This is a genomic window from Streptosporangium sp. NPDC023825, from assembly GCF_040639575.1.
Classification (GTDB): Bacteria; Actinomycetota; Actinomycetes; order Streptosporangiales; family Streptosporangiaceae; genus Streptosporangium.
In genome coordinates this window covers 1-225058 of record NZ_JBFAAE010000002.1, presented here as the reverse complement: position 1 = coordinate 225058, position 225058 = coordinate 1, and the positions used below count along the sequence as shown (strand labels likewise).

Here is a 225058-nt window from a genome sequence, read left to right as displayed (position 1 = left end):
GCTGCTCGCCAGGATCCGCGCGGTGTCGCGTCGCGCCTCGGTCACCGAGGAGGAACCGGCCCGGTTCGTGATCGGCGAGCACGAGGTGGACCTGGCGGGCAAGACCGTCTCCGGCGGCGTGCGGCTGACTCCCACCGAGTGGCGCCTGCTGGAGATCCTGGTCCGCAACCCCGGCAAGCTGATCACCCAGCGCCGCCTGCTGAACGACGTCTGGGGCGCCGCCTACGGCAAGGAGACCAACTACCTCCGCCAGTACATGGCCCAGATGCGCAAGAAACTGGAGCGCGACCCCGCCCACCCGGTCCACCTGCTCACCGAACCGGGTATGGGCTACCGCTTCCAGCCCTGACCGCCTCCAGCCCCGGCCGGCCGCCCTCCGGTACGGTCTCAACCAGCGGACACCCCCGTGTCAACCAGGGAATTACCGGGAATCGGTCAAGCACGAGCCTGTAGACCCTTCTGGAGGCATGGGTGAGCACGCGGGGGGTGGTCACCGTGATGCTCGGCGCCGCGGTGCTCTTCTCACTGTCGACACACGACGACACGCGCGCGAGGGCCGCGCCGGCCCGGGTCGCGCCGCTGGACAACCCGGACGGTATGGGCCCCGGGCTGGCGCCCGTCAGGTCGGCCGGAGACCGGAGCACCGCCGTCAGGCTGATCGGGAGGCTCCGGGTCGGGCCGATGGGTTCCAAGGCCAGCTACAGCCGGGCCAGGTTCGGCGAGAACTGGGCCGACACCGCCAGAGGAGTGCCGTACGCGCGCAACGGCTGCCGTACCCGCGACGACCTGCTGGCCCGCGACGGCGAGAACGTGCGCTACCGCCGCGGATCCGACTGCGTGGTCGTCTCCATGAAGTTGCGCGATCCCTACACCGGCCGGATCGTCCGCTGGACCAAGAAGCGCTCCGACGAGATCCAGGTCGACCACGTGGTCCCGCTGTCCTACGAGTGGCGGATGGGGGCCTCCCGCTGGCCGCTGTCCAAGCGGAAGCGCATCGCCAACGACCCGCTCAACCTCCTCCCGGTGTACGGCGACGCCAACGAGGCCAAGGGCGGCTCGGGACCGGCGTCCTGGCTCCCTCCCGTACGCGGGGTCCGCTGCGCCTACGTCGTCCGCTTCGCCCAGGTGGCCCTGAAGTACAACCTGCCGGTCACCCGCGCGGACAAGACCGTCATGCTCGCCCAGTGCCGGTGACACCGGCGCGGCCGCCCGCAGACGAGGGCCGTACGGAGGCCGGGCGGGGGAGGACCCGTTCTGAAGCGGGTGCCCTGAGAAGCGGGTGCGGTGAGAAGCGGGTGCGGTGAGAAGCGGGTGCGGTGAGAAGCGGGTGCGCTCAGAAGCGGCGGAGCAGGGCCTGCTTGGCGGTGGTGAACTCCTCGTCGGTGAGAATGCCGTCCTTGTGCAGGTCACCGAGTTCGCGCAGGCGGCGCAGGAGCGAGTCCGGGTCGTCGCCGGCGGGTGCCGCGGGTGAGGCGGCCTCGATCGCCGGGGGCTCCGCGGCGGCCGACAGCCGGGCGCCCGAGGGGTGCGGCAGCCTGGCGACGATCGCGGCGACGAGCAGCGCCGTCGTGCGGGTCTCCTTGTCGAAGCCCCACAGGACCAGGCAGTGCGGATCGTGCTTGGGAGCGAGCTTGTGCGGTGCCGCGCCCTTCACGTGGAAGCGGAGGTAGCCGTTCTCCAGGCCCGAGGTCGGGAACCACTCCACGCCGTTCAGGTCCTTCAGCGCGATCCGCTGGGGACCGGCCGACTTCTTGCCCTCCTCCGTCGACCAGCTCCATTCGAGGCGGATCGACTCGCCGTCGAACGTCGCCGTGCCGTCGCCCGCCGGAACCACCACGGGCAGGGCGGGGCCCGGCATGAGATAGCGCTCCGAGGGACCGTCCGGCACCTGCTCGATCACCAGCGCGTTGCGCACCTCGTCGACGAAGTACTCGGCGGCGCCGGTGCGGTCGGCGTCCACGACCAGCTGGTACGGGTCGGCGGCGTCGGCGATCCGCCCGCCCGCCGCCTGGTTGAACGGGTCGGCGCCCTCGCGCAGCCGTAGCCGCAGCCTGCCGCCCTTCTTGCCGGGCTCGTAGGCGATGCCGGCCACCGCCTCCAGCGGCACCCGCACCTCGCCCAGCAACTGCCGCAGTTTCTTCACGCTCCGGTCGCGACCGGGGACGATCCGCAGCATCTCACCGTCGAACGTCCAGGTTCCGTCACGCACCATGACCTCCGCCATACGGCGATCGTATGGCGAGGCGGTCACATGACGCGCATGATCGAGCGTTCGGCCGTCCGGGACGGCGCGGCGCGCACGGCCCGGCTTCCGATCGGGCGTCGTGGTCTTCTATTCTTCGAAGTCGACCAGGCCACCTTCGGAGCCGCTCCACAACCGTCTTCCCAGCCGGTCGCCGACCGCCTCCGGAGCCGATCACCAGCAGGCGAAGGAACTCCCGTGACCTCTCCGGCCCTGACCATCGACGAGCTGACCGCCCGGCGAGACGGTGCCCAGCGTGACTACGACGCGCTCGTCCGGCGCGGTCTGTCCCTCGACCTGACACGGGGCAAGCCGTCGGCGCGGCAGCTCGACCTCTCCGAGGCGTTGCTGGACCTGCCCGCCGGCCACACCGCCGCGGACGGCACCGACTGCCGCAACTACGGCGGGCTCCAGGGCCTGGCCGAGCTCAGGGAGATCTTCAGCGGCCCGCTGCAGGTGCCCGCCGCCCAGCTCGTCGCCGCGGACAACTCCAGCCTCTCGCTGATGCACGACTCGATCGTCCACGCCCTGCTCGGGACGCTGCCCGGAGCCGAGCGCCGCTGGGCCGACGAGCCGCGGATCGCGTTCCTGTGCCCGGTTCCCGGGTACGACCGCCACTTCGCCCTGTGCGAGCGGTTCGGCATCGAGCTGATCCCGGTGCCGATGGACGCCGAGGGGCCGGACATGGACGTCGTGGAGCGCCTCGTGCTCGACGACCCCCAGGTCAAGGGCATCTGGTGCGTGCCCAAGTACAGCAACCCCGGCGGTGTCTCCTACGGTGACGAGACGGTGCGGCGCCTGGCCGCCATGCCGGCCGCCGCCCCTGACTTCCGGATCTTCTGGGACAACGCCTACGCCGTGCACCACCTGACCGACACGCCCGCGGAGATCGCCGACGTCCTGGCGCTGTGCGCGGAGAACGGCAACCCCGACCGCGTCTTCGTGTTCGGCTCCACCTCGAAGATCACCTTCGCCGGTTCCGGCGTCTCCTTCTTCGGGTCGTCCCCGGCCAACGTGGCCTGGCTGCTCGGGAACACCGCCAAGCGCACCATCGGCCCCGACAAGCTCAACCACCTCCGCCACGTGGAGTTCCTGCGCGACGAGAACGGCCTGGCCGAGCACATGCGCCGCCACCGGGAGCTGCTCCGCCCGAAGTTCGACGCGGTCGAGACGATCCTCACGAAGGAGCTGGGCGGCAGCGGCCTGGCGACCTGGTCCAGCCCCGCGGGCGGCTACTTCGTCAGCCTCGACGTGCTGGAGGGCTGCGCGCGCGAGGTGGTGCGGCGGGCGGGCGAGGCGGGCATCGCCCTCACCCCCGCGGGCGCCACCCACCCGTACGCGACGGATCCCCGTGACAGCACCATCCGCATCGCCCCCACCTACCCCGAGCTCGACGAGCTGGAACTGGCCATCTCCGGTCTCGCCACCTGCGTGCGCCTCGTCGCCACCGAGAAGCTCCTGGAGGGTGCCCGCTAGGCACCCGCCGGGAACGCGCCGATCTGCCGGCGAAAGCCCCAAGCGTCCCTCCGGCCGGTTCCCCGCGCCGGGGGGACGTTCCCCGGGACCCCTCCCACCGGTTTCCCCGAGTCCACCGGTTTCCCCGGGCGAAGGGTGACCGCACCCGACTGTGTCGTCGCGGTCAAGCGCGGAGGCTCGCGGACGTTCGTCGCCGTCGACGGCGGGATGAGCGACAACCCCCGTCCCGCCCTGTACGGAGCGCGCTACACCGTACGGCTCGCCGGGCGCGTCTCCCGCGAGGGGCCGCGCTCGTTCACGGTCGCCGGCCACCACCGCGAGACGGGCGACACGATCGCGGAGGACGTCCCGCTCCCCTCCGACCTGCGCCCGGGCGACCTCATCGCGCTGGCGGCCACCGGGGCCTACCACCACTCGATGGCCTCGACCTACAACCTCATGGGCCGGCCCCCGGTCGTCGCCGTACGCGACGGCCGGGCGAGGCTGCTCGTCCGCAGGGAGATGGAGCAGGACCTGATGCGCCGCGACGTGGGCCTGTAGGAGGCCGGCCCACGCAGACCTGCGGCGGGTGAGGAATGGCGCAAATGAACGTAGGGAAAGGGTGAAGAAAACACATCGACATTGGCCTGCGGGCATTTCCCGGGATTCCATGGAGGGGCAGAGACCGGCCCCTCGGCAAATGTCTGCTCCGCAACGAATGTCTGTTTCATGAAGGAGTGGTGGCGATGTTCGGGACCGAACCGGCGGGATTCTCGCTCGCCGGAGGATTCGTCACCGTCGTCGCCGCCACCGTGGCCGCCTCGCTGCTCCTCGCGCCGGCGGAGGCCGCCGGCCGCGTGCTGATCATGGTGATCGCCGTGTGCGCCCACGCCGCCTGCGGGGTCCGCGCCGGGGTCGCGCTGGCGACGGCCGTCATGGCGTGGTTCTTCGGTACCGGCTTCCTGGTCAACGGTGCCGGGGAGCTCAGCTTCGGCAGGCCGGACCTGCTCCGCCTCGGCCTGTTCGTCGCCGTCGCGCTGGGTGTGAACGCGTGCGCCGCCGCGTACCGGGCGGTCGCCGCCAGGCGCAGGCTCCGCGTCCCGCTGGCCGGAGAAGACCCCTCACGGCTGGTCCTCGTCCGGAACTGACGCGCCCCGCGACCCGGGGGCCGCGCGATCGGCGGGCGTCCTCCGCGCGGTTCCCCTGCCGTGCCCGGCCGGTGCCGGGCACGGCGTTCTCCGCTGTCCGGTGAGGCTCCGCGAGGGCTCAGGCCGGCGGTGTCTCGTCCGGCGGTGTCTCGTTGGTGAACTTGTCGCAGTTGGCGGGGTACGCGGGAGGCCCGAGAGGCGTTCCCGGAGCGAAGAAGCCTCCCGTCACCGGAACCGGGCGGCCCAGCAGGCATTTCGTCCAGGAGACCTGACCGGCCGAGTTCTGAACCGTGAGGTGCAGGTACGGAAGGGCGCCGTCCTGAAGGACCGTCGCCGCGACGTCCACCACATCGGTGGGATGGCCGGGGACCGTCGAAAGGTCGTGCCAGCGTGGAGTCGTCCGCGGGTCGCGGATCCGCGCCGTCCCGTCGCTCCGAACCGACGCGGTGATCGGTTCGAGAAGCAGGTACGCCACGGACACGGCGGATGTCGGCGCCGCGGGCCCCGCGGGCCCCGCGGGCCCCGCCGGGCCGGGGGCGCCGGGCGTGCCCGCGGCTCCCGTGGCGCCGGTCGGTCCCACCGGTCCGGCGGCGCCCGGTTCGCCCGCGGGGCCGACGGGCCCCGCCGCGCCCTCTGGACCCGCGGGCCCGGGGGCGCCGGTGGCTCCCGCGGGTCCCGCCGGTCCTTCCGGCCCGATCGGCCCGATCGGCCCGATCGGACCGGCGGGTCCAGCAGGTCCTTCCGCTCCCGCCGGTCCTTCCGGCCCGATCGGGCCTGCCGGTCCCGCGGGTCCGACGGCTCCCGCCGGTCCTTCCGGACCGATCGGTCCCGTGAGTCCGTCGGCTCCGGCAGGGCCGATGGGGCCTGCCGGGCCCATGGGCCCTGCCGGGCCGATTGCGCCCGTCGCGCCCATGGGCCCCAGCGCGCCCGCGGGACCCGGCGCACCCGGTGCGCCGGGGGCGCCGGTGTCACCCTTCGCTCCCGTGGCTCCCGCCGGTCCGGCCGGTCCGGCCGGTCCCATGGCGCCCATCGGGCCCGCCGGTCCTTCGGGTCCCATCGGTCTCATCGGCGCGAACGAGCCGTCCGGAAGGCTCGCCTCAACCGGGTTCGCGGGGTTCGCCTCGCCGGCAGGGTTCGCCGGGCCGGCAGGGTTCGCCGGGTTCGCGGCCTCCGACGGCAGTCCGAGGTTCGACGGTTTCCTTCCGCTGTCGCGGCCTTCCCTGGTCTTTCCGCCGGCACGGCTGTGCTTGCCGGGACGGTCACGGTCACGGTCACACGCGCAGTGCCTCCCCTGGCACTTGCAGTCTTCCCGCTTGAGGGGTCTCATCAGGAACATGCGCGCGTCGTCCATCGGGCTGGTCGCCCTCCGAACCGGAACGGTCTCGCCACCGGCGTCCCGCGCGTCGAGGGGAATGATGCCTGTGGTGTCGGTTATGGCATTGGCCGGCGTCTGGCAGGAAAGCGCCAGGACGGCACCGATTGCTGTTGTTGTTACGGACCAGTTTCGAGCACGTTTGCCGGAATCAATGATTTGAGCCCGTCTTCTACCGCTAGAAGTCATCGCATTCCATGTCTTTTATGATTCCAGGGAATCGGATTTCTTGAACCGCGGCGGTGGCGGCAAGCAGGAGTTACCCGATGATCGACACGGCAAAGCGCAACCCTCGTTAACAAGGTTTAAACGGATTCGTCAACGGCGAGGATGCGTCCAGGTTGTTGAGCTTGAAAGCCGTGTTCTCCAGAGATTTCCTGTCCTGTGGGCAATGACCGGAATTTAGGGTTCTCAGGTGCCGCGAGAATTATGGTGTGATCCACCGGCTGTGGCACGCGACAGGGTCTGTGCGGTTTTCGCCAGCGATTTTCCGATCCGGATCCGGCGTCCGCCGCTGCTTTCCACGCCGTGGGGGGCGGCCGGGCTCAAGGCCGCCCGAGTGGTCTTCCCGTGAACCGCTTTCCGTGACCGAGGGAAAGAACCACGCGAGCCCCTTCGCCTCGACCGCTCCGGCACCGTGAGCCCCCGGCCCGCCCACGCTGCCCGGGAAGCTCTCGTAGGTGAGGCCGGCCCAGGCACGACGCGGGAAGCACGGCCCTTACGCAGGTCCGACACACGAACTGGAGACCGTCACGGTGGGCTGGAGCGCTCCGCCGTTGGCGAATGTGACGCTCCACCGGTTGCCGATCACAGACTCGGAGGCGATCACGTCGACCCCCAGGGCGCTGCCACTCCACTCTCCGGCGACGACGAGCGTGCCCGCCGGGCATACGCCGCCGAGAACGGTCACCGTTGTGTCAGCGGGAACGAGAGTCGGCGTCCCCGCGGCGACCTGCCTGGTGGTCGGGAGGCTCGGCCCCGCGGGTCCTGCCGGTCCTGTCGCCCCGTCTGCTCCCGCGGGTCCCGCCGGCCCGGCGGGTCCAGCAGGCCCAGCAGGCCCAACCGGTCCGGCGGGACCCGGTGCCCCGTCTGCTCCCGCGGGTCCGGTCGCTCCGGCGACTCCGGTCAGGCCGATGGGTCCTATCTCGCCGTCTGCTCCTGCGGGTCCTGCGGGTCCTGCGGGTCCTGCCGGTCCGGCTGGTCCTACTGCGCCGTCTGCTCCCGCGGGTCCCGCGGGTCCTATCTCGCCGTCTGCTCCTGCGGGTCCTGCCGGTCCGGCTGGTCCTACTGCGCCGTCTGCTCCTGCGGGTCCGGCTGGTCCTACTGCGCCGTCTGCTCCTGCGGGTCCTGCCGGTCCGGCTGGTCCGATGGGTCCTGCCAGGCCATCCGCGCCCGCAGGGCCGGCGGGCCCTGCCGGTCCCGCCGGTCCGGCGACTCCCGCCGCGCCGTCGGCACCCGCAGGTCCCGCAGGTCCCGCAGGTCCTGTCGCGCCGTCCGCGCCAGTGGATCCCGCAGGCCCGGCCGGGCCTGCCGGACCGGTGGGGCCACGTAGCCCGATGCCCGGCAGCCCGTCCTCGCCGTCACGGCCGTCACGGCCGTCACGGCAACAGCAGCGCCTTCTCCCGCACTTGCACTTCTTTCGCGCGACGGTTCCCGTCGCGTGGATACGCGAACGGTCACACCTTCCGGTCGCCTCGCGAACCGGAGCGGCCACGTCACCGGCGGTCCTCGTTTCGAGGAAGGGGATTCCCGTGACGCCGGTGACGGCGTCAGCCGGAGCCTGACAGGAAAGCGCCAGAACAGCGCCGATCGTTGCCGCGACGGGCCAGTTTCGAGCACGTTTGCCGGAATTGATAATCGAAGTCCGTCTTCTGCCGCTAGAAGTCATCGCGTTCCATGTCTTTTGTGATTCAAGGGAGTCGGATTGCTTAAACCGCGATAGTGGCGGCAAGCAGGAGTTACCCGATGATCGACATGGCAAAGCGCAACCCTCGTTAACGAGGTTTAAACGGATTCGTCAATTGGAGGAATATGTCCAGATTATTTGATTTTCCCGCCATGTGTGCTCGGAGAGTGGTCGCCCTCTGGACTCGCGCCCCTGGGGTGACGGCCACCTATTATCCGTCTGGATTTTTCAGATGATTATCCAGACAGCTGTCAACATGCGGATTATTTAGTTTTTGCTGCCCTTTTTTCGGTGCATCACCCGATGCCTTCCGGCACCTCGTGTCGTCGGACCCGAACCGGCCGGCCACCGAGCGTTCCGGCCGTACTCCCGGCTAGCTGGACTCCCTGACCACGAGCTGGGTCGGAAGGATCACCGGGGCGGCGAGCTCGCCTCTCAGCAGCCCGAGCAGCAGGCGGGCCGAGGCGGCGGCCTGCTCACCCATGGGGCTGCGTACCGTGGTGAGCGGGGGATCGGTGTAAAGGGCCGCCTCGATGTCGTCGTACCCCACCACCGCCACGTCGTCGGGCACCCGCCGGCCCGCCCGGCGCAGCGCCCGCATGGCGCCGATCGCCATCAGGTCGTTGGCGGCGAACACCGCGTCCAGCGCGGGGTCGTCCTCGAGCAGCTGCGCCATGGCCTCGGCTCCGGAGATCCGGGTGAAGTCGCCGAGGGCCACGATCGAGCGCCGTCCGGTCTCGCTCAGGACCTCGCGGTAGGCGCCGATCCTGTCCTGGGCGGCGGACATGTCCAGTGGACCGGAGATCGTGGCGATCCGGCGCCGTCCCCGTTCCAGCAGGTGCCGCACCGCCTGGGCGGCCCCGCCGGTGTTGTCGTTGTCGACCCACGGCACGTCCAGCCGGAAGGTGGGCCTGCCGTGGGAGACGAGGGGGACGCCCGTGGCGGCGAGCGCCGCCGGCAGGGGGTCGGCGCCGTGCATCGACACGAGCATGACCCCGTCCACGTGGCGGGCGGCCACGAACTGCCGGGCCCGTACGCGGGCGTCGTCGGAGCCGGCGAGCATGAGCATGACCTGCTTGCCCGCCGCCTCGAACTCGCGGCTGGCCGCGCGCACGACGGTGGAGAACATCGGATCGTCGGAGACGAGTCCGGCCGACGGGTCGGAGACGATCACCGCGACGGAGTCGGTGCGCCGGGTCACCAGGCTGCGCGCCGCGGGGTTGGGGATGTAGCCCAGGTCGTTCACCGCCCGCATGACGAGGTCGCGGATGTCGGAGGCGACCGTCGGCTCGCCGTTCACCACCCTGGAGACCGTTGACTTGGACACGCCGGCCCGGGTGGCGACAGCCTCCAGGGTGGGTCGTCTCATGTGGTTCTCCCGCAGTTCGTACCGCCCGCTGACCGGTGGTGCCTGAACGTGCGGTCCCACCCTTCCCCAAGCTTAGTCGATGATCATGAAGAGAGCGCTCCCTCACAAAGGGTGACCGGAAGGGGGATTTCTGTCAATGCCCCGAATCGAGCCGGATTTTCCCTCGCGGTGGCCGCCGGGGGAAATCCAGGAAAGCGCTCCCTGAGAAGAATCTTCTTAGTCCCAGTTCACAGGCCGTTGTAACGATGCAAACGATTACCCGGGAGCGCTCCCCGAGATGCACGGTTGATTGCCAGATCGTGTGTGGCCCGTTTCGTCCTGGTTAAACGGACACTTGACAGCCCGTGTCGGACGAGAGCAATCTCTGCTTGAGAGAGCGCTCCCCGACTCGATACCGGTACGCACCCCCCACCCCCGAGGAGACGCGATGCCCTCGTCCCGAAGTCCCGGTCGCCGCATGGCGCTACTGATAGCCGCGGCCGTCACCCTCGTCACGTCCTGTCTCGCGGTCATGCCCGCGGAAGCCGCCGACACCCTGCTCTCCCAGGGCAAGACGGCGACCGCCTCGTCCTCGGAGAACGTGGCCTTCCCCGCGTCCGCGGCCGTCGACGGCAACGCGGGCACCCGCTGGTCCAGCGGGTTCAGCGACCCGCAGTGGATCCAGGTGGACCTCGGCGCCAGCGCGACCATCACGCAGGTGTCGCTGAACTGGGAGGCCGCCTACGGCCGGGCCTTCCAGATCCAGACCTCGCCCAACGGCACCACCTGGACACCGATCCACTCCACGACCACCGCCACCGGCGGCAACCAGACGCTGGCCGTCAGCGGCACCGGCCGCTACGTGCGCGTGTACGGCACCCAGCGCGCCACCCAGTACGGCTACTCGCTGTGGGAGTTCCAGGTCTACGGGACCATCGGCGGCGTCGACCCCGATCCTGATCCCGACCCGGGCGCGCTCAAGCTGCTGTCCTACGGCAGGCCCGGCGCGGCCTCCACCTCCCAGAGCGACGGGAACTGCTGGGAGTGCACCCCGGCCAGGGCGTTCGACCGCGATCCCGCCTCCCGCTGGGCGACCAGCTCCACCACCGGCTGGGTCGACCCGGGCTGGATCTCCGTCGACCTCGGCGCGACCGCGCAGATCAAGCAGGTCGTCCTCCAGTGGGACCCGGCCTACGCCAGGGCCTTCCAGATCCAGGTCTCGGACAACAACACCACCTGGACGCCGATCTACTCCACGACCACCGGCACCGGTTTCAAGCAGACGCTGACCGTCAACGGCACCGGCCGCTACGTGCGCATGTACGGCACCCAGCGCGCCACCCCGTACGGCTACTCGCTGTGGGAGTTCCAGGTCTGGGGCACCGGTGGCGCCCCGATCACGCCGCCGCCGCTCCCGCCGGACCCGGCCGACCCGCCGACGACGCTCGTCTGGAGTGACGAGTTCAACGGCGGCGCGGGCACCAGGCCCGACGCGGCCAAGTGGACCCAGGACCCGGGCACCGGCCCGAACAACGAGCTTGAGTACTACAAGCCCGAGAACACCGCCATGGACGGCAACGGCAACCTCGTCATCACGGCGCGGCAGGAGACCACCGCCGGATCGTCCTGCCCCGGCGGTCCCTGCCAGTACACCTCCGGCCGCATCAACACCGGCGGCAAGTTCACCTTCACGTACGGCAAGGTCGAGGCCCGCGTCAAGGTCCCGAAGGGCAACGGCCTGTGGCCGGCGTTCTGGATGATGGGCGCCGACTTCCTCACCGGCAGGCCCTGGCCGTACAACGGGGAGATCGACATCCTCGAGGTGCTCGGCAAGGACGTCAAGACCTCCTACTCGACCATCCACGCCCCCGCCTACAACGGCGGCGGCGGCATCGGCGCCCCGTACACGCTGCCCAGCGGCGCGGACCTCTCCGACGACTTCCACGTCTGGGCCGCCACCTGGAACAGCAAGGGCATCGTCTACACCCTGGACGGCCGGACGGTCCTCACCCTGAGCAAGGAGCAGGTCGAGGCGACGCGCGGGCCCTGGGTCTTCGACCACCCGTTCTACATCATCCTCAACCTCGCGGTGGGCGGCGACTGGCCCGGTCCGCCGGACGCCGGCACCGGCTTCCCCAAGCAGATGCTCGTCGACTACGTGCGCGTCTACAAGTAATCCCCACTCCTCCGGCACGGCTCGCCCGAGCCGTGCCGGAGCCCTCCCCGGAACCGGAGCACCAACGGCCGAAAGTCCCCCCCGAAAAGGAGCCCATCCATGCACCCGGCACTCTCCCCAGCCCGCCTACGAAGCCGGTTACGCCCGCTGACCCTGGTGACCGCCATAGTGGCGCTTCTGGGCACGTCCCTCGTCATCCACACCACCCAGGCAAGCGCGACGTCGAAGGCCCAGTCGGGGGGTTCGTCCGCCGCGGTCGTGCGGGTGGCGGAGTTCCTCGCCGACTGCCCGTTCAGCCACCGGCTGCCCGACGACCCGATCATCTTCCCCGGCATGCCGGGTGCGTCGCACATGCACAGCTTCTTCGGCAGCACCACCACCAACGCCCACACGACCCTCGCGTCCCTGCAGAGTTCCCCCACCAACTGCAACCCGCGCACCGACCTGTCGTCGTACTGGGTGCCGACCCTCTACAACGGCAACACCCCGGTGGAGCCGACCATCACCACGTTCTACTACCTGGGTGAGGGCGTGCGCGACGACATCGTCGCCCGGACCCAGCCGCTCCCGCTGGGCCTGCGGATCGTCGCGGGCAACGCCAAGGCGACCACCCCCAACGACCCGACCAGCAACGCCCGCTGGTCGTGCCTGCACGCCGGTCACGTCCCGCCGTCCAAGGACTTCGTGACCTGCCCGGCGGGCACCATGATGGAGTCCTACCTGGACTTCCCGCAGTGCTGGAACGGCAGGGACCTGGACTCGGCCGACCACAAGAGTCACATGGCCTACCCGGTCGGCCAGGCCTGCCCGGCCTCGCACCCGGTACCGGTGCCGAAGCTGCGCCAGGTGCTGCGCTACCCGGTGAACGGGAACCCGGCCAACTTCCGGTTGGCGTCGGGCCCCGGATACACGATGCACGGCGACTTCTTCAACGCCTGGCCGGTGGCCGAGATGGAGCGTCGCGTGCGTGACTGCATCCGCCCGGTCATCAAGTGCGGTACGGACGGCACCCCGTCCTGACGCCGGAGTGCCGGATTCACGTCCCGTCCTGACAGCGGTGTGCCGTCACGACGTTCCGTCCTGGCAGCGGTGTGCGGGCCTGGCATCTCGTTCTGACAGCGGTGTGCCGGCCTGGCGTCCCGTCCTGACAGCGGTGTGCGGACTCGGCGCCTCGTTCGACGGCACCGGTGCGGGAACCGGCCTTCGTGCCGATCTCCTGTGCCGATCCCCCGTGCCGTCCCCGGCGGCGGGACCCGGAGCATCGGGTCCCGCCGCCGGCGGGCGTCGCGGGGAAGTTCGAGAACTCGAAAAGGGAGAGCTCGAAACATGGGAGACCCGCAGGGGAGGATCGAGCGCCCCTACTGGCCCTCGCCCGCCTGCGCCTGCCCGTCCTGCTCGGCGAGCGTGCCGCACTTGTAGCCGGCCTCCCGCTCGGGCTGGAGCTGGATGCTGCCGAGATTCGTGGTCTCGATCGGGCGCCGGAAGGTGTCCAGCTTGTCGCAGTCGTAGAAGACGTACGTGCCCTCACTCTCGCCGAGCAACATCATCCAGCGGCCCTCGTAGAGGGGCTTGTCGTTCTCGGCGTTCTTGATGACGGTCCACTGGTCCTGGAACCCGACGTAGGGCAGGAGGTCGTTGGCCTGTCCCGTCTCCTGGACCTCGATCGCTCCCGTGACCATCTGCAGGATCAGCAGGAACCCCAGGCCGATGCCCGTGAGAGCGCCGGTGAGCACCTTCATGCCGGCGCGGCCGACGGGCTTGCGGCGCAGCAGCCGGAACGGCACCAGGAACGTCAGCACGCCCAGCCCCACCGCCACGACGACCATGGGAGCGATGTCGAGGTCGCCGACGAGGCTCAACAGGCCCCAGTAGGTCGCGCCGCACCACAGCGCGGCGATCAGGGCGGCGATCCAGGGACGTTGCCGTACGGCCGCCGTGAACCTCCCGACCGCGCCGCGGGTCACCTTGTCGATCAGCCAGCCGAACCCGACGACGAGGCCGAGGAGCGGCACGACGATCAGCAGGAGCAGGATCAGCGTCCCCATCAACCGGCCGAGCAGGACGGACTGGTCGATGCCCGCCTGCTGCGGGCTGATGTTGAACACCCCGTACATCTGCTCCACGCCGAGGTAGAGGACGGCGTAGAGCGCGACACCGATCGGGACGATGATCGAGCCGATGCGCTCGATCATCGCCAGGACGCCGGTGTCCTCCTCCGCGACGGGAGGTTCGGCCCCCACAGAAGGTTCGGTCCTTACGGAGGGTTCGGCGGGGGGCGCCGGGGGAACATACCTCTGTTGCTCTGAAATATCCTGACTTGTCACGAAGGACGATGTTAAGACATACCGGTTGACGCGACGTTGACTGCATATAAACGCGCCACTTCGCCCCTCCAGCCAGGGCGGAGGCCGAGGACCGGGCTCCCGCTCCCGGGGCCGTCGCCGGAGGACCCTCCCGCCGCCCGAGCCTCCCCCGAGCGCCATGTCCGGTGGGTCGGAGTGTTCCCATTAACACCCGTGATGTCCTCCTGATCTGTGAAAAGTAACTATAAGTTTTTGCTGCGCGACCCAAAGTGATGGGGCTAGCCTGCCTACCGGCACAGGCCGAAGGCGGCGAGAACTGCGAGAACGGCGGGGACGGCGAGGACATGGTGACGGAAGGCGCGGTGGCCATGGTCACCGGTGCGGCACAGGGCATCGGCGAGGCGGTGGCGCGAGCCCTGACCGCGACGGGCACGCGCGTCGCCGCGCTCGACGTGAACGCGGAGCGGGTCGAGCGCGTCGCCGCGGAGCTCGGCACCGCGGTCGCCTATCCCTGCCAGGTCACCGACAGCGTCGCCGTCGACGCCGCGGTCGCACGGGTCGAGGCCGATCTCGGCCCGATCGGGCTGCTCGTCAACGTCGCCGGAGTGCTCTGCTCAGGACCGGCCGTCGCCATCAGCGACGACGACTGGGCCCGCACGTTCGCCGTCAACGCCGGCGGGGTCTTCCACCTGTCCCGCGCGGTCGCCCGCCGGATGATCCCCCGCAGATCCGGGGCGATCGTCACCGTGGGTTCCAACGCCGCGGGCGTGCCCCGGACGAACATGTCGGCCTACGCCGCCTCCAAGGCCGCCGCCGCGCAGTTCACCAAGTGCCTCGGCCTGGAGCTGGCGCCGTACGGCATCCGCTGCAACGTGGTGTCGCCCGGCTCCACCGACACTCCCATGCAGCGTGCCCTGTGGACCGGCGACCACGACGCCCGGACGGCCATCGACGGATCGCCGGCCGCCTTCCGGGTGGGCATCCCCCTCGGCAGGCTGGCCGATCCCGCCGACATCGCGGACGCCGTCCTCTTCCTGGCCTCCGACCGTGCCAGGCACATCACCATGCAGGACCTGTACGTCGACGGGGGCGCCACGCTCCGGTCGTAGCGCCACCCCTCCCGTTCCTGGATCCCTCTCGACAGGAGACCTCTTCACCATGCCGTCGAACGACGCCCTCACCATGTCTCGAATGCCCGACCTCCTGGGAGATTACGAGCCCGGCACCTTCTTCTTCACCTCGCCGACCCGTACCCTGCTCGCCCGGGGGGTGCTCCAGGAGGTTCCCGATTCCGGGACGACGAGCCTGCAAGGGCGCGTCGCCTCCGCCCTGCGCGACGCGATGGACTCCGATCACCCCAACCCCGTCGTGGTGGGCGCGGTCCCCTTCCGCGACGACCGTCCCGCGCGCCTGCTGGTGCCCGCCGCCGTCTGCTGGACGAGCCCGCCGGCCGGTCCCTCCGCCACCCCCGAGCGGATCAGCGGGACGTTCACCGGTTTCGGCCCGGTCTCCGATCCCGGCGACTACGTGCGCGGCGTGGAGAAGGCGCTGGCCAAGCTGACCGCCGGGGAGCTCAAGAAGATCGTGCTCGCCCGCACCATGGACGTCACCCTGGGCGCCCCCGTCGACGTCGGCCGCGTCCTGCGCAACCTCATGCGGCGCGACCCGCAGGCCTACGGCTACGCGGTCGACCTGCCGTCGAGCAGCGACACCGCCCGTACCCTCCTGGGAGCCAGTCCCGAACTGCTCGTCTCCCGCTCGGGCCGCCGGGTCACGACGAACCCGCTCGCGGGGTCCGCGCCCCGCCACCCGGACCCCGTCGTCGACCGCGAACGGGCCCGCGCCCTCCTCTCCTCGGACAAGGACCTCCGCGAGCACGCCCTGGTGGTCGAGAGCATCGTGGAGGCGCTGCGCCCGTACTGCCGCGAGCTGTCGGTTCCCGCCGGGCCCTCGCCGCTGTCCACCGCCTCCATGTGGCACCTGTCGACCCGGATCACCGGCGTGCTGAACGACCCGGCGGTCACGTCGCTGGAGCTGGCCACGGTGCTGCACCCCACCCCCGCCGTCTGCGGTACGCCCGCGGGCGCCGCACGCGAGGCCATCGAGGAGATCGAGTCGTTCGACCGCGGCCTGTACGCGGGCCTGGTCGGGTGGGGCGACGCGACGGGTGACGGCGAGTGGGTCGTGACCATCCGCTGCGCCGAGGTCGCCGACCACACCCTGAGGCTGTTCGCGGGTGCGGGGATCGTCGCGGGGTCGGTGCCGGAGACCGAGCTCGCCGAGACCACCGCCAAGTTCCAGACCATGCTCCGCGCCGTCGGCCTGGACCAGGACCGCTGATCCGCCGGCGCGGGAGACGACGCGCCACCGCGGGAGAGATCCGTCACCGCAGGAAAGGAGACAGTGCCCGTGGCCCTTCCCCAGATCGCCTCCTACCCGCTGCCGGGGGAGGACGATCTTCCCGAGAACCGGGTGAGCTGGCGCCCCGATCCGTGCCGCGCCATCCTGCTGGTCCACGACATGCAGAACTACTTCCTCGCCCCCTTCGCCGCCGACGCCTCGCCGCTGGACGGGCTCATCGCCAACATCGGCCTCCTGCGTGAGGCGTGCGCCGCACGAGGGGTTCCCGTCGTCTACTCGATGCAGCCCGGAGGTCAGAGCGAACACGAGCGCGGCCTGCTCCAGGACTTCTGGGGCCCGGGGATCCCCGGCCTCCGGGAGAGCGAGATCGTCGCGAGCCTTCTTCCCGCGCGGCCCGACATCCTGCTCACCAAGTGGCGCTACAGCGCCTTCTGCAGGACCGACCTGCGTGCCCGGATGGAGGCCATGGGACGCGACCAGATCATCGTCTGCGGTGTCTACGCGCACATCGGCTGTCTCATGACCGTCTGCGACGCCTTCATGCAGGACCTCCAGCCGTTCCTCGTCGCCGACGCCGTCGCCGACTTCTCCCTGGAGCACCACACCATGGCCCTCACGTACGCCGCACAGCGCTGCGCGGTCACGGTCGTCACCCAGGGTCTGCTGCGCGGTTGGGAGCTCGCGTCGCCGCCCGCCGAGGTGGTCGGCGGCGGGTAGCGGGGATCCGGATCGCGAGGCTGCCTCAAATACTGTCGGGGGGTATCCTTCGACAGGGGAGGCCGAGCGGAGGGGGAGAGATGCACGGATACACCGCCAACAAGCAGGACCATCTACGGCGGCTGCGCCGGATCGAGGGGCAGGCGCGAGGGTTGCAGCGGATGGTCGAGGAGGACAAGTACTGCATCGACATCCTCACCCAGGTGTCGGCGGCCAACCGGGCCCTGCAGTCCTTCGCGCTGTCCCTGCTGGAGGAGCATCTGGCGCACTGCGTGGCCGAGGCCACCGCCAAGGGCGGCGCCGAGGCCGAGGAGAAGGTCAGGGAGGCGTCCGACGCCATCGCCCGCCTCGTCCGTTCCTGAGCGCGTCACGGCGGGCGTCGCCGTCGGGCGTCACCGTCCCCGAGCCCGTCGCGGGCGGTCACGCGTCGATCTTCGCCGCCAGGCCGCGCTGGAAGTGGGCGCAGCCGGTGAAGTCCTCGTGGTCGCAGGCCAGGGCGCATTCGATCATGTGGAGCGAGGACCGCGCCTGGGCGACGCGTCGCGCCCCGTGCCGCCCGCGCCTGTCGGGCCCTCCTGCTGGACGCCGGATTCGACGACGTCACCGTGGAGGTCCACGCCGGCGTCCTCACCGGCCCGCCGGTGCTGCCCATGCTCGTGGGGACCGCCGGTGCCGCCCGTGCCATCACCGAGGACGACGCCGGTACGTGGATCGCGGAACAGGCCGGACGCGCGCGTACCGGACGGCTTTTCGTGGCCGTGCCACTGTTCGTCGCGGCCGCGCGCCGCTGAAAAGCGCTGGACGGCCGGTTACGAGGCTGGGGAAGCGGGTGATACCGGTAGAGAGCTATTCCGGGGGATCCGCCTCGTGCGCGTCCCGATGGTCGGGATCGACGGCGAGCACGACATGGAGCAGGTCCTCGATGGCGTGGGCGAGGCGCTGATCGGACAGCTCGTACCGGGTCTGGCGCCCCTCGGGCACCGCGACCACCAGGCCGCAGCCGCGCAGGCACGACAGGTGGTTGGACACGTTCTGACGCGTCAGTCCGAGCTCTTCGGCCAGGCGTGCCGGGTAGGTGGGTCCCTGGAGGAGGGCGATGAGCATCCGGCAACGGTTGGGATCGGCCAGCGCCCTTCCGAGACGGGCCATCGCGTCAAGGCGTGTCGTGGCGGTGAGCATGGTTATCACAATACACCACTTGCTGTATATACAGTGATTGCTGTATAAACACTGGGGGCTGTACCGACAGGGATGGAGCGCCATGGGGCACGGGCACGGGCATGGGCACACGACGCCGACGGCGGCCGCGGCGCACCGCGGGCGCCTGGTCGTCGTGCTGCTGCTGACCATCGGCGTGCTCGTCGTCGAGGTCATCGGCGCGGCGCTGTCGGGCAGCCTGGCGCTGCTCGCCGACGCCGGGCACATGGCCACCGACGCCGCGGGCATCGCGCTGGCGCTGTTCGCCGTCTGGATGGCCGGCAAGCCCGCCAGCGCCCGGCGCACCTTCGGCTACCAGCGGGCGGAGATCCTCGCCGCCGCGATCAACGCCGTCGTCCTCCTCGCGCTGAGCCTCTACATCCTGTACGAGGCCGTCCGGCGCTTCGCCGACCCCGAGCCGGTCGGCGGAACGGTGATGCTCGTGACGGCCGCGGTCGGACTGGCCGCCAACGCGGTCGGGCTGTGGCTGCTGCGCCCAGGCCAGACGGAGAGCCTCAACCTGAGGGGCGCCTACCTGGAGGTCCTCGGCGACCTGCTGGCCTCGGTCGCGGTGATCGTCGCCGCGGTCGTCATCGCGCTCACCGGCTGGACGACGGCGGACCCGATCGTCTCCGTCGTCATCGCCCTGCTGATCGTGCCGCGCAGCTGGAGCCTGCTGCGCGAGGCCGTGGACATTTTGCTCGAAGCCGTTCCCCGGGGGGTCGACCTGGAGGAGGTCCGCAGGCACCTGCTGGAGACGCCGGGTGTCATCGACGTCCACGACCTGCACGCCTGGACCATCACCTCGGGGCTCCCCGTCATGTCCGCCCACGTCGTGATGGCGGACGGCGTCCTGGTGGACGGCTCCTTCGGCCCGGTGCTGGACCGGCTGCACGAGTGCCTGGCCGGTCACTTCGACGTCGAGCACTCCACCCTGCAGCTGGAGCCCGCCGGTCACGCGGACCACGAGGGCGCCCGGCACCGCTGAGCGGGCGTCCGGGCGCGGGTGTCATGGCCGCTCAGGACGTCTGGAAACCGGCCTTGGCCAGCACCTCCGCCCCCTGCCGCGACAGCACGAGGTCGACGAACCGCCTGGCCGCCTCCGGGGCGGGCGCGCCGGCCAGGACCGCGATCGGGTAGTCGTTGACCGCTTTCCCGGCCTCGGGGAAGTCGATGCCCCGCACCTTGCCGCCGGAGGCGATGACGTCCGTTTTGTAGACCAGGGCGGCGTCGACCTCGCCGAGCTCGACCTTGGTCAGGGTGGCCTTGACGTCCTGTTCCAGCGTGACAGGGGTGACCTTGAGCCCGGCCGCGTCCAGTGCCCTGACCGCGGCGGCGCCGCAGGGCACCTGCTCGGCGCACAGGGCGACCTTGACCTTCGGGCCGGCCAGGTCCGCCAGGTCGTCGACCTTGGCCGGGTTGTCGGCAGGGACGGCGATCTGGAGGGTGTTGCGGGCGAAGACGGCCGGGCCGGTGGCCATGGAGGCGTCGGTGACGGTCTTCATGGTGGCGGGACTGGCGGCGGCGAAGACGTCGGCGGGGGCGCCCTGGACGGCCTGCTGGGCCAGGGTGGCACTGGAGCCGAAGCTGAACCGTACCGTCGTGCCCGGGTGCGCGGCCTCGAAGGCCTTGCCCAACTCGGTGAACGTGCCGGTCAGCGACGCGGCGGCGAGCACCGTCAGCGTCGTGGCATCGCCCTTGGCGGAGGTGGGGGCGGACGCGGGAGCCGGATCGCCGGCGCCGCAGCCGGACAGGACGGCGGCCAGGACGAGGGGAACCGTGACGGCCCACCGGGAAAGACGCCTGGACAACGAGGGCTCCTTACTGACTCACCGAGCTGATCCGGAACGTCGCCGGGAACAGTCACCATATCTCGCGCATTCGCCTGAAACAAAGAAAATCTCTAGCAAACACACCATTCATTGCCATTTTTGCATGGCATCTGCGATATTCGAAAACCTTCCGCGCGGGCCGGTGTACCGGCCCGGCCCGGGAGCGCGGGCGGTCCCGGACATCAGGTGGTGTGTGGACGGGGTGCGCGAGAGGAGGCATGCTGCACCTCGCATCCACCGAATACCGGAATGAATGGATCAGGTATGGATCTGCTGCCCTTCGCCACGGCGCACGCGACCACGGTCGCGGGCTGGCCCGCCTCGCCGCGAGAGGTCGCGATGTGGTGCGGACGGCACGAGTTCCCCCTGCCGGCGCGGGTCGTCGCCGACTGGCAGCAAGGAGAGGACGTACGCTCCCACATGCTCTTCGCGGAGGGGAACCCCCTCGGCTACGGGGAGCTGTGGGTCGACACCGAGGAGGAAGAGATCGAACTCGCCCGGATCATCGTGGCCCCCGGTGCCCGGGGCAGGGGGATCGGGCGGGAGCTGGTGCGAGGACTGGCCGCGCTGGCTCGGGACGCGGGCTACGCGAACGTCTTCATGCGCGTGCACCCGGACAACGACCGGGCCCTGCGCTGCTACCGGGGAGCCGGTTTCCTGCCGGTCGACGCCCACCTGGCGGCGGAGTGGAACGTCTCCCAGCCGGTCGGCTATGTCTGGCTGCAGCACACGGGCCCCGGCGAGCCCGGCCGTTCGCCCCAGACGGGCTGATCTTCACCGAGCCTTCGTCGTGAACCGGGCGGATCGATCGGCGGTCCGACGCGGACGGGTGAGGGCGGGTGAGGACGGGTTCCTGTCGCGAGCCGATCGTCCGCGCCGGGTCGCCTTTCCGGCCGCGTCACCTTCTCGGTGGAAGTCGAGTCACCTTTTCGACGAAACAGGCGTGACCGCCAGGAGAATCCCGCGGATGCGGTTCGAGGAAATCCGGATTGTCATGGCCGGTGGCGCGCCCGGCGACCCGGTGCCGCTCGAGTCGCCTTAAATGATCTTCATGACCCCACGGCGCACGGTCGTCGAATCCGGGAAAGCGAAAGGCCGTTCCTGATTTCTCAGAAACGGCCTTTGACCTCGGGACTTTAATCAACGTCGGGGTGACAGGATTTGAACCTGCGGCCTCTTCGTCCCGAACGAAGCGCGCTACCAAGCTGCGCCACACCCCGGTCACACGCCCGGTCTTGCTCGTGCTTGGAAAAGTCTAGCGGACTTCGTGGGTGCTTGCGTCGCCGCGACGACGGGGCATCAGGGTCAGGAGGCTGGCCTCGGGGTAGCAGGAGAAGCGGACCGGAGCGTAGGGGCTGGTACCGAGGCCGGCGGAGACGTGGAGGTAGGCGGAGTCGTGGCGGCTCATGCCCTTGACACGGGCCCGGTCGATGCCGCAGTTGGTGACCAGGGCGCCGTAGAAGGGGACGCAGAGCTGTCCGCCGTGGGTGTGCCCGGCGAGCAGCAGCTGGTAACCGTCGGCGGCGAAGCGGGTCAGGTTGCGGGGCTCCGGCGAGTGCATCACGCCCAGGCGCAGGTCGGCCGCCGCCGGGGCGGGACCGGCGATCAGGTCGTAGCGGTCGAGGTTGATGTGGGAGTCGTGGATGCCGCCCACGGCAACGTCGAGATCGCCGACCTTGAGGCGGGCGGTGGTGTTGTTCATGTCCAGCCAGCCCTCGGCGGCCATGGCGGCGCCCAGCTCCTCCCACGGGAGGGTGGGGATCTTCTGGCCGTAGTCGGCCTTGGAGGTGCGCCAGAGGTAGCGGGCGGGGTTCTTCGGCCGCGGCTCGTACATGTCGTTGGAACCGTAGACGAACAGGCCCGGGCGTGACAGCAGGGGCTCCAGGGCGTGCATGAGGGGCGTGATCGCGTCGGGGTGCGAGATGGAGTCGCCGGTGTTGACCACCAGGTCGGGGTTGAGGGCCCCCAGCGAGCGCACCCAGTCGATCAGCCTCCGCCTGCCGGGGGTGAGGTGCAGGTCGGACAGGTGGAGGATGCGCACGGGCCGCTGCCCCGGCTCCAGCACGGGCACGTCGAAGCGGCGCAGCCGGAACGCGTTGCGCTCGACGACCGAGGCGTACGCGAGACCGGCCAGGCCGACGCCGAACAGGGACAGGGGCACCGCGGCTGCTTTCCTCACCTTCTCATCATGCCCGAGATCGGGCCCTCGAACGGAAACTCGGGATACAGCGGGGCTGGTGAGGCGGCAAGATGGACGCCATGAGCGCATTGAAGGACAAGCTGAAGGCCGATCTCACGGCCTCCATGAAGAGCAGGGACGAGATCCGCACCCGCACGATTCGCATGGCCCTCGCGGCCGTGAACGTCGAGGAGGTCTCGGGTAAGACGGCACGCGAGCTCAGCGACGACGAGGTCGTCAAGGTGCTGGCCAAGGAGGCCAAGAAGCGCCGCGAGGCTGCCGAGGCGTTCAGCGGTGCCGGCCGGGTGGAGCAGGCCCAGGCGGAGGTCGACGAGCAGGCCGTGCTGGAGGCGTACCTGCCCGCGCAGCTGTCCGACGAGGACCTCGCCGGGCTCGTGGACGAGGCCGTCGCCGAGAGCGGTGCCACCGGGCCGCAGGCCATGGGCCAGGTCATGAAGCTCGTGAACCCGAAGGTCGCCGGACGCGCCGAGGGCGGTCGCGTCGCGCAGGCCGTACGAGCTCGCCTGGCGTCCTCCTGATCCGATCGGTCTGATCGCTCCGGCGTTCCGGGGCGCCGGTGGTCCCGGGCTCCGGTGTCGCCACGGGACCGCCGGGGCGAGCTACGGGACCGCCGGGGCGATCGGGGCGCCGCCGTTCGGGCCGAACGGGGTGCCGCCGTTGACCTCCCGGTTGTCGCCGCCGTCCGGCCCGAACGGGCCGTCGCCGTTGTCACCCCGGTCGTCGCCCCGGCCGTCACCGGGACCGTCGCCGTCCCCGCGCTTCGGCGGGGGCTTGGGCGCGCACCGGCCGGCGGAGCAGCCGCCGAAGCGCTCCATGTTCACCGGGGTGAAGGGGGTCGCCTCGACGCCCTTGAGCGCGCCGAGCATGGAGTTCTTCCAGATCCGCCCGGAGATCTCGGCGCCGTACACGTAGCTGTAGTAGCGCCCGCCGATGGTCACGCCGATCAGGTCGTACTTGAAGGCGCCGCGCGGGTCGCCGAGGCTCACCGCGGAGGCGAGTTCGGGGGTGAACCCGGCGAACCAGGCGGCGGTGTAGTCGTCGGTGGTGCCGGTCTTGCCCGCCGCCGGACGGCCGATGCCGCCGACCCCGCTCATCGTGCCCTTGGTGAAGACCCCGGACATGATGTGGCTGGCCGCGTCGGCGACCTCCTCGTCCAGGACCTGCTTGCACTTCGGCTTGTAGGAGGTCTTCTTGCCGTCGCGGTCGGTGCTCTCGGTGATCACCATCGGGCTGCAGTAGGTGCCGCGGGCGGCGATCGTCGCGTAGGCGGCGGAGACCGTCACCGGGTCCATCTCGTTGATGCCGAGAGTGAAGGTCTCGAACTCCTTCAGAGGCTTGCCGTCGGCGCGCTTGATGCCCAGGCTCTTGGCCATCTTGACCGTCTCGCAGAGGCCGACCTCCTGCTCCAGGCGCATGAAGAAGGTGTTCACCGACCCCAGGGTGCCGGTGGTCAGGGTCTTGAAGCCGCCGCCGCCCTCGCTGGAGTTCTTGACCTCGTGGCCCGGCTCGCCGACCGCCTTGCCCTTGCAGTTACGGAACGCGCTGTGGCTGGGTGCCCGGTAGCCGGAGCCGGTGCCGAAGCCGTCGCCCAGCTTCATGCCCTGGTCCAGGGCGGTCAGCAGGGTGAAGGGCTTGAACGTGGAGCCCGCCTGGAAGCCCGCTCCGCCGCCGTGGGCCTTGTCGCCGACGAGGTTGTAACTGATCTCGTTCTTCTTCTTGTTCCCGCCGAACTTGCGGCTGGCCGCCATCGCCTTCACGGCGCCGGTGCCGGGAACGACCATCGCCTGCGCGGCGACCGGCTTGTCGCTGGCCTTGACGTATTCCTTGATCGCCCTCTCCGAGGCCTTCTGGGCCTTCGGGGTGAGCGTCGTCTTGATGACCAGACCGCCTCGCTGCAGCAGCCTCTCGCGCTGCTTGCGGGTCTTGCCGAAGTCCTCGTTGGTCGCGATCTCCTGCCGCACGTAGAGGCAGAAGTACGGGTAGGCGCTCTCCTCGCAGCCGCCGGGGGCCTCGATGTTCTTGAAGCCGAGCTTCTTCTTCTTGGCCTCCTCGGCCTCCTGCTGCGTGATCTTGCCGAGCTCGGCCATCCGGTTCAGCACGATGTTGCGCCGCTCCAGCAGCCGGTCGCGGGAGGCCTTGCCCGCGTTCGGGTCGGTCACGCTCGGGTTCTGCACGGCCCCGGCGAGGGTGGCCGCCTCCCACAGGGTCAGCTTCGAGGCCGGCTTGTCGAAGAAGCGCCGGGAGGCGGCCTGGATGCCGTAGGCGCCCGCGCCGAAGTAGGAGATGTTCAGATAGCGCTCGAGGACCTCAGACTTGGTGTACTTCTCCTCGATGGCCAGCGCGTAGCGCAGCTCGTTCAGCTTCCTGGAGAGCGTGGGCGCGATCGCGGCGGCCTGCTCCTCCTTGGTCTCCGCGGCGTTGACGAGCACGAGCTTGACGTACTGCTGCGTGATGGAGGAGCCGCCCTGGACGACCCCGCCGCCCGAGACGTTTCTCACCGCGGCCCGGAAGGTGCCCTCGATGTCGATCGCCCCGTGCTCGTAGAACCGGTCGTCCTCGATCGCCACGATCGCCGTCTTCATGACGTCGGCGACCTCGTCCAGTCTCACCGACTCGCGGTTCTCGAAGTAGAACTGGGCGAACTGCTTGCCGTTGGCGTCGAGCAGGGTGGTCTTCTCGGCGAGGGGGGGCTCCTTGAGCTCTTCGGGGAGAAGACGCAGCTCGTTCGTCGCCGCGTTCACCGTCATCCCCGCGCCACCCACCGCCGGAAGCGCCACGGCGGCGACGAGCACACCCGTGATGGCGGCCGCGCCGAGCAACTTCAGCACATTACCGGCAGCGCCGATCACAGACCCCTGGTCTTTGCCTTGAGCTTGCACAGGACCAAGGGTACGTCGGACGGATGGCGCAAACGGTAACGGAACGCCATCTTAGCTTGGCTTTGTCCCGTTATCTCAGGCAGGTGACTAGTCATTCCCGGCCAGATGGCCGTGGATGACCATGTGAGAATTTGGTCCCGCCGGGGTCTGTCGGCCCGAACGTCTGGTTGCGTACGTTCTCTTTCTGCAGCAATTGAATACCGAGGCCCGACGCCCGCGCCCGTCGGCCCAAGTCACGACTGACCACCTAAAGGGGAGTGGGGTCGAATGTGGATCACGGATTGGACCTCCCGTGCGGCCTGTAAGGGTGCGGATCCTGACGCTTTGTTCGTTCAGGGTGCTGCCCAGAACCGAGCGAAGCTGATCTGCCGAGGATGCCCGGTCCGGACCGAGTGCCTCGCCGATGCGCTGGACAATCGCATCGAGTTCGGGGTGTGGGGCGGGATGACCGAGCGCGAACGCCGCGCGCTGTTGCGCCGGCGACCGGATGTCGACTCCTGGCGGGACCTGCTGGAGTTGGCCAAAGAGGAATACGAGCGGACTAACGAGCTGATCGCCGGCTGAGTTCGCGCCCATCCCGTACGGCTGGCGCCGAGCGCCAGCCGTACACGCATGTCACGGGCCGGAGAGCGCGCGGTCACGCGTGTTCTCCGGGTCCGCCCGACGGCGGCCTCCGCGGGTAGCCCGACGGCGGCGCCCGAAGCGCCGCCCGGGTCCGGTCCGGGGTCACACCGCCGTACGGCCGGCGGGGTCCGGTCCGGAGGCACACCGCCGTACGGCCGGCGGGGTCCGGTCCGGAGGCACACCGCCGTACGGCTAGCGGGCGGCCAGGAGGTCGCCCACCTCGCGCAGCCCTTCCAGGTCGTGCACGTCCTGCGCCATGGCGGGGACCCGCGCCACGGGCACGGTGGGATGCGCGGAGATGAAGTGCTCCTCCTCGCGTCGCTCGCGAGCGGCCAGTTGCATCCGCCCGGCGTGCAACCGCAGCACGGCGGAGGTGAGCTCGTGCTCGCCGCGCGACTCCAGGTCCTCGGCGGCGGCGGTGCTCCGCACCCCGGACAGCATGGAGGCGGGCGAGCGGTGCACCCGGTTGACGACGAGACCCGCCAGGGGCATGCGCTCCTCGGCCAGCCTCTCCACGAAGTAGGACGCCTCGCGCATCGCGTCGCGCTCGGGCGAGGCCACGACGACGAACGCCGTGCCCGGGGCCTGCAGGAGCCGGTAGGTCTGGTCCGCCCGCGCCCTGAAACCGCCGAAGACGGCGTCCAGCGCGGACACGAACGTCTGCAGGTCCTTGAGCACCTGCGCGCCCAGCAGCTTGGTCAGCGCCCCGGCGACGATGCCGAAACCCGCGTTGAACAGCTTGAACGCGCTGCGTCCCCCGGCCTTGGCGGGAAGCATGAGCACCCGGATCAGCTTGCCGTCGAGGAAGCGGCCGAGCCGTTCGGGAGCGTCGAGGAAGTCGAGCGCGGAGCGGGACGGCGGGGTGTCGACGATGATCAGATCCCACTCGTCCGACCGCCTGAGCTGGCCCAGCTTCTCCATCGCCATGTACTCCTGCGTGCCGGAGAAGCTGGACGACAGGGACTGGTAGAAGGGGTTCGTCAGGATCTGGCGGGCCCGCTCGGGGTCGGCGTGCGCCTCGATGATCTCGTCGAAGGTCCGCTTCATGTCGAGCATCATGGCGTGCAGCCGGCCCTCCCCCTCGACGCCCATGACGGGCCTGGGGGTGTTGTCGAGTTCGGTGAGTCCCATCGACTGCGCCAGCCGCCGCGCGGGGTCGACCGTGAGCACCACGGCGGAACGGCCGCGCTCGGCCGCGCGCAACCCCAGTGCCGCGGCGGTGGTGGTCTTCCCGACGCCGCCGGAGCCGCAGCAGACGACGATCCGGGTGTTCGGATCGTCGATGATCGCGTCGAGGTCGAGGAACGGAGGGGTCTTCACGCTGCTCCCTGGGTGCGGATCGATTCCGCCAGCTCGTACAGCCCCGACAGGTCGACCCCGTCGGCCAGCAACGGCAGGTCGTATCGGGGACGGGCGGCCTTGTCCAGCGACAGCCTCTCATCCCGTTCCAGCTCGGTGCGGCGGGCGTGCTCGGCGATCTCCTCGGTCAGGGCCTCGGCCATCGCGACCGCCGCGGGGCCGCCGTCGGTGAGCCCGGAGGCCTTGAGACCGAGCACCAGCTCGGCCGGGTCGAGCCTGTCCTCGGCGGCGGCGTCCAGGACGGCGGCGGGGAGCAGCGTCTCGCGGATCATGTTGACGAAGATCCCGCCGGGCGGGAGCCCGGCGGCGCGGAGCTCGCGCAGGCCGTCCAGGGTCTCCTGGACCGGCATCTCCTCCAGGAGCGTGACGAAGTGCACGGCGGTCTCGGGCGAGGAGACGACGCCGTTCACCAGGTCGGCGTGGTTCTTGATCGGGCCGACCCTGGCCAGCCCCGCGACCTCGTTGGTGACGTTGAGGAAGCGCGCGATCCTGCCGGTCGGCGGCGCGTCCAGCACGACCGCGTCGTAGGTCCTCCTGCCGTCCTTGCCCTTGCGCCGGACGGCCTCGCTCGTCTTGCCGGTCACCAGGACGTCGCGGAAGCCGGGGGCGATGGTGGTGGCGAAGTCGATGACGCCGATCTTGGTGAGCGCCCGGCCGGCCCTGCGCATGCCGTAGAACATCTCGAGGTACTCGAGCATGGCCTCCTCGGCGTCGATGGCCAGCGCGTAGACGTCCCCGCCGCCGGGCGCGACGGCGATCTTGCGCTCCTCGTACGGCAGGGGCGGCAGGTCGAAGACCCGGGAGATCCCCTGGCGGCCCTCGACCTCGACCAGCAGGACCTTTCTGCCACCCGCCGCGAGGGCGAGCGCGAGTGCGGCGGCCACCGTCGTCTTGCCGGTGCCTCCCTTGCCGGTGACGACGTGAAGGCGTACGCCGTCCCAATCGGTGTCGCGAGCTCTCACCCTTCGAAGGCTACCCAACGGCTACTTGACAACTCCTCGGCACCTTCCCCCGGAGAGCCCGCACCGGCACGCCCCTCCGGTGGGCGAGGGTGGCCGCGTCCGGTGGCGGGCGCCCGTCCGGAGGTCGGCAGAGATGCCTGCTTTTGGGGGTATTCGCCACCTATTGCCCTGTTCAGCGCGGTCAGGCGGCCCGTAGGCGCCCGGGCCGGGCCCGCCGGGGGCCCGGCGCACGGTCCGGGAGGCCGTACGTGTTCGTGTCGCTAATCGATCGGGCTCGCAAAGTAAATATGCAGATTCTCACAGCGGGCCGTCCCGGTGTCCGGGGGTTCGAGGTGGGCCGCCTGCGGGGGGCGGTCTCGCTAATGTGTCCCGCATGACGAAATGGGAGTACTCGACGGTGCCGCTGCTGGTCCACGCGACGAAGCAGATTCTTGACAACTGGGGCCAGGACGGCTGGGAGCTCGTCCAGGTCGTGCCGGGTCCCAACCCCGAGCAGCTGGTCGCCTACCTGAAGCGGCCGAGGCAGTGACGGCCGAGGAGAGGCTGGCGGAGCTGGGCCTGACCCTGCCGGAGGTGGTGCCGCCGCTGGCGGCGTACGTCCCGGCGGTACGTTCCGGCGACCACGTCCACACGTCGGGGCAGCTCCCGATCGTGGACGGCAAGCTGTTGGCCACCGGCAAGGTCGGCGCCGAGGTGGACGTCGAGGACGCCTACGAGCTCGCGAGGGCGTGCGCGCTCAACGCCCTCGCCGCCGTCGCGTCGGAGGCCGGAGGATTGTCGAACATCGTCCGCATCGTCAAGGTGGTCGGTTTCGTGGCCAGCGCTCCGGGCTTCACCGGCCAGCCACAGGTCGTCAACGGCGCCAGCGACCTGCTCGCCGCGGTGCTCGGTGACGCGGGCAGGCACGCCCGCAGCGCGGTCGGTGTCGCCGTCCTCCCGCTGGACGCGCCGGTCGAGGTCGAGGTGATCGCCGAGGTCCGCTGAGGTCGTCCGGGTGCCCCGGTGGATCGGTGAGACACCGACGGCCCCGGGGCCACCGGAGACGGGAGGGCCCCTGGCGGCCGTTGAGGCCCGCCGACGGCGCCCGAGGCCCCCGGGCAGCCGGCCGGGCTCGCCGGGGCCGCACGAGCGCCGTGGGGGCTCGCCAGGGGCCGTACGGGTGCGCCGTGCCACGGGGCGCCGATGTGGACCCGTGATTGTCCGCGGCGGTGCCGTGCCACATGATTGACCTGAAACCGAGTGATGTTGTGGTGGAGGGTTCTCAATGGGCGGTATCCCGCTTCCCGGTGAGCTGGGCGAGCGCGCACGCGACATCCTGGCCGGGCGGGTCGCCCCCGTCCCGGCCCGGGACGCCGCCACCGTGGTCGTCCTCCGCGAGGAGGCCGGCGGGCTGGAGGCGTACCTGCTGCGGCGCAGGGCGAGCATGGCCTTCGCCGCGGGGGCCTACGTCTTTCCGGGCGGGTCGGTCGACCCGCGCGACACCGACCAGGTGATCGACTGGGCGGGTCCTCCGCCCGCCGCCTGGGGCGAGATCTTCCGCGCGGACGAGCGGACCGCCCGGGGCCTGGTGTGCGCCGCCGTACGGGAGACGTTCGAGGAGTCGGGGGTGTTGCTGGCCGGTCCGTCCGCGGAGGCCGTGGTGTCCGACACCACCGGCGACGACTGGGAGGCCGACCGGCTCGCCCTGATCGGCAAGACCCTGTCCTTCGCCGACTTCCTCGGCCGGCGCGGCCTGGTCCTCCGCTCCGACCTGCTCCGTCCCTGGGCGCACTGGATCACCCCCGAGGTCGAGACCAGGCGCTTCGACACCCGGTTCTTCGTCGCGGCGCTCCCGGCCGGCCAGCTCACCCGCGACGTCGGCGGCGAGGCCGACCAGGTCGTCTGGCTCCGGCCCGCCGACGCGCTCGACCAGGGCGGGACGGGCCGGATCCTCCTGATGCCCCCGACGTACCGCACGCTCACCGAGCTGAGCGCCTACGAGAAGGTGCCCGAGGTGCTCGCGGCCGACCGTGAGATCGTGACCTTCATGCCGAAGATCGCGGAGGTGGACGGGGAGATGCGGATCGTGCTCGACGACGACTACCGGTTCGGCGCGCGGTGAGCGGGCTGCGGATCCCCCTGGAGGGGCCGGACGGGGCCGGTACGGACCACGCGCTCAACCTCCTCGCCCCGAACCCCTCCGAGATGACCCTGGACGGCACCAACACGTGGGTGATCGGTGTCCGGGAGTCCGGCGGGCCCGGGGAGTTCGGGAGGCTCGGGGAACTCGGAGGGTTCGGGGAGGAGGTGCTGGTCGTCGACCCCGGGCCGGACGACGACGAGCACCTCGCGCGGGTCGCCGGGCACCTGGAGGGCCGCCGCGTCGTCGCGATCCTGCTCACCCACGGCCACCACGACCACAGCGGCGGCGCCGCGAAGTTCGCCGGGCTGGTCGGGGCGCCCGTCAGGGCCCTGGATCCCGCGCACCGGCTGGGCGAGGAGGGGCTCGGCGACGGCGACGTGCTCACGGCCGGGGAGCTGGAACTGCACGTCGTGGGCACGCCCGGCCACTCGTTCGACTCGCTCTGCTTCTGGCTGCCGCGGGACCGGGCGATCCTCACCGGCGACACGGTGCTCGGCCGCGGTACCACCGTGATCGCCCCGGACGGAGACCTGGCCGACTACCTGCGATCCCTCGACCTGCTCCGGGCGAGGGCCGAGCGGGTCGGGGCCGAGGCGCTGCTGCCCGGTCACGGCCCGGTGCTGCCCGACCCGATCGGCGCCCTCGACGGCTACATCGCGCACCGGCGGCAAAGGCTCGACCAGATCCGGGAGGCCCGGCGGCGGGGGGCGGCGACGCCCGGGGAGATCGTCGAGATCGTCTACGCGGACGTGGACAGGTCCCTCTGGCCCGCCGCCGAGATGTCGGTCCGCGCGCAGCTCGCCTACCTCGACGGTTAGACCCGTCTCCGGGGCGGCCCGCTCCCCGGAGCGGCCGCCTTCGGAACGGTCCTTTTCCGGCGCCCGTCCTGCCGGTTCCTCCAGGACCTTCCCCGGGCTCCCCGAGGTCTCCGGGTCCCTCGGGAAGGCGGCTCAGCGCGAGCGGTTGTGCAGACGCTCCAGGTCCATGATGACCACGGCCTTGGCCTCGATGCGCAGCCAGCCTCGCTGGGCGAAGTCGGCCAGCGCCTTGTTCACGGTCTCCCGCGAGGCGCCGACCAGCTGGGCCAGCTCCTCCTGGGTGAGGTCGTGGTGGACCCGCACGCCGTCGTCGATCCGCTGGCCGAAGCGCTCGGCCAGGTCGAGCAGGGCCTTGGCCACCCGGCCGGGCACGTCGGTGAAGACCAGGTCGGCCAGCACGTCGTTCGTACGGCGCAGGCGCTGGGCCAGGGCCCGCAGCAGGTGGAGGGCGACCTCGGGCCGGCCGGTCAGCCAGGGCCGCAGGTCGTCGTGTCCGAGCCCGGCCAGGAGGACGTCGGTCAGCGCGGTGGCCGACGCCGTACGGGGACGGGGGTCGAACAGGGACAGTTCGCCGAACATCTCGCTCGGACCGAGCACGCTGAGCAGGTTCTCCCGGCCGTCCGGTGAGGTCCGGGAGAGCTTGATCTTGCCTTCGAGCACCACGTAGAGGCGGTCTCCGGTCTCGTTCTCACTGAAGAGGGTCTGTCCCTTGGACAGTTCCACCTCGGAGATGCTCGTGCGCAGCGCGGCGGCGCTCTCACGGTCGAGCGCGGCGAACAGAGGGGCCTTGCCCAGCACGTCGTCGGAGTTCACAGTGCCTCCTGTTTCACGGCTCACGCAGTCATTGTGACCCATCCCGTCGTGCCGCTCTCCGGGGGGCCTTGAGCGTAGGCTGTCGGAGTGCTCCCCAACGTCAGCCCTGGTGGTGAATCCCAGCTTGCCCTGGTTCGTCGAGCTCGTCGAATGGACCGGATTCTGGTGGAAACCTATCCTGACGCCCACTGCGAGCTCGACTTTCGCAATCCTCTCGAACTGCTGGTCGCGACGATCCTGTCCGCCCAATGCACGGACAAAAGGGTTAATACGGTTACTCCTACCCTTTTTGTCAAATATCCCACAGCAGAAGACTATGCCGGTGCCGACCGGGCCGAGATGGAGGGGATCATCCGGCCCACCGGTTTCTTCCGCGCCAAGACCAACAACATCATCGGCATGGCCCAGGCCCTGTGCGAGCGCCACGGCGGCGAGGTGCCCGGGAGGCTGAAGGACCTGGTCGCCCTGCCCGGAGTCGGCCGCAAAACGGCCAACGTCGTGCTCGGAAACGCCCTCGGGGTGCCCGGCATCACCGTCGACACCCACTTCCAGCGGCTCACCCACCGCTTCCGCTGGACCTCGGAGACCGATCCGGTGAAGATCGAGCAGGTCGTCGCCGAGCTCATCCCGAAGCGCGACTGGACGATGATGTCCCACCGCCTGATCTGGCACGGCCGCCGCGTCTGCCACGCCCGCACACCGGCCTGCGGCGTCTGCCCGCTCGCCGCGCTCTGCCCCTCGTACGGCATCGGCCCCGTCGATCCGGTCCGGGCCGCCAAGCTGGTGCGCCCCGGCCCCTTCTCGTGATTCCCCCCTCACAGTCGCCGGGTGACCGTCCGGCCGGTGTCTCCGCGTCTCGCGGATCCGCGGACACCGGGAAGCGCGGGACGGGACACCGCGTTGCAGAGAACCGGAGGTGTGCCCGTGGAAGAGGTCCCTGGGTGGTTGGAAACGCTGGCGGAGCGGGTCAGGGGAATGCCGGTGACCCCGATGTTCCGCCCTCCGGCGTCCGGGGGGCGGGCGGCCGCGGTGCTCCTGCTCTTCGGCGAGGGACCGCTCGGCCCTGACGTGCTGCTCATCCAGCGGAGCTCGCGCGGGCGCACGCACCCGGGACAGCCCGCCTTCCCCGGCGGCGGAGTGGATCCCGAGGACGACGGCCCGATCGCCGCCGCGCTGCGCGAGGCGAGCGAGGAGACCGGTCTCGACCCGGCGGGCGTCCGGGTGCTCGGGACCATGCCCGAGCTGTACCTGAGCCACAGCGACAACCGGGTGACCCCGGTGCTGGGCTGGTGGCACACGCCCTGCGTGGTGCACGCGGCCTCGCCCGAGGAGGTGGAGTCGGTGGAGCGGGTCCCGGTCCGCGAGCTCGTCGACCCGGCCAACCGGATCAGGCTGCGCCACCCGAGCGGTCACATCGGGCCGGCGTTCCGGGTGCGCGGGCTGCTGGTGTGGGGGTTCACCGCGGGAGTGCTGGACGGGGTGCTCGGCGGTTCGGGTTTCGAGCTTCCCTGGGACCGGTCACGAGTCGAGGACATCCCGCCCGACGTCCTCAACCTCGCGGCCCGTTGAGCCGTCGGGCGGGATGTCCTCGACCTCGCGTCCTGCTGGGCCGTCGGGCGGGGTGTCCTCGACCTCGCGTCCCGTCGACAGGGCGAGGCCGAGGCGGGCCCAGTCGGCCACGTCCTCGTCGGGGTCGAGGGTGAGCCGCCGCAGCGCGGCCAGGCCCGTCGGGTCGGGCGGGCTGCCCATGATGTTCGGCAGCGCGTAGGCGGCCCCGTACCTGATCCGGGGATCGTCGTGCTCGGCGAGGGCGATCACCGACGGCAGCGCGCGGCGGTCCCTGAGGTGGCCGAAGGCGATCAGCACCGAGTAGAGCACCAGGCAGTCGTCCTCCTGGACGGACAGGGCGCGGAGCACCGGCAGCGTCCGGTCGACGAAGCCGAGCCGCCCCAGGATGTCGACCCCGAGCATCCGCTCGGCGGTGGTCCTGCCCGAGCACAGCCTCCGTGCCGCGGTGAAGGTCTCCAGATCGCCGCGTTCCTGCAGCTGGGTGATCGCGTGCCAGCGGGCCGCGCCCTCCTGGTCCCGTTCTCGCAGTGCGGCCTCGATGAGAGACTCCACGGCCGCCGCCCCTCCGATCATCGCCATCCGGCCACGATAACCGCAGAGACCTCGCAGAAGGTGTGCACGCGCGGGGCGACGGCTGGATACCGTAAGGGAGTGAGCGGTGATCTCCTCGATCTCATCCTGATCGCCCTGATGGTGGCCTTCGCGGTGTCGGGATACCGCCAGGGGTTCATCATCGGTGCCCTGAGCTTTGTCGGTTTTGTCGGTGGCGGGCTGCTGGGCATGTTCATCGCCCCGCCCATCGCCGGAGCCGTGGTCGACGGCGAGACCGAACGCGCCCTGCTGGCGATCGTCATCGTCTTCCTCTCCGCCACGGTCGGGCAGTTCGCGTCGTCCACGATCGGCGCGGTGGTCCGCAGCCATGTCACCTGGGAGCCCGCCAAGGTCGTCGACGCGGTCGGCGGCACCTTCGCGAGCGCCTTCTCCGTGCTGATCATCGCGTGGCTGATCGGCTCGCTGCTGGCGTCGTCGCAGTTCACCCTGATCAGCGAGCAGGTCAACAGGTCCCTGCTGCTGACCACGGTCGACCAGACGCTGCCCAGCGCGGCCAAGGAGCTGCAGGTCCCCTTCAAGAACTTCATCGACACCTCCGGCTTCCCCAAGGTGTTCGACGCCATCGGAGGTGGCCAGCTCGTCGACGTCTCGCCGCCCGACCAAAGCGTGGCGACGAAGGGCAACAGGCAGCTCGACCGGGCGCGCCGGGGCATCGTCAAGGTCCAGGGCGTGGCCACGAGCTGCCGCAAGCACATCGAGGGCACCGGCTTCGTCTACGCCCAGAACAAGATCATGACGAACGCGCACGTGGTCGCCGGGGTCAACCAGGGTCTGCAGGTCACCGACTACCTCGACAAGACCCACCCTGCCAAGGTCGTGCTCTACAACCCCGACCGCGACATCGCCATCCTCCACGTCCCCGGGCTCAACATGCCCGTACTGCGCTTCGACGGCAGCGCGAAGAAGGGCGACGACGCGATCGTCGCCGGCTTCCCGCACGGCCTCGGCTACACCATGAACGTGGCCCGCATCCGGGTGCAGCAGAAGGCCAAGGGGTTCAACATCTACGAGCGCAAGAGCGTCGTCCGCGACGTGTACGCCATCCGCGGCCTGGTCCGCCAGGGCAACTCCGGCGGCCCGCTCCTCACCCCCGAGGGCAAGGTCTACGGTGTCGTCTTCGCCGCGGCCCTCAACCAGCAGGAGACCGGCTACGTGCTCACCGCCGCCGAGGTCGCGCCGGACGCCGAGGACGGCTCCAGGCTCTTCAACCGGGTCGACACCCAGGAGTGCGACCAGAACTGACGCGCCGTCCGGCTCCGCGACGCCCTGTCCGGCTTCGTGATGCCACATTTGGTTCATCCGGTTCTGTGGTGCACTGTCCGGCTTCGTGACGTCCGGTACGGTCGCCTGACGCTCCCGGTCCCGAACCACGGAAGCATCGTCAGAGTGACGTCAGAGCGCCGCCCGCGCATGTCACCGGGGCGTCGCCGGCACGTCCGGCCGGCGGGGGGCGAGGATCAGAGGAGTTCCTCGATCCTGGCGATGGCCGCCTCGGCCTCCAGGGTGTCGAGCTCGTGGGCGGTCCTGGCGATCCGCTCGTACGGCATGCCGTAGCGGCTGATCCGGTCGGCGCCCCGCGCGAACAGCGTCGCGGCCCCGCGGTGGTTTCCCCGTTGCAGGTGGGTGAGTCCGACGCAGATCTGCGCCAGTCCCTGCCACAGCTCGCGTTCCTCCTCGGGAGAGGTCTTCCAGCGGCCCTCCAGCACCTCGTGGGCGTGGAACGGCCGCCTCTCGCCGAGCAGGCGGCGCGCCTCGGAGAGGGCCTCCTCGGCGCTCGGCGCGTAGTCGTCCGGGATGCGTTCCACGCCCTCGGCGCCGTGCGGCAGCGGGCGTCCGAACGCGTCGCGGGGACGCTGGTTGCGCGGCCTCCCGTCGGGGTCCCGGTCCCGCCCGTTCATCGGTCGGGCTCCGGGTCGGACAGCCAGGCGACGAGCTCGGCGTCGAACTCGCCGGGGCGCTCCTCGTGCGGGAAGTGCCCGGCGCCCTCCATCAGCCGCCACCGGTAGGGGGCGGCGACGTAGCGGCCGGAGCCCTGGGCGGTGCGCGGCAGGATGTGCCTGTCGAGCGCGCCGTGCAACTGCAGGGTCGGCGCGTGGATCTGGGTACGCATGGTCCTCGCGTAGCGCCATCCGTCCGGCCGGAGCTGGGAGCGGCCGAACCAGCGGTGGTACTCCAGCGCGCAGTGCGACACGTTGCGAATACGGAACGCGTCGCGGTAGGTCCTCGCCACGTCCTCCTCGGGCCAGCCGGGGCCCGACCACCGGTCGAGCAGCCGCCCCACCCTGGCACCGGAGTTGGCGGTCAGACGACGCTCGGGAAGCAGCGGCAGCTGGAAGCCCAGCGCGTAGCGGGCCGCCCTGAACTGGCCGAAGGGCTCGGTGAACAGCGTGGTACGGAGACGGCGGGGGTGCGGAGCCGAGACCGGGACCAGCCGCAGGACCGCCTTGGGATCCGTCACGGCCATGGTCCAGGCGAGCAGCCCGCCCCAGTCGTGGCCGACGACGATCGCACCGGTCTCGCCCAGCGCCCGGATCAGCCCGGTCGCGTCGTCGGCCAGGGTGTGCAGGTCGTAGCCGCGCGGAGGCTTGTCACTGGCTCCGTAGCCCCGCAGGTCGACGGCGACGGTGCGGTAGCCCGCCGCCGGGAGCGAGACGAGCTGGTTGCGCCAGCTCCACCAGAACTGCGGGAATCCGTGGAGCAGCAGCACGAGGGGGCCCGTACCGGCTTCCACGACGTGGAAGCGGGTGCCGCCGGCGTGGACGGAGCGGTGGGTCCACGGCCCCTCGATCTTGACCAGGGACTCGTCGGGCCTGCTCACTGGCCGGGTCTCGCCGGGTCGCGACGGCCGTCCGGCTGGACGGCGGGGACCGGAGCCGTACCGGGGGCGGGCTCGGGCTCGCCGCTCCTGATGGTCTTGAGCGAGCGCAGTGTCCGCTTCATCCCGGTCAGGCCCTTGAGCCGCCGCATGCCGACGAAGACCAGCAGCCCGGCCGTGATCAGGTAGAGCAAGGTGACGATCAGGAAGGCGGCCCAGGGCCACAGGCCCACGCCGATCAGGGCGTAGGCGATCGTGAACGAGGCGAGGATCAGGCACAGGTGGGCCATGAACGCCGCGGCGCCGAAGAGCCCCGCCGCCGTGCCGACCCGCTTGGCGTCGAACCTGAACTCGGCCTTGGCCAGTTCGATCTCGGCGCGGACCAGGGTGGATATGTGGTCGCTGGCGGCGGCGACCAGCGCGCCCAGTGACTCCTCCTGTGGTTCCGCGGGCGGGATATGTGTCATGGACGATCTCCTATCGAGGGCCTTTGTCGAACATCATGCTGCGCGTTGAGGCGGTCGCGCACGCACACCCGCAGCGGAATCGTCGCCGGAACCGGCGTCGCGAGCACGCCGGTGGTCATCGCGTACCTGTCATCAAATATCTGCGTCGTCAAGACTTCAGACTTTAGTCCCGGAGAGGAAGGGAGGCGGGGGACTGCACCGGTTTGGTGAGGTCTCGGCTGTCCGGTGGTGAGAACCTGCACCACAGACCCCCGCCGGGCGGGTGGGATGCGTGGGATGTGACGTCTGTACGGGACCGTTGGCTCCTTGGTCGGGACCGTCGGGCTGTTGGCGGGAACGGCGAGCGCCGGGACGACTCACGGCCCGTGCGGGCGGGAGTTCCCCGTTTTCTGCGACCTTCGGTCCCGAAGAAGATGTCAACGAGCCGGGAGCTACCCCGGCGACGGCCCGGTGAACGTCGCAGGCCCGTGAGACCGGATCGGTGGGGCCGTGACCTGTTGGGCCATGACCCCGTGAGGGACCGGTGAGGCCGTGACCTGTGTGAGGGACCGGTGGGGCCATGACCCGTGAGAGACCGTGAGCCGTTGGGCCATGACCCGTGGAAGGGCCTCCCGAGCGGAGAGTCCCCGCCATCGGAGACGCCACCGGAGGTGTCCTCGAGGTCTTCATCGGGGACACCGACGGAGATGCCGCCGCAAAGCCGCCGGCGGTCCCGCCTTCGGAGGAACCGCCGAAGGCCCCTCCGTGAGTTCACACGAACCCACGGAGTTCGCGGGCCGGCGGGGAGCTCACGGAGGGATTCGCGCGGAGGACTTTTCGCGGGGAATCGGAGTGATCAAGCGGTTCGGTCTCTCCGGGCGGGCCGTGTCTCCGGCGTCTCCGGCGTCTCCGGGGTGTCCCGGCTCGCTCAGTCTTCGCTCTTGGCGCTGGGCAGCTTCTCCGAGATGAGGTTCATCACCGTGCTGTCGGCCAGGGTGGTGACGTCGCCGACGCTGCGGTTCTCCGCCACGTCACGCAGGAGACGCCGCATGATCTTGCCGGAGCGGGTCTTGGGCAGCTCGGGGACCACCAGGATCTGGCGCGGCTTCGCGATCGGGCCCAGCGCCTTGGACACGTGGGCGCGCAGTTCGGCCGCGATGTCCGCGCCCTCCTCGGCGTTGCCGCGCAGGATCACGAACGACACGATGGCCTGCCCGGTCACCGGGTCGGTCGCGCCGACCACGGCCGCCTCGGCGACCTTCGGGTGGGAGACCAGCGCCGACTCGACCTCGGTGGTGGAGATGTTGTGCCCGGAGACGAGCATGACGTCGTCCACCCGGCCGAGCAGCCAGATGTCACCGTCCTGGTCCTTCTTGGCACCGTCGCCCGCGAAGTACATGCCCTCGAAGCGGGACCAGTAGGTGTCGATGTAGCGCTGGTCGTCGCCCCAGATCGTACGGAGCATCGAGGGCCACGGGTCGCGGATCGCGAGGTAGCCGCCACCGCCGTTGCCCACGCTCCGGCCCTGGTCGTCGACCACGTCGGCGGTGATGCCCGGAAGCGGGCGCATGGCCGCGCCGGGCTTGCCCTCGGTGACGCCGGGCAGCGGGCTGATCATGACGGCGCCGGTCTCGGTCTGCCACCAGGTGTCGACGACCGGGGTACGGTTGCCGCCGATGTGCTCGCGGTACCAGACGTACGCCTCGGGATTGATCGGCTCGCCGACGCTGCCCAGGATCCGCAGCGAGGACATGTCGTACTTGGCGGGGATGTCGTCACCCCACTTCATGAACGTACGGATGGCCGTCGGGGCCGTGTAGAGCAGCGTGACCCCGTACTTCTGCACGATCTCCCAGAACCGGCCGCGGTGCGGGGTGTCCGGGGTGCCCTCGTAGATGACGCTGGTCGCGCCGTTGGCCAGCGGGCCGTACACGATGTAGGAGTGGCCGGTCACCCAGCCGATGTCGGCGGTGCACCAGTAGACGTCGGTGTCGGGCTTGAGGTCGAACACCGCGTTGTGGGTGTACGCGGCCTGGGTGAGGTAGCCGCCGGTGGTGTGCAGGATGCCCTTGGGCCTGCCGGTCGTCCCGCTGGTGTAGAGGATGTAGAGGGGGTCCTCGGCGTCGTTCGGCAGCGCCTCGTGGACGTCGGACTGCCGGTCCACGACGTCGTGCCACCAGACGTCCTTGTCGGTCTGCTCGACGTCCTGGCCGGTCCGCCTCACGACGAGGACGTGCTCGATGCCGGGGCACTCCGCGACCGCCTCGTCCACGGTGGGCTTGAGCGCGCTGGGCGCGCCGCGGCGGTAGCCGCCGTCGGCGGTGACCACGAGCTTGGCGTCGGCGTCCTTGATCCGGCCGCTGAGCGCGGCGGAGGAGAACCCGCCGAACACCACCGAGTGGATCGCTCCGATGCGGGCGCAGGCCAGCATCGTGATCGGCAACTCGGGGATCATCGGCATGTAGATCGCGACCCGGTCGCCCTTGCCGACGCCCAGTTCCTGGAGCGCGTTGGCCGCCTTGGAAACCTCGCGCAGCAGGTCGGAGTAGGTGAGCGTACGGGTGTCGCCCTCCGGCTCGCCCTCCCAGTGGTAGGCGACCTTGTCACCACGGCCCGCTTCCACGTGGCGGTCGACGCAGTTGTAGGCGATGTTGAGCTCGCCGCCGACGAACCACTTGGCGAAGGGCGGGTTCCACTCGAGGGTGGTGTCCCAGCGCTTCGACCAGGCCAGGCGGTCGGCCTGCCGTTCCCAGAAGGCGAGGCGGTCCCGTTCGGCCTCGGCGTAGGCGTCGGCGGTCACGTTCGCGGCCGCGGCCAGGTCGGCAGGAGGTGCGAACCGCCGGGTCTCTTTCAGCAGGTTCGACAGCGTCTCCTGGGTCTCACGCGACTCGGAACCAGGGGTCTCCGGGGCCACTACGCACTCCTCACGTACTGCTATCGACTGGTCGTGTCCCACTTCACCAGGCCACCCGTGTCCGCCACAAGAGGTCTAGACAGGTCTGTACCAATCGGTGATGGGGGGTCATATGTATTCAAAACACCTTGATTTTGGGGATAATCACCCTCGAAACGTTGCGTTTTCGACACCGTAGGAATGTAGACGGCGTTATTCAACGCGCAGCGGCGGCGCGGTGCGCCGGGCGGTGTCATGTGCTCGGTGAACGGTCCGACCGCTGTTCCCCGGGGTGATCTTCCGGGAGGGCCTCCGAGGACCGGATTCCCACGGCCGGTCCTTCGGCCCGCTTCCCGGTTTCCGGCTCCCCGAAGGAGGGCTTCGCCGGGCGTCTCCGGTCTGGTCGGGGCTTCGCTGAGCGGTCCTGCTTGGGCGTCTCCGGTCTGGTCGGGGCTTCGCTGAGCGGTCCCGATAGGGTCAGGCAGCGTGAACGACCCATTGGCTGTCATCGCGGGAATGCCCGGAGTGTCCGAGGCGGTCACCGACGCGCGCAAGGCCGTCGACCGGCTCTACGGGCATCGCGTGCTGCGGCGCAAGAGCCCGGAGGTATCGGCCAGATCCGCGCTGCGCGGTGCCCGCGCGTCAGCCGCCCTGGAGGGTGTGGACGTGCCCCTCGACGTCATCCCCGAGGTCACCGATCCCGTGGTGCAGGGCGCGCTGCGCGTCTCGGCCGAACTGGGGCGGCTCGGCGCCACCTGGCGTACGGCGCCCCGCCAGGTGCTGGCCAGACTGCACACGCTCGCCGCCTCGGGGCTCACCGGAGAAGGCGGCGCGGCCGACCTCGGCCGTCCGAGGGCCACCGCCGCGGCCCCCGACCCGCTCGGACTGGGCGCCGCCCCCGGGCCACAGGAGGCGGTGGCACGGGTGGACGGGCTGGTCCAGTTGGTGACGGCCGCCTCGAAGGCCCCCGCGCTGGTGCTCGCCGCCGTCGTACACGCGGAACTTGCCGTGCTGCGCCCGTTCGGGACGGCGGACGGGGTGGTCGCGCGCGCGGCGGAGCGGCTGACGCTGGTGGAGTTCGGCCTGGACCCGAAGTCGCTGGTGGCCGTCGAGGTGGGCCACCTCGAACTCGGCCCGGCCTACGGGGAGGGGTTGCGATCGTATCTGAGCGGCACCCCCGAGGGTGTCGCCGCGTGGGTGCGGCACTGCGCGTCGGCGGTCGCGCTGGGCGTGCGCGAGGCCACGGCGATCTGCGAGGCCATGCAGCGGGGCTGACCTTTTGCGAGGTCATGCAGCGGGGCTGACCTTTTGCGAGGTCATGCAGCGGGGCTGACCTCGGGCGGGTCGCCGCCTGCCCGTCTCCCCGGGCGACGGCTGGTTCTGCTCGTGCCCCGGGGTGTGGCTGCCGTCGCTCGTGTCTCTGAGCGACGGCCGGCGGCGGCTTCGATCACCGAGCGTCACCGATTACGGACATCCCGAGTGGCCGTCCTCATAAACCGACGGCGCCCCTGGTGAGGGGCGCCGTCGCCGACACGTTCCTACCGGGTTACCAAGCGTGCACCTGATAATCGCTGGAGCGGGACAAGCCCGCGCCAGCGCGCCTCCCGCGGCTGGCGGCGCGTGGGTACTCGGCGGCCGTGCCCGGACAAGTGGTCCGTGAAACCTTTGTACGTCCGATCCGCGCTGATGGGAACCCCTAGGAGCAAGACCTTTACAGATCGGGGGACATTAATGGACGAACCATCTGTTATGCCGTTTATCATCCGGAAGGCTTGGCCGGTGCGACGCCCGGAGGGTGGCCGGACACCCTGACGGTGATCACTGAGTGTTACCGCCGCTCGCCCGCACGCAGAGCGCATCTTGACAGGGCCGTATCCGGAGACTGGACCGTTACATTAAAAAAGTAGGGGAAATCGGGGATTACTCCTCGACGAAACTTGAGTTGATCGGGCAGCATGAGGTGGTATCTCCCCAAACCGGAGTAACTGCGCATGGGTTGCATCGCACTCCCCTCGCCAGGCTCTGGCAGCTGTTGAAAGCTTTCTTCTGAAACGGGACCGGCTCTACCCCCCCAGAGCCGGACCGGTTGGCGACCCCCGCTCTCCCCCCCGGCGGGGGTCGCCCCTTTTCCCGGCCGCCCTCCGCCCGGTTTCCCGGGCCGCCCTCTGTCCGGGCGGCACGCCTTCCCTGTCTCGTTCCCGGTACGGCGGTTTCCTCGGTACGGCGGTCTCCTCGGTACGCCTCTTCGCCTTCCGGGTACGGCCTCTCCCCTCTTACCGGCGGATCTCCATGTACGGATCCATATATGGATGTTCCTGCCTGCACAGGCTCCCGCGCGGGCGCTCCGGTGCGTACAGGATCGCGCGTGAACGTACCGGTCGGAGGGTTTCCACACTCGCGCGTGAACGTACCGGTCGCGGGTTTTCCACAGGGCGCACCGTTGGCGGCCGGTTGTCCACAGTGCGGCGTTCGGTATCCCGAGGAGGGGCGGTCGTCACGGAGGGTGGGACTCCCGCACCTCAGGGAGGCATCCGTGGACCGCCCGCTGGTCATCACCGAAGACCACGATCTGCTCGACGACCTGCTCCGTGTCGCCGCCGCGGCCGGAGCCGAGCTCGATGTCGCCCACGTGCCCGCGCACGCCCGGCCCTACTGGAACCGCGCCCCGCTGGTCGTCGTCGGTGGCGACGTGGCCGACGCCCTGGCCGCGACCGGACCGCCACCTCGCCCTCGCGTCTTCCTGGCCACCCATACCTCCGAGGATCCCGACACGTGGCGCAGGTGCGTCGCGGTCGGAGCCCAGGGCGTGCTGGAGTTGCCCGCCGCGGAGCGGCGGCTGGCCGACGAGTTCGCCGACGCCGTCGAGCCGCCCGCGAGACCCGGATCCGTGGTGTGTGTCGCGGGCGGGCGGGGAGGAGCGGGAGCCAGCGTCCTGGCCGGTTCGCTGGCACTGGCCGCGTCCCGGCAGCGCGTCCGCACCCTCCTCGTCGACGCCGACCCGCTCGGCGGCGGTCTTGACCTCCTGCTCGGGCAGGAGGAGTCCGACGGAGCGCGCTGGTCCGACCTGGTCGCCCGTGAGGGCAGGGTCAGCTACACCGCGCTCCAGGCGGCCCTGCCGACCTACGGCGGGCTGACGTTGCTCTCCTTCGACCGGGGCAAGGTCGACCCGATCCCGGCCGAGGCGATGCGCTCGGTTCTCGAGGCGGGCCGCAGGGGCTTTGACCTGGTGGTCGTCGATCTGCCGCGCCACCTCGACCAGGCCGCGGTGGAGGCGCTCGGGCGAGCCGCCACGACCCTCCTGGTCGTCACCGCCGACGTGCGCGGCGTGCTCGCCGCGGCCCAGGTGCTCGCCGGGCTGTGCGGGCACACGGGCGAGGTGCGGGCCGTCGTGCGCAGCGGGGTCCTGAACGGTGACGTGGTGGCGACCTCGCTCGGCATCCCGTACGGCGGCAGTCTCCCCGACCAGCCGCGTCTCGCCGCCGCGCTCGATCGGGGCGACGTTCCCCCGCTCGGTCGCCGCACCTCTCTCGGCCGGTTCTGCGCCGAGTTCCTGCACGAGCTGTTCGGACCGGACGCGTGAAGCGGGCCGAGAGCGCTGTGACGGTCTCGCCGGAATTGGTGGAGGCGGTCCGCGTACGGCTGGCCAGGACAGGCGTCGAGCCCAGCGCCGCGCACGTCACGGTCGCCCTGCGGGCCGAGCGGGCGATGCTGGGCGACGCGGAGATACTGGCGGTGGCCCGGGTCCTGTGCGCCGATCTCATCGGGGCGGGTCCACTGGAGCCGTTGCTGGCCGAGGCCGAGGTCACCGACGTGCTGGTGAACGGCCCGCGCGAGGTGTGGGTCGACGACGGCAGCGGGCTGCGCCTGACCTCGATCGTCTTCCCGGGCGAAGACGCTCTCCGGCGGCTCGCGCAGCGTCTCGCCTCCGCGGCGGGCAGGCGCCTCGACGACGCGTGCCCGTACGTCGACGCCCGCCTCGCCGGAGGCGTCCGGCTCCACGCCGTCCTTCCGCCCGTGGCACCCAACGGCACCTGTCTTTCCCTGCGGCTACCGCCTAAACGCACCTTCACCCTTCCTGACCTGGTCGAAGCGGGTGCGATCAGGGCCGACAGCGTCGCCGTTCTGACCGCGGTGATCGAGTCGAGGCTTGCCTTCCTGGTCACGGGCGGCACGGGTACGGGCAAGACGACCATGCTCTCCGCCCTGCTCTCTCTGGCCCACCCCGGGGAGAGGCTGCTGCTGGTCGAGGACTCCGCGGAGCTGAGACCGCTTCATCCCCACGTCGTCCGCCTGGAGTCGCGCCCGGCCAACCTTGAGGGCGCCGGTGGTGTCGGCCTGCGCGACCTTGTCCGCCAGGCCTTGCGGATGCGCCCCGACCGGCTTGTCGTCGGAGAGGTCAGGGGGGCCGAAGTCGTCGATCTCCTCAGCGCTTTGAACACCGGGCACGAGGGAGGTTGCGGCACCCTGCACGCCAACACCGCGACCGATGTGCCGCCCCGCCTGGAAGCGCTGGGATGCGCGGCGGGTCTCAGCAGGGAGGCGGTCCACAGCCAGATCGCCGCCGCCCTGGACGTCGTCGTCCACCTGGTCCGCGACCATGCCGACGGCCGTCGCCGGGTCGCCGAGATCTGCATGATGGTCCGCCGCCCCTCGGGGTTGGTCGAGGCCGAATCGGCTCTCACCTTCACCCCGGACGGCCAGGTGATCCCCGGTCCCGGCCTGCCCGCCCTCGCGGCCCGAGCACCCGGCGTCGCGGATCCGGGGCCGGCGATGTCCGCGCCCGATCGCCAACGGGAGTCCCGACAGGATGTCCTCGGCCGGCCGAGCTCCGGCGAGCCGGTGTCGTGGCCTGTGTCACGGCCGCTGCCACAGCCGGTGTCCCGGTCGGCATCACAGCCGGTGTCGTGGCCGGTGTCACGGTCGGCGTCATGACGGCGACCGCCTTGGTCCTCGCCGCCCTGGCGGCGTGGTTGTGGGCGGGAGTGGATCCCGGTACCGCCCGCCTGCGCCGGATGAGACGTCGAAGCATGGTCGCCGTCGCCTCGGGTTCTCTCCGCGAGAGACTCACCGCCCGGTCGCGGCCTTCCAAGCGCGCGGATGCCTGGCGAGCCGCGTCGATCGAGCTGTGCCAGGGCCTCGCCGCGGAGCTCGCGGCGGGGCGGACGGCGGGTGAGGCGCTGGCGCGGGCCGTGGGGGCGGCGGGGTTTCCCGATCCCGCCGCCCTGCGCCCGCTGGTCGCGGCCGCGAGAGACGGAGGCGACGTTCCCGCCGCTCTGCTGGCGGTGGCGCCCGAACACGGGGGTGAGGCGTTCCGAGGGCTGGCCGCCTGTTGGAAGGTGAGCGTGACCGCCGGGGCGGGTCTGTCCGTTCTCGTCGACCGTGTCGCCGATTCCCTGCGAGAGGCCCAGGTTCATCGTCACGACGTCGCCGCGCAGCTCGCCGGTCCCCGGGCCACGGCCCGGTTGCTCGCGGGCCTCCCCGTTCTCGGTCTGCTGATGGCGGCCGGTCTCGGTATGCGCCCGCTGCACTTCCTTTTCGGCAGTCCGGCGGGTGCCGGTTGCCTGGTCGTCGGCCTCGCGCTCGACGCCTGCGGGCTGTGGTGGACCCATCGTCTGGTCACTCGTGCCCAGCAGGGCCGATGACCGCGCGGCCAGGTCGGAGAGGCGGCCGGATCAGAGGGGATGAGAAACAATGATCATTTTGCTCGCCGTGGTGTGCGCCGGAATCGCCGCTCGGCTGTGGAGCAGCCGGAGAGAGCCCGCCGACCGGCTCCGCCGTGTGCGGCGCTCACCCCATCCGGTCAGGTTCCCGGAGACGTCGCAGGAGGTCGAAGCGTCCGCGTTCTCCCTGTCCGCGGGGGTGGCTCGTGACCCCTCTGCGCGCGCGATCCATGACGCGCCGGCGCGCATGTTCCGCGATACCTCCGCGAGCACGGCTCGCGGCACAGCCGGGAGGAGCGGCGCAGTCGGGAGGAGGGGCCGCGACGCGTTCGGAGGGACGGCTTGTGAGCCGGAGGGGAGGCGGCTGCCGGGACGGGGTGAGATCGTGGTCGCCGCCGCTTCCGGGCTGGCGGCGTTCCTGGCCGTGGGGGGCCTGGCAGGGGCGGTCGCGGGCGTCGCCGGTTTCGGGATCGCGCTGGTCGTCCTGCGAAGGCGGGAGCCCCCCGAACTGCGCGAGGAACGCCGGAGGGTGACGGCGGATCTGCCATTGGCGGCCGATCTCATGGTCGCCTGCCTGCGTGCCGGCCAGCCGATCACCGGGGCCATCGACGTTACGGTGGAGGCGATCGGCGGGCCGCTGGGCGAGAGACTGGCCTGGGTGAGTGGCCGGCTGAGACTGGGAGCGGCGCCGGAGAGCGCCTGGCAGGTCCTGGGCTCAGAGCGCTCGCTCGCCCCTCTGGCACGGGCCATGAGCCGGGCCGCGCTGAGCGGCGCACCGGTGGCCGATGTCCTCATCAGGTTGTCCGACGACTCCCGCCGCGTCGCTCGTGCCGCGTCGTCGGCAGCCGCCCAGCGGGTGGGAATCCAGGTCGTTGCCCCCCTGGGATTGTGCTTTCTCCCCGCCTTCGTCTTTTTGGGAATCATCCCCGTCGTGGCGGGTCTCGCCGGTGAGGTGCTGCTTCCCTAAGTTATCCACAGGGTTTTCCCGACAGGGCAGGGTTATCCACAGGGAAACGATGATTCCTGTGGATAGAGCTCTGGAAATTTCCCCATCTGGCCCCTGAAACGGCTCTCCTCGTTCGAAGAGGGCCGTTTCATGCTTTCCGGCGACATTCTCTGCTACTGGGCTGTGGACAACCCGAGGTTCTTCCACAGAATGCAGTTCGAGTCAACGGGGCCGCGGGCGTATGGAGAACCCTGGCGTCACCGATGCCGGACGGTGGGTCCGGTGGAGATCTCCAGGAGGAGAGATGGCTCGAACCAGTGCCGTTCACGCGTGGCGCGACTGGTCGCGGTGGCCGCGTGTCCGGTGGGCACTGCTGACCGCCGGCGCGCACCGCGACCGAGGCATGTCCACGGCCGAATACGCGGTCGGAACGATCGCCGCCTGCGCTTTCGCGGCCCTCCTCTTCAAGGTGGTGACGAGTTCCGACGTCCAGCAGATGATCACGGCTTTGATCAACCGAGCACTCACCGTGGCCGGATGATCCTCCCGGCGTCGGTGGCCTCCTCTCGCCGGTCGAGAGGTTCGGTGACCGCGGAGACGGCCGCCGCGCTACCTGCCCTCATGGTCGTGCTGGGAGCGGGGCTGTGGGCCGTGGCGGCGGTCGAGGCGCGACTGGAGTGTGTGGATGCCGCGCGGGCCGGGGCTCGGGCCGCCTCGCGCGGCGAAACGCTCGAGCGGGTCCGAGGCGGCGTCCTGTCGATGGTTCCGGCGGGCGCCGTGGTCACGGTGACCCGGAGCGCGGAAACGGTGCGGGTGGAGGTGTCCGTGGACGTCAGGCCTCGTTGGGGCGCCTCGCTCCCGAGCGTGACCGTTCACGCGACCGCCGTGTCCGTCACCGAGCCGGGGCTGGAGCGGTAGGTGCGTGGCTCGTGACCGGAGCGGGAGGGCGTGGCTCGTGGCCGGATTCGCAGGGGGCACACCACAGCCACCCCCGGCCGGCCGGGACCGTGGCGGCGGCGAGCGTCATGCGTCGGCCAGAACCGTGGGCCAACCAGGAGGCCGGGAAACCGGGCCGAAAGAGAAGGAACGAAAGAGGCCGAAAGAGAAGGGAGAGGGGACGTGTCCGCGGCAAGACGAGAGGCCGGTACGGGGATGAGCGGAGAGAACGCGCAACGAGGGTCGGCGACGATCTGGACGGTCGGGCTCATGGCGCTGGTCTTCGCGGTCGCGGCGGCGGTCGTGTTCGCGGGTGCGGCCAGGGTCGCGCGCCACCGGGCGCAGAGCGCCGCCGACCTGAGCGCGCTCGCCGCCGCCCGGCTGGCCTTCGCGGATCCCGGCCGAAGCTGCGGGAGGGCCTCCTCGCTGGCCGCGGACAACGGTGCCAGGGTCACTCGCTGTTCTCTCAGTGACGGCGGCGTCGCGGACATCGAGGTGACCATGGAGGTGTCACTGCCCCTGAAGGGACCGGTGGCGATCACCGCCAGGGCGCGTGCGGGCCCCGTGCACATCGCCGATCCCGGCCCTTGACGGCCGTCTGATGAAACCCGGCTGTCACGTTCGCGGCTCGTCCTGGGAGAGCAGGACGGCGAGAAGCCGGAGGGCGCCGGCCTTGTCGAGGGGTTCGTTGCCGTTGCCGCACTTGGGGGACTGGATGCACGACGGGCAGCCGCGTTCGCACTCGCAGGAGGCGATGGCCTCGCGGGTGGCCGTGAGCCAGTCGTGCGCGCGGGCGTAACCACGTTCGGCGAAACCGGCGCCGCCCTCGTGGCCGTCGTAGACGAAGACGGTCAGCAGCCCGGTGTCGGGATGGAGCTCTGTGGAGACACCCCCGATGTCCCAGCGGTCGCAGGTCGCGAAGAGCGGCAGCAGGCCGATGGAGGCGTGTTCGGCCGCGTGCGCGGCACCGCCGAGGTCCACGCCCTCCTCGGCGAGGGGGACGATCGCCGAGATGGGCAGCGTCCACCAGACGGCACGGGTCCGCAGCGTGCGCGGGGGCAGGTCGAGGGGTTCGTCCCCCATGAGCTCGCCGCTCTGGGCTCGGCGCTTGAGATAGGCCACCACCTGGCTCGTCACCTCGACCGCGCCGAAATGGAGCTCTCCCTGCCCGAGGGGGTGCGAGCGAAGGGACTCGATGACCGAGATGTCGGTGACGTCCCTGGCGAAGGTCGTGTAGTCGGGAGTTCCGGCCTCGACCAGCGCGACCCCCGCCTCCAGATCGAGTTCGGCCACCAGGAACGTCTCTCCCTGGTGCACGTAGACGGCGCCGGTGTGCACGGTGGAGTGGGCCGAGGGCTCGTCCACGGTGCCGAGCAGCCGCCCGGTGGACATCTCGACGACGTGAACGGGCGCGGCGCCCGCTCCCCGGATGTCGGCGAGGTCGGTGGCGCGCCTCCGGCTGGTCCAGAACCAGCCCGCGGAACGTTCCCTGAGCAGGCCGTCTCCGACCAGGTCCGCGAGGACCTCCTTGGTGGAAGGGCCGAAGATGTCCAGTTCGTCGTGGGTCAGCGGGATCTCGGCCGCCGCCGCGCACAGATGGGGCCCCAGCACGTACGGGTTGCCGGGGTCGAGCACGATCGATTCCACGGGACGGCCGAACAGGGCCTCCGGATGGTGAACGAGATAGGTGTCCAGGGGGTCGTCCCTGGCGATCAGCACCGCCAGCGCGTCCTGCCCGTCCCGCCCGGCCCGCCCGGCCTGCTGCCAGAGGGAGGCGCGGGTTCCCGGCCACCCCGCGATGAGCACGGCGTCCAGCCCGGAGATGTCGACGCCGAGTTCCAGCGCGTTGGTCGTCGCCAGGCCGAGCAGTTCGCCGGAGCGCAGTGCCCTTTCCAGGCCCCTGCGATCCTCGGCCAGATATCCCGCCCGGTAGGCCGCCACCTTGCCGGGCAGGTCCGCGGGCGCCTCCCCGTCGGCGATGAGGTCCTGGAGTCTGGCCCGCGTGGTGAGGGCCACGGTCTCGGCGGCCCGGCGGGAGCGGACGAAGGCCAGGGTCCGCACGTCGGAGGCGACGAGGTCGGCCAGGATGTCCGCGCTCTCGGCGGTCGCCGGGCGGCGGACCGGGGCCCCGCCCTCGCCGCGCAGGTCGGTCAGGGGTGGTTCCCACAGCGCGAAGGTGGTCGCGCCCCGGGGGGAGGCGTCCGCGGTCACCTCGGCCATCTGGAGGCCTGTCAGGCGCCTCGCGAAGATTCCGGGCTCGCTGGCCGTCGCCGAGGAGAGCAGGAAGGTCGGGCTGGAGCCGTAGCGGGCGCAGATCCGGCGCAGGCGGCGCAGGATCTGCGCGACATGGGAGCCGAACACGCCCCGATAGCCGTGGCACTCGTCCACGACGACCATCCGCAGCCGTCGCCAGAAGGGCGACCACTGAGCGTGACGGGGCAGCAGGCCGCGATGGAGCATGTCCGGGTTGGTGAGGACGTAGTTGGCGTGCTTGCGCACCCAGGTCCTCTCCTCGAAGGAGGTGTCGCCGTCGTAGGTGGCGGCCCGGAGGCCGGGAGGATCGAGCTCGCGCAGCGCGCGGAGCTGGTCGGCGGCCAGCGCCTTGCTGGGCGACAGGTAGAGGACCGTGCCGCCGTCGAGCGTCGAGGAGAGTGCCGGGACCAGGTAAGAAAGGGATTTGCCCGACGCGGTCCCTGTGGAAATGATCACGTTTTGGCCACGGTGGACCAGGTCCGCGGCCTCGGCCTGATGCGGCCACAGGCCGGAAATACCGTGGTTCGCCCAGCGCGTAACCAGCCGCTGGTCGACCCAGTCCGGCCAGCGGGTCTCACCGGCCTGACGTGCGGGAACGCGCTCCACATGGGTGACACGCCCATGACGTGCGGGAACGTCGAGAAGACGGCTGAGGGCGTTGCCCGCGCCGAGGGGCGAGGATGAGGGCGGGGTCACTGGTTTCCAGTCTCACATCTGTGGGCAGAGTCGCCGGGAATCGTGATTTCGTATAGACACTGAGCGTACGCATGGTTGAATGCCGCGCGTCGGGGCTTGTCGTCCGGGGGCCACCCGGTCCCAGGAGGGCACGCCCGAATCGGTACTTTCGCAGGCAAGGCGCTGGAGGATCTGTGGATCTGAAGTTGGACCACCATTCCGAGGACCGTCTCACCATCGTTGAGGTCGAGGGTGAGATCGATGTCTACACCGCGCCCAGATTGCGTGAGCTCCTGATCGACCTGGTCAACAAGGGGAATTTCCACCTGCTCGTCAACATGGAGAAGGTCGACTTCCTTGACTCCACGGGCCTTGGTGTCCTGGTCGGCGGGCTCAAGCGAGTTAGGGCGCACGATGGCTCACTGGAGCTTGTCTGCACCCAGGAGCGCATCCTGAAGATTTTCCGGATCACCGGACTGACAAAGGTCTTCGGGATCTATGCCTCGGTCGACGAGGCCAAGGAAGCTCACGGTCGAGACAAGTAGTCGTGGCTACCGTCGAGCTGACGTTCAGCGCTCTCCCCGCGCATGTGCGGACGGCACGTCTGGTCGCCACGGCTATCGCCAGGCGCACCGGGGTGCAGGAGTCGCTGCTGGACGAGGTAAGGCTTGCTGTCGGTGAGGCGTGCTCGCGGGCCGTGGAGGCACATCGCCTCCACTGTCCGGGGGAGCCGATCCGGATCGAGCTACGTGATGACTCGGGGCGTTTCGAGGTGACGGTCACCGACTCCGCCCCCAGTGACAGTGACGAGCTGGAGCATGATCGCGCCCTTCTGGGGTTCGACGATCCGTTCGGGCAGCTTCCCGATGACCTGATGGCCGGTTTCGGCATCGCGGTCATCGCGGGGCTGGCCGACGACGTTCAGGTCTACCCGAGCCAGAAGGGCATGTGCATTCGCATGAGCTGGCCGGCGGCGACGAACGGGATGTCTCCGGTCTGACAGAGAAGACTTCGGCGACCGGGCGTGTCCACACGGACACGCCCGGTTGTTCGTTGGGGTGGGTTGGCTCGCGGAGGGCGTGGTCCAGGTAGAGGATCCGCCGGTGACGTCCCGTGAACGCGCCTGGCGGTTTCAGGACGGGGATCTCAATTTCGGCCTAAACTTAATTTAGATGTTTCTTGTCTGAAACTGGGGAGAAACAGGGGTGGGCGTGACAGGTGTGACGGGTGAAATGACCTCATAAGCAGGTGGGTCGCCAAGAGGCGCTGGTCGTGTCGCCAAATGGGCGCGGGCGGAGGCTTCATATCCGCGTCGTCGCTGCGTAGACTCCCGGAACCGGCCAAGGTTTATCCTTCGGAGCGGCCCGCACGCGAGCCGCCCTCCGTGGGGGTCTGCAACTGGAAGCGGCACTGCCAACCATCCCGGATGTGCGCCGCTTCAGCCGCCTAATCTCACCGCAGCGCACTCCGGGCAGGACGTGTTCCCGTCTTGCCAAGGAGACTCGGATGTCTGTGCTCCATCTCGCCGCTGCAGAGCCAGCGGTATCCCTGAGTGGTCATCACTTCACCATCGTGATCGTGGTCGCCGCCGTCGCCCTGCTCGCACTCGCCGTCGCCGGCACGTTGGTGCGGGAGGTGCTGGCCGCCGACCAAGGCACCGAACGTATGCAGAACATCGCGCGAGCCGTCCAGGAAGGGGCTTCCGCGTACCTTGCGCGGCAGTTCCGGACGCTCGCGTTGTTCGTCATTCTGATCCCGTTCCTGCTGTATCTTCTCCCGGCCGAGACGACCAGCGTGAGGATCGGCAGATCGGCTTTCTTCGTCGTCGGCGCGCTGTTCTCCTCGCTGACCGGATTCATCGGCATGTGGCTGGCGGTCCGCGGCAACGTCCGCGTCGCCGCCGCGGCCCGCGCGTCCGGTGAGAAGATCGCCATGCGGATCGCCTTCCGCACCGGCGGTGTGGCCGGAATGATCACTGTTGGCCTCGGCCTCCTCGGCGCGGCCGTGGTGGTGATCATCTATCAGGGTGACGCCCCGGCCGTGCTGGAGGGCTTCGGCTTCGGCGCCGCGCTGCTCGCCATGTTCATGCGAGTCGGCGGAGGCATCTTCACCAAGGCCGCCGACGTCGGCGCCGACCTGGTCGGCAAGGTAGAGCAGGGCATTCCCGAGGACGATCCGCGCAACGCCGCCACCATCGCCGACAACGTCGGCGACAACGTGGGCGACTGCGCGGGCATGGCCGCCGACCTGTTCGAGTCCTACGCGGTCATGCTGGTCGCCAGCCTGATCCTGGGCCGGGTGGCCTTCGGCGTCGAGGGACTGGTGTTCCCGCTGATCGTGCCCATGATCGGTGTGATCACGGCGATCATCGGAATCTTCGTCACCGCCCCGCGCGCCGGCGACCGCAACGCGATGGCCGCGATCAACCGGGGTTTCTTCATCTCGGCGGCCATCTCGGCGATCCTCGTCGCCGTCGCGGCCTACCTCTACCTGCCGGCCAGCTTCTCCGGGCTGACCAACGTGAGCCCGGAGATCGCCGCGGTCACCTCGGACCCGCGCCTGATCGCGATCGGGGCGGTGCTCATCGGCCTGGTGCTGGCGAGCGCCATCCAGATCCTCACCGGCTACTTCACCGAGACGAACCGCCGTCCGGTGCGGGACATCGGCGAGAGCTCCCGTACGGGTCCCGCCACGGTCATCCTGTCCGGCATCAGCGTCGGCCTGGAGTCGGCGGTCTACTCCGCGCTGATCATCGGAGCCGCCGTCTACGGAGCCTTCCTGCTGGGCTTCGGCAACGTCACCATCGCCCTGTTCGCCGTGGCGCTGGCCGGCACCGGCCTGCTGACCACGGTCGGCGTGATCGTGTCGATGGACACCTTCGGCCCGGTCTCCGACAACGCCCAGGGCATCGCCGAGATGTCCGGTGACGTCGAGGGCGAGGGCGCCCAGGTGCTCACCTCGCTGGACGCCGTCGGCAACACCACCAAGGCCATCACCAAGGGCATCGCGATCGCCACGGCCGTGCTCGCCGCCACCGCGCTGTTCGGCGCGTTCCGTACGGCGGTCGAGACCCAGCTGGCCGGCGCGACCGAGAGCGTGAAGACGGCGCTGGGCTCGTTCAGCTCGTTCAACCTGAGCGTCGACTCCCCGAACGTGCTGGTCGGCCTGATCATCGGTGCCGCGGTGGTGTTCATGTTCTCCGGCCTGGCGATCATGGCGGTCGGCCGCGCGGCCGGGCGGGTGGTCTTCGAGGTGCGCGAGCAGTTCCGCACCAAGCCGGGGATCATGGCGGGGACGGAGCTGCCCGACTACGGCAGGGTCGTCGACATCTGCACCCGCGACTCGCTGCGGGAGCTGGCCACGCCCGGCCTGCTGGCCGTGCTGACCCCGATCGCCGTCGGTTTCGCCCTCGGGTACGCCCCGCTCGGCGCGTTCCTGGCCGGTGCCATCGCGTGCGGCACGCTCATGGCGGTGTTCCTGGCCAACTCCGGTGGTGCCTGGGACAACGCCAAGAAGCTGGTCGAGGACGGTCACCACGGGGGCAAGGGCTCGCCGGCCCACGAGGCCACCATCATCGGTGACACCGTCGGCGACCCGTTCAAGGACACCGCCGGACCGGCGATCAACCCGCTCCTCAAGGTGATGAACCTCGTGGCGCTGCTGATCGCCCCGGCCGTGGTGACCTACGCCGACAACACCGCGCTGCGCATCGGCATCACGGTGCTGGCGGTGGGCATCGTCGTCGCCGCGGTCGTCATCTCCAAGCGTCGTTCGGCGGGCATCGCCCCGACGGAGGAGAACAACTCCGACCGGGAGCCGGAGCAGGTCTCCAGCTGAGCAATGTTCCACGACAATGTTTGACGGAGGGGTGCACGGGCCGCGTGCACCCCTTCGGCGTGTGCGGGCCACCCCAGTGGGAAACTGGCCGGTATGGAACAGCAGCCCTCCGGAGGCAAGACACTCGTCCTCATCCTGCTGGCGATGGTCGCGGTGTTCGCGGTGATCGTGGCTCTGGCCATGTGGGCGTCGCGATGACGGCGCGCACGCTCGTCGTCCTGCGCCACGCCAAGGCGGTCCACACCTCCGGCCTCGCCGACCGTGAGCGTCCTCTCACCGAGGTCGGCGAGCGCGACGCCCTCAAGGTCGGCGCCGCCCTCGCCGGCATGGACCTCACCCCCGACCTGGTGCTCTGCTCGCCGTCGGTACGGACCCGGCAGACCGCCGACCTGGCGCTCCCCGGCGCGGACATCCTGATCGAACCGGCCATATACGAGGCCTATCCCGACGAGCTGCTCACGCTGATCCGGCGGAGCGACCCGGAGGTCGGCACGCTGGTCCTGGTCGGTCACAACCCCGGGGTCCAGGAGCTGGTCACGCAGCTCACCGCGGTCGACGGCGACGGGTTCCCGCCCGGCGCGTTCGCCGTCATCGAGGTCGACGGCGAGTGGGCCGGGCTCGACACCGGCCGCGGGATCGCCCGCTGGAACCCCAGGAAGCACTGAGACGAACCCCCCGGAAACACCGGGACGAGGCCTCCGGGAGGCACTGAGGCCCGGCGCGGTTCCGGGAGGGGAGTCGCGAAGGGTGCGATCGGGGGTGGCATGCGAGGGCTCACCGGCGCGCTGCGCGCCGACTTCCGGCTCTCCGGCCGTCCGGCCTGGGGCTACGGCCTGCTGTGCGCGCTGGTCATCTGCCTGCCCCTGATGTCCGGTGTCCTCCTCGGTAACCTCCGGGAGGGCGCCTCGGTGGCCCTGGGCGGCTATCTCACGCTCTTCGGCGACGCCCCGGGACAGCCGTACGGCGATCGTGTCCGCAGGTTGCTCGTCAGCACGGCCGCGGTCACGCTCGGTGGCGGTCTCGGAGCGCTCATCCAGCCCGGTCCCTGGCCGGTCGCCGTCGTGGCGGTCGGTCTGGTCGCGGCGGCGGGCGTCTACTGGCCGGCGCTGGGCATCCCCGCGGTGCTCTCCGTGACCCTGGCGTACTTCGCGCTCCCCGGCGCGAGCGTGCCGCTCCACATGGGGACCACAGCCGCCGGCGGCCTGCTGGCGGTGCTGCTGGTCGTGGCGGTCTGGCCGGTAGGGCGTCTCCGGCCGCTCCGCAGGGCCGTGGAGGAGGCCGGTACGGCGCTGGCCGACCTTCTGGCGGCGGGGGGAAGGGCGCCGCTCGCGGACGAGAGCTGGGAGCCGCTGCGTCACCGGGCCGTCACCGCGCTGAAGGACCTGGACAGGGCACTCTCCCTCTACCGGATCTCCGTGGAGGACGACCGGTCGCCGGAGCGGCTACCGGCCACGCTGACCCGCGTCTTCCAGCAGACGATCGCGTTGCGCGTACTGCGTGCGGCGGCCGAGGAGGCGGGCATCGGGACGGAGTGGATCCGGGAGCTGGACGAGGCGGTCGAGGCACTGGCCCGTGCGCTGCGGGAGGCGGCGCTGCTCGGCGGTTCGTCGGAGATCCCGCAGGTGCTGGCCGCCATCGGGCGGTTCGCCGACCGGGTGGACGAGATCCGGGGAACCGCCCGCGCGGGCGCTTCCCCGCTGCCCGCGGCCGTGGTGCTGGGGCAGATCCGCCAGGGTGTGGACCGGATCGCGATGGCGGTGCGCTCGGTGGCGCGGCAGGCCGCCGAGAGCGTCGAGACGGGGCCCCGCCTGCCGAGGTTCGTACGGCCCCGCAGGCCGGCGGTGTCGGCCGGCCGCCACCCGGTCCGGGTCGGGCTGGCGGTGATCACGGCCATGACGCTGATGGCGCTGATCCACGAGCACTACGCGAAGTGGTTCGTGGTGACCGTGGCGGTCAGCCTCCGCCCCGCCTACCGCGACACGGTGGAGCGGGTGCTGCTGAGGGTGCTGGGCACGGGCGTGGGCGCGGTGGCCGGCGCGGTGGTGCTGGCGGTCGCGCCGGGGCACCTGCACCTGACGCTTTTCATCTCCGTCTGCGCGGCGCTGGGCTTCGCGCTGCGCGGGTCCGGCTACGGATACTGGGCGATCTTCTCCACGCCGCTCTCGCTGATGCTGTCCGACTTCTCCCTGCCGCTCGACTGGGGCGCGGCGGCGGCCAGGATGGGACTCACGGTCGCGGGCGGCGCGCTGGCGCTGCTCTTCGCCCGGCTGCTGTGGCCCAGGGGACACCGGGCCCGGCTGACCGCCGGGATCGCGGAGATGCTCGACAGCCACGCCGTCCTGGTACGGTCGCTGATCGACCGGGACCCCGCCAAAGTGGACATCCGGGGCGTCGCCGCGGCCGACGCCGCAGGGCGGCTCACCGACTCCCTGGACCTGCTGGACAAGGAACCGGGCGGCAGCGCGCCCCGGCGGCTCAGGGAGTCGCTGACGGCGGCCGGGCGGCTGCGGGACAACGCGCTCGCACTGCTCGCGGTGCCGCCGCCCGAGGAGGGGGCGGGACCCACGGTGACGGTCCTCGACCTCGTCGCCGACCGGCTGGAGAAGGTCGCCGAGGCGGTCAGGACGGAGGAGGCCGGGGTGCCGCCCGACGACCTCGACGCCGTGCTCGACGAGTTCGGCGCGCACGTGGACGCGCTGGCCGCCCGCCGCCTGGACGAGCTCGCCGAGCTGGCCGATGCCGATCCGCACGGGGACGCGGCCGACAGGATGACCGGCCTGCGCCGGCGCGTCAGGCACGCCGCCGCCGCGCAGCCCGCCCTGCGCGGTCTCGGCGCCGAAGCCGTGCGACTGGCCGCTCTCACCACCCCGAGGAGCCGTTAGCCCGCCGCTCCGAGGCGTAGGCGACTCACCGCCCCGAGGAGCCGGCGGCCCGCCGCTTCGAGAAACCGGTGGTTCACCGCCCCGAGGAACCGGTGGCCCGCCGGCCGAGCCGGACGGGGCGCGGGTGATCGTGACCGCCCGCGAGGCCGGTACGGTCAGCGTTCGGCGCTGGTGACACCGTCCTCGGCGTCGGCGTCCTCCACCTCGGCGCGGGGAATGCCGAGCAGGTAGAGGATCGAGTCGAGGTAGGGCACGTTGACCGCGGTGTCGGCGGCGCGGCGGACCACCGGTTTGGCGTTGAACGCGATGCCCAGGCCGGCCGCCGCGATCATGTCCAGGTCGTTGGCGCCGTCGCCGATGGCCACCGTCTGGCTGATCGGGATCCCCGCCTCGCGGGCGAAGCGCTCCAGCGCTCGCGCCTTGCCCGGCCGGTCGACGATCTCGCCGACCACCCGCCCGGTCAGCACGCCGTCGACGACCTCCAGGGTGTTGGCCGCGGAGTAGTCGATCCCGAGGTCCTCCACGAGGGCGTCGGTGAGCTGCGTGAACCCGCCGCTGACGATCGCGAACCGGTAGTCGAGCCGTTTGAGCGTCCGTACCAGCGTCCGGGCGCCGGGAGTCAGCACGAGCTCCCTGCGCACCTTCTCGAAGACCTCCTCCGAGAGGCCCTCGAGCAGCGCGACCCGGCGGCGCAGCGACTCGGCGAAGTCGAGTTCGCCGCGCATCGCCTCCTCGGTGACCCTGGCGACCTCCTCCAGGCAGCCGGCGTGCGCCGCCAGCAGCTCGATCACCTCGGCCTGGATGAGCGTCGAGTCGACGTCCATCACGATCAGCCGCTTGGCCCTGCGGTGCAGGCCGGTCCGCTGCACGGCCACGTCGACCTGCTGGATGTGCGCCTCGACGGCCAGTTCCGCCCTGAGGGTGTCGGGGTCGGCGCCGGAGAGGGACAGCTCGATGCAGGTCACCGGGTAACTGGACAGGCGCTCGATCCGGTCGATGTTGGCGCCGGCCGCGGCGATCCGCCCCGCGATGCCCGCCATGGCGGCGGGCTGCAGCGGCGCGCCGAGCACGGTGACGTTGAGCCGCCCCCTGCGCCGCTTCTCCTTCGGGTCGGAGCCGGTGGACAGCTCCACCTGCAGCCCGAGATCCTCCGCGGTCCGCTCGACGGCGGTCCAGAGGGCACCGAGGGTGCCGCCGGTGCCGGTCGGCGTGTCGCCCGCGTAGGAGACGAGGACGCCGAGGGTGAGCCGGCCGCGGATGACGACCTGCTCCACGTCGGCGACGATGACGGGGAAGCCGGCCAGGACCGAGAAGAGGCGTGAGGTCACGCCCGGTCGGTCGGGGCCGTTCAACGTGATCAGGAGCGTGCGCTGGTTCATCGGTTCCTACGGTACTTGGCTCCGGATTGGGCCGTGAATGTGGTTCATCATCCGGACGCCTGGAGTTCGCGGGGCACTCCGGTCCCGTGTCACCTGCGACTGTCTTCATGAACTCATGACGACCCTTCCCACGGAGCCGCGCCTCGCCCGCTACAGCGTCGGGCTGGCCGCCACCGCCGCCGAGATGCGCGAGGCCCAGCGCCTGCGTCACCGGGTCTTCGCCGAGGAGATGGGCGCCAGGCTGGACAGTCCCATCACCGGCCTGGACGTCGAGCCGCTCGACGCCTACTGCGACCACCTCCTGGTGAGGTGCGACGACACGGGTGAGGTCGTCGGCACCTACCGGCTGCTCGGTCCCCGCCGGGCCGACCGCCTCTACTCCGACTCCGAGTTCGGCCTCGGCGCGCTGGCGGGCATCCGGGGGAACCTGGTGGAGGCCGGCCGGGCCTGCGTGCACCCGGGCCACCGGGGCGGCGCGGTGCTCGGGCTGATGTGGGCGGGAATCGCCCGCTACATGGTGGCCGGGGGGTACGGCTGGCTGGCCGGGTGCTGCTCGGTGCCGGTGGCCGACGCCGCCGGGATCATGGAGCGGGTGCCGCTATCCCCGCCGGGCTACCGTGTCACGCCGCACCGCCCCTGGCGGGTGGACCCGGTCTCCGCCGTGCCGTCGCAGCGGGTGGACCCGGTCTCCGCCCCCTCGCGGCGCGAGGACGCCGCCGCGGCCGCCACGAGGCCGGGGCGGGCGCTGCCGCCCCTGCTGCGCGGGTACATGCGGCTGGGCGCCTGGGTCTGCGGCCCGCCCGCCCACGACCTCGACTTCGGTACGGCCGACTTCTTCGTCCTGCTCTCGATGACCGAGGCGGACCCCCGCTACCTGCGCCACTTCCTGGGAGCCACCTCGTGAACCCGTGGACGCCGAGGGCGCCGTGCGGGCCCGACGGCTGCCTCTTCCCGCCGGTGTCGAGGGCCGCCGGGCCGCGCAGGGCGCTGCGACTGGCGGCGATCGCGCTGGTCGTCCTGGCGGGGGCGGTGCTGGCCCTGGCGGCCCGCGGGCTCGGCACGACGGGCAGGATCCGGCTGACGAGCGCCTGGTCCCGGCTGGTGTTGCGGGCCGTCGGCGTACGGGTCGAGGTGCGCCGGGGTTTCACGTTCATGGCCGGCTCCGTCTCCCGGCCCCGTCCGGTCACCGGCGGGCCGTCCGGGGCCGCTCCGCTGATCGTGGCCAACCACGTGTCGTGGCTGGACCCGCTCGTCATGGCGGCGGTCCTGCCGTGCCGCCTGCTCGCCAAGCACGAGGTACGGGTGTGGCCGGTGATCGGTCTGCTGGCGGCCGGGGCGGGCGCGCTGTTCATCGACAGGGACCGGCTCTCCGCGCTGCCCGAGGCCGTCGGCGGGGTGGCCGCCGCGCTCTCCGGCGGTCACCCGGTGGCGGCCTTCCCCGAGGGGACGACCTGGTGCGGACGCGGGATGGGCTCCTTCAGGCCCGCCGTGTTCCAGGCGGCCCTGGACGCCGGGGCCCCGGTCAGGCCGGTGGCGATCAGGTATCTGGAAGGGGAGGACGCCCTGGCCACCGGGCCCGCCTATGTCGGCGACGACCCCCTCTGGGCCTCGGTCCGCCGCGTGGTGGCCGTCCGGAGGCTGACGGTGGAGGTGACGATGTTGCCCGCGGTGTGGGGACGTGACCGCAGGGAGCTGGCCTGGGCGGCCGAGTCGTCCGTCGCCTCGGTGCTGGTCGCCGGGGCCGCGCACGGTCTCCCCGTCGCCGTCTGACAGGAAGCCGGGCCCGGAACTCAGGCGGAGCGGGGCTCAGGCCGAGCCCAGGTAGGTGATGACGGCCGCCACCCGGCGGTGGGTGTCGGGGCTGTTCTCCAGGGCCAGCTTCATGAAGATCGAGTTGACGTGCTTCTCGATGGCCGAGACCGACAGGTGCAGGGCGCGGGCGATGCCCCCGTTGGACAGGCCGTGCGCCATCTCCCTCAGCACGTCCAGCTCCCTGGGCGTCAGCTCCGCGGGCGGGGGGCCGCCGCGCACCCCGCGCTTGGCCAGCAGGCCCTCCACCACCTTGGGGTCGATCACCGAGCCGCCCCCGGCCACCGACCTGATCGCGCCGAGCAGCTCGTCGATGTCGCCGACCCGGTCCTTGAGCAGGTACGCCCGGCCCTCGGTGCCGTCCCTGAACAGGTCCAGGGCGAACATCGCGTCGGAGAACTGGGAGAGCACCACGACCCCGATGTCCCGTGAGGTGGCGCGGATGCGGTGTGCCGCGTCGATGCCCTCCATTCCCGGGCGGACGAGATCGGCCGAGCCCGGCATCCGGATGTCGGTGACCACCACGTCGGGGCGCAGCCGCCCGGCGGCGTCGAGCAACTCGTTCGCGGTGCCCACGGCGGCCACCACCTCGATCTCACCGGAGGTCTCCAGGAGCCTGCGGGTGCCCTCGCGTACCAGGTAGTGGTCCTCGGCCAGGACGACTCTCAGTTCAGCCATGAATCGCGCACCGCCCGGAACTCGCCATGGGGACCATGGGGGAGATCCTGCCCGGTACGCGGGTGCCGTGCATATGAGGTTGCCCGCACCCTGTGGTCTCCGGAGCGTGAGAAGAGAGGGCCCCGGCCTGTGGCAGGACGGGGCCCCTCGAAGGATGGGATCAGCGCACGATGCTGGTCTTGACCTTCTTCACGAAGAACCAGTTCTTGATGCCCATGCGCTCCAGCTCGTCCCTGGAGAGGTTCTCGGCTCCGGTCGGGACGTCGTAGCTGTCGACGCCGAGGATGGCCTGCGCGGTCCGTCCCGACTTCTTGCCGAGCTTCACGGTGATCGCGATGGCCTCGTAGTCGTCGACCTTGATGATGTCGGGGCTCCAGCACCAGAGCCCGTCCTCGTAGTGGTCACAGGAGGTGCCCTTGGGAGCGGCGATCGAGACGACCTTCGAGCCCTTGGGCAGTAGGCCGCCCGTGAAGAAGTAGTCGGCCTGGTAAGGACCCTTGTTGACGGCCTTGATCTTGTAGGTGATCTTCCCGCCCGCCTTGACCTTCTTCGGCGCGGAGACGGTGACCGCGAAGGTGGAGTACGGCTCCGCCTTGACGGCCGCCGCAGGTGCCTGTGCCGAAGCGGCCGAGGAGGGGGCGGCGAGGAGCATGCCGCCGGCCAGCGGGGTGACCAGAGCAATAGCAACGATCTTGGAGATCGGGTGGCGCATCAAACGTCTCCCAGCTGAAGAGTCAAGGGGACGTCTGGAACGTCCCATAAAGTCCGCAGCGTTTTATCACATATGGAGATGTAAAGAGAAACTATATTTTGTTACGTGATTTGAACGGAACAGTTGGGTGCGGCACCGTACCGGACGACACGGGCCTCCGATCGCCCGTCCGGCGCGTGCCACGTCGCCGCTCACCAGGGTGTTTCCCGGCGTTGTGATATCCATTGCTTTCGGTGATCGCCCCTGGTCAGAAGGCACCGGATGAAAAGCGCGGCTAACGGAGAACCCGGGTCTTCACCCGCACGTACTTGACGTCGGTGCCGACGTCGATGCCGTGAATGTCGAGGGTGCCCGGCCCGCCCGCGGGAACGTCGATCGAGGCCGAACCGAAATCGGCGGTCGCGGTGCCCCGGGCGCCGCCCCTCAGCCAGACCCTGACCTTGAGGGTGGCCGTCCTGCCGGGGTTCAGGGTGTCGAGCAGGCAGCCCACCTCGCGCCCCGAAACCTCGCAGTACGAGCCGGAGGGCTTGCCGGCGATGCGTACCTTGCGAGCGGCCGGCCCACGACCCCCCGCGGCGCGGTGGCCGGGAAATCCGCGGCGTTCGCGGTTCCGGGGGTGAACAGCATGCCTCCCGCCAGGGCGACGGCGGCGGAGGCGGTCAGGTGCCGGCGCATTTCTCTACTCCAGCCGGAATTCGGTGATCCCCGTCGATTACCGGCCCAGCATGCGGGGGCCGACGTGGAAAACCCTTGTGGCCGACTGGCTGACTGGCTGACTGGCCGGCTACCCGGTGATCAGGTGGACGTCGCCGAATTCGTGCCAGAGATAACCCTCTCCGAGCGCCTCCGCGTACGACCGAGAGAGCAGCTCGCGGCCGGCGATCGCCGACAGCATCAGCAGGTGGCTGGAGCGCGGCTCGTGCAGTCCGGTGAGCAGGCCGCTCACCGCCCTCACCCCGACCTCGGGGGTCACGATGTGCGAGGTCCAGCCGTCCGCGGCCCGGACCCGGCCGGTGGCCAGCGCGGCCGTCTCCAGCGCCCGGACCACGGTCGTGCCGACCGCGATCACCCGGCCGCCGGACTCGCGCGCGAGCTCCACCTGCCGCGCTGTGGCCTCGGGCACCTCGAACCGCTCCGGATAGGGCGGCTCGTCCTTCTCCGGGGACGCCACCCCCGTGTGCAGGGTGATCGGTGCGATCCCGACCCCGCGCGACACCAGGGAGGTCACCAGCCCGGTGGTGAACGGCCGCCCCGCGCTGGGCATCTCCGCGCTGCCGGGCCGGACCCCGAACACGGTCTGGTAGTCGGCCAGCGGCCAGTCCCTGTCCACGTAGGAGTAGCGGATCGGCACGCCGTACCGGCGGAGGTAGCCCGTGACCTCGCGGTCCAGGCTCGCCCGCCACAGGCGCGGCGTCTCGCGCCCCAGCAGCCGCAGCGTCGCCCCGCCGGGCAGCGGCAGCCACTCCCCGTCCGCGCCGCCGTGGTAGGGCTCACCGGCCGTCTCCGAGCCCCCGGGACCCCCGGCGGCCGCGTGCTCGGAGAGGCCACGCTCCCGGAGACGGCGGAGCTCGACCAGCCAGGTCCCGTCCTCGCGTTCGGTGGAGAAGTGCACCGCGAGCCGGTCCAGCCGGACGGCGGCGGGGAGCGTGCCGGAGTTGTTGACCACCAGCAGGTCGCCGGGACCGAGCAGGCCGGGGAGCTCGGCGAACGCGTGGTGGCCGACCTCTCCGGTGCCCCGGTCGGAGACCAGCATGCGCACCCCGTCACGGGCCAGCCCCCGAGCCTCCGGCGGCTCGTGCGCCTCCAGCTCGCGGGGGAGCACGAAGTCCGCGGCCATGGCGTCCGCCGCGGGCACGCTCACCACCCCGCCCCGCCCCTCGGTGCCCCAGCCCCTCGTACGGGCCTCCTGCCCGCTCATCCGTGCCTCACCCGGCCGCTGTCCGGACGGTCGGCGATCAGCCGTCGCAGGGTGGGGACGACGGTCTCCGGACCCGGGGCCTGCGCCGCCTCCCCGGCACCGACGGCGTCGGCGAGCATGGCGGTGGACATCTCGCCCGGATCGACCCACCAGACCGCGACGTCCGGCTCCTCGACGGCCAGCACGTGGGAGAGCTGGTCCAGAGCCGCCTTGGTCGCGCCGTACCCGCCCCAGCCCTCATACGCCTCCACCGCCGCGTCGGAGGAGATGTTCACGATCGCGCCGCGCCGTTCCCTCAGCCCGCGCAGGTTCGCCTGGATCAGCGCCAGCGGGGCCAGCACGTTGACCCGGAACAGTTCCTCGAGCGTGTCGGCCGGGTAACCGGCCAGCGGCGGCAGCGGGACCGCGCCCAGTCCCGACGCGTTGTTGACCAGCAGGTCCAGCCCGCCGTGTTCCCGTACGGCGAGCGCCAGCCGGTCCCGATGGGCGGGGTCGGCGACGTCCCCGGCCAGAGCGAGGGCGCCGAGCTCGGCCGCGGCGGCGCGCAGCGCGTCCTCGCCCCGCGCGGTGAGGATGAGCCGCCAGCCGTCGGCGGCGAGGGAGCGGGCCAGTTCCAGGCCGAGGCCGCGGGAGGCGCCGGTGATCAGTGCGGTCTTCGTCATGCCTCGACGCTAGGAGCCGCCCGCCCGCCGCACATCGGTCGCCGGACCTGGCCCGGGGTGGGCTGATGGGCCTAGGACCGATGGCGTACGCGGCGGGCGCCCGCCGCCGCCTAGAGTCGGTTCGTGAGCCCCGAGAGCGAGGAGAGCGAGGACCGGGACGCCGTGCTGCACGCGGTGAGCTCGGCCGTCCTCGCGGTGACCAGGCACCTGTCGGTCAGGGAGGTGCTGCAGGTCATCGTGCGGTCGGCGCGGCGGTTGCTGGACGCCCGCTACGCCGCGCTGGGCGTGCCCGACGACCAGGGGGCGTTCGCCGAGTTCGTCGCCGAGGGCATCTCCGACGAGCAGTGGGACGCGATCGGGCCGATGCCCCGCCAGCACGGCATGCTCGGCGCCATGCTGCGCGAGGGCGCGCCGGTCCGGCTGCCCGACATCCGCAGGGACCCCAGGTTCGAGTACTGGCCGCGCGCCCATCCGGTGCTCAAGGACTTCCTCGGGGTGCCGATCCTCGACGGGGACGAGGTGCTTGGCATCATCTTCCTGTCCAACAAGCGGACCCCCGGCGGCTTCACCGAGGCCGATCAGCGGCTGCTCACCATGTTCGCCGCGCACGCCGCGATCGCCCTCACCAACGCCCGTCTGTACGAGCGGGGCCGGGAGCTCACGCTGGTCGAGGAGCGCACCCGGATGGCGAGGGAACTGCACGACGCGGTGACCCAGAAGCTGTTCTCGCTGCGCCTCACCGCGCAGGCCGCGGCGTCGCTGGTCGTCGACGATCCCGTACAGGCGCTGCGGGAGCTCGATCAGGTGGAGCGGCTGGCGGGAGAGGCGCTGGCCGAGCTGCGCGCGGTGATCGTGGAGCTCCGTCCGGCCGAGCTCGACCGGCACGGCCTGGCCGAGACGCTCCGCAAGCACGTCCGCCTGCTCGACCGGCTCCACCCGGCCGCGTTCTCGTTCGAGGAGTCCCCGGTGTGCGCGCTCGAACCGGTGGTCGAGGTGGCCGTCCTCCGGGTGGCCCAGGAGGCGCTGCACAACGCCTCCAGGCACTCGGCGGCGCGTACCGTCGAGGTCCGGCTGGGCTGCGAGGGCGGGCGCGTGTTCCTCGAGGTGAGTGACGACGGGGCCGGGTTCGACGTGACGGCCGCGGCGGGACGGGGACTGGGCATCGCCTCGATGGGCGACAGGGCGGAATCCGTCGGCGGGAGCGTGCGGGTGAGTTCGGAGCCCGGACGGGGCACGCTCGTCCGGATGGAGGTGCCCGGGTGATCCGTGGTGCGAGGAGAGGGGATCGCGTGACCCGTGGGCCGAAGGGATGTCCGTGCGGTCCGCCGCCCGCGGCCCGGACGGGGGTGCCCGGATGATCCGCGTCCTGATCGCCGACGACCACCCGGTCGTCCGGCAGGGCCTCCGTACCTTCCTGGACCTGCAGGAGGACCTCGACGTGGTCGGCGAGGCCGCCGACGGCGCCGAGGCGGTCGCCCTGGTCGGGTCCCTCGCCCCCGACGTGCTGCTGCTCGACCTGAGGATGCCGGTCCTCGACGGGCTCGGCGCGCTGCTCCTGCTGGAGGAGCGAGGACTGTCGCCGAGGGTGCTCGTACTGACCTCGGTCAGCGACAGGGGCGACGTGGCCCCGGCGATGCGGGCGGGCGCGGCGGGTTTCCTCTACAAGGACGTCGAACCGGCCGCGCTCGTGCACGCGATCCGGGCGGTGCACGGTGGCCAGGTGCTGCTCGCTCCCGAGGCCGCCGAGGCGATGCTGTCGGGTCCCGGACCCGTCCCGGCCGCGCGGGAGGACGGGCGCGCGGGCGGTCGTGAGGGCGGTCGCGAGGGCAGGCATGTGGCGGCGCTGACCGACCGGGAGCGCGAGGTGCTCGCGCTGATCGCGTCGGGCCGTTCCAACCGGGAGATCGCCAGGCAGCTCGCGGTGGCGGAGAAGACGGTGAAGACCCACGTCTCCAACGTGCTGATGAAGCTGGGCGTGCAGGACAGGACCCAGGCCGCCCTCTACGCGGTGCGGAACGGCCTGGCCTGACGGTGCCCGGCTTGACGCTGCCCGGCCCGGCGGCGCCCGGCCCGGCGGTGCCTGATCGGACGGTGCCCGGCCCGACGGCGCCGGACCGGACGGTGTCCGGTCCGGCGGTTCTCGGTCCGGGCGTGAGACCTCCGCGGCGTCAGGTGTCCTTCTTCTCCTCGCGCCGGTCCGGCGGCGGCGGGGGCGGAGGTGGTGGAGGTGGCGGGTTGTGACCTCCCCCTCCGCCCTTGGGCTTGGGTTTGGGCGGCACGGGGTGAACGATCTTGGTTTTGACCGTCTTGAGGTAGTACCAGTTGGGGAAGGCCAGCCGTTTCCACTCCGAGCGGCTGAGGTCCTCGCCTCCGTTCGGGACGTTCCAGGTGTCGGCGCCGAGCCTGGCGACCGCGGTGCCCTTGGTCCGCTTCTTCAGCTTGACCCAGATGCGCACCGTCTCGGATTCGCCCTTCTCGAGAATCCACGGCGTCACGCACCAGAAGCCGTCGTCGTAGAAGTCGCAGTCCGTGCCCTTGGGGCCCTTGTAGTAAACGGTGTCGTCGATGCCTTTCGGCAGGACGGTCCCGCCGACGTAGAAGTAGTCGGCCTCGCTGGGCCCCCGGTTGGTGACCTTGACCTCGTACATGAACTCGCGGCCGTTCCTGACCCGTTTCGGTGCCTTCACCGAGACCTTGAACGCCGACCAGGGCCTGTCCTGCCGCACCCCTGACTGGGCCGGAACGCCCGCCGGGGCCGGGGGCAGGACCGCGGAGGGAGCCAGGGGCGGCGCGTTCACGGTGGCGGCCGAGGCGGTGGGGACGATCGCGAGCGGAGCGATGAGGCTGAGACCTAGAAGCGTGCCGAAGCTTCGGCGCATGGGCGTCTCCGCACGAGCTAGGGGTGAGCGCAGTCACCATTTGTTTCGTGAATTATGGCGTAAGCGGGATGCGCCGGAATAGTGAATGATCTACCTGAATATTGGTTGTTTGCGTATCTTTGGTTACTCGGGGGACGCCAGCGACTCATGGCTGGACGACGGGGAGGCTCACGTGCCGGACACGAACCCGCTGCGCAGGGAGGACCCCGAGTCACTGGGCGACTACCGGCTGCTCGGCCGCCTCGGCGAGGGGGCACAGGGCGTGGTCTACGCGGGCCGGGGGCCCGACGGGGCGATGGTCGCGATCAAGTTGCTCCACCCCCGGCTGAGCGACACCGGCATGGACGGCGACCGGTTCCTCCGCGAGGTCTCCGCCGCCCGCCGGGTGGCGCCGTTCTGCACGGCCCAGGTGCTGGGCGCCCACGTGGACGGCGACCGCCCCTACATCGTGAGCGAGCTGGTCGAGGGCGTGTCCCTGCAGCGGGTCGTGCAGTCCGGGGGACCCCGCCGCGGCAACGTGCTCCACCGGCTCGCGGTCGGCACCGTGACCGCGCTGGCCGCCATCCACCGGGCGGGCATCGTGCACCGCGACTTCAAGCCCAGCAACGTGCTGCTCGGCCCCGACGGGCCCCGCGTGATCGACTTCGGCATCGCCAGGGCCCTGGACTCGGCGATGACCGTGACGAGCGGCGTGGTCGGCACCCCCGCCTACATGTCGCCGGAACAGGTCTCGGGGCATCGCGTCGAGCCCTCGTCCGACATGTTCAGCTGGGCGCTGACGATGACCTTCGCCGCGACCGGGCGGCCCGCGTTCGGCCAGGACAGCGTGCCCGCGGTCATCTACAGGGTGATGAACGAGGAACCGGACCTGTCCGCGCTCCCCGACACCCTGCGGCCGATCGTCGCCTCCTGCCTCAGCAAGCACGCCGCGGAGAGGCCCAGCGCCTCGGAGGTGCTGTTCGCGCTCCTGGAGACCCAGTCCGACGAGGCCTTCGCCGTACCGCCCGTGTCCCCGCCGCCCGCCGGCGAGCGCCCGCCCGCCGATGAGCGGCCGGTTGCGGATGAGAGGCCGCCCGCGGATGAGCGGCCGCCCGCGGACGGGCGGTCATCCGCCGAGGATCGGCTGCCCGCCGGCGAACGGTCATCCGCCGACAGGCGGTCATCCGATGATGAGCGGCCCACCGATGACGAGCGGCCCCCCGCCCCCGAGACACGGTGGGTGCGGCCGTCGGGGGAGGACCCGAGGGGCGAGAGACCCGATGCCTTCCCCGGCGCTGCTCCGGGCGGCCGGGCGGGCCCCTCCGGAGACCGTCCCGATGGGGTTCCGCCCGGCGGGCCCGCGACCCCCGGTGCCCCTCGGAGGCGTTCGGGCGCGCCGGGCGGTCCCCCGCCCGTGGTCACCCCCTTCGCCTCCCCCGCCGGGCCCGCGCGCTACCCCGCCAACCTGACGCCCGTGGGCCGGCGGCCCGCCCCCTCTCCCGTACCGCCCGAGGGGGTCTACCCCCCGCCGCCGCCGCAGCGTCCGGACCTCTTCGCCGGCGCGGCCCCCGTGGCGCCCGGCGAGCGCGGTGCGCGGCGCAGGCGCGCCGTCCTGGTGACCGCGGTGCTCTCGGGGGCCCTGACCCTGGCCGCCGCCGCGCTGGTCGCGGTGCCCAACCTGCGGGGCGATGCCGCGACCCCCGACGCCCCGCCGGCCACACGAGGCGCCCTGGCCGGTGAAGGTACGCGGAAGCCGCCCCCGGTTCCCTCCACACCGTCCCCGGCGACCGCCTCCCAGGCTCCCCCCGCGCGGGCCACGCAGGCTCCCACCGCCGTCACGCAGGCCATGACCCCCGCGCCCACGGCGAGCCTCACGACCGCCCCCACCTCCGGGCCGTCCGAGCCACCCACCCCGCAGGCCACGGTGGTGACCTTCGACGGCCAGGACGGCAAGACGCTCAAGGGACACACCAAGGCCGTCCAGTCCCTCGCCGGTGTCAAGATCGGGAAGAGGCTCACGGTGGTCTCGGGCAGCCAGGACGGTTCGCTGGGGCTCTGGGACCCGGCCGAGCACAAGAGGCTCCACCGGCTCCGCGGCCACCGGGGCGAGGTCTACGCGGTCGCCACCGTCACCTTCGGCGGCAGGCCGTACGCGGTGACCGGCGGTTACGACCACTCCGTCCGCCTGTGGAGCCTGAAGTCCCGCAAGAGCAGGGCCCTGGGCCACCACCCCATCGCGGTCTTCGCCGTCGCGGCCGGCACCGTGAACGGTTCGCCGCTGGCCGTCACCGGGGACGGCGACGGCACGCTCTACTTCTGGAACCTGAAGAGCCGCAGACTGCTCAAGACCATCTCCGCGCACCGCGACGACGTCAATTGGCTCGCCTTCGGCAAGATCGGCAAGCGGTCCGTCGTCGTGTCCGCCAGCGCCGACGAGACGCTGGGCATCTGGGACCTCGTCACCAGGAAGCGGTACGGAAAGATCTACAAGGGGCACAGCGGGCCGGTCTTCTCGGTGGCCTTCGGCAAGCTGGGCGACCGCACCGTGATCGCCTCGGGCGGCAAGGACAAGAAGATCAGAATCTGGGACCCCAAGTCGTCCAAGTCCGTCGGCAAGCCGCTCGGGGGCCACGGCGGCAACGTCTACTCCCTGGCGTTCGGCGAGGTCGACGGCCGCACCGTGCTGGTGTCGGGCAGTACGGACGGGACCGTCCGGCTCTGGGACCCGGCCGAGGGCAAGCCCCTCGGCAAGCCGGTCAAGGCCCACAAGGGCGGGGTCTACTCGGTGGGCGTCATGACCGTCGGCGACCGTGTCCTGGCCGTCTCGGCGGGCAGGGACCGCGCCGTCAAGCTCTGGAGGCTGACCTCCGCCCGATGACCCGCCCCCGAGCCGTCAAGGCCGTCAGACCAGTTCGGTGATGGCGTGGTGGGCGACCACCCGGGCCCGGCGCACCGCGCGGTCGAGCTCGCGCAGGGCCTCACCGCGTACGGCGATCTGGCCCGAGGTGAGCCCGCGGTCGTCGGCGACCCGGAGCACCGCGGCGAGGCGGGCGGCCAGGGCGGCGACCCGGTGCGCTCTGGCGGGGTAGCCGGGGGCCAGGCCGTCGTCCACCATCTCCAGCCGCCGGTGGCCCTGGGCCGGGCCCTCCACGCCGAGCAGGGCGTCGGTGGCCACGCGCATGGCGCGGGTCAGCTCGTGCTCGGCCTCGGCGAGGGAGGGCAGGTCGGGGACCGCGGTACGGGCCTCCAGCACGGTCCAGCGAACCCCGGCGTACGATGACCCGCGGCGGTCGTTTACCGGGATCAGGCCGAGGCACCTGCCGGGAAGCACGGCGGTCGCCGCCTGCCCGGCCTCGATGGCCGCGGAGTTGAAGGGGGGCGGTCCGGTGAGCCCGAGTGGGTCGCCCGCGACGGGGAGGGCCAGTCGCAGCGACTTCATGCCCTCGATCCGCAGGTCGGCGAGGAACCCGCGGAGGGGGAGGTCGCCGGTCTCACCGGCGACGAGTTGGGGGCCTGCCTGCCGCTCCACGCGGTCGGCGGCCTCGTCGAGGCCGACCTGTCCGGCGAGCCAGGCATTGCCCCAGCAGACCAGGGTGGCCGAGATCGGTGAATCAGGGTGCACCGATCCACGATATGCGCTTGTCCTGCAATAGGTTTTGTTCCAGCGATTCACAAGGAGGCATAACGGATGGGCGGTCAGGTGCTTCGGCTACAGGACGTCACCGTCCGCAGGGACGGTGCGGCCCTGCTGCGGGAGATCGACTGGACCGTTCACGAGGACGAGCGGTGGGTCGTCATCGGTCCCAACGGCGCGGGAAAGACGACGTTGCTACAGGTGGTCGGGGCGATGCTGTTCCCCACCGAGGGCATCGTCGAGATCCTGGGTGAGCGGCTCGGCCAGAGTGACGTCTTCGAGCTCCGGCCCCGCATCGGGCTCGCGAGCGCCGCGCTGGCGGAGAAGGTGCCGCCGGAGGAGAAGGTCATCGACCTGGTGCTCACGGCCTCGTACGCCATCCTCGGCCGCTGGACGGAGGAGTACGACTCCCACGACGTCACGCGCGCCGTCGAGCTGATCGACCAGCTCGGCTGCGCCCACCTGATCCGGCGCCGGTTCAACACGCTGTCGGAGGGGGAGCGCAAGCGGGTCCAGATCGCCCGCGCGCTCATGCCGAACCCGGAGCTGCTGCTGCTGGACGAGCCCGCCGCGGGCCTGGACCTGGGCGGGCGCGAGGACCTGGTCCGCCGCCTGGCGACGTTCGCGCACGACCCGAACGCGCCGACCATGGTGCTGGTCACCCACCACGTGGAGGAGGTGCCCAGCGGGTTCACCCACGCGCTGCTGCTGCGGCACGGTTCCGTGGTGGCCCAGGGGCCGATCGACCAGGTGATGACCGCGGAGAACCTGTCGCGCACCTTCAGCGTCCCGCTCACCCTGGACAGGGGGCGCGACGGCCGCTGGTACGCGCGGGCGCACCAGCTCTGAGGGCGCGCCGGCCCTGAGGGCGCACGGGTTCTCAGGGCGCACCGGTTCCGAGACGGTCCCGAGACAGTTCCAAGACTGTTTCGGCCGTTCAAAGGCCGGTGAAGGGAAAAGCAAATATCCTGCCGGGTCAAGAGTTCCACGTCACTCGACCGCCCGGGATGGCTCATGGAATCGCTTGTCGCCGCACTCGTCGTCGTGGCCGTGGCGGCGTTCGCCGCCTATCGGACGGTTCGCGTCGTGCCGCAGGCCACGGCGGGCGTCGTGGAGCGGTTCGGGCGCTACCACAGGACGCTCGCTCCCGGGCTGAACCTCGTGGTGCCGTTCATCGACCGGATCAAGGACACGGTCGACCTTCGCGAGCAGGTCGTCGCCTTCCCGCCACAGGCGGTCGTCACCTCCGACAACCTCGTCGTCTCCGTCGACACGGCCGTCTCCTTCCAGGTGGTCGACGCCCGCGCGGCGACCTACGAGATCGCCAACTTCCTGGTCGCCGTCGAGCAGCTCACCGTGACCACCCTGCGCGACGTGGTCGGCGGGATGAGCGTGGACCGCGCGCTGGCCTCACGCGAGGAGATCGGAGCCGAGCTGCGCGAGGCGCTCGACGCCGCCGCGGGTGCGTGGGGCCTCCGAGTGGGACGGGTCGAGCTCACGGCGATCGACCCGCCCGTCTCCGTCCAGGAGTCCATGGAGAGGCAGGCCCGCGCCGACCGCGACAGGCGGGCGGCGGTGCTCGCGGCCGAGGGGCAGAAACAGGCGGCCGTCCTCGCCGCCGAGGGGCAGCGGCAGGCCGCCGTACTGAGGGCGCGCGGCGAGGCGGAGGCCACGGTGCTCAAGGCGCGGGCCGAGGCCGAGGCGAGGGCGACGCGGGCCCGGGGGGAGGCCGACGCGATCGGCATGCTCCTGCGCGCCGTCCACGAGGGCGGGCCCGGCTCGGAGCCTCTGGTCCACGCGTACCTGCGGGCACTCCGCGAGATCACCAGGGGGGACGCCGGCGAGCCGTGGACCGTCTCGCCGGACCTCAGACGGATCCTCGAAAGCCTGGCGGACCTTCTCCCGGTGGGGGACGAGCCCTCGGACCCGGAGAGACCTCCGGTGAAGGAGGAACCCTCGGACAGCGACAGGCCTCCGGCGGAGGACGGGTCCCCGAACGCGGACAGACCTCCGGCGAAGGGCGGGTCCCACAACGTGGACAGGTTTCCAAATATAGAGAAACCCCAGGTCAGAGAGGGATTTCCGGTGAGGGACACGCCTGTTGAGGACACCCCCGCAACCTGATGACCGTCGATCTCCTCTTACCATCCGGTGAGTGCCGTGCACCTGTACATGGGCGCGAGCCTTACCAGTGAGGGGAAGCGCATGACACCGTGGGAGGCGGTCGCGATCTTCGTGGCCGGCATCGGGGCCGGGGGCATCAACGCCGTCGTCGGTTCCGGGTCTCTGATCACGTTCCCGACGATGGTCGCGCTGGGCATGCCGCCGGTCGTCGCCAACGTCTCCAACACCGTCGGCCTGGTCCCCGGGTCGCTGACCGGCGCGCTCGGCTACCGGGCGGAGCTGCGGGGACAGCGCCGGCGGCTGGTCAGGCTGGCCGTCCCCTCGGCGGCCGGCGCGCTGGCCGGCGGGGTGCTCCTGCTCTACCTTCCCCCGGAGACGTTCGACATCGTCGTGCCCGTCCTGATCGGCGTGGCGTGCGTGCTGGTGGTGATCCAGCCGAGGCTCAACGGATGGCTGAGCGCCCGGAGGGAGCACGCCCACCCGCACGGTGGCCCCTGGCTCTGGGGGGGCATCCTCGCGTGCGGCGTCTACGGCGGCTACTTCGGCGCGGCCCAGGGCGTGCTGCTCATCGGGCTGATGGGCACCTTCCTCGACGACCGCCTGCAGCGGATCAACGCGGCCAAGAACGTGCTCGCGCTGCTGGTCAACGCGGCCGCCGCGCTGCTGTTCATCGTGATCGCGGAGGTCGACTGGCTCGCGGTCCTGATGGTGGCGCTGGGCGCCGCGATCGGTGGTTTCCTCGGTGCGAAGATCGGCAGGAGACTGCCCGCCCCGGTGCTGCGCTGGTTCATCGTCTGCATCGGGGTGGTGGCGATAATCAAACTGGTGTACGGGTGAACCTGCCCCCTACCGGGTACCTATATAGGTATGAAAGGTGACAAAGTCGAGGTTGTCATCGACGCAGGAGACAGTTCCCGTACCTACGAGGTCAGCGCCACCAGAGCGGGGCGCCGGGTTGAGGTGGCCAACGCCCGGGGCGGCGTCGTCGAGGTGAGCGAGGTCACCCGGAGCGGAACGGCCGTGCGCACCGCCCGCTTCATGTCCAGCCGTATTCTCGCCCTGGTCGAACACCCCGCCGACGGCAAGCCGGCATAGGCCGGGCCGGCGGCGGGCCGGTTCTCGTCACGCCCGGGTGAGACACATCTGTCACGCCTGGGCGGGGCGCAGGGGCACAAGGACGGCGGGGCACAAGGTTCGCCGGGTCCGCGTCACGTCCGGGTGGGACGCGCCCGTCACGGCCCGGGCCCGTCACGGCCTGGGCAGGGTGCGAGGGCGCAGGGTCCGCGTCGCGCCCGGGTCGCCGGACAGACGCGGCTCACCCCGTGCCGGAGATCCCCGCGAGACGCGCCGGAGATCGAGACGCGCCGGAGATGGAGATTCCCGCGAGACGCGCCGGAGATCCCCCGCGGGATCCGGTCCCCCGCGGGATCCGGTCACATCTGCGCGGGACGGACCTGGAGCACGCCGTCGCGGCGGACCCGGGTCTCGAAGGACGGCTGGGGAGCGGTGGCCGGGCCGTGCACGACGGCCCCGTCGGAGAGCCTGAAGGTGCTCCCGTGCCACGGGCAGACCACGCAGGCGGTCCCCTCCTCCGAGATCAGGCGTCCCTGGTGGAGCGGGCCCGCCAGATGGGCACACTGGTCGGCGAGCACCGTGACGCCGGCGCCGACGCGCAGCACGAACAGGTCGATGTAGCCGAGACGCCGCGTCACCGGGCGCCCGTCGGGCAGGTCGCCGATCTCGCACAGGTCGTGCCAGCCCAGCGGGACCAGATGGGCGACGGACTCGGCGTGGTTGGCCCCGGCCGCCTGCCGGTAGGCCAGGTGGCCGCCGAGGTAGCCGCCCACGCTCGCGGCGCCCAGCCCGGCGAACGACAGGATCCGCCCGGTCCGGTCGCGACCGGCCAGCCGGAACACCAGCGAACCGGCGTAGAGCCCGAGGGCGGTCAGGTTGGCGATCGCGTGCACGAACCCCACCCGCTGCTGCTCGCGGTGGAGCGCGGACCAGTCGGTGACGCCCGCCGCCACCGCGGGCATCGCGGTGGCGAGCCCGCCGGCGACCAGCACCCGCGACGCCCGCGGGTCGTAGCGGGTCACGTCCAGCACCGCCGTCGCCGCCCAGAGCCCCAGGCTGAGGTTGGCGAGCGGCGGATGGAGCGGTTTGCCGGTCGGCACCCCGTGCAGCAGGTCGCGTAGCGGCCCGGGACCGATCCGCTGACGTACGGCCTTGGCGAGTATGCGGATCGGCCTGTCGGCCCTGGGTGAGCGCTCGATCCGATCGGTGAGCTCGACCCCGGGCACCAGACGTCTGAAAGTCCGGCGCCCTGTTTTGACGGTTTCCTTCACCATCGCCCCCTTCTCAACCCATAGGGACCTACCCGAGAACGGCGTTATGCACGCGCCAAATGTCCGCGGCTGACGGAGAGGGCGATGATTTCGGTGGCGTAGGCGCCCAGTGTCGCCGATCCCTCCTCAATGATCTTCACCTTTTCCAGCACCTGCTCGGCCGTCACCTTGTACAGCGACCAGGTGCCGCCCTCGTTGTGGTGGTTCGCCATGATGGGCGCGATCCGGTCGAGGGCCTTGGCGAACCTGGCCTCCGGCGTCTTGCGTTCCTCGAACTCGTCCCAGAGCTCGCGCAGCCGCTCGGCCTGGTCGCAGGGGAGCAGCCCGAAGATCCGGTCGGCGGCCTTGCGCTCGATGGCCGGCTGGGCCTCGACGGCCGAGGCGTCGTAGATGAAGGTGTCTCCCGCGTCTATCTCGACGATGTCGTGGACGAGCAGCATCGCGACGACCCTGTCGAGGTCGGTGCCCGGTGGTGCGTGCTCGGCCAAGACCATCGCCAGCATGCCCACGTACCAGGAGTGCTCGGCGTCGTTCTCCCGCCGCGACCCGTCCATGAGGGTGTTGCGGCGGACGATGCGTCTGAGCTTGTCGATCTCCATGGCGAAGGTGAGCTGAGCGTGCAGACGGTCCGGTGCTGGAGGGGTGGTCACGCGCGCAAGCCTAATGCGCGTCGATCCCCCTTTTCCGAGCGATCATGGGATCACGCCCGGCCCAGGGTGACGGGAACCCCGTTGAACACGGCGTTTCCCGAGGGCGCGTCCACGACGGAATCGTCTGTCAGCGTGTTCGCGTTCACCCCCGCGTGCTTGGCGGCCACCGGTTGCGAGGTGCCCGAGTGCCCCCACCCGTGGGGCAGGCTCACCACCCCCGGCATGATCGTGTCGGTCGGCTCCAGCGGCACGACCAGCTCGCCCGCGGCCGAGCGCACCACGGCGTGCTCGCCCAGCCCGAGCCTGCTCACGTCGTCCGGGTTGATCTGCAGGGTGCACCGGTTGGTCCCGCCGACCAGCGGTTCCACGTTGTGCAGCCAGCTGTTGTTGGAACGCAGGTGGCGCCGCCCGATCAGCACGATCTCCGCGGGCGGGACGGCGAGCCGCCCGCGCAGCCGCGCGGCGTCCTCGACCAGCCGCGGCGGGGCCAGTTCCACCCGCCCCGAGGCCGTACGGACGATCTCCGCCAGCCGGGGCTCCAGCGGGCCCAGGTCGATGCCGTGCGGGTTCGCCAGCAGGGTGGCCAGGGAGAGCCCGTACGGGCCGAGCCTGAGCATGGCGTCCAGCCGCCGCTCGGCTCCGCTGCCGCCGTCCAGGGAGGCGCGCAGCTCGGCCGGGTCCGCGCCCTCCACCGGGGAGCCGGGCGTCTCGACGGCCCTGCGGAGCATCCGGTCGAGGATCAGCTCGTCGAGCGGGGCCGGATCGGCGTCCGCGCCCTGTCCCGAGGCGATCATCGTCAGCCGCGCCATGATCTCGGCCTCCGAGGGGCGTCCCGGCTCCAGCGGCAGGACTGGCGGGGAGAACCTCGCGTAGTTGCGGACCGCGAAGGCCAGCAGCGACAGGTCGTAGTGCGGCGACTGCAGCACGCGCGGCGGCGGCAGGATGACGTTCGCGTGCCGGGTCGTCTCGTTCAGGTACGGGTCCACGCAGACCATGAACTCCAGGTCGCGGAAGGCCCGGTCCAGCCGGGGTCCGCCCGGCGCCGACAGCACCGGGTTGCCGGCCACCGTGACCAGCCCCCTGACCTGTCCCTCACCCGGCGTCTCGATCTCGTCGGCGAGGGTGGCCACCGGGATCTCGCCGTTCGCCTCCGGCAGCCCCCGGACGCGGCTGTGCCAGCGTCCCGTGGCGTACGGCCTGCTCCGGCGGCCGTTCTCCACGGCGGGTTTGGCGAACATGACCCCGCCGGGACGGTCGAAGTTGCCGGTCAGGACGTTGACGACGTCGACCAGCCACTGCGCGACGGTGCCGAACTCCGCGGTGCAGGTGCCGATGCGGGCGTAGACGGCGGCCGTCGGGGCCGCGGCCAGCTCGCGCGCCAGCCGTGCGATCTCCCCGGCGGGTATCCCGCACATCGGGGCGACCACCTCGGGGGCGAAGTCCTCCGCCAGCCGTCTGACCTCGTCCAGCCCGTTGATCCCCACGCCGCCGATGTCGGCGCCGATCGAGGTGAGGTTCTCGGCGAGAAGGGTGTGGACGATGCCGAACAGCAGGTAGGCGTCCGTACCGGGGCGTACGAACAGGTGCTCGTCGGCGAGGGCGGCGGTGCGGGTGCGGCGCGGGTCGACGACCACGAGCCTGCCGCCGCGCCCGCGCAGCGCCTTGAGGCGGCCGGGGAAGTCGGGGGCGGTACAGAGCGAGCCGTTGGACTCCAGCGGATTGGCGCCGAGCATCAGCAGGTAGTCGGTGCGGTCCAGGTCGGGCACCGCGATGGCCAGCGGGTCACCGAGCATCAGGCCGCAGGAGACGTGCTTGGGCATCTGGTCGGCCGTGCTCGCGGAGAAGACGTTGCGGGTGCCGAGGGCGCGGATCAGCGCCCCGCCGTACAGGGCGCCGGCCATGGAGTGGGCGTTCGGATTGCCGAGGTAGACGGCGAGCGACTGGCGGCCGTGAGCGTCGGTCACGCCCGCGAGACCCTTCGCGACCGTGCGGAACGCCTCGTCCCAGGACGCCTCGCGCCACTCGTCACCCGTCCGGATCATCGGGACGCCCAGCCGGTCCGGGTCTTCGTCGAGGTGGCCCAGGGTCGCGCCCTTGGGGCAGACGAACCCCTTGGAGAAGGGGTCGTCGCGGTCGCCCTTGACCGAGGTGACGTGCCCGGCGTCGTCGAGGGTGAGCCGGAGACCGCAGACGGCCTCGCAGAGGGGGCAGGTCCGGTGCGCTGTTCTCATCGGCACTCCTGAGTTCGGCGAGTGGACTCATCATGGCCGCCGTCCGGGCCGCGGGGAAGCCCCGGAGTCGTACTCCGGAGCATGGGCAAGCCCCGGAGTACGACTCCGGGGCTTCCCTTCCGTGCGACCCTCTGGATTCACGCGGCCTGTCGTCGCCGGTCGGGAAACCCGCCGGGCAGCTCGCCGGGCAGCTCGCCGGTCAGCTCCCCGGGTAGGGGGAGCGGGGTGGTGGGCTTCCCGTCCGGGCCCGGGCCGGGCTCCTCCCGCGCGGACCGGCCGGCCCGCAGGCTCACCCAGTTCGCCCGCCCGTAGAACCGGTCGAGACCCACCGGGGGACCGGTTACCTCGCCCCCGCGGACGATCTCGACGGTCAGCAGGTTCGCCCACCTGCTGTGCCGGCAGACCACGGTGTCGCGGGCGTAGCACGCCGCCGCGATCTCGGCGGAGAAGGCGTCGAAGTCCTCGGCGCAGGTTCCGGCTCTGGCGAGGACGAGTGCCTTCTCCCCCGCGGCGGAGGGGGTGATCCACAGGACCAGCGGCAGCCGGCCCGAGCGGGTGTGTATCCCGGTCTCCGCGCACGCCCGCTGGATGCGGTGCCGGGAGACCAGGCACCACGCGTGTGCCGTCACCCAGCTCCTCCAGAAGCCGGAGGCGACGAGGACACCGGCGGTGCCCGCCAGAACGAGCAACGGCCACCAGTCGCCCTCCCAGAGCGAGAGGACCACGGTGACCAGGAGGGACAGGGCGCCGGCGAGCAGGATGATCTCCGTCCGCCAGCGCCACAGCCGGACGAGGAGACCCGCCCGGGCGGGAGGCCGGCCGCCGTGGCCGCAGTAGCGGCCGTGGCGGAGGTCACGCCGCGACATCACCGCCCACCCCCTCGTCGCGGACGGGCGCCAGGGCGAGTGCGGGGGCGGCGGTCCGCTCGGCCTTGAGAAGGTCGAACCGGGGCTCGCGGTAGTGCCTGGTCCCGAAACCGGTCCTGGTCACGGTCCAGCCGAGCCGGTAGGCCCATTCATCCTGATCCATGTAGAGCTCTCGGTCGGTCACATAGATCACATCGAGGACGAAGGTCTTGATTCCGTGGGTTCTGTTGGTACGGTGGAAGGACATAGGAGACTCCCTTCGTGGCTTTGACGCGGAGTTCTTGTGCCAACCGGGTCGGTGGCCGCCGACCCGGTGTTTTTTGTGCCCGATCAGGGCACCATCTTTTGTGCGTGCGACTTTGGGCCGTCGCCGGCCGTTCGATTCCCGTGCTCCCCCTGTCGGCCTCCCCGCGTCAACTCCGTTTCGCCAGAGACGGCGTCGTTGCCGCAGAACCGCGCGCCTGTCCCACGTCGCGCGGCTCACGAAGGCCCTCGAAGACGCTCCGCCGGATGATCACCGGTGGCTCCCCCGATCTTTCGAGAACCTTCCTGTTCTGATAGTCGCTCAGCACAGATTTGGCTGCAAGACTTGCCGTAAGGAAAAAAGCAATAAACTTCCACAGATACACTGCAACCATCAGTGTAATTTGCACTATCATTCGTCGAGGTTCCTGTGAGGCCGTGACACCCGCCCGCCCGTCATGGTGAGGAGGTCGTGATGCCGCAGCGTGGCAGTCCAGCGCTCCGTCGGCGTCGGCTGGGTCTGGAGCTGCGCAGGCTTCGCGAAAGCCTGGACATGACCGGCGACGAGGTGTCCAGCCGCCTGGAGTGGTCGACGGCCAAGGTGAGCCGCATCGAGACCGCCAGGACGTTGGCCAAGGAGGCCGACGTCGAGGCACTCGTCGGGCTTTACGGGGTCGACGAGCCCCTCCGGGGGATTCTGGTCGCGCTACGGCACGACGCCGCCCAGAAAGGGTGGTGGGAGAGATATCGCAATTCCGTTCCCGAGGAATACATCACACTGATCGGGACGGAGGCGGAGGCCACCATGGCACGAAACTGGGAACCCCAGATCGTGCCCGGCCTTCTCCAGACAGAGGATTACGTCCGGGGCGTTCACCACGCGAGTCAGGACGCCAGCCGGCTTCCACCGAGCTGGATTCAGGACCGGGTCGAGATACGGATGGCGCGTCAGCGCACGCTGCTGCACGTGCCCGACCCGCTGACCCATGTGAGCGTGCTCCACGAATCCGTGCTGAAGAACCAGTACGGTGACGCCCGTGTCATGCGGGACCAGCTCGTGCACCTGATCAAGGTCTCGGAGCTGGAGCACGTGGAGATGAGGATCCTTCCCCAGGACGTTCCGCCGCCGGTGTCCACCGGCGCGTTCCTGCATTTGGCGTTTTCCGACTTTCCCGATGTCGTCTACGAGGAGTCTCTTCGCGGTGGACAGTTCGTCGAGGACGCGGAGACGGTCTACACGTATGAACGTGCCTTCGGACACCTGATGGAATGTGCCCTTGACGAAGTGGCGTCGCAGGAGCTGATCAAAAAAACAATCAAGTACTGGAACAGGTAACGGCAGGTTGTCACCCGCCGCCATTCCGTCGTTTCCGGGAATTTTTGGAAAGTTTTCGGGAAAATGATAAACGCGAATAATCACAACGATGTGATCTGGAAGAAGAGCGCTCTGAGCGCCGCCAGCGGCAACTGTGTCGAGGTGGCCAGGCTGACCGGGGGGCGTGTGGGGGTCCGTGACAGCAAGGACCTGTCCGGTCCCGTTCTCACTTTCGCTCCCGGCGCCTGGAGCTCTTTCGTCGGGGGGGTGAAGGACGGAGAGTTCGACGTGTAGCAGGAAGCGGCCCTGGCACTCACCCAAGAGAACAAGAGCCGCCCCGCTGTGGTTATCGCGTTTTTCATCGCTTCTGCCCGCCGGATGGATTGACGGCCCGCCGGCCGAGCAGGGGAGAATCATCGCACACCGGGAGACCGTGCAGGATACGGTGTCCTATCTAGACGTGCTTAATACCTTGCAACTTCTTCGTCACGCCTTCATCCTTAAGGTGCCTTATGGTCCCTCATGGGAGAAGGGGTGAGTTGTGTCTGATATTGACGTGTCCAGAGTGATCTGGAAGAAAAGTCGGCGGAGCGGGCTCAACGGTAACTGTGTCGAGGTTGCTCACCTGCCCGGGCGGGGATTCGCGGTCAGGGACAGCAAGGACAGGGGCGGACCGATGCTGATCTTCGGCGGGCCCGGGTGGATCGCGTTCGTCGCGGCGGTGAAGGGCGGAGACTTCGATCTCTGAGTGGCCGCCCTTCCAGGAGCGGGGGCTTGCCCAACGGCGGGACAGCCCCCTTTTCGTGTCCCGGGGCAGGCGGGGAACGGTGTCTCCGGGGACAGGCCGGGAACAGGGGGAGACAGTCGTACGGCCCGCATCTCCGGGGAGACGCGAGCCGTACGGGGAGAGGACCGGGTGACTACCCGGCGGCGATGCCGAGGCCCTGGGCGACGCGCTGGCCGAGGTCCTTGTGGACGTTCGTCCAGTACTCGACGACGCGCTCCTTCATCTCGGAGGTGACCTCCGGGGCGGAGGCGTGGCCGACGACGTTGCTCACCAGGTGGGAGCGGTCGGTGTCGGACAGCACGTTCTCCCACAGGGCGCGGGGCTGGACGAAGTCGTCGTCCTCGCGGTGCAGGGTGTGGGCGGAGCGGACGATCTCACCGGTCACCTGGTAGTGCTCGCCCTCGTACCGCGCCGGGTCGGCCACGGGGCCGCCGACGCTGTTGGGGGCGTAGACCGGGTCGCCCGTGTTGCCGAAGCGCATCTGGCCGTCCTTGTTGTAGCTGTGGACGGGAGCCTTCGGCGCGTTGATCGGCAGCTGCTGGTAGTTGACGCCGATGCGGTAGCGGTGGGCGTCCGGGTAGGAGAACAGGCGGCCCTGGAGCATCTTGTCCGGGGACGGGCCGATGCCCGGCACCAGGTTGGACGGCTCGAAGCTCGACTGCTCGACCTCGGCGAAGTAGTTCGCCGGGTTGCGGTTCAGGACGAACCTGCCGATCGTGATCTCGGGGTAGTCGGAGTGCGGCCACACCTTGGTCAGGTCGAACGGGTTGAACCGGTAGTCGGCGGCGGCCTCGAACGGCATGATCTGGACGTTCACCGTCCAGGACGGGTGGTCGCCGTTCGCGATCGCGGTGTGCAGGTCGCGGATGTGGAAGTCGGCGTCCTGCGCGATGACCGCTCCGGCCTCGGCGTCGGTGAAGTTCTTGACGCCCTGGTCGGTCTTGAAGTGGTACTTGACCCAGAACTTCTCGCCGGCGGCGTTGTACCACAGGAAGGTGTGCGAGCCGAAGCCGTGCATGTGGCGCCAGGACGCCGGGGTGCCGCGGTCGGTCATCAGGAACGTCACCTGGTGGGCGGTCTCCGGCGAGAGCGTCCAGAAGTCCCACTGCATGTTGTGGTCGCGCAGGTTGGTGTCGGCGCGGCGCTTCTGGCTGTGGATGAAGTCGGAGAACTTCTGCGGGTCGCGGATGAAGAAGATCGGCGTGTTGTTGCCGACGAGGTCGTAGTTGCCCTCCTCGGTGTAGAACTTCAGCGCGAACCCACGCGGGTCACGCTGGGTGTCGGGGCTGCCGAGCTCGCCCGCGACCGAGGAGAAGCGGATGAAGAGCGGGGTCTGCCTGCCCTTGGCGAACAGGCCCGCCTTGGTGAACTGGCTGACGTCCTCGGTGATCTGGAGGACGCCGTGCGCGCCGCCGCCCTTGGCGTGGACCACCCGCTCCGGGACGCGCTCCCGGTTGAAGTGGGCCATCTTCTGGATCAGGTAGTGGTCCTGCAGCAGCAGGGGCCCGTTCGGGCCGACCGACTGCGAGTGCTCGTCGCTCGGCGCGGGGATTCCCGCGTCGGTGGTGGTGATGGGCCTGATGCTCATAGAGGGTCCTCCGGGGGTTCTCTTCATCGAGTGTCTTCGGAACGACAGCCGGGGCACACGCCCCAAAAGATCACATCCGCCTCGTCGACCAGGTATCCGGCGTCGGACACCGGGTCCAGGCAGGGGGCGTGACCGACGGCGCAGTCCACGTCCGTGACCTTCCCGCACCGGCGGCAGACGAGGTGGTGGTGGTTGTCACCGATCCGCGTCTCGTACCGGGCGGGACTGCCCGCGGGTTCTGTCCGCCGGAGGAGCCCGGCCCCGTGCAACGCGTGCAGGGAGTCGTAGACGGCCTGCAGGGAGACCTGGCCGACACGGCCTCGCACACCGTGATGGACGGCGTCCACGTCGAGATGGTCGCCCTCCCGCACGGTCCGCATGATCGCCAGCCGGGCCGCGGTCACCCGCAGGCCCGCCTGCCTGAGCCGGTCCTCGTCCTCCACGACCACACCGTACGGCCTAAACCTGAATCATTCAAATTAACGATTCGATCCAGTTTCGGGGAAACGAATCTCGTAGGGCGAGTTGTGACACAGGCGGTGGATGAGATGGCATCCTCAAATACCGATGGACACGTACACAGCTCGACGCCTCGCCCTGGCCGCCGCGATCACCGCCTCGGCCGTGCTCCTCGCGGCCTGTTCCGCGGCAGAGTCGGCCGCCCCCGGATCGTCCCCCGACGTCGTGGAGAAGCCCACCGAACCGGCCGAGGCCACCCCCACGCCCGAGCGCAGGCCGTACACCATCTCCTTCGGCGGGGACGTGCACTTCGAGGGCGTGCTGCGGACCCGGCTGAACGCCGATCCGAAGACCGCGCTCGGCCCGATCGCCAAGGTGCTCAAGCGCTCCGACCTGGCGATGGTGAACCTCGAGACCGCGATCACCACCGGCGGCACCCCCGCCCCCGGCAAGCAGTACACCTTCCGCGCACCGGCGGCGGCGCTCACCGCGCTGAAGGCGTCCGGGGTGGACGTCGCCTCGCTGGCGAACAACCACGGCATGGACTACATGCAGAGCGGGCTGAAGGACTCCCTCGCCGCCATCAAGCGGTCCAGATTCCCCGTCGTGGGCGTGGGCAGGGACGAGGCCGAGGCGTACAGGCCGTGGCGGACGACCGTGAACGGCAACCGCGTCGCCATCATCGGCGCGACCCAGGTGCTGGACGCGGAGTTCGTCCAGGCGTGGACGGCCTCCGGAGACCAGGGCGGTCTCGCCTCGGCCAAGGACGAGGCGCGGCTGATCCAGGAGGTGCGCAAGGCGCGCAGGAACTCCGACACCGTGATCGTCCACCTGCACTGGGGCACCGAGCTGCAGAAGTGCCCCAACGAGGCGCAGCGCGGCCTGGCGCCCAAGCTGGTCGCGGCCGGGGCGGACGTCGTCGTCGGCGGTCACGCGCACATCCTGCTCGGCGCCGGATACCTGAAGAACAGCTACGTCAGCTACGGCCTGGGCAACTTCGTCTTCTACAACTGGGGTCCGGACACCGGCAGGACCGGCGTGCTCACCCTGACGATCAACGGCCGCAAGGTGCTCAAGGACCAGTGGACCCCGGCCACCATCCAGGGCGGGGTGCCGGTCCCGCTCACCGGGAACGGGCGGCAGCAGGCCGTCGCGGGCTGGAAGGCGCTGCGCGACTGCACCGGCCTGGCCGCCAGGCCCGGCGGCCAGTCCTCATAGCCCGGAGAGATCGCGAGAGGCGTTCCGGGCACCTCGTGCGACAGGAGGCCGCGATGCGGCAGGTGGAGTCCGGAGAGGTCGGGCCGGCGCTGTTCGGGTGGAGGCCGTGATGCGGTGGGTGGAGTCCGGCGACGTCCGGCTGGCATTGTTCGAACAGGGGGACCCCGCGGCCCCGACCATCCTGCTCGTGCACGGCTATCCCGACACCCACCGGGTCTGGGACGAGGTCGCCACGCTGCTGGAGGACCGCTTCCACGTGGTCCGCTACGACGTCCGCGGCGCCGGGCTCTCCGGCGCCCCGCGCACCACCGAGGGCTACGGCTACGACCACCTGGCCGCCGACCTGACCGCGGTCCTCGACGCGGTGGGCAAGCCGGGGGTGCACCTCGTGGGACACGACTGGGGATCCATCCAGGGCTGGCAGCTGATCGGCAGGCCGGACATCGAGCGGCGGATCCTCTCCTTCACCTCCGTCGGCGGCCCGCACCTGGACCAGGCCGCGCGCTTCGTACGGCACGGCAGGCCGCGCGAGGTCGCCGGGCAGCTCCTGCGGTCCTGGTACATCGGCGCCTTCCAGGTCCCGGTCGTCCCCGAGCTCGTGCTGCGCGCCGTGCTGCCGCGCGTGGTGAACCGGTCGGTCCGGGCGCCGGGACGCCCGGGACACCCGGCGGAGACGCTCGTCAGGGACGGCCTGAATGGTCTCGGCCTCTACCGGGCCAACATGCTGACCGGCCGCGGCGCGCCACCCGCCGCGCCCGCGCCGCGGACGCCCGTCCAGCTCGTCGAGGCCACGCGGGACCCGTTCGTCTCCCCGGCGCTGCTCGCCTCGGCGCACCGCTGGACGCCCAGGCTGTGGCACCGCCGCGTCCCGACCGGCCACTGGGTGCAGCGCAGCCGTCCCGGCGTGCTCGCCCGCATGATCGCCGAGTTCGCCGAGCACGTCGAGGGGGCGCCGCCCTCCAGGGAACTGCGCAGGGACCGGCCCGGCGAGCGCGGGCCCTACGACGGCCGGCTGGTGGTGGTCACCGGCGCGGGCGGCGGGATCGGGCGGGCCACCGCCCGCGCCTTCGCCGCGCACGGCGCCGAGGTGGTCTGCGCGGACATCGACCTCGCCGCCGCGCGCCGTACCGCCGAGGGCATCGATCTCGCCGCCGCGCGCCGCGCCGCCGAGGGCATCGCCGGGAGCGGGGGCGGGGACGGCGGCGGGAGCGGGGACGGGCACGGGTGCGGGGGCGCGGCGCACGCCCACCGGGTGGACGTCGCGGACGCCGAGGGGATGGAGGAGTTCGCCCGGCTGGTCAGGGACCGCTACGGCGTGCCCGACATCGTGGTCAACAACGCGGGGATCGCGGTGGCGGGCCCGTTCCTGGACCACTCGGTCGACGACTGGCGGCGGACCCTGGACGTGAACCTGTGGGGTGTCATCCACGGCTGCCGCCTGTTCGCCGCCCAGATGGCCGAGCGCGGCCAGGGCGGTCACATCGTGAACGTGGCCTCGCTCGCCGCCTTCCTGCCCAGCAGGCTGCTGCCCGCGTACTCGACGTCGAAGGCGGCCGTGAAGATGCTCGGCGACTGCCTGCGCGCCGAGCTCGCCGGGCAGGGGATCGGGGTCTCCACGATCTGCCCCGGGTTCGTCTCCACCGCGATCGCGCGGAACGCCACCTACGTCGGCGACCTCGCCGAGGTCGCCGGGGAGCCGGCGGGGAGGGCGCTGGCCGCGCGCGGGTACCCGCCCGAGCGGGTGGCCGCGCACATCCTGCGCGCCGTTCACCGGGATCTGCCCGTCGTCGCGGTGAACGCGGAGGGCAGGATCGGCTACGCGCTCTCGCGGATCTCCCCGGCGCTCACCCGCCGCCTGGCCGGGCTCGCCCGGCTCACCGGGAGTGGAGAAATCTCGCGATTGACGAATAAGCACTGACCCCGGTCTGTCAGAGGGGCAAGATGGGGTGGTGTCCACCATCTCCTGCGAGGAGCCGGGTGAGGCTCCACTGCGGCGTCAACCCACCCAACGACGAAGCGCGCGACGCGTCGAGCGGATGCTCGACGCGTGTGCCGACCTGCTGGACGAGATCGGCTACGACGCGCTCTCCACCACGAGGATCGCCGAGCGCGCGGGGGTCGCGATCGGTTCGGTCTACCAGTTCTTCCCCGACAAACGGGCCCTCACCCAGGCGGTGACCCGGCGCCACGTGGAGGGGTTCGTCTCCCGGATCGGCAGGCGCTTCCTGTCCGAGGACTACGCGGGCTGGTGGGACGCGGTCGACGCGATCATCGACGAGTACGTCGAGATGCACCGGACCGTGCCGGGTTTCCGGTCCCTGCACTTCGGTGACGTCGTCGACCTCAACCTGCTCGACCCCGGGTCCGAGAACAACACGGTGATCGCCGGGCGGCTGCGCGGCCTTCTCCTGCAGGAGTACGGGCTGGCCGACAGCGAGGAGTTCGACCTGGCCGTCCTCGTCGCGGTGGAGGCCGGGGACGCCGTGCTCAAGCTGGCCTTCCGGCGCGACCCGAACGGTGCCCCGGAGATCGTGGCCGAGGCCAAACGCCTGATCCGCGGCTATCTGAACCGTCAGTTCGCCCGCGTCTCGGCCTGAGAGCCGCCGGTGCCCTCCGGGGCATCGGCGCCGACCGCGTCCGGCTCGGTGAACACGTGCTCCTCCCGCACCGCCCCTTCCCGATGCGGCCTGCCCCGGCGTTCGAGCTGGGGCCACCGCTCCACGGGGGCGGCCTCACCGATCGTCCCGGTTCCGGGGCGCCCCTGCGCCGTCAGCCTCTGCGCTCCGGGCTCCCGCACGTCCTGCCACCACGCTCCCGGCCCTCCCGTGTCCGGCCGCCGGATGTCCGGTCCTCGGGCGCGCTGTCCGTGCGCGTCCCGTTCCCGGGCATCCTGTCCCTGGACGAGGTGTCTGTCGCCGTGTCTCCGCGCGCGCGCTCGCCCCTCGCGGGACCGTTCCGTGCCCGCCACCGGCACGGGCACGACCGCCGTGGGTCCGGACGACCGCGTTCCCGGCTCGTCGCGGGACCTCGCGGAGGGGTCGCAGGGCTCACGGCCGGACGAGATGATCGGCTGGAGACGCCGGTCCCGGGGGGGTCGTTCCATCCTCCTGATCCGGGCGGCGAGCCTCTCCGCGCGGATCCGGTTCTCCAGGGTGAGCAACTCCCGGTGGGCCTGCCCGATCGCCTCCATCTTGACCGACAGGTATCCGGCGGACCCGGGAACGACCACCGAGAAGGCCAGGAGGAGCATCAACGTGAACGATGTCTGCTTGGACATGCCCATCGCGGCTCCTCCCCGTGACACGCTCCTCTAGCAGGACTCGTCGCTCATATGCCCGTTTTGCTGGGGAAAAACGCGCAGCGTAGCCGTACGTTTGCCCAAGGTAAGGTGGTCAATACCTGCCGTTGGCCGTACGCGGTCGAGCGTCGCTCGGTACTCTCGCGATGTGGCGCATGTGACACGTGAGCAACTTGATCGATTGCTTGAGCAGGCACTTCTGGCCGACGATCACGAAGACCTGGCCCGGCGACTCGAAGCCCTGGTCGAGGCGTACGCGTCCGGCGACATATCACGGGCGGCGATCCTCGTGCTCGCCGCCGAGGAGTGGCGGCAGGCCGGGCAGCCCGCCCGGGCCTTCGACTGCTTCCAGCGGGCGGTGGACGACGGCGGCGAGGTGAGCGTCGACCCCCGGGCCGGGATCGCCGACACCCTCTTCGAGCTCGAAAGGCCGGACGAGGCGAGGGAGGTGATCGCGGCGATCCGCGCCGCGGGTGACGTCACCGCGGCCACCGCCCTCACGGTCGCCGAGACCCTCGTCGCCTACGGTGACCTGGAGGAGGCTCATGAGTGGGCCACCGAGGGGGCGCACCGGGCGGTGGAGGGCAGCGGCGAGCACATCGCCCTGCTCAGAACCCGCTACCGGATCCGCGTCGACCTCGGGCTTCCCGAGGACGAGCTCGACGCCCTCCTGGACGCCTCGCACTGACGGCGCCCTCGCCGGCCCGCACACGCGGAAGGGCAGGCACGCACACGCGGAAGGGCAGGCCCGTACACGCGGAAGGGGAGTGCCGTGCCCCATGAGGCACGGCCCTCCCCTGCGATGGTTTCACGGTGGATCTGTGCCGGTCCTCGGACCGGTGGCCGATCCACCGTTTCCTGCGCGTCCCGCTCCACTTACTCCACGTCGAGGTTCACTCCGTACGGAGGTTCACTCCACGTCGAGGTCGGGGAGCGTTCCCTCCAGCGCGGGAAGGACGGGAACCGCCGCGGTGGCGATCGGGGCGCTCTCCGCCGCAGTGGCGCCCGTGGTGCTCTCCGCTGCGCCGGCGCCCGTGGTGCTTTCCGCCGTGGTGGCGCCCGTGGTGCCTTCCGCCGCGGTGCCGCCGACGGCGGGGGCCTCCGGCAGTGCGGGGGTCTCCGGGCGTGCGGCGGCCGGCGACTCCTGCGTGGGCAGGTTCGCGGTGGGCATGTCCTCGGCGGGCATCTCCGCCGCGGGCATCTCGGCCGCGGGCAGGTCGACGTTGGGCAGGTCGGCCGGGGGCAGGTTCTCGGTGGCGGCGTCCGCCGGGGCGGGAACGGGCAGCGGGGGCGCGGGCTCCTCGACCGGCGCGACCGCCGCCTCGGCGAGCTCGCCCGGTGCCGGAGGCGCCGGGGCCCGCAGCCAGCTGATGCCGTCGCTGGGAGCGCTCGGCGCGCTCGGCAGGCCGGGCAGGTCCGGAGCCTCGGCCATGACGCTCACCCACGAGGTCGTCCACTCGTGGCCGGGAAGGCTCGACTGCCCGAAGGGCAGCGCGTGGGAGCCGGTGCCCGCGGCGACGCCCCCGGCGTCGGCGAAGCTGACCACGGCGGAGGGCTGGGAGAGCTGGGGCAGGCCGGTGACGCGGGCGAGCCGGTCCGCGGTCACGGACGTCTCACCGATGTTCGCGGCCACCGGGGCTCCGGCACCGTCGACGGCCACCGGCGCCTGAGCGTCGTTCACCGTTGCCGGCGTCTCCGTCATCGGCGTCTGAGCGCCGCCCGCCGTGATCGGCGTCTCCGTGCCGCCCGCGACGGCCGGCGTCTCCGTGCCGCTCGGCGCGGTCGGCGTCTGCGCGCCGCCCGCCGTCTCGGTGGTGCCCGCGGTCATCGGCATCTCGCCGGTGCTCGCGGCCGGCGGTGCCACGTTGCCGGTCGTGGCCGGCGGTGCCACGTTGCCGGTCGTGGCCGGCGGTGCCACCGTGTCGGTCGTGGCCGGCGGTGCCACGGTGCCGGTCGCGGCCTGTGCCCCCTCGGGCGTCGCGGCGGTCCCGGCGGCGCCGGTCTCCTCGCACGCGGGCTCCACCGTCCCGGGAGCCCCCTGCACGGCCGCCGTGCCCTGCTCCGGGCAGGGCGCGACCTCCGCCGACACCGGAGAGGCCATCGTCAGGCCGGCGCCGACCGTGAGCACCGCCATCGCGAGAATCCCTCGGATGTTCCGTGTTGAGTTCGACATGCGCATCCCCCTGTTGCGTTCGGTAATCCGACGAAAACCGAACGTAACAGGGGGGTCTCGCCCAGGGGCGGGCTTAGCTGAATGGTGGTCAAGCCATTACCGGGCTCCGCCCGCCCGCCGTCAGGCCGTCACCGGGCCTTACCGGGGCTCACCCGTCCGGCTGCCGGGACGTTACCGGGCCTTACCGGGACCCGCCCGCCGTCGGGCCGCCGACAGACCGCCGACGAGCCGCCGACGGGCCGCGTCCGGTCGCCGTCAGGTCCTCACCGGGCCGATGAGCAGGGAGTCGCTCGCCTCGTCGAGGTCGACCAGCACCTCGTCGCCGTCCTGGACCTCGCCGGAGAGCACCTCCTTGGCCAGCTTGTCGCCGATCGCGGACTGGACGAGGCGGCGGAGCGGGCGCGCGCCGTACAGCGGGTCGTAGCCCGTCAGCGCCAGCCAGTCGCGCGCCGCCGGGGTCACGGTCAGCGTGAGCCGCCGGTCCGCCAGGCGCCTGGCCAGGTGGAGCACCTGCAGGTCCACGATCCTGGACAGCTCCTCGGTGCCGAGCGCGTCGAACTGGATGACGTCGTCGAGCCGGTTCAGGAACTCCGGCTTGAACGCGTTCCTGACCGCGGCCATCACGGCGGTCCGCTGGGCCTCCTTCGCCATGCCCGGGTCCACCAGGAACTGCGAGCCGATGTTGGAGGTGAGGATCAGGATCACGTTGCGGAAGTCGACCGTCCGGCCCTGCCCGTCGGTGAGCCGCCCGTCGTCGAGCACCTGGAGCAGGATGTCGAAGACCTCCGGGTGGGCCTTCTCGACCTCGTCCAGCAGCACCACGCCGTAGGGCCTGCGCCGCACGGCCTCGGTGAGCTGGCCGCCCTCCTCGTAGCCGATGTAGCCGGGAGGGGCGCCCACCAGGCGCGCGACGCTGTGCTTCTCGCCGTACTCGCTCATGTCGATGCGGACCATCGCCCGCTCGTCGTCGAACAGGAAGTCCGCCAGCGCCTTGGCCAGCTCCGTCTTGCCGACGCCCGTCGGGCCGAGGAAGAGGAAGCTGCCGGTCGGCCGGTCCGGGTCGGAGATGCCCGCCCGCGCCCGCCGTACGGCGTCGGAGACCGCCTCGACCGCCTGCCGCTGGCCGATCAGCCGCCTGCCGAGCTCCTCCTCCATGCGGAGCAGCTTGGTGGTCTCGCCCTCGAGCAGCCGGCCCGCGGGGATGCCGGTCCACGAGGAGATCACCTGGGCGATGTCGTCGGAGCCGACCTCCTCCTTGACCATGGCGTCCTCGGGCTGGGCGGCCTTGCTGGCCTCGGCGAGCTCGGCCTCCAGCTTGGGCACCTCGGCGTACATCAGCCGCGAGGCGGCCTCGAAGTCGCCGTCGCGCTGCGCGCGCTCGGCGGCGCCGCGCATCTCGTCGATCTGCTTCTTCAGGTCGCCGACCCGGTTGAGGCCCGCCTTCTCCCGCTCCCAGCGGCCGACCAGGGCGTTGAGGTCCTCCTGGCGGTCGGCGAGCTCCTTGCGGAGCCGCTCCAGCCGCTGCAGGCTGCCCTCGTCGGTCTCCTTGGCGAGCGCCAGCTCCTCCATCTTCATCCGGTCGACGTTCCGCTGGAGCTGGTCGATCTCCACCGGGCGGGAGTCGATCTCCATGCGGAGCCGGGAGGCCGCCTCGTCGACGAGGTCGATCGCCTTGTCGGGCAGGAAGCGGGAGGTGATGTAGCGGTCGGAGAGCGCGGCGGCGGCCACGAGCGCGCCGTCGGAGATCTGGACCTGGTGGTGCGCCTCGTAGCGGCCCTTGAGGCCGCGCAGGATGGCGATGGTGTCCTCGACGGTGGGCTCGCCCACGTAGACCTGCTGGAACCGCCGCTCCAGCGCGGGGTCCTTCTCGATGCGCTCGCGGTACTCGTCCAGCGTGGTCGCGCCGATCATCCGCAGCTCGCCGCGGGCCAGCATGGGCTTGAGCATGTTGCCCGCGTCCATCGCGCCCTCGGCGGCACCCGCGCCGACCATGGTGTGCAACTCGTCGATGAAGGTGACGACCTGGCCGTCACTCTCCTTGATCTCCCCGAGCACCGCCTTGAGGCGCTCCTCGAACTCGCCGCGGTACTTGGCGCCGGCGACCATCGCGCTGAGGTCGAGCGCGATCAGGCGCTTGTCGCGCAGGCTGGAGGGGACGTCGCCCGCGACGATCCGCTGGGCCAGCCCCTCCACCACCGCGGTCTTGCCGACGCCGGGCTCGCCGATGAGCACCGGGTTGTTCTTGGTACGGCGGCTGAGCACCTGGATGACGCGCCGGATCTCCGAGTCGCGGCCGATCACCGGGTCGAGCTTGCCCGCCCTGGCCCGCTCGGTCAGGTCGATCCCGTACTTCTCCAGCGCCTGGTAGGTGTCCTCCGGCGTCTCGCTGGTCACCCTGGCGTGGCCGCGCACCTTCTCGAAGGCGTCGAGCAGCGCGTTCGGGCTCGCGCCGTTCGCCTTGAGCAGCGCGGCGACGGGACCGCCGTCGGTGGCGAGACCGACCAGCAGGTGCTCGGTCGAGACGTAGTCGTCCTCGAGCCCGCGGGCCCGCTGGGCCGCGGTGTTCATCACGGTGAGGAGCTGCCGGGAGCTCGACGGGGCGCTGACCGTGGAGCCCTGCGCCTTCGGCAGGGCCGCGAGCTGCTTCTCCGCCTCGACGCGCAGCTGCTTCCAGTCGGCGCCCACCGCTTCGAGCAGGGGTACGGCGGTGCCGCCGGTCTGGCTGAGCAGCGCAGTGAACAGATGGGCCGGGGCGACCTCGGGATTACCCTCGGCGGCCGCCCGCCTGATGGCGGAGGAGACCGCCGCCTGGCTCTTCTGGGTGAGCTTGTAGTCCATGCTTGTCAGGCCTCACTCGAAAGTGCTGTGTCAGATGGCGACGCCGGCCCGGCGGGGTCCTCACGGGTCGGCTGTGAGGCCGGCGCGTTCTCACGGGCCGGTCACAGACGCGTCCTTGAAGGCGTGGGACGGAGTCTCAGGCGGGGGGCAGCTGGTACTGGATGAGCGCGCGGATCATGTTCATCTCCGCGCGCAGGCGGTGGTTCTCGTCGCGCAGGCGCAGGGCCTCCGTCTCGAGGGTCAGGATTCGCTTGATGCCCGCGAGGTTGATGCCCTCCTCCTGGGAGAGCCGCTGCACCTCGCGGAGCATCACGATGTCGCGGGTGGAGTACAGGCGTCCGCGTCCCGCCGTCCGGCCCGGACTGACCAGGCCGAGACGGTCGTACTGGCGCAGGGTCTGCGGGTGCAGACCTGACAGCTGGGCGGCCACCGAGATCACGTAGACGGGTGTGTCGTCCGACAGATCGAAGTAGTTGGCTTCCATGGCTACTCGCTTCTGGCCTGTTCGATCAGGTCCGCCCGCGGGTCACCACCCGAGGTGGCGTCGCGGAACTCCTCGAGGGCGCCCCTTGCCTTGTCCTCCAGTTGCTGTGGCACCAGGACCTCGATCGTGGCGAGCAGGTCGCCCTTGGTGCCGTCCTTGCGGGCCACGCCCCTGCCGCGCACCCGGAAGGTGCGGCCGTTCGGGGTGCCCTCGGGGATGCGCAGCGTGACCGGCAGCCCCTTCAGGATAGGCACCTTGATCTCGGCGCCCAGCGCGGCCTCGGTGAAGGTCACCGGGACGGTGACCGTCAGGTTCTCGCCCGTCCTGCCGAACACGGGGTGCGGCTTGACGTGGATCTGGACGTAGAGGTCGCCGGCGGGACCGCCGTTCTCGCCCGGCGCCCCCTTGGCCTTGATCTTGATGCGCTGGTTGTCGCCGACCCCCGCGGGGATGCGGGCCTGGATCGTACGGGTGCTCTTGCCCCGCCCGCTCCCGTCGCACACCGGGCACGGGTCGTCGACCAGCAGGCCGCGGCCCTTGCAGTCGCGGCACGGCTCGGAGAAGGCGAAGTTGCCGAGGTTGCGGCTGGCCGCCCCGGTGCCCTCGCAGGTCGGGCAGACCCGCGGGGTGGTCCCGGCCTTGGCGCCGGTGCCTCCGCATCCGGTGCACGCGGAGGAACTGGTCAGGCGGAGCGACACCGTGGTGCCCTCCACCGCCTCGGAGAAGGAGAGCGTGACCTCGGACTCGATGTCCTGGCCGCGCCGTGCCCTGCTCGCCGTCCCCCCGGGGCGGCTCGCGCCGCCCCGGTTGAAGAGCCCGCCGAAGAGGTCGCCGATGCGCTCTCCGGCGCCGCTCTGCTGCTGTTGCTGGCCGGTTCCCCCGAACAGGTCTCCCAGGTCGAACGGGAAACCGCCCCCGCGCGGAGCGCCCCCCGCCCCCGGGAAGCCGCCGACGCCCGATCCGAACAGCGTCCGCGCCTCGTCGTACTCCTTGCGGCGCTTGGTGTCGGAGAGGATGTCGTACGCCTCCGAGACCTCCTTGAACTTGGCGGTGCTCTCGGAGGTCGTCGAGCTTCCGGGGTTGGCGTCCGGGTGATACTGCCTGGCCAGCTTCCGGTACGCCTTCTTGATCTCATCGGCCGTAGCGGTCTTGGGCACACCAAGGACGGCGTAGTAGTCCTTCTCCAGGTAGTCCTTGGTGCTCATCTACGTTCCTTCTCAGAGATCAGATGTGGGGGTGTCAGTTGTCGTCCGCGGCGGGATCTTCTGGCTCCGCGACCGCGACGCGCGCGGGGCGGAGCACTCGCTCGCCGATCCGGTAACCGGGCTGCAGGATCTCCACGCAGGTCGGCTCGGTGACGTCGGGGGAGTAGCTGTGCATCAGAGCCTCGTGCACCGTCGGGTCGAACGGCTCGCCCTTGGTGCCGAAGGTGCTCAGCCCCAGCTTCCCGGTGGCCGCCTCCAGTGATTCGCTCACCTTGGCGAAGCCGCCGGTCAGCTCCCCGTGGTCACGGGCCCGGCCGATGTCGTCGAGGACCGGCAGCATCTCGGCCAGCACGCCGGCCACCGCCTGCTCCCTGACCGCCACGCGGTCCCGCTCGACCCGCTTGCGATAGTTGGAATACTCGGCCTGAAGGCGCTGCAGGTCCGCGGTGCGCTCGGCGAGCTGGGTGGCCAGCTCGATCGAGGCCAGGTCGGACGCCAGGGAGGACGGCTGGTCGGCCGCCTGCTCCCTGTCGTTCTGGCCCGTGGTCTCGGCCGGGCTCGCCTCGCGTGCCTGCCCCGTCTCCGGGTCTATCTTCCGGTTGTCGCGGATCACCGGCTCCTCCTCGGAACCGTTCTCGCGCGTGCTCACGCTGGTGCTCCCCTCGGCTTTCCGACCGTCACTTGGCGCCGTTGTCGCGCTTCGGCTCGTCGTCCACGATCTCGGCCTCGACCACGTCGTCGTCGGCCTTCTGCCCGCCGTCGGCGGCGTCCGCGTCGGGAGCGCCGGCCGGGGTCTCCGACCCCTGCGCCTGGGCGTAGATGGCGGATCCCATCTTCTGGCTGACCGTGGCGAGCTTCTCCGCGGCGGCGCGGATCACGGACGAGTCGGTGCCCTCCAGAGCCTTCTTGAGCTCGGAGACGGCCTCGTTGACCTCGTTCTTGATGTCGTCCGGGACCTTCTCGGCGTTCTCGCCGAGGAACTTCTCGGTCTGGTAGACGAGCGAGTCGGCGTTGTTGCGCGTCTCGGCCTCTTCGCGGCGCTTCTTGTCCTCCTCGGCGTAGGACTCGGCCTCGCGCATCATGCGCTCGATGTCGTCCTTCGGCAGCGCGGAGCCGCCGGTGATCGTCATCGTCTGCTCCTTGCCGGTGCCGAGGTCCTTGGCGGAGACGTTGACGATGCCGTTGGCGTCGATGTCGAAGGTGACCTCGATCTGCGGGATGCCGCGCGGCGCCGGGGCGATGCCGGTCAGCTCGAAGGTGGCCAGCTTCTTGTTGTACGCGGCGATCTCGCGCTCGCCCTGGTAGACCTGGATCTGCACCGACGGCTGGTTGTCCTCGGCCGTGGTGAAGACCTCGGAGCGCTTGGTCGGGATCGTGGTGTTGCGCTCGATGATCTTGGTGAAGATCCCGCCCTTGGTCTCGATGCCCAGGCTCAGCGGGGTCACGTCGAGCAGCAGGACGTCCTTGACCTCGCCCTTGAGCACGCCGGCCTGCAGGGCGGCGCCGATGGCGACGACCTCGTCCGGGTTGACGCCCTTGTTGGGCTCCTGGCCGCCGGTCAGCTCCTTGACGAGCTCGGCCACGGCGGGCATGCGGGTCGAGCCGCCGACGAGCACCACGTGGGCGATGTCGGAGACCTTGATCCCGGCGTCCTTGACGACCTGGTTGAACGGGCCCTTGCACCGCTCGAGGAGGTCGGCGGTGATCCGCTGGAACTCGGCGCGGGTGAGCTTCTCCTCCAGGTGGAGGGGACCCTCGGCCGAGGCGGTGATGTAGGGGAGGTTGATGGAGGTCTCCGACTGGCTGGAGAGCTCGATCTTGGCCTTCTCCGCGGCCTCGCGCAGGCGCTGCAGCGCCATCTTGTCCTTGGTCAGGTCGACGCCGTGCGCGTTCTTGAACCGGTTGGCCAGCTCGTCCACGACGCGCTGGTCCCAGTCGTCGCCACCGAGGTGGTTGTCGCCGCTGGTGGCCTTGACCTCGACGAAGCCGTGACCGTCCTCCTGGCCGACGTCGAGCAGGGACACGTCGAAGGTGCCGCCGCCGAGGTCGAAGACGAGGATGGTCTCGTCCTTCTCCTTGTCGAGGCCGTACGCCAGCGCGGCGGCGGTGGGCTCGTTGATGATGCGCAGCACGTTCAGGCCGGCGATGGTGCCGGCTTCCTGGGTGGCCTGGCGCTGGGCGTCGTTGAAGTAGGCGGGAACGGTGATCACCGCGTCGGTGATCTTCTCGCCCAGGTAGGCTTCGGCGTCCTGCTTCAGCTTCTGCAGCACGAAGGCGCTGATCTGCTGCGGGTTGGACTTCTTGCCGTCGATCTCGACGGACCAGTTGGTGCCCATCTCGCGCTTGACCGAGCGAATCGTCCGGTCGACGTTGGTGACGGCCTGCCGCTTGGCGACCTCTCCGACGAGGACCTCGCCGTTCTTCGCGAACGCGACCACGGACGGGGTGGTCCGCGAACCCTGAGCGTTGGCGATGACGGTGGGCTCACCGCCCTCAAGAATCGAGACGACGGAGTTGGTCGTCCCCAGGTCGATACCTACCGCACGTGCCATGAGTACGTCCTTGTAGTCAAAGTTGAGTCGATGAGACTCATAGTGGAACCTCGTGTGACGTTTGTCAAACGACTTGAGTCTATTGGGCTCAACCTTCGGCCGCGCGGAGGCATTCCCTGGTTTTCCGGGGAAACAGGGTGGTGTCCGTCACCCCCTCTGACGAGGGAACACGCGTGATCGTTCCCGGGCGGTGACCGGGGTGGCCCGGCCACCGCCCGCGAGGGGTGTGCTCGGGCGCGGCCTCTCCCGCGCCGGGTGCCGCGTCAGCGGGCGCCGTCCACCACCTTGCGGGCGCCGAGGGGCTTCTTGAGCTTGACGGTCGTCACCTTCTGGATGGCGATCTCGATGCAGGCGACGTTCTGGGCCTTGCTGCTCGGGCCCTCCCAGAGGGTGACGGTCACCCGCTTGGAGGTCTCGCGCACGGTGACCCGGTCGAGCACGTTGCACGGCTCCACCCCGGACCACCAGGTGACCCGCAGGCTCCGGCCGTCCTTCGACGGCTTGGCCTTCAACCATCTGACCTTGCGGGGGTTGTCGGTGTGGCCCTCGGGCTTCGTCGGCTTGGGGGCACCGCTCGTGGACTCGTCCCGGGGAGCCACGCCGTGGCTCGCCGGCGCCGAGGGGGAGCCGGGGGGAACGGAGGTGGCCTGACTCGCCGGTCGCGTGGGAGAGACGGCGGTGACCGTGGCGCTGGGGTCGGTGCCGCAGCCCAGCGCCAGCAGGAGGCTTCCGGCCAGGAAAGAGGTCGCGATCATACGCATACCCCTAAGACGGATCAGGCTCCGAAGAGGTTCAGAAGACTCTGACATCGCGCTGCCGGACCTCGGTCATGACCGCCGATACGGTGACAAAGTCCTGGTCGACGTGCAACACGGTCAACCCGTGGTGGACGGCGGTCGCGCACAGCAGCAGGTCGATCGGCCCGGCGGAACGGTGCCGGCCCTTCTGGGTGAGCTTGTACTGCGCGTTCTCGACCCAGCGCCACGCGGATTTGGGGACGGCCGCCAGGCGGCAGAGGTCATTGAGCTCCGCTTCCAGCTCGTCGCGGTGAGCCGGACCGGTCGCGGAGTGCAGGAACTCGGTTCGCGTGGGCTCGCAGATGCTCAGCGCTCCAGAGGCGATCCGGTCGGCCCATGCCTCCTGCGTTTCCGGGGTGCGGAAGAGGTGCCACAGGGCGGATGTGTCCGCCAGGTAGGAGATCACGAGAAAGAGTCGTCCCGGGCCTGCTTCGCCGCCTGGCGCGCCTTCGCCGCATCGTCGAACTCTCCGCGGGCCGCTCGGGCGGAGAGGGCCTCCAGTGCCTCGATGCGCCTGACACGCGTCACGTATTCCCGCAGCGCGGCGTTCACCGTGTCCTTTTTCGTGGTGGTGCCCAACATCCGCATCGCCTCGGCGAGAGCTTCGTCGTCGAGGTCGATCTGAGTGACGCTCATTCACCCCTCCTATGTTGGTGTCATATGTACATAGCATACATCGCCAACAGCATCACGAGAGATGATTCCTTCAATGGCGAGGCCGATAGGCTGCGGGGAGTTCCGATCCACGATTTCGAGGTGCTCACATGATCGCGATTCTTGGCACCGGCAAGATGGGTGAGGCCCTGCTGTCCGGGCTGCTCAGGGCCGGGTTCAAGCCGGGCGACGTGATCGCGACGGCGCGGCGCGCCGAGCGGCGCCAGGCCCTCGCGGAGCGGTACGGCGTGCGGGTGGCCTCCAACGCCGAGGCGGCCAAGGACGCCGACACGATCATCCTCACGGTCAAGCCGCAGGACATGGGGTCCCTGCTCGCCGAGATCGCGGGGCACATCCCGGCCGACCGCCTGGTCGTCTCGGCGGCGGCGGGCATCACGACCTCGTTCGTCGAGTCGCGGCTCGGCGCCGACATCCCCGTGGTCCGGGTCATGTCCAACACGCCGGTGCTGGTCGACGAGGCGATGAGCGTGATCTCCGCGGGCGCGCACGCCTCCGAGGAGCACCTCAAGCGGGCCGAGGACCTGTTCAGCCCGGTCGGCAAGGTGCTGCGCATCCCCGAGTCGCAGCAGGACGCGGCCACGGCCCTGTCGGGCAGCGGTCCCGCCTACTTCTTCTACCTGGTCGAGGCGATGGTCGACGCCGGCATCCTGCTCGGCATGCCCCGCGCCGCCGCCCTCGACATGGTCACCCAGTCGATCGTCGGGGCGGCGATCATGCTCCGTGACTCGGGGGAGCACCCGGTGATCCTCCGCGAGGCGGTCACCTCGCCGGGCGGCACCACCATCGCGGCCATCGCCGAGTTGGAGCGGCACAGCGTCCGTGCCGCCTTCCTGGCCGCCATCGAGGCCGCCAGGGACCGGGGACGCCAGCTCGCCGAGGGCTGAGCCACCCCCCCTCTATTAGGAAACTTTCCTACATACGGCATCATTTTCCCGGAACTTTGGGGAATGAGGCGATCGTGAAGCAGGCCGTGTCGGCTGACGGGCGGGGGCGGGAACAGGACGGACCCGCTGTCTGGACGCGGAGCTTCCTGCTCTTCTTCACCGCCAGGTCCGTCTCCATGCTCGGGGCCGCGATGGTCCCGTTCGCGACGGCGGTGGGCGTGGGCGGGCTCGGTTACGGCTCCACCGGGGTGGGGCTGGCACTGGCCGCGTGGATGGCGCCCTTCGCGGTGCTCATCCTGTTCGGCGGGGTCTTCGCCGACAGGTTCACGCCGCGCCGCATGATGATCGGCGCCGACACGGTCAGGGTGGTGAGCCAGGGGACCGCCGCGGCCCTGTTCGTCTTCGGCAGGCCGGACCTCTGGCAGATCCTCGTCATCTCCGCGATCAACGGCGTCGCCGCCGCGATGTACCAGCCCGGCGTCTCCAGCACGGTCCCGCGCGTGGCGCGGGACGTGCAGAAGGCCAACGCCACCCTGCGCGTCTCCGAGTCGATCATGCTGCTGGCCGGTCCCGGCGTCGCCGGCGCCATCGTCGGCTTCTCCGGGGTCGGCGTCGTCTTCGCGATCGACGCCGCGGGATTCACCGTCAGCGCGGTGTGCCTGCTCCTCCTGCGCCTGCCGGTGGTCGCGGGGCCGGTCGCCGAGCGGTCGATGTGGCGCAACCTGCGCGAGGGGTGGCAGGAGTTCCGGTCCAGGACCTGGATGTGGTCGGTGATCCTGGTCTGGGCGGTCTTCGGGGTCACCCTGTTCGGCCCGATGATCCCGCTGGGCTCGGTGCTGATCAGCGAGCGGCTCGGCGAGACCGCCTACGGCCTGGTCATGTCCGCCTCCGGCGCGGGCACCATCGTCGGCGGCCTGGTCGCCATGCGGGTCCGCCCGGGACGGCCGCTGATGGCCGGCGCGATCGGCCTGTTCGGTTTCGCCCTGGAGCCGCTCTCCATCGCCGTGGCGTCGCCGCCCGCGGTCCTCATGGCCGCGCACGTGATCGGCGGCGCCGGGTGGGCGTTCTGGTCGGTCATGTGGGCCACGAGCATCCAGACCCAGGTCCCGGCGGAGGCGCTCAACCGGGTCACCGCGTACGAGGTCGCCGGCTCGACCCTGTTCGTCCCGGTCGGACAGGTGCTCGCCGGCCCGGTGGCCGGGCTGGTGGGCGCGCCGCAGCTGCTGGCCGGGTCCTCGATCGTGGCGGTCGCCGGGTGCGCCGCCCTCCTGCTGATCCCCGCCGTCAGGGGACTGCGCCGGGTCTCCTCCGCCTGAATCGTCCGACCCGTCTGGTCTCCCTGCCAGGGAGTACGGCCGCTGCGGGGATGTCCGGCCTCCGGCGGGTGTCCGGACCTCCTGCCCGGCCCGTCGACCGCTGGCCCGTCAAATATGCTCCCTAATAGCAATAAATGGGGATATTTAGCTCAGATGAAAACAGGTGCGTTCTCCGAGACGGCCGCGTAAACGTCATTCCGTACACGTGCGGTAACGTCGAGCCGGGAGCAGGAAGATCGGCCGTGACGCGCGGCGTCGCGACCAGACAGGGAGTGCGCATGAGCCGGTCCGTGCGGGTTGTCTGGGACGATGCGCTCACCTCGTACGACTTCGGCCCCGGGCACCCGCTCGCGCCCGTGCGGGTCGAGCTGACCATGGCGCTGGCCAGGGAACTCGGCGTGCTGGACCAGGTGGAGATGAGCGGCTGCGCGCCCGCCACCGACGACGAGCTGGCGCTCGTCCACGAGCGCGACTACATCGAGGCCGTCAAACGGGTCTCCGCCACCGGGCGGCCCGACCTCGCCCACGGGCTCGGCACCACGGACAACCCCGCCTTTCCCGGGGTGCACGAGGCGTCCGCGCTGATCACCGGCGCCAGCCTGGCCGCCGCCCGCGCGGTGTGGAGCGGCGAGGCCGAGCACGCCGTCAACGTCGCCGGAGGTCTGCACCACGCGATGGCCGCCGGGGCGAGCGGGTTCTGCGTCTACAACGACCCGGGCGCGGCGATCGCGTGGCTGCTGGCCCAGGGGGCGTCCAGGATCGCCTACGTGGACGTGGACGTGCACCACGGCGACGGCGTGCAGGCGCTCTTCTACGACGACCCCAGGGTTCTCACCATCAGCCTGCACGAGAGTCCTCGAACCCTCTTCCCCGGCACGGGTTTCCCCGACGAGCGCGGTACGGAGGGCACCGCGGTCAATGTGGCCCTGCCCGCCGGATGTGGCGACAGCGGCTGGCTCAGGGCCTTCCACGCGGTGGTCCCGCCGCTGCTGCGGGAGTTCGCCCCCGACGTCCTGGTCACCCAGCACGGCTGCGACAGCCACGCCCTCGATCCGCTGGCCAACCTCATGCTCAGCCTGGACGGCCAGCGGGCCGCGTACGCGGCGCTGCACGAGCTCGCCCACGAGACCGCGGGCGGGCGGTGGGTCGTGACCGGCGGCGGGGGGTACGAGCTGGTGCAGGTGGTGCCCCGGGCCTGGACCCACCTGATCGCGGAGGTGGCGGGCCACCCCCTGGATCCCGCGACCGCCACTCCGGAGGGATGGCGTACGTTCGTCAAGGAGCGGACCAACCAGACGGCGCCGCTCACGCTGACCGATGGACGAGACCCGGAATTTCGCGATTTCTCCGCTGGTTATGACCCAGCAGACCCGATCGACCGGGCCATCATGGCGACGAGGAATGCCGTCTTCCCCTTCCACGGGCTCGATCCCCTCCCGTGACCACGGCCCGCACACATGGTCCGCCGGCAAACTGGACTGAGGAACCGATGACGCGCGCTGAGCTTCGTGAGCACCTGGTCCGTACCCGGATCGCCGGTGACGTGGCGACCAGCCGGGAGAACAACCTGGACCACTACCGGTCGCTGTCCAACCGCGACCCGCACTACATGTTCGGGCTGACGATGGAGGGCGCCTGGTCCTACCGGGACGTGCTGGAGCTGATGGCCAAGTCCGCCGGGGTCGTGGCCGATCCCCGTCATCGGGAGGGGCAGGACACCATCGACCCCGACCGCACGATCGAGGCGGTCGAGAAGATGGGCGACACGATCGCCGGGGTGCTCCGGGGGGAGAACCCCCGGATCCTGATCGCCACCGGGCACCCCACCGGCCTGCTCACCATCCACATGGCCCTGGGCCGGATGCTCAGGGCGCGCGGCGTGACCCTGATGGCCCCGGCCGAGGGCTGGTCGTACTGGGGCAGCGGGTTCGGCCGCAGGCGCAAGATCCGCTATCTGGACGACGTGGCGATGCTCGACGACAAGGGCGCCTTCGTGCACACCCACGACCCCGCCCCGATGCGCGCCATGATCGCCGAACTGGGCGCGGACCGTCCCGATCTGGTGATCGCCGACCACGGCTGGGCCGGCGCGGCGGGCGAGGCGGGCATCCTCACGGTCGGATTCGCCGACAGCAACGACCCCGCCCTCTTCGTCGGGGAGGCCGAGGGCAAGATCGCGGTCACCGTTCCGCTCGATGACAACGTGCTACCACGGTATTACGAACCGCTGACGAACCACCTGGTCGAGAGGGTCGTACGGGCCCTCTGAGACGGGGGATGCGCAAATTAGGTCATCCCTATACGGGCATTTCGCGCCTGCATTCCACGCACCTCGCCGACCGTTTGCCAACTTTTTGGTGATTGTGGGCGACTCTAATGGGAGACAGTTGGTCCGTTCCAAGATCAATGCGAGGGGCACGGTCCGGCTGCTGGCCAGCGATTTCAGCTGTTTCGCTGACGCGAGACTCCGAAGGCTGAGAAAATAGGGGGTTTGCGTGACAGGGGTCCCGACTTACGCTGACAGCAGTACACGTGCGTGAGCAATGGCACCAGTGGGGATAACCCGGATACACGTGCGGAAGAGGCGTCCGATGGGTGCAGGCGAAAGACCTCTCAGCGAGGTGAAGTTCCTGACGGTGGCAGAAGTGGCCACTGTCATGAGGGTGTCCAAGATGACTGTGTACCGACTCGTGCATTCGGGCGAGCTGCCGGCCATCCGGGTCGGTCGATCCTTCCGGGTGCCGGAGCAGGCGGTTCACGATTATCTGAGGGATGCCTACATCGAGGCAGGTTGAGGCAGGGTGGGCTCGACGCGTCGAGCCGAGCGGCCGGGGGGAACGATCCGGCCGTGAGGTGAGCCAGGCGCGCTGGGCGCTCATGGTCCTGCTCCTTCCGGTCTGACCGGGGCGTGATTTCCGGTATGACCGTTGGGGAGCCGGTCCCTGTCTCGTCGGGGTAGCGGCGTGGTCGCCACGTCGTGAGTTCGTGCGCCCGGGGTCCCCCTAGGGGCGATCTACCGTGGATCGCCGGTAGTCTGTTGTGCCGGTGTGCTCTCGCGCACCGGTTCGACAATCTCGGCTACCAGCTACCTGGGGGTCCCGTGGGCTCTGTGATCAAGAAGCGCCGTAAGCGCATGGCGAAGAAGAAGCACCGCAAGCTTCTCAAGAAGACCCGCATCCAGCGGCGTAACAAGAAGTAGCGCGGATCTGCGAGGCGCCGATGACCCACACCGTGCTTGTCACCGGGGTCTCGCGCCACATCGGCGCCCGAGTGGCGAGCGTTCTCGCGGATGACCCGGACATCGACCGGGTCATCGGAGTGGATACGGTGCCGCCGCCCTCGCTCTCACGTGATGGCGGCGTACCTCTCGGCCGGACGGAGTTCGTCCGCGTCGACCTGCGCAGCCCCGACATCGCCCAGGTGATCGCGGCCGCCGACATCGACACCGTCGTTCACATGAGTCTGGTGAGCGCTCCCCCCAGGAGCGGCGGCCGCGCGCTCATGAAGGAGCACAACGTCATCGGCACCATGCAGTTGCTCGGTGCCTGTCAGCGGTCCGCGACGGTCCGCCGCGTCGTCGTGCGCTCGACCACCGCCGTCTACGGTTCCTCCCCGCACGACCCCGCGGTCTTCACCGAGGACGCCGAGCCGGGAGAGCCGCCGAGCCGCGGCTACGCCAAGGACGCCTCCGAGGTGGAGGGCTATGTCCGGGGCTTCGCCAGGCGGCGCCGCGACGTGGCCGTGTCGACGCTCAGGTTCGCCAACTTCATGGGACCCGGCGTCGACTCACCGCTGACGCGTTACTTCACCCAGCCCGTCCTGCCGACCGTGCTCGGGTTCGACCCGCGGCTGCAGTTCGTCCACGAGGACGACGCGGTCGAGGTGCTGCGGCGGATGGCGATGGAGGACCACCCCGGCACGTTCAACGTGGCCGGAGACGGCGTGCTGCTCCTGTCGCAGTGCGCGCGCAGGGCGGGCCTGCTCCCGATGCCCGTCCCCTCTCCCGTCTTCCGCCTCATGGGCCACCTCGCCCGGAGCGCGGGACTGGTCGGATTCTCCCCCGAGCAACTCCGCCTGATGTGTCACGGACGCGTGGTGGACACCGCCGCGCTGTCCACGGAACTCGGCTGGAGGCCGAAGTTCTCCACCGCGGCCGCCTTCGAGGACTTCCTGCGCGCGCGTGACCTGGCCGGAGGCCTTCCCGCAGCCCTGGTGGACATGGTGTCCCGGCCGGTGACGGGATGAGCGAGGCGGTGAGCGGGGGCGAGGACGCCGAGGTGATTCCCATCACCAGGGCCCGCGCCTCCCGCGAGCATCTCCCCGATCCGTCCGGCGAACCCCCCTTCGAGGCGTCCGACCCGTCCGGCGACCTCTCCCCGGGAGCTCCCGGTGCGTCCTTCCGGGAAGCCCCCGGTGCGTCCTTCCCGGAAGCTCCCGGTGCGTCCGGCGGCCTCTTCCCTGAAGCGTCCGGTGAACCTGTCCCCGAGGCCGGGTGGCCTTTCTCCGGACCGCGGGCCGGCGAGGAGGACGACGATCACCGGCTGGCCGAGCTGCTCGCCTTCCTGCGCCGCAGGGTGACCGGCGACTACGAGGTCGACGAGTTCGGGTTCGACGCGGAGCTCACCGACAGGGTGCTGCTGGAGCTGATCCGCCCGCTGTACCGCCACTGGTTCCGCACCGAGACCGTGGGCATGCACAACGTGCCCGGCGACTCCGGAGCCCTGATCGTGGCCAACCACTCCGGCACCCTCCCGCTCGACGGGCTCATGTTGCAGGTGGCCCTGTACGACGACCATCCCGGACGTCGCGCGCTCCGTCTCCTGGGGGCCGACCTGGTCTACCGGCTCCCGGTGCTCGGCCACCTGTCCCGCAAGACCGGACACACCCTCGCCTGCCGCGAGGACGCCGACCGGCTGCTCCGCAAGGGCGAGGTCGTCGGCGTCTTTCCCGAGGGTTTCAAGGGGGTCGGCAAGCCGTTCTCCGATCGCTACCGGCTGCAGCGCTTCGGCCGGGGCGGCTTCGTCGCCTCGGCCATCCGAGCGGGCGTGCCGATCGTTCCCTGCGCCATCGTGGGCGCGGAGGAGATCTACCCCAAGATCGGTGACCTGCGGATCCTGGCCAGGGTGCTCGGCCTTCCCTACCTGCCGGTCACGCCGCTGTTCCCCTGGCTCGGGCCCCTCGGGCTGGTCCCGCTCCCGTCCAAGTGGATGATCGGCTTCGGCGAGCCGATCCGCACCGACGAGCTCGACCCCGCCGACGCCGACGACCCCATGCTGGTCTTCAACCTCACCGACCAGGTCAGGGAGGTCGTCCAGCAGCAGCTCGACGAGCTCCGGCTCAGGCGCGGCCACGCCTTCCCCTTCCTCTGAAGCCTTCCTCTGAAGCTTTCCCCGAAGCCCTTTCTCCGAGGCTCCTTCCCCACGCCCTTCCGGGCTTTCCGAGCTTCGAGGCCTTACCGAGGAGGGCCGTCACGGCCGGGGGCGGCAAGGACGGCGGCGGGGAGGGCGGGTGGCGCGAGCGAAGGGTCAGCGGCCGGAGCGGTAGTGGCGGCGCAGGGCGACGGCGGCGGCGATGCCGCCCGCGAGGGCTCCGGCACCCGCCGCGATGGGCAGGCCGATCATGGTCGCCTTGCGCCCCGTACGGAAGTCCTTGATGTCCCAGCTGTTCTGCCGGGCGAACTCGCGCAGCTCGGCGTCCGGGTTGATCGCGGTGGCGTGGCCGACGAGGGAGAGCAGGGGCAGGTCGTTGGCCGAGTCGCTGTAGGCGGAGCAGCGCGACAGGTCGAGCCCCTCCCTGCGGGCCAGGGCCTTGACGGCCTCCGCCTTGGCGGGGCCGTGGAGCAGGTCGCCGACCAGGCGGCCGGTGTAGACGCCGTTCTCGGTCTCGGCGACGGTGCCGAGCGCGCCGGTCAGGCCGAGGCGCTGGGCGATCACCCGGGCCAGTTCCACCGGGGTCGCGGTGACCAGCCAGACCCGCTGGCCCGCGTCGAGGTGCGCCTGCGCGATGGCGCGGGTGCCCGCCCAGATGCGGTCCGCCATCACCTCGTCGTAGATCTCCTCACCGAGCCGGACGATCTCCTCGACCTTGCTCCCCGCGACGAACGCCAGCGCGGTCTCCCTGGCCTCGTCGATGTGCGCGGGGTTCTCGTCGCCGCGGATCCGGAAGACCACCTGGCCCATCGCGAACCTGAACAGGTCCTTGCTGGTGAACAGGCCCCGGGAGGCGAGACCGCGGGCGAAGTGGTAGATGGAGGCGCCGCGCATCATGGTGTTGTCGACGTCGAAGAAGGCGGCGGACACCGGGTCGGGCTCGGCCATCGGCATCGCCACGGCGGCCGCGGCGGCGACCTCGCCCGCCGCGACCTCCCCGACCGTCGCCCGTCTGGCCGTCTCCGCTTCGTCCCGCCGTCGTAGTAGCCGCCTCATAGCACCTCAGCTTAACCGGGACAGAGGGGTGAGATCAGTAGCGTCGGTATGAGCCGGATGTGACGTCTTGGTGTCGTACGACATCGCGCGAGCCCGCCGGGGCCGGGGCCAGGGCCGGGGCCGGGGCCGGGTTCCGATGTCGCGCTTCGGGAGGGGCAGGCGGCCCGGCTCCCTTTCGCGGCGGTCCGGGACGGTGGGGGCGGGACCGGCCCGGTACCGGACCGGCTACTCGGGCGGGGCCAGGCCCTCGATGTAGTTGAGGTAGACGTGGGCCTTGCGCTGGTTCTCCGCTCCCATCTTGGGGATCATCCCGGCGATCTGGGTACGCTGTTTCTGGACGAAGCGCTTGAGCTCCTTGGCGCTCGCGGAGTCGCGGCGCCGCATCTGCCGCAGGGAGGTCACCGCGGAGCGCGTGGTGTCCTCCATGGCCTGGAGGGTCTCCCCGATCACCTCCTCGCGCCCGCCCTCGCCCTCGTCCGAGCCCAGGAGCTCCTTGACCTCGCGGGCGCGGGTCTCGGCGTAGCCGAAGGAGCGGTCGGCCCGCTCGGCGTCGTCGCTGCTCAGGTGGAACAGCGTTCTCTCGGCGGCGCGCTTGAGCGGGTAGAAGGCGTCACCGGGCATCGACCGGTAGGTCCACATGCCGGACACCGCCATCGAGGCCACCAGGGCGAGGCTCAGCAGTCGCGGGAACAGCCCCGCGCGCGACCTCCGCCGGGAGTGGCGGGGGCTCACCGGCCGCTGCTCGGGGACGTCCTCCCCCGGAGGGGACTGGGTGAGCCGCTCGCGGAGCCTGGCGTTGAACTCGGGCCCGGGAGTGGCCGCCATGCGGGCGCCGAGTCGTGACACGCGGTCCTGAATGCGCGCCTGCGACCTCCGCGAGAATCCGGGCAGCCACTTCCCCATGAACGCTCCCCGCCGCCCCCAGCTCATGATCCATCGGTGTCACTTGCCTAACGACGACTCGGCACGGCAGGTTACGCGCTGCGCCACATCGGCATGGGAACATTGTTTCGGGCGTGGCGGCCGCGGCCGGGAGACGACGGGCCGAGGACGGCCGATGCCGGCGGGTCTCAGCTGAGGTCAGAGGGCAGCGCGCGGGCCAGGGCGCGGATCGCGCGGAACTGGAGTGCCTTGATGGCGCCGCTCTTCTTGCCCATGATGAGCGCGGTCTCCGCCAGCGACATGCCGTGCAGGAAGCGCAGGACCACACACTCCTGCTGCTCGGGGCCGAGACCGCGGACGGCGGTGAGCACCCGATCGCTGATCATCGCGGTGACGACGGCGTTCTCCGGGATGTGCGGCCCGTCGAGCGGTGTGTCGATCACCTCGGCCGTCGTGACCTCAAGGCGGTACCTGCCGGACTTGAAGTGATCGGTGATCAGGTTCCTCGCGATGGTCACGAGCCAGGCCCCGAAATCACGCCCTTGCCACGTGAAGTCCGTGATCCGGCGGAGCGCGCGGAGAAAGGTCTCGCTCGTGAGATCCTCGGCCAGTGGGTGTGAGCCGACCCGGAAGTAGACGTAGCGGTACACCAGGGTGAGGTAACGATCGTAGAGCGTGCCAAAAGCATCCGAATCTCCGGTTTTGGCGCGCAAAACGAGCCTCCGGAGTTCTTCGGAGGCATCCTCACGCACGGTGAGGTCACTACTGCGGACGGGCTGGGCTACCCCGGCTGTCGTGGGGAGGTGCCCGGCGAGCGGCCACGTTTCAGGCATCCGGTATCCCTGAGGGGAGGGGGTACGGCGTGCTCGATCACTCTAGAAATGAAGTGGAAATTCCACAATCCACTTTGAAGCGTCGTGACTGGGGGTAATCGCCGGATACGGTGTGGGGTCGGTTGTTTCAGACCGGCGCCGGGAGCCGGACGAGGGTTCGGCTACCGGTTGGGGGGTAATGTCCGGCAGCATTGGAGACACCATGGAAGTCCTCGTCGCTGTCATCGCCTTCGCCGGTGCATTGCTCGCAGCCATCGCCACCGGTGCTCTCGTCAGTCGCCTCCGCAGTGAGCCCAAGGGCTGGCTGATCGCCTGGAGCATCACGACGGCGTCTCTCTCCGTCTCACTCGGAGTAATCGCCACCGGTTATCTGATCGGATTTGGGGCAGGCACGTTCCGTATTTATCAACTGACCGGATCCATGCTGGCGCCCCTGTGGCTGGCCGTCGGGGTCATCCAGTTGATGGCCCGCAAGGGCACGGCCAGGTTCTCCTCCTGGCTCATGGGGATCGCCTTCACCGTCATCGCCACGGTGATCCTGGCGGTCGACCCGGTCCGGCAGGAGAAGGACTTCGCCAAGGCCCTCCCGCTGGGCGGCCACCACTGGAACCTGCCCCCGGCCTACCTGCTCGGGGCCGTCCACGTGATCGTCGCGCTCGTGCTGCTGGGCGGGCTGCTGCTGGCGGTCCTGCGCTGGCGCGGCGGTGACGACTACGACGCCGACAACATGCACGCGCTCCTGGTGCTCGGCCCCACCGGCCTCGCCCTCGTCGGAGCCGTCAGCTTCGCGGTGTCCGGGATGTTCACCGCGCTCCTGCTCTTCGTCACCGCCGCCGCGGTCTGGTACGCCATGCTCCGCCCGCTCGCGCCCTACGAGGACGACGACGAGGACGCGGACGACGCGGACGACGAGTGGGAGGACCGCCCCCCGCGGCCGCGCCGCCCCGAGTACGAGCCCCGCGACGTGCAGGTCGCCGGCCGCCGAGTGGCCCCGGAGAGTCCCCCCGCCCGCGCCCTGGCCGAGGAGGCGCCCCGCCGCTCAGGCCTCGGTGACCTCGTGGCCGAGTACCGGGCGGGTGAGCAGGACGTCGACTACGCTGCGCGCATGCGGCAGCAGCAGCCCTCCCCGCCCGACGACAGGTTCGGTGGCCCCGCCACGGGGATGTTCATGGCGGGTGAGTACGGCATGCCGCCCGCCGACCAGCCGTCCGGCGGTGAGCTCGGCAGGCGCGGCGGTGATCCCGGCAGGCAGCCGCCGGTCACCGGCCAGTTCGGCATGCCGGGCGTGCCCGGCCCGGCGACCGGTGAGTACAACATCCCGGCCCACGAGTTCGGCAGGCACGGCGCCCCCGGTTCCGGCAGGTCGTCAGGCCCGGGCACCGGCGAGTTCGGCAGGCCCGGCGGGACCGGTGAGTTCGGCAGGCCCGCGGGCCCGGGCACCGGCGAGTTCGGCATGCCGGGCGTGCCCGGCCCCGGCAGGTCGGGAAGCCTCCAGCCGATGCCCGCCGACCAGGCCTTCGGCGGCGCGCCCTCCCCGGGCTCCGAGCAGGGGCGCGGAGGCTCCCGAGGCTACGACCGGGGGGGCTCGCAGGGCTACGACCCGGCGTTCGGCGTCACGCCCTCGACCGGCGCCATGTATCCGGGCGGGCCGGGTACGCCGGGCGGGGCCGGTGACCTGCCGGGAGGCTCGAACCGCCCCTCACCGAGCATCTTCGGTCTGCTGACGGTCTTCACCCTGATCGACGGCACCGGCGAGAGATTCGACCGGCTAGCGGAGGAGACCGTCGAGGCGGTGCGCCGCTCCGAGCCGGACACGCTCGTCTACACCTGCCACTCGGTGAAGTCGGCGCCTCTCCAGCGCATCGTCTACGAGCTCTACCGGGACGAGGTCGCCTACGGCGACCACCAGCGCCAGCCCCACACGCAGCGCTTCGTCACCGAGCGCCAGACGATGGTGCTCGCCACCAATGTGATCGAACTCACTGTGAACGCCGCGAAGGTTATGCCGCTCCCGACCGCCTTCAGGTAGTGAACGGCGCGGGTGGCCTGTCAGGCGGCCACCCGCGGCGCCGACGGGCGGGGGCCGACGGGCGGGGCGAGTCCTTCGGGCGCCGAGGGCCTCGAGGGCCTCGAGGGCGGCTCAGGCGTCGAGGGCGGCGCGCAGGCGGTTCTCGTCGACGCGCCAGAAGTCGTGCTGCACCCCGTCGACAAGGGTGACGGGGATCATCTCCCAGTAGCGGGCCCGGTCCTCCTCGGAGGCCGTGATGTCGCGCTCCTCCCACGGGACGCCGAGGTCCGCGGCGACCCGCTCGATCACCGCCCGCGCGTCGTCGCACAGGTGGCAACCGGGTTTGCCGAGCAGGGTGATGCGATGGTCTCGCGGTGACATGACCGCCACGGTAGCCGAACCGCGGCGAAGCGCCGGCCCTCGCGGCGAGGGGTGAGGATCCGGCCCGGCGGACGGAAAGGCCCGGTGGCGACGGGGCTCGCGCCCGCCGTACACGCAGGTTCAGGGCCTGGTGAGGGGGCGGACGAGGGACCGGAGGGGGGCACGGCCAAGATTGTGAACACTCACTTTGTGCATCGGTTCACAAAAGGACTAACCTGAATGACAGTGGTTTCACCTCGTCATCCGTCGCGTCCGGGCCGCGCCGGCCGCCTGTCCCCCTGGAGTTCCGGCACGTGATCCGCCGTCTGTCCCAAGCCCGCGAACGCGGCATTCCCGAGGCGACCGTCGCCCGGCTGCCGCTCTATCTGCGAGCGCTGAACGGCATGGCCGAGCGTGGCCTGGCGACCGTGAGCTCGGAGGATCTCGCCGTCGCGGCGGGCGTCAACTCGGCCAAGCTCCGCAAGGACCTCTCCCACCTGGGGTCGTACGGCACCCGGGGGGTCGGCTACGACGTCGAATACCTCATCTACCAGATCTCCCGTGAGCTGGGTCTCACCCAGGACTGGGCCGTCGCCATCGTCGGAGTGGGTAACCTCGGGCGTGCGCTCGCCAATTACGGCGGGTTCGTCTCCCGCGGGTTCAGGGTCGCGGCGCTGCTCGACGCGGACCCCGAAGTGGTGGGCGACCACATCGCGGGATTGAATGTGGAGCACATCGACGAGCTGGAAGCCGTGATAAGGCGGCGGGGAGTGTCGATCGTGGTGCTCGCGACACCGGCCGTGGCGGCCCAGCAGGTGGCCGACCGGGTCGTCGCCGTAGGGGTCACCAGCATCCTGAACTTCGCCCCCGTCGTCCTTTCCGTGCCGGAAGGCGTTGATATCCGTAAGGTCGACCTGTCGATTGAATTGCAGATCTTGGCGTTCCACGAGCAGCGCAAGGCGGATCGGATGAGTGGGGGGCCCGCGATGGCCGAGGAGTGGCCCGAGGCGGTGGACTTGTGAAGAGGCACGGCGCACGAGCCGGCGGGCACGCTGACGGGCATGTTGACGGACGCGGTATCTCCCGGCCTTCCCGGGCGACCATGACGCTTTACCGGACGACCGCGACGTCCCGGACGACCGCGACGAGCATGACGATCACCATGACGATGGCGCGTATGAGGACGAATACGGAGACGGCAAGCACGAATACGGCGAGCATGAGCAGGGTGACCAGTAGTGCGGCGAGCGCCGCGGCCCCGGCTCCGGCCGGCCACCTCTCCTCTCGCCGTTCCGGAGCCTCTCGTGGCTCACGGGCCTTCCGGGACTCACGGGCCTCCCGCGACTCTCGGGACTCACGGGCCTTCCGGGACTCGGGAGCCCTTCGGGGTTCCGGAGCCTCCCGGAGCGAGCGGAAGGCGGGAGAGGGCCGATGAGCGTTCTCGTCGTCGGCCTGAGCCACCGGACGGCACCGGTGGCCCTGCTGGAACGGGTCTCCGTCTCCGGTGACTCGCTGGTGAAGCTGCTCCAGGACATCCAGCAGGACGTCCACGTCGCCGAGAGCATGGTCGTCTCGACGTGCAACCGGGTCGAGATCTACGCCGAGGTCGACCGGTTCCACGCCGCGGTGACCTCGCTCTCCCGGCTGCTCAGCGCCCACTCCGGCGTCTCCATGGAGCAGCTGGCCTCCCACCTCTACGTGCACTACGAGGACCGTGCCGTCGAGCACCTGTTCTCGGTCGGCTCCGGCCTCGACTCGATGGTCGTGGGAGAGGGGCAGATCCTCGGCCAGGTGCGTTCGGCGCTCAGGCTCGCCCAGGAGGAGGGCACCCTCGGCCCGACGCTCAACGAGCTCGTCCAGCAGTCACTGCGGGTGGGCAAGCGCTCGCACACCGAGACCGGCATCGACCGGGCGGGCGCCTCCCTCGTCGGCGTGGGGCTGACCCTCGCCGAGCGCGCCCTCGGCCCCCTGGAGGGGAAGCGGGCCCTGGTGGTGGGCGCGGGTTCGATGAGCGCCCTGTCGGCCGCGACCCTGCAGCGGGCGGGCGTCACCGACATCGTGGTGGTCAACCGGACCCACGAGCGCGCCGTGCGGCTGGCGCAGACGGTCGGCGGCAGGGCCGCCGCGTTCGGCGACCTGACGGCCGAACTGGCGGAGGCCGACCTGGTCATCTCCTGCACCGGCGCCACCGACGTGGTCATCACGGCGGACATGGTGACCCCCCACGAGACGTTCCTGCTGGACCTGGCCCTGCCGCACGACATCGACCCCGCCGTACGGCGGCTGCCCGGTGTGACGCTGGTCGACCTGGAGTCCATGCAGGAGAGCGAGGCCGACGCCGGCACCGACGACGGCGGTCGCGCCGAGGCGGTCACCGCCGTGCGCGGCATCGTCGCCGAGGAGGTTACCGCCTACCTGTCGGCCGAGCGCGCCGCGCGCGTCACGCCGACCGTGGTGGCCCTGCGGAGCAAGGCGGCCCAGGTGGTCGAGGCGGAGCTCGGACGGCTCGTCGCGCGGGTCCCCGATCTTGAGGGGCGCGTCAGGGACGAGGTCGGCCAGACCGTCAGGCGCGTGGTCGACAAGCTGCTCCACGAGCCCACCGTGCGGGTGAAGCAGCTGGCGGAGTCCCCTGCGGGCGATCATTACGCCGAAGCGCTGCGTGAGCTGTTCAATCTTGACCCGAAGGTGCCCGAAGCGGTGAGGCGCATCGAGACGATCGACGCCGAGCCGGGTAAGAACACCGAGCCGAGCAAGAAGGAGGCAGGCCTGTGAGCGGTGTTTCTTCTTCGCTCCGGCTGGGGACCAGGCGGAGCGTCATGGCGACGACGCAGTCGGGCCTGGTCGCCGCCCGCCTCACCGAGCTGACCGGCGCGGCCGTCGAGCTGGTCGGCGTCACCACCTTCGGCGACGTGACCAAGGCCGACCTCACCCAGCTCGGCGGTACGGGGGTCTTCGTCAGCGCGCTGCGCGACAAGCTGATCGAGGGCGAGATCGACTTCGCGGTGCACTCGCTGAAGGACCTGCCCACCACGCCCGACCCGCGCGTGGTCATCGCGGCGATCCCGCCGCGCGACGACCCCAGGGACGCCCTGGTGAGCGTCGCCAAGCTGGCCGACCTGCCGCCCGGCGCGAAGATCGGCACCGGTTCCCCGCGCCGGATCGCCCAGCTCCGGATGATCCGTCCTGATCTTGAGTACGTGCCGATCCGCGGCAACGCCGACACCCGCATCGGCAAGGTGACCTCCGGCCAGCTGCAGGGCGTCGTGCTCGCCGCCGCCGGGCTCGGCCGGCTGGGCCGCGACTCCGAGATCTCCCAGATCTTCGAGGTCGAGGAGATGCTGCCCGCCCCGGGGCAGGGGGCGCTGGCCGTGGAGTGCCGCTCCGACCGCTCCGACCTGGTCGAGCTGCTGAGCGTGCTCGACGACGCACGCACCCGGGCCGCGGTCACCGCCGAGCGCGCGGTGCTCAACGCCCTGGAGGCGGGATGCGCCGCCCCGGTGGGCGCGTACTCGGCCGAGAACGGGCCCGATCTGATCCTTACCGCCGCTGTCGTCGCAGTCGACGGCAGGCGCGCGGTGCGCAAGTCCACCGCCGGAAGCTCTTCCGCGCCCATGGATCTCGGCCGCGACCTCGCGGCCGAGATGATCGCGGAAGGGGCCGGCACGTTGATAGGGGAGCGAGCACATTGAGCTCCGGAAGTACCACCTTCGAGCGCCCGTCCGGGTTCGTCGCCTTCGTCGGCGCGGGTCCCGGTGATGAGGGCCTGCTCACGCTGCGTGGCGCCGACCTGCTTTCCAAGGCGGACGTCGTCATCCTCGACCGGGAGGCGTACGGCCCGCTGCTGCGCCACTGCCGCGAGGACGTCGAGATCGTCGACGTGGCCGAGGACGGCGCCGTCTCGCTGAAGGTCGTCAAGACCGCCAAGGGCGGCAGCGGCGTCGTGCGGTTGTGCGCGGGCGACCCGATGTTCTTCTCCTCGATCACCGAGGAGGTCGCGGCCTGTGCCAAGGCGGAGGTGGACTTCGAGATCGTGCCCGGCGTGCCGCCGGCGACGGCGGTGCTCACCTACGCGGGCATCCCCGCCGCGGTGTCGGTGCCCGAGTTCCGGGTCGTGGACGCGACCCAGATCGACGACTGGTCCGCGTACGCCACCGGGGCAGGCACCCTGGTGATCTACAACGGCGTCGCCGAGGCCGTCCCGATCGGCAAGGCGCTGATCGCGGCGGGCCGTCCCGACTCGACGCCCGTGGCGGTCAGCAGCGCGGGCACCACCACCGAGCAGCACACCGTGGTGACCACGCTGGGCCGGCTCGCGCCCGATCTCAAGCACGCGGGGATGACCGAGCCCGCGCTGATCGTGGTCGGCGAGGCCGTCGGCATGCGCGACCGGCTGTCGTGGTTCGAGACCAAGCCGCTGTTCGGCTGGCGGGTGCTCGTGCCCAGGACCAAGGAGCAGTCGGCCAGCCTGGTCGAGCAGCTGCACTCGTACGGCGCGGTGCCCGAGGAGGTCCCCACGATCTCCGTCGAGCCGCCGCGGACCCCGCAGCAGATGGACCGCGCGATCAAGGGCCTGGTCACCGGACGCTACGAGTGGGTCGCCTTCACCAGCGCGAACGCGGTCAAGGCCGTGCGCGAGAAGTTCGAGGAGTACGGCCTGGACGCCCGCGCGTTCGCCGGGCTCAAGGTCGCGGCCGTGGGCGACAGCACCGCGCGGGCGCTGGTGAGCTTCGGCGTCAAGCCCGACCTGATGCCGTCCGGCGAGCAGTCGTCGGAGGGCCTGCTGGCCGAGTGGCCCCCGTACGACTCGATGCTCGACCCGATCAACCGGGTGCTGCTGCCGCGCGCCGACATCGCGACCGAGACGCTCGTGGCCGGGCTGACCGAGCTGGGCTGGGAGTGCGACGACGTGACCGCCTACCGGACCGTCCGCGCCGCGCCGCCGCCGGCCCCGACCCGCGAGGCCATCAAGGGCGGCGGGTTCGACGCGGTGCTGTTCACCTCGTCGAGCACCGTCCGCAACCTGGTGGGCATCGCGGGCAAGCCGCACAACGTCACGGTCATCGCCGTGATCGGCCCGCAGACCGCCAAGACCGCCGAGGAGTTCGGGCTCCGCGTCGACGTGATGGCCGACAAGCCCTCGGCTTCCGCCCTCGCGGCGGCGCTGGCGGAGTATGGTGCCAAGCAGCGGCAGGCCGCCGTCGTGGCGGGGGACACCCCCCGCAGGCCCTCGCAGACCCGGCGGGGAGCCCGGCGCCGCGCCAAGTAACCTTGAAAGTGGCGCCCGCCCGCGCACGACGGGCGGGCAGGCCGCGTCCGACGCCCCCGGCTAGCGCCGCGGGGCGTGATCGCCACCGCGAGGATCGGTGTCGCGGCCGGCACCGCGTCACGCCGGTCGGCACCGCGTCACGTCGGCCCGTGTCGTGTCACGCCGACCGGTTTCGTGCGTTGACCGGTGTCGCGGTCGGCATCGCGTCACGTTGATCGGCACCACGCCGCGTCGAGCGGCGAGCCAGGAACACACACCGAGCTCCTCCGGCCCGCAGTTCCCCTACCGGCCGGGGAGAGGGGGAGACAGCATGACGGCCCAGTTCCCTGTCGCGCGCCCGCGCAGGCTCCGCCGTACGGCACCGATGCGCAGGATGGTGGCCGGAACCCGGCTGCACCCGGCGGAGCTGGTGCTGCCGATGTTCGTGAAGGAGGGCATCGTCGAGCCGAACCCGATCGGCTCGATGCCCGGGGTGTTCCAGCACACCCGCGACTCGCTGCGCAAGGCCGCCCACGAGGCCGCCGAGGCCGGGGTCGGCGGGCTGATCCTGTTCGGCGTCCCCGCGGTGAAGGACGGCCGTGGGTCGGCGGCCGACGACCCGGAGGGGATCGTCCAGCTCGCCGTCGCCGACCTGGTCGCCGACGTGGGCGACACGATGGTGGTGATGACCGACACCTGCCTGGACGAGTTCACCGACCACGGGCACTGCGGCATCCTCACCCCCGAAGGGGAGGTCGACAACGACGCCACCCTGGAGCGCTACGCGGCCTCGGCGGTGGCCCAGGCGCGGGCCGGATCGCAGGTCATCGCGCCGAGCGGCATGATGGACGGCCAGGTCGCGGCGATCAGGGCGGCCCTGGACGGCGACGGCTTCGAGCAGATCCCGATCCTCGCGTACTCGGCCAAGTACGCCTCGGCGTTCTACGGCCCGTTCCGCGAGGCGGCCGAGTGCGCTCCCCGGTTCGGCGACCGCAACGCCTACCAGCAGGACGCGGCGGGACCGGTCGGCGAGGCGCTGCGCGAGGTGCGGCTGGACCTCGACGAGGGCGCCGACGCCGTCATGGTCAAGCCCGCGCTGGCCTACCTCGACATCCTGCGCCAGGTGCGCGACGCCGTGGACGTCCCGGTGGCGGCGTACCAGGTCAGCGGTGAGTACGCCATGGTCGAGGCCGCGGCGGCGAACGGCTGGATCGACCGGGACCGGGCGATCATGGAGTCGCTGGTCGCGATCCGCAGGGCGGGGGCCGACATGATCCTCACCTACTGGGCGACCGAGGTGGCCGCGAAACTGAGATGAGACCGACGGCACGTACCGAGAACTGGAGGTTCGTCGCTTGGTGGAGAAGCGTGTGCGTTAGAGTGCGATAACCGGTGCGGATGTGTCCCAGGTGGCGTAGACCCTGGGTATTTGACGTTCTTCACTGACCAGAGTGTGGACAGGTCGATCGCATCCGGGTGACACGCGGGATGCGCGGACGACGGAGGACACAATGGTCGGGGTACCGATGGTTCGTCGAAGTAGACGGCATGCTCATCCGAAGCAGATGATCAACTCTGTGCTGGAGTACGCCGCTCTGGGCTGGGCGAGCTGTCCCGGCGCGAGGCCGCTGAAGGGCGGTTCGCGCTCCTGTTCCTGCGACCGGGTCGGCTGTCCCGACCCGGGGGCCCACCCGCTCTCGCGGGCCTGGCAGATGCAGGCCACCACCGACCCCACCCTGCTCACCAACTGGTGGCGGTACGAGCCCGAGGCGAACGTGGTCCTTCCCACGGGGCGGGTGTTCGACGTCTTCGACGTACCGGTCGCCGCGGGGCGCACCACCCTCGCGAACATGGACTCCGCGGGAGCCACCTCAGGCCCGGTCGCCGTCAACGGCGACCGGGCCCTGTTCTTTGTGGCCACCAGGAACACCTCCGACGACGAGGACGAGTGGTGGACCTGCGCCCTCGACTTCGGTCCGTCCACCATCGAGGAGATGCCCGGCCTGCGCTGGCACTGCCGCGACAGCTACGTCCTCGCCCCGCCCTCGCTGCTGCCGACCGGCGGGTCCGGCTCATGGCTGCGCCCGCCCGACGGACGCCCGCTGCCCGACCCTCTCCGCATCCTCGACTGGCTCGCCGACACCTGCGAGTGAGCCGGTCGTCACCACCGCGCTCGAAGGTGCCCGGACGGGACGGGCGGAGGCTCGCCCTGCGGTGACTACCCTGTAGGGCGTGAGCCGTACTGATAACTCCGAGGCCCTGTTCGCCCGCGCACGCGAGATCGTCCCCGGGGGCGTCAACTCCCCGGTCCGAGCCTTCGGCGCCGTCGGCGGGACGCCGCGCTTCATGACCTCGGGGCAGGGCCCCTACATCACCGACGTCGACGGCAACCGCTACGTCGACCTGGTCTGCTCGTGGGGGCCGATGATCCTCGGCCACCGGCACCCCGCCGTCATCGAGGCCCTGCAGGAGGCGCTGCGCGACGGCACCTCGTTCGGTACGGCGACCCCCGGCGAGGTCGAGCTCGCCGAGGAGATCGTCGATCGGGTGGAGCCGGTGGAGAAGGTCCGCCTGGTCAGCTCCGGTACCGAGGCCACCATGTCCGCCGTGCGGCTGGCCCGCGGGTTCACCGGCCGGTCCAAGATCGTGAAATTCGCGGGCTGCTACCACGGCCACGTCGACGCCCTCCTCGCCTCGGCCGGTTCCGGGGTGGTGACCTTCGGCCTGCCCGACACCCCCGGTGTGACCGGCGCCTCGGCCGCCGACACCGTGGTGCTGCCGTACAACTCGGTCGAGGCGGTCACGGAGGCCTTCCAGACCTTCGGCGCCGACATCGCGTGCGTGATCACCGAGGCGTGCCCGGCCAACATGGGCGTCGTCCCGCCGCTCGACGGGTTCAACGCCACGCTGCGCGAGCTGTGCACCGCGTACGGCGCGCTGCTGATCGTCGACGAGGTGCTCACCGGTTTCCGGGTGTCGGAGTCCGGCTGGTACGGGCTCGACCCGGTCGACGCCGACCTCATGACCTTCGGGAAGGTCATGGGCGGCGGCCTGCCCGCCGCCGCGTTCGGCGGGCGCGCCGACGTGATGGCCCACCTCGCGCCGGAGGGGCCGGTCTACCAGGCGGGCACCCTGTCGGGAAACCCGCTGGCCTGCGCGGCCGGCCTGGCCACCCTGCGCGCCTGCGACGAGGGGGTCTACGACCGGGTCGACGCCGCGGCGCTGGTCATCGGCCGCGCCGCCGCCGACGCCCTGTCCGCGGCCGGGGTGCCGCACCGCCTGCAGCGCGCCGGGAGCCTGTTCTCGATCTTCTTCACCGACGAGCGGGTCACCGACTTCGCCGGTGCCCAGAAGCAGGACACCGCCGCCTACCGGGCGTTCTTCCACGCGATGCTCGAGCAGGGCGTCTACCTGCCGCCGTCGGCGTACGAGGCGTGGTTCCTGTCCTCCGCCCACGACGACGAGGCCCTTTCCCGCATCGCCGACGCTCTTCCGGTCGCCGCGAAGGCCGCCGCTTCTGTTTCCGGTTAGCGGTGCGAGTGCTCGTTCAAAGCGGGTTGGATGGCTCGTGCTTCGTCGGGGGCTTTGGTGGGTGCGCGCTTCGGCGGGGGCTTTGGCAGGCGCGCGCTCCGGTGGGTGGGTGCTCCGGGCGGCCGTCGTTGGTAACCGTCCGGTGCGTCAGGCCTCCGGCCTGGCGGGCGCGCTGCTTGCGGATTTTTATAAGCCGCCCGGAACACCCACCCACCTCCGCACACGGCCCGTCTCGCCGTACATCGTGGAGACCGTAGTCGCTTTCCTCCGGGCCGCCCATCGAGCCCTTTGACGCTGAAGCGATCCGTACGGGGCCGTTCGGGGTCGTCCGCCGTAGCTGAAGCGCCCGTGCGGGAAGGAGCGCAGGGGGCGCTCGCAGGGGCTCGCTCGCCTCGGGCGCTCATGGGTCTGTACGGGGGGACGCGTCGCCGACGGCCTGGACTGATCCGGGCGTCTACCTGGGCAGGTCGCCGAGGTCGATGGTGATCGGGAAGGGCACCGGGACGGTCAGCCGGTCGTGGTGGATGCCGGTGAGGGCGTACGCGTGGGTGGCGGGGTCGAGCTCGTAGACGTAGACCACAGGGGAGCCGCCGCTGTTCTCCACCCGCCAGAAGTGCGCGATGCCCGCCTCCGCGTAGCGGGAGGGCTTGGTCTTGCGGTCGCGGTCCTCGGACTCGGGGGAGACCACCTCGACGGCGAGGTGCACCTCGCCGGGGGTGTAGAACGTCCGGTCGTCGTCATCGGCGGCCTTCGCGTCGACGACGACGACGTCGGGGCAGGGGCGCATCCGGTGGCCGAGCTTGACGTCCATCTGGATCACGGCCGCGACGTGCTCAGGAGCCTGGGCGTTCAGGACGACGCGAAGGCCGAACAGCACGCGCTCGTGGAAGCGTTTCTGGGGGGACATGAAGACGAGAGCTCCATCGATGAGTTCGACGTGCTTGAAGAAGTCGGGTTCGCCGTTCGGTCCCTCCGCCGGGAGGTTGTCGAGATCGTCGGCGGTCCATCCCCACGGGGGCGGGGCGGGCCAGTAGTCGAGTGCGGCGCTCACGTCGGTCACCGTAACATCGTCTCCGTCACTCGGTGTGTTCATTCAGATCATCTCCGTTGCCCTCGTTCTATTCTCTCCCGTTTCGGCCTGAACGGAAGGAGCGGACGCCGAGGAGGGAAGAGGCCGGGCGCGGGTGCTCGCGTAGAGGACGCCGGAGATGATCAGGGCGGCGGCGGCGAGTTCGGCGGGGGAGATCGGCTCCCCGGTGAACAGGGCGGCCGAGGACATGCCGAAGACCGGGACGAGCAGGGCCGTCGGGGCGACCACCGAGGCGTCGTAGCGCTGGAGCAGGAAGCCCCAGATGCCGAAGCCGCCGAGGGTGGCGACCAGTGACACGTAGAGCACCGACAGGCCGCCCTCCACCGAGAACTCCAGCCGGGGAATCCCCTCGACCAGCAGGGACAGGGCCGTCATGGGGATGGCGGCGACCCCGCAGACCCAGACCATGAAGCGGAACGAGTCGGGCGGCGCGGCGTCCCTGACCGCGATGTTGCCCGCGCTCCAGAAGAACGCCGCGCCGACGACCAGCAGGAACGCGCCGATGGGGCCGCCGGTGCCCAGGTCGGCGGCGATCAGCGCCAGGCCGGCGAACGCGACCGCCATGCCGGTGATCCGCCGCCGGGTGAGCCGTTCCCTCAGCAGGGCGACCGCCAGGACGGCGGTGAAGACGGCCTGGACCTGGACGACGAGGGAGGTCAGCCCGGCGGGCATGCCCGCCCGCATGCCCGTCAACAGCAGGGCGTACTGGCCGATGCCGAGGGTCGCCCCGGCCACGAGCACCTTTCGCCAGGGCACCCCGGGGCCGCCGACGAGCAGTACGGCGGGGAAGGCAGCCAGGAGGAAGCGCAGCGCCACGTAGAGCAGCGGGGGAAAGGACCGGAGTCCCACTTCCATGACCACGAAGTTGAAGCCCCAGAGGGCGGTGAGGGCGACGGCGAGGAGAAAGTGCCGGGTACGCATCCATCAATCGTCGTTTCTAACGATATTTCAGCACAAGTGAGACTTTCTTGCTCGTCTCGTTTAGGGTTGCTTACATGTTGGATCTCAACCGGCTCAAGGCCCTGCACGCGGTCTCCGTCTACGGCTCCGTGGGCGCCGCGGCCGAGGCGCTCATGGTGACCCCCTCCGCGGTCTCCCAGCAACTGGCCAAGTTGGAGCGGGAAACCGGAGCGACCCTGCTGGAGCGCAACGGGCGCGGCGTGCGGCTGACCGACGCGGCCGGGCTGCTCGCCGACCACGCCGAGCGCATCCTCGCGCTGGTCGAGACGGCGGAGGCCGACTTCGAGGCGCTGCGCGGCGAGGTCGTGGGGCGGCTGAGCATCGGCGCCTTCCCCACGGCGGCCCGGGGCCTGATGCCCGCCGCGCTCGCCCTGCTGCGCACGCGCCACCCCGACCTTCGCCTCCAGCTGATGGAACGTGAGCCGGAGCGGCAGATTCGTGAGGTGGCCAGGGGCGAGCTCGACCTCGCGGTGATCCAGGACTGGATGAACCGCCCGGTGGCGATCCCCGAGGGGCTGTCCCGGGCCACGCTCTTCGACGACATCGCCGACGCGATCCTGCCCGCGTCCCACCCGCTGGCGGATCGTCCCGAGATCGAGCTCGCCGAGCTGTCCGGGGAGCAGTGGATCAGCTCCTCACCCGGCACGGTCTGCCACGACTGGCTGGTCCACACGCTGCGCTCGGCCGAGCTGGAGCCGGACATCACCTGCATGACGGACGAGTATCCGACCCAGATGGCCCTCGTCGCGGCGGAGCATGGATGCGCCATCATTCCCCGGCTGGGCCGCGACTTCGTCCCGCAGGGCGTGCGGGTCGTCCCGATCCGGTCGCGCCCGACGCGCAGGATCTACGCGCTCTGGCGGAGCGACGCCGCCCGCCGCCCGGCCATCCGGGCCGCTGTCGAGGCGCTGAAGGCCGTCTCCGCCGACTTCCGCGGCCCCGTGTCCGAGCCCGCGCGGCCCGCCGAGCCCGTGGCGGTCCCGGTGACGGTCCCGACGATGGCCTCCCCGGATGGCCCCCGCCTTTCCGGATGACGGCTCCGGCGGTTTCCGGGCTCCGGGGCGCTCACGGCCCTAGCCGAGGGCGATCGTCACCACGCCGCCGACGATGACGCAGGCCGCCGGCAGCCGCCGGGTCAGGTCGCCCTCGGCCAGCAGCCGGCCGCCGAGCACCACCGCCACGAGCACGCTGACCTCCCGTACCGGGGCCACCGCGCTGATCGGCGAGAACGTGTACGCGGTCAGCGCCAGGAGGTAGGAGAGCGGCATCAGCACCGCCGCGCCCAGCACCCGTGCCCGGTGCTCCCGCCAGACGGGCAGGACCAGGCCCCTGCGGCGGGAGCCGAGCACCGGCGAGGTCAGGACCAGGGCACGGCCGAGGTCGCCGCCGTAGTTGAGCAGGATCGGCGCGACCGCGAAGGCGCTGACGACCTGCTTGTCCCAGACGGTGTACGCCGCGATGAACAGCCCGGTGGCCAGCCCGAACCCGATCCCGCTCAGGTCCTTGCGGCCGGGCCCGCGCGCCGCGCCGAGCAGGAGCACGCCCACCCCGACCATCAGGATCCCGGCGATGCCGGCGGGGCCCGGCCGCTCGCCCAGGAACAGGACGGCGACCAGGCTGGCCAGCAGCGGCCCGGTACCGCGGGCGATCGGGTAGACCATCGACAGATCGCCGTGCCGGTAGCCGCGCTGCAGCAGCATGAAGTAGCCCAGGTGCAGAGTGGTGCTCGCGGCGATCACCCCGAGGTCGGCCCAGGAGGGACCGGTGCCGCCGAGGAGGAGGTAACCCACCGTGACCGGCGTCCAGACCAGCGTGGAGGCGGCGGCCACCATCCAGACGAAGACGACGCCGTCGGCCTCGGCCGCCTGCTTGCTCATCAGGTTCCAGCAGGCGTGGGCGACGGCGGAGGAGAGGACGAGGGCGAGCGCGAGGGGGCTCACGCGGTGACCCTATCCTGCCCCATCCGGCCCGGGTGGCCCACCTGCCCGGCCACCAACCCGTACTTGTCGGTAGGCTGGCGGCACCATGCTTGAGACCACCGTCGTCCACCTCCTGCGCCACGGTGAGGTGCACAATCCCGCCAACATCCTGTACGGCAGGCTTCCCGACTACCACCTCTCCGACAACGGACGGCAGATGGCCGAGACGGTGGCCAAGACGGTCGCCGGACGGGATGTCACCGCGCTGTTCTCCTCGCCGCTGGAGCGTGCCCAGGAGACGGCGGTGCCGCTCGCCGCGACCTTCGGCCTGGACGTCACGGTCGACGAGCGGCTCATCGAGGCCGAGAACATCTTCGAGGGCCTCTCCCTCGGCAGGGGCGACGGTCTCTTCCGCAACCCGCGCTTCTACCGCTACCTGTGGAACCCGCTCCGCCCCTCCTGGGGGGAGCGCTACACCCATCTGGTCAGCCGGATGAGGGCCGCGATCGAGACCGCCCGCGACGTGGCACGCGGCCATGAAGCGATCATGGTCAGCCACCAGCTCCCGATCTGGACCATCCGGCTCGCCGCCGAGGGCAGGCGCCTGCCGCACGATCCGCGCCGCAGGCAGTGCGGCCTCGCCAGCCTCACGAGCTTCTCCTTCGAGGGAAACCGCCTGATCGGCGTCGGATACAGCGAGCCCGCGGCGGCGCTCGTCAAACGCCCCACTGTGCCGGGCGCCTGACCTCGCCGGTACAGTGATTGCTCTACCGGTTGTAGTACAGGGAGCCTCCGTCACCCATGCGCGCACAATCCTTCGCCGCCGCCGCGCTGCTCGTCGCCGTGGCCGGATGCGCCGGAACCCAGGGATCGCAGCCGCAGACCGGCGACACCCGCTTCGTGGCCGGTGACGGAAAGATCACCCTGTTCCAGGCCGCGGACCGCAAGGTCGCCCCGAAGGTGGAGGGGGAGACCCTCGACGGGGGCACCGCGACCCTCGCGGCCCACAAGGGCAAGATCGTGGTGCTCAACTTCTGGGCCTCCTGGTGCGCGCCCTGCCGGGCCGAGGCGCCGGTGCTCAAGGACATCTCCGCCAAGACGAAGGCCGACGGCGTGGAGTTCCTCGGCATCGACTTCAAGGACCGCAAGGCCGACGCGCTCGCGTTCGAACGCAGCCACCGGTCCGGTTACCCGAGCATCTTCGACCAGCCGGGCAAGGTCGCGCTCTCCTTCCAGGGCACGGTCCCGCCCGCCGCCATCCCCTCCACCCTGATCATCGACCGCCAGGGCCGGATCGCCGCCAGGGCCCTGGGCGCGGTCAAGTACAGCGACCTCCTCGCCGCCGTGACCAAGGTCCGCGATGAGGGATAACGGCCCCTGGCGACGGCCGGGCCCGCGATGAGCGCCGACCTCGTGGGCACCGTCGCGAGCGGCTCGCTGGCGCTGGCGCTGCCGATCGCGGTCGCGGCCGGGCTGGTGTCGTTTTTGTCGCCGTGCGTGCTGCCGCTGGTCCCCGGCTACCTGTCGTACGTGACCGGCATGAGCGCCGACCCCAGGCGGGGGCGCATGGTCGCGGGCACCGTGCTGTTCGTCCTGGGCTTCGCCACCGTGTTCGTGGCCGGGGGGGCGCTCTTCGGCGGTCTCGGCCAGGCCCTGTTCGGCAACGCCGCGATCATCACGCGGGTGCTGGGCGCCCTCACGATCGTGCTCGGCCTGGCCTTCATGGGGGTCGTCCCGGGTCTGCAGCGCGATTTCCGCATCCACCGGCTCCCGGCCGCCGGCCTGGCCGGGGCACCCCTGCTCGGCCTGGTGTTCGGCCTGGGCTGGACCCCCTGCATCGGCCCCACCCTCGGGGTCGTGCTCACCCTCGGCCTGAACGAGGGCAGCGCCGGTCGCGGCGCGATCCTCGCCTTCGCGTACGCGCTCGGCCTCGGCCTGCCGTTCGTGGTGGCCGGGCTGGCGTACAGCAGGGCGCTGAGGACGTTCAAGGCGGTGCGCCGGCACTCGCAGCTGATCACGCGGGCGGGCGGCGTCATGCTGGTCGTCGTCGGCGTGCTGCTCGTCACCGGGCTGTGGGAGCAGCTCGTCGCGATGACGCAGGGCTGGGTCGGCGGATTCGAGCCGGTGATCTGATGGTGTCCGTCGACCCGAGGACGGGAGAGCGAGCGGTGAGCGAGACGCGGCGGCCCACGGGCTTCGGGGTCGTGGGGTGGGCGCGCTGGTTCTGGCGGACGCTCACCTCGATGCGGACCGCGCTGATCCTGCTGTTCCTGTTCGCCCTGGGCTCCATTCCCGGCTCGATCTGGCCGCAGCGCGGCGTCTCCGACGCCAAGGTCGCCCAGTACTTCGACGACAGTCCCCGGCTGGCCGAGTGGCTGGACAGGTTCTGGCTGTTCGACGTGTTCCGGGCGCCCTGGTTCGCCGCGATCTACCTTCTGCTGTTCGTGTCCCTGATCGGCTGCGTGCTGCCCCGCACCGCGACCCACCTGAGGGAGCTGCGCAGGAAGCCGCCCGCGGCGCCGCGCAACCTGAGCAGGCTGCCGCAGCACGCCTCCTTCGAGGCCGACCTGACCGTCGAGGAGGCCGCCGCGAGGTTGCGCGCCAGGCGGTTCCGGGTGACCACAGGTCCCGGCTGGGTCGCCGGGGAGAAGGGCTACCTGCGCGAGACCGGCAACCTGCTCTTCCACGTGGCCCTGCTCGGCCTGCTGGTCGCGGTCGGGGCCGGGGCGCTGTACGGCTACCGGGGCAACGTGCTGGTCGTGGAGGGCGAGGGGTTCGCCAACACGGTCGCCGCCTACGACCGCTACATGCCCGGCCCCCAGGTGAACGCCGAGTCGCTGGAGCCGTTCTCCTTCACCGTCGACGACTTCCAGGCGACCTACATCGCCAAGGGCGAGAAGGCCGGGCAGGCCCTCGACTACGAGGCCAGGCTCAAGGTCGAGGACGCCCCGGGCGCCGCCCCGCGCGACTACGTCCTGAAGGTCAACGAGCCGCTGGACGTCAACGGCACGCTGAGCTACCTGATCGACCACGGCTACGCGCCGACCTTCAGGATCACCGACGGCAGGGGCCAGGTCGCCTTCGAAGGGCCGGTGCCCTGCCTGGTCGTCCAGCCCGCCACCTTCACCTCCGAGTGCGTGATCAAGGTTCCGGACGCGCAGCCCGAGCAGCTCGGCATCCTCGTCGGCTTCCTGCCGACGACCGTCCCGATGGGCGCCGAGTGGGTGTCGGTCTTCCCGGGCGCCGCCAACCCCACCGCCCAGGTGTACGGCGCCTTCGCCGGTGACCTGGGCCTGAAGGACGGCCGGCCGCAGTCGGTCTACGAACTCGACCCGGCGAGTCTGAAGAAGATGAAGCCGCTGGTCATGAAGGCCGACCCGCTGGCGGTCGGCAAGAAACTCACCCTCCCGAACGGCGCGGGCTCGATCGAGTTCACCGGCGTCAGGGAGTGGATCGCCCTGCAGATCACCCACGACCCGGGCCGGATGCCCGCGCTCGTGGCCTCGGTCCTCGCCGTCGTCGGTCTCGTACTGACCCTGACCGTCCGCCGCCGCAGGGTGTGGGTGCGGATCCACGAGGACCGCGAGGTCGAGGCGGGTGGCCTCACGCGCACCGAGGGCGGCGATTTCAGCGAGGAGTTCGCCGAGATCGTCTCCGCCTTGAACCCGGGAGTTTCGAACCCGGGAGTTCCCGATTCAGGAGTGAAGGATGTCCGCTGAGGTCGACGCCGGCCTCGCCACGTTGAGCGACCAGCTCATCCTGGCGACGGTTCTGCTCTACGTCTCCGCAATGATCGCTTACGCCCTCGACCTGGCCTTCGGACGGTCCGCCGCGGCTTCGGCCCGCGCGAAACAGCCCGTTCCGGTCACCGTCGGCGGGGGCGCCGACCCCGCCCCCGCCGAGGGGGCCCCCGCGGAGAAGGCGCCGCCCGCCTGGGCGATGTGGGCGGGACCGGTGGCCGTCGGGCTGAGCTGGCTCGGCTGGGCCGCCAACCTCACCTCCCTCCTCACCCGCGGCCTCGCCGTGGACCGGTGGCCGTGGGGCAACATGTACGAGTTCGTGGTCGCGATGTGCTTCGCGGCGGTGAGCGCGTTCCTGTTCATGCAGCTCCGCTACCCGGTCCGCTTCCTGGGCGCGTTCGTCACGGTCGCCGCCGCGCTGGGGCTCGGTTTCGCCGTACGGTACCTGCACGTGCAGGCAGGCCCCGTGGTGCCCGCGCTGAACTCGTACTGGGTCGCGATCCACGTGTCCGCGGCCATCGTCGCCAGCGGGCTGTTCATCGTGGCCGGAGTCTCCGGCATCCTCTACCTGGTCAGGAAGGACACCGCGGTCCGGCTGCCGTCCCGGCGGGACCTGGAGCGGGTCGCGCACCGGGCCATCGTGATCGGCTTCCCGATCTGGACCTTCGCCGTCATCGCCGGGGCGCTCTGGGCGGACAAGGCGTGGGGCCGCTACTGGGGCTGGGACCCCAAGGAGATCTGGGCGTTCATCACCTGGATCGCCTACGCCGCGTACCTGCACGCCAGGGCCACCGCGGGCTGGAAGGGAAAGGCGGCCATGATCGTGCAGCTCGTCGCCTTCGCCTGCCTGCTGTTCAACCTGGTCGGGGTGAACATTTTCCTCGGGGGACTGCACTCCTACGCCGAGGTTCCCGGCTGATTCCCGGCCCCGAACTGATTCTCGACGCCGAGATATCCTCGGGCCGAATTTTCACGCTGGAATTTTCCGCCGAATTCCCACGCCGGAGTTCACGCTGATTTCCCGCCGGATTCCCGCCGGGTTTCCGGGTCGGAATTCCCGGTCGATCGGCCGTACCGGCCACACCGGCCGGCCGGTCGCCGTCTCTAGTCTTCGTCGCGCAGGCGGCGGTCGAGGTCCTTGAGGAAGTCGGGGTCGTCGTCGGGGCCCTTCGGGGCCTCGGCGCGCGGCGGCCTGTCCTCGGCCAGGAGCGATCGGGGCGCCCTGGGGCCGGTGGGCCGGCCGAGCAGCAGCCAGAAGGCTCCTCCGGCGATCGGCATCAGCACCACGATGAGCACCCAGAGAAGTTTGGGCAGGTTCCTGGACTCCTCGTCCGGCGTGGTGATGACGTCGAACAGGCAGTAAAGCCAGAAGGCGAGTATCGCCAGACCGACAAGCAGGGGCATGCCCGAACTGTAAGCCATCGTGAGGCCTGCTGCGGTCGGGCTCCGCGTTACGGATGACTGGCAAGGGTCCGACCCCGTACCGTGGACCCGTTGCCACTTCCCCAGGGGGTGCGATGGCACATTCGGGCGACAAGGGCCGCCATCGACGGCGGTGGTGGCAGCGAGGTCCGGCCACGCGTGCGGAGAGTGCCCTGCGGGAGGCTCCGCGTGAGGTCCCCCGCGAGGCCGAGCGCAGGGTCGGGACGGTCACGGCCCCGGTGGCCGACCGGCCGCAGTACACCTGGAAGGACTTCGAGCTCGACGACGAGAGTCCCCGGGCCCAGCCCAACTCCCCCGACACCCCGGACCTGGGCGACGGCCTGCGCCACTGCGGGCGCCTGGAGCGCATCCTGCACCGCCAGTGGGACTCGCGGCGGGAGACGCCGCCCCCCGAGGTCGTACGGGCGGTGGAGAGCCTGGCGAGGCTGCCCGACGGGCTGAAGGACAAGCTGGCCGACGGTCTCGACGGCATCTACGTCGGCGCGGGCGGGGTGCCGGACCTGGACGACATGGGATACCTGCGCGGCGCGCCGCTTCCCTCGGGCCGGGCGACGTGGGACGTGTGCGCGGGCGCGTACGGCGACCGCAAGATCGTGGTGGGAGACCGGCCCTCGCCCACCCCCGACGTGATGATGCACGAGGTCGGGCACGCCCTGGACGACGTGGACGCCCCCCACGGCGACTGGGTCTCCGACTCCCCGGAGTTCGCCGCCCTCTACGCCCAGTGCGTCCCCGCGCTGGCCTCGGGTTTCCATCTCCAGCCGGGCGACCTGGGCCGCAGGGAGTTCTTCGCCGACGCCTTCGCCGCGATCGTCTCCCGGCAGCGCCCCGCGCTGGTCGACATGCTGGGCGGCGACACGCGGATGGCGCTCAACGTCATGTTGTTCTTCAACCGGCGCTACGGAATCTAGGTGATCTGGATGTACGTCGTCAGACTCGCTGACGGGACCCTGCGCGTGCCGCAGACCCTGACCGGCGATGACGGGCGTCTGATCGGCAATGCCTACGTGGAGGTCTCTCCGGGGGATCCCGACTACGACCGCTGGCTGGCCGAGTCGCTCACCGAGGAGGAGTGGGCCGAGCGGCGGCGGCGGTGGCTGGCGGAGAACGACGAGCTGGAGCGGGAGTTCCTGGCCTTCAAGGCCGAGCAGGAGACCTGAAGGGCTTCGACGCCGGGCAGGGGCCTGGGCCGGCCGCGGGGCCGGGCCGGGGGCCTGGGCCGGGCGGGAGAGCCTGCGTCGGGGAGATCGGGGCCGGAGCGTGCCGGGCGGTTCCGGACGCGGAACGTGGCGGCGGGCCCGGGCGGGCCCGGCGGGGCGGGTGGCCCGGTGACGGGGGAGGTCACCGTCCGTGTCGTGTCGTACTTCACACGACTCCACGGTGACCCTGCGGCTTCCGGGTAAGGCGCGCAGGATCACCGATGGTGTGACGTCCTAAGTCGTCAGACGCGCGGGGACTCGCCTGCCGGCCGTTCGGCCGTCAAGACGTCCTCTCCACGCAGAAGGGCGTGCACTTCCGACTCGCGGAAACGCCGGTGCCCTCCGGGGGTACGGATGCTGCTGATGCGGCCTGCCGCGGCCCAGCGTGTAACCGTCTTTGGGTCGACCCGGAAGAGGGCGGCAACCTCTCCGGGCGTCAGCAGACGCTCGCTGCTACTCTCCACAATCTCTCCCCCTCGCATCCCGCTTCCTGCCAGCGGGCGGACAGGTAACCAGTGTGCCGAGCGAAGCCTGATTTATCCGTGGTTTTCAACAAAGATCACGGGTTGTTATCTACTGCCTGCCCGATTGTTATATGATAGAGCCTTTTTGGGACTCTCGTGGGTGTTTCTTTACGAAACAGATCTCTTGGGAAGACTAGCAGCGCTCGCAGTAGATGCGAAGAGTTACCCGTGCGGTACCGCGATCGAGACCGCGCGGGCGAGGTGACGTAGCCTTGACACCGTGCGTCCCGTCATCGTTTACACCGCGTCCCGGGCCGGTCTGCTGGCCGTGACTCTGGGAGTGCTCTATATCCTCGGCCTGCGCGAGCCCCTGGGCCTGCTGATCGCCGCATTCCTGATCAGCGGTGTGGCCAGTTACGTCCTGCTCTCGAAGCAGAGAGACGCGATGAGCGAGCGAATCACTAAGAATCGGGAGTGATCGGCAACGGGAACATGCCAACTCGGGCATGGTACTCGTGACCAAGGCGAGTTGTGTCACTACCAACCAGTAATCCGCCGGGGTGTGCGAGGAATGCCTTGATCCCGATTCCGCGGTCCCGTGTCGGGTTCCACGCCAGGGCCCTGCCGGTGCGCGGGTGGATCGCGCCGATCCCCGGCCGCGCCACCGCCCCGGGGCCCGCCGAGTCGTGGCCGTCCGGATTGTTCAGCCAGCGCTGGTGCCCTCCGACGTAGACGGCCGCCCCCGTCGCCGCCACCGCGTACAGCGAGTCACCCCCGGTGTGGTTCACCCACGTCGGGCGGACCGCGCCGGTCCCGGACGGGGCGCCGGTCTCGAACCGGGCGGCGGTGTCGCACATCCTGTCCCGGCCCCCGGGCCCGCCGGTCGTGACGACGGCGAGGTAACTCCCGTCGGGGGCGAAGTCCAGGCCCCGCACGTAGCCGGGGAAGTCGGCCCTGCACCGGCCCCGGTAGGCGTCGGTCCGCCACGGCGCCACCGCGGCGGGTGAGGCGATGAGACCCGGCGACGGGGCGTCCGGCACGGTGGCGGCCGGGGGGGTGACGGCGATCAGGCCGAGCTGGGCCCGCGGCAGGCCGCCGAGGGTGGTGAAGTCGCCGCCGACCGCGAGCCTGCCGTGGCTGAGGGAGATCGCGTGGACCCTGGTCCTGCCTCCCCTGGGCGCGCCCGGCTCGATCGTGAAGGACGGGTCGGCCTCGCCGGTGACGGCGTCGATCCTGGCCAGTGCCGTGCGGGCGAGGGGGCCGACGTGGGTGAAGTCGCCGCCCGCGTAGAGGTGGCGGCCGAGCCTGGCCAGGCCGGTGACCGTGCCGCCGCGGACCTGGGCGCCGAACCGGGGCAGCGGGGAGCCGTCGGAGAGCCGGAGCAGGGCCAGGCCCCGCGTCCGCGCGCCGCCGGTCCTCGTGAACCGCCCGCCCGCGTAGACGGTGCCGCGGACCCCCGCCGCCAGGGCCTGGACCGGTCGGTCGAGGCGCGGCGCGAAGCCCGGCAGGATCCGGCCGGTGGCCAGGTCGTAGGCGAAGAGGTTGGCGCGGGGCAGCACCCTCGCGCTCCCGGCCTCGCGCACCTCGCCGAACGAGCCGCCGACCACCACCGTGCTGCCCACCAGCGCGATGGCGTTGACGATCCCGTCGAGCACGTGGGGAGTGGTGCCGGCCGGATCGGCCGAGACGACCCCGCTGTGCCTCGTGGTGCCGGCGGCGGCGATCCCGGCGGGCGCCAGGGTCAGGGCCGCGACCAGCAGGTAAGTGGCTCTGGCAAACATTCGACAATTTTTAGCATGCTCTGGGTGATGGAATGACTACTTTCCGTGGATTGTCGGGGCGGGCCTAGGGTGGGAGTCATGACGCGCGCTTCTCTGGACAAGCAGCCGCACGAGGTCGCCGCGATGTTCGATCGCACGGCCAGGCGGTACGACTTCGTCAACGACGTTATCTCCCTGGGCCAGGTCCGGCTGTGGCGCAAGGCCACCGCCGCGGCCGTCGACGCGGGCCCCGGTGAGCTGGTCCTCGACCTCGGCGCGGGCACCGGCACGTCGACCGACACCTTCACCGCGCTGGGCGCCCGCGCCATCGCCTCCGACTTCTCGCTCGGCATGCTGAGCACCGGGGTGAGGCGCAGGGGCGGCTCCGGCATCTCCGGCGGCGGGGTGCGGGGCGTCAGCTTCGTCGCGGGCGACGCGCTGCGGCTGCCCTTCGCCGACGGCGTCTTCGACGCGGTGACGATCTCCACGGCGCTGCGCAACGTGCACGACACCGGCGGGGCGCTGCGCGAGATGTACCGGGTGGCCAGGCCGGGCGCGCGGCTGGTGATCCTGGAGTTCTCGCACCCGACGCCCAGGTCCTTCGACCTCGTATACTCGCAGTACCTGATGAAGCTGATGCCGCGGGCCGCGAAGCTCTTCGGTTCCAACGACGACTCCTACGAGTATCTGGCGGAGTCGATCAGGGCCTGGCCGGACCAGGCGGGGTTGGCGAGGATCATTCAGGGAGCGGGCTGGGAACGGGTCGCCTGGCGCAACCTGAGCCTGGGAATCGTGGCCCTGCACCGCGCGTACAAGCCCGCGTAGCGCCCCGCGTGGAAGATTGGCGACAAGGGCAACACCCGCCTGACACTTTGCCCCGCAAAGGCGTTAGACTTCGGCCCGACAAGTTTGTGAAGCTCTTCACAAAGGAACGAAAGGCCCCTTACCCCGAGGCCCCCACAGCGTGTAGGACAGGACAGGTCCCGTGACCGTGCCAGCCGCCACACAGCGGAAAGTCGCTGAGGCTGACGCCGACGTCATCGTCGTCGGCGCCGGGCCCGCCGGTTCGACAACCGCATTCCACCTCGCGCAGGCCGGGCTCGACGTCCTGCTGCTCGAGAAGACCACCTTCCCCCGCGAGAAGGTCTGCGGCGACGGGCTGACGCCCCGAGCGGTCAAGCAGCTCATCGCGATGGGCATCGACATCGACGCCCCCGGCTGGGTCCGCAACAAGGGCCTGCGCGTGGTCGGCGGCGGGATGCGCTTCGAGCTCGACTGGCCGGAGCTGTCGAGCTTCCCCGACTTCGGCCTGGTGCGCACCCGCCAGGACTTCGACGAGATCCTGGCCGCCAACGCGGTCAAGGCGGGCGTCCGCCTGCTGCAGGGGGTGAACGTCACCGCCCCGGTCCTCGACGACCGCAGCGGGCACATCGTCGGCGTGGTCGCCAAGCGGGACGGCGAGGAGGTCACCTACCGGTCCCGGCTGGTGGTCGCCGCCGACGGCAACTCCACCCGCATCTCCCTGGCGATGGGGTTGCACAAGCGCGAGGACCGCCCGATGGGCGTCGCGGTGCGGACGTACTTCGAGAGCCCCCGCCACGACGACGACTACCTGGAGACCTGGCTGGAGCTGTGGGACGGCGACACCCTGCTGCCCGGCTACGGCTGGATCTTCGGCGTCGGCGACGGCACCTCCAACGTGGGCCTGGGGCTGCTGAACACCAGCGAGTCCTTCAAGGGCATGGACTACCGCGACCTGCTCAAGCGCTGGGTGAAGGGCATGCCCCCCGAGTGGGGCTACGTCGAGGAGAACATGACGACCCCCATCAGGGGCGCCGCGCTGCCGATGGCCTTCAACCGCCAGCCGCACTACACGCGGGGCCTGGTGCTGGTGGGCGACGCCGGCGGGATGATCAACCCGTTCAACGGCGAGGGCATCGCGTACGCGATGGAGACCGGCCACATCGCCGCCGAGACGATCGTCCAGGCGCTCGGCAGGGTCACCCCCGCGCAGCGGGAGCGCGTGCTGCGCGCATACCCTCAGACGTTGAAAGACGCATACGGTGGTTACTTCACCCTCGGCAGGGGGTTCGTGGAGCTGATCGGGCACCGCGGCGTGATGAACTTCGCGACGCGTCACGCGCTGCCGCACCCCCACCTGATGCGGTTCGCGCTCAAGCTCCTTGCTAATCTCACCGACCGGCGGGGTGACGCGTCCGACCGCATCATCAACGCCCTGTCGAAGGTGGCGCCACCGGCATGAGAGCGACGAGGGCCGGACACCTGGAACCGGGGGCGATGATCGCCCTGCCTAGACTTTCGAAATACACCACAACGCAGAGCTACGCGCCGGCGCGCGTGGAGATGGGAGAGGAGGCGTAGCGATGGAGTTGTACGCACCCATCCTGGTGCTCGCCGTTCTCGCGGCGGGATTTGCGATCTTCTCGGTGACGATCGCCCCCTTCACCGGTCCCAAGCGCTGGAACCGCGCGAAACTCGACGCCTACGAATGCGGTATCGAGCCGACGCCCCAGCCCGTGGGCGGAGGTCGCTTCCCGCTGAAGTACATGATCACCGCGATGCTGTTCATCGTGTTCGACATCGAGATCATCTTCCTCTACCCGTGGGCGGTCGCGTTCGACCAGCTCGGGCTGTTCGGATTGGTCGAGATGCTGCTGTTCATCGTCACCGTGCTCGTGGCCTACGCGTACGTGTGGCGCCGCAAGGGTCTGGACTGGGACTAGATATGGGTCTTGAAGAGAAACTTCCGAGCGGGTTCATGCTCAGCACGGTCGAGCAGGTCGCCGGCTGGGCGCGCAAGAACTCCGTCTGGCCGGCGACGTTCGGTCTCGCCTGTTGTGCCATCGAGCTGATGTCCACCGGCGGTCCCAAGCACGACCTGGCGCGCTTCGGCATGGAGCGCGCCTCGGCGTCTCCGCGCCAGGCCGACCTGATGATCGTCGCGGGACGGCTGTCGCAGAAGATGGCCCCGGTGCTGCGCCAGATCTACGACCAGATGGCCGAGCCCAAGTGGGTCATCGCGATGGGCGTCTGCGCCTCCAGCGGCGGCATGTTCAACAACTACGCGATCGTGCAGGGCGTCGACCACGTCGTCCCCGTCGACATCTACCTGCCCGGCTGCCCGCCGCGGCCCGAGATGCTCATCGACGCGATCGTCAAGTTGCACGACAAGATCCAGAACACGAAGTTCGGCGCGCACCGCGCCAAGCAGATCGACGAGCTCGAGCTGCAGGCCCTGCGGACGCTGCCGCTGATCGACCAGGGGACCGCCAAATGACGAGCGAACCCGCTGACAACCTCCCCGAGGTCCCGGAGGAGCCGATCGCCCACCTGGGCATGTTCGGCGCCTCGGGCACCGGCGACACCTCCGGCTACGGCCGCCTCGTCGTGCGGCGCAAGCCCGAGCTGTCCAGCGCCCGCCCGTACGGCGGCTACTTCGACACCATCGCCGACGAGCTGGAGCGCGCCCTCGGCGGCGATCTCGGCGACGCCGTCGAGCGCGTGGTGGTCGACCGCGGCGAGCTGACCTTCCACGTCAGGCGCGAGCGCCTGCTCGACGTGGTCAGGATCCTGCGCGACGACCCCGCCCTGCGCTTCGAGCTCTCGCTCGGCGTCTCCGGCGTGCACTACCCCCACCTGGTGGGCCAGGAGCTGCACGCGGTGATCCACCTGTGCTCGATCACGCACAACCGCCGCCTGCGCGTCGAGGTCTCCTGCCCCGACGACGACCGGCACATCCCCTCCACGGTCTCGGTCTACCCCACGCACGACTGGCACGAGCGCGAGACCTGGGACTTCTTCGGCATCGTCTTCGACGGGCACCCGGCGCTGACCCGCATCATGATGCCCGACGACTGGGACGGTCACCCCCAGCGCAAGGACTACCCGCTCGGCGGCATCCCGGTCGAGTACCGCGGCGCCGAGATCCCCGCGCCGGACCAGAGGAGGTCCTACACATGAGCGTCCCCTACCAGGAGACGAAGGAGACCGTCGGGGGCCCGTACGACACCGCGTACGACGAGGCCACCGAGGGCAAGGTCTACACCGTCTCGGGCAACGACTGGACGGAACTGGTCGAGACCCTCTCCGGCCAGCAGGACCAGCAGCTCGTCATCAACATGGGCCCCCAGCACCCGTCCACGCACGGCGTGCTCCGCCTGGTCCTGAACCTCGACGGCGAGACGGTCACCGAGGCCCGCACGGTCATCGGCTACCTGCACACCGGCATCGAGAAGAACCTCGAGTACCGGACGTGGACCCAGGGCACGACGTTCGTCACCCGGATGGACTACCTGGCGCCGATCTTCAACGAGACCGCCTACTGCATGGGCGTCGAGCGGCTGCTGGGCATCACCGACCGGATCCCCGAGCGGGCCCAGGCCATCCGCGTGATGATGATGGAGCTCACCCGGATCTCCTCGCACATGGTGGCCATCGGCACCTTCGGCATGGAGCTGGGCGCGACCACGCCGTTCCTCTTCGGGTCCCGCGAGCGCGAGATGGTGCTCGACGTGATGGAGTACATCACCGGCCTGCGGATGAACATGGCCTACGTCCGGCCCGGAGGCGTCTCGGTCGACCTGCCCGCCGGCGCCGTCGACAAGGTCGGCGAGCTGCTCAAGGTCATGCCGGGGCGCATCAAGGACATGCGCAAGATGCTCGACGCGAACCCGGTCTACCTGGCCCGCACCAAGGACGTCGCCTACCTCGACCTCACCGGCTGCATGGCGCTGGGCGTCACCGGTCCGATGCTGCGGGCCGCGGGCCTGCCGTGGGACCTGCGCAAGTCGCAGCCCTACTGCGGCTACGAGACCTACGAGTTCGACGTCCCGACGGAGAAGACCGCCGACGTCTACGGCCGTTACCTGGTGCGGGTGGCCGAGATGGAGGAGTCGCTCAAGATCATTGAGCAGGCGCTCGACCGCCTCTCCGGGCCGCTCAAGAACGACCGCGTGATGATCGACGACAAGAAGATCGGCTGGCCCGCGCAGCTCGCGCTCGGCCCCGACGGCCTGGGCAACTCGCCCGACCACATCGCGCACATCATGAGCGGCTCCATGGAGGCGCTCATCCACCACTTCAAGCTGGTGACCGAGGGCTTCCGGGTCCCGGCCGGGCAGGCGTACGCCTCGGTCGAGTCGCCCCGCGGCGAGCTCGGCGCCCACGTGGTCAGCGACGGCGGAACCCGTCCCTACCGCGTACACTTCCGCGACCCGTCCTTCACGAACCTGCAGGCCATGCCCGCGACGTGCGAGGGCGGGGCGGTCGCCGACGTCATCTCGGCGGTGGCCTCGATCGACCCGGTGATGGGAGGTGTCGACCGATGAGCTCCAGCAAGGGCCCGGCCGGCCAGTCGGCGAACGCGGCGGACGAGAGGCTCGACGCGAGCACGGGTACCGGCCTGACGGGCGAGAGCGCCCTCGGGACGAGCACCGCCCTGGGCGGCGAGCCCTCGAACCGTGATGAGGACGCCGCCCGCGCGGGCGGCGAGGAGGTGAGCGCGACCGTGAGCAAGGGGTACGCGCCGGAGGTGCGGGAGCGCCTGGAGCGCGACGCCAAGGAGATCATCGGCCGCTATCCCAAGCCGCGGTCGGCCCTGCTGCCCCTGCTGCACCTGGTGCAGTCGGAGGACGGCTACGTCTCCGACGACGGCCACGAGTTCTGCGCCGAGATGCTCGGCCTGAGCAAGGCCGAGGTCGTGGGCGTCTCCACCTTCTACACGATGTACAAGCGCAGGCCGATGGGCCAGTACCACGTGGGCGTGTGCATCAACACGCTCTGCGCGGTCATGGGCGGCGACCAGATCTGGGAAGAGCTGTCCGAGCACGCGGGCGTCGGTCACGACGAGACGACCCCCGACGGCAAGGTCTCGCTGGAGCGGCTGGAGTGCAACGCCGCCTGCGACTTCGCCCCGGTGATGATGGTCAACTGGGAGTTCTTCGACAACCAGACCCCGGCCTCGGCCAAGCAGCTCGTCGACGACCTCAGGGACGGCAAGGAGATCTCGCCGACCCGGGGGCCGAAGAAGCTCTGCACGTTCAAGGAGGCCTCGCGGGTGCTCGCGGGCCTGCCCGACGGCCTGGCCGGCGACGGCCCCTCGGCGAACGGCCCCTCCCTGGAGGGTCTGAAGATCGCCAAGGCCAAGGGATGGAAGGCTCCGGAGGCGTGAGCGTGCCACGGCGTGGAGCCATCACGAGCGGGCGTGCCGGTCAGACCGGCGCGTGCGGGCGCAACGAGCGTGCCGGCAGGCACGGAGCGGCCTCGTCACGGAGCGACGGGCTGCCAGGCGAGGAGACGAAGTGACCACTCTCACCCCGGTTCTGACCGCGAACTGGGACCAGCCCAACTCCTTCACCCTGGAGGGCTACGGCGACTACTCGGCGGCCGAGAAGGCGCTGGGCATGGACCCCGACGCCGTCATCCAGGCCGTCAAGGACTCCGGACTGCGCGGCCGAGGCGGCGCGGGCTTCCCCACCGGCATGAAGTGGGGCTTCATCCCCCAGGGTGACGGCAAGCCGCACTACCTGGTGGTCAACGCCGACGAGTCCGAGCCCGGCACGTGCAAGGACATCCCGCTGATGATGGCCAACCCGCACTCGCTGGTCGAGGGCGTCATCATCACCGCGTACGCGATCCGCGCCAACCACGCGTTCATCTACGTGCGCGGCGAGGTCGTGCACGTCGTGCGCCGCCTGCAGGCCGCCGTGGCCGAGGCGTACGCCAAGGGCTATCTCGGCACCGACCTGTTCGGCTCCGGCTTCGACCTCGAGCTGGTCGTGCACAGCGGCGCCGGCGCCTACATCTGTGGCGAGGAGACGGCGCTGCTCGACTCGCTGGAGGGCTATCGCGGCCAACCTCGGCTCAAGCCCCCCTTCCCCGCCGTGGCGGGCCTGTACGCCTCGCCGACAGTGGTGAACAACGTCGAGTCGGTCGCGAGTGTTCCCTCCATCATCGCCAACGGCGCCGACTGGTTCGCCGGGATGGGCACGGAGAAGTCCAAGGGCTTCGGCATCTTCTCGCTGAGCGGCCACGTGACCACGCCCGGCCAGTACGAGGCCCCGCTCGGCATCACGCTGCGCGAGCTGCTGGAGATGTCCGGCGGCATCCGCGAGGGCCACCGGCTCAAGTTCTGGACCCCCGGCGGGTCGAGCACCCCGATCTTCACCGACGAGCACCTCGACGTCCCGCTGGACTTCGAGTCCGTCGGGGCGAAGGGCTCGATGCTCGGCACCCGGGCCCTGCAGATCTTCGACGAGACCACCTGCGTGGTGCGCGCCGTGCTCCGCTGGACCGAGTTCTACGCGCACGAGTCGTGCGGCAAGTGCACCCCCTGCCGGGAGGGCACCTTCTGGCTCAAGCAGGTGCTCAAGCGGCTGGAGAAGGGTCAGGGCACCGAAGAGGACCTGACCACGATCACCGACATCGCCGACAACATCCTGGGACGCTCCTTCTGCGCCCTGGGCGACGGGGCGACCAGCCCCATCCACTCGTCGGTGAAATACTTCCGCGACGAATACCTCAAGCACTTCGAGATCGGCGGCTGCCCGTTCGATCACGCCCCGTCCACGGTGTGGGGTGCCCAGTGAGCGCGCGGACCCCGGCAACCGGCAAGCACAGCACCGTCTCGGTCATGAGGCCGACGGAGGAGACGCCATGACCGTCGAAGCCACCACCCCGGCGCAGCAGGTGCCGGTGAACCTGGTCACCGTCACCATCGACGGCTTCCAGGTGAGCGTCCCGAAGGGCACCCTGATCATCCGGGCGGCCGAGCTGCTCGGCATCCAGATCCCCCGGTTCTGCGACCACCCGCTGCTGGAGCCGGCCGCCAACTGCCGCCAGTGCCTGGTGGACATCCCCGACGCCGGCAACGGCCGCGGCTTCCCCAAGCCGCAGCCCTCCTGCGCGATCGAGGTCGCCGAGGGCATGGTCGTCCAGACCCAGCTCACCTCCCCGGTCGCCGAGAAGGCGCAGCGCGGCGTGATGGAGCTGCTGCTCCTGAACCACCCGCTCGACTGCCCGGTCTGCGACAAGGGCGGCGAGTGCCCGCTGCAGAACCAGGCCATGTCCAACGGCCAGGGCGAGAGCCGCTTCGTGGAGAAGAAGCGGACCTTCGACAAGCCGGTCGCGCTCTCCTCCGAGGTGCTGCTCGACCGCGAGCGCTGCGTCCAGTGCGCGCGCTGCATCCGCTTCTCCGACGAGATCGCCGGCGACCCGCTCATCGACTTCTTCGAGCGCGGGGCCAAGGAGCAGGTCGCCACCGCCGACGGCCGCCCGTTCGAGTCCTACTTCTCCGGCAACACCGTGCAGATCTGCCCGGTGGGCGCGCTCACCGGCGCCGCGTACCGCTTCCAGGCCCGCCCGTTCGACCTGGTCTCCACGCCCAGCGCCTGCGAGCACTGCGCGAGCGGCTGCTCCCTGCGCACCGACCACCGGCGCGGCAAGGTCACCCGCCGCCTGGCCGGGGACGACCCCGAGGTCAACGAGGAGTGGAACTGCGACAAGGGTCGCTGGGCCTTCACCTACGCGACCCAGCCCGACCGGCTGAAGACCCCCCTCGTCCGTGACGAGGAGGGACGCCTGGTCCCGGCCTCCTGGCCCGAGGCGTTCGCCGCGGCCGCCAAGGGCCTGTCCGCCGCGCGCGGGCGCGCCGGCGTGCTGGTCGGCGGTCGCCTCACCGTCGAGGAGGCGTACGGGTACGCGAAGTTCGCCCGGATCGCTCTCGGCACGAACGACATCGACTTCCGCGCCAGGCCGCACTCCGAGGAGGAGGCGCGCTTCCTCGCGCACGCCGTCGCCGGCAAGGGCATCGAGGTCCGCTACGCCGACCTGGAGAAGGCGCCCGCGGTGCTCCTGGCGGGCTTCGAGCCCGACGAGGAGTCGCCGATCGTCTTCCTGCGCCTGCGCAAGGCGGCGCGCAAGAAGGGCCTGAAGGTCTTCTCGGTCGCGCCGTTCGCCGGCCCCGGGCTCGCCAAGATGGGCGGCACCCTGATCCCGGCGGTACCGGGCTCGGAGACCGCCGTCCTGGACGACCTCGCCGCCGTGGACGCGATCGCCGCCGAGGCGATCAGGCAGCCGGGCGCGATCATCCTGGCCGGTGAGCGGCTCGCCACCGTGCCGGGCGCGCTGTCGGCGCTGCTGCGGCTCGCCGACTCCACCGGCGCCCGCCTGGCCTGGATCCCGCGCCGCGCCGGTGAGCGCGGGGCCGTCGAGGCCGGGGCGCTGCCGAACCTGCTGCCGATCGGCCGCCCGGTCGGCGACGAGACCGCCCGCGCCGAGGTGGCCAGGGCGTGGGACGTCGCCTCCCTGCCCGAGAGCGAGGGCCGCGACACCACCGCCATGCTGGCGGCGGCGCTCGACGGCGAGCTCGACGCCCTCGTCATCGCCGGTGTCGACCCCTACGACCTGCCGGCGCCGCAGGCCGCACTGCTCGCCCTGGAGAACACCCCGTTCATCGTGAGCCTGGAGCAGCGCGCCAGCGCGGTCACCGACCGCGCCGACGTGGTGTTCCCCGTCGCCGTGGTGGCCGAGAAGTCTGGCACCTTCGTCGACTGGGAGGGACGCGGGCGCACCTTCGCCGAGGCACTCCCGGTTCCGGGGATCATGAGCGACCTGCGGGTCGTCTCCGCGATCGCCGACGCGATGGACGTGCACCTCGGCCTGCCCGACCCCGCCGCCGCCCGCCGCGAGCTCGGCTCGATCGGCGCGTGGCGCGGACCCAGGGCCGCCGCCCCCGACGCGACCGGCCGGGCCGCCGCCGGGCCGCAGGCCGGGGAGGCCGTGCTGGCCAGCTGGCACCTGCTGCTCGACGACGGCCGCATGCAGGCCGGAGAGCCGTACCTGGCGGGCACCGCCCGCCGGGCCGAGGCGCTGGTGTCGGAGTCCACCGCGGCCGAGTCGGGCCTGGTCGACGGCGGCGAGATCGTCGTCAGCGGCGAGCGCGGCTCGCTGAGCCTGCCCGTGCGGATCGCGGACCTGCCCGACCGGGTGGTGTGGCTGCCGGCCAACTCCGCGGGCCGCTCGGTCACCCGGGACCTGCGCGCCGTCGCCGGTGATGTGGTCAGGATCGGCGCCTCCTTGGGGAACGCCGCGTCCGACGGGGGCGCCGCCGTGGCGCCCGCCGCCGCGAGCCCGGTCACGCCGGGCTCGGCGAGCACCGTCGCGGGCATCGGCGCGGCCACCGACACCGGGTCCGACGAGCGTGCCACCGGCACGACGGCCGGCGAGGCACGCGCCGCCGGCGAAGCCAACGAGGAGCGGTAATGAACGCCCGGACTCTTCTAGCGGCCGATCCGAGCCTCGCCGACTTCGGCAAGGACCCGCTCTGGATCAGCATCATCAAGGCCGCCGTCATCTTCATCGTCCTGATGCTGGGCGTGCTGTTCGGCGTGTGGTTCGAGCGCAAGCTCATCTCCCGCATGCAGAACCGGTACGGCCCCAACCGGGCGGGCAAGTTCGGGTTGCTCCAGTCGGTGGCCGACGGTCTCAAGATGGGGCTGAAGGAAGACCTGATGCCCCGGACCGTCGACAAGGTGATCTACTTCATCGCCCCGGTCGTCCTGGCGGTCCCGGCCTTCCTCGCCTTCTCCGTCATCCCGATGGGCCCGATGGTCTCGATGTTCGGGGTGCAGACGCCGCTGCAGCTCACCGACCTGCCGGTCGCGGTGCTGCTGGTGCTGGCGATGGCCTCGATCGGCGTGTACGGCATCGTGCTGGCCGGCTGGGGCTCGCGCTCCCCCTACTCGGTGCTCGGCGGCCTGCGGGCCAGCGCCCAGGTGGTCTCGTACGAGATCGCGATGGGCCTGTCGTTCGTCGGCGTCTTCCTGTTCGCCGGGACCCTCTCCACCTCGGAGATCGTCGCGGCCCAGGCCAACGGCGGGACGCTCACGCTCTTCGGCCTGAACATCCCGCTGCCCTCCTGGTACATGATCCTGCTGATCCCGTCCTTCCTGATCTACATCATCACGATGCTGGGCGAGACCAACCGGGTCCCCTTCGACCTGCCCGAGGGCGAGGGCGAGCTGGTCGGCGGCTTCCAGACCGAGTACTCCAACTCGTTGAAGTTCGCGGTCATCATGCTCGCCGAGTACGTCAACGTCTTCGTGGTCTCCGCGGTCTCCATCACCCTGTTCATGGGCGGCTGGCGGGCCCCGTGGCCGATCTCCATGTGGGACGGGGCCAACACCGGCTGGTGGCCGCTGCTGTGGTTCTTCCTCAAGATGGTGCTGGTCTTCTCCTTCTTCGTCTGGTGCCGCGCCTCGCTGCCGCGCGTCAGGTACGACCAGCTGATGGCCCTCGGCTGGAAGATCCTCATCCCGGTCAACCTGGCCTGGATCATGCTCGTCGCCACGGTCAAGGCCCTGCGGCTGGACAACGTCGACCAGTCGGTCGTGTTCATCGTGCTCGCGGCCGTGCTGATCGGCTGCTTCGGGATCTGGTGGCGTTTCGACAGCGTGCTGCAGAGGCGCAAGGAGGCCAGGGCCGCCCAGGTCCAGGCCGAGTTCGAGCAACTCCAAGCCGAGCCGTCCGCCGGTGGCTTCCCGGTGCCGCCGCTCGACCTGCCGCACTACCACGGTGTAGCGCGCAAGGAGGTTCCCAGTGGGAGCAACTGATTGGCTGAATCCCATCAAGGGATTCGGCGTGACCTTCCACACGATGTTCAAGAAGGTCGAGACGGTCAACTACCCCGAGGAACAGCGGCCCACGGCCCCGCGCTTCCACGGCCGGCACCAGCTCAACCGCTGGCCCGACGGCCTGGAGAAGTGCGTCGGCTGCGAGCTGTGCGCCTGGGCCTGCCCGGCCGACGCGATCTTCGTCGAGGGTGCGGACAACACCGACGAGGAGCGGTTCTCGCCGGGTGAGCGCTACGGGCGCACCTACCAGATCAACTATCTGCGGTGCATCCTGTGCGGCCTGTGCATCGAGGCCTGCCCGACACGGGCGCTCACGATGACCAACGAGTACGACCTCGCCGACAGCAGCCGTGAGAGCCTCATCTACACCAAGGAGATGCTGCTCGCGCCGCTCGGCCCCGGCATGGAGGTCCCGCCGCACCCCATGCGTCTCGGCGAGACCGAAGAGGACTACTACCGGCTGGGACGCAACAATGGGTGAGACCATCACGTTCTGGGTTCTGGCGGTCGTCTCGGTGGGGGCGGCCTTCGGGCTCGTCTTCAGCCGCAAGGCGGTCTACTCGGCGCTGATGCTGGGCGTCGTCATGCTGTCGCTGGCCGTGCTGTACGCGGTCCAGGACGCCCCCTTCCTCGCCGCGGTGCAGATCATCGTCTACACCGGCGCGGTCATGATGCTCTTCCTGTTCGTCCTGATGCTCGTCGGCGTCGACTCCGCCGACTCGCTGGTCGAGACGATCAGGGGACAGCGTCTGTGGGCGTTCGTCGCGGGCCTGTCCTTCGCGGTGCTGCTCGCCCTGGGCGTCGGCAACGCCGTCTACGCCCCGCCCACCGGTCTCGCCAAGGCCGTCGAGGGCGCGGGCGGCAACGTGCCCTCCCTGGCGCAGCTCATCTTCACCAGGTACGTCTTCGCCTTCGAGGTCACCTCGGCGCTGCTGATCACCGCCGCGCTCGGCGCGATGGTGCTGGCACACCGCGAGCGCGTCCGGCCCAAGGCCACCCAGCGCGACCTGGCCCGCGCCCGCTTCACCGGCCCGCAGCCCTCGCCGCTGCCGGGGCCCGGCACCTACGCGCTGCACAACGCGATCGACATGCCGGCCCTGCTGCCCGACGGCACGGTCGCGGAGAAGTCCATCAACCGGGTGCTCGCCAGGCACGAGATCGAGGACGGCTTCGCGCCGACCGACCCGGCGAAGGCGGCGCTCATCAAGCAGGTCCTGGAGAAGGAGGCGGCGCAGGGCCGTGACTCCGGCCGGGACGACGAGCCCGTCCATGTGAGGGACGCGGCACTCCAGCAGGAGGACGGCAAGTGACCACTCACTACCTGGTGCTCTCCGCGCTGCTGTTCGCGATCGGCGCCGTCGGTGTGCTGGTGCGGCGCAACGCGATCGTGGTGTTCATGTGCGTGGAGCTCATGCTCAACGCCTGCAACCTCGCGTTCGTCACCTTCGCCCGGCAGCAGGGCAACCTGGACGGCCAGATCATCGCGTTCTTCGTGATGGTGGTGGCCGCGGCCGAGGTCGTCATCGGCCTCGCCATCATCGTGATGATCTTCCGAACCCGCAGGTCCGCGTCGGTGGACGACGCCAACCTGCTGAAGTACTAAGAGGTGGCCGTGGAACCCGCTGAGATCATCCAGCATTCCGGGGGCGTGATCGGAGTCTCCTGGCTCATGATCGCACTCCCGCTGCTCGGCGCCGCGGTCCTGCTGCTGGCCGGGCGTCGCTCCGACCGCTGGGGTCACCTCCTCGGCGTCGCGATGTCCCTGGGCGCCTTCGTGGTGGCGGTCGTCGCCTTCGTCGAGATTCTCGGCCTGCCCCCGGCCCAGCGCCGCCTGGGCGTCCCGCTCTACCAGTTCATCCCCGGCGTCGCCGACATGGGGCTGCTGATCGACCCGCTGTCGATCAGCTTCGCCCTGCTGATCACCGGTGTGGGATCGCTGATCCACATCTACTCGATCGGCTACATGTCGCACGACGTCGACCGGCGCCGGTTCTTCGCGTACCTGAACCTGTTCGTCGCGGCGATGCTCCTGCTGGTGCTGGCCGACAACTACGTCGCCCTGTTCATCGGCTGGGAGGGCGTGGGCCTGGCCTCGTACCTGCTCATCGGGTTCTGGCAGTTCAAGCCCTCGGCGGCGGCCGCGGCGAAGAAGGCCTTCATCGTCAACCGCGTCGGCGACTTCGGCCTGCTGATCGCGATCTTCACGATCTTCACGACGTTCGGCACGGTCGCCTTCGGCGAGCTGTCCGGCGCGACCGTGAGCGGGGCGATCTCCTCCGGCGGCGCCTCGCAGGGCACGATCACCGCGATCGGCCTGCTGCTGCTCCTGGGTGCCTGCGGCAAGTCGGCCCAGCTGCCGCTGCAGTCGTGGCTGCTGGACGCGATGGAGGGCCCGACCCCGGTCTCGGCCCTCATCCACGCGGCGACCATGGTCACCGCGGGCGTGTACCTGGTCGTCCGCTCGGGCGCGTTCTTCGAGGCCGCCCCGACCGCGCAGCTCGTCGTGACGATCGTCGGCGTGGCCACGCTGCTCGCCGGTGCGATCATCGGTTGTGCCAAGGACGACATCAAGAAGGGCCTCGCGGGCTCGACGATGTCGCAGATCGGCTACATGATGCTCGGCGCGGGCCTCGGCCCGGTCGGCTACGCCTTCGCCATCGCGCACCTGATCGGGCACGGCTTCTTCAAGGCCAACATGTTCCTCGGGGCGGGCTCGGTCATGCACGCCATGAACGACGAGGTCGACATGCGCAAGTACGGCGGCCTGTTCTCGGTGATGAAGGTCACCGCGGCCACCTTCATCGTCGGCTACCTCGCGATCATCGGCTTCCCGCTGCTGTCCGGTTACTTCACCAAGGACGGCATCATCGAGACGGCCATGCACCACAACCCGATCCTGGGCTGGCTCGCGGTCCTGGGCGCGGGCATCACCGGCTTCTACATGTCGCGGATGGTCTTCATGACCTTCTTCGGCAAGAAGCGCTGGGCCGACGACGCGCACCCGCACGAGTCGCCCTCCGTGATGACCGTGCCGCTGATCCTGCTGGCGATCGGCTCGATCTTCCTGGGCGCCTTCATGATCCTGGACAACCGGCTCATGAAGTTCCTCGCCCCGGCGGTCGGCCTGCCCGAGGAGCTCCCCGGGTTCCACCCCTTCAGCGTCCCCGGCCTGGCCACGCTCGCGCTGGTCGCCGTCGGCGTCATCTTCGCCTGGACCCGCTACGGCTCCGCCGAGGTGCCCCGGGTCGCCCCGCGCGGTTCGTTCGTCACCACCTTCGCCCGCCGTGACCTGTACGGCGACGCGCTGAACGAGGCGCTGTTCATGCGCCCCGGCCAGTGGCTGGCCCGCATCGCGGTGTTCTTCGACAACCGCGGCATCGACGGCCTGGTCAACGGCCTGGCGGCGGGGATCGGCGGGACCTCCGGGCGGCTGCGCCGCATCCAGACCGGCTACGTGCGGTCCTACGCGTTGTCCATCCTCTTCGGTGCCGCCGTGGTCGTTGGCGCGCTGCTCTACGTAGGGAACATGTGATGCCCTGGCTCTCGACCCTGATGGCCGTGCCCGTTCTGGGCGCGGTGGGTGTCTCCCTTGTCAAGAGTGACAAGCTCGCCAAGCAGCTGGCCCTGGCGGTCTCGCTGGTCGTGCTGGCGCTGACCGGCGTCCTCGCGGCGCAGTTCGACCCGGCCTCCGGGACGCGCTTCCAGTTCGCCGAGGTCTACGAGTGGATCCCGCGCTTCGGCGTCCACTACGGCGTCGGCGTCGACGGCATCGCCCTGGTGCTGATCGCGCTGTCGGCGATCCTCGTGCCGATCGTGATCCTCGCCTCCTGGCACGACGCCGACGGCTCCGGGGCCGAGGCCCCGCCCAAGCGGTCGGTGAAGACCTACTTCGCGCTGCTGCTGGTGCTGGAAGCGATGATGATCGGCGTCTTCGCGGCGACCGACGTCTTCCTGTTCTACGTCTTCTTCGAAGCGATGCTCATCCCGATGTACTTCATGATCGGGTCGTACGGCGGGGCGCAGCGGTCCTACGCGGCCGTGAAGTTCCTGCTGTACTCGCTCTTCGGCGGCCTGCTCATGCTGGTCGCGGTGATCGCGCTCTACGTGGTCGCCGGGAAGAACACCTTCATGTTCCCCGAGCTGATCGCGGCCGTCCAGGACCCGACCACGCAGAAGTGGCTCTTCGCGGGCTTCTTCATCGCGTTCGCGGTCAAGGCGCCGCTGTGGCCGTTCCACACCTGGCTGCCCGACGCCGCCGCCCAGGCCCCGGCCGGCGCCGCGGTGCTGCTGGTGGGCGTGCTGGACAAGGTCGGCACGTACGGGATGCTCCGCTTCTGCCTGGAGCTGTTCCCCGAGGCGTCGAAGTTCTTCACCCCGCTGGTGATCGTGCTGGCGGTCGTGGGCATCGTCTACGGCGCGATCGTGGCCATCGGCCAGACCGACATGAAGCGCCTGATCGCCTACACCTCGATCTCGCACTTCGGCTTCATCGCGCTGGGCGTCTTCGCGATGACCACGAACGCGGGCGCGGGCGCCACGCTCTACATGGTCAACCACGGCTTCTCGACCGGCGCGCTGTTCCTGATCGCCGGCTTCCTGATCTACCGCCGGGGTTCCAGCCGGATCGCCGACTACGGAGGCGTGCAGAAGGTCGCCCCGCTGCTCGCGGGCACCTTCCTGATCGCCGGCCTGTCCGGGCTCTCCCTGCCGGGTCTGTCCACGTTCGTCAGCGAGTTCATGGTCCTGCTCGGCACCTACCAGCGCTACCCGGTCCCGGCGATCATCGCGACCAGCGGTGTCGTCCTGGCGGCCGTCTACATCCTGTGGATGTACCAGCGCATGATGACCGGCGCCCCGAAGGAGCCGGCGTACGCCGTGCCCGGTTCCCCCGAGGAGGCGGCGCACGTCCTGCCCGACTCCCCGAAGAAGCCGGCGCTGAGCCTGCCCGACCTCAACCTGCGCGAGATCTTCGTGGTGGCCCCGCTGGTCGCGGTGCTCCTCGTGCTGGGCTTCTACCCCAAGCCGGTGCTTGACGTGATCAACCCCGCGGTGGACAAGACGCTCAGCAGTATCAACATCGAACAGCCCAAACCCGCCGTGGCGGACCAGAAGGGGGCCGGGCAGTGAACGACGCCATCATCCAACCCCCGACGATCGAGTACGCGCTGCTGTCGCCGATGCTGCTCGTGTTCGGCGCGGCCATCATCGGCGTGCTGATCGAGGCGTTCGCGCCCCGCTACCTGCGCAAGTCGATCCACATGCCGCTCACGCTGCTGGCCCTGGTCGGCGCGTTCCTGATGACCGTGCTCAACGCCGTCAACGGCCTGCCGGACGCCCCGGCGGCGATGGGCTCGGTCGCGGTGGACGGTCCCTCCCTGTTCATCTGGGGCATCATCCTCGTGCTGGCCCTGGTCAGCACGCTCCTGATCAACGACGAGGAGCAGTTCGTCGCGCAGGCGGCGGCGGTGCCGGGCAGCCCCGACGAGGAGGACGCGATCCTCAGCGGGTACGCCCAGACCGAGGTCTACCCGCTGCTGCTGTTCTCGGTCGGCGGCATGCTGCTCTTCGCCTCCGCCAACGACCTGCTGATCATGTTCGTCGGCCTCGAGGTCATGTCCCTGCCGCTGTACCTGCTCTGCGGCCTGGCCCGCCGTCGCCGCCTGCTCTCGCAGGAGGCCTCGGTCAAGTACTTCCTGCTCGGCGCTTTCTCCTCGGCCTTCTTCCTGTACGGGATGGCCCTGATCTACGGCTACGCCGGGTCGGTCGACCTGCGGGCCATCAGCGACTCGCTCAGCTCGGTCAGCGGCCAGGAGACCCTGCTGCTGATCGGCACCGCGATGCTCGGCATCGGCCTGCTCTTCAAGATCGGAGCCGCGCCGTTCCAGGCGTGGAAGCCTGACGTCTACCAGGGCGCGCCCACCGCGGTCACCGCCCTGATGGCCTCCACCGTGCTCGTCGCGGCCTTCGGAGCCGTCCTCAGGGTCTTTTGGGTGGCTCTGGGCGGTCTTGAGTGGAACTGGAAGCCGGTCATGTGGGGCGTCGCGATCCTGACGATGATCGTCGGCGCGGTCCTGGCCATCACCCAGACCGAGATCAAGCGCATGCTCGCCTACTCCTCGATCGCGCACGCGGGCTTCCTGCTCACCGGCATCGTCGCGGTCGGCGCCGCCGAGCAGAACGCCCAGGCCCTGTCGGCCATCCTGTTCTACCTGGCCGCGTACGGCTTCACCACGGTCGGCGCCTTCGCGGTCGTCACCATGGTCCGCGACGCGGGCGGCGAGGCCGGGCACCTGTCCCGGTGGGCCGGCCTGGGCAAGCGCTCCCCGATCCTGGCGGGCATCTTCGCCTTCTTTCTGCTCGCCTTCGCCGGCATCCCGCTCACGAGCGGTTTCTTCGGCAAGTACGCCGTCTTCTCGGCGGCGGTCGCCGGGGACGCCCTGCCGCTCGTCGTCGTGGGTGTGGTCAGCTCGGCGATCGCGGCGTTCTTCTACGTCCGCGTCATCGTGCTGATGTTCTTCAGCGAGCCCGCCGCCGACGGGCCGTCCATCGCGGCTCCCACGGTGGGCACCTCGGCTGTGGTCGCCCTCGCGGCAGCGGCTACGGTAGTGCTCGGGGTCTTCCCGCAGCCGGTGCTCGATCTCGCGGATCAGGCTGCGTCCGCGCTGTTCATTCGCTAGAGGAGTAACGTTTCATGGCTGCGCCACCGGTTGTTGATCTTCCGTTCGTCGACGAGCGGCTGGCGCAGGACGTCGCGACCGGACTGGCAGAGGTCGAGAAGCTGTTGCGGTCCTCGGTGCAGAGCGACGACGCCTTCGTCACGGAGGCGTCCAAGCACCTCATCGAGGCCGGCGGCAAGAGGTTCCGGGCCATGCTGGCCCTGCTCGCCGCCCAGTTCGGCTCGCCGCAGGCCGCGGGCGTGGTGCCCGGGGCCGTGGTGATCGAGCTGACCCACCTGGCGACGCTCTACCACGACGACGTGATGGACGAGGCCCCGGTCCGCCGGGGCTCCCCGTCGGCGAACGCCCGCTGGGACAACACCGTGGCCATCCTGACCGGCGACTACCTGTTCGCCCAGGCGTCGGAGATCCTCGCCGACCTCGGTGCCGACGTCATCAGGATCCAGGCCCAGACGTTCTCCCGCCTGGTGCGCGGCCAGATCCGCGAGACCATCGGCCCCCGCCCCGGTGACGACCCGGTAGCCCACTACATCGGGGTGCTGGCCGACAAGACCGGTTCGCTGATCGCCACCTCCGGCCGGTTCGGCGCCATGCTCAGCGGGGCCTCGCCCGAGGTGGTCGAGCGGCTGACCCGGGCCTGCGAGGCCATCGGGGTGGCGTGGCAGCTCGGCGACGACCTGCTGGACGTCGCCTCGGAGACGGTCGAGTCGGGCAAGACGCCCGGAACCGACCTGCGCGAGGGCATCCGGACCCTGCCGGTTCTCTACGTCCTCGCCTCGGACGCCCCCGAGAGCGCCCGCCTGCGCGAGCTGCTGGCCGGTCCGGTGGCGGAGGAGGACATCGAGGAGACCCTGGGTCTGCTCCGCGCCGACCCCGCCATGGGACGCGCCCGCGCCGAGCTGCTCGCCTGGGCCGACCGCGCCCGCGAGGACCTGGCGAGCCTTCCCGACATCCCGGCCCGCGCCGCCTACCTGGCCCTGTGCGACTACGTGGTGGAGCGTTCCGGCTGACCACCGCCTGCCCTGCGTCGTTTTCCCCGTGTCGTTTCCTCGGCGCCGCTTTCCCGGCATCGTGATCACGTCGTGGACGGTCCGGCCGGCCGTCGCCCGCCAGGCGGTGTGCTACCTCCTCGTGGAGTGGTCCGGCCGGCCCCGTTAACCTGGAACCGTGCGACCACGTCGTGAAGCGTTCCGGCCGGCCACCGCAGGTATGATCATCCGGCTCTTCCACCCGGTCTGACAGGGTTTATCGTATGTTTTTCACGATATTCGTTGCATGTAAAAGCAAATATTGTATGTGCATGTAGACTCCTGCCGATAGAACACTCCAGGAGGAATCACCATGTCGTGGGATCGTTTCGCCCTCTTGCACGCGCGTGTGGAGGCGGAGTTGACCAAGGCACTCCAGCGCGGACACGGCCTCGGGCTGTCGGAGTACCGCGCGCTGGGACGGCTCGCCACCGCCCCCGGCGGCTGCATGCGCATGCAGGAACTCGCCGAGTCCGTGGGACTCAACCAGAGCTCGGTGACCCGTCTTGTCGCCCGTCTCGAGGAGGCCGGGATGACCCGGCGCGACCTCTGCTCGGACGACCGCCGCGGCGTCTACTCGGTGATCACCGACGAGGGGCGGACCCGGCTGGCCGCGGCCACGCCCACCTACGAGCGCTCCCTGGCCGCGGCCCTGGAGCAGGCCGGCATCGACCCGGACCTCACCCCGCTGGTCCTCGCCGTCCGCGGCTCCTGACCCCCGGTTGACCCCCGGTCGCCTCGGCGCGGTCGTTTCGCGGCCCTTGGCGCCACCATGTGGCGCCAAGGGGTCTTATGCGGGTTCTTGTACGGGAACGGGATCAGGGGCCGTCCGGCGGGCCTGGGCGGCCGTCCGGAGGCTGTCCCAGGTGAAGACCGACAGCGCCAGCCAGATGACGCCGAACCCCAGCCAGCGACTGGGCGGCATGACCTCCCCTATGACGAACACGCCGCACAGGAACTGCAGTATCGGGGCGATGTACTGCAGCAGGCCGATCGTGGTGAGCGGTATCCGGATCGCGGAGGCGGTGAAGCAGAGCAGCGGGACGGCGGTGACCACACCCGCCCCGGCCAGCAGGAGCGCGTGGCCCGCCCCCGCGTTGCCGAACGTGCTCGTCCCCTGCTGTCCCAGGTAGACCAGGTAGCCCAGCGCCGGGAGCAGCAGCACCAGTGTCTCGACCGTCATGCTCTCCGCGGCGCCCACCCCGGCGATCTTCTTGACCAGCCCGTACGTGCCGAAGCTGGCGGCCAGCACCAGCGCGATCCACGGCGGACGCCCGTAGTCGACGGTCAGGACGACCACCGCCACCGTGCCCAGCCCCACCGCGACCCACTGCCACCGTCGCAGCCGCTCCTTCAGCAGGAACACCCCGAAGAGCACGCTGACCAGCGGGTTGATGAAGTAGCCGAGCGCGCTCTCGACCACGTGCCCGCTGTTGACGGCGTAGATGTAGAGGCCCCAGTTGACCGTGATGATCATCGCTGCCAGGACGAGGAGGCCGAGCTTCCGCGGGGTGCGCAGGAGCTCGCGGAACCAGGACCAGTGGCGCCGTACCGCCAGGATGGCGACGACGGCGACCAGGGACCACGCGATGCGGTGTGCCAGGATCTCCAGGGCGGCCGAGGGCTTCAGGAGCGGCCAGTACAGCGGGAACAGGCCCCACATGCTGTAGGCGGCGATGCCGTACAGAACTCCACGGCGCGTTTCAGGCATGATGCCTATCTTCGCTCCTTACCAGATTTAATACAATTTAGTAGTACTTTCCGCTCTGTTAAGAGAGTCTTACGGGAACACGGGGAGGTCGCCGGCGGTTGCCTCCTGGTGAGAACGTGTCAGGAGGAGGTTCACAATGGGCTGGTTGTTCGGCAAGGACAAGACGACGATGGTGTCCCCGGAGAACGCGCTCCCGGGCCGCCCCACGCCGATCACGGCACCCGGCCGCCACGCGGTCCTCGACGCCCCGCTCGCTCCGCCCTACCCCGAGGGGAGCGAGATCGCCGACTTCGGCCTCGGCTGTTTCTGGGGCGCCGAGCGCATCTTCTGGCAGACCCCGGGCGTGATCACCACCTCGGTCGGCTACGCGGGTGGCTACACCCAGAACCCGACCTACGAGGAGGTCTGCACCGGCCAGACCGGTCACACCGAGCTCGTCCGCGTCGTCTTCGACCCCGCCAAGGTGTCGTACGAGGAGCTGCTGCGCGTCTTCTGGGAGGCCCACAACCCCACCCAGGGCATGCGCCAGGGCAACGACGTCGGCACGCAGTACCGCTCGGCGATCTACTTCCACTCGCCCGAGCAGGAGAAGTCGGCCCTCACCTCGCGTGACGCCTACCAGAAGGTGCTCACCGAGTCGGGCTACGACCCCATCACCACCGAGATCGCCCCGGCGGGGGACTACTTCTTTGCCGAGGAGTATCACCAGCAGTATCTGTTCAAGAACCCCGGCGGCTACTGCGGGATCGGCGGGACCGGGGTCAGCTGCCCGGTCGGCCTGACCTCCGGCGAGGCGTAACGTCGTTGGAGGCCTTGGCGATGGAGCCATGGCCTCCTTCCCGGCCTTTTGAGGCCTGACGGCAGCCGACTCAAAGAAGCCCGTGATCCTTCGCCCATCGGGGAAGTTCGCTTCCGGTGCAGGGAAGACGCATCCCAGTGGCTCTCAAGGCATCCGCACGCCCAGCGGGTCATAGCCGCGATCACCGGCTCGGGCCTGTCGAGTGTCGCCTGGAAGTGGCGGCCGGGTGCCCTGTCACGGTGTTCCAGCGCATAGTCGCCTTCGCCCTCGTGCCATACCTGGATGAAGACCTGGATGAAGACTTGGGCGGAAGCGCTTGCCGGGCACACGGCTTGCGAAGGTCGTCGGCTACCCGGCGTCTGTTCGTGATCGAAGTCTCTCGCGGAGGGTTCCCTCATGGCGCAATGCGCCGAACAGCCGCTGCGGTACCAGCGTCAAGCCAGGTGAACCATCCGAGTGAATTCCTGCCAGACGAGACGGGTCCGACCGGAAGGAGCTCGCCGGGTGCTGCCCATAGGGCACACACCGATCTTTCAGATGCGGGCCATCTCGCTACACGGTCTGCATCACGGCTCGGCCGTGTGCGTTCCGGTGGTGTCTGGTTACACTCGATACATGAGCGTGATGCGTGAGGAGCTTCACCATCTGGTGGACCGTCTGCCCGAGGAGAAGGTGGCCCCACTGCTCCGCTTTGTCCGAGACCAGCTGGACGAACAGCCCGTCGTCCGTGATCTTCCGTTCATCGGAACGCTTGAGGCTGAGCCGGATTTCGCGGAACGCTCTGAAGAGATCTTGCGCTCGGAGGACAATCACTCTTCGTGATTGTCATTGATTCAGGACCTTTGGTTGCAGCGGTCAATATCCGGGACAACTATCACGAACTCTGCGCCAGGCTTCTGCGGACTCATCCAGGTCCGCTTCTTGTTCCCGCCACCGTTGTCACGGAAGTCTGTCAGCTCATCGAGAAGCGTCAGGGGAGCAAAGCGGAAGCGGCTTTCCTGAGGTCTTTCCAATCTGGCCTGGTTCTGATTGATATCACCAACGAAGACCTGAGCCGGATGGGTGATTTGGTTGAGATATATGCCAATCTTCCCTTGGGTGCGGCTGACGCCTCCGTGATCGCGGTGGCTGAGAGGCTTGAGCTGGCTGAGGTGGCCACACTCGATCGTCGTCATTTCACCGTCGTACGTCCCCGGCACGTAGACGCGTTCACCCTCTTGCCCGAGCGGCTCTGAGCGTAGGACTGAGGGATCATCGCCGGCGGCATTCGGACGGATCGGTCATTGCGGGGGCGGTGGCACCAGCGTCAAGCTAGGTAACCCATCAGAGTGGGCTGGGGCTGCCAGACGGTCCTGACGGGCGCGGAGAAGTGAGCACGGCAGTGGGAGACTCTCGTGCGGACTCACGGCGGTACCGGGACGTCTGCATTTTCGGCCTTATGGCCGGTGAGGCGTGACCTGCCCTGACACGTAGTCTGGCCCGGGATCGTCCCACGACTCGACGTCCCCGATGGCGACCTTTGCTGCGGGACGAGCCTCAGCCGATGAGGCGTTTGCGCCAGTCGAGGGGGGCGATGGTGATGGTCTGCTGGGGATCGCCGTTCCACTCCACCGAAAGGCCGGTCTCCTGGAGTGCGGCGACGATCTCTCGGCCGATGGACGCCGTCGTATCCGATGAACCGTCGAATCCGCCGTACAGGAGTGCCAGCCCGTGGCCGGCTGCGGCCGAGTCCGTGCACTGGCTGTGGAAGTAGACATAGCCGCGGGCATCCGGTGAGCTTGCCGCTGCGATTTCCGCCTGACCGCAGGTGCGGCAGCAGGCGAAGTTCTCCCTTGCCGTGATGCCTGTGGCTTCCAGGGCGGTGAAGGCCCGGCTGAGCCGTTCCGGGTCCTGCTCCCCCTCCCAGGAGGCTTGTTCCTCGACGCGCTCCAGCCACATTCGGTCCACCAACCGGCGTGCCTGTTCGGGAGAGACCGGCCGGCGGTCTCCTGACACGAGATGATCCTGTGCGATCTCGGCCAGTTGTGCCCGCGTTGCGTAACCACCCACGATCACCTCGCGGATGCGCGCATCGAGCCCCTTGCGCTCGTCCTCGTCAAGTTCGAGAGGCGGTGGAGGTTCGGGGAGGCCCAGGTCCAACGAGGTCCAACTCAGTCCGGAGCTCCATTCGTCCTCCAGGCACGCCCAGCGGGTCATGGCCGCGATCACCGGCTCGGGCCTGTCGAGTGTCGCCTGGAAGTGGCGGTCGGGTGCCCCGTCACGGTGTTCCAGCACATAGTCGCCTTCGCCCTCGTGCCATACCTGGATGAAGACTTCGGGGAGGTCGGGAATCCGCTGGACGACCAGGAACCTATCGTTCTGACCGCCCAGCCGGTCGACCAGTTCGGCGAGTTTCTCAGCGCTTGCCCGGACGTACCGGTGACCGTCCTCTGTCAGTACGGTGATCGCGAGCATGCCGGTCACTCTGACACAGGGCGCGGACACATGACTAGCCCGGAGGGGCGGAAGCGCCTGCCGGGCACAAGGACTTGCGAAGATCGTTGGCTGCCCTGCGTCGGTTCGTGACTGGAGACTCTCGCGGAGGTTTCCATCGTGGCGTAATGCACTGAACAGTTACTGCGGCATCAACGTCAATCCAGGTGATCCGTCCGAGTGGGGCGTTCGCCGGAGAGGCTTGGTTCCCGTGGGGGAGTAGAGCTCGACCGCTCGATCCAGGTGAGTGGTGAACTTCCCAACAGTTTGCTACTTGAAGTAGTAAACTAACTGCATGAGTTTGCCTGAGCGAGAGTTCGCCCCGGGGGACGGCCCGGCGGCCAAGGTCAGTGTCTCCTTGCGTGCGGGGAACATCCGGGCGGTCCGGGAACGCGTTGGAGCGCGCGGGTTCTCCGCCTATGTCGATGCCGCGGTTGAACGTCAGATCGAGCGGGATCTTCTGGAGGAGGCGCTTCAGGCGAACGAGGCCGCCTGTGGGCCGATCCCGCAGGGATTGCGCGATGAGGCGGCGGAGCTGTTTCGCGACGTGAAATCCGCACCCGAACTCCAGGAAGAGGGCGGATGGCGCGCGCACGAAGCAAGCTGAGCGCGGGCACCGTGGTCCTCGACTGCGAAGGCCTCGTCAGGTGGTGTGAGGCCGATCAGAGAGTGACCGCGATCGTGCGCGAGGCCCAGGACAACGACTTCCGAGTCGTCGTCAGCGCGATGACGCCGATCGAGGCTCAGGACGTCCGAGTGAAGAATGATCGCCTCACATGGCATCTGTCCCGGCTGAAGGTCGAACCGGTGACCGAGGACATCCGTGTGCGGGCGATTGAGCTTCTTCGCGAGGCCCGGCTGCACGGTCACAAGTACGCCATCGACGCCGTGGTGGCTGCCACCGCCTTGCGTGCGGTCAGGCCGGTGATCGTCCTCACCTCCGACGAGGACGACATGTACAAGCTCTGCGGAAAAACCGTCAAGGTCATCGGAGTCTGAGGCCCACCGGCCACTTGGCAGTGCACGGTGTCCGGGACCGGGGTCAGCTGCCCGGTCGGCCTGACCTCCGGCGAGGCGTAGGCCTGCGGTTTAGCGAGATCCTGGCTCTTGATCGCCCGGTGCGTCCGGTACGGATCTTGGGTTAGAGTCGTTTGCCCGACCTCAGCAGGTCGGTGCGCACGCGGACGACATGGGGGCGTACCCTCGTGCTCGCCAATCGAAGCCCTCCTGATCATGGCGTCACGGCCGATCGTATGTGTGCGACCGTACGACCTCGGAAGCGTTGGGGCGAACACTGTTCGACGACGCCGCTTGCACGGTCACACGCCATCAGCCCCCGGTAACCGGCAACCGCCACCCACGGCAAGACTCTTGACTGCATTGTTCGGGCGGCGCTGCGCTGGTCGTGGTCTTGTCGCTGCTTCGGCGTGATGAGACGGACCGTCATGCCTCGGCGCGGAGGAGGCTGCGTCCGGTTGGATGGGGCTCATGACTGCCCTGACGTGGCCAGGCTGTCGCCCGATGCCCCGGTGCTTCGCGACGCGTGCCGGTCCATGGCGGTGCCGGAGGCCGTTCACGTGGTGATGAGCATCGGGTGGCACCGGGGTCTCCTGTCCGGGTCGGCCCGGCGTCCGGTAAGGCGTGGTCAGCCTGACCTGACTCGCGCCAGGGCTGCTCCATCCCGGCAGGCATCGGACATTGGTTGCAGTGGTGGACAAAAGGTTCGCTAGCCTCTTCGGATGATCTCCTATCGTGCGATCGTCCCTGCGGATCTCCACCGCGTGACCGCCTGGGTCGTGACCGAGCCCGTCGGCTGGATCCCCGCCGATCGCTACCTCGCGGAACTGGCCGAGGACATGTACCGGCCGGAATGGACGTGGATCGCCGAGGCCGGCGACCGGGTCGTGGGACGGGCGCTGTGGTGGGGGCCGAGGGACAGCGCGTACCCGGTCGCGCTCGATTGCCTCGACGTGGATCCCGCGGTGGGTGAGCGCACCGCTGTCGCCGCCGGGCTGATCAGGGCCGCGCTGGCCGGATTCCCGCGGCCGGTACAGTACGCGATCAAGGCGGCGGGCGGCCGGCGTGACGACGCGGACACCTCGGCGGCCGTCGAGTGGCGGCGAGCGGCGGCACACGCGGCCGGCCTCACCCGGGAGGTGGAGCGGCTGCAGTTCGAGTGGGCGCCGGCCGACGGGACGCCCGCGGCGACCGGCGCGCTGCGGTTCGCGGAGGCGTCCGACGAGGAGTTCCTGGCGGTGTTCACGAGAATCGCCGAGGGCAGCCTGGATGCTCAGACCCGGGCGAGTGTGGCGGCCAAGGGCGTGGACGCGACCGCGCGCGAAGAGATGGACTTCTATCTCGGGGCGCCGGGCAAACGGGAGTGGTGGCGGATCGCCTACACGCACGAGGGCGAGGTGGCAGGTATGGCGATCCCCTCGGCCACGCCGTACAGCGTGAACGTGGGGTATCTCGGGGTGGTGCCGGAGTTGCGGGGGCGCGGTTACGTGGACGAGGTGCTCGCCGAGATCACCCGCATCCACGCGGCCAACGGAGAGACGCGCGTCACCGCCACCACCGACGTGGGCAACGCGCCGATGGCGGCAGCGTTCCGGCGCGCCGGATACCGCAACACGGAGATCCGGATCAATCTCTCCAACGACCTCCGGCCCTGAGAACTGCTGCCAGGAGCGAAGCGCCGACACCGGCGGCATCCGTACACGAGACCTCGGCGACATGTATCGCCACAGGGTCAAGGCTGCCCGCCCGCGGCGGTCGGCGCGCGTCGCGGCGGTCGCCGGCCGCGCCGCGGCTCTCCGGCCGGTCGCGGCCACGCCGCCCACGCGCATGACCACCGCCACGAAGGACCCGAGACGGCGAATGGGACCTCAGCTCGGGTATCGCATTCGCAGCTCGTCCATTGCGAGGTCCCAGAAGGACCTGTAACGCTTGGCGCCGGCCAGCCATGGCGCGAGATACCAGGCTTCCCACTCACCTTCAGGAGTTTTGACGTGGGGGTTGAGGAGAACGGCTCCGTCGTCCCAATACCCGGCCAGAAGGGTGTCGGACACATACTCCCCTCTCATGTCGACGGAGACCTGCTCGTGTCCGTAGACGAAGTAGAGCTCGTCGGGCACGCTCCATGAGTTCTCGGGCTTGGGTTCTGACCAGCTCTCGGCTGTCGAGGGGTCGACATCACGGAGCCAGCCGACTTCCTCGACACGCAGCAGGCGGCAGTCGTCGTCGCTGCCCCACCCGTTGGCGAACAGGAGAAACCGCCGGTAACTCGACGGCAGCCCCACGCCCAGCCGCTCTTCGAGCTCGCGGACCTCTGCTTCGGTAGCCGGAGGATACAGATCGCCGAGTGGGCCGACCGCCGGGTGTTCGGAACCCTCGGTCACCGGATGCCTTGCGGGGAAGCGTTCGGACCATGCGTATTCGGCGCTCATCGTGAAGAGGACATCTCCGTTTCGGGTGGCCGCCGCACGTGCGGCACGAAGTCAGGACTGCCCCTCCCGACGACCTCCAGATATGGGGCACACGCGAGATGATCAACGTACGGCATCTGTCAATGCTTGGCATCCCCGCAGTTCACGCAGCACATCGGTCGCACGTCGAGCCGGATCGTCCAGGGAGACGGTGCGGATCTCGCCGATCCTCCGGGGTGAAGCCGACGCTGCGTGGGCTACGGGCGCAATCTGTCAGGCTCGTGGAGCACTCTGTCCGCCAGACGGTGCGGGAACATACGCTTGACGCTCTCCGCGTAATCCCCACCGTCGGCGGGTTTCCTCACTTGATCTCCGTCCACCCGCACCGGCATGGAGACGCCTCCCGACGAGACGTCGGCCGTTGGCGTCATCCTGCAGGTTGCCCAGGCGAACGATGAAGAACCCTCTTTGCCGAGCAGCCGGACCTTGCAGGTACCCGGGCCCCAGAGCAACTCGTCCGGCAGGCGCGCGGCGAGGCGTTTTCTCCTCGGCCTGGACAGCCGGCGTGTTGCGGTCAGGCAGCCGGTAAGGCGGCTCGGAGCAGCCGGACGCCACCGCGACCATCGCTCCGATGCCGACGATGCCGACGATGTATCGACGACACATGCTCCCGATGATGTCATCTCCACACCGCACACTCGTGAGGTCTCCGACACTTGGCACAAGCTGAGCTTCCCCCGTAGGACGGACGACCTCACGGGACCTGGGCCGAAAATACGCCCTGCCGGTGGACGATCGGCCGGCTCAGGCCGGACCGTTCTCCCGATGAGCCGCCGGCGTCCCGGCCGTCACGATCGGACCATGACCGATGAGCGCTCGACGGGACACCCTCCGTCCCCGCGGTCGCCGCGAAGCGGCCGGCCGACGGATGACCGGAACACGGCAGGGACTCTCGCCGCCCGTGGCCGTGAAGTCGCCACGGCCTCCTCCGGCAGGCCGGGCTGGCTCCTGCCCGCCGCGCTGATCCTGCTCAGTGCCGTTCCCATCATCGCCGGAGCCGCCCGCCTGACCGAGCTGACAGCCGGTGCGGAGATCACGCCGGGAAACGCACGGTTCTTCGCGACGCCTGTGCCGGTGGTGCTGCACATTCTCACCGTCAGCGTGTACAGCGTTCTGGGGGCCTTCCAGTTCGCGCCCCGTTTCCGCCGCCGGAGGCCGGGCCGGCACCGCGCCGCCGGGCGGGTCCTGGTCCTCTGCGGCGTCGCCGCCGCGCTTTCCGGTCTGTGGATGACGCTGTTCTATCCCCGGCCCGACGGTGACGGTGATCTCCTCGCCGGCATCCGGCTCGTGTTCGGCTCGGCCATGCTCCTGGCCATCGTTCTCGCCTTCGCCGCGATCCGGCGGCGGGACGCCGCCCGGCACCGCGCCTGGATGATCCGTGGTTACGCGATCGGTTTGGGCGCGGGCACGCAGGCGCTGACCCACCTGCCCTGGTTCCTGATCTTCGGGACGCCCGGCGAGTTCCCCAGGGCACTGCTCGTGGCCGCCGGCTGGGTGATCAACCTCGCCGTGGCCGAATGGTTCATCCGCAAGCGTCCGATCGGTCGGGGTCGCGTCTCCGCGAGGTGACCGGGCGCGGTCTCCGCCGGGCCTCGGCGGCTCACGCCGCGGCCGGGCCGTGTGACCCTGACCGTCGAAGGGCTCTAGCCGTCGCCTGACCCGTGCCTTCTTCGCCGCCGATCGCTCCGGCCGAAACAAACCGCGAGCGCCAGCAGCGTCGACAATCCGCTGAGCACGTAACTGTCCGTCAGCAACATCAGCCACATCCCGGCGTGGGACGGATATACCAGAAGTACCGCCAGGGCGATGTATCCAGGCAGGAGAAAGACGAACCACAAGAACCCGACGCCCACCTTCTCGAGCGTGGCCTCTGTGCGTTGAGCGTGCTGTGCCCAGAGCACCAGGAGTGGTATGCACCAGACCCAATGGTGCGGCCAGGAAACGGGTGAGACCAGCAGCCCCACGATGGCGCAGACGGTGATTCCGGCGAGCTCGCCCGCCTTCTTCGCGGTCCGTGCGGCGACTAAAAGCCCACCCGTGCCGACCACCGCGCACAGGACGAGCCACAAAGGCACGGTGGGCCAGGAGCCGGGCATGAGCATGAGCACGCCGCGAAGCGATTGATTGAAAAAATCCGCGCCCTGCTCGGCGGCCACCCGTTGCGTGTCGAAGAATGCGCCACCCCAGTAATCACGTGAATCGGCCGGCAGCAGCAGGAAGCCGAGGACCACTGTGCCGAGAAAGCCGAGTCCGGCCATCAGGGCGGCCCGGAAACGACGCGTGATGAGAAGGTAGGGGATGAATATCAGTGGGGTGAGTTTGATGCCGGCGGCGATGCCCGTTCCTATGCCGCGCCATTTTTCCTTGCCGTGCGTCAGATCCACAACTATCGCCAGCAGCAGAATGATGCCTATCTGCCCGTTCCACAGCGTGAGCGTCACCGGGTACAAGGGAAGTATCGCGACGACGGCCAGCAACGTGTGAGTCGCCCGGCGATCACGGTGCTTCACCGCGGTACGGCCGATGAGAATCCATACCACCGCCTCGAGGGCGAGTATGGAGATCAGCACCCAGAGGGCGACGGCGATCTCCATTCCGACCAAGGCGAGAGGCGTGAACAGCATCGCCGCGAACGGTGAATAGGTGAATTTCAGCCACCTTTCACCTACGGCCAGGTCGTAGACGGCGGTACGCCGCAGTACCGCCGCTCCGCCTTCCCGGTAAACCTCCAGATCGATCCAGCCCTTCGCGTGGATCGCGCTGAAGGCGAAGGCCGCCAGCGCGCCGATCAACGCGATCAACACTCCGCATGCCACCTGGAAGGAGCCGCCATCTTTTTTGCCCGAACGAATTCGCGGACCGGCTGACACCGAAGAAAGCATGGCAACTCCAGACTTGGCTACGGTGCACGCTAGCCACGCCGGCTTGTCCAAAGCTTGTCGTGCTTCGCCTGTGCCGGCCGTTCGCCGGTCGGGGCTCTGGTGTGACGCGGACACACGGGGAAGCCCTCCGGGGTGGCCGTTGACTCCGGTACCGAGCGTGCGAACCCCTGGGGCTCCGGGAGATCAAGGTCATTGTTCTCTGTTGGAACGTGACATATGTTCCGGACAGACACCGCCGACACCAGGGAGAAGTCGTGCCCGAACTCGTGGCTCCCCAGCTCGTCGTCAACAGCCGGATGATCTACTTCGGCTGGGTGCCGGCCGACCCCGAGGCCGTCGCGGCCCTGGTCCCCGACGGTCTGAAGCCCATGGCCAACCGGCAGGTCTTCATGAACCAGTACGTCGTCGACCGGCCCGAGCAGACCTCGGGCTTCGGCGCGTACTCGCTCACCTACATCGGGCCGGACCTGGAGGACACCTACGCTCCCGACGGCGTGACCCCCGGCCGCTGGTGGACGCACTACTTCAACTCCAGCGAGGTGGTACGCGAGTACGCGGCCGCCCGAGGCGTGCCCGCGAGCGTGGGCCGTACCACGATCGAGGTCGGGGACGGGAAGCTGGTCGCGACGACCGAGTCGGACGGTGTGCCGGTGATCCGCGCGACCGCGCGGGTCGGTGAGACCGGTACGGCGGTCAACCGCGGCCAGCTGCGCTACATCACGGAGGTCGACGGGCAGCGGCACAGCGGGCTCTATCCGTTCGTGGCGGAACCGGTCGACCCGTTCGAGGTCGTGTCCCTGGAGTTCCTGGAGCCGGGCCACTCCGTCTACGCTCTCCGCCCCGCCGATCCACTGCAGATCGTGTGGGGCTTCTACTCGCCCCGGTCGTCCTTCACCTATCCCGGCGGGGAGTCGGTGATGGCCTGACGCCCGGCACCGGGGGAGCGGCGAGGCCGGGCCGCGGCGGCCGGTGGGATCTCGGTCCCACCGGCCGCGACCTAGCCCTCTGAATGACGTCCCCCGCGCATGACAGGGCTGCGCGTCCGGGGTTCCTCGGGGTCGGCCGGGACGTGGAGGAGGGCCAGCAGGCGGCGGCGGAGGTCGCTGAAGCCGGGTACGTCGACGGAGCGGGGGTGGCCGAGGTCGACCTCGATCTCCTCGGCGATGCGGCCCCTGTCCAGGACGAGGAGCCGGTCGGAGAGAAGGATCGCCTCCTCCACGTCGTGGGTGACGAGGAGGGCGGCGAAGCCGTGCCTGGCGCGGAGCCTGCCGAACAGAGCCTGCATCTTCAGCCTGGTCAGCGCGTCGAGCGCGCCGAACGGCTCGTCGAGCAGGAGCAGGTCCGGCTCGCGGACCAGCGCCCTGGCGAACGCCACGCGCTGGGACTGCCCGCCGGACAGTTCCGACGGCCAGGCGTCACGCCGGTCGGCCAGCCCCACCTCCTCGAGCGCCGTCGTCGCGCGCTCCTGGGCGTCCCGGCCGCGGACGCCCAGCGCCACGTTGTCGGCCACCCGTTTCCACGGCAGCAGCCGGTGCTCCTGGAACACGACGGCCTTCGACCCGCAGGTCGTGAAGTCGCCGGAGGCCTCCTCGTCGAGCCCCGCGAGGATCCGCAGGAGCGTGCTCTTGCCCGATCCGCTCTCTCCGAGCAGGGCGACGACCTCGCCCCGCTCGATCCGCAGGTCGACGCCGTCCAGGACCGTCGTGCCGGCGAACACCCGGCGTACCCCGGTGGCGGCTATGACGCTTGCAGGCCGCGTCGCCATGACAGCGTTCTCCTTTCCGCGGTGCGCAACGCCAGGTCGGACAGCAGGCCGAGGGACGCGTACACGACCAGGCCCAGCACGACGATCTCCGTCTGGCTGAAGTCGCGGGCCTCCATCATCATGAAGCCCAGGCCGCTCTGCCCGTTGACCTGCTCCCCGACGACGAGGCTGAGCCAGCCCGCGGCGAACGCCAGTCGCAGGCCGAGGAACAGGGACGGCATCGCGCCCGGGAGCACGACGTGCCGGATCCGCTCAAGGTGGGTGAGGCCGCAGGTCCGGGCGGCCTCGACCAGTCTCTCGTCGATGTCGCGGATGCCGGCGTAGGTGTTGAGATAGATCGGGAAGAACGCGCCCAGCGCCACCAGCGACACCTTCAGCGACTCCCCGATGCCCACCCAGATGATGAGCAGCGGGACGAGTCCGAGATGCGGCAGCATCCGGGCCGCCTGGACCGGCGGGTCCACGAGGTCGTCCCCGATCCGGAGCAACCCCGCGAGCGCGCCCAGGACGAGGGCGAGCGAGCCTCCGATGAGCAGCCCGAGGGCGGCCCGCTCCAAGGATTCCAGCAGGTGCAGGCCGAGGGATCCGTCCAGGGACAACCGCCAGGCCGCCGCCGCGATCTTGCTCGGCGGGGGAAGCTTGTCGGGCGAGAGGAGACCGGCCTGCGCGGCGCCCTCCCATCCGGCGACGAGCACGACCGGCGTGATCAGCCGCCGTGGCCTGAACCTCACTTCAGGACGTCCGAGAAGCTCGGGTCGACGAGACTCTTGATGTCGACCTTGCCGGGAATGAGCGCGAGGTCGGCGAAGCCGTCCGCGATCTGCTGGAGCTCGTCGCCGATCGTGGCGTCCACCTGCGCGAGCGGCTGGGCGCTGCGCTCCAGGGCGCGGCGGGCGACGTCCTCGGGGATCTTCAGCTCGGGGGCGAGCAGCTTGACGCGCTCCTCCGGGTTGGCGATGCCCCAGTCCGTGACCTCGCGGTAGACCCTCAGGTACTCACGTACCAGGTCGGGCTTGTTCCGCAGGGCTTCGGGCGACACCAGCAGGTACTCGCGGTTGTTGGCCAGGCCGGTGGCGTCGGCGAGGACCTTCACGCCCGGCTGCTCGGCGAGGGAGAAGTACGGGTCCCAGATGATCCAGGCGTCGACCTGGTCGTTGTCGAACGCGGGACGGGCCTCGGCCGGTTTGAGGTACTGGACCTCGATATCGGTGATCTTCATGTCGTTGGCCTCGAGCAGCTTGACCAGCAGCCAGTTGACGTTCGACCCCTTGTTGAGCGCGACCTTCTTGCCCTTGAGGTCCTTGAAGGAGGTGAAGCCGTTCTTCTCCTTGACCAGGACGGCCTCGCCCTTCGGCACCGGCTCGGAGGTCGCGATGATCTTGAACTTGGTGCCGCCGGCCGCGGCGAAGATCGGCGGCGCCTCGCCCGTCTGCCCGATGTCGATGGCGCCGGCCTTGATCGCCTCGGTCAGGGCGGGGCCGCTCTCGAACAGCGACCAGGAGGCGTTCGGGGCGAGTCCCCTGGCCTTGAGCAGGCTCTGCCCGCCGAACCGCTGGTAGCCGACGCGCAGTTGTTCCTTCTCGGCCTTCGTCTCACCTCCTCCGCAGGAGGTGAGACTGCCGATCAGGGTGAGCACGCCAAACAGGGCAAGAACGCGGCGCATAAGGGGGCTCCTCGGGGAACGAAGCAAACGGCCGCAAGTATGCCTACTAATCCTACCTTTTGTATAGGGTTAATGGACAGGTGGGCCTGACCCCGCGAGCGGGGCGACGGCGTCCCGGGGGGGGCAGGCGGCCGAGCTCCACGGCCCGGGCGGCGACACCGGGCATCCGAGGTGCGACGACCGCGGCCACTCCCTCGTCTTCGGAGTCGGTCGGCGCGAGGTCGCCGGAGCCGCCCTTGACCGGGTGCGCGGGCAGGTCGCCTGAGCGGCGGCCGGTATCGTCCCCTTACCGGGCCGCGAGTCCTCCGGCTCGCCGCTGACCATGGAGAACGCGAGGGAGAAGGCCATGGACACCATCGCCGACCGGATGGCGGCGGCGTACTTCGACGCCATCGCGTTGCTCTGCGAGGTGACACCGGCGGGCCGGTACGCCGAGCGGGGCACCGCCCGTGCGGCGGTGACCGGCGCGGGCGTCGCGACGTTGAACGCCGCCTACGACACGGCACCGGAACCGGATCGCGAGTCGCTCGACGAGATGGCGATCGAGGTCGGCGGACAGGGCGTGCCATGGTCGATCCTGGTTCGGGGCGAGGCGGGCGGCGAGATCGCCGACCTCGCGGCCCGGCACGGGCTGGCCGAACGCGGTGATCTGTGGTTGCTGGCCTGCGCCACGGGCGACATCGTGTTCCGGGCCGACGCGGCACGGCGAAAGCCGGTACGCCAGGTCGGCGCGACCGAGAGCGACCTCTACACCGAGGCTCTCACCCAGGGCTTCGAAGCTCCCGAGGGCGTCTTCGGCTCGTTGATGGGCGGCGGTGTGCTCGACGCCGGCCCCGTCACCGGCTATCTGGCCGAGGAGTACGGACGGCCTACCGGCACCGGGCTCGGGATCCGGGGCCCCGGCGTGGTCGGCGTGTTCAACATCGCCGTCGTGCCGGACGCACGGAGCCGCGGCCTGGGCCGGGCGATCACCGAGACCGTGCTGCTGGACGGCGTCGCGGCCGGAGCGAGCGAGGCCTACCTGCACACCAGCGCGATGGGCCGGCCGCTCTACGAGTCGATGGGTTTCCGCCCCGTGGAGAAGTGGACCGTGTTCGAAGCACGGTGACGGACGAGACCGTCCAGCCGAGGAAGAGGATCGAATGAACTTCAGCGAGAACGTGCGCTCGGCCTTCCGGCGCGGTGAGAGCGACGCCGTGGTGCGCATGAGCGAGGCCGAGATCGAGCGGGCCCGGGCGGCCGGCGACCCGGCGGGCGAGGTGGAGGCCCGCTACAGCCTGGCCCGGGTCGCCATCCGCGGCGGTGACCTGCCGGGCGGGGAGGCCCGGGCCCGGGAGGCGCTCGCGGTCGCGCTGCGCTCCGGTGACCGGAGTCTTGAGGAACGGCCGAGGCACGTGCTGGCCGCCGTGGCGCGCATGTCCGGCGACCTGCTCCGCGCCCGGGATCTGTACCGGGAGAGCATCGCCCTCAACGAGGCGCTCGGCCGGCCCGAGACGGTCAACTCCGAGTATCACAACCTCGCGTTCTGCGAGCTGGGCCTGGGCAATCTCGATGTGGCGGGGAAGCTGTTCGCCGAGGGCCGTGAGCGGGTGTTCCGCAACGGCTGGGCCGACTTCGTGCCGTACGTCTGCGTGGCGGGCGCCGCGTACGCCTCGGCCGAGGGCGATCACGCGCGGGCGGCGCGGCTGGCCGGAGTCGCGGACGGCGCGTTCGCGTCGCTCGGCCAGGTACCGGATCCCGACGACGCGGCCGACCTCGCCAAGGTGCGCGCCGCCGCCGTCGAGGCGCTCGGCCCGGACGCCTTCGACGAGGAGCACGCGCGAGGCCGGCTCCTCGATCCGCGTGCGGCCTTCGCCGACGACCGGCGCGCACCTTGACGGGTTCGCCGTGCGCGTCACCTACTGGATCGCACCTCATCGCCGGATCGTGCTCCTGACCGTGTTTCACAAGACGCGGATGCGTGATGATCGTGAGGTCGAGCGGGCTCGGCGAGCCATGCGCCGCTGTGCCGATGGTGAGTGAACCGACGACTGTCGGGCGTCGACACAGGATCGAGCCGTGATCGGCAAAGGCGTCGGCGCGACTGATCGGATCGTGAATTTCGTGAGTGCCCTGCTCGTCGCCTGGCGATCTTACTGCGGTGACCCTCCTGGCCGGGGTATCCGAGTTCCGCCTGGCCGATGGTCATCAAGTGCGGCAACGGTGCTCACGGGTCACCCCATCCCTGACCGCCGGCGGATCAGTCGCGGACGGCGCAGAGGAGACGGTTGTGGCCGCGCTGCCAGAGGGTGCCGGTCTCGGTGAATCCGGCGCCGCGGAGGGCGTCGACATGTTCGGAGAGCAGGGAGGACTCCGAGCCGTGATGGTCGGCGCCCGCGGTGGTGCGTGCGGTGTGGAGCTCGGCGAAGGCGGGATCCGCGGCGACGGCCTCCCACCACTGGCGCCAGCCCTCGGGGTGGCCGCCGGCGAACGCGCGCCGGGTCTCCCGGTCGTGCACGGCGCGTTCGAGGCGGGCGATGGCCGGAGTGGCGTCGTCGGTCTCCATGTGGTCGCCGTTGAGCAGGAGCCCGCCCGGACGCAGCACGGTCGCCAGCTCGGCGTACATCTTCCGGAGGTCCGGTCCGGAGATCCAGTGCAGCGCGGTGGTGCTCACCGCGACGTCGGCCGGCCTGCTCAGGCCCAGGGACTCGGTCCATCCGGGGCTGCGCAGGTCGAGGGAGACGAAGGTGAGGTGCGGGTAGGCGGCCCGGCCGAGGCCGAGGAGGAGGGGGTCCGCGTCGACCGGGACCACCGTCGCCTCGGGCAGCCGCTCCAGGAGGCGGGCGGACAGTGATCCCGGTCCGCAGCCGAGGTCGACGACCAGCGGATCGGGGCGGCCCGTCGCCTCGACGGCGTCGATCAGCGCGGTGAAGCGCTCCTCGCGGTCGGGCAGGTAGCCCTCCTGCTGGCGGTCCCAGCGTGCGATCCACTCGAGTGCGGCATCGTGGGTGAGCACCATCGTCTCCTTGTAACTGTCGTCTAAGCTTGTGACAGTTACAAACTAGAACGCAAGGATGTAACCGGTCAAGTGGATTTCAACAGTCACGCTGATGCGATCGTCCGGGTGGCGGTGGGGTTGGTCAACGAGCTGACCCCGGGAGAGAGTCGGGGCCGCGACCTCCCGCCGCCGCGAGATCTCGTCGCCGCCGCCACGGAGGGTCTGCGCACCGGCTACCCGGGCCATCGGGAGGTCACCGAGGTGGAGGCCGGTGAGCTCGTCGAGATCGCGGCGCGGCTGCGCACGGTCTTCGACGCCGTCGCGACGGGAGACGTCGACACCGCCGCCCTGCGGGTCAACGCCCTTCTGGAGGAGACCCGGGCCCGGCCGATGCTCGAACGTCACGACGGGGAGCCGTGGCACCTGCACTTCCACGGCCCGGGCGGCACCATGGCGGGCGACTGGGCGGCGAGCTGTGCCACCGGTCTCGCGATCGTGCTGGGGAGCGAGTATCACGACCGTCTCGGCGTGTGTACGGCGCCGCACTGCGACCGGGTCTACGTGGACGTCTCCCGCAACGGCACCCGCCGGTTCTGCGGCACCAGCTGCCAGAACCGCGTCAAGACCGCGGCCTTCCGTGCCAGGGGCAAAGGCCCGTGAAGGCACGCCCCCGACGGCCGCCGACCGCCGACCACGGGTGCCGGGACACCTGGCGGGCCGGGTGCGAGACCGGCCCGCCAGGTGTCCCGGCAGGTGGGTGCGAGGCCGGCCCGCGGCCCCGGCACGCGGGCGCGTTCACCCTTTCGCTCGAACGATTTCGAGCGTGGAATCGAAGGTTCGTATTCGAGACGGTGCCGTGATCTTCCTTTGGAAGGATTCCTCTCCCCTCGCCGGATGCCGAAGGAAATCGCATGAGAAGAATCACCGTCGGCCTCGTCGCGGGCCTTGTTCTGCTCACGCCGCTGCCGGCCCGTGCCGCCGCCCCCGATCCGGTCAAGGCGCTCCACGCCCAGGTCGTGCCCGGCAGGGGCGTCACCATTTCCCTGGTCACCCGCATGTCGGCCGACGGCAAGCGGTTCGCCACCATCCGGACCGACCGGGTCGCCGGATTCCGTGAGGGAGGGCGGGTGGAAACAGATGACATCAGCACGTTCTACTCGCCGGCCGCCAAGGCTTCGGAGCTGGAATCGGATCCTTACTTTCTCTTTCCCTCGCTGCTCATCAAAGTCAAAGACGCGAACTACACCTCGGGTGGCGAACTGGTCGGCAGTCTGCCGCCGGGCAAGCAGTGGGTGCGCAGCCGATGGCCCGAATCCAGTCCCGCGGATGTCACGGTCGATCTCCTCCAGCCCGGTACGCTGCGGGCGCTGCTCGCCACCGCCTCCTCCGCCGGCCCACGTGCCGCCAGGGGCACCATCCGCACCTCCAAGATTCCTGGTCTGCCCTTCGGCGGTCTCCCTTCGGAGCGCGGCGAGAAGCTCGCCTGGGCGCTCTGGTTCGACGCCAAGGGCAGGGTCACCCGCCTGACCACCAGGACCTCCCAGCAGACGAACGACAACTACGAGCTGGGCCTCGGCTCCGACCTGCGCTTCACCGGCTGGGGTGCCAGGGTGACCATCGAGCCGCCGCCCGAGGACCTGGTCGTCGATGCGGAGGACCTTCCCGAGCCCGACCTGTTCGGAGAGTCGCCGACGACGATCGAAACCCCTCCGAAGGGAAACTGAGGTCCGGGGCGCGCCGGCCCCTCGGCGGGCCGCCCCTGCCGGCGATCGGGAAAGCGAACCGGCTCATCGGGTGATACCCCATGACCGACATTCGCTCCCGAGAGGTTCTCGATGACAGCCACGCCGGTCGAACGACCGCCAGAACAGTCGCTCGACGACTTCTCCGCGGTCTTCGACGCCTACTTCGGGGAGATTCACGGCTACGTCACCCGGCGACTCGGCCCCGGACAGGCCGAGGACGTGGTGGCCGAGACGTTCCTGACGGCGTTCCGCAAGCGGGCGCGGTACGACCCCGCCAGGGCCGGCGTCAGAACCTGGTTGTACGGCATCGCCACCAACCTCATCGGTAAGCACCGCAGGGCCGAGGTCCGCGCGCTGGGCGCCATGAACAGGTACGGCCCCCCGGCCGACTCACCCGGCCACGAGGAACGGGTGGCGGCCCAGGTCAGTGCCGAGAGCCTGCGCCCCGCGCTCGCCGAGGCCATCGCCCGTCTCGGGCGGGGCGAGCGCGACGTACTGCTCCTGACGGCCCTGGCGGGGCTGAGCCACGAGGAGATCGCCGCCGCGCTCGGCATCTCCTACGGCACGGTCGGCTCGCGGCTGAGCCGTGCCAGAAGCAAGATCCGCTGGTACGTCAAGCGGCTGAACACGATCCGGTGGGCCAGGCCGTACGACAGGAAGGGCGACACCTATCAACTGGAGAGCTCCACCACCACCGAGGACTGGATCTCCGAGGAGGGCCGGGCCTGGACCGGCTACAGGAAGCTGGCTACGCGCCCCCTCGATGTGGAGGCCTGGCGCCGCGACGGCTCGCCGACCGAATGGAAGGCGGAGCGCGGTGACTCCTCCGTCTCGCCGGGCGAGGGGAGGACGGAGTACGGTGCCTTCTCCACCTCGCCGGGTAAAGGGCATCTGGGCTCGTACAAGAACAGGAAGAAGTTCCGGTTCGGCGGCGAGCAGCTGACCCTGGAAGAGATCAAGGCGCTGCCCGCCGACCCCGGGGCTCTGAGGAACCGGGCGCTGGAGGCCATCCACGCCGGGGTCGAGCGCTCCGCGGACGACCACCTGCCGATGGCGCTGGCGTCACTGCTGTACGAGCTGCCCGCCTCTCCTGAGGTGCGGGGCGCCGCGTACCGGGCGCTGGCGGCGCTGCCCCTCGTACGGGCGGAGGGCCGCACCAGGGACCCGCGAGGCAGGCCGGGCGTCGCGATCGCGTTCCCCGGCATGTACGACCGGTCCACCCCGAACAGGTTGATCATCGATCCGGACACCTCGATGGTGCTGGCCTTCCTGGACGCCGGCGTGCCCGGCGGGAGCAAGGGCACCGAGGTGGTGCTGGAGGCCGGCTGGACCGACTCCGAGCCGGTGGCGCCCTCGGCCGGGTAGGGGATGCCCGTGCCCGGCCACGGATGCGGGGCACGGTGGCCGGGCACGCTCGCGGTCGCGGGCGACCGGCGAGAATGAAATCGTTTCCGCCGAGCTCAAGGCCCGGTCATCGAGCCGGCCGGCCCCACCTCGGTGACCATACGCACGGAGGGCCGGGCGGAACCCTGTCCCGCTCGGCTCCGGTGGCCAAGGTCGCGGTACGACAGGCCCGCGGGCCTGTCACACCGCGGTGGACGCGGCGAAGGCGGCGATCGCCCGGGCGAACTCCTCGGGCTCCTCGAGGTGGCCGAAGTGGCCGCTGTCCTCCAGGATGAGCAGCTCGGAGCCGGGGATCAGCTTGTCGAGCTCGTGGGCCCAGCGCACCCCGCAGATGACGTCGTACCGGCCGACGATCACCAGGGTAGGCGTGGTGATCGCCCCCAGCAGCTCTCGGTCGTCGATGACGTCGGGGGCGAGGTGCTCGTCGAGGCCCGAGATGTGTGATCCGCTCACCGAGGCCCTCATGGGCGCGAACTCCTCCGCGCGTCCCCAGTAGTCGGCGAGGTAGGCCGGGAGCAGCCCGCGGATCGCGGCGGTGAACTCCTCGTCGTTCGAGATGGCGGGGATCGACCCGAAGGCGTCGAGGACCTCCTGGAGCTCGGGGTTGCCCGCGTTCCTCCGGGTGAACTCCTCCAGGTTGCGCATGGCCTCGGCGAAGTGCTCGGCCCCGGTGACCGGTGCGCTCTCGTACAGGATGATCCCGGCGAGCCGGTCGGCGTGGCGCAGGGCGTAGTGCTGCACCACGAAACCGCCGTACGAGTGGCCGAGGAGGTACACCTTCGGGAGCGCGAGGTGCCCGATCAGGTTGTCGAGGGCCTCCGCGTAGCGGTCCCGCGTGTAACCGTGGGGGTGCGTCTCGAGGCGGCCCGATCCGCCCGTGCCGATCGGCTCCACGTACACCATGGTCAGGTGCCGCTCCACCGCCGGCATCCTCATGTACTCCCAGAACACTCCGGGGCCACCGGAGTGTGCCAGGCACACCGGGCCGGTGCCGTGGACGTGGTAGCGCTGGACGATGCCGTTCAGGTCGACGGTGTGGGTGCCTGGCGACAGCGGGTTCGTGCCGAGGGCGTTCATGGGATCTCCGGTCGTGTGGTGTCGTCACTGACACCGACAGGACGCGGGGGCGGCGGGTAAGTTCGGTCCGGCCCCTGTGATCGTGGTCACAGCCGCGGTCGCGGGCGAAGCCGCCGTTCCGTGCTCAGGCCGGTCCGTTCCGTGCTCAGGCCGGTCCGTTCCGTGCTCAGACCGGTCCGGAGGGTTGCGGATGATAGAGCCGCAGCTGGTGCACCCGGCCCTTGTCGAGGGACATGAGCCAGGTCACGGCGGGCGGGCAGTGTTCGGGGCTCTCCGCCGGATTGACGATGTCCATCTCCCAGATGGTGATGTCACGGCTGGCGACCACGTGGGCGAGGTGCTGGCGGACCCCCGCCTCCAGATCGCCCTCCATTCCCCTGAGCAGGAATTCGCGCCCGATCCTCGGGCGCTCCCCGCTGAGCAGCGCGACCTCCGGCGACCATCGTTCGGCCAGGACCTCGGCGAACCTCCCCCGCACGGCCGCGTCCAGGGTCTCCAGGGCCTCCCGGCGGCTCGCCGCGGCCAGCTCGGCGGCGTCGCCGTGCGCCGAGTCCGCGGTCGCCCGCAGAGCCTCGGCCAGCTTGGCCCTCCCCTGGCTGAGCCGGCTGCGAACCGTGCCCACGGGCACCGCGCAGGCCGCCGCTATCTCCTGGTAGGACGTGACACCGCTGCTGAAGTGCCGCAGCATGACGGCCATCCGGACGGGCGGGGGCAGCTCCTCGATCGCCCGCCAGATCCAGTCGCGCAGCGCGTGCCGCTCCAGCGCCTGCTCGGGGGTCGCGTCGGCGGAGGGCGGCGCCTGCTCGTCGAGGAACCGGACGTCGTGGACGGACCGGAGACGCGTCCGGCACGCGTTGCGGACGATCATCCGCAGCCACGGCCCCACCGCTGCGGGATCCCGGACATCGCCGATCCGCCGCAGCGCGACCAGTGCCGCGTCCTGTACGGCGTCGTCCGCGTCCGGCCCGTGCCCCAGCAGGCTCAGCGCCACCGCGCGCATGCCCGCCTGGTGGCGCTCCAGCAGCAGCCCCAGCGCCGCGGCGTCCCCGGCCTGGGCGGCGAGGGTGAGTTCCGGGTCCGAGGTCCCGCGGGGCGTCATGCTGGTCCACCTCTTGCTCCGGCCGCTCCCGCCGCTCCACGGTCCGGCCGATGCCTCTCGTGACCGCGATCCCGCAGGTGGTGACGGCCGCATCCATGATCGTCGATCGTTCGTGCTCGGTCCCGCACGGGCGCCCAGCATACTTCGGGGTGCCGGATGCGCCGGGCATGCTTCGGGGTGCCGGATGCGCCGGGCATGCTTCGGGGTGCCGGATGCGCCGGGCATGCTTCGGGGTGCCGGATGCGCCGGCGACGGCGGGATTCGCCGGGCGGGCCGCCCTCGCGGACCGTTCGCCGCTTGTGCCGCCCCAGCGAACCGTGCGGCGAGTCGAGCTCATCCTTCATGCCGTACTCGGTGACCACGAGGTGGACCGTCTTTTTTCTGGTGGTACAGGTCGAACATGTCGTCCGGACGGTAGAAACCGCAGGCGGTCCTGAGCCGGTCTCCGTGAGCGACCGTGGTCTTCGATTCGCTCGCCACCGGCGGCATCTTCATGAGAAGTGGCATCAAGGGCCGCTGCTCGGCCTCGGAAGGGACATGGCCATTGGAACCGACCGGCTTCCGGCCTTTGAACCCCCGGTGTTCGTGATTCACCTGTCACGTCTCCAGAGCCTGCCCGTCGCCAGTTCGAGGTAGTAGACGCGTTCGCTTTCGTAGCCGCGGACCAGGAAGGGGCCCTTCTTGGACCAGCCAAGACCGATATCGATAAAGTCGTCGCCGGGGAACGTGGGGGTGACGTCGGACAAACGCCTGCCGGTCTCCGGATCGAAGGTCTCGACATTCATCTCACGGCCTCGGATGGCCACGAAGCGCTTTCCGTCCGGCCGGAGGTAATACGTGTCCTCGGGGGCGTCATCCCTGATCTTCCTGAGGGGAAGGTTCATGCGTGCTCTTCCCCAATGGTCGAGCACGAGCACCTTGGAGGCGGTCGTGACCACGATTCCGCTCTCGTTGAGGTCGTGGACCCGTCGAGCACCGGGGATCGACACCGTGGTCCAGGTCCTGGTGTCGGTGATCCGCGCACCGTCCCTGGTCAGTGCGACATACCTGTTCTGGCCGGCGAACGTGGGTGTGGGCACCTCGGTGTCGGCCAGGACGCCGGTGAGGTGGCGTACGCCGTTGGTGTCCTGGTACACCATGCGGCGATCGTGCCTGTCCAGATAGACGACGGCCTTCTTGCCCGGACTGCGCGCGAACGGCGCCCGGCGGGGTGCCCCGCCTTTCCTGATGACGTACGGTGCGGCCTGCGGGAACGGCTCCCCGTTCACCAGCCATGACCGGCAGGGGTCGTCCATCTCGTCGATCCACGGACAGGTGGGCTCTTTGTACTCGTCCACCGTCGTGAACTCGGCCGTGTGCTTCGGGAACGTCTTGGGCATCGAGTATTCGGGCAGTTCCCGCTGTGGCGGCTGCCAGGGAGTGAGGAGCGCGCCCGACAGCACGATCGCGGTTCCGGCGAGGTAGAGGGTCCGTGTCGACCATCGGCGAATGGTCGACACGGTCAGGGCCGTGTCGTCCGACGCCTCGGGCGCCGGTTCGGCGGTCAGGTTCCGGGCGGCGAGCGGTACGGCCGCGGCCACGATGATCACGATGGCGGCATGGGCCAGACGTGCCGGGGTGGCCCCCTTGTCGATCAGCAGGTAACCGCATGCCACCACGGAAGCGCCCGAGCCGAGCAGCCATGCCCTCCGGTAGATGTCCGTGTCGTCGTGGGGGCGCGACCCTCGGGCCGGTAGCCGTAGGTCGCGGAAGACGGAAACGGCGCACCAGCCCAGGACCAGATAGAACGGGTCGCCGGTCAGACAGGCCAGGGGAACGGCGATGGTGAGGATGATCAGCCGCCCTCGGCGCAGGCCGGTGAAATGGTCGATGACCTGCTGGGCGTTGGCCGTTGTGACGGAAAGGCCGGCCAGTGTGGCGAACCTGGCGAGTCGCTCCGATGTGACCGGCACAGCCGCCGCCAGCACGGTCGTCACCACGGCCAACCAGAAAATCATTGAGGGTGTCGTCACGAGATATCACCGTATATGGTTCTACATCGTGACTTCAGGCGATATATGGCAGCAATTCGATGTTGCCACGTGGCGTGCCGGGCATGCGCGGTCGCTGTTGCGGAGTGTGGTGTTCGGTTTCCTGTCTTTGGCGGTCGTCGGATCGATCCTGTGGTGGTCAGGAGCGGTAACCCCGCATATCCGGTGGGACACCGACGCTTTTTTCCTTCATGCGGAGGTGGACGAGAACGGCGTCCTGTCCACCAACCTGGATATCGAACTTGAAAACGAAGGGCTGGTCCCCTTCACCATCACCGATATCTCGGCGAAAATACCGGGAATCCTCCTGCTGCCCGCCGACGAGGCGAAAGAGGAGCATGCTCTGGTCACCGTGGGGAGTGGTGACCAGAAGACCCTGAGAAGACGCGTTGTCATCACCGACTGCGCGGCGGTGCCCCACGAGCCCCAGCCGGTCACTTTCACCTACAGAACCTGGTTGGGCTCGAGGACGGCGGAGGTGACGTGGGGCTCGTGGGCGCTGACAGGACCCGAAGTGAGGCTGCCGATCGCCTGGCAGCGAGGTCTCGCCAGCAAGGCCTGCAATGACGCGGTAAGTCCGGATTTCCTCTGAAGGCCAACTCGTCCTCGAACGTGGACACCGACAAGCACGGGAGGTTGTGACGCATGCGGCCCGTCGCGAAGATCGCCACTGGTTTCCTTTTCGCCTTCGCCGCCTTTCGTCTCAACGGCTTCGACCTGCTGGTCGACCCCGTCGGATGGTTTCTGTGCGTGTCGGGGCTGTCCCAGCTTCGGCGGTCCGCGCACGATCCCTTCGACCGGGCCAGGTTCTTCGCCATCGCCACGTTGTGCACCTCGCTTGTCGCCATGGTCGTGTCCGGCGTGCCCTCGAACGGCCTTCTGACGCTTTCCCCCGTCGAGCACGTGATCGGCATCGCCAAGACGGCCGGCGCCCTGATCACCGTGTGGCTGTCCGTCGACGCCGTCATCAGGCGGATCCGTTCCCGCGGGGACGTCTCCAGGGTCGCCCTCCTCGACGTGTCGCGCTGGGCCGTCGCCGGTCTGGGAGCGCTCGGCATGCTGGTCGGATACGGCTACGCCGACCTGGGCCCTGTCCTGCTCGTCGCCTGGTTCGCGGCCGTGGCGGTCCTGATCATCGCGCTTTATCGCTCGGCCCACCTGCCGTACCTCTCCCAGACGTGGGAACCCGCGGCGAGTTAGGCATGCGTGATGCTGTCCATGGCCGTGAGCGGGGTGCCGAGCCGGCGTCCCGGACTGCCCGCGAGAGGTGATCGCCGTATGCGTGGTGGCCCGTCGCGTCAGAGCGTGACGACGACCTTTCCCGGTACGTGTCCCTTCTCCTGGTATTCGACAGCCGCCCGGATCTCCTCGAACGGGTAGAGCCGGTCGATGACCGGGGTGATCTTCCCGGCCTCGATGAACTCGGTCAGCGTCACCAGGTTCCTCTTGTTCTCCGTGCATCGGACCACGTCCGTCCTGACCGTCCGCTGGGACACGAACGGCGCGGTCGCGAGGGCCGAGACCATGTGACCGACGGGCCGCAGCCATCGGCCGCCCGGTCCGCCGACGATGACGTAGGCCCCTTTGGGAGTCAACGTCCGGCGGCAGGCCGACACCGGGCGGCCCCCCGCGACGTCCAGCAGGAGGTCGTAGCGCCGCTCCTTCCGGGTGAAGTCCTCCTTGGTGTAGTCGACGACCTCGTCGGCGCCGATCGACCGGACCATGCCCACGTTCCCCGGGCCGCAGACGCCGGTGACCTCCGCGCCGAACGCGCGGGCGATCTGCACGGCGAACGTTCCCACCCCTCCCGAGGCGCCGTTGACGAGGACCCGCTGCCCCGGCTGGATCCGTCCGTCGTCGCGCAGGCCCAGCAGGGCGGTGCACGCCGCCATCGGTACCGACGCCGCCTGCTCGTACGACAGGTTCTTCGGTTTCGGCGCCAGCTCGTCCTCACGGACGCACACGTACTCGCCGAAGCCGCCCTCCTCGAGCAGCGCGAACACCTCGTCTCCGGGGCGGAACGCCGTCACGTTCGCGCCGACCGCCTCGACCTGCCCGGCCATGTCGGCGCCCAGGATGCGGAGCTTCGGGGTGCGAAACCCCAGGGCGCCGGGCATCAGGCGCGCGACGTACGGCTCGCCTCTCATGTTGTGCCAGTCGTAGGGGTTGACGGAGGTGGCGCGCACCCGGACGAGCACCTCGCCGTCGCCGGGGACGGGTGTGTCGATCTCCGTCAGATCGAGGACGTCGGGGGAGCCGTACGAGCGCAGGACGAATGCTTTCAACGCATTCTCCTCATCCATCGCGGGTGGGATACGGGTCTGCCGGGGCGCTCTGCTCGCGAACCGGCGTCGTGGCCGGTGCCGGTAGATCGGAGGCGTCGCCGGCCAGGTGGCGTCGAGGATGTCTCGTGCCACGAGAACCACGGTAGAAGCCCCCCGCGAGGGACTCATCAGCCGAAAGTACGCCCGATCGATGGACGATCGGCGGGCTCCGGGCGGGCCGTTCCGCCGATGGAGCGCCATCGTCCGGGCCGTTCCCCGCGCCACCCGGCGGCGCCGCGCGCGGCTCAGTTCCTGACGCGTCTGGTCTCGTAGGCCCACATGGCGATCTCGACGCGGTTGCGGGCACCGAGCTTGGCCATCAGGCTCGCGATGTGGGACTTGACGGTGCTGAGGGAGATGTGGAACTCGTCGGCGATCTCGCTGTTGGTCCGCCCCCGCGCCACGGTGACGAGGATCTGTTCCTCCCGGTCCGTGAGCGCCTCGACGGGGTGCAGCGAGGGTGAGGCGGGCCCGGTCTCGGCGAAGGCGCCGAGCAGCCGCGCGGTGACGCTCGGGGCGATGAGCGCGTCACCGCCGGCGGCGGCGTGGACGGCCTGGGAGAGCAGGACGGTGCCGGCGTCCTTGAGCAGGAAACCCCGGGCACCGGCCCGCAGCGCGGCGTAGACGTACTCGTCGAGGTCGAACGTGGTGATGACGACGACGGCGAGGGGGTCGTCGACGCCCGGCCCGGCGAGGAGGCGGGTGGCCTGGATGCCGTCGAGGCCGGGCATGCGGATGTCGAACAGGCACACGTCGGGACGCAGGCGCCGCGCGAGCTCGACGGCTCGCCGCCCGTCGGCGGCCTCGCCGACGACGTCGATGTCCGGCTGGGCGTCGAGGATCATCGCGAGCCCGGTGCGGACGATCTCCTGGTCGTCGGCGACGAGCACCCGGATGCTCATGCCGCCACCCCGGCCCGGGGCAGTACGGCGGTGACGGTCCAGCCCCGACCGGGGTCCGGGCCGGCCTCGCAGGTGCCGCCGAGCAGCTCGGCGCGTTCGATCATGCCGATGAGCCCGTATCCCGGCGACACGGGCGGGCGGGCGGAACCGGTGTCGCCGTCGTCGCTCACGCGCAGGCGCACCGACGTGTCGTCGGCGGTGACGCGGACCTCGACGCGGGTGGCGTGACGGGCGTGCCGCAGGGCGTTGGTGACCGACTCCTGGGCGAGGCGGTAGATCGCGGCCTCGACCGACGGGGGGAGGTCGCCGAGGTCGTCCGGGATCTCCACGTCGACGGACGGGCCGGAGCCGCCCCCGCCTGCGAGCTGCCGGAGGTCGGCGACGCGCCGGCCGGGTGCCAGCTCCGCCGGCTGGTTCCGGCGCAGGACGCGGACCATGGCGCGCATCTCGGCGAGGGCGCGCGACGCCTCGGCCTCGATCACGTGGAGCGCCTCGGTCGCGGCGTTCGGCCGCGACGCCGACGTGGCGAGGCCGGCCTGGGCGCGGATCGCCATCGCCGAGACGTGATGGGCGACGATGTCGTGCAGGTCGCGCGCCAGCTGCTCGCGTTCGAGCATCTTGACCTGGTCGAGCTCGCGCATCCTCGCCCGCGCCCGGTACCTGAGCGCCCCGCCCAGGGCGACGGCGGAGAACGTGACGGCGAACGCGGCGACCATGTCGGCGGGGGCGAGGCGGCCGAGGACGATCGAGAGGTGGACCGCGACGAGCATGATCGTCAGCCCGATCACCGCCTCGCGCCCGGACCCCCACCGGACCAGCGCGTACACCACGATCAGCAGGTAGGCCATCGTGTACGTCTCCGCGGAGTCGCCGCCCGTCAGCAGCGGGGCGAGACTCGTGACGCCGAAGACGATCATGATCATCGGCAGCGGCCTGGTCCGGCGCCACAACAACGTGGGGATCAGCCCGACGGTGACCGCCACCGAGACGGCCCGCCACGGAAGGTCAGGCCGCAGCACCCCTTCGAGCAGCGCGATCGGCACGAGCACCCCCACGAGCGCCCAGTCCCGCCACACCCGCCGCGGCGGGTCGGGGGGAGGGGGCTCGTCCCACACGGAGCGAACGAGGGGGAGCACCTCCTCATGGTACGAGAGCCCGTATCACTCTGTACCGGCCCAAAGTACGAGAGCATGCTCCCGGTTCGGCGGTTCGGCGGTTCGGCGGTTCGGCGGTTCGGGGGTCGCGACGCAGCCCGTACGGCTCCGGGGATCGCCGCTACCCCGCCGCGGGGCCGAGGCCGTTCACGACGGCTCTCAGGCCGGCCACCACCTGGGCCGCGGACGGGGCCTGCTCGGGATCGAGCAGCCACTGCGTCATGACGCCGCCCATCAGGGCCAGCTGCACCGCGCCCAGGGTGCGCGTCACGTCGTCGTCGACCGTGTCCTCCGCGACCCCGGCCAGGATCGCGGCCAGCCCGCGGCGGCCCTCGGCCTGGCCGCGAGCCAGATGCTGCCGCAGTTCGGGATAGTGCTCGGCCTGCAGGAGCGCCTCGAAACTGGCGATCCACAGCGGCCGGTGCGCGGTGAAGGACTCGATGATCCTCGCCCACATGGCCTCGTACTGCTCGGCCGGGGTCGCGCCCGGCTCGGCGTAACCGGACAGCGTGCGGCCGGTCTCGGTGCCCCACTCGTCGATGGCCTCGATGAGGGCCGCGTTCAGCAGCGCCTCGCGCGAGCCGAAGTGGTAGCCGATGGCGGCCATGCTGACCCCGCCCGCGGCGGCCGTGATGTCACGGATGGTGGTGCGCGCCCACCCCTTCTCCTCCAGGCAGCGCCGGGCCCCGGCCAGCAGGTCTTCGCGATTTCCCATGCCCGGCATGCTATCCGCGCCTGGGACGAGCGAATTAGGCGTACGCCTAATGCATTTGCCTTGCGCAATTGCCCAAATCCGCACTACGGTCGTCGTACCCCAGACGACGACCCCCGGGAGACCCGCCATGACCGGCCCCACCCGCGCCGAGCTGCACATCGACGGCCGCCGCCTGTCCTATCTCGACTTCGGCGGCACGGGCCGCCCCCTGCTCGCCCTGCACGGCCACATGTCCGAAGGCGCGAGTTTCGCCGGCCTGGCCGCCGGGCTGGCTCCCGGCTGGAGGGTCATCGCCCCCGACCAGCGCGGCCACGGCGACTCCGAGCGGGCGGCCGACTACTCCCGCCAGGGCTACCTCGACGACGTCCTCGCCCTGCTGGACCATCTCGGCCTCGACCGGATCGCGATCCTGGGCCATTCGCTGGGCGCCGTCAACGCCTACCAGTTCGCCGCCCGCCACCCCGGCCGGGTCGAGGCCCTCGTCAACGCCGAGGGGCCGGTCCGGCTCGACCCGCACGGCCCCAACCCGCTGGCCTTCGTCCTCGCGCTGCGCGACCAGGCCCCCACCCGTCAGGCGCTCGTCGAAGGGCTCGGCGAGATGGCCCCCTTCTTCGAGGGCGCGTTGCGGGAGAACGCCGACGGCACCTGGCGGCTGCCCTTCCATCCCCAGGACATGGTCGACTCGGAAGACCTGGTTCACGGCGACCACTGGGACGACTGGCTGGCCTGTGCCTGTCCCGCCCTGCTGGTCCGAGGCACCCGGGGCGTCATCCCCGCCGACCAGGCCCGGGCCATGGCCGAACGACGTCCCGGCACCCGCCTCGCCGAGCTGGACACCGACCACTTCGTCTACACCGGTGACCCCGCCGGATTCCTCAGGGTCGTCCGCGAGTTCCTCGCCTCGGTGGCTGGCCCGCCGGGGGTTCGTGGCGACGCGCCCGTGTCAGGGGCCGTCGGATGACGCCAGGCGGGCGGTCTGGGTCTTGAGGACCGCGATGGTGTTGGTGACGTAGTCGAGGATCGCGGCCAGTTCGCGCTCGTCGTACTTCGCCATGAAGGCCCCCATCTCGCGGCCGAGGTCGGCGAAGATGCCGCCGAGGTCGGGAGCGTTCCCGGTGACGGCGGAGACGAGCACGCGGCGACGGTCACCGGGGTCGGGGGCGCGCCGCACGTAGCCGGCGCGTTCCAGCCGGTCGAGCAGTGCGGTGATCGCGCTGGCGCCGAGCCCGAGCTCGGCGGCGAGCGCCCCGGCGGGCAGCGGGCCGTTCCTGGTGACGAACCCCAGGGCCTTGTGGTCGACGGCGCTCAGCCCGAGCCGCCGTGCGATCGCCTCGTGGAAGAGCACGACCGCGGTGCTCAGCTCCCAGCCCAGCTCGTCGCCACTCATCATCGCTCCAATACTTCGATGTAGTGAATAATTCACTTGATTGAAGTATCTTAGCAGCATGACTCTCTCTTCAGGACTGCGGCTCAGCGCTGACGCGGCGCGCTGGGGTGTGCGCTTCTACGCCCGGCACCTCTGGATCGTGCTGGGGCTCTCCCTGATCCCGACGGTCCAGCGCTTCGTCGCCGTGCGCTGGGGGCAGGACCTCCCGACGGCGGCGAACGTCGCCGCCGAGATCCTCACCGGGGCGAGCCGGATCCTGCTGCTGTACGTGATCGTGAGGCTGGCGATCGCCGACGATCCCGAGCTCGGGCCGCTCGGCCGCGACGCCCGCCGGAGGCGGCTGAGGGCGTTCGCCGAGCGCGGGAAGTCCGACCTCGTCGTCCAGTTCCTCGTCCTGGGAGCGGCCTTCTTCGTGCTCGACATCCTGCCCAACCTGGCCATCGAGAACTGGGTCGCGGAGGACCGGCGGGAGCTGGTGTCGTCGATCCTCGTCTCCGCCAAGAACCCGACGGTGATCGCCTTCACGCTCGTCTGGATGGTGGGGGTGGCCCGACAGATGATCCTTTCCGGCGGGCGGGGAGAGGCCGCCGCTTCTCCGGCGGGTCCCGGCGCCGGCGGTTGACGGCGGGCGGACGTCCGGCCCGTCACCCGTGCCGGTCGAGGCGAGGATCACCGGGCGAGCGTCTCGTCCGACACCTGCCAGAGACGGGCGGCCGCCTCGGGGTCGAGGGCGTACGCGGCGACCCCGTTGCGGGTGCCCGGCCGGTTCCGGCCCGCCTCGTTGCAGTCCTCGAAGTAGCGCCCGCCGACGCCTTCGAGCAGCGGCGACGTCGCGACCAGCACGGACGTGGCGGCACCCTGCTCGGGCGTCTTCCACGTGATGCCCGCGCCGCCGGCCGCGGCGACCGCCCGGTCGAGCTCCTCCTGGGAGACGTGCCGCTGCAGGTTGGTCCGGATGCCGCCGGGCATGAGCGCGTTGACGGTGATGCCGTCGCTCTCCCAGCGCCTCGTCGCCTCGACCCCGAACAGCACGTTGGCCGTCTTGGACTGCCCGTACGCCGACCACGGCTCGTAGGCGCGCTCCCTGAAGTGGATGTCCTCGAAGACGACCGGCGAGCGCAGGTGCGCGCTCGAGCTGACCGACACGACGCGGGCGCCGCCGGCCGTCGCGAGTGCCCGGTGCAGACCGGTGGCGAGCGCGAAGTGGCCGAGGTGGTTGGTGGCGAACTGCAGCTCCCAGCCCTCCGGGGTGCGCGTCCCGGGCGACGCCATGACGCCGGCGTTGTTGACGAGGATGTGCAGCGGGCCGTCCCACGCGGCCGTGAACGCCGCCACGGACGCTTGGTCGGCGAGGTCCAGCGGTGCGACGAGGACCCGCTTGGCGCCGGTGGTCGCGACGATGTCGTTCGCGGTGCGCTCTCCGGCGTCGAGGTCGCGTACCGCCAGCGTCACCTCCGCGCCCGCCCCGGCGAGCGCCCGCGCCGTCTCGATGCCGATGCCGGACGCCCCGCCGGTCACGACGGCGCGGCGGCCGGTGAGGTCGATGCCCTCCACGACCTCGGCGGCGGTGGACGCGGCGGTGAACGGCGTGGTGACACGTGTGGTCTCAGTCATGATCATGCCTGTCCTGTCGGCGATGTGCCCGGCTGCGCGAAGGGGGGACCCGGCCGGTACGATGTGAAACGGAGGAGCCTCCACTACAAGTCACTGTAAGCGGAGCTTCCTCCGCTTAGCAAGTCACCCCCCGGCGTCCAGCGCGCCGCCTACCCCGTCCGCAGGGACTGACGAGGAGAAACCGTGTCGGCCACCGGCCCCCGACCGTTGCGCGCCGACGCGCGGCGCAACCGCGAACGACTGCTGGAGGTCGCCGTGCTCGCGTTCTCCCACGACGGGCCGGACGTGACGCTCGACGCGATCGCGAAGGCCGCGGGCGTCGGCATCGGCACGCTCTACCGCCATTTCCCCACCCGCGAGGCGCTCATCGAGGAGGCGTACCGCAGCGAGCTGAACAGGCTGTGCGACGTCGTGCCGGACCTGCTGGAGGCGATGCCGCCGGACGAGGCGACGCGCAGCTGGATGGATCACTTCGTCGACTACATGACGACCAAGCGCGGCATGGCCGACGCGTTGCGCGTGGTCATCGCGTCAGGCGGGAATCCGTACGCGCAGAGTCGCGACCGGCTGGTCGAGGCGATCACGACGCTGCTCCGGGCGGGGGCCGCCGCCGGGACCGTGCGGCCGGACGTCGATCCGGTCGACGTGCTCGTGAGCATGGGGGGTGTGTCCCTCGCCGCGGGGGAGCCCGAGCAGCGCGACCAGGCCCGCCGCCTGCTCGACCTGCTGATGGACGGCCTGCGCTACCGCGCCACCGTCCCCGGAGAACGGTGACGCCGTGGGCCTCCGCGGCGGCGGAGACCCACGGCGTGGGGTGAAACGCCTGATCAGCGGGGAGAGCGCTGTGACCACCGCTGATCAGGCGGGCTCAGGACCTCAGGGGTAGGAGACGAGCTTGGACGGGATCGTCGCGGTGCCGAAGGCGGGACCGCCCACACCGTTGATCACGTGGTTGATCCGGCCGTTGCCGCCGAGGGAGACGGTGAGCAGGCTGTGGAACTTCACGCCCGGCTTCACCGGCGCCTCGAAGCCGTTCTCCACCTCGATCGTCGGGTCGACGTTGAAGTAGACGTAGCTGCCGAGTCCCCAGCCCTCGTGGGTGTTGACCGCGGGGCCGACCTTGTAGGCGGCCCACCCCTTGCTGGTGCCGTTCATGTAGGCCGCCTGGTTCGGCGGGTCGTACGCCTTCTCGTTCTGGAAGAAGATCGTCCGGCCGCGCTCGCCGTACCACTCGACGTCGTACTTGCGGTAGTGCTCGACGAACAGGCCGGTGGCCAGGACGTCGTCGCCGTTGACGATGAGGCCGGTCTCGGCGGTGTTGACGTTCCAGCCGATGCCCTCGCCGTGGTCACCGCGCCACAGCCAGGTGTGGTCGATGATCACGTCGTCGCTGTTGACGACGACGCTGGTGGTGGCGTTGCCGGCGAAGGCGCCGCCGATGCGGACGAAGACGTCCTGCAGGCTGGTCGGGTTGGCGGCGTGGTCCGCGCTCGACCCCTGCGGGCCGACCTCGATGAGCACGTCGGACTTCTGCGTGCCGGCGTCGACCAGGAAGCCGGCGAGCTTCACGCCGTCCACGTCGGCCACCTTGACCGCGGTGGAGCCGCCGCCCGGGATGATCGTCGCGAGACCGAGGCCGAGGACCACGGTGTTCGCCCGGGTCACGTTGATCGGCTGGCTGAGGTGGTAGACGCCGGGGGTGAGCAGCAGGTGCAGCCCCTGGCCGAGCGCGGCGTTGATGGTCGCGGCCGAGTCGCCGGGCTTGGCGACGAAGAACTGGCCGAGCGGGAGCGAGGTGCCGGGGGTGGAACCGTTCGCCCAGCTCACGCCGCGCGCGTTGGTCCGCAGGGCCGGGACGAACACCCGGTAGGCGCCGCCGCCGTCCACGTAGAGGTACGGCTTCTCGCGGCTGATCGGGGTGTTCTCCAGCGTGGTGTAGGACTGGTCGAGGAAGTTGGTCGCGGGAGCGCCCTGCACCCCGGAGAAGACCATGTTCCACACGCCGTTGACCCAGCCGCCGACGGAGCTGTCACGGGTGTACCACTGCTGCTGCGAGTACGGGCCGACGGCACCGTCGATCTTGCTGTCGGCGATGTATCCGCCGCTGGCCCAGCCGTAGCCGGTGGGGGCCAGGTTCAGCGCGCCCTTGATGTGCATGCGGCGGAACGGCGCGGCCTGGGAGACGGCCCACTGGTTGGTGCCGCCGGGCGGCTGGACCGACAGGTTCTCCGTCGAGCGCCAGAAGTTCTGGGTCGCGTTGCCGTTGAACCAGCCCGCGTCGACGGTCACGCCGTTGAGGGTGACGTCGTCGGGGTTCTGGCCCAGACCGATGATCGAGGTGTAGAAGCCGACCTTGGCGTTCACGTTGTAGGTGCCCGGCTTGAACAGGAAGGCGTGGCGCCCGGTGCCGAACTGGGCCGACTCCTGCTGGGCGAAGACCGCGTCGAGCCGGTTCTGGATGGTGGCGCTGGACATCGACGGGTCGAAGACGTGGACGTTCGGGCCCAGCGGACCGCCGCCGGGGATCTCCGGATCGCCGCCCGAGGTCGTGTACACCGCGAACTCCCACAGTGAGTAGCCGTAGCCGGTGCCCCGCGCGCTGCCCAGCATCCGGACGTACCGGGCGGAGCCGGTCACGTCATGCGACTGGACACCGCCGGTGGCGCCGGTGACGGTCTTCAGGTCGGTCCAGGTGGTGCCGTTGGTCGATCCCTGGAGCTTGAAGGCGCTCGCGTACGCGGCCTCCCACCTCAGGTCGATCTCGCAGAGGGTCTGCGCCGAGCCCAGGTCCACCTGGACCCACTGCGGGTCGCCGGCCGCGCTGGACCAGCGGGTCCCGTTGTCGCCGTCGAAGGCGGCGCTCGCGGGGGTCCCGGCGCCCTGGACGGAGGAGGCGCTGGAGGGCTTGTTCAGCGCGGCGTTGGTGGTGCCGCACGACCCGCCGGGGCCGGAGCCGCCGTCGGGGCCGAAGACCTGGAACTCCCAGAGGGAGTAGCCGTAGCCGGTGGCCCGGGTGACCCCCTGCATCCGGACGTACCGGCCGGTGCCGGTGACGTCCCAGGTGTCGATCCCGCCGTCACCGCCGGTGACGGTCTTCAGGTCCGTCCACGTGGTCCCGTTCGTGGAGAGCTGGATCTTGTATCCGCTGGCGTACGCGGCCTCCCAGTTCAGCACGACCTTGTTGACGCTGGTCGAGGCGCCGAGGTCCACCTGGAGCCATTGGGCGTCGGTGGCGGCGCTGGACCAGCGGGTGCCGGCGTTGCCGTCGACCGCGGCGGCCGGGGCGGTTCCGGCGTTCTCGGACGACGAGGCCGTCGCGGTCTTGCCCTGCGACAGCAACGTGTCGGCGAAGGCGGGGGTCGACGGTACTGCGAGCAGAGCTGCCGCGACTGCCGTGGCAGTCCATAAGGCGGCAGGACGGAACAGACCTCTCATGCATGTCTCCACTGCGGATCCGGGGGGTGGAAGGTCTAACTGCAGGTGAAGGGCGACTTACGGGGGATGGTAAATCAACGTCTTATTTCTACACTTAATTTAACTTGTCGGAAACATGGCGTCAATGGGTCAAAAGTCATGGATGGCCGTTTTGGGAGGGATCCGCAATCCCGCTGGCCACGGGCCCGCGCGCGGGCCGGGGACCGCTCCGGGCCCCTTTGTGGCAGGACCTGGGAGGGCGCCGTCAGTCCTCGTCGGCGGGCATGGCGAAGAGCCGGATGTGCATGGGGCGCGCTCCGGGGGACGCGTCCTCGGGCAGGGGGCTGTACTTCATCAGCAGCGCGACGTAGGCCTCGAAGAACTCCTTGAACTCGGCCTTGGTCATCCGGCCCAGGCCGCGCGATCCGGTGGCCCACTCGGGATCGCGCAGGTAGGCCTCGGGGAACCGCTCGATCAGCTCGCGGTCCTCTTCCATGCCGACCCGGTGGAACTCGGCGAGCGCCGGACGGTCTTCGGGGGCGAGCTGCTCGGGCGTGGGAAGCCGCAGGTCGCGCGGCCCCCTGGCCTTGCGCCACCAGCGCTCCCTGCCGGCCGAGCGCTCCGGGACCTCCTCGATGAAGCCGTACTTCTCCAGCTGGCGCAGGTGGTAGCTCGTCGTGCCGGTCTTCGCGCCGAGCAGCTCGCCGAGCGTGGTGGAGGTCGCGGGGCCGTGCACGTTGAGATGGCGCAGCATGAGCCGCCGCATGGGGTGGGCAAGGGCCTTGAGCTTCCCGGGGTCGTCGAGCAGGAAGGGCTCGTCATCCTTCATGAGGAGCAGCCTAGTCCTGCAGAACGATATCTGCAGACAAAGCTTTGCCGAGAACTCTCTGCAGAGTACGTTCGGCATATGAGAAGAATCCCCCCGGTCTCCCTGGGACTCCGGGCGGTGGTCGCCGCCACCGCCCTCTGCCTGCTCGCGGTTCCAGCAGCCGCCGCCACGTCCGCGGCTCCCGCCGTCACCCCGGCCCCCGCAGCTCCGGCCCCTGTCGCCCCGGCCCTTGCGCCTCCGGCCGCGGCTCTCACCGCCGCGGCCCCGACGAGCGCCGCGCCCCCCGGCGTCCCGCCCGACCTCGCGGCGACGGAGGTGGGTTTCCGCGGTGGCGGGGGCCTCGCCATGCACGGCACGGTCGTCTCGCCCGCCGGCGCGGGATCCGCGCGTGCCGGCATGGTCCTGGTGCACGGCGCGGGCACCGGAACGCCCCGCGAGAAGCTGATGGGCGAGGCCGTCGCGTTCGCCCGTCAGGGGGTGTCCGTGCTGATCTACGACAAGCGGTCGGTGGGCTACTCGCTCTTCGAACGGTCCTACTCGCTGCTCGCCGACGACGCGCTCGCCGCCCTGGCCGTGCTCCGCTCCCAGCCGGGCGTCGACCCGGCGAAGGTCGGCATGTGGGGGCTCAGCGAGGGCGGCTGGGTGGTCCCCATCGCGGCGGCGCGGTCGAGCGACATCGCCTTCGTCGTGCTCGTGGGCGCCAACGGGCTGCCGCCGCTGCGGCAGCAGACCTGGGCCGTGGCGGCCGGGCTGCGCAAGGCGGGGGTGTCGGGATCGCTGATCGACCGGGCCGAGTTCAACCTGTACCGGACGATCGCCGACGGCGGCATGTTCCCCGAGCCGTACTACGACCCCGAGCCGACGATCGCCGCGGTACGCCAGCCGGTGCTCGCCATCTGGGGCACCCACGACCTGCTGACCCCGCCCGAGGAGAGCCCGCCGATCTTCGCCAGGGCGCTGGAGAAGGGGGGCAACAAGCACTACACGTTCCGCTTCTTCCCCGGTGCGGAGCACGCCGCCCACCAGAGTCCCGACGGCGGCGTCACCCGGTCGCCCGAACTCGCCCCGGGCTACGCGGACCTCGTCGGCTCCTGGGTCGGCGACGTCACGGCGGGCAGGCCGCCGGTGGCGGGAACGTCCGGGCCCGCTCCCGTGCAGGCCTCGCGGACCGTGCCGGTGGGTCCTCCCGGCCCGTGGGAGTCGGCGCCGGTCCAGCTGGCGGTCCTGCTGCTGATCCTGGTCGCCTTCACCGCCTACCCGGTGATCGCGCTGGTGCGGCGCCTTCGCGGCCGGTCGCGGCCTCCGGTGACCGGGGCCGCGCGGCTGCTCAGCGCCGCGGGGCTCGCGGCGGTGCTCGGATCGTCCCTCTACCTGTTCTACCTGGTGATGACCGGCGGCAAGCTGGCCGCTCCCGGGCCCGTGCTGGCGGGGCGCCCGGTGCTCTGGCTGGTGCTGCAGGCCCTCGCGGTGGCCGCCGTGGCCGCGGCGGTCCTCACCGGGCTGGCCTGGCGTCGCGCCCGGGCCTCGGTGCCGCGGGAGGAGGGGGTACGGCTCGGCCTCCTGCTCGCCGGCGGGGCGATGTTCGTCCCGTGGGCCCTCTACTGGGGGTTGTTGCTTCCTTGACGCAGGCCCCGGGCACAGGGCCCGTCGCGGCGCCCGGCCGGTCACACCCGCGAGGTGACCGTACGCCGGGCGCCGTTCGCGCGTGTCCGGCCGGTACCTTCCCGCGGCGAAAGGCGCCGGGCCTTCCCGCGATGAAAGGCACCGGGTCCGCGCGCTGCCGGGACGGTCTCGGTTCGGCTGAAATCAACGGAGGGAAGTGATATAAGTGCTGATAAATTATTTATCTGCAGTAATTCTGACATACGGGACATTTGTGGTGGTATGAGAGTTTTTATATTGTCCGTGGCGGCCGTTGGCACCCTGATCGCCGTCATCGGCTGGCTGGGGGCCATCGACGTCCGGGACACCTTCTCCGCCTCGGCCGTGAGCTCCGCCACGGGTCCCACCGCCAGTGCGGGCAGGGAGGCGATCAGAAGCTTCCTGGAGGCGGGCAAGGGGGTGAGCGGCGCTTCCGCGCTGGTGGACGGCGGGGTGAACACCGCTCCCGCGACGCCGGCCAAGCGGGTGGTCAAGACCTCCGTGACGAGGGTCGGAGGCAAGTCCTACCTCAGGGTGCAGGTGACGAACGGATACGGAACCGCCAGGCGGTTCTCCGTGAAACAACGTGTCTGCGCGAAGAAGAAGTGCCGGACGGTGACGACCGGCCTGTCGGTGAGTGCCGGGCGGACGGCCTGGCACGAAACGTATCTCGGAACCGACACCTATAAGAAAAGTGGCAAATCCTCTGTTTCGGTGACGACACCGCCGGCGCGGACGACCCCCGCACCCCGGGTGACCGTCACCGTACGGCCCACCACCCCGGCCGTGACCACCACGATCACGGTGACCGAGACCGTGACCACCACCGTGACCGCGACCACGACGGCGACCGTGACGGCCACCGCGACGGCGACCGTCACCGCGACCGCGACCGCCACCGCGACGGTCACCGCCACGCCCGCGCCGACAGTTACGCGGCTTCCCCCGTCGCTTCCCCCATCACTCCCCCCGTCGCTTCCCCCGCCGCCCCTCTCACCGCCACCCTCCGTGATGCCGACCGGCCCGCTCTGCGATGCGCCTCCCAACCCCTACGGGTTCACGTTCTGTCCCGCGGGGGAAAAGGTGTATCCGCCCGCGAACGGCGCCTGCCAGGTTTTCACCTGCATCGAGAACTTCCCCAGCGGGAGGGGCTACCTGGTCATGTGCGTCGACAGGAAGGTGAGCATGTCGGGCGGGCTCCAGGGTGTCTGCTCCTCCCACGGCGGGTGGCTGCGGGACGTGAACCGGAACACCGCGTAGCCGGGGCGGCCGATCCCCGCGGCCCCGGTGCCGGTGGCCCGCGCGGCGCTTCGCCCCGCAGTGTCCTCCCGCGACCGTCTCCCGTACGTTCCCGCGAACGGCTCCCCGTGTCCTCTCGCCGGCGGGAGGCGCGGTCACCCTCACCGTGACCGCGCCTCCCGCCGGTACGGGGGTAGGCCCCGTACCCGTTTCTCGTGTGCTCGCCGGGTCAGTCGTGCTTGTTCCGCTTGGCGGGGGTTCGTTGATCCGCCTCGTCGGCCAGCTGATCCTCGACGATGGCGCACCAGCGGTGCCACCGCGCCAGATCCAGATGCTCGTCCACATCGCCCACACCCGCCTCGGCCATGAGCTGGTGGCTGCTCGCCGCCGCCTCGTGGGCGTTGACCAGCGCGTGGTGGCCGTGGTTGGCGAGTGATTCGCTGACCGCCAGGTGCACGGCTATCTCTCCCATCGTCTTGGGCCGGCCCGAAAGTTCGTCGCCGAACCCCTTCACGGTGAAGTCGCGGCTCTCCGAATCGTCGCTCATAGCTGCTGAGTGCCCCGCAGGTTCTAGATCTATCTGTGACCTCCGATCCGATGTGGACGATTTCCCGACGTGGGAGCCTTCCCAGCGGGGGAGCCGCGAGCCGGATCAGGGGCGGTTCCCATGTCCAGGGCGCGATTCGCTTACGGGCGTGTTGCGGTTGGCCGGAGAGCGTCTTCTCACCAAGATCTTTAAAATAGCCTCGGTGCAACCGGCGTAAGGATTGTGGAGGATGACGACGCGGCTTGATCTCTCGGTCCGCAGGCACGAGGGCGCCTCGGTGATCGCGCTCGCCGGTGAGCTGGACAGGCTGTCCAGCCCCCGGTTGCGTGACGTCATGGTCGCGCAGCTGGACGACGGGGCGTGCCACCTCGTCCTCGACGTCGCCCGCCTGAGATTCTGCGATTCCACCGGCCTGTGGACCATGCTGGAACTCCAGCGGCGCGCGGGCGCGGCGGGGGGTTGCCTGCGGCTGGCCGGTGTCCACGGGGTCCTGGAACGGATCTTGACGATCACCGGCCTCGCGGACGCGTTCTCCCTCGACCCCGATGTCCCCGCGTCGCTGCGGGCCGTGTCCTCCTCCGCTCCGGACGCGAAGCCTCCGGCGGTGTCTCCGTCCGCCCCGGACACGAGGCCCGCCCCGGACACGAGGCCCGCCCCGGACACGAGGCCCGCCCCGGACACGAGGCCCACCTCGGATACGAGGCCTCCCGCCGGCCCGGGGTGAGGCGAGGCCTCTTCTGTCCGCCCGCTTCTCTCCACCCGCCGTCGCACCTCCGGTACGCGTGACGGTTCGCGGGCCTTCTCACCCACTGGTGCAGACTTGTCCCTCGGGTGACCACCGCCTCCCGGGGCGGTGGCCCGGCCGCGCGGGGCCGTACCGGCGCGCGGCGCGGTGTCGAGAGAAGGGCGGGGAGCCGGTGTCGGGTGAGGTGCCCGGGGTGGATGTCCCGGATGGGCGGGGTCGTACGGGACTGGACAGGGAAGGGCTGGATCTGACCGGCAACCCCCGGGTCCGGGTGCGGGAGGTGCGGCTGCTCTCGTCCAGCTGGTACGTGCTGCGTAGAACGACGTTCGACTACCGGCGCAGGGACGGCGGCTGGAGCACCGAGCAGCGGGAGACCTACGACCGTGGCAACGGCGCGACGGTGCTCCTCTACGACGCCGAGCGGGCGACCGTGCTGCTGACCAGGCAGTTCCGCTACCCGGTCTACGTGAACGGCCACCCCGACGGGCTCCTGCTGGAGACGGCGGCGGGTCTGCTCGACGACGACGACCCGGAGACCGCGATCCGCAGGGAGGCCGCGGAGGAGACCGGTTACGACATCGGGGAGGTCGAGCACGTCTTCGACGTCTACATGAGCCCCGGCTCGGTGACCGAGCGCGTCCACTTCTTCGCCGCCCCGTACAGCGCGGACCGGCGGACCTCCGACGGAGGAGGGCTGGCCGACGACGGCGAGGACATCGAGGTGGTGGAACTGCCCTTCGCGAAGGCCCTGGACATGATCGCCTCGGGTGAGATCGCCGACGCGAAGACCATCATGCTGCTGCAGTGGGCGGCGCTGTCCGGTCCGTTCTCCGGCCGGGGAAGGTGAGCGGTCCGGTGTCGGCGCACTTCACGGGCCGGTCGCCGGGCGTTACCCTGCACGGATGACGGAAGTGGAGTTGCGCGGATGGCGGCCCGACGACATGTCGGTCGTGCTCGACGCGTTCCGCTCCCCGGACATGGCGGAGCAGGCGGCCCGGCCCATCGACACTGCCCAGGCGGCGCTGGAGTGGATGGGGGTCTGGGGGTTCCGCGACGACGCGCGGGCGTTCGCCGTGGTGTCCAACGGCGAGGTCGTGGGCAACGTCGCGGTGAGCAACATCGACGCGCACGGCACCGGCTGGGTCTCCTACTGGACGCTCCCGCGCGCCAGGGGGCGGGGCGTGGCCGTGGCCGCCGTCAGGGTGATGGCCGAGTGGGCGTTCGGGGAACGAGGGCTGTTCCGCCTGGAGCTGGGGCATCGGGTCGGCAACGAGGCCTCCTGCGCGGTGGCCACCAGGGCCGGATTCCTGTCCGAGGGGATCGAGCGGGCCAAGCTGAGCCACGAGGGTGTCCGCTACGACGTGGAGCGGCACGCCCGCCTGGCCACCGACTGAGTCCGGACCTCGAGGTCGAGCGAGCAGGGCGGTGATCCGGCGGCACCCGGGACGCACCGGCGGTCTTCCGGCTGCCGGCAACGGTCTTCCGGCTGCCGGCAAGACGACGGTGCACCGGTGAGCGGTGCGGGATCAGAGGGTTCGAAGACCGGCGAGCAGGTCGCGGAGCAGGCTCTCGCGGGGAACCGCCGACGGGGGCGCGGGGGGCCGCACGGTGATCAGGCCGCTGCCGCGCAGGTCGCCGAGGAGCACCCGGAGCACCCCGACGGCCAGGCCGGTCCGCGCGGCCAGCTCGACGACCGGGATCGGGGCGCGGCAGGCGTCCAGGATCGACAGGTGCTCGGGCTGCAGCTCCCGGTGGGGGGTCCTGACCGCCGTCACCACGGCCATCAGGTCGAAATGGTCTCCCGCGGGCCTGGTCCGGCCGCGGGTCACCGTGTAGGGGCGGACGATCGGACCGGCCTCCTGATCGAACCGGTCGAGCTGGTCGAGCTGCTCGGACCGATCGAGCTGGTCGGACCGATCGAGCTGGTCGGACCGGTCGAGTGAACGCTCCGCTGTCACGGTCCACCCTCCTGCCCGGCGTGCCGCCGTCCGTCGCGGAGCGTCCCGGACACGCCGCTCGGGACGGCGCCCTCGCCCGTCCCGCCCTCGCGGGTCTCCCGGGTACCCGCGCCCGGGACTCCGGCGGCGGTCCGCTCGGCGGGTACGGTCTGGCGCACCCGTCTGGGCAGGCCGCCGTCCTGGGGCAGCCGTTCGACCTCGACCGAGTAGGTGAACCGGGGATCGACCGGTTCGACCACCAGTTCGCTCGGGAGCATCACGATCGCCGTGGTGCCGCCGAAGGGGGAGGGCCGCAGGGAGACGCGGATGCCGTGCCGGGCGGCGAGCTGCGCGACGACGAACAGGCCGAGCCGTTCGCTGTCGGCCAGGTCGAACTCCGGCGGGTCGGCCAGCAGCGCGTTGAGCCGCGCCGTCTCCTCGGCGGAGATGCCGAGCCCCCTGTCCTCGACCTCGATGGCGTAGCCCTTGGCGACCAGGTCGCCGTGGACGCGTACGGAGGTGTGCGGGGGAGAGAACATGGCGGCGTTCTCGACCAGTTCGGCGACCAGGTGGATCACGTCGGTGGCGACCGCGCCGATCACGGACGGGCCGTGCGGGACGCCGATCGTCACGCGCGGGTAGTCCTCGACCTCCTCGACCGCGGCGCGGACCACGTCGTAGATCGTGACCGGGTTCCGCCACCCGCGGCCGGGAGCGGCACCGGACAGGATGATCAGGCCCTCGGAGTGCCGGCGCATCCGGGTGGTCAGGTGGTCCAGGCCGAAGAGGTCCTCGAGGGTCGCCGGGTCGCCGGCCCGCCGCTGCATGGCCTCCAGCATGGACAGCTGCCGGTACAGCAGGGACTGGCTGCGCCTGGCCAGGTTCACGAAGACCTTGTTGACGCCCTTGCGCATCTGGGCCTGGCCGACGGCCGCCTCGACCGCGGTCCGCTGCACGGAGGAGAACGCCTCGGCGACCCCGGTGACCTCGACGGTACTGCCGACCTTGATCTCGGGGGCCTCGGAGCAGACGTCCTCGCCCCGGCGGAGCCGCCGGACCACGTCCGGCAGCCGCCTGCCGGCGAGGTCGAGGGCCGCCTGCTGGAGGCCGACGAGCTCGCCGGCGAGCCTGCGGCCGAACCGCACCGAGACGAAGACGGACAGCCCGATCGCGATCAGGCCGAGCCCCGCGGCCAGGCCGATCCGGACCATGATGTCGCCGGCGAGGGACGTGGACCGCTCGCTGATGCGCCTGCTGACGTCCCCGGCGCGCTTGTCGAAGTCGTCGGAGAGCCGCGTGGCGATCCCGGCCCAGGAGGGCTCGGGTACGGCCGAGGAGGAGACGGCGTCCTCGATCCTCTCGAACGAGGAATAGCCGGAGGAGTCACGCAGAGGGGTGTAGAGGGCCTGGAACTCGGCGTCGAGCTGGTCGAAGCCCAGGGAGTAGAGGAGCCTGCGGCCGGTGACCAGCTGGCCGAACCTCGCGCGCTCCGCGGGGCTCATCGCCCCCTCGACGACGGCTCCGGATATCAGCGCGGCCTGCTGGCTGAGCATCTCGCGGCTCCGCCCGACCATGACGACGGCTCGCGTCTGATCGCTCAGCTCGACGTCGGCGGATATCCGGATCTTCTCGTAGGCGTCGAAGGCGGTCGCGATGATCCCGCTGTAGGCGTCGAGGGTCCGCAGCCGGGTCTCGGTACGGGTGTCGACCCCGCTGCGGATCTCGGTGAGCCGGTCCAGCGAGGCGAGGAGCCGGCTCAGGCGTCCCCAGGTGGCGGGGGCGATGTCGGGGCGGGCCGCGGTGGCCAGCCGTTCCAGCTCGGCCTGGGCGCCGTTCGTCCGCAGGCGCTGGGCGTCCAGCTCCCTGCGCGAGACGCCGACGTCTCCCAGGACGGACAGCGACAGCATCCGCTCGTGCTGGAGCGCGGTGGTCACCTTCCTGGCGGGCACGACCACCTGCTCGTAACCGCCACGGATTTTGAGCAGCTCCTTCCCATCTTGGACCGTGATGTTGGCCGCAAATACCCAAATCACTACAAGGGATATAATGGGTACCAGGAGTAAGGTAAAAATCTTTACCCTGATTGAGTATTTTCGGCTGGCCATAATACCTCGCACACCTTGAGATGCGTGGTTAACAATGGCCAAACATAGCAATGTGGGTCACGTGGGACCAGACGTGCACGTGAGCCACATTGAGACTATTTATCGCGATGTGTCGGTTCGGAACCGTCGGCTCTTCGCGTACGTCTCTTAGATAGAAGGGGGGTCGACGATGCAGAAGATCGCGGACCTGATCGGAACCGAGGCCGAGCGCGCCGACCAGGCGGCGCTGGCCCGTGGTGGCGAGCTGGCGAGGGCGGGGGCGGTGCAACTGGTCCGGTTCGGCCCGCCACGGGTGACCGCCGAGGTCGACGACGGCGCCGCGTGTGTCGAGTTCCGGCTCGTCGACGGGACCCTCCACTGGCACTGCAGCTGTCCCGAGGGCAGGAACGGCGTCTTCTGCGCCCACTGCGTGGCGACGGCTCAGTCGGTCAGGATCAGGACGGACAGGAAGGATCCTCCTGCCGCGCCGTCGGCGACCGCCTCGGCGAGAACGGTCCGGATCGCGTCGTAGGCCGGCCGGTCCCCGGTCCGGAGCGTCGACGGCTCCGACCAGATCAGCAGGTGCTCGCCCGGCGGCAACCACGACAGGTCGGTCAGCACGTCGTAGAGCGCGTCGAGGTTGTGCCCGAAACGGTCGGGCAGGTCGAGGGCCTCGGCGATCGCGTCCATCGCCTCGGCGGAAGTGGTGATCTTCACGCCGTCCAGCGGGTGTGGCGTGGCGGATCCAATCATGGACTCGACCTCGCCGGCCGCCCCCTGGCGGAACGTTCCCCTGGAGACCGTGGTCATCCTCGCCTCCGATCGCAGGCGGCGGGCACGCCGCGGGCGCCCGTGCGGTCGTTCTCGCGGGTGACACCCTGGATCACCATCGGCCGTGCCCCCTGAACTGCTGGTTCGCGCTGCCTCTCGGACATCTCACCTCGCCGAACTACCCGCGCGCAAACCCGCGAAAACGGGATGCCCGGCGTGTCTTCGTCGCCCTCTCCCGGCCGGACACGCCTCCCGGTGTTGTCTAGTTGTCATACAATCTGCCTACAATCGACCCATGAAAATCGCCGTGATCGGAGCCGCCGTGCTCTGGGGGACCGCGGGAACCGCGGGCCTGCTCGTCAGCGGGGTCGATCCCGTCTCCCTGGCCTCCGCCCGCCTGGTGATCGGCGGCCTGGTCCTCGCGGTCGTCACCGCTCCCGCGACGCGGCTCCTGCTCCTGCCCGGAGGCTCCCCCTCGGGCTCCCTCCCCGGATCTCCCGGATCCCCCACAGGCCCCCTCCCGGGCTCTCCCGGACCTTCCGCGGGTTTCCCCGAGGACCCTCCCGCAGGCTCTCCCGAGGGCTCTCTCGCCGGCTTTCCCGGAGGACCGGAGGGCGGGCGCAGGCGCGGCCCCGGGGCGCGCCCGGGCCCGCTCGCGGCGGCGGCGATGGCCGTGGCCGCGTACCAGCTGTGCTACTTCGCCGCGGTCGGCAGGACCGGGGTGGCCGTCGGCACCGTGGTCGCCATCGGCAGCGGTCCCGTCTTCACCGGGCTGCTGTCCTGGCTGCTCGACCGAGCGTGGCCCGGCCGCCGCTGGGCGGGGGCGACCGCGGTGGCGATCGCCGGCTGCGCCGTGCTCACCGGCGGAGGAGGCGAGGTGCGGGCCGACGGTGTCCTGCTCGCGCTGCTCGGCGGCCTGCTGTACGCGTTCTACGCGGTCACCGCCGCGCGGGCGATCGGCGCGGGAGCGCCCTCCGACGCGGTGATGGGGCTGATGTTCGGCGGGGCCGCCGTCGTCATGGTGCCCGTCCTGCTGTGGACGGGCACCGGCTGGCTGGCCGAGCCGCGCGGCCTGTTCACCGCCCTCTACCTGGGCTGCGCCACCACCGCGCTGGCCTACTTCCTGTACGGCAGGGGGCTGCGCACGACCCCGGTCGCGACCGCCGCCACCCTCGCGCTGGCCGAGCCCGCGGTGGCGGCCCTGCTCGGCGTCGTCGTGCTCGGCGAGCGGCTCACGCCCGCCTCGGTCGCCGGGCTCGTCCTGCTCGGCGCCAGCCTGGTCGCGGTCTCCCTGCCCGGGCGCGTCCATCGGGGAAGCCGGGACCGGGGGGCAATAGGGTCGTCGGCGTGACCCTCCCGATCCATCCCGTCTCCGCCGTCGGCGCGCTCGCCGACGCCCTGCGCCGGCGGGTGCTGTCCGGCGAGATCCCGCCGGGCACCACGCTGCCGGAGCAGGAGCTCTCGGCCCTGTACGGGGTGGCCCGCCCGACCGTCCGCGAGGCGCTCGCCGTGCTCGTGCACGAGGGGCTGCTCAGGCGTGAGCGGCACCGCAGCGCCCAGGTGGCCGAGGTGACCGTGGACGACCTGGACGACCTGATGTTCGTCCGGCGCCCGCTGGAGGAACTGACGGCCACCTCGCTGGCGGGGCGGCGGGTCGGGGAGGCCGACGCGGCGCTGGCGCGGATGGCCGCGCTTCCCGCCGACGCCCCCTGGTCGGAGACGGTGGCCGAGCACATGGCACTGCACCAGGCGCTGGTCGTCGCGGTGGGCAGCCCCCGCCTGGAGCGGCTCTACGGCATGCTGGCCGCCGAGACCAGGCTCGGCCTGGTCAGGCTGCGCGCGGTCTACTCCGACCGGCACGTGCTCGTCGCCGAGCACCGGGACCTGCTCGACGCGATCGGCCGGGGTCCCGAGGAGGCCGCCAGGGAGGCGGTCGCCGCGCATCTCGATCACAGCTGGGGCGATCATTAGGCACCGACTTGCATGGCTCTATTGCACGCGGAGCCCTGAAGTCGTCACAATCGCGCCCATGCACGGCAACTCAGTGCCGGACTCCTACGTATATGTCACCGAAGAAGGCGTGACCCGTCACTACGCGGACGGCAGCGTTGACGCCCTCGCGTGGGAGGACGTCGTCGAGGTGCGGGTAGTGGGCGATACGGACTCGGACATCCTGTACATCCTTCTCGATCGACAGGGCCAGGGGTGCGTGGTGCCCAGCTCGGCGACCGACGCGACCTTCCTCGCCCGCCTCCGGTATCTCCCGGATTTCGACCTCGACCGGCTCGGTGCGGCGGTGGAGTCCGCGCGCGACGATTACGTCGTCGTGTGGCGCAGTCCTGAACCGCCTTCGGCCCTGCCGGATTTTGAATACGACTAATTTCTAATTATTTCCAAATGCGGCGACCAAACTTACACGTTTGGATCGTTCCGTCAAGATGCCATCTCTGCCGTAGTTCGGCCAATAGTGGACAGTACCCGGTATTCCCCTACTCATTGGTGATCACTAGGATTTCCATGGGTATCCACGCTCCTGATGCATAAGGGAATGCTGTCAACCATTGAATGAGATACGCGGCCACCAGGCCGGCCGCGTCCAGGCATCTTGGGTGGGACGGGGTGGTATGAGAGTGGAAACCGAGGAGCTCGTCCTCGGCCTTCTCAAAGGTCCTGCACGCACTTCTCCAAGCATTTGGACGCGCTCTTATGTCCGTATTCTGCTTGCCGGAGATGTCGCGTGTTCCGTGGTCGCCTGCGAGACCGTTCTGGGGGTCCGGCTGTGGCTGGGCGCCTTCATCCCTCCGGCGGAGGCCCTGCTCGGGCTGAGCCTCGCCCTGATCTGGCCACTGGCCCTGGCGTCGGGGGGTGCCTATCGCAAGCGCACGCACGGTGAGGGAACGGACGAATTCAGGGCGGTTTTCAATGGCGCGGCCGGCCTGACGGCGGCGGTCGCGATCGGTGCGTACATCACGCAAACTCCGATCGCCCGCAGCTTTGTCATGGCGATGTTCCCGCTCGCTTTCGCCCTCACCATCTTCTTCCGTTACCGGATGCGCAAGCGGCTGCACCGCAGGCGCTCGCGCGGCGACTACATGCGCCACATGGTCGCCGTCGGCCATCGGGAGTCGGTGCTCGACCTGGTGATGCAGCTGCGCAGGCAGCCGCACCACGGCATGACCGTCGTCGCCGCGTGCCTGCCCGCGGGCCCCGACCTGGTGGAGGTCGACGGGGTTCCGGTCCTCGGCAACTTCTCCGACGTCCCCGCGGTGGTGGCCGAGGTCGACGCCGACGCCGTCGCCGTTCTGGCCTGCCCGGAACTGGACGGCGCGGCGCTGCGCAGACTCGCCTGGGGCCTGGAGGACGCCCGCACCGACCTGTTCGTGGCGCCCGCCCTCATGGACGTGGCCGGCCCGCGCATCAGCATCAGCCCGGTGGCCGGCATGCCGCTCCTGCACGTCGAGCACCCCGACTTCCGCGGCGCCCGGCGGCTGGCGAAGAGCCTGTTCGACCGGACGGGGGCGGGCCTGGCCCTGCTGGCACTGGGGGTGCCGATGCTGGTGATCGCCGCGCTGATCCGCGCGACGAGCCCGGGATCCGCTCTCTTCCGCCAGGTCAGGGTGGGTAAGGGGGGCGTGGAGTTCCACGTCGTGAAATTTCGCACGATGGTGGTCGACGCGGAGCAGCTCAAGATCGATCTGGAGCGGGAGAACGAGTTCGACGGCGTCCTGTTCAAGATTAGGAACGATCCAAGGATCACCCGCGTGGGCGCCTTCCTGCGCCGATACTCCATCGACGAGCTGCCCCAGCTGCTCAACGTGCTGCGCGGGGAGATGTCCCTCGTCGGCCCGCGGCCGCCCCTCCCCGACGAGGTCAGGCAGTACGGCGCGGACGTGCGCCGCCGCCTGGTCGTGAAACCCGGCATGACCGGCCTGTGGCAGGTCAGCGGGCGCTCGGACCTGACCTGGGAGGAGTCGGTCCGCCTGGACCTCCGATACGTCGAGAACTGGTCGCTCTTTTTGGACCTGCAGATCCTCTGGAAGACCTGGAGCGCCGTGACCGGCGGAGAAGGGGCCTACTAGTGAAAGCACTCGTGCTCGCCGGAGGGTCGGGCACCCGGCTGCGGCCGATCACCCACACCTCCGCCAAGCAGCTCGTGCCCGTCGCCAACAAGCCCATCCTCTTCTACGGGCTGGAGGACATCGCCGCCGCGGGGGTCCGCGAGATCGGGATCGTCGTGGGCGACACGCACGCCGAGATCGAGGCGGCCGTCGGCGACGGCCGCGCGTTCGGCCTGGAGGTCACCTACATCCGCCAGCGGGCGCCGCTGGGCCTGGCCCACGCGGTGCTCGTCGCCCGCGACTACCTCGGCGACGACGACTTCGTCATGTATCTCGGCGACAACTTCATCGTCGGCGGCATCGACGACGTCGTCGAACGCTTCACCCGCGAGCGGCCCGCCGCCCACATCATGCTCACCAGGGTCAGGGACCCCCGGCAGTTCGGGGTCGCCGAACTCGACGCCACCGGCCGGGTGATCGGGCTGGAGGAGAAGCCGCCCGTCCCCAAGAGCGACCTCGCCCTGGTCGGCGTCTACCTGTTCACCGCCGCGATCCACGAGGCGGTGGCCGAGCTCAAGCCCTCGTGGCGAGGAGAGCTGGAGATCACCGACGCCGTCCACCGGCTGATCGCCGACGGGCGGAGGGTCGAGTCCTCCGTCATCTCCGGCTACTGGAAGGACACCGGCAACGTCACCGACATGCTGGAGGTCAACCGGCTGGTGCTGGAGTCCCTGGAGCCCCGGGTGGACGGCCTGGTCGACGACGCCAGCCAGCTGATCGGCCGGGTGGTCGTCGAGAAGGGCGCCGCGATCGAGCGGTCCCGCGTCGTCGGGCCCGCGATCATCGGTCCCGGAGCCCAGATCCGCGACAGCTACATCGGCCCCTTCACCTCGATCGCCGAAGGCTGCGCGATCAGCGGCAGCGAGATCGAGTACTCGATCGTCCTGCCCAGATCCTCGATCGCCGGAGTCTCGCGGATCGAGGCCTCCCTCATCGGCCACGACGTCGAGGTCACCCCCGCCCCCACCACCCCCAGAGCCCACCGTCTCGTGCTGGGCGATCACAGCAAGGTCCAGATAAGTTCATGACAGCAGCCGACAGGGGGGCGACCCCAACCCCGTCCAAGGTCCTGGTCACCGGGGGCGCCGGATTCATCGGTTCCCACTTCGCCCGCGTGCTCGCCGCGAGCGGGGCCGCCGTGACGGTCCTCGACAAGCTCACCTACGCGGGAAACCCGGCGAACCTGGAGGGGACGCCCCACGTCTTCGTGCACGGCGACGTCTGCGACGGCGAGCTGCTGGCCGGCCTGGTCCCCGGGCACGACCTCGTCGTCAACTTCGCCGCCGAGTCCCACGTCGACCGGTCGATCGACGGCGCCGCCGACTTCGTACGGACCAACGTCCTCGGCACGCAGGCGCTGATGCAGGCCTGCCTGGACGCGGGCACCCCGCGGGTGGTGCAGGTCTCGACCGACGAGGTGTACGGGTCGATCGACAGGGGTTCCTGGGACGAGAGCGCGCCGCTCAGCCCGCGCTCGCCCTACTCCGCGGCCAAGGCGAGCGGCGACATGGTCGCCCAGGCGTACGCGGTCACCCACGGCCTGCCGGTCTCCATCACGCGCTGCGGCAACAACTACGGTCCCCGCCAGCATCCGGAGAAGCTGATCCCGCGCTTCGTCACCTGTCTCCTGCGAGGCCGCAGGGTCCCGCTCTACGGCGACGGCGGCAACGTCCGCGACTGGGTCCACGTCGACGACCACTGCGCGGGCATCCGCCTCGTCGCCGAGCGCGGCGAGCGCGGCGAGGTCTACCACATCGGCGGCACGGCGGAGCTGAGCAACCTCGAGCTCACCGCCCGGCTCCTGGAGGCCTGCGGCGCCGGGTGGGACATGGTCGAGCGCGTCCCCGACCGCAAGGGGCACGACCGCCGTTACTCCCTGGACGACTCCCGGCTCCGCGCGCTCGGCTACCGGCCGTCCGTGCCGTTCGAGCGGGGCCTGACGGAGACGGTCCGCTGGTACGAGGACAACCCGGGCTGGTGGGAGGCCGCCGTGGAGGAGGCGGGTGACGGCTCGCCGCCGGGCGGCGCGGGCCCGCCCGGCTCGGCGGGTTCGGCGGGTTCGGCGGGTGCGGTGAACGCGGTGGGTTCGACGGGTTCCGTCGATGCGGTGGGTGCGGTGAGCACGGCCGGTTCGGCCGGTGCGGTGGGCGGGCGGCGGGGAGGGAAGACCGGATGACCCGCTGGATGATCATCGGTGCCTCCGGCATGCTCGGAACCGAACTGACGGCCCGCCTGCGCGCCGAGGGGCGGCCCGTCCTCGCGTTCGGCAGGCGGGAGCTGGACCTTCGCGACACGTCCGCCGTGCGCCGCCTGGTCACGTCCCACGGCCCCGACGTCGTGGTGAACTGCGCCGCGTGGAACGCCGTCGACGAGGCGGAGACGCGAGAGGACGAGGCGCTCGCCGTCAACGGCACCGGGGTGCGCGCGCTCGCCGAGGCGTGCGGGCTCGCCGGCGCGCGGATGATCCAGCCCTCCAGCGACTACGTCTTCGACGGCACCGCGCTGGACCCCTACCCCGAGGACGCGCGGCCCTGCCCGGTCAACGCGTACGGCAGGACCAAGCTGGCGGGCGAGCGCGCCGTGCTGGAGGTGCTGCCGCGCGGCGGCTACGTGGTGCGCACCGCCTGGCTGTACGCCGCGACCGGCCACAACTTCGTCCGCACGATGGCCCGCCTGGAGAGGGAGGGGGCCGCCCCCCACGTCGTCGGCGACCAGTTCGGCCAGCCCACCTGGGCCGGGGACCTGGCGGCCAGGATCGTCGCCCTGGCCGGGAGCGGGGCGCCGCCCGGCGTCCACCACGCCACCAACTCGGGCCACACGAGCTGGTTCGGCCTGGCCAGGGAGGTCTTCACGCTGCTCGGCGCCGATCCCGCCCGGGTGACCGAGGTCTCCTCCAAGGACTTCCCGCGCCCCGCGCCCCGGCCCGCGTACAGCGTGCTCGGGGACGCCCGCGGCCGCGCGGCCGGGCTGCCGCCGATGCGGCACTGGCGAGAGGCGCTGAGGGAGTCCCGTGTGCTCGCGGAGGGCTAGCGGCACGAGCACGACCCAGTCGGAGAACCGTCGGACCGCGTCACGCGGCGAGGGAGCGCATTCATGACAACCTGCAGGCTGTGCGGCTCGACGAGCCTCGCCAGCGTCGTCGACCTCGGGGCGACACCGCCCTGCGAGCGGTTCCTCACCGAGCGGCAGCTGGAGGAGCCCGAGGTCACCTACCCGCTGCACCTGCGGGTCTGCACCGGCTGCTGGCTGGCGCAGATCCCGCCGATGATCACGCCGGAGGAGACCTTCACCGAGTACGCCTACTTCTCCTCGTACTCCACCTCGTGGGTGGAGCACGCGCGGGAGTTCGTGCGCGGGGCGGCCGACCGGCTGGGGCTGGGGGCCGGGTCGTTCGTGGTCGAGGTGGCCAGCAACGACGGGTACCTGCTGCGGCACGTCGTCGAGCGGGGCATCCGGTGCCTGGGGATCGAGCCGTCGGAGAACGTCGGCCGGGCGGCCAGGGAGGCCGGGGTGCCGACCGTCACGGCGTTCCTCGGCCCGGAGACCGGCGCGGAGGTGCGCGCGGAGCACGGGCCCGCCGACCTGGTGGTGGCCAACAACGTCTACGCCCACATCCCGGACGTCGTCGGGTTCACCCGGGGGCTGCGCGCCCTCGTGGCCGACGACGGCTGGGTCTCCGTCGAGGTCCAGCACCTGCTCACCCTGATGGAGCACAACCAGTACGACACGATCTACCACGAGCACTTCCAGTACTACACGGTCGCCTCCGCCCAGCGCGCCCTGGCCACCGGCGGGCTCGCCCTCGTGGACGTCGAGTCGCTGCCCACGCACGGGGGCTCGATCCGCCTGTGGGCCAGGCCGGAAGAGGTCGCGGGCGAGCCGGGCGAGCGGGTGGCCGCGCTGCTCGCCGCGGAGAAGGCCGCCGGCCTGCACGAACTGTCCGGGTACGCCGAGTTCGGCGAGCGGGTGGCGCGGGTGCGACGCGACCTGCTGGGCTTCCTGCTCGACGCCGCCCGCGAGGGCAGGACCGTCGCGGGCTACGGGGCGCCGGGCAAGGGCAACACCCTGCTCAACCACTGCGGCATCCGGCCCGACCTGCTCCCCTTCACCGTCGACCGCAACCCGTACAAGCACGGCAGGTTCACCCCCGGCACGCGCGTGCCGATCCTGCCGCCCGAGCGGCTCGCCGAGGAGCGGCCCGACTACGTGCTGGTCCTGCCGTGGAACCTCCGCGAGGAACTCGTCGGCCAGCTGTCCTTCGTGCACGCCTGGGGAGGCCGGCTGGTCTTCCCCATCCCCAACCTGGAGATCGTCGAGGTGAACCCGTGAAGGTCGTCCTCTTCTGCGGCGGATACGGCACCAGGATGCGCACCGGCACCCCCGGTGACGTGCCCAAGCCCATGCAGCTCGTGGGGCCCCGGCCGCTCATCTGGCATGTGATGCGCTACTACGCGCACTTCGGGCACACCGAGTTCGTCCTCTGCCTGGGGTACGGCGCGCACCACATCAAGGACTTCTTCCTGAACTACCAGGAGACGACGTCCAACGACTTCGTCCTGCGCGGGGGCAGGGTCGAGCTGCTGTCCACCGACATCTCCGAGTGGTCGATCTCGTTCGTGCAGACCGGGATCGCGTCGCCGATCGGCGAGCGGCTGCGCCGGGTCCGCGACCACCTGGACGGCGAGGAGATGTTCCTGGCCAACTACGCCGACGTGCTCACCGACGCGCCGCTGCCGGAGATCGTCGACCGCTTCACCCGGTCGGGCGCGGCCGCGTCGATGATGGTGGTGCCGCCCGCCGACACCTTCCACTGCATCGAGCTGGGGGAGCGCGGCACGGTCGGCGGGATCACGCCGGTCAGCGAGATGCCGCTCTGGGTCAACGGCGGATACTTCGTGCTCCGCCAGGAGATCTTCGACCACATCCCGGAGGGCGGCGACCTGGTCGCGGACGGCTGCGCCGAGCTGGCCAAGCGCGGCAGGCTGCTCGCCTACCCGCACCGCGGCTACTGGCGGCCGACCGACACGGTCAAGGAGCGGGTGGCCCTCGACGAGGCCTACTCGCGCGGCGACCGCCCCTGGGCGCTGTGGGAGCGCGAGCGGGCGCCGGTGCCCGTACCCGGACCTGTGACGGTCCCGGAGCGCGAGGCGGCGCTCGGGTACGGGTCCGCGGCGGTGCTCGGAGGAGGGCACGCGGCGGTGACGGTCACGTGATCCGGTTCCGGCCGGCCGGAACAGGCCGGATCGCGCTGCTCGCCGCGCACTGCGACGACCTCGCCATCGGGGCGGGCGGCAGCCTGCTCACCCTCTGCTCCGCGCGCCCCGGCGTCCAGGTGGAGGCACTGGTGCTCTCCGGTGGCGGGACCGAGCGGGAGGACGAGGAACGCGCCGCGCTGGCCGCGTTCTGTCCCGGCGCCGACCTGCGGCTCACCGTGCTCAAACTGCCCGACGGGCGGCTGCCCGCGCGCTGGGAGGAGGCGAAGGAGGCGGTGGAGGAGCTGCGGGAGCGCACCGACCCCGACCTGCTGCTCGCGCCGAACCCCGCCGACGCCCACCAGGACCACCGGGGCCTGGCCAGGCTGGTGCCCACGGCCTTCCGCGACCACCAGGTGCTCGGCTACGAGATCGCCAAGTGGGACGGCGACCTCGGGCGGCCCTCGGCCTACCAGCCGCTCACGCCCGAGGTGGCCGAGGCGAAGGTGGGCCTGCTGCACCGCCACTACCCCTCCCAGCGTCACCGCTCCTGGTTCGACCGCGAGGCGTTCCTGGGGCTGGCCCGCATCCGCGGGATCGAGTGCCACGCCCGCTACGCCGAGGCGTTCCACGTCAACAAACTGATCTTCGACCTGGATGGAGGCTGAACCGGATGCGCGTGCTGCTGACCGGGCACCAGGGCTACCTGGGGAGTGTGATGGCCCCGGTGCTCGCCGCCGCGGGCCACGAGGTGACCGGGCTCGACTCCGGGCTCTTCGCCGGATGCGTCCTGGGCCCCGCGCCCGGTGACCCGCCCGGACACGCCGTCGACCTGCGGGACGTCACTCCCGAGGTCCTGGCGGGGGTGGACGCGGTGGTGCACCTCGCCGCCCTGTCCAACGACCCGCTGGGCGCGCTGGCGCCCGAGCTGACCTACGACATCAACCACCGCGCCGCGGTGCGGCTGGCCCGGCTGGCCCGCGACGCGGGCGTGCGCCGGTTCCTGTACGCCTCCACCTGCTCGGTCTACGGCGCCTCCGGCTCGGACCTGGTCGACGAGGACGCGCCGCTGCGCCCGGTCACCCCGTACGCCGACTCCAAGGTCCGGGTGGAGAACGACCTGCTCAAGCTGGCCGACGACGACTTCAGCCCGGTGTTCCTGCGCAACGCCACCGCGTTCGGGTTCTCGCCCAGGCTGCGCGCGGACATCGTGCTGAACAACCTCGTCGGCCACGCGCTCCTGTCCGGCGAGGTCAGGGTGCTGTCCGACGGCACCCCGTGGCGCCCGCTGGTGCACGCCGCCGACATCGCGAACGCCTTCGCCATGGCGCTGACCGCCCCGCGCGACGCCGTCCACGCCAGGGCCTTCAACGTCGGCACCGAGGAGAACAACGTGACGGTGGCGGAGATCGCCGCCGAGGTCGCCGAGGCGGTACCCGGCTCCCGGGTCGTGATCACCGGGGAGACCGGGGCCGACCCGCGCTCCTACCGGGTCGACTTCTCCCGGATCCGGGACGCGCTCCCCGGCTACCGGGCGCTGTGGACGGTGAAGGCGGGCGCGGTCGAGCTGGTCGAGGCGTACGGGCGGTTCGGCCTGACCGAGGACGGCTTCCGGCGCCACTTCACCAGGCTGGCGTGGCTGTCGGCCCGTCGCGAGGCCGGAACCGTCGACGGGGCGCTGCGGCCGCGCGGGGCGGTGCGCGGTGACGGATGACGACGGCGGCGAGACGCCGGAGGCGGGGAACGGGGACGAGGCGCCGGGAGCGGTGAACGGCGGGGGGCCAGGGGCGGGGAGCGGCGGCCAGGCGCCGAAAGCGGGAGACGGCGAGGTACCGAGGCCGGGGAGCGGGGACGAGGCCCTCGAGATGCGGGACCTCGTGGAGCGGCTCTACCCGCTCTGCAGGAGCATCACCGGCGACGGCGTGCGCCGCACCCTGGAGATCGTCGGGGAGTCCCTCCGCATGCAGGTCCGCGAGGTGCCGACGGGCACCCAGGTCCTCGACTGGACGGTCCCCAGGGAGTGGAACATCCGCGACGCGTACGTCAAGGACGCCTCGGGGGCCAGGGTCGTCGACTTCGCCGCCTCGAACCTGCACGTGGTCGGCTACAGCGTCCCGGTGTCGGCCACCATGACCCTGGACGAGCTGCGCGGGCACCTGCACACGCTCCCCGACCAGCCCGCCCTGGTCCCGTACCGCACCAGCTACTACGCGGAGACGTGGGGCTTCTGCCTGGCCCACGACACCCTGGAGGGCCTCTCCGACGGGCCGTACGAGGTCATGATCGACTCGACGCTCGCCGACGGGCACCTGACCTACGGCGAGCACGTGGTGCCCGGCAGGGTCGCCGAGGAGGTGCTCGTCTCCTGCCACGTGTGCCACCCCTCGCTGGCCAACGACAACCTGGCGGGCGTCGCGGTGGCGGTCCGGCTCGCCCGGCGGCTGGCCGGGGCCGACCCGTGGTACACCTACCGCTTCCTGTTCGCGCCGGGCACCATCGGCGCGATCACCTGGCTGGCGCGAAACCGGGAGCGCACCGGGCGGATCAAACACGGCCTGGTGCTGGCCTGCGCGGGGGACCGGGGCCCGCTGACGTACAAGCGCAGCAGGCGGGGCGACGCCGAGATAGACAGGGCGGTACGGCACGTCCTGCGCACCTCGGGGCGCCCCCACACGGTCGTGGACTTCTCCCCGTACGGCTACGACGAGCGGCAGTTCTGCTCGCCGGGTTTCGACCTGCCCGTCGGCTCGCTCACCAGGACCCCGTACGCGGGCTACCCGGAGTACCACACCTCCGCCGACGACCCGGACTTCGTCTCCCCCGAGGCGATGGCCGACACCCTGGAGACCTGCTGGGAGGTCACCCGGGTGCTGGAGGACAACCGCGCCTACCTCAACCTCAGCCCGTACGGGGAACCACAGCTGGGCAGGCGGGGCCTGTACGGGTCGCTGGGCGGGCGCAGTGACACCAAGGAGGCCCAGATGGCGATGTTGTGGGTGCTGAACCTCTCCGACGGGAGGCACAGCCTCCTGGACATCGCCGAACGGTCCGATCTTCCCTTCGGTGCCGTGGCGGGGGCGGCACGGGCCCTTCGCGGTTCGGGACTTCTCAAGGAGTGTTCGCTGTGACGCGGTTCCAGGTCGTGACGGGCTCCCGGGCGGGCTCCAGGGCGGGCGGGGCGCTCAACCTCCGGGTCGGCGAGACGGTGGAGGTGCGCGGCGAGGCAGAGATCCTGGCCACGCTGGACGGGAAGGGGGAGCTGGACGAGCTGCCCTTCATGCCGGAGATGCTGGCCTTCTGCGGGCGGCGGCTCACGGTGCACAAGGTGGCGCACAAGCTCTGCGACACGATCAGCAGCAGCGGCATGCGGCGGATGGAGCGCGCCGTCCACCTGACCGGGGCCCGCTGCGACGGCCAGGCGCACGGCGGCTGCCAGACGGCCTGCCAGTTCTACTGGAAGGAGGCCTGGCTCAAGCGGGTGGACCCGGCCTCCCCCGCTCCTCCGGTCACGGCCGCCGGTCTCGCGGCGGGCAGGCCCCTGCTGCCGATCCTGCAGGCCGCCACCAGGAAGGAGCCCGGCCCCGACGGGGAGGAACGCTTCTCCTGCCAGGCGACCGAGCTGCTGCGCGCCGCACCCACCTGCCTGCCGTTCAAGGACGTCGGGCAGTACGTCGCCGACGTGCGCACCGGGAACGTGGGCGTGACCTGGATGCTGCGCTCGTTCCTCGTCGGGCTGTTCAACCGCTTCCAGCAGGCCGGCAAGCGGTTCCTGCCCAGGTGGCTGTGGATCAGGGGCGGGATGCGCTGGGGGTTCGTCAGGGGCGAGGCCGGGCCGACCACCCCGACGCTCACCCTGGACCTGCGGCCGGGGGAGCTCGTCAGGGTCAAGTCCAAGGAGGAGATCCTCAAGACGCTCAACGACGGCCTGCTCAACCGCGGCATGGGGTTCGAGGAGGAGATGTCGCGCTACTGCGGCCACGTCGCGCGGGTGAGCGCCCGCGTCGAGAGGTGCCTGGACGAGAAGACCGGCCGGATGCTGCGGATGAAGAACCCCTGCATCGTCCTGGAGGGCGTCGTCTGCGCGGGCGCGTACAACGTCAGCTGCCCGCGCGAGTTCGTCCCGTTCTGGCGGGAGATCTGGCTCGAACGCGTCGAGGAGCCCAGGTGAGCGGGCCGTCCCCCGAGACGGGCGGCGAGCCCGGCACGGCCGGTGGGGCCGGTGGTGCCGATGGCGGTGGCGTCGGCACGGCCGGTGAGCAGGTCGGGACGATCGGCAGGAAGGCCGGCCGCGGGCTGCGCTGGAGTCTCCTGGGCAACCTGGGGACGAAGGCGACCACCTTCGTCATGGGACTCGTGCTCGCCCGGCTGCTCGCGCCGGAGGACTTCGGCCTCTACGCCATCGCGCTCGCCGCGACCACCTTCGTCATGCACGTCAACGACGTCGGCATCATCGCCGCCACCGTGCAGTGGCGGGGCAGGGTCGAGGACATGGCGCCGACCGCGACGGTCATGGCCGTGGCGTTCAGCACCGGGATGTACGGGATCTTCTGGGTGGTGGCCCCGTACTTCGCGGAGCTGGCGGGCAGCGCGGAGGCCACCCCGGTGGTCCGGCTGCTCACCGCGGTCATCCTCATCGACGGGATCACCGCCGTGCGGGCGGGCTCGCTGATGCGCGGGTTCGGGCACGACAGGCTGACCAAGGCCAACATCGCGGGCTCGCTGGTCAACGCGGGGGTGGCCGTCACGCTCGCCGCGAACGGCGCGGGCGCCTACAGCTTCGCCGTCGGGCAGGTGGCGGCCAACACGGTCACCGGCGCGCTGGTGTTCGCCTGGGCCGGGCTGCCGTTCCGCCTCGGCTTCGACCGGGAGGTGGCGGTCAGGCTCCTGCGGTTCGGGGCGCCGCTGGCCCTGGGGCTCGGCATCGAGGCGGTGCTGATGAACGCCGACTACGTCATCGTCGGCGCCGTGCTCGGCCCCGTCGCCCTCGGCTTCTACCTGCTGGCGTTCAACGTCTCCAGCTGGGTGCCCAGCGTGATCGGCACCGCCCTGCGGTACGTCACCGTGCCCAGCTTCTCGCGGCTGGCCGAGCAGCGGCCCCAGGCGCTGTCGCTGGGGGTGCAGCGCTCGGTGCCGTTGCTGGTGGCGTTCGTCCTGCCGGTCGCCGTGGTGACGGCCACGCTGGCCCCGGCGATCGTGGCGTTCCTCTACGGCGAGAAGTGGGTCCCGGCCGCCGGGGTCCTGGCGCTGCTGGCGGTCCTGATGGTCGTGCGGATGCTCACCTCCCTCGCCTTCGACATCCTCACCTCGGCGGGCGCCACCAGGGCCACCGTGTGGATGAACCTCGGCTGGGCCGTGGCGCTGGTGCCCGCGCTGTGGGCGGGCACGCACTGGTACGGCATCCGCGGCGCGGCGATCGGGCACGCGCTGGCCGGTGTCCTGGTCGCCCTGCCGGTGGCGGCCCTGGTGCTGGGCCGCGCGGGGGTGCGCCTGGCACCCGTCCTGCCCGCCCTCGTCCGCCCGCTGCTGGGGGCCGCGGTCGCGGCGGTCGTCACGGTGACGCTCGCCGGCCTGACGAGCGGGGTGGCCGGTGGGGCGGTGGCGGGCGGGATGACCGCCGGCTCCGCGCTCGTCCAGCTCTGCGTGGCCGGTGGCGGGGGACTGCTCGCGTACCTCCTGATCGCCGTACCCGCGGCGCGGCTCAGACGGCTCGGCGCGCGGGCGGTCCCCGCCCGCGCCCGCTGACCGCCCGCAAGACCTGCCAGTCCCGCAAGACCTGCCAGACCCGCAAGACCTGTCAGACCCGCAAGACCTGCCAGACCCGACAACCCCGCGGGACCCGACAGACCTGAAGGCCCCGCGGAATCCACGGGATTCACGAAAGGAGAGACCGGATGGAGAACTCCGACACGCTGGTGTCCATCGTGCTTCCCGTGCGCAACGGGGCCGGGCGGATCGAGGGCGCGATCCGCTCGGTGCTCGGCCAGGACCACGAGCGCCTCCAGCTGGTGATCTCCGACAACGCGTCCACGGACGGCACCGAGGAGATCTGCCGCGACCTGGCGGCGACCGACCGCCGGATCGTCTACCGCAGGCACCCGGAGAACGTGGGCCTGTTCGACAACTTCGTCCGTAGCACCGAACTGGTCGCGGGCACGTTCTTCCGCTGGGTCGGCGACGACGACCGGCTGGAGCCCGCGTGCGTCTCCCGGTCCCTCCAGGCGTTCGCGGAGGACGACCGGCTCGTCCTGGTCACCACGCAGGTCGCCTACGCCGGGCCCGACGGGACCGTCACCACCGCCCCCCTCGACGGCTCCGGGCTGTCCTCGGACGACCCGGTCGAGCGGTTCGCCGAGATGCTGCGGCTGCTCAACGAGAGCCACCTGCTCATCGATCCGCTGTACGGCACGCTGCGGCGCGACCCGCTGGCGAGGATCCCGCGGCGCAACATGCTGCGCGAGGACGAGGTGTTCGCGGCGAAGCTCGCGCTGGCCGGACCGTGGGGGCACGTCCCCGAGGTCCTCGCCCACCGCAACTGGAAGCACGACACCCTGTCCGCGATCGCCCGCCGCCTCGACGTGCCGCCCTGGCGGGCCCGCTGCTCCACCGTCCTGCAGTGCGCGGAGCTGTTCCGCTGGCTGCGGGGAGCCGATCTCACCGCCGACCAGCGCCGCCGCGCCCGCGCCGCCGTCCTCGGCATGTACGCGCGCCGCCAGCGGCTCACCGCGGCCCGCCGGGGCCGCAGGCTCGCGCTCATCGCCTCGGGGCTCGTCCCCGGCGGGCGGTGAGAGATGCCCTTCGATCCGACACCAGTGATCCCAGAAAGGAGAACCCCGTGACCACCGTCTTCTCCAACAGTGTGGTGGACGACGACACGCGCAGGGAGCAGCTCTACCGAGGACAGGTCTTCGTCTACTCGGCGACGCCCGCCTCCGCCCAGCTGGCCGCCTTCGCCAGGGAACTGATCACCGAGGCGTTCGGCGAGCGCGATCCCGAGACAGCCCAGTTCGACATGCCGGTCGAGGAGTTCGCCGGCCTGCTCGCCCGTCTCAAGCCCCGGTTCATCCACCATCCCCGGTGTAAGGAGCTGCTGCCCGAGGTGCTCGCGGAACTGGGATGCGACCTGGACCGCACCTACTTCGACGTGCCCCGGCTGCGCACCTCCACCTCCCACGACTACCTCACCTCCGGCATCTCCTACGCCTTCCATCCCCATCGCGACTGCTGGTACTCGGCCCCGTTCAACCAGCTCAACTGGTGGATCCCCGTCTACGAGGTGGTCCCGGAGAACGTGATGGCCTTCCATCCCCAGTACTTCGGCAGCCCGGTGCGCAACGGCAGCGCCCGCTACGACTACGCGGAGTGGAACAGGACCAGCCGGCTCACCGCCGCCCAGCACGTGCGCGGCGACACCAGGGACCAGCCCCGCCCCGAGGAGGCCGTCGTGCTCGACCCGCAGGTGCGGGTGGTGCCGGAGCCCGGGGGCGTCATGGTGTTCTCCGGCGCCCAGCTGCACTCCACGGTGCCCAACACCTCGGGCAGGACCCGCTTCAGCATCGACTTCCGCACGGTGCACATCGACGACGTGCGCACCCGCCGCGGCGCCCGCAACGTGGACGCGGAGTGCACCGGTACCACCCTGCGCGACTTCGTCCGCTCCTCCGACCTCGACCCGATGCCGGAGGAGCTGGCGCTGGAGTACGAGGCGGAGGCCCTGACCAGGGCCGGGTGAGCGGCGGACCCGGCCACCGCCACATCGCCGTGACGCCGTGACGTCCGTGGTGACGCCTGCGGTGACGTCCGTAGCGACGTCCGTAGTGACAAGGAGTTCGTGTGCTGCGACCAATACGCATCGTGTCCTGGGCGTCTGGCGCGCTCGGGGGAGCGGGGACGACGTAGTGGAGTTCTGGAAGACCATCCTCGACCTCGCCAGAAGGAAGCGGGTCGGGTTTCCTCTGTTCGGCCTGGCGCTCCTCGCCGCCGTGGTCGTCTTCTCCCTGGTGCCCCCGCGCTACGTGTCGAGCGCCTCCATGGTGCTCACCACACCCCCCGCGGGGGGAACGACGGACCCGGCCAAGAAGCCGGGGCGGACCAACCCGCTGCTGCAGTTCAGCGACGGCCTCAGGACCACGGCCGGCATCCTCATCCTGTCCATGAACACCGAGGCGGTCGCGACGGAACTGGGCATCGTGAAGGACGGTCCCGTCGAGGTCACGATCAACGACGGGCGCACCAACCCCAGCATGCTGGGCATCCTCATGAACGGCCCGTTCGTGTACGTGGAGGTGGAGAGCGACTCCGCCGAGACCACCCGGGCCGTCATGGCCAGGACCCAGTTCCGCCTCAGGACCGAGCTGGTCCGCAGGCAGGAGGTGCTCGGCGCCCCCCGCTCCACCTTCATCGGGTTCGTCGAGGTGGTGCCCGCCGGCTACCCCGCGATGGACCGGAGCGGCACCTGGCAGGCCGCGGGCGGGGCGGCGTTCGCCGTCGTCCTGCTCGGCCTCGGCGCGGTGTACGCCGTGGAGCGCCGGAGGGTGTTCCGGCGGAGGTCCGGCGGCGGGCGGCCCGGCGAGCCCCGGCCGGACACGGAATCGGCCACGACCGCGGAAACGACCACGGAAGCGGAAGCAGCCACGGAAGCGGTCCCGCCCCCGGCAGGCCGGTCCGACGAGGCGCATCCCGGCGACCTTCCGGAAAAGGGCCGGGAGCACGAGGACGGCAAGGAAGAGGGGGAGCCCGCAACCGACAAGGACGGCAAGGGCGCCAAGGAGGACAAGAGCGACAAGAGCGGCAAGGGCGCCAAGGACGGTAAGGGCGGCGGGGGCGGCAGGGGGCGTGGAGGCCGTGACGGCAGGGGTGTCCCCGAGCCGCCGATCACCGTGTACCCGGTGGAGGCGATGTCCCCGGCGCCCTCGGCGACACCTGGACGAGGACGGCAAGTGGACGACGACACGTAGACGGCGACAAGCAGGCGACCGCGACAGACAGACGACGACAGGCAGACGACGACAGGCAGGCGACCGCGACAGGCGTACGGCGCCGGTATGTCGTCCTGCCGGCGACCGCGACAGGCAGACGAGAGGAAACGCGTGGACTTCTGGGGGACCGTGCTCATCGTGTTACGGCGCTGGTACGTCGCCCTGCCGGCGTTCCTGCTGTCCATCGGCGCCGCGTTGGGCGTCTACTCGTCGATCCCCACGCTCTACGTCTCGAACGCGGTGCTCGTGCTGACCATCCCGCCCACCGGGGGAAGCCTGCCGAGCGACCCCGAGCGTCCCAACGGGCTGACCAACCCCCTGCTGAACTTCGACTGGGGCCTGAGCATGTCCGCCTCGATCCTCATTCAGGTGATCAGCGCGCCGGAGACGGCGGAGTCGCTCGGCGTGCGGCCCGAGGGCGACACCACCTTCACGGCCACCAACGGCAGCACCAATCCGGAGGCGCTGGACGGCGGGCCGTTCGTGTACATCGAGGGCACGAGCATGTCGCCGGCCGGGGCGCGGGACATCGTGACGCGGGTCAGGGACCGCGCGAGGATCGAGCTGGCCGGTCGTCAGAGGCAGCTCGACGCGCCCCTGGCGACCTACATCACGATGGACGAGATGGTGCCGCCGACGGAGCCGCAACCCCAGCGCGGGGGGAAGACGCGCGGGGCCGCCGCCGCGCTGCTTCTCGGGGTGCTCGCCGGCCTCGCCGCGGTGTTCTCCCTGGAGAGCTTCCTGGACGCCCGGAAGCGGAGACGCGGGAGGCCCGTGCCGGCGCCCGGGCTGCCCGCCGAACCCTCCCTCCTGCGGAGGTGAGAACTCCCGTGACCCGCACGGCACCCACGGTCTCCGGCACGGTCCCCGCCGGGGATCCGGCCCCCGTGTCCGTCGCCTCCCTGGACCGCCCCGGTCTCCGCAGTGCCGACGGGGCCACCCTCGCCGCCGCGTTCGCGGTGGTCCTGATGCTGTCTCCGGCGCGGCTGGTCTTCCGCGGCCTGCCCTTCTCGCTCACGCCCGCCGACGCGGTCGGCCTCTTCGCCGCGCTGTGGTGGTTCTGCGCGCAGCTCACCACCACGCTCGGCGCGGCCAAGGGCTCCAACCCCGTACGCACCGCCCTGTTCGCGTACACCGCGGCGATGCTGGCCACCTACGGGTACGCCAGCGCCGCCTATCTCCCGCCCGACGAGCTCGACATGGCCGACCACAGCATCGTCCTCGTCGTGGCGACGGTGGGCATCGGTCTCGGGGCGTGCGACGGCATCCGGGGCCGGGAGCGGCTGGACTTCGTCCTGAGATGTCTCGTGATCTCCGGCGCGGCCGTCGGGGTCATCGCGGCGCTCCAGTTCGTGCTCGAATTCGACCTGACGAAGTACCTGGCCTTTCCCGGTTTCCGGTTCACCTCGGATCTGCCGGCGATCCTCGAACGGAACACCCTGCGCCGGGTCGCGGCCACCACGGGACATCCCATCGAGCTCGGCGTCGTCTGCGCGATGATCACTCCTCTCGCGCTGCACTACGCGTTCGGCGCCCGCGACCGGGGGGAGCCCTCCCTGCGGTGGTGGGTGTGCTGCGCGCTGATCGGTACCGGGCTGATGTTCTCCGTGTCGCGGTCGGCGGTCCTCGGGCTCGCCGTCGTCGGCGTGGTGCTGGTCGCCGGGTGGCCCGCGCGCAGGAGGCTGTGGGCGGCGCTCGGCGGCGCGGGTTTCCTGGTGGCGATGAAGGTGGCCGTGCCCGGCCTGATGAGCGTCTTCCTCGGGCTGTTCACCAGCCTGTCCAGCGATTCGAGCATCCAGTACAGGACCCATGACTACGCGGTGGCGGCCGCCGAGATCGGGAACCACTTCTGGGTCGGCAGGGGGCTGGGCACCTGGTATGCGCCCAAGCATCTGATCTTCGACAACCAGTACATCCTGTCGCTGGTGGAGACCGGGGTCATCGGCGTGGCCGCCTTCTCCGGGATCTTCCTGACCGGTATCTGGGCGGCGTTGCGCGTCCGCCGCCTCAGCTCCGACCCCGCCGTACGGGACCTGGGGCTGACCCTGGCCGCGTGCCTGGTCGTCCCCCTGGTCGGGGCGGCCACGTTCGACCTGCGCTCGTTCGCGACCGTGACGGGCCTGTCATTCCTGATCATCGGAGCCGCCGGCTCGCTGTTGCGCGCCACCCGGCAGCCGAGGGCTCAGGTCGTCCGGCCGCCGGACAGGTCCGGCGGGGAGCCCGGTGAGTCTGGTGAGTCCGGGGCGCCCGGGAGGTCCGGGGAGCCCGGGAAGTTCGGGAAGGAGACCGGTGAGGAGGTCGGCGAGAAGGCCGTCGAGGCCGTCGGGAAGATCACCCGACCAGCCGGGCGCGCAGATCCGCCCAGGAGCCCGCGGACAGATCCCGCTCGCTGATCGCGGTGACCGGCAGCGGCCACCGGATGCCGAGGTCGGGGTCGTCGTAGCGGACGGCGAGGTCCTCGGCGGGATCGTGCTCCCGGTCGATCCGGTAGCAGACGTCGGCCTGATCGGTCAGTGCCTGATAGCCGTGCAACAAGCCAGGAGGAACGTAGAGGTGAACGAACGTCTCATCGTCCAGAACCACCGACATCTGGCGGCCGAAGGTCGGCGAGCCCGGCCGGGCGTCGACGAGCACGTCGTGCACGGCTCCGCGAGCGCACCGGACGAGCTTGGCCTCCCCCCGGCCGCCCCGGCCGTGCAGGGCCCTGACCGTCCCCAGCCGGGACCGCGACTGGCTGTCCTGGACGAACGCCTCGGGCCGCAGCCCGTGGGCGGCGGCGAGCGCCGCGTCGAAGGTGCGGGTGAACAGCCCGCGGTCGTCCCTGTGCAAGGTGGGGACGAAGAGCAGGACATCGTCGATCTCGGCGCGTTCGACTCTCATGAGCCCATCTTTACGACTCCCGCATCTCCCGGCCATGGAGAAAGGGGAAACGGCGCCGACCGGCGTACCCCTGAGAGGTCCCGAGCGGGGTTCGCGCGTGTCCGGGTCGGGGCCGTCGAGGTCATGGCGGTCAGCGAGGCGGAGCTTCTCGACCACGTGGCGGACGAGTGGCGACGGGGGCGCGGCGGCGCGATCGTCACCGCGAACGTCGACATCGTCCGCGCCGCCACGCGCGACCCCGCCCTGGCGGACCTCGTCGCCCGCTCCGAGATCGTGGTCGCCGACGGGATGCCGGTGGTCTGGGCGTCGAGGCTCGCCGGGTCGGCGGTTCCCTGCAGGATCACCGGCGCCGCGCTCGTGCACTCCCTGACCGGACGGGCCGCGCGCGAGAACCGCTCGGTCTACCTGCTCGGAGGGGAGCCCGGCGTGCCGGAGGACGCGGCGCGGGTCCTCGCCGGACGCTGCCCGGGACTGCGCGTGGCGGGCACCTGCTCGCCTCCCTTCGGGTTCGAGAGCACGTCGGACGGGGTCCGCGAGGTGGTCGAGGGGGTGGCCGCCGCCGCCCCCGGCCTCGTCCTCGTCGGGCTGGGCTTCCCCAAACAGGAAAGGGTCATCGAGGCCCTCAGGGAGAAGCTGCCCGACGCCTGGTACCTCGGTTGCGGAGCCGGGATCCCCATGGCGGCCGGGCGGTTCAGCCGCGCCCCGGGGCCGGTCCAGCGGGCGGGCGCCGAGTGGTTGTACCGGCTCGCCCTGGAACCGCGCCGCCTGGCCCGCCGCTACCTGCGCGACGACGCGCCGTTCGCGATCGTCCTCCTCGCGGGCGCCCTGCGCACCCGCCTGACATCGAGGCGCCGCACGTGACCGCCGGCCCCGCGTCCGAGCCACTCGGCGTGGCCGCTGATCCCGCGTCCGAGGCGCTCCACATGACCGTCGATCCCGCGTCTGAGCCACTCGGCGTGATCGCTGATCCCGCGTCCGAGGCGCTCCACATGACCGCCGGTCCCGCGTCCGAGCCACTCGGCGTGGCCGCTGATCCCGCGTCCGAGGCGCTCCACATGACCGCCGGTCCCGCGCCCGGGATCGAGGAGCTCCGTGTGCCCGTCGATTCCCCGCCCGCCGGCGCGACCACCTTCCCGCCACGGTCCTCTCTCACGAGAAACGGCTCCGACATGGCTGTTCCAGAGTGGCCCCCACTGGCCGTAGTGATCGTCACGTATTCGAGCGGCAAGGTCGTCGAGGGCTGCCTGCGCTCGCTCGACGCGGCGCTGGCCGGTGCCGGCCCGGCGCGGGTCGTCGTGGTGGACAACGCCTCGGCCGACGACACCGTCGAGCGGGTGCGAGAGGTCGCGCCCGAGGCCGAGGTGATCCAGACCGGGCGCAACGCCGGCTTCGCCGCCGGGGTGAACGCGGGCATCGCCGCCGCGGACGGTTGCGACGTGCTGGTGCTGAACCCCGACATCCGGCTCGCGCCCGGCTCCGTGCTCCTGCTCCGGCAGGCGCTCGCCCTGCCGGGAACCGGGATCGCCGCCCCCCGCCTCACCGGCGAGACGGGGACGCTCCACCTCTCCCTGCGCAGGCGCCCCACCGTGCCGAGGGCGCTCGGGGAGGCGCTGCTGGGCGGGCACCGGGCCGGACGGATCCCGGCGCTCGGCGAGCTGGTCGTGGACCCGGCCGCCTACGACAGGCCGCAGGCGGTCGACTGGGCGGCCGGTGCGGCCTGGCTGGTCTCCCGCGCGTGCCTGGACGCCCTGGACCCCCTCGACGAGCGTTACTTCCTGTACTCGGAGGAGACCGAGTACATGCTCAGGGCGGGTGAGGCGGGGTTCGCCGTCCGGTACGAGCCCCGTGCCGTGGCCGTTCACCTCGGTGGCGAGCAGTCCACGTCGAGCCGGCTGTGGGCGCTGTCGTCGGCCAACCGGGTCCGGATGCACCGGGAACGGTACGGCCGCCCGCGCGGGCAGCTGATGCGGCTGGCCGTCGGGCTCAACGAGCTGGCCCGCGCGGTCGCCAGGGGCGGGGCGGGCGGGCGGCGGCACCGGGCCGCCCTGCGCCAGCTGGTTTCCCTGCGCGAGTGGCCGCTCCTGCCCGGCGAGGAGGGAGCGTCCCCGGCCCGGACCGCGGAGGTCTCCTCGGCCCGGGCCAAGGAGATCTCCCAGTCCCGGGCCACGGAGGCGTCCCCGGCCCGGGAGACGGCGGCCTCTCCCGGTTACGTCTGCTTCTCGGCGCAGGACTGGTGGTACCACAACCGGGCGCACTCGGACTTCCAGCTCATGCGCTCGGTCGCCGCGCACAGGAAGGTCCTCGTGGTCAACAGCATCGGGATGCGCATGCCGATGCCGGGCAGGTCCACGCAGGTGCTGCGGCGCGTCGGGCGCAAGCTGCGCAGCGTCGCGATGCTCGTCAGGAGGCCGCTGCGGGAGCTGCCCGGCTTCTACGTGATGTCCCCGCTGCCGCTGCCCTTCTACGGGTCGCCGCTGGCCAGGCGGGTGAACGCGCTACTGGTCCGGGCCCAGGTGCTGGCCGTCTCGCGGGCGCTGGGACTGCGCCATCCCGTGATCATGGTGACCATCCCCACGGCGTGGGACGTGGTGCGGCCGATGCGCAGGCGGGCGCTGGTGTTCAACCGCTCCGACCGGCACTCGTCGTTCCCCGAGTCCGACCGGCCGACCATCGAGGCGCTGGAACGCGGCCTGCTCGAACGCTCCGACCACGTGGTCTACGTCAGCACCGCGCTGATGGGCGAGGAGAGCGGCGTGACCGGAGACCGCGCGCACTTCCTCGACCACGGTGTGGACACCGACCACTTCCGGCGCCGTCCGGAGAGCGAGCAGCCCGCCGACCTGCGCGCCATCCCCGGCCCGAGGGTGGGTTTCTTCGGTGCGCTGGACGACTATCTCGTCGACTTCGACCTGCTCGAACGGATCGCCGTCGAGCTGCCCGGCGTCTCGCTGGTCCTGATCGGCGACGCGACCGTCCCGATGGAGCGGCTCACCCGCCACCCGAACGTGCACTGGCTCGGATTCAGGCCGTACGAGCAGATCCCCGCGTACGGATCGGGATTCGACGTCGCGATCATGCCGTGGCTGGACAACCCGTGGATCAGGCATTCGAACCCGATCAAGCTCAAGGAGTATCTCGCGCTGGGCCTGCCGGTGGTCAGCACCGACTTCCAGGAACTCGCCAGCTATGCCGATCGCGTGAGGATCGCCACCGACGGCGACCTTTTCCTCGACGCTGTTCGTGCGACGTTGCGCGACGGGGGCCTGCAACCCGCGGACACCATACGAGGGTCCGTACTCGGTGCCTCCTGGGCGTCGCGTGCCGCACAGCTGATGGCGCTCGCCGAGCTGTCACCGGGCCCGCGATGAGGAGGACGAGATCATGAGATCCGAGGACGACGGGCGAACGACCGGTCACGGACGGACAACGGGCCACGCGCAGACGACGGACCACGGGCGCACGACGGAACGCCGGACCAGGCGGTCGTTGCCGATGCTGGTCGGGGCCGGAGCCGTCTCGGTGTCGGTGGCGGTGCTCGGGCTCTCCTGGATCGAGGCGCCCGGAAGCCGGGATCGGGCGGCGGGCGCCCTGTCGGGAACGGCCGGTGCGTGGTCGGCCGCGGGTCCGCCCGCGACGGCCGCGCGGGTGCCGTGGGAGGGCGGCCCCGCCTACTACGGGCGGTTCGCCGCGCCGGCGGCGGCGGGCTGGACGAACCCGTCGTTCTTCCCGGTGGGAGTCTGGTTCGAGTCCGTGATCACCCAGGCCGACGCGGACAGGGACCGGGCCGCCGGGATCAACACCTACGTGGAGCTGACCGAGACCAGCGACATGGCGCTGGTGCGGAAGAACGGCATGTCGGCGCTGACGAGCGTCCCGCTGCCCGGCTACGGCAAGGAGACGGTGGGCTGGCTGCTCAACGACGAGGCCGACATGTGGGCGAAGGCCGGAGACGCCGGATGGACCGGCAACCACCCCGGCGAGGGGCCCCTGTGCGTCCCCCAGGACAAGGGGTGCGGTTTCACCGTGATGCGCACCCGCAAGGAGAGGGTCCCGAAGGGCGACGGCAGGCTGCACTACGCCAACTACGGCAAGGGCGTGATGATGTGGGAGCGGGACACGGACGCCGCCACGTTCGTCAACCGCTTCACCGACGTCGTCTCGTCCGACATCTACTGGTACACCAGCGCGAGCGTCTGCCTGGACGGGAAGAACTTCCTGTCCCTGCCGGTCTCCCGGTGCCGCAGGGCCGCCAACTACGGCGCCGTCCTCGACCGCCAGCGCGAGCTGGACGCGCTGGACGGCCGCCGCCAGCCGATCTACGGCTTCGTCGAGGTCGGCTGGCCCGCCGAGAACGACACCCGGGCCATCCAGCCGCAGCAGGTGACGGGCGCGGTCATGAGCTCGCTGATCCACGAGGCCCGGGGCATCATCTACTTCAACCACAACTTCGGCGGGCCGTGCCACTCCCAGCACGTCCTGCGCGAGGAGTGCGGGAAGAAGGTCAGGCCCGCGGTGGCCGAGGTCAACCGGCGCATCGGGCAACTGGCCCCGGTGCTGAACACCCAGTCGTACGCGCACCGCTTCGGCCCCGGCCTCGACACCATGCTGAAACACCACCGGGGCTCGTACTACGTCTTCGCGATGCCCGCCGCCGGCACGGCCCCCGGCAGGCGCACGTTCACCCTGCCGCGCGGGATGCGGGCCGGGCGCGCCGAGGTCCTCTTCGAGAACCGGACGGTCCCCGTCGACGCCCAGGGCAGGTTCACCGACTCCTTCGCCGCCGAGTACTCCCACCACATCTACCGGATCACTCCCTGACGTCCCGCCACGGGAGCCGGGCCGCTGGAGGCATCCCTCCGGTGGACGACGCGGATCACTTGAGGTGTCCCACCCGGCGACGTACCGTGTCGCGATCGCCGGGGTGACCTCCCTCGCCCGGACGACGGGACGATCTGGGCTCTCCGCGTGACGCGGGCGGGCTCGGCCGTGCACCGAGCCCGCCCGCTCCGGCTCCACCCGGTCCTGATCGCACGCTCATCCGGTTCGGCGTACGCCTTCGCGGTGGACGTCAGGAACGTTCGGGCCGGAGGTGTGTCACGCCGTCAGCGCTGCAGTGTCAGCAGGCCCGGCCGGTAGGGCAGGAGGCCGTAGTCGACGCCGTCGGACCTGGGGTCGCGGCCCTGGTAGAGCAGCTGGAGGTTGCAGGGGTC

218 protein-coding genes, 1 tRNA gene and 1 pseudogene (1 of these 220 cut by a window edge) are annotated in these 225058 nt (G+C 70.6%); 141 read left to right on the top strand and 79 right to left on the bottom strand.

Annotated features, from left to right (window positions below):
• Window positions 1-349, top strand: partial view of a response regulator gene (locus tag AB0G15_RS02820; protein WP_362834727.1) — the 3' portion only. The gene continues 320 nt to the left of window position 1, outside the view; 349 of the gene's 669 nt are visible here — the last part of the coding sequence; its start codon lies beyond the left edge, outside the window; its stop codon occupies window positions 347-349.
• Window positions 350-471: 122 nt separating this feature from the next.
• On the top strand, window positions 472-1194 hold the full coding sequence (locus AB0G15_RS02815; protein WP_362834726.1) for an HNH endonuclease family protein: 723 nt from the start codon (window positions 472-474) through the stop codon (window positions 1192-1194).
• 139 nt (window positions 1195-1333) lie between these two features.
• Here the strand turns inward: AB0G15_RS02815 and AB0G15_RS02810 are convergent, their stop codons facing one another.
• Entirely contained in the window at window positions 1334-2224 is an 891-nt protein-coding gene (locus tag AB0G15_RS02810) for a DUF4429 domain-containing protein (RefSeq protein ID WP_362834725.1), read from the bottom strand.
• Between the two features lie 216 nt (window positions 2225-2440).
• Here AB0G15_RS02810 and AB0G15_RS02805 point away from each other — a divergent pair, with 216 nt between their 5' ends.
• The 3 genes from AB0G15_RS02805 (at window position 2441) to AB0G15_RS02795 (ending at window position 4845) form a co-directional block, all read left to right on the top strand.
• On the top strand, window positions 2441-3718 hold the full coding sequence (locus AB0G15_RS02805) for an aminotransferase class I/II-fold pyridoxal phosphate-dependent enzyme (protein WP_362834724.1): 1278 nt from the start codon (window positions 2441-2443) through the stop codon (window positions 3716-3718).
• A 135-nt stretch (window positions 3719-3853) separates the two neighbouring features.
• The gene (locus AB0G15_RS02800) at window positions 3854-4258 is read left to right on the top strand and encodes a hypothetical protein (protein ID WP_362834723.1); all 405 of its coding nucleotides are present in this window, start codon (window positions 3854-3856) and stop codon (window positions 4256-4258) included.
• Window positions 4259-4443: 185 nt separating this feature from the next.
• On the top strand, window positions 4444-4845 hold the full coding sequence (locus tag AB0G15_RS02795) for a hypothetical protein (protein ID WP_362834722.1): 402 nt from the start codon (window positions 4444-4446) through the stop codon (window positions 4843-4845).
• 118 nt (window positions 4846-4963) lie between these two features.
• Here the strand turns inward: AB0G15_RS02795 and AB0G15_RS02790 are convergent, their stop codons facing one another.
• From AB0G15_RS02790 to AB0G15_RS02780, 3 genes are all read right to left on the bottom strand, one after another.
• Entirely contained in the window at window positions 4964-5320 is a 357-nt protein-coding gene (locus AB0G15_RS02790) for a hypothetical protein (RefSeq protein WP_362834721.1), read from the bottom strand.
• Window positions 5321-7537: 2217 nt separating this feature from the next.
• The gene (locus tag AB0G15_RS02785; RefSeq protein ID WP_362834720.1) at window positions 7538-7819 is read right to left on the bottom strand and encodes a hypothetical protein; all 282 of its coding nucleotides are present in this window, start codon (window positions 7817-7819) and stop codon (window positions 7538-7540) included.
• Between the two features lie 677 nt (window positions 7820-8496).
• Window positions 8497-9492 (bottom strand): LacI family DNA-binding transcriptional regulator, encoded by a 996-nt coding sequence (locus AB0G15_RS02780; protein WP_362834719.1) that lies wholly within the window; start codon window positions 9490-9492, stop codon window positions 8497-8499.
• A 457-nt stretch (window positions 9493-9949) separates the two neighbouring features.
• Here AB0G15_RS02780 and AB0G15_RS02775 point away from each other — a divergent pair, with 457 nt between their 5' ends.
• Together AB0G15_RS02775 and AB0G15_RS02770 are read left to right on the top strand one after the other, a co-directional pair.
• Window positions 9950-11647, top strand: coding sequence for a discoidin domain-containing protein (locus tag AB0G15_RS02775; RefSeq protein ID WP_362834718.1), 1698 nt, complete (start codon window positions 9950-9952; stop codon window positions 11645-11647).
• 156 nt (window positions 11648-11803) lie between these two features.
• Window positions 11804-12667, top strand: a complete 864-nt coding sequence (locus AB0G15_RS02770; protein WP_362834717.1) for a DUF1996 domain-containing protein — start codon at window positions 11804-11806, stop codon at window positions 12665-12667.
• A 338-nt stretch (window positions 12668-13005) separates the two neighbouring features.
• On the opposite strand, the gene AB0G15_RS02765 is transcribed toward AB0G15_RS02770, so the two are convergent.
• Entirely contained in the window at window positions 13006-13887 is an 882-nt protein-coding gene (locus tag AB0G15_RS02765; RefSeq protein WP_362834716.1) for a hypothetical protein, read from the bottom strand.
• A gap of 407 nt (window positions 13888-14294) precedes the next feature.
• On the opposite strand from AB0G15_RS02765, the gene AB0G15_RS02760 reads away from it, so the two are divergent.
• From AB0G15_RS02760 to AB0G15_RS02740, 5 genes are all read left to right on the top strand, one after another.
• Window positions 14295-15059, top strand: coding sequence for a 2,3-dihydro-2,3-dihydroxybenzoate dehydrogenase (locus AB0G15_RS02760; protein ID WP_362834832.1), 765 nt, complete (start codon window positions 14295-14297; stop codon window positions 15057-15059).
• A 49-nt stretch (window positions 15060-15108) separates the two neighbouring features.
• The gene (gene dhbC, locus AB0G15_RS02755; protein WP_362834715.1) at window positions 15109-16290 is read left to right on the top strand and encodes an isochorismate synthase DhbC; all 1182 of its coding nucleotides are present in this window, start codon (window positions 15109-15111) and stop codon (window positions 16288-16290) included.
• Window positions 16291-16359: 69 nt separating this feature from the next.
• A complete protein-coding gene (locus AB0G15_RS02750) occupies window positions 16360-17028 on the top strand; it encodes an isochorismatase family protein (RefSeq protein ID WP_362834714.1) in 669 nt (222 codons plus the stop codon).
• An 80-nt stretch (window positions 17029-17108) separates the two neighbouring features.
• A complete protein-coding gene (locus tag AB0G15_RS02745; protein ID WP_362689891.1) occupies window positions 17109-17390 on the top strand; it encodes a metal-sensitive transcriptional regulator in 282 nt (93 codons plus the stop codon).
• A 243-nt stretch (window positions 17391-17633) separates the two neighbouring features.
• Window positions 17634-17819: a hypothetical protein gene (locus AB0G15_RS02740; protein WP_362834713.1), complete on the top strand. Its 186-nt coding sequence runs from the start codon at window positions 17634-17636 to the stop codon at window positions 17817-17819.
• A 55-nt stretch (window positions 17820-17874) separates the two neighbouring features.
• On the opposite strand, the gene AB0G15_RS02735 is transcribed toward AB0G15_RS02740, so the two are convergent.
• The gene (locus tag AB0G15_RS02735) at window positions 17875-18207 is read right to left on the bottom strand and encodes a metalloregulator ArsR/SmtB family transcription factor (RefSeq protein ID WP_362834712.1); all 333 of its coding nucleotides are present in this window, start codon (window positions 18205-18207) and stop codon (window positions 17875-17877) included.
• Between the two features lie 82 nt (window positions 18208-18289).
• Between AB0G15_RS02735 and AB0G15_RS02730 the strand changes: the two genes are divergently transcribed.
• Window positions 18290-19213: a cation diffusion facilitator family transporter gene (locus tag AB0G15_RS02730; protein WP_362834711.1), complete on the top strand. Its 924-nt coding sequence runs from the start codon at window positions 18290-18292 to the stop codon at window positions 19211-19213.
• Window positions 19214-19244: 31 nt separating this feature from the next.
• On the opposite strand, the gene modA is transcribed toward AB0G15_RS02730, so the two are convergent.
• Window positions 19245-20036 (bottom strand): molybdate ABC transporter substrate-binding protein, encoded by a 792-nt coding sequence (gene modA / locus AB0G15_RS02725; protein ID WP_362834710.1) that lies wholly within the window; start codon window positions 20034-20036, stop codon window positions 19245-19247.
• 285 nt (window positions 20037-20321) lie between these two features.
• Here modA and AB0G15_RS02720 point away from each other — a divergent pair, with 285 nt between their 5' ends.
• The gene (locus AB0G15_RS02720; protein WP_362834709.1) at window positions 20322-20828 is read left to right on the top strand and encodes a GNAT family N-acetyltransferase; all 507 of its coding nucleotides are present in this window, start codon (window positions 20322-20324) and stop codon (window positions 20826-20828) included.
• Window positions 20829-21203: 375 nt separating this feature from the next.
• Here the strand turns inward: AB0G15_RS02720 and AB0G15_RS02715 are convergent.
• Window positions 21204-21277 (bottom strand) — tRNA-Pro (locus tag AB0G15_RS02715).
• 35 nt (window positions 21278-21312) lie between these two features.
• Window positions 21313-22236, bottom strand: coding sequence for a metallophosphoesterase (locus AB0G15_RS02710; protein WP_362689912.1), 924 nt, complete (start codon window positions 22234-22236; stop codon window positions 21313-21315).
• Between the two features lie 80 nt (window positions 22237-22316).
• Here AB0G15_RS02710 and AB0G15_RS02705 point away from each other — a divergent pair, with 80 nt between their 5' ends.
• A complete protein-coding gene (locus tag AB0G15_RS02705; protein ID WP_362834708.1) occupies window positions 22317-22775 on the top strand; it encodes a GatB/YqeY domain-containing protein in 459 nt (152 codons plus the stop codon).
• 81 nt (window positions 22776-22856) lie between these two features.
• On the opposite strand, the gene AB0G15_RS02700 is transcribed toward AB0G15_RS02705, so the two are convergent.
• The gene (locus AB0G15_RS02700; protein ID WP_362834707.1) at window positions 22857-25085 is read right to left on the bottom strand and encodes a transglycosylase domain-containing protein; all 2229 of its coding nucleotides are present in this window, start codon (window positions 25083-25085) and stop codon (window positions 22857-22859) included.
• A 318-nt stretch (window positions 25086-25403) separates the two neighbouring features.
• Between AB0G15_RS02700 and AB0G15_RS02695 the strand changes: the two genes are divergently transcribed.
• Window positions 25404-25700, top strand: coding sequence for a WhiB family transcriptional regulator (locus AB0G15_RS02695; RefSeq protein WP_012887233.1), 297 nt, complete (start codon window positions 25404-25406; stop codon window positions 25698-25700).
• Between the two features lie 252 nt (window positions 25701-25952).
• Here AB0G15_RS02695 and AB0G15_RS02690 read toward each other — a convergent pair whose 3' ends face one another.
• Window positions 25953-27080: an ArsA family ATPase gene (locus AB0G15_RS02690; RefSeq protein WP_362834706.1), complete on the bottom strand. Its 1128-nt coding sequence runs from the start codon at window positions 27078-27080 to the stop codon at window positions 25953-25955.
• Window positions 27077-28081 (bottom strand): ArsA-related P-loop ATPase, encoded by a 1005-nt coding sequence (locus AB0G15_RS02685; RefSeq protein WP_362834705.1) that lies wholly within the window; start codon window positions 28079-28081, stop codon window positions 27077-27079. Before AB0G15_RS02685 ends, AB0G15_RS02690 begins: the two co-directional genes overlap by 4 nt.
• A 373-nt stretch (window positions 28082-28454) precedes the next feature.
• On the opposite strand from AB0G15_RS02685, the gene AB0G15_RS02680 reads away from it, so the two are divergent.
• The 4 genes from AB0G15_RS02680 (at window position 28455) to AB0G15_RS02665 (ending at window position 31021) form a co-directional block, all read left to right on the top strand.
• A complete protein-coding gene (locus AB0G15_RS02680; protein ID WP_344742745.1) occupies window positions 28455-28610 on the top strand; it encodes a DUF4177 domain-containing protein in 156 nt (51 codons plus the stop codon).
• Window positions 28607-29065 (top strand): RidA family protein, encoded by a 459-nt coding sequence (locus tag AB0G15_RS02675; protein ID WP_362834704.1) that lies wholly within the window; start codon window positions 28607-28609, stop codon window positions 29063-29065. The genes AB0G15_RS02680 and AB0G15_RS02675 overlap by 4 nt, the downstream gene beginning before the upstream one ends.
• 280 nt (window positions 29066-29345) lie before the next feature.
• The gene (locus AB0G15_RS02670) at window positions 29346-30182 is read left to right on the top strand and encodes an NUDIX hydrolase (RefSeq protein ID WP_362834703.1); all 837 of its coding nucleotides are present in this window, start codon (window positions 29346-29348) and stop codon (window positions 30180-30182) included.
• Window positions 30179-31021, top strand: coding sequence for an MBL fold metallo-hydrolase (locus AB0G15_RS02665; protein WP_362834702.1), 843 nt, complete (start codon window positions 30179-30181; stop codon window positions 31019-31021). Before AB0G15_RS02670 ends, AB0G15_RS02665 begins: the two co-directional genes overlap by 4 nt.
• A 132-nt stretch (window positions 31022-31153) precedes the next feature.
• Here the strand turns inward: AB0G15_RS02665 and AB0G15_RS02660 are convergent, their stop codons facing one another.
• Entirely contained in the window at window positions 31154-31876 is a 723-nt protein-coding gene (locus AB0G15_RS02660; protein WP_329426616.1) for a Crp/Fnr family transcriptional regulator, read from the bottom strand.
• Window positions 31877-31921: 45 nt separating this feature from the next.
• Here AB0G15_RS02660 and nth point away from each other — a divergent pair, with 45 nt between their 5' ends.
• Window positions 31922-32641 carry an endonuclease III gene (gene nth / locus AB0G15_RS02655; protein WP_362834701.1) on the top strand — a complete coding sequence of 240 codons (720 nt, stop codon included), beginning with the start codon at window positions 31922-31924 and terminating at the stop codon, window positions 32639-32641.
• A gap of 117 nt (window positions 32642-32758) precedes the next feature.
• Window positions 32759-33403, top strand: a complete 645-nt coding sequence (locus tag AB0G15_RS02650) for a CoA pyrophosphatase (protein WP_362834700.1) — start codon at window positions 32759-32761, stop codon at window positions 33401-33403.
• On the opposite strand, the gene AB0G15_RS02645 is transcribed toward AB0G15_RS02650, so the two are convergent.
• Window positions 33353-33982, bottom strand: a complete 630-nt coding sequence (locus AB0G15_RS02645) for a HEAT repeat domain-containing protein (protein ID WP_362834699.1) — start codon at window positions 33980-33982, stop codon at window positions 33353-33355. The two genes, AB0G15_RS02650 and AB0G15_RS02645, sit on opposite strands and share 51 nt — an antisense overlap.
• Window positions 33983-34054: 72 nt before the next feature.
• Between AB0G15_RS02645 and AB0G15_RS02640 the strand changes: the two genes are divergently transcribed.
• On the top strand, window positions 34055-35257 hold the full coding sequence (locus tag AB0G15_RS02640; protein ID WP_362834698.1) for a MarP family serine protease: 1203 nt from the start codon (window positions 34055-34057) through the stop codon (window positions 35255-35257).
• 215 nt (window positions 35258-35472) lie between these two features.
• On the opposite strand, the gene AB0G15_RS02635 is transcribed toward AB0G15_RS02640, so the two are convergent.
• From AB0G15_RS02635 to acs, 4 genes are all read right to left on the bottom strand, one after another.
• Entirely contained in the window at window positions 35473-35913 is a 441-nt protein-coding gene (locus AB0G15_RS02635; RefSeq protein WP_362834697.1) for a DUF309 domain-containing protein, read from the bottom strand.
• The gene (locus AB0G15_RS02630) at window positions 35910-36833 is read right to left on the bottom strand and encodes an alpha/beta hydrolase (RefSeq protein WP_362834696.1); all 924 of its coding nucleotides are present in this window, start codon (window positions 36831-36833) and stop codon (window positions 35910-35912) included. The genes AB0G15_RS02635 and AB0G15_RS02630 overlap by 4 nt, the downstream gene beginning before the upstream one ends.
• The gene (locus AB0G15_RS02625; protein WP_362834695.1) at window positions 36830-37297 is read right to left on the bottom strand and encodes a phage holin family protein; all 468 of its coding nucleotides are present in this window, start codon (window positions 37295-37297) and stop codon (window positions 36830-36832) included. Before AB0G15_RS02625 ends, AB0G15_RS02630 begins: the two co-directional genes overlap by 4 nt.
• A 907-nt stretch (window positions 37298-38204) precedes the next feature.
• Window positions 38205-40190 carry an acetate--CoA ligase gene (acs, locus tag AB0G15_RS02620; RefSeq protein ID WP_362834694.1) on the bottom strand — a complete coding sequence of 662 codons (1986 nt, stop codon included), beginning with the start codon at window positions 40188-40190 and terminating at the stop codon, window positions 38205-38207.
• A gap of 465 nt (window positions 40191-40655) precedes the next feature.
• On the opposite strand from acs, the gene AB0G15_RS02615 reads away from it, so the two are divergent.
• The 8 genes from AB0G15_RS02615 to AB0G15_RS02580 all read left to right on the top strand — a co-directional run bounded on the left by AB0G15_RS02615 (window position 40656) and on the right by AB0G15_RS02580 (window position 48302).
• Window positions 40656-41444, top strand: a complete 789-nt coding sequence (locus tag AB0G15_RS02615; protein ID WP_362834693.1) for an oxidoreductase — start codon at window positions 40656-40658, stop codon at window positions 41442-41444.
• Window positions 41445-42702: 1258 nt separating this feature from the next.
• Entirely contained in the window at window positions 42703-43749 is a 1047-nt protein-coding gene (gene ssd, locus AB0G15_RS02610) for a septum site-determining protein Ssd (RefSeq protein ID WP_362834692.1), read from the top strand.
• A complete protein-coding gene (locus tag AB0G15_RS02605) occupies window positions 43746-45101 on the top strand; it encodes a TadA family conjugal transfer-associated ATPase (RefSeq protein ID WP_362834691.1) in 1356 nt (451 codons plus the stop codon). The genes ssd and AB0G15_RS02605 overlap by 4 nt, the downstream gene beginning before the upstream one ends.
• Window positions 45098-45811 carry a type II secretion system F family protein gene (locus tag AB0G15_RS02600; RefSeq protein ID WP_362834690.1) on the top strand — a complete coding sequence of 238 codons (714 nt, stop codon included), beginning with the start codon at window positions 45098-45100 and terminating at the stop codon, window positions 45809-45811. The genes AB0G15_RS02605 and AB0G15_RS02600 overlap by 4 nt, the downstream gene beginning before the upstream one ends.
• 403 nt (window positions 45812-46214) lie before the next feature.
• Window positions 46215-46796, top strand: a complete 582-nt coding sequence (locus tag AB0G15_RS02595; RefSeq protein WP_362834689.1) for a type II secretion system F family protein — start codon at window positions 46215-46217, stop codon at window positions 46794-46796.
• Between the two features lie 283 nt (window positions 46797-47079).
• The gene (locus AB0G15_RS02590) at window positions 47080-47316 is read left to right on the top strand and encodes a DUF4244 domain-containing protein (protein ID WP_362834688.1); all 237 of its coding nucleotides are present in this window, start codon (window positions 47080-47082) and stop codon (window positions 47314-47316) included.
• 44 nt (window positions 47317-47360) lie between these two features.
• Window positions 47361-47693, top strand: coding sequence for a TadE family type IV pilus minor pilin (locus AB0G15_RS02585; protein WP_362834687.1), 333 nt, complete (start codon window positions 47361-47363; stop codon window positions 47691-47693).
• 201 nt (window positions 47694-47894) lie between these two features.
• On the top strand, window positions 47895-48302 hold the full coding sequence (locus AB0G15_RS02580) for an Rv3654c family TadE-like protein (protein WP_362834686.1): 408 nt from the start codon (window positions 47895-47897) through the stop codon (window positions 48300-48302).
• Between the two features lie 24 nt (window positions 48303-48326).
• Here AB0G15_RS02580 and AB0G15_RS02575 read toward each other — a convergent pair whose 3' ends face one another.
• On the bottom strand, window positions 48327-50570 hold the full coding sequence (locus tag AB0G15_RS02575; protein WP_362834830.1) for a DEAD/DEAH box helicase: 2244 nt from the start codon (window positions 50568-50570) through the stop codon (window positions 48327-48329).
• Between the two features lie 263 nt (window positions 50571-50833).
• On the opposite strand from AB0G15_RS02575, the gene AB0G15_RS02570 reads away from it, so the two are divergent.
• The 5 genes from AB0G15_RS02570 to AB0G15_RS02550 all read left to right on the top strand — a co-directional run bounded on the left by AB0G15_RS02570 (window position 50834) and on the right by AB0G15_RS02550 (window position 57358).
• The gene (locus tag AB0G15_RS02570) at window positions 50834-51184 is read left to right on the top strand and encodes an STAS domain-containing protein (protein ID WP_030916965.1); all 351 of its coding nucleotides are present in this window, start codon (window positions 50834-50836) and stop codon (window positions 51182-51184) included.
• A gap of 2 nt (window positions 51185-51186) precedes the next feature.
• A complete protein-coding gene (locus AB0G15_RS02565; protein ID WP_362834685.1) occupies window positions 51187-51639 on the top strand; it encodes an ATP-binding protein in 453 nt (150 codons plus the stop codon).
• A gap of 506 nt (window positions 51640-52145) precedes the next feature.
• A complete protein-coding gene (locus tag AB0G15_RS02560; protein ID WP_362834684.1) occupies window positions 52146-54476 on the top strand; it encodes a sodium-translocating pyrophosphatase in 2331 nt (776 codons plus the stop codon).
• A gap of 194 nt (window positions 54477-54670) precedes the next feature.
• A complete protein-coding gene (locus AB0G15_RS02555; protein WP_362834683.1) occupies window positions 54671-55141 on the top strand; it encodes a histidine phosphatase family protein in 471 nt (156 codons plus the stop codon).
• Between the two features lie 99 nt (window positions 55142-55240).
• Window positions 55241-57358 carry an FUSC family protein gene (locus AB0G15_RS02550; protein ID WP_362834682.1) on the top strand — a complete coding sequence of 706 codons (2118 nt, stop codon included), beginning with the start codon at window positions 55241-55243 and terminating at the stop codon, window positions 57356-57358.
• Between the two features lie 155 nt (window positions 57359-57513).
• Here AB0G15_RS02550 and serB read toward each other — a convergent pair whose 3' ends face one another.
• On the bottom strand, window positions 57514-58737 hold the full coding sequence (serB, locus tag AB0G15_RS02545; protein WP_362834681.1) for a phosphoserine phosphatase SerB: 1224 nt from the start codon (window positions 58735-58737) through the stop codon (window positions 57514-57516).
• Between the two features lie 115 nt (window positions 58738-58852).
• Between serB and AB0G15_RS02540 the strand changes: the two genes are divergently transcribed.
• Window positions 58853-59641 (top strand): GNAT family N-acyltransferase, encoded by a 789-nt coding sequence (locus AB0G15_RS02540; RefSeq protein ID WP_362834680.1) that lies wholly within the window; start codon window positions 58853-58855, stop codon window positions 59639-59641.
• Window positions 59638-60507, top strand: a complete 870-nt coding sequence (locus AB0G15_RS02535; protein WP_362834679.1) for a lysophospholipid acyltransferase family protein — start codon at window positions 59638-59640, stop codon at window positions 60505-60507. Before AB0G15_RS02540 ends, AB0G15_RS02535 begins: the two co-directional genes overlap by 4 nt.
• Before the next feature lie 36 nt (window positions 60508-60543).
• On the opposite strand, the gene AB0G15_RS02530 is transcribed toward AB0G15_RS02535, so the two are convergent.
• From AB0G15_RS02530 to AB0G15_RS02510, 5 genes are all read right to left on the bottom strand, one after another.
• Complete coding sequence (locus AB0G15_RS02530; protein ID WP_362834678.1) at window positions 60544-61224, bottom strand: response regulator transcription factor; 681 nt, start codon at window positions 61222-61224, stop codon at window positions 60544-60546.
• 160 nt (window positions 61225-61384) lie between these two features.
• A complete protein-coding gene (locus tag AB0G15_RS02525; protein ID WP_362834677.1) occupies window positions 61385-61936 on the bottom strand; it encodes a hypothetical protein in 552 nt (183 codons plus the stop codon).
• 274 nt (window positions 61937-62210) lie between these two features.
• On the bottom strand, window positions 62211-62426 hold the full coding sequence (locus tag AB0G15_RS02520; protein ID WP_362834676.1) for a hypothetical protein: 216 nt from the start codon (window positions 62424-62426) through the stop codon (window positions 62211-62213).
• Window positions 62427-62720: 294 nt separating this feature from the next.
• A complete protein-coding gene (locus AB0G15_RS02515; protein ID WP_362834675.1) occupies window positions 62721-63854 on the bottom strand; it encodes an S-adenosylmethionine:tRNA ribosyltransferase-isomerase in 1134 nt (377 codons plus the stop codon).
• Window positions 63851-64516 (bottom strand): SDR family oxidoreductase, encoded by a 666-nt coding sequence (locus AB0G15_RS02510; protein WP_362834674.1) that lies wholly within the window; start codon window positions 64514-64516, stop codon window positions 63851-63853. The genes AB0G15_RS02515 and AB0G15_RS02510 overlap by 4 nt, the downstream gene beginning before the upstream one ends.
• A 123-nt stretch (window positions 64517-64639) precedes the next feature.
• On the opposite strand from AB0G15_RS02510, the gene AB0G15_RS02505 reads away from it, so the two are divergent.
• Window positions 64640-65779, top strand: coding sequence for a GAF domain-containing sensor histidine kinase (locus tag AB0G15_RS02505; RefSeq protein ID WP_362834673.1), 1140 nt, complete (start codon window positions 64640-64642; stop codon window positions 65777-65779).
• A 91-nt stretch (window positions 65780-65870) separates the two neighbouring features.
• Window positions 65871-66545, top strand: a complete 675-nt coding sequence (locus tag AB0G15_RS02500; protein ID WP_362834672.1) for a response regulator transcription factor — start codon at window positions 65871-65873, stop codon at window positions 66543-66545.
• 139 nt (window positions 66546-66684) lie between these two features.
• Here the strand turns inward: AB0G15_RS02500 and AB0G15_RS02495 are convergent, their stop codons facing one another.
• Window positions 66685-67395, bottom strand: a complete 711-nt coding sequence (locus AB0G15_RS02495) for a hypothetical protein (protein ID WP_362834671.1) — start codon at window positions 67393-67395, stop codon at window positions 66685-66687.
• Window positions 67396-67567: 172 nt separating this feature from the next.
• Between AB0G15_RS02495 and AB0G15_RS02490 the strand changes: the two genes are divergently transcribed.
• Window positions 67568-70252 (top strand): protein kinase, encoded by a 2685-nt coding sequence (locus tag AB0G15_RS02490; protein ID WP_362834670.1) that lies wholly within the window; start codon window positions 67568-67570, stop codon window positions 70250-70252.
• Between the two features lie 24 nt (window positions 70253-70276).
• Here the strand turns inward: AB0G15_RS02490 and AB0G15_RS02485 are convergent, their stop codons facing one another.
• The gene (locus AB0G15_RS02485) at window positions 70277-70996 is read right to left on the bottom strand and encodes a hypothetical protein (protein WP_362834669.1); all 720 of its coding nucleotides are present in this window, start codon (window positions 70994-70996) and stop codon (window positions 70277-70279) included.
• 66 nt (window positions 70997-71062) lie between these two features.
• On the opposite strand from AB0G15_RS02485, the gene AB0G15_RS02480 reads away from it, so the two are divergent.
• The 4 genes from AB0G15_RS02480 (at window position 71063) to AB0G15_RS02465 (ending at window position 74227) form a co-directional block, all read left to right on the top strand.
• A complete protein-coding gene (locus AB0G15_RS02480; protein WP_362690027.1) occupies window positions 71063-71857 on the top strand; it encodes an ABC transporter ATP-binding protein in 795 nt (264 codons plus the stop codon).
• A gap of 165 nt (window positions 71858-72022) precedes the next feature.
• On the top strand, window positions 72023-73132 hold the full coding sequence (locus AB0G15_RS02475) for an SPFH domain-containing protein (protein ID WP_362834668.1): 1110 nt from the start codon (window positions 72023-72025) through the stop codon (window positions 73130-73132).
• 81 nt (window positions 73133-73213) lie between these two features.
• Window positions 73214-73969: a sulfite exporter TauE/SafE family protein gene (locus AB0G15_RS02470; RefSeq protein ID WP_362834667.1), complete on the top strand. Its 756-nt coding sequence runs from the start codon at window positions 73214-73216 to the stop codon at window positions 73967-73969.
• A gap of 30 nt (window positions 73970-73999) precedes the next feature.
• Complete coding sequence (locus AB0G15_RS02465; protein ID WP_329088968.1) at window positions 74000-74227, top strand: hypothetical protein; 228 nt, start codon at window positions 74000-74002, stop codon at window positions 74225-74227.
• 338 nt (window positions 74228-74565) lie between these two features.
• Here AB0G15_RS02465 and AB0G15_RS02460 read toward each other — a convergent pair whose 3' ends face one another.
• The 5 genes from AB0G15_RS02460 to AB0G15_RS02440 all read right to left on the bottom strand — a co-directional run bounded on the left by AB0G15_RS02460 (window position 74566) and on the right by AB0G15_RS02440 (window position 79471).
• Entirely contained in the window at window positions 74566-75480 is a 915-nt protein-coding gene (locus AB0G15_RS02460) for a Rieske 2Fe-2S domain-containing protein (protein WP_362690036.1), read from the bottom strand.
• A 41-nt stretch (window positions 75481-75521) separates the two neighbouring features.
• Complete coding sequence (locus AB0G15_RS02455) at window positions 75522-76076, bottom strand: HD domain-containing protein (protein ID WP_362690460.1); 555 nt, start codon at window positions 76074-76076, stop codon at window positions 75522-75524.
• A gap of 101 nt (window positions 76077-76177) precedes the next feature.
• Window positions 76178-78358: a molybdopterin-dependent oxidoreductase gene (locus AB0G15_RS02450; protein WP_362834666.1), complete on the bottom strand. Its 2181-nt coding sequence runs from the start codon at window positions 78356-78358 to the stop codon at window positions 76178-76180.
• 137 nt (window positions 78359-78495) lie between these two features.
• The gene (locus tag AB0G15_RS02445; protein ID WP_362834665.1) at window positions 78496-79224 is read right to left on the bottom strand and encodes a hypothetical protein; all 729 of its coding nucleotides are present in this window, start codon (window positions 79222-79224) and stop codon (window positions 78496-78498) included.
• A complete protein-coding gene (locus tag AB0G15_RS02440) occupies window positions 79211-79471 on the bottom strand; it encodes a hypothetical protein (protein WP_362690045.1) in 261 nt (86 codons plus the stop codon). Before AB0G15_RS02440 ends, AB0G15_RS02445 begins: the two co-directional genes overlap by 14 nt.
• 471 nt (window positions 79472-79942) lie before the next feature.
• Here AB0G15_RS02440 and AB0G15_RS02435 point away from each other — a divergent pair, with 471 nt between their 5' ends.
• The 3 genes from AB0G15_RS02435 to AB0G15_RS02425 all read left to right on the top strand — a co-directional run bounded on the left by AB0G15_RS02435 (window position 79943) and on the right by AB0G15_RS02425 (window position 81530).
• Complete coding sequence (locus AB0G15_RS02435; RefSeq protein ID WP_362834664.1) at window positions 79943-80803, top strand: helix-turn-helix transcriptional regulator; 861 nt, start codon at window positions 79943-79945, stop codon at window positions 80801-80803.
• 90 nt (window positions 80804-80893) lie between these two features.
• On the top strand, window positions 80894-81076 hold the full coding sequence (locus AB0G15_RS02430; RefSeq protein WP_362834663.1) for a DUF397 domain-containing protein: 183 nt from the start codon (window positions 80894-80896) through the stop codon (window positions 81074-81076).
• A 262-nt stretch (window positions 81077-81338) separates the two neighbouring features.
• Entirely contained in the window at window positions 81339-81530 is a 192-nt protein-coding gene (locus AB0G15_RS02425) for a DUF397 domain-containing protein (RefSeq protein ID WP_362834662.1), read from the top strand.
• A 172-nt stretch (window positions 81531-81702) separates the two neighbouring features.
• On the opposite strand, the gene AB0G15_RS02420 is transcribed toward AB0G15_RS02425, so the two are convergent.
• Both AB0G15_RS02420 and AB0G15_RS02415 read right to left on the bottom strand, forming a co-directional pair.
• Complete coding sequence (locus tag AB0G15_RS02420; RefSeq protein ID WP_362834661.1) at window positions 81703-83157, bottom strand: catalase; 1455 nt, start codon at window positions 83155-83157, stop codon at window positions 81703-81705.
• A gap of 23 nt (window positions 83158-83180) precedes the next feature.
• Complete coding sequence (locus tag AB0G15_RS02415) at window positions 83181-83600, bottom strand: Fur family transcriptional regulator (RefSeq protein WP_362834660.1); 420 nt, start codon at window positions 83598-83600, stop codon at window positions 83181-83183.
• Window positions 83601-83724: 124 nt separating this feature from the next.
• Here AB0G15_RS02415 and AB0G15_RS02410 point away from each other — a divergent pair, with 124 nt between their 5' ends.
• The 3 genes from AB0G15_RS02410 (at window position 83725) to AB0G15_RS02400 (ending at window position 87431) form a co-directional block, all read left to right on the top strand.
• A complete protein-coding gene (locus AB0G15_RS02410) occupies window positions 83725-84834 on the top strand; it encodes a CapA family protein (protein WP_362834659.1) in 1110 nt (369 codons plus the stop codon).
• A gap of 109 nt (window positions 84835-84943) precedes the next feature.
• Window positions 84944-86752 (top strand): SDR family oxidoreductase, encoded by a 1809-nt coding sequence (locus AB0G15_RS02405; protein WP_362834658.1) that lies wholly within the window; start codon window positions 84944-84946, stop codon window positions 86750-86752.
• Between the two features lie 31 nt (window positions 86753-86783).
• A complete protein-coding gene (locus AB0G15_RS02400) occupies window positions 86784-87431 on the top strand; it encodes a TetR family transcriptional regulator (RefSeq protein WP_362834657.1) in 648 nt (215 codons plus the stop codon).
• Here the strand turns inward: AB0G15_RS02400 and AB0G15_RS02395 are convergent.
• Window positions 87407-88111: a hypothetical protein gene (locus tag AB0G15_RS02395; RefSeq protein WP_362834656.1), complete on the bottom strand. Its 705-nt coding sequence runs from the start codon at window positions 88109-88111 to the stop codon at window positions 87407-87409. The genes AB0G15_RS02400 and AB0G15_RS02395 overlap by 25 nt on opposite strands.
• Before the next feature lie 202 nt (window positions 88112-88313).
• Here AB0G15_RS02395 and AB0G15_RS02390 point away from each other — a divergent pair, with 202 nt between their 5' ends.
• The gene (locus AB0G15_RS02390) at window positions 88314-88820 is read left to right on the top strand and encodes a hypothetical protein (protein ID WP_362834655.1); all 507 of its coding nucleotides are present in this window, start codon (window positions 88314-88316) and stop codon (window positions 88818-88820) included.
• 222 nt (window positions 88821-89042) lie between these two features.
• Here AB0G15_RS02390 and AB0G15_RS02385 read toward each other — a convergent pair whose 3' ends face one another.
• The 9 genes and pseudogenes from AB0G15_RS02385 to AB0G15_RS02345 all read right to left on the bottom strand — a co-directional run bounded on the left by AB0G15_RS02385 (window position 89043) and on the right by AB0G15_RS02345 (window position 98817).
• Window positions 89043-90266, bottom strand: a complete 1224-nt coding sequence (locus AB0G15_RS02385; protein ID WP_362834654.1) for a hypothetical protein — start codon at window positions 90264-90266, stop codon at window positions 89043-89045.
• Window positions 90267-90560: 294 nt separating this feature from the next.
• Window positions 90561-93143 (bottom strand): ATP-dependent chaperone ClpB, encoded by a 2583-nt coding sequence (gene clpB / locus AB0G15_RS02380; protein ID WP_362834653.1) that lies wholly within the window; start codon window positions 93141-93143, stop codon window positions 90561-90563.
• Window positions 93144-93351: 208 nt separating this feature from the next.
• A pseudogene (locus tag AB0G15_RS02375) lies at window positions 93352-93627 on the bottom strand (helix-turn-helix transcriptional regulator); the annotation flags it as partial.
• A gap of 2 nt (window positions 93628-93629) precedes the next feature.
• Window positions 93630-94832 carry a molecular chaperone DnaJ gene (dnaJ, locus tag AB0G15_RS02370; protein WP_362834652.1) on the bottom strand — a complete coding sequence of 401 codons (1203 nt, stop codon included), beginning with the start codon at window positions 94830-94832 and terminating at the stop codon, window positions 93630-93632.
• A 34-nt stretch (window positions 94833-94866) separates the two neighbouring features.
• Window positions 94867-95481: a nucleotide exchange factor GrpE gene (grpE, locus tag AB0G15_RS02365; RefSeq protein ID WP_362834651.1), complete on the bottom strand. Its 615-nt coding sequence runs from the start codon at window positions 95479-95481 to the stop codon at window positions 94867-94869.
• A 28-nt stretch (window positions 95482-95509) separates the two neighbouring features.
• Complete coding sequence (gene dnaK / locus AB0G15_RS02360) at window positions 95510-97384, bottom strand: molecular chaperone DnaK (protein WP_362834650.1); 1875 nt, start codon at window positions 97382-97384, stop codon at window positions 95510-95512.
• A 263-nt stretch (window positions 97385-97647) separates the two neighbouring features.
• Window positions 97648-98139 carry a hypothetical protein gene (locus tag AB0G15_RS02355; RefSeq protein ID WP_362834649.1) on the bottom strand — a complete coding sequence of 164 codons (492 nt, stop codon included), beginning with the start codon at window positions 98137-98139 and terminating at the stop codon, window positions 97648-97650.
• Between the two features lie 37 nt (window positions 98140-98176).
• Complete coding sequence (locus AB0G15_RS02350; protein WP_362834648.1) at window positions 98177-98587, bottom strand: PIN domain nuclease; 411 nt, start codon at window positions 98585-98587, stop codon at window positions 98177-98179.
• Complete coding sequence (locus AB0G15_RS02345) at window positions 98584-98817, bottom strand: type II toxin-antitoxin system VapB family antitoxin (protein ID WP_362834647.1); 234 nt, start codon at window positions 98815-98817, stop codon at window positions 98584-98586. Before AB0G15_RS02345 ends, AB0G15_RS02350 begins: the two co-directional genes overlap by 4 nt.
• A gap of 128 nt (window positions 98818-98945) precedes the next feature.
• Between AB0G15_RS02345 and proC the strand changes: the two genes are divergently transcribed.
• The 8 genes from proC (at window position 98946) to AB0G15_RS02305 (ending at window position 106425) form a co-directional block, all read left to right on the top strand.
• Window positions 98946-99740, top strand: coding sequence for a pyrroline-5-carboxylate reductase (proC, locus tag AB0G15_RS02340; protein ID WP_362834646.1), 795 nt, complete (start codon window positions 98946-98948; stop codon window positions 99738-99740).
• Window positions 99741-99814: 74 nt separating this feature from the next.
• On the top strand, window positions 99815-101056 hold the full coding sequence (locus tag AB0G15_RS02335) for an MFS transporter (RefSeq protein ID WP_362834645.1): 1242 nt from the start codon (window positions 99815-99817) through the stop codon (window positions 101054-101056).
• Between the two features lie 278 nt (window positions 101057-101334).
• Window positions 101335-102498, top strand: a complete 1164-nt coding sequence (locus tag AB0G15_RS02330; protein ID WP_362834644.1) for an acetoin utilization protein AcuC — start codon at window positions 101335-101337, stop codon at window positions 102496-102498.
• A gap of 47 nt (window positions 102499-102545) precedes the next feature.
• On the top strand, window positions 102546-103325 hold the full coding sequence (locus AB0G15_RS02325) for a phosphatase (protein ID WP_362834643.1): 780 nt from the start codon (window positions 102546-102548) through the stop codon (window positions 103323-103325).
• 322 nt (window positions 103326-103647) lie between these two features.
• Window positions 103648-103851, top strand: a complete 204-nt coding sequence (locus AB0G15_RS02320; protein WP_012887307.1) for a helix-turn-helix domain-containing protein — start codon at window positions 103648-103650, stop codon at window positions 103849-103851.
• 305 nt (window positions 103852-104156) lie between these two features.
• Window positions 104157-104255 carry an AURKAIP1/COX24 domain-containing protein gene (locus AB0G15_RS02315; protein ID WP_018654693.1) on the top strand — a complete coding sequence of 33 codons (99 nt, stop codon included), beginning with the start codon at window positions 104157-104159 and terminating at the stop codon, window positions 104253-104255.
• 20 nt (window positions 104256-104275) lie between these two features.
• Window positions 104276-105301, top strand: a complete 1026-nt coding sequence (locus tag AB0G15_RS02310; RefSeq protein WP_362834642.1) for an NAD-dependent epimerase/dehydratase family protein — start codon at window positions 104276-104278, stop codon at window positions 105299-105301.
• A complete protein-coding gene (locus AB0G15_RS02305) occupies window positions 105298-106425 on the top strand; it encodes a lysophospholipid acyltransferase family protein (RefSeq protein WP_362834641.1) in 1128 nt (375 codons plus the stop codon). Before AB0G15_RS02310 ends, AB0G15_RS02305 begins: the two co-directional genes overlap by 4 nt.
• A 156-nt stretch (window positions 106426-106581) precedes the next feature.
• On the opposite strand, the gene AB0G15_RS02300 is transcribed toward AB0G15_RS02305, so the two are convergent.
• From AB0G15_RS02300 to AB0G15_RS02290, 3 genes are all read right to left on the bottom strand, one after another.
• A complete protein-coding gene (locus tag AB0G15_RS02300) occupies window positions 106582-107379 on the bottom strand; it encodes an HAD-IB family hydrolase (protein WP_362690466.1) in 798 nt (265 codons plus the stop codon).
• Between the two features lie 327 nt (window positions 107380-107706).
• Window positions 107707-108384 (bottom strand): DUF5667 domain-containing protein, encoded by a 678-nt coding sequence (locus tag AB0G15_RS02295; RefSeq protein ID WP_362834640.1) that lies wholly within the window; start codon window positions 108382-108384, stop codon window positions 107707-107709.
• A gap of 167 nt (window positions 108385-108551) precedes the next feature.
• Window positions 108552-109196: a sigma-70 family RNA polymerase sigma factor gene (locus AB0G15_RS02290; protein ID WP_362690109.1), complete on the bottom strand. Its 645-nt coding sequence runs from the start codon at window positions 109194-109196 to the stop codon at window positions 108552-108554.
• Between the two features lie 421 nt (window positions 109197-109617).
• Between AB0G15_RS02290 and AB0G15_RS02285 the strand changes: the two genes are divergently transcribed.
• A complete protein-coding gene (locus AB0G15_RS02285) occupies window positions 109618-111225 on the top strand; it encodes an antibiotic biosynthesis monooxygenase (RefSeq protein ID WP_362834639.1) in 1608 nt (535 codons plus the stop codon).
• 111 nt (window positions 111226-111336) lie between these two features.
• On the opposite strand, the gene AB0G15_RS02280 is transcribed toward AB0G15_RS02285, so the two are convergent.
• Window positions 111337-111585, bottom strand: coding sequence for a glutaredoxin family protein (locus AB0G15_RS02280; RefSeq protein ID WP_362834638.1), 249 nt, complete (start codon window positions 111583-111585; stop codon window positions 111337-111339).
• Between the two features lie 293 nt (window positions 111586-111878).
• Between AB0G15_RS02280 and AB0G15_RS02275 the strand changes: the two genes are divergently transcribed.
• Window positions 111879-112586 carry a redox-sensing transcriptional repressor Rex gene (locus tag AB0G15_RS02275; RefSeq protein ID WP_362690118.1) on the top strand — a complete coding sequence of 236 codons (708 nt, stop codon included), beginning with the start codon at window positions 111879-111881 and terminating at the stop codon, window positions 112584-112586.
• Between the two features lie 88 nt (window positions 112587-112674).
• Here AB0G15_RS02275 and AB0G15_RS02270 read toward each other — a convergent pair whose 3' ends face one another.
• The gene (locus AB0G15_RS02270; protein WP_362834637.1) at window positions 112675-113025 is read right to left on the bottom strand and encodes a hypothetical protein; all 351 of its coding nucleotides are present in this window, start codon (window positions 113023-113025) and stop codon (window positions 112675-112677) included.
• On the opposite strand from AB0G15_RS02270, the gene AB0G15_RS02265 reads away from it, so the two are divergent.
• The 6 genes from AB0G15_RS02265 to hemL all read left to right on the top strand — a co-directional run bounded on the left by AB0G15_RS02265 (window position 112996) and on the right by hemL (window position 120340).
• Window positions 112996-114336: a glutamyl-tRNA reductase gene (locus tag AB0G15_RS02265; protein ID WP_362834636.1), complete on the top strand. Its 1341-nt coding sequence runs from the start codon at window positions 112996-112998 to the stop codon at window positions 114334-114336. The two genes, AB0G15_RS02270 and AB0G15_RS02265, sit on opposite strands and share 30 nt — an antisense overlap.
• On the top strand, window positions 114333-115253 hold the full coding sequence (gene hemC / locus AB0G15_RS02260) for a hydroxymethylbilane synthase (protein ID WP_362690124.1): 921 nt from the start codon (window positions 114333-114335) through the stop codon (window positions 115251-115253). The genes AB0G15_RS02265 and hemC overlap by 4 nt, the downstream gene beginning before the upstream one ends.
• Window positions 115250-116830, top strand: coding sequence for a uroporphyrinogen-III synthase (locus tag AB0G15_RS02255; protein ID WP_362834635.1), 1581 nt, complete (start codon window positions 115250-115252; stop codon window positions 116828-116830). Before hemC ends, AB0G15_RS02255 begins: the two co-directional genes overlap by 4 nt.
• A gap of 310 nt (window positions 116831-117140) precedes the next feature.
• Window positions 117141-118127 carry a porphobilinogen synthase gene (gene hemB, locus AB0G15_RS02250; protein WP_362834634.1) on the top strand — a complete coding sequence of 329 codons (987 nt, stop codon included), beginning with the start codon at window positions 117141-117143 and terminating at the stop codon, window positions 118125-118127.
• 193 nt (window positions 118128-118320) lie between these two features.
• Window positions 118321-118962, top strand: a complete 642-nt coding sequence (locus AB0G15_RS02245; protein ID WP_362834633.1) for a bifunctional DNA primase/polymerase — start codon at window positions 118321-118323, stop codon at window positions 118960-118962.
• 79 nt (window positions 118963-119041) lie between these two features.
• The gene (gene hemL / locus AB0G15_RS02240) at window positions 119042-120340 is read left to right on the top strand and encodes a glutamate-1-semialdehyde 2,1-aminomutase (RefSeq protein ID WP_362834632.1); all 1299 of its coding nucleotides are present in this window, start codon (window positions 119042-119044) and stop codon (window positions 120338-120340) included.
• 454 nt (window positions 120341-120794) lie between these two features.
• On the opposite strand, the gene AB0G15_RS02235 is transcribed toward hemL, so the two are convergent.
• The gene (locus tag AB0G15_RS02235; protein ID WP_362834630.1) at window positions 120795-121391 is read right to left on the bottom strand and encodes a Uma2 family endonuclease; all 597 of its coding nucleotides are present in this window, start codon (window positions 121389-121391) and stop codon (window positions 120795-120797) included.
• Window positions 121392-121433: 42 nt separating this feature from the next.
• Window positions 121434-122351: an EamA family transporter gene (locus tag AB0G15_RS02230; RefSeq protein ID WP_362834628.1), complete on the bottom strand. Its 918-nt coding sequence runs from the start codon at window positions 122349-122351 to the stop codon at window positions 121434-121436.
• Window positions 122352-122425: 74 nt separating this feature from the next.
• On the opposite strand from AB0G15_RS02230, the gene AB0G15_RS02225 reads away from it, so the two are divergent.
• Window positions 122426-123424 carry a LysR family transcriptional regulator gene (locus AB0G15_RS02225; RefSeq protein WP_362834626.1) on the top strand — a complete coding sequence of 333 codons (999 nt, stop codon included), beginning with the start codon at window positions 122426-122428 and terminating at the stop codon, window positions 123422-123424.
• A gap of 39 nt (window positions 123425-123463) precedes the next feature.
• On the opposite strand, the gene AB0G15_RS02220 is transcribed toward AB0G15_RS02225, so the two are convergent.
• Window positions 123464-124330, bottom strand: a complete 867-nt coding sequence (locus AB0G15_RS02220) for a DMT family transporter (protein WP_362834624.1) — start codon at window positions 124328-124330, stop codon at window positions 123464-123466.
• 85 nt (window positions 124331-124415) lie between these two features.
• Between AB0G15_RS02220 and AB0G15_RS02215 the strand changes: the two genes are divergently transcribed.
• From AB0G15_RS02215 to ccsA, 5 genes are read left to right on the top strand one after another with little or no spacing between them, the layout of a single operon-like run.
• Window positions 124416-125054 carry a histidine phosphatase family protein gene (locus AB0G15_RS02215; protein WP_362834622.1) on the top strand — a complete coding sequence of 213 codons (639 nt, stop codon included), beginning with the start codon at window positions 124416-124418 and terminating at the stop codon, window positions 125052-125054.
• 56 nt (window positions 125055-125110) lie between these two features.
• Entirely contained in the window at window positions 125111-125680 is a 570-nt protein-coding gene (locus AB0G15_RS02210; protein ID WP_362834620.1) for a TlpA disulfide reductase family protein, read from the top strand.
• A 27-nt stretch (window positions 125681-125707) separates the two neighbouring features.
• The gene (locus AB0G15_RS02205) at window positions 125708-126442 is read left to right on the top strand and encodes a cytochrome c biogenesis protein CcdA (RefSeq protein WP_362690157.1); all 735 of its coding nucleotides are present in this window, start codon (window positions 125708-125710) and stop codon (window positions 126440-126442) included.
• A 35-nt stretch (window positions 126443-126477) separates the two neighbouring features.
• Entirely contained in the window at window positions 126478-128028 is a 1551-nt protein-coding gene (locus AB0G15_RS02200) for a cytochrome c biogenesis protein ResB (RefSeq protein WP_362834618.1), read from the top strand.
• Window positions 128018-128968 carry a cytochrome c biogenesis protein CcsA gene (ccsA, locus tag AB0G15_RS02195; protein WP_362834616.1) on the top strand — a complete coding sequence of 317 codons (951 nt, stop codon included), beginning with the start codon at window positions 128018-128020 and terminating at the stop codon, window positions 128966-128968. The genes AB0G15_RS02200 and ccsA overlap by 11 nt, the downstream gene beginning before the upstream one ends.
• Before the next feature lie 185 nt (window positions 128969-129153).
• Here ccsA and AB0G15_RS02190 read toward each other — a convergent pair whose 3' ends face one another.
• The gene (locus AB0G15_RS02190) at window positions 129154-129453 is read right to left on the bottom strand and encodes a PLD nuclease N-terminal domain-containing protein (RefSeq protein ID WP_362690167.1); all 300 of its coding nucleotides are present in this window, start codon (window positions 129451-129453) and stop codon (window positions 129154-129156) included.
• A gap of 113 nt (window positions 129454-129566) precedes the next feature.
• Here AB0G15_RS02190 and AB0G15_RS02185 point away from each other — a divergent pair, with 113 nt between their 5' ends.
• Window positions 129567-130403, top strand: coding sequence for a hypothetical protein (locus tag AB0G15_RS02185; RefSeq protein WP_362690170.1), 837 nt, complete (start codon window positions 129567-129569; stop codon window positions 130401-130403).
• A 9-nt stretch (window positions 130404-130412) separates the two neighbouring features.
• The gene (locus AB0G15_RS02180) at window positions 130413-130652 is read left to right on the top strand and encodes a hypothetical protein (RefSeq protein WP_362834614.1); all 240 of its coding nucleotides are present in this window, start codon (window positions 130413-130415) and stop codon (window positions 130650-130652) included.
• A 281-nt stretch (window positions 130653-130933) separates the two neighbouring features.
• Here AB0G15_RS02180 and AB0G15_RS02175 read toward each other — a convergent pair whose 3' ends face one another.
• Window positions 130934-131173, bottom strand: a complete 240-nt coding sequence (locus AB0G15_RS02175; RefSeq protein WP_012887349.1) for a BldC family transcriptional regulator — start codon at window positions 131171-131173, stop codon at window positions 130934-130936.
• 262 nt (window positions 131174-131435) lie between these two features.
• Here AB0G15_RS02175 and AB0G15_RS02170 point away from each other — a divergent pair, with 262 nt between their 5' ends.
• On the top strand, window positions 131436-131633 hold the full coding sequence (locus tag AB0G15_RS02170; RefSeq protein WP_362834612.1) for a DUF4229 domain-containing protein: 198 nt from the start codon (window positions 131436-131438) through the stop codon (window positions 131631-131633).
• On the opposite strand, the gene AB0G15_RS02165 is transcribed toward AB0G15_RS02170, so the two are convergent.
• On the bottom strand, window positions 131617-132936 hold the full coding sequence (locus tag AB0G15_RS02165) for a hypothetical protein (RefSeq protein WP_362834610.1): 1320 nt from the start codon (window positions 132934-132936) through the stop codon (window positions 131617-131619). The two genes, AB0G15_RS02170 and AB0G15_RS02165, sit on opposite strands and share 17 nt — an antisense overlap.
• A gap of 78 nt (window positions 132937-133014) precedes the next feature.
• Here AB0G15_RS02165 and AB0G15_RS02160 point away from each other — a divergent pair, with 78 nt between their 5' ends.
• The 18 genes from AB0G15_RS02160 (at window position 133015) to AB0G15_RS02075 (ending at window position 152986) form a co-directional block, all read left to right on the top strand.
• Window positions 133015-133740 carry a demethylmenaquinone methyltransferase gene (locus AB0G15_RS02160; RefSeq protein ID WP_362690179.1) on the top strand — a complete coding sequence of 242 codons (726 nt, stop codon included), beginning with the start codon at window positions 133015-133017 and terminating at the stop codon, window positions 133738-133740.
• A gap of 160 nt (window positions 133741-133900) precedes the next feature.
• Window positions 133901-135178, top strand: a complete 1278-nt coding sequence (locus AB0G15_RS02155) for a geranylgeranyl reductase family protein (RefSeq protein ID WP_362690182.1) — start codon at window positions 133901-133903, stop codon at window positions 135176-135178.
• 121 nt (window positions 135179-135299) lie between these two features.
• Entirely contained in the window at window positions 135300-135659 is a 360-nt protein-coding gene (locus tag AB0G15_RS02150; protein WP_362690185.1) for an NADH-quinone oxidoreductase subunit A, read from the top strand.
• Window positions 135660-135661: 2 nt separating this feature from the next.
• A complete protein-coding gene (locus AB0G15_RS02145; RefSeq protein WP_030916695.1) occupies window positions 135662-136213 on the top strand; it encodes an NADH-quinone oxidoreductase subunit B in 552 nt (183 codons plus the stop codon).
• A complete protein-coding gene (locus tag AB0G15_RS02140) occupies window positions 136210-136896 on the top strand; it encodes an NADH-quinone oxidoreductase subunit C (RefSeq protein ID WP_362834608.1) in 687 nt (228 codons plus the stop codon). Before AB0G15_RS02145 ends, AB0G15_RS02140 begins: the two co-directional genes overlap by 4 nt.
• The gene (locus AB0G15_RS02135) at window positions 136893-138263 is read left to right on the top strand and encodes an NADH-quinone oxidoreductase subunit D (protein ID WP_362690191.1); all 1371 of its coding nucleotides are present in this window, start codon (window positions 136893-136895) and stop codon (window positions 138261-138263) included. Before AB0G15_RS02140 ends, AB0G15_RS02135 begins: the two co-directional genes overlap by 4 nt.
• 179 nt (window positions 138264-138442) lie before the next feature.
• Window positions 138443-139105 (top strand): NADH-quinone oxidoreductase subunit NuoE, encoded by a 663-nt coding sequence (nuoE, locus tag AB0G15_RS02130; protein ID WP_362834828.1) that lies wholly within the window; start codon window positions 138443-138445, stop codon window positions 139103-139105.
• A gap of 130 nt (window positions 139106-139235) precedes the next feature.
• The gene (gene nuoF, locus AB0G15_RS02125) at window positions 139236-140522 is read left to right on the top strand and encodes an NADH-quinone oxidoreductase subunit NuoF (protein WP_362690194.1); all 1287 of its coding nucleotides are present in this window, start codon (window positions 139236-139238) and stop codon (window positions 140520-140522) included.
• A 67-nt stretch (window positions 140523-140589) separates the two neighbouring features.
• Complete coding sequence (locus AB0G15_RS02120; protein ID WP_362834606.1) at window positions 140590-143196, top strand: NADH-quinone oxidoreductase subunit G; 2607 nt, start codon at window positions 140590-140592, stop codon at window positions 143194-143196.
• Window positions 143196-144545 (top strand): NADH-quinone oxidoreductase subunit NuoH, encoded by a 1350-nt coding sequence (nuoH, locus tag AB0G15_RS02115; RefSeq protein ID WP_362834604.1) that lies wholly within the window; start codon window positions 143196-143198, stop codon window positions 144543-144545. Before AB0G15_RS02120 ends, nuoH begins: the two co-directional genes overlap by 1 nt.
• Complete coding sequence (gene nuoI / locus AB0G15_RS02110; protein WP_344747308.1) at window positions 144532-145047, top strand: NADH-quinone oxidoreductase subunit NuoI; 516 nt, start codon at window positions 144532-144534, stop codon at window positions 145045-145047. Before nuoH ends, nuoI begins: the two co-directional genes overlap by 14 nt.
• On the top strand, window positions 145040-145876 hold the full coding sequence (locus AB0G15_RS02105; RefSeq protein WP_362834602.1) for an NADH-quinone oxidoreductase subunit J: 837 nt from the start codon (window positions 145040-145042) through the stop codon (window positions 145874-145876). Before nuoI ends, AB0G15_RS02105 begins: the two co-directional genes overlap by 8 nt.
• Window positions 145873-146169 (top strand): NADH-quinone oxidoreductase subunit NuoK, encoded by a 297-nt coding sequence (gene nuoK / locus AB0G15_RS02100; RefSeq protein WP_329089089.1) that lies wholly within the window; start codon window positions 145873-145875, stop codon window positions 146167-146169. Before AB0G15_RS02105 ends, nuoK begins: the two co-directional genes overlap by 4 nt.
• Window positions 146170-146235: 66 nt before the next feature.
• Window positions 146236-148098 (top strand): NADH-quinone oxidoreductase subunit L, encoded by a 1863-nt coding sequence (gene nuoL / locus AB0G15_RS02095; protein ID WP_362834826.1) that lies wholly within the window; start codon window positions 146236-146238, stop codon window positions 148096-148098.
• Window positions 148098-149693, top strand: coding sequence for an NADH-quinone oxidoreductase subunit M (locus AB0G15_RS02090; protein WP_362834600.1), 1596 nt, complete (start codon window positions 148098-148100; stop codon window positions 149691-149693). The genes nuoL and AB0G15_RS02090 overlap by 1 nt, the downstream gene beginning before the upstream one ends.
• Complete coding sequence (gene nuoN / locus AB0G15_RS02085; RefSeq protein ID WP_362834598.1) at window positions 149690-151243, top strand: NADH-quinone oxidoreductase subunit NuoN; 1554 nt, start codon at window positions 149690-149692, stop codon at window positions 151241-151243. The genes AB0G15_RS02090 and nuoN overlap by 4 nt, the downstream gene beginning before the upstream one ends.
• A 14-nt stretch (window positions 151244-151257) precedes the next feature.
• Window positions 151258-152253, top strand: a complete 996-nt coding sequence (locus AB0G15_RS02080; protein WP_362690212.1) for a polyprenyl synthetase family protein — start codon at window positions 151258-151260, stop codon at window positions 152251-152253.
• A 379-nt stretch (window positions 152254-152632) separates the two neighbouring features.
• Window positions 152633-152986, top strand: coding sequence for a MarR family transcriptional regulator (locus AB0G15_RS02075; RefSeq protein WP_362834596.1), 354 nt, complete (start codon window positions 152633-152635; stop codon window positions 152984-152986).
• A gap of 75 nt (window positions 152987-153061) precedes the next feature.
• On the opposite strand, the gene rarD is transcribed toward AB0G15_RS02075, so the two are convergent.
• Complete coding sequence (rarD, locus tag AB0G15_RS02070; RefSeq protein ID WP_362834594.1) at window positions 153062-153982, bottom strand: EamA family transporter RarD; 921 nt, start codon at window positions 153980-153982, stop codon at window positions 153062-153064.
• Between the two features lie 136 nt (window positions 153983-154118).
• Between rarD and msrA the strand changes: the two genes are divergently transcribed.
• The 3 genes from msrA (at window position 154119) to AB0G15_RS02055 (ending at window position 156016) form a co-directional block, all read left to right on the top strand.
• On the top strand, window positions 154119-154781 hold the full coding sequence (gene msrA / locus AB0G15_RS02065) for a peptide-methionine (S)-S-oxide reductase MsrA (protein WP_362690221.1): 663 nt from the start codon (window positions 154119-154121) through the stop codon (window positions 154779-154781).
• A 615-nt stretch (window positions 154782-155396) separates the two neighbouring features.
• The gene (locus tag AB0G15_RS02060) at window positions 155397-155603 is read left to right on the top strand and encodes a hypothetical protein (RefSeq protein WP_362834592.1); all 207 of its coding nucleotides are present in this window, start codon (window positions 155397-155399) and stop codon (window positions 155601-155603) included.
• Window positions 155600-156016 (top strand): PIN domain-containing protein, encoded by a 417-nt coding sequence (locus tag AB0G15_RS02055; protein ID WP_362834590.1) that lies wholly within the window; start codon window positions 155600-155602, stop codon window positions 156014-156016. The genes AB0G15_RS02060 and AB0G15_RS02055 overlap by 4 nt, the downstream gene beginning before the upstream one ends.
• Before the next feature lie 301 nt (window positions 156017-156317).
• Here AB0G15_RS02055 and AB0G15_RS02050 read toward each other — a convergent pair whose 3' ends face one another.
• Window positions 156318-157235: a hypothetical protein gene (locus AB0G15_RS02050; RefSeq protein ID WP_362834588.1), complete on the bottom strand. Its 918-nt coding sequence runs from the start codon at window positions 157233-157235 to the stop codon at window positions 156318-156320.
• A gap of 313 nt (window positions 157236-157548) precedes the next feature.
• On the opposite strand from AB0G15_RS02050, the gene AB0G15_RS02045 reads away from it, so the two are divergent.
• From AB0G15_RS02045 to AB0G15_RS02035, 3 genes are all read left to right on the top strand, one after another.
• Complete coding sequence (locus AB0G15_RS02045) at window positions 157549-157860, top strand: hypothetical protein (RefSeq protein WP_362834586.1); 312 nt, start codon at window positions 157549-157551, stop codon at window positions 157858-157860.
• On the top strand, window positions 157836-158252 hold the full coding sequence (locus AB0G15_RS02040; protein ID WP_362834584.1) for a PIN domain-containing protein: 417 nt from the start codon (window positions 157836-157838) through the stop codon (window positions 158250-158252). Before AB0G15_RS02045 ends, AB0G15_RS02040 begins: the two co-directional genes overlap by 25 nt.
• A gap of 740 nt (window positions 158253-158992) precedes the next feature.
• Entirely contained in the window at window positions 158993-159925 is a 933-nt protein-coding gene (locus AB0G15_RS02035; protein WP_362834582.1) for a GNAT family N-acetyltransferase, read from the top strand.
• A 213-nt stretch (window positions 159926-160138) separates the two neighbouring features.
• On the opposite strand, the gene AB0G15_RS02030 is transcribed toward AB0G15_RS02035, so the two are convergent.
• A complete protein-coding gene (locus tag AB0G15_RS02030) occupies window positions 160139-160699 on the bottom strand; it encodes an SMI1/KNR4 family protein (protein ID WP_362834580.1) in 561 nt (186 codons plus the stop codon).
• 840 nt (window positions 160700-161539) lie between these two features.
• Here AB0G15_RS02030 and AB0G15_RS02025 point away from each other — a divergent pair.
• Window positions 161540-162307, top strand: coding sequence for a DUF2306 domain-containing protein (locus AB0G15_RS02025; protein ID WP_362834578.1), 768 nt, complete (start codon window positions 161540-161542; stop codon window positions 162305-162307).
• A 74-nt stretch (window positions 162308-162381) separates the two neighbouring features.
• Here AB0G15_RS02025 and AB0G15_RS02020 read toward each other — a convergent pair whose 3' ends face one another.
• Window positions 162382-163620 (bottom strand): glycosyltransferase 87 family protein, encoded by a 1239-nt coding sequence (locus tag AB0G15_RS02020; protein WP_362834576.1) that lies wholly within the window; start codon window positions 163618-163620, stop codon window positions 162382-162384.
• Window positions 163621-163874: 254 nt separating this feature from the next.
• Between AB0G15_RS02020 and AB0G15_RS02015 the strand changes: the two genes are divergently transcribed.
• The gene (locus tag AB0G15_RS02015; RefSeq protein WP_362690273.1) at window positions 163875-164546 is read left to right on the top strand and encodes a hypothetical protein; all 672 of its coding nucleotides are present in this window, start codon (window positions 163875-163877) and stop codon (window positions 164544-164546) included.
• 71 nt (window positions 164547-164617) lie between these two features.
• Here AB0G15_RS02015 and AB0G15_RS02010 read toward each other — a convergent pair whose 3' ends face one another.
• Genes AB0G15_RS02010 through AB0G15_RS02000 form a run of 3 tightly spaced genes read right to left on the bottom strand, consistent with a single transcriptional unit; the run spans window position 164618 to window position 167048 of the window.
• On the bottom strand, window positions 164618-165385 hold the full coding sequence (locus AB0G15_RS02010) for an ABC transporter ATP-binding protein (protein WP_362834574.1): 768 nt from the start codon (window positions 165383-165385) through the stop codon (window positions 164618-164620).
• On the bottom strand, window positions 165358-166116 hold the full coding sequence (locus AB0G15_RS02005; protein ID WP_362834572.1) for an ABC transporter permease: 759 nt from the start codon (window positions 166114-166116) through the stop codon (window positions 165358-165360). The genes AB0G15_RS02010 and AB0G15_RS02005 overlap by 28 nt, the downstream gene beginning before the upstream one ends.
• Window positions 166113-167048: an aliphatic sulfonate ABC transporter substrate-binding protein gene (locus AB0G15_RS02000; RefSeq protein ID WP_362834570.1), complete on the bottom strand. Its 936-nt coding sequence runs from the start codon at window positions 167046-167048 to the stop codon at window positions 166113-166115. Before AB0G15_RS02000 ends, AB0G15_RS02005 begins: the two co-directional genes overlap by 4 nt.
• Before the next feature lie 346 nt (window positions 167049-167394).
• On the opposite strand from AB0G15_RS02000, the gene AB0G15_RS01995 reads away from it, so the two are divergent.
• Both AB0G15_RS01995 and AB0G15_RS01990 read left to right on the top strand, forming a co-directional pair.
• Complete coding sequence (locus AB0G15_RS01995; RefSeq protein ID WP_362834568.1) at window positions 167395-168156, top strand: GNAT family N-acetyltransferase; 762 nt, start codon at window positions 167395-167397, stop codon at window positions 168154-168156.
• A gap of 34 nt (window positions 168157-168190) precedes the next feature.
• Window positions 168191-168925, top strand: coding sequence for a hypothetical protein (locus tag AB0G15_RS01990; RefSeq protein ID WP_362834566.1), 735 nt, complete (start codon window positions 168191-168193; stop codon window positions 168923-168925).
• 362 nt (window positions 168926-169287) lie between these two features.
• Here AB0G15_RS01990 and AB0G15_RS01985 read toward each other — a convergent pair whose 3' ends face one another.
• Entirely contained in the window at window positions 169288-170046 is a 759-nt protein-coding gene (locus AB0G15_RS01985; protein ID WP_362834564.1) for a class I SAM-dependent methyltransferase, read from the bottom strand.
• 69 nt (window positions 170047-170115) lie between these two features.
• On the opposite strand from AB0G15_RS01985, the gene AB0G15_RS01980 reads away from it, so the two are divergent.
• The 3 genes from AB0G15_RS01980 to AB0G15_RS01970 all read left to right on the top strand — a co-directional run bounded on the left by AB0G15_RS01980 (window position 170116) and on the right by AB0G15_RS01970 (window position 173135).
• Window positions 170116-170685 (top strand): CGNR zinc finger domain-containing protein, encoded by a 570-nt coding sequence (locus tag AB0G15_RS01980; RefSeq protein ID WP_362834562.1) that lies wholly within the window; start codon window positions 170116-170118, stop codon window positions 170683-170685.
• 251 nt (window positions 170686-170936) lie between these two features.
• On the top strand, window positions 170937-171749 hold the full coding sequence (locus AB0G15_RS01975) for a hypothetical protein (RefSeq protein WP_362834560.1): 813 nt from the start codon (window positions 170937-170939) through the stop codon (window positions 171747-171749).
• Between the two features lie 111 nt (window positions 171750-171860).
• The gene (locus AB0G15_RS01970; protein ID WP_362834558.1) at window positions 171861-173135 is read left to right on the top strand and encodes a sigma-70 family RNA polymerase sigma factor; all 1275 of its coding nucleotides are present in this window, start codon (window positions 171861-171863) and stop codon (window positions 173133-173135) included.
• Window positions 173136-173354: 219 nt separating this feature from the next.
• Here the strand turns inward: AB0G15_RS01970 and AB0G15_RS01965 are convergent, their stop codons facing one another.
• The 3 genes from AB0G15_RS01965 to AB0G15_RS01955 all read right to left on the bottom strand — a co-directional run bounded on the left by AB0G15_RS01965 (window position 173355) and on the right by AB0G15_RS01955 (window position 177302).
• Complete coding sequence (locus AB0G15_RS01965) at window positions 173355-174251, bottom strand: alpha/beta hydrolase (RefSeq protein WP_362834556.1); 897 nt, start codon at window positions 174249-174251, stop codon at window positions 173355-173357.
• 166 nt (window positions 174252-174417) lie between these two features.
• Entirely contained in the window at window positions 174418-175350 is a 933-nt protein-coding gene (locus AB0G15_RS01960; protein ID WP_362834554.1) for a sigma-70 family RNA polymerase sigma factor, read from the bottom strand.
• 590 nt (window positions 175351-175940) lie between these two features.
• Window positions 175941-177302 (bottom strand): hypothetical protein, encoded by a 1362-nt coding sequence (locus AB0G15_RS01955; protein ID WP_362834552.1) that lies wholly within the window; start codon window positions 177300-177302, stop codon window positions 175941-175943.
• On the opposite strand from AB0G15_RS01955, the gene AB0G15_RS01950 reads away from it, so the two are divergent.
• Both AB0G15_RS01950 and AB0G15_RS01945 read left to right on the top strand, forming a co-directional pair.
• Complete coding sequence (locus tag AB0G15_RS01950; RefSeq protein WP_362834550.1) at window positions 177292-177972, top strand: hypothetical protein; 681 nt, start codon at window positions 177292-177294, stop codon at window positions 177970-177972. The genes AB0G15_RS01955 and AB0G15_RS01950 overlap by 11 nt on opposite strands.
• Window positions 177973-178025: 53 nt before the next feature.
• Window positions 178026-178580 (top strand): hypothetical protein, encoded by a 555-nt coding sequence (locus tag AB0G15_RS01945; protein ID WP_362834548.1) that lies wholly within the window; start codon window positions 178026-178028, stop codon window positions 178578-178580.
• 98 nt (window positions 178581-178678) lie between these two features.
• Here AB0G15_RS01945 and AB0G15_RS01940 read toward each other — a convergent pair whose 3' ends face one another.
• The 4 genes from AB0G15_RS01940 to AB0G15_RS01925 form a co-directional block, all read right to left on the bottom strand.
• Window positions 178679-179665 (bottom strand): NAD(P)-dependent alcohol dehydrogenase, encoded by a 987-nt coding sequence (locus AB0G15_RS01940; protein WP_362834546.1) that lies wholly within the window; start codon window positions 179663-179665, stop codon window positions 178679-178681.
• Window positions 179666-179949: 284 nt separating this feature from the next.
• Window positions 179950-180606: a response regulator transcription factor gene (locus AB0G15_RS01935; protein ID WP_362834544.1), complete on the bottom strand. Its 657-nt coding sequence runs from the start codon at window positions 180604-180606 to the stop codon at window positions 179950-179952.
• Entirely contained in the window at window positions 180603-181742 is a 1140-nt protein-coding gene (locus tag AB0G15_RS01930) for a sensor histidine kinase (RefSeq protein ID WP_362834542.1), read from the bottom strand. The genes AB0G15_RS01935 and AB0G15_RS01930 overlap by 4 nt, the downstream gene beginning before the upstream one ends.
• 139 nt (window positions 181743-181881) lie before the next feature.
• Window positions 181882-182475, bottom strand: coding sequence for a TetR/AcrR family transcriptional regulator (locus tag AB0G15_RS01925; protein WP_362834540.1), 594 nt, complete (start codon window positions 182473-182475; stop codon window positions 181882-181884).
• A gap of 127 nt (window positions 182476-182602) precedes the next feature.
• Between AB0G15_RS01925 and AB0G15_RS01920 the strand changes: the two genes are divergently transcribed.
• The gene (locus AB0G15_RS01920) at window positions 182603-183436 is read left to right on the top strand and encodes an alpha/beta hydrolase (protein WP_362834538.1); all 834 of its coding nucleotides are present in this window, start codon (window positions 182603-182605) and stop codon (window positions 183434-183436) included.
• On the opposite strand, the gene AB0G15_RS01915 is transcribed toward AB0G15_RS01920, so the two are convergent.
• The gene (locus tag AB0G15_RS01915; RefSeq protein WP_362834536.1) at window positions 183419-183865 is read right to left on the bottom strand and encodes a MarR family transcriptional regulator; all 447 of its coding nucleotides are present in this window, start codon (window positions 183863-183865) and stop codon (window positions 183419-183421) included. The two genes, AB0G15_RS01920 and AB0G15_RS01915, sit on opposite strands and share 18 nt — an antisense overlap.
• A gap of 55 nt (window positions 183866-183920) precedes the next feature.
• On the opposite strand from AB0G15_RS01915, the gene AB0G15_RS01910 reads away from it, so the two are divergent.
• A complete protein-coding gene (locus tag AB0G15_RS01910) occupies window positions 183921-184484 on the top strand; it encodes a hypothetical protein (protein ID WP_362834534.1) in 564 nt (187 codons plus the stop codon).
• Window positions 184485-184531: 47 nt separating this feature from the next.
• Here AB0G15_RS01910 and AB0G15_RS01905 read toward each other — a convergent pair whose 3' ends face one another.
• Window positions 184532-185476, bottom strand: coding sequence for an SDR family NAD(P)-dependent oxidoreductase (locus AB0G15_RS01905; protein WP_362834532.1), 945 nt, complete (start codon window positions 185474-185476; stop codon window positions 184532-184534).
• Window positions 185477-185659: 183 nt separating this feature from the next.
• On the opposite strand from AB0G15_RS01905, the gene AB0G15_RS01900 reads away from it, so the two are divergent.
• Window positions 185660-186250: a TetR/AcrR family transcriptional regulator gene (locus tag AB0G15_RS01900; protein ID WP_362834529.1), complete on the top strand. Its 591-nt coding sequence runs from the start codon at window positions 185660-185662 to the stop codon at window positions 186248-186250.
• Window positions 186251-186352: 102 nt separating this feature from the next.
• Here the strand turns inward: AB0G15_RS01900 and AB0G15_RS01895 are convergent, their stop codons facing one another.
• Together AB0G15_RS01895 and AB0G15_RS01890 are read right to left on the bottom strand one after the other, a co-directional pair.
• Window positions 186353-188911 (bottom strand): discoidin domain-containing protein, encoded by a 2559-nt coding sequence (locus tag AB0G15_RS01895; protein WP_362834527.1) that lies wholly within the window; start codon window positions 188909-188911, stop codon window positions 186353-186355.
• A gap of 244 nt (window positions 188912-189155) precedes the next feature.
• Window positions 189156-189719, bottom strand: coding sequence for a helix-turn-helix domain-containing protein (locus tag AB0G15_RS01890; RefSeq protein ID WP_362834525.1), 564 nt, complete (start codon window positions 189717-189719; stop codon window positions 189156-189158).
• 78 nt (window positions 189720-189797) lie between these two features.
• On the opposite strand from AB0G15_RS01890, the gene AB0G15_RS01885 reads away from it, so the two are divergent.
• Together AB0G15_RS01885 and AB0G15_RS01880 are read left to right on the top strand one after the other, a co-directional pair.
• Window positions 189798-191342, top strand: coding sequence for a prolyl oligopeptidase family serine peptidase (locus AB0G15_RS01885; protein WP_362834523.1), 1545 nt, complete (start codon window positions 189798-189800; stop codon window positions 191340-191342).
• Window positions 191343-191624: 282 nt separating this feature from the next.
• Window positions 191625-192620, top strand: coding sequence for a hypothetical protein (locus AB0G15_RS01880; RefSeq protein ID WP_362834521.1), 996 nt, complete (start codon window positions 191625-191627; stop codon window positions 192618-192620).
• Window positions 192621-192828: 208 nt separating this feature from the next.
• Here AB0G15_RS01880 and AB0G15_RS01875 read toward each other — a convergent pair whose 3' ends face one another.
• Window positions 192829-193146, bottom strand: a complete 318-nt coding sequence (locus AB0G15_RS01875) for a hypothetical protein (RefSeq protein WP_362834519.1) — start codon at window positions 193144-193146, stop codon at window positions 192829-192831.
• Between the two features lie 229 nt (window positions 193147-193375).
• On the opposite strand from AB0G15_RS01875, the gene AB0G15_RS01870 reads away from it, so the two are divergent.
• From AB0G15_RS01870 to AB0G15_RS01860, 3 genes are all read left to right on the top strand, one after another.
• Window positions 193376-193870 (top strand): anti-sigma factor antagonist, encoded by a 495-nt coding sequence (locus AB0G15_RS01870; RefSeq protein WP_362834517.1) that lies wholly within the window; start codon window positions 193376-193378, stop codon window positions 193868-193870.
• A gap of 214 nt (window positions 193871-194084) precedes the next feature.
• On the top strand, window positions 194085-194738 hold the full coding sequence (locus AB0G15_RS01865; protein ID WP_362834515.1) for an NUDIX domain-containing protein: 654 nt from the start codon (window positions 194085-194087) through the stop codon (window positions 194736-194738).
• 55 nt (window positions 194739-194793) lie between these two features.
• On the top strand, window positions 194794-195285 hold the full coding sequence (locus tag AB0G15_RS01860) for a GNAT family protein (protein ID WP_362834513.1): 492 nt from the start codon (window positions 194794-194796) through the stop codon (window positions 195283-195285).
• Window positions 195286-195417: 132 nt separating this feature from the next.
• On the opposite strand, the gene AB0G15_RS01855 is transcribed toward AB0G15_RS01860, so the two are convergent.
• Together AB0G15_RS01855 and AB0G15_RS01850 are read right to left on the bottom strand one after the other, a co-directional pair.
• Window positions 195418-195849 carry a DUF742 domain-containing protein gene (locus AB0G15_RS01855; RefSeq protein ID WP_362834511.1) on the bottom strand — a complete coding sequence of 144 codons (432 nt, stop codon included), beginning with the start codon at window positions 195847-195849 and terminating at the stop codon, window positions 195418-195420.
• Entirely contained in the window at window positions 195846-197861 is a 2016-nt protein-coding gene (locus tag AB0G15_RS01850) for an ATP-binding protein (protein WP_362834509.1), read from the bottom strand. The genes AB0G15_RS01855 and AB0G15_RS01850 overlap by 4 nt, the downstream gene beginning before the upstream one ends.
• 241 nt (window positions 197862-198102) lie before the next feature.
• Between AB0G15_RS01850 and AB0G15_RS01845 the strand changes: the two genes are divergently transcribed.
• On the top strand, window positions 198103-198444 hold the full coding sequence (locus tag AB0G15_RS01845; RefSeq protein WP_362690371.1) for an SWIM zinc finger family protein: 342 nt from the start codon (window positions 198103-198105) through the stop codon (window positions 198442-198444).
• On the opposite strand, the gene AB0G15_RS01840 is transcribed toward AB0G15_RS01845, so the two are convergent.
• Window positions 198354-198722: a barstar family protein gene (locus AB0G15_RS01840; RefSeq protein WP_362834507.1), complete on the bottom strand. Its 369-nt coding sequence runs from the start codon at window positions 198720-198722 to the stop codon at window positions 198354-198356. The two genes, AB0G15_RS01845 and AB0G15_RS01840, sit on opposite strands and share 91 nt — an antisense overlap.
• A 256-nt stretch (window positions 198723-198978) precedes the next feature.
• Here AB0G15_RS01840 and AB0G15_RS01835 point away from each other — a divergent pair, with 256 nt between their 5' ends.
• From AB0G15_RS01835 to AB0G15_RS01745, 19 genes are all read left to right on the top strand, one after another.
• On the top strand, window positions 198979-200034 hold the full coding sequence (locus AB0G15_RS01835; protein WP_362834505.1) for an EamA family transporter: 1056 nt from the start codon (window positions 198979-198981) through the stop codon (window positions 200032-200034).
• Window positions 200031-200654 (top strand): GntR family transcriptional regulator, encoded by a 624-nt coding sequence (locus AB0G15_RS01830; RefSeq protein WP_362834503.1) that lies wholly within the window; start codon window positions 200031-200033, stop codon window positions 200652-200654. Before AB0G15_RS01835 ends, AB0G15_RS01830 begins: the two co-directional genes overlap by 4 nt.
• Before the next feature lie 58 nt (window positions 200655-200712).
• Window positions 200713-201063 (top strand): hypothetical protein, encoded by a 351-nt coding sequence (locus AB0G15_RS01825; protein ID WP_362834501.1) that lies wholly within the window; start codon window positions 200713-200715, stop codon window positions 201061-201063.
• A 364-nt stretch (window positions 201064-201427) separates the two neighbouring features.
• A complete protein-coding gene (locus AB0G15_RS01820) occupies window positions 201428-202762 on the top strand; it encodes a sugar transferase (RefSeq protein ID WP_362834499.1) in 1335 nt (444 codons plus the stop codon).
• Window positions 202762-203829, top strand: coding sequence for a glucose-1-phosphate thymidylyltransferase (locus tag AB0G15_RS01815; RefSeq protein WP_362834497.1), 1068 nt, complete (start codon window positions 202762-202764; stop codon window positions 203827-203829). Before AB0G15_RS01820 ends, AB0G15_RS01815 begins: the two co-directional genes overlap by 1 nt.
• The gene (rfbB, locus tag AB0G15_RS01810; protein ID WP_362834495.1) at window positions 203826-204977 is read left to right on the top strand and encodes a dTDP-glucose 4,6-dehydratase; all 1152 of its coding nucleotides are present in this window, start codon (window positions 203826-203828) and stop codon (window positions 204975-204977) included. Before AB0G15_RS01815 ends, rfbB begins: the two co-directional genes overlap by 4 nt.
• Complete coding sequence (gene rfbD / locus AB0G15_RS01805) at window positions 204974-205831, top strand: dTDP-4-dehydrorhamnose reductase (RefSeq protein ID WP_362834493.1); 858 nt, start codon at window positions 204974-204976, stop codon at window positions 205829-205831. The genes rfbB and rfbD overlap by 4 nt, the downstream gene beginning before the upstream one ends.
• A gap of 63 nt (window positions 205832-205894) precedes the next feature.
• Entirely contained in the window at window positions 205895-207130 is a 1236-nt protein-coding gene (locus AB0G15_RS01800; protein WP_362834492.1) for a class I SAM-dependent methyltransferase, read from the top strand.
• Window positions 207127-208014, top strand: a complete 888-nt coding sequence (locus tag AB0G15_RS01795) for a sugar phosphate nucleotidyltransferase (RefSeq protein WP_362834491.1) — start codon at window positions 207127-207129, stop codon at window positions 208012-208014. Before AB0G15_RS01800 ends, AB0G15_RS01795 begins: the two co-directional genes overlap by 4 nt.
• The gene (locus AB0G15_RS01790) at window positions 208011-208661 is read left to right on the top strand and encodes a PIG-L deacetylase family protein (RefSeq protein ID WP_362834490.1); all 651 of its coding nucleotides are present in this window, start codon (window positions 208011-208013) and stop codon (window positions 208659-208661) included. Before AB0G15_RS01795 ends, AB0G15_RS01790 begins: the two co-directional genes overlap by 4 nt.
• A 5-nt stretch (window positions 208662-208666) precedes the next feature.
• Window positions 208667-209707: an SDR family oxidoreductase gene (locus AB0G15_RS01785; RefSeq protein WP_362834489.1), complete on the top strand. Its 1041-nt coding sequence runs from the start codon at window positions 208667-208669 to the stop codon at window positions 209705-209707.
• Complete coding sequence (locus AB0G15_RS01780) at window positions 209697-211121, top strand: DUF4910 domain-containing protein (protein ID WP_362834488.1); 1425 nt, start codon at window positions 209697-209699, stop codon at window positions 211119-211121. Before AB0G15_RS01785 ends, AB0G15_RS01780 begins: the two co-directional genes overlap by 11 nt.
• The gene (locus tag AB0G15_RS01775; protein WP_362834487.1) at window positions 211118-212161 is read left to right on the top strand and encodes a hypothetical protein; all 1044 of its coding nucleotides are present in this window, start codon (window positions 211118-211120) and stop codon (window positions 212159-212161) included. Before AB0G15_RS01780 ends, AB0G15_RS01775 begins: the two co-directional genes overlap by 4 nt.
• A complete protein-coding gene (locus tag AB0G15_RS01770) occupies window positions 212158-213735 on the top strand; it encodes a lipopolysaccharide biosynthesis protein (protein ID WP_362834486.1) in 1578 nt (525 codons plus the stop codon). The genes AB0G15_RS01775 and AB0G15_RS01770 overlap by 4 nt, the downstream gene beginning before the upstream one ends.
• 149 nt (window positions 213736-213884) lie before the next feature.
• Complete coding sequence (locus AB0G15_RS01765) at window positions 213885-214778, top strand: glycosyltransferase family 2 protein (protein ID WP_362834485.1); 894 nt, start codon at window positions 213885-213887, stop codon at window positions 214776-214778.
• Between the two features lie 47 nt (window positions 214779-214825).
• Window positions 214826-215722, top strand: a complete 897-nt coding sequence (locus AB0G15_RS01760) for a hypothetical protein (RefSeq protein WP_362834484.1) — start codon at window positions 214826-214828, stop codon at window positions 215720-215722.
• 166 nt (window positions 215723-215888) lie between these two features.
• Window positions 215889-216947: a hypothetical protein gene (locus AB0G15_RS01755; RefSeq protein WP_362834483.1), complete on the top strand. Its 1059-nt coding sequence runs from the start codon at window positions 215889-215891 to the stop codon at window positions 216945-216947.
• Window positions 216948-217079: 132 nt separating this feature from the next.
• Window positions 217080-217790 carry a hypothetical protein gene (locus tag AB0G15_RS01750; protein WP_362834482.1) on the top strand — a complete coding sequence of 237 codons (711 nt, stop codon included), beginning with the start codon at window positions 217080-217082 and terminating at the stop codon, window positions 217788-217790.
• 8 nt (window positions 217791-217798) lie between these two features.
• Entirely contained in the window at window positions 217799-219361 is a 1563-nt protein-coding gene (locus AB0G15_RS01745; RefSeq protein WP_362834481.1) for an O-antigen ligase family protein, read from the top strand.
• Here AB0G15_RS01745 and AB0G15_RS01740 read toward each other — a convergent pair.
• Window positions 219300-219848 (bottom strand): dTDP-4-dehydrorhamnose 3,5-epimerase family protein, encoded by a 549-nt coding sequence (locus AB0G15_RS01740; protein ID WP_362834480.1) that lies wholly within the window; start codon window positions 219846-219848, stop codon window positions 219300-219302. The genes AB0G15_RS01745 and AB0G15_RS01740 overlap by 62 nt on opposite strands.
• 123 nt (window positions 219849-219971) lie before the next feature.
• Here AB0G15_RS01740 and AB0G15_RS01735 point away from each other — a divergent pair, with 123 nt between their 5' ends.
• The 3 genes from AB0G15_RS01735 (at window position 219972) to AB0G15_RS01725 (ending at window position 224666) form a co-directional block, all read left to right on the top strand.
• Window positions 219972-220709 (top strand): WecB/TagA/CpsF family glycosyltransferase, encoded by a 738-nt coding sequence (locus AB0G15_RS01735; protein ID WP_362834479.1) that lies wholly within the window; start codon window positions 219972-219974, stop codon window positions 220707-220709.
• A gap of 308 nt (window positions 220710-221017) precedes the next feature.
• A complete protein-coding gene (locus AB0G15_RS01730) occupies window positions 221018-223216 on the top strand; it encodes a glycosyltransferase (protein ID WP_362834478.1) in 2199 nt (732 codons plus the stop codon).
• Between the two features lie 13 nt (window positions 223217-223229).
• Window positions 223230-224666, top strand: coding sequence for a hypothetical protein (locus AB0G15_RS01725; protein WP_362834477.1), 1437 nt, complete (start codon window positions 223230-223232; stop codon window positions 224664-224666).
• Window positions 224667-225058 lie beyond the last annotated feature (392 nt).

Bases quoted from the DNA above. Each gene is read 5' to 3' on its own strand.
- AB0G15_RS01825 (WP_362834501.1), top strand. From the start codon at position 200,713: ATGCACGGCAACTCAGTGCCGGACTCCTACGTATATGTCACCGAAGAA.
- AB0G15_RS01800 (WP_362834492.1), top strand. From the start codon at position 205,895: ATGACAACCTGCAGGCTGTGCGGCTCGACGAGCCTCGCCAGCGTCGTC.
- AB0G15_RS01920 (WP_362834538.1), top strand. From the start codon at position 182,603: ATGACCGGCCCCACCCGCGCCGAGCTGCACATCGACGGCCGCCGCCTG.
- AB0G15_RS02050 (WP_362834588.1), bottom strand. From the start codon at position 157,235: ATGCTCGCGATCACCGTACTGACAGAGGACGGTCACCGGTACGTCCGG.
- AB0G15_RS01945 (WP_362834548.1), top strand. From the start codon at position 178,026: ATGCGGCCCGTCGCGAAGATCGCCACTGGTTTCCTTTTCGCCTTCGCC.
- AB0G15_RS02290 (WP_362690109.1), bottom strand. From the start codon at position 109,196: ATGCCTGAAACGTGGCCGCTCGCCGGGCACCTCCCCACGACAGCCGGG.
- AB0G15_RS02730 (WP_362834711.1), top strand. From the start codon at position 18,290: ATGGGGCACGGGCACGGGCATGGGCACACGACGCCGACGGCGGCCGCG.
- AB0G15_RS02090 (WP_362834600.1), top strand. From the start codon at position 148,098: ATGCCCTGGCTCTCGACCCTGATGGCCGTGCCCGTTCTGGGCGCGGTG.
- AB0G15_RS02140 (WP_362834608.1), top strand. From the start codon at position 136,210: ATGACGAGCGAACCCGCTGACAACCTCCCCGAGGTCCCGGAGGAGCCG.
- AB0G15_RS02680 (WP_344742745.1), top strand. From the start codon at position 28,455: ATGACGAAATGGGAGTACTCGACGGTGCCGCTGCTGGTCCACGCGACG.
- AB0G15_RS02445 (WP_362834665.1), bottom strand. From the start codon at position 79,224: ATGTCGCGGCGTGACCTCCGCCACGGCCGCTACTGCGGCCACGGCGGC.
- AB0G15_RS02560 (WP_362834684.1), top strand. From the start codon at position 52,146: ATGTCTGTGCTCCATCTCGCCGCTGCAGAGCCAGCGGTATCCCTGAGT.
- AB0G15_RS02305 (WP_362834641.1), top strand. From the start codon at position 105,298: ATGAGCGAGGCGGTGAGCGGGGGCGAGGACGCCGAGGTGATTCCCATC.
- nuoH (WP_362834604.1), top strand. From the start codon at position 143,196: ATGAACGCCCGGACTCTTCTAGCGGCCGATCCGAGCCTCGCCGACTTC.
- clpB (WP_362834653.1), bottom strand. From the start codon at position 93,143: ATGGACTACAAGCTCACCCAGAAGAGCCAGGCGGCGGTCTCCTCCGCC.
- AB0G15_RS02010 (WP_362834574.1), bottom strand. From the start codon at position 165,385: ATGGCGACGCGGCCTGCAAGCGTCATAGCCGCCACCGGGGTACGCCGG.
- AB0G15_RS02465 (WP_329088968.1), top strand. From the start codon at position 74,000: ATGAAAGGTGACAAAGTCGAGGTTGTCATCGACGCAGGAGACAGTTCC.
- AB0G15_RS02745 (WP_362689891.1), top strand. From the start codon at position 17,109: ATGCACGGATACACCGCCAACAAGCAGGACCATCTACGGCGGCTGCGC.
- AB0G15_RS02500 (WP_362834672.1), top strand. From the start codon at position 65,871: ATGATCCGCGTCCTGATCGCCGACGACCACCCGGTCGTCCGGCAGGGC.
- AB0G15_RS02495 (WP_362834671.1), bottom strand. From the start codon at position 67,395: ATGCGCCGAAGCTTCGGCACGCTTCTAGGTCTCAGCCTCATCGCTCCG.
- AB0G15_RS02355 (WP_362834649.1), bottom strand. From the start codon at position 98,139: ATGATCGCGACCTCTTTCCTGGCCGGAAGCCTCCTGCTGGCGCTGGGC.
- AB0G15_RS01845 (WP_362690371.1), top strand. From the start codon at position 198,103: ATGCAGAAGATCGCGGACCTGATCGGAACCGAGGCCGAGCGCGCCGAC.
- AB0G15_RS02040 (WP_362834584.1), top strand. From the start codon at position 157,836: ATGGCGCGCGCACGAAGCAAGCTGAGCGCGGGCACCGTGGTCCTCGAC.
- hemB (WP_362834634.1), top strand. From the start codon at position 117,141: ATGACGGCCCAGTTCCCTGTCGCGCGCCCGCGCAGGCTCCGCCGTACG.
- AB0G15_RS02395 (WP_362834656.1), bottom strand. From the start codon at position 88,111: ATGTCCAAGCAGACATCGTTCACGTTGATGCTCCTCCTGGCCTTCTCG.
- AB0G15_RS02330 (WP_362834644.1), top strand. From the start codon at position 101,335: ATGAGCCGGTCCGTGCGGGTTGTCTGGGACGATGCGCTCACCTCGTAC.
- AB0G15_RS02670 (WP_362834703.1), top strand. From the start codon at position 29,346: ATGGGCGGTATCCCGCTTCCCGGTGAGCTGGGCGAGCGCGCACGCGAC.
- dnaJ (WP_362834652.1), bottom strand. From the start codon at position 94,832: ATGAGCACCAAGGACTACCTGGAGAAGGACTACTACGCCGTCCTTGGT.
- AB0G15_RS02695 (WP_012887233.1), top strand. From the start codon at position 25,404: ATGTGGATCACGGATTGGACCTCCCGTGCGGCCTGTAAGGGTGCGGAT.
- AB0G15_RS02215 (WP_362834622.1), top strand. From the start codon at position 124,416: ATGCTTGAGACCACCGTCGTCCACCTCCTGCGCCACGGTGAGGTGCAC.
- AB0G15_RS02600 (WP_362834690.1), top strand. From the start codon at position 45,098: ATGACGGCGACCGCCTTGGTCCTCGCCGCCCTGGCGGCGTGGTTGTGG.
- AB0G15_RS02635 (WP_362834697.1), bottom strand. From the start codon at position 35,913: ATGAACGGGCGGGACCGGGACCCCGACGGGAGGCCGCGCAACCAGCGT.
- AB0G15_RS01895 (WP_362834527.1), bottom strand. From the start codon at position 188,911: ATGAGAGGTCTGTTCCGTCCTGCCGCCTTATGGACTGCCACGGCAGTC.
- proC (WP_362834646.1), top strand. From the start codon at position 98,946: ATGATCGCGATTCTTGGCACCGGCAAGATGGGTGAGGCCCTGCTGTCC.
- AB0G15_RS02420 (WP_362834661.1), bottom strand. From the start codon at position 83,157: ATGAGCATCAGGCCCATCACCACCACCGACGCGGGAATCCCCGCGCCG.
- AB0G15_RS01740 (WP_362834480.1), bottom strand. From the start codon at position 219,848: ATGAGAGTCGAACGCGCCGAGATCGACGATGTCCTGCTCTTCGTCCCC.
- AB0G15_RS02525 (WP_362834677.1), bottom strand. From the start codon at position 61,936: ATGCGCCACCCGATCTCCAAGATCGTTGCTATTGCTCTGGTCACCCCG.
- AB0G15_RS02385 (WP_362834654.1), bottom strand. From the start codon at position 90,266: ATGGCGGTGCTCACGGTCGGCGCCGGCCTGACGATGGCCTCTCCGGTG.
- AB0G15_RS01985 (WP_362834564.1), bottom strand. From the start codon at position 170,046: ATGGTGCTCACCCACGATGCCGCACTCGAGTGGATCGCACGCTGGGAC.
- rarD (WP_362834594.1), bottom strand. From the start codon at position 153,982: ATGCCTGAAACGCGCCGTGGAGTTCTGTACGGCATCGCCGCCTACAGC.
- AB0G15_RS01835 (WP_362834505.1), top strand. From the start codon at position 198,979: ATGAAAATCGCCGTGATCGGAGCCGCCGTGCTCTGGGGGACCGCGGGA.
- AB0G15_RS01915 (WP_362834536.1), bottom strand. From the start codon at position 183,865: ATGATGAGTGGCGACGAGCTGGGCTGGGAGCTGAGCACCGCGGTCGTG.
- AB0G15_RS01935 (WP_362834544.1), bottom strand. From the start codon at position 180,606: ATGAGCATCCGGGTGCTCGTCGCCGACGACCAGGAGATCGTCCGCACC.
- AB0G15_RS02175 (WP_012887349.1), bottom strand. From the start codon at position 131,173: ATGCGAGGGGGAGAGATTGTGGAGAGTAGCAGCGAGCGTCTGCTGACG.
- AB0G15_RS02245 (WP_362834633.1), top strand. From the start codon at position 118,321: ATGGTCGGGGTACCGATGGTTCGTCGAAGTAGACGGCATGCTCATCCG.
- AB0G15_RS02345 (WP_362834647.1), bottom strand. From the start codon at position 98,817: ATGAGCGTCACTCAGATCGACCTCGACGACGAAGCTCTCGCCGAGGCG.
- AB0G15_RS02045 (WP_362834586.1), top strand. From the start codon at position 157,549: ATGAGTTTGCCTGAGCGAGAGTTCGCCCCGGGGGACGGCCCGGCGGCC.
- AB0G15_RS02000 (WP_362834570.1), bottom strand. From the start codon at position 167,048: ATGCGCCGCGTTCTTGCCCTGTTTGGCGTGCTCACCCTGATCGGCAGT.
- AB0G15_RS02025 (WP_362834578.1), top strand. From the start codon at position 161,540: ATGACCGATGAGCGCTCGACGGGACACCCTCCGTCCCCGCGGTCGCCG.
- AB0G15_RS02515 (WP_362834675.1), bottom strand. From the start codon at position 63,854: ATGAGCGGGCAGGAGGCCCGTACGAGGGGCTGGGGCACCGAGGGGCGG.
- AB0G15_RS02285 (WP_362834639.1), top strand. From the start codon at position 109,618: ATGCTGGCGCCCCTGTGGCTGGCCGTCGGGGTCATCCAGTTGATGGCC.
- AB0G15_RS02210 (WP_362834620.1), top strand. From the start codon at position 125,111: ATGCGCGCACAATCCTTCGCCGCCGCCGCGCTGCTCGTCGCCGTGGCC.
- AB0G15_RS02760 (WP_362834832.1), top strand. From the start codon at position 14,295: ATGGTGACGGAAGGCGCGGTGGCCATGGTCACCGGTGCGGCACAGGGC.
- AB0G15_RS02060 (WP_362834592.1), top strand. From the start codon at position 155,397: ATGAGCGTGATGCGTGAGGAGCTTCACCATCTGGTGGACCGTCTGCCC.
- AB0G15_RS02405 (WP_362834658.1), top strand. From the start codon at position 84,944: ATGCGGTGGGTGGAGTCCGGCGACGTCCGGCTGGCATTGTTCGAACAG.
- AB0G15_RS02280 (WP_362834638.1), bottom strand. From the start codon at position 111,585: ATGTCACCGCGAGACCATCGCATCACCCTGCTCGGCAAACCCGGTTGC.
- AB0G15_RS02030 (WP_362834580.1), bottom strand. From the start codon at position 160,699: ATGAGCGCCGAATACGCATGGTCCGAACGCTTCCCCGCAAGGCATCCG.
- AB0G15_RS02720 (WP_362834709.1), top strand. From the start codon at position 20,322: ATGGATCTGCTGCCCTTCGCCACGGCGCACGCGACCACGGTCGCGGGC.
- AB0G15_RS01765 (WP_362834485.1), top strand. From the start codon at position 213,885: ATGGAGAACTCCGACACGCTGGTGTCCATCGTGCTTCCCGTGCGCAAC.
- AB0G15_RS02735 (WP_362834712.1), bottom strand. From the start codon at position 18,207: ATGCTCACCGCCACGACACGCCTTGACGCGATGGCCCGTCTCGGAAGG.
- AB0G15_RS01970 (WP_362834558.1), top strand. From the start codon at position 171,861: ATGACAGCCACGCCGGTCGAACGACCGCCAGAACAGTCGCTCGACGAC.
- AB0G15_RS02185 (WP_362690170.1), top strand. From the start codon at position 129,567: ATGGCACATTCGGGCGACAAGGGCCGCCATCGACGGCGGTGGTGGCAG.
- AB0G15_RS01960 (WP_362834554.1), bottom strand. From the start codon at position 175,350: ATGACGCCCCGCGGGACCTCGGACCCGGAACTCACCCTCGCCGCCCAG.
- AB0G15_RS02440 (WP_362690045.1), bottom strand. From the start codon at position 79,471: ATGTCCTTCCACCGTACCAACAGAACCCACGGAATCAAGACCTTCGTC.
- AB0G15_RS02180 (WP_362834614.1), top strand. From the start codon at position 130,413: ATGTACGTCGTCAGACTCGCTGACGGGACCCTGCGCGTGCCGCAGACC.
- dnaK (WP_362834650.1), bottom strand. From the start codon at position 97,384: ATGGCACGTGCGGTAGGTATCGACCTGGGGACGACCAACTCCGTCGTC.
- AB0G15_RS02165 (WP_362834610.1), bottom strand. From the start codon at position 132,936: ATGTTTGCCAGAGCCACTTACCTGCTGGTCGCGGCCCTGACCCTGGCG.
- AB0G15_RS01975 (WP_362834560.1), top strand. From the start codon at position 170,937: ATGAGAAGAATCACCGTCGGCCTCGTCGCGGGCCTTGTTCTGCTCACG.
- AB0G15_RS01735 (WP_362834479.1), top strand. From the start codon at position 219,972: ATGGCGGTCAGCGAGGCGGAGCTTCTCGACCACGTGGCGGACGAGTGG.
- rfbB (WP_362834495.1), top strand. From the start codon at position 203,826: ATGACAGCAGCCGACAGGGGGGCGACCCCAACCCCGTCCAAGGTCCTG.
- AB0G15_RS02265 (WP_362834636.1), top strand. From the start codon at position 112,996: ATGAGCGTTCTCGTCGTCGGCCTGAGCCACCGGACGGCACCGGTGGCC.
- AB0G15_RS02795 (WP_362834722.1), top strand. From the start codon at position 4,444: ATGTTCGGGACCGAACCGGCGGGATTCTCGCTCGCCGGAGGATTCGTC.
- AB0G15_RS02775 (WP_362834718.1), top strand. From the start codon at position 9,950: ATGGCGCTACTGATAGCCGCGGCCGTCACCCTCGTCACGTCCTGTCTC.
- AB0G15_RS01860 (WP_362834513.1), top strand. From the start codon at position 194,794: ATGACGGAAGTGGAGTTGCGCGGATGGCGGCCCGACGACATGTCGGTC.
- AB0G15_RS02625 (WP_362834695.1), bottom strand. From the start codon at position 37,297: ATGACACATATCCCGCCCGCGGAACCACAGGAGGAGTCACTGGGCGCG.
- AB0G15_RS02480 (WP_362690027.1), top strand. From the start codon at position 71,063: ATGGGCGGTCAGGTGCTTCGGCTACAGGACGTCACCGTCCGCAGGGAC.
- AB0G15_RS02120 (WP_362834606.1), top strand. From the start codon at position 140,590: ATGACCGTCGAAGCCACCACCCCGGCGCAGCAGGTGCCGGTGAACCTG.
- AB0G15_RS02135 (WP_362690191.1), top strand. From the start codon at position 136,893: ATGAGCGTCCCCTACCAGGAGACGAAGGAGACCGTCGGGGGCCCGTAC.
- AB0G15_RS02470 (WP_362834667.1), top strand. From the start codon at position 73,214: ATGACACCGTGGGAGGCGGTCGCGATCTTCGTGGCCGGCATCGGGGCC.
- AB0G15_RS02810 (WP_362834725.1), bottom strand. From the start codon at position 2,224: ATGGCGGAGGTCATGGTGCGTGACGGAACCTGGACGTTCGACGGTGAG.
- AB0G15_RS01785 (WP_362834489.1), top strand. From the start codon at position 208,667: ATGCGCGTGCTGCTGACCGGGCACCAGGGCTACCTGGGGAGTGTGATG.
- AB0G15_RS02590 (WP_362834688.1), top strand. From the start codon at position 47,080: ATGGCTCGAACCAGTGCCGTTCACGCGTGGCGCGACTGGTCGCGGTGG.
- AB0G15_RS02325 (WP_362834643.1), top strand. From the start codon at position 102,546: ATGACGCGCGCTGAGCTTCGTGAGCACCTGGTCCGTACCCGGATCGCC.
- AB0G15_RS02190 (WP_362690167.1), bottom strand. From the start codon at position 129,453: ATGCCCCTGCTTGTCGGTCTGGCGATACTCGCCTTCTGGCTTTACTGC.
- AB0G15_RS02020 (WP_362834576.1), bottom strand. From the start codon at position 163,620: ATGCTTTCTTCGGTGTCAGCCGGTCCGCGAATTCGTTCGGGCAAAAAA.
- AB0G15_RS01910 (WP_362834534.1), top strand. From the start codon at position 183,921: ATGACTCTCTCTTCAGGACTGCGGCTCAGCGCTGACGCGGCGCGCTGG.
- AB0G15_RS02460 (WP_362690036.1), bottom strand. From the start codon at position 75,480: ATGGTGAAGGAAACCGTCAAAACAGGGCGCCGGACTTTCAGACGTCTG.
- AB0G15_RS01870 (WP_362834517.1), top strand. From the start codon at position 193,376: ATGACGACGCGGCTTGATCTCTCGGTCCGCAGGCACGAGGGCGCCTCG.
- ccsA (WP_362834616.1), top strand. From the start codon at position 128,018: ATGTCCGCTGAGGTCGACGCCGGCCTCGCCACGTTGAGCGACCAGCTC.
- AB0G15_RS02080 (WP_362690212.1), top strand. From the start codon at position 151,258: ATGGCTGCGCCACCGGTTGTTGATCTTCCGTTCGTCGACGAGCGGCTG.
- nuoL (WP_362834826.1), top strand. From the start codon at position 146,236: ATGATCGCACTCCCGCTGCTCGGCGCCGCGGTCCTGCTGCTGGCCGGG.
- dhbC (WP_362834715.1), top strand. From the start codon at position 15,109: ATGCCGTCGAACGACGCCCTCACCATGTCTCGAATGCCCGACCTCCTG.
- AB0G15_RS01885 (WP_362834523.1), top strand. From the start codon at position 189,798: ATGAGAAGAATCCCCCCGGTCTCCCTGGGACTCCGGGCGGTGGTCGCC.
- AB0G15_RS02530 (WP_362834678.1), bottom strand. From the start codon at position 61,224: ATGGCTGAACTGAGAGTCGTCCTGGCCGAGGACCACTACCTGGTACGC.
- AB0G15_RS01890 (WP_362834525.1), bottom strand. From the start codon at position 189,719: ATGAAGGATGACGAGCCCTTCCTGCTCGACGACCCCGGGAAGCTCAAG.
- rfbD (WP_362834493.1), top strand. From the start codon at position 204,974: ATGACCCGCTGGATGATCATCGGTGCCTCCGGCATGCTCGGAACCGAA.
- AB0G15_RS01730 (WP_362834478.1), top strand. From the start codon at position 221,018: ATGGCTGTTCCAGAGTGGCCCCCACTGGCCGTAGTGATCGTCACGTAT.
- AB0G15_RS02540 (WP_362834680.1), top strand. From the start codon at position 58,853: ATGACGACCCTTCCCACGGAGCCGCGCCTCGCCCGCTACAGCGTCGGG.
- AB0G15_RS02555 (WP_362834683.1), top strand. From the start codon at position 54,671: ATGACGGCGCGCACGCTCGTCGTCCTGCGCCACGCCAAGGCGGTCCAC.
- AB0G15_RS02450 (WP_362834666.1), bottom strand. From the start codon at position 78,358: ATGAGAACAGCGCACCGGACCTGCCCCCTCTGCGAGGCCGTCTGCGGT.
- AB0G15_RS02320 (WP_012887307.1), top strand. From the start codon at position 103,648: ATGGGTGCAGGCGAAAGACCTCTCAGCGAGGTGAAGTTCCTGACGGTG.
- AB0G15_RS02300 (WP_362690466.1), bottom strand. From the start codon at position 107,379: ATGCCGATGGCCGAGCCCGACCCGGTGTCCGCCGCCTTCTTCGACGTC.
- AB0G15_RS01990 (WP_362834566.1), top strand. From the start codon at position 168,191: ATGAACTTCAGCGAGAACGTGCGCTCGGCCTTCCGGCGCGGTGAGAGC.
- AB0G15_RS01875 (WP_362834519.1), bottom strand. From the start codon at position 193,146: ATGAGCGACGATTCGGAGAGCCGCGACTTCACCGTGAAGGGGTTCGGC.
- AB0G15_RS02105 (WP_362834602.1), top strand. From the start codon at position 145,040: ATGGGTGAGACCATCACGTTCTGGGTTCTGGCGGTCGTCTCGGTGGGG.
- AB0G15_RS01725 (WP_362834477.1), top strand. From the start codon at position 223,230: ATGAGATCCGAGGACGACGGGCGAACGACCGGTCACGGACGGACAACG.
- AB0G15_RS01995 (WP_362834568.1), top strand. From the start codon at position 167,395: ATGGACACCATCGCCGACCGGATGGCGGCGGCGTACTTCGACGCCATC.
- AB0G15_RS02455 (WP_362690460.1), bottom strand. From the start codon at position 76,076: ATGGAGATCGACAAGCTCAGACGCATCGTCCGCCGCAACACCCTCATG.
- AB0G15_RS02150 (WP_362690185.1), top strand. From the start codon at position 135,300: ATGGAGTTGTACGCACCCATCCTGGTGCTCGCCGTTCTCGCGGCGGGA.
- AB0G15_RS02310 (WP_362834642.1), top strand. From the start codon at position 104,276: ATGACCCACACCGTGCTTGTCACCGGGGTCTCGCGCCACATCGGCGCC.
- AB0G15_RS02475 (WP_362834668.1), top strand. From the start codon at position 72,023: ATGGAATCGCTTGTCGCCGCACTCGTCGTCGTGGCCGTGGCGGCGTTC.
- AB0G15_RS01965 (WP_362834556.1), bottom strand. From the start codon at position 174,251: ATGAACGCCCTCGGCACGAACCCGCTGTCGCCAGGCACCCACACCGTC.
- AB0G15_RS01925 (WP_362834540.1), bottom strand. From the start codon at position 182,475: ATGGGAAATCGCGAAGACCTGCTGGCCGGGGCCCGGCGCTGCCTGGAG.
- AB0G15_RS02705 (WP_362834708.1), top strand. From the start codon at position 22,317: ATGAGCGCATTGAAGGACAAGCTGAAGGCCGATCTCACGGCCTCCATG.
- AB0G15_RS02160 (WP_362690179.1), top strand. From the start codon at position 133,015: ATGACGCGCGCTTCTCTGGACAAGCAGCCGCACGAGGTCGCCGCGATG.
- AB0G15_RS02035 (WP_362834582.1), top strand. From the start codon at position 158,993: ATGATCTCCTATCGTGCGATCGTCCCTGCGGATCTCCACCGCGTGACC.
- AB0G15_RS02205 (WP_362690157.1), top strand. From the start codon at position 125,708: ATGAGCGCCGACCTCGTGGGCACCGTCGCGAGCGGCTCGCTGGCGCTG.
- AB0G15_RS02225 (WP_362834626.1), top strand. From the start codon at position 122,426: ATGTTGGATCTCAACCGGCTCAAGGCCCTGCACGCGGTCTCCGTCTAC.
- AB0G15_RS01905 (WP_362834532.1), bottom strand. From the start codon at position 185,476: ATGACTGAGACCACACGTGTCACCACGCCGTTCACCGCCGCGTCCACC.
- AB0G15_RS02550 (WP_362834682.1), top strand. From the start codon at position 55,241: ATGCGAGGGCTCACCGGCGCGCTGCGCGCCGACTTCCGGCTCTCCGGC.
- AB0G15_RS02230 (WP_362834628.1), bottom strand. From the start codon at position 122,351: ATGCGTACCCGGCACTTTCTCCTCGCCGTCGCCCTCACCGCCCTCTGG.
- AB0G15_RS02660 (WP_329426616.1), bottom strand. From the start codon at position 31,876: ATGGGTCACAATGACTGCGTGAGCCGTGAAACAGGAGGCACTGTGAAC.
- AB0G15_RS02295 (WP_362834640.1), bottom strand. From the start codon at position 108,384: ATGGGGAAGTGGCTGCCCGGATTCTCGCGGAGGTCGCAGGCGCGCATT.
- AB0G15_RS02780 (WP_362834719.1), bottom strand. From the start codon at position 9,492: ATGAGACGACCCACCCTGGAGGCTGTCGCCACCCGGGCCGGCGTGTCC.
- AB0G15_RS02510 (WP_362834674.1), bottom strand. From the start codon at position 64,516: ATGACGAAGACCGCACTGATCACCGGCGCCTCCCGCGGCCTCGGCCTG.
- serB (WP_362834681.1), bottom strand. From the start codon at position 58,737: ATGAACCAGCGCACGCTCCTGATCACGTTGAACGGCCCCGACCGACCG.
- AB0G15_RS01840 (WP_362834507.1), bottom strand. From the start codon at position 198,722: ATGACCACGGTCTCCAGGGGAACGTTCCGCCAGGGGGCGGCCGGCGAG.
- AB0G15_RS02645 (WP_362834699.1), bottom strand. From the start codon at position 33,982: ATGGCGATGATCGGAGGGGCGGCGGCCGTGGAGTCTCTCATCGAGGCC.
- AB0G15_RS02435 (WP_362834664.1), top strand. From the start codon at position 79,943: ATGCCGCAGCGTGGCAGTCCAGCGCTCCGTCGGCGTCGGCTGGGTCTG.
- msrA (WP_362690221.1), top strand. From the start codon at position 154,119: ATGGGCTGGTTGTTCGGCAAGGACAAGACGACGATGGTGTCCCCGGAG.
- AB0G15_RS02145 (WP_030916695.1), top strand. From the start codon at position 135,662: ATGGGTCTTGAAGAGAAACTTCCGAGCGGGTTCATGCTCAGCACGGTC.
- AB0G15_RS02410 (WP_362834659.1), top strand. From the start codon at position 83,725: ATGGACACGTACACAGCTCGACGCCTCGCCCTGGCCGCCGCGATCACC.